Here is a 230,686-nt window from a genome sequence, read left to right as displayed (position 1 = left end):
GCCGCCCGATGGCGAGAAGATCGCGGTGTTAATACCGACAACCTTACCGGTCAGATCAAAAGCAGGGCCGCCGGAGTTACCCTTGTTTACCGCCGCATCAATCTGGATGAAATCATCGTAAGGGCCTGCACCGATATCACGGCCACGGGCAGAAACGATACCGGCAGTCACAGTGCCGCCAAGGCCGAACGGATTACCTACGGCGACAACCCAGTCCCCGACTTTGACAGTGCTGTCATCATCAAAAGCAACATAAGTGAATTTGCGCTTATCATCGACTTTCAGCACGGCAAGGTCTGTACGGGCATCAGTGCCGATCAGCTTGGCATCGAGTTCGGTGCCGTCATCCATCACAACGGAGAATGAATCACCGTCTGTCACAACGTGGTTGTTGGTGACGACATAGCCGTCTTCAGAAATGAAGAAGCCTGAACCCTGAGCAAACGGACGGGCATGGCCACGATCACCGCGCTTCTGGCGCTTATTCGGGCGCGCCTGTTCGCCATCAGGACCATAAGGATTGCCGAATTCTTTGAAGAAGCGCTTCAGAGGATGGCCGTCCGGCAACTGGTCAAGACCATTACCGCCAAAATACTGGGTGCGGTCATTGCGTGTGTTCTGCACATCGCTTTTCACGCGCACACTCACAACGGCAGGGCGAACTTTTTCAACCAGTTCAGAAAAACCAGGCTGAGCCTGAGCAGTCACGCTGACCGGAGCTGCCTGCGCAGACGAGATTGATGCCAGAGGGCCAGTCGCCAGAATTGTACCGGCCAGAGCGGCGGACAAGAAAATGCGGGTCAGCGGACGACGGGAAGATGACTTAATATCAGACATAAAATATCTCCTGAGAGGGCAGATAACCAGCTAAAGATTATCAACTATTCCTCACAAGAGATAGCTTACCGAACATTACCGGATAATTTCTGAAACATGAATTTTTCGTAAGGTTACGAAATTCCGGTTATTTGCCGTCCAGAAGATTTTGAAGACGTTGTTTTTCCTCGTCATTCAGCGGAACGATCTGTGGCTGCGTGCTGCCGGCCTTACGACGTGAAAACCAAATAACGCTGATACCAATAATCAGAATAATGACAGGGAAACTCCACAGGATGATTGTCTGCTTGTCGAGACGCGGCTTGAGAAGCACGAACTCGCCATAACGTGACACCAGAAAATCAATAACCTGTTCGTCGCTGTCACCCTGTACCAGACGCTCACGCACCAGCAAACGCAGGTCACGCGCCAGATCGGCATCGGAATCATCAATCGACTGGTTCTGGCACACCATGCACCGCAAACCGGCAGACAGATCACGCGCACGTTTCTCCAGCACAGGATCAGCCAGAACTTCATCCGGATTAACCGCCCATGCGTTATGAACATTTGCAGTCAGCAAACTACCGGCGGCGATGCTCACAGCAATAAGCAAGATGCAGAAGGAACGGCTGCACAGATTTTTCAACAGGCTCATCATGCCACCCCGCTTACTGCTTTCACCGTCTTTTTAGCTCTGGCCGGAGCACCGACACGCAGACGTCTGTCCATCAGAGACAAGAGCCCGCCAAGAACCATAGCAACCGTACCAAGCCAGATCAGCGTGACCGATGGTTTCCACCAGAGGCGCACGACCATGCCGCCATTTTCAAGAGCATCGCCCAGCGCAACATAATACTGATTAACTCCGCGGGTCAGAATACCGGCTTCAGTTGTCGGCATATTACGCGCCGGATAGAAGCGCTTTGCCGCCATAACATTGCCGATTGTATTGCCGCTGCTGTCGAGCAGAGAGAACAGCCCCTGATCTTCCGTATAATTTGAACCGGCAAAAGGCTGCTGCGCATCATAGCGCAACTGATAACCGGAGAAAGCAACCGTTTCTCCCTGTTTCATAGTGACAACCTGTTCCGTACCGAAACTGGACACAATCACGATACCCAGCAAAGTAATGCCAAGCCCCATATGCGCCAGAGCAGTACCGAATACCGAACGCGGCAGCCCCAGCAAGCGCGGGAATGCCCGCGAAAGCTCAACCTTGCCAAAACCGGCTTTGGTCACGATATCCATCAGGCTGCCGAGAATAACCCACAGACCCAGACCAATACCGAAAGCAGCCCAGACAGCGCGCGGATCAATCAGAATAAGCACCAGTCCCACGCTCAGGAGACACAGGCCGAAAACCCACATCAGACGCTGTGCCACTGCATAGAGATCGCCACGCTTCCATGCCAGCAGCGGGCCGAATGGTACGGCTGCCAGCAGCGGGATCATCAGCGGGCCGAAAGTCATATTGAAAAACGGTGCACCAACAGAAATCTTGGTTCCGGTCATTGCCTCAAGCAAAAGCGGATAAAGCGTACCGATCAGCACAGTTGCCGTCGCCGTGCTCAGGAACAGATTGTTGAGCACCAGCGCGCCTTCACGCGATACGGGCTGGAACATGGTTCCGGTCGTCAATGTCTGTGCGCGCAAGGCAAAAAGCGCCAGTGAACCACCGATGAAGAACACCAGAATAGCGAGAATGAACAAGCCGCGTCCCGGATCGGTGGCAAAGCTGTGTACCGAAGTCAGCACGCCTGAGCGGACAAGGAATGCACCAAGCAATGACAGCGAGAATGTCAGCAGAGCCAGCAAAATCGTCCAGATTTTCAAAGCGCCGCGTTTTTCCATCACAATCGCGGAATGCAGAAGTGCGGTGCCGATCAGCCATGGCATGAAGGATGCGTTTTCAACCGGATCCCAGAACCACCAGCCACCCCAGCCCAGTTCATAATAAGCCCAGTAAGAGCCCATTGAGATACCGCCGGTCAGAAAAATCCACGCGGTCAGCGTCCAAGGTCGTACCCAGCGTGCCCATGCGGCATCAATGCGACCGTCAATCAGCGCAGCAACAGCAAAGGAAAAACAAACTGAAAAGCCGACATAGCCGAGATAAAGCATTGGCGGATGAATGGCGAGGCCGATATCCTGCAGGATAGGATTGAGATCCTGTCCTTCAATCGGTGCCGGAATAATCCGGATAAACGGATTGGATGTGAAAAGAATGAAGCTTAAAAATGCGGTGGCAATCCATCCCTGCACAGCCAGAACATTTGCCCGCAATGTGTTCGGAAGATTACTGCCGAAGACAGCAACCAGCGCACTGAAAAATGTCAGGATCAGCACCCAGAGCATCATCGAGCCTTCGTGATTGCCCCAGACACCGGTAATTTTAAACAGTAAAGGCTTCAGCGAGTGGGAGTTTTCAACCACATTGAGCACTGAAAAATCAGAAGTAACATAGGCATGAACCAGCATTGCTGACGATAACAGAACCAATGCAAACACAGCCGCAGAACAAGGCTCTGCAACGCTCATCAATCGGGAATCATTCCGTTTTGCTCCGATGATCGGCAAAAAGGACTGCACCAAGGCCAAAGCCAGTGCCAGTACCAGTGCGAAATGTCCGATTTCAACGCTCATTCTATTTATCCTGCCTGTTGAATATTGCGCATCCGAAACACGCAATATTCAGCTTTTGGAATGGGAGTTTCAAACACAGCATGCTTAAGAGCAGCTTAGTTCCCTTCCCAGACACCTTTTTCTTTCAGACTGTCTGCAACATCTTTCGGCATGTAATTTTCGTCATGCTTTGCCAGAACATTATCTGCGATAAAAACACCATCGGGCGTGAAACGGCCTTCTGCGACAACGCCCTGCCCCTCACGGAACAGATCAGGTAAAATACCTTCATAGGTGACTGTCACCTGTTTCAGCGTGTCTGTGACGGCAAATTGCACATGCTTATCCGCGCCGCGCACCACAGAACCGGCCTCAACCAGACCACCAAGACGGAAACGCGCACCCGATGCAATATCTTCTGCTGTCACATCATCAGGCGTACGGAAATAGCGAATATCCTGACTGAAGGCGATCAGCACCAGACCAATAGCCAGCGCCAAAACAGCCATGGCGCCGGAGATCAAAATCAGACGCTTGCGTTTGCGGTTGCGCATAACCTGTGAAACCCGCGGCGTGTGGTTTTCTGCAGAGGGTGATGCCGATAACTGACTATGGGTCACTTCTGAACTCCCGTCGTATCCAGTCCTAATCGGGAGGCGACCTGAGTAAGCCGCTTCCGGTCATTTTCCGGCAGAACTCTAACAGCTTTTCGCAAAGCTTCGGCAGCATTATCACGCTCACCAAGCACGACATATGCGCGCAGCAAACGCTCCCAGCCATCAATATCCGTCGGGTTATCTTGTAGTTTTGCAGCCAGACCATCCACCATGGAACGGATCATATCTTTCCGCCCCTGCTCACTCAGGGCGGCAGCGGCTTCAACATCTTCAGCTGTCGGGCCTGGTGCCTGAACTGCCTGTGTCTGCGTAGCCTGCGACGGTGCAGTTGAAGGAGCCGCGCCGCCTGATTTCAGATTGGCAATCGTCTGCTCAATATCAGCGCGCCATTGTGCATCTTCAGGTGATGTATTGAGAATGATCTGCAAGACATTGATTGCATCATCCCGCTTACCGGCCTGCAGCAATGCCCGTGCCTTCATCAAAGGCGGACGCATGTCGGACGGTTCGATTGTTCCGGCTTTCTCGAAGAGAGCAAGAGCCTCTTCAGTGACCTGCCCGTTGGCTTTAATCGTCAGGGCTTCCCCGAGACCGATCAGACGATCAACATCATCACCAAGCAGTTCCAGAGCCTTGCGGTAGGCATTAATGGCATCGTCAACGCGGCCAATGCGCAGATAAATCGGCGCAAGTATCGCCCAGCCACGACCATCATCCGGCGTCTTTGCCAGATGCGCTTCGGCCTGTGCGATCAGTTCGGCTGCGCTTTTATCCTGAATCATTGTGTTTTTGCGTTCAGCCAGTGGCTGCGCAGGCAGATCGGGCGTACCGATTGCTGCATAGACACCCCAGCTGACTGCCGGAATGAACAATAAGACAAGAATAATCGCCCAACGGTCGCTTGCACTGAACAGATACTTCTTTTCAGCAGCGCCCACAGCTTTGCCTTCAGCACCTGCAGCCGCATCCGTCATACGACGGTCATTCTTAAGAATGCGACGGGATATTTCGAGTCGGGCTTGTTCAGCCGACTGCTCATCCAGCAGACCACGCGCCAGATCGGAATCAATCTCTTTCAGCTGCTGAATATAAACCGAGCGGTCTTCCTCGCCCTCAGCCACGGACACGGTGTCTTTTCGTGTCAGAGGCAACATGACGATAAGAATTGCAGCGAAAGTTAAAAGTGCAGAAACAAGCCAGAAATCCATGACCGGAGACTTAATCTACCTGCCCGACAAAACCAACTGCCTGTTGGCAAATTATCAGGGTATAGGTCATTTGGCCGCAAAGCCGTCCAGCAGTTCAGTCCTGTGCAAAACCTGCCTTAATCAAGTTTTGCACAGAGGCTAAATCAGGTCAGCGGTGTCCAGCTACCATCATCATTGCGGCAGGCAGTGCCGCGCACCAACTGCGGCGCTCCGTCAACGGTAAAACTATGGCTATATTGCCTGCAATTCTGGGAACCGACCTGATAAGGCTGCGCAGCAGTTACCTCACCGGAAGCTTTGCCAGAACGCCCCTTCCATGAAACCGCTTCACCTTTCGGCGCATATTCCAGTGCTTTATATTCCGCCTCGATTGCCGACCTGCGATCAGAAGCCGTGAGCTGCGAACCGGCAGAGCCCAGAATACCATTTCCCATCGGCGCCAGAACTGCATTGCTGACCGATCCTCCGGCCAGCGGATTTCGGGATGGCGAACCTGATGTTGAAGCGTTCAATGTGGAGCAGGCTGTCAGAGCAAACAGCGGAAGAATAAAAGTAAGTTTACGCAATGTACCTACGGAAGACGACTTCATGAGCAATTTAACATCCTGTCAGCAACGCTTTGCAGAGCATTATGACTGCTGAAAGCACACTCTGCAATCATTCCCTTGACATCTCAACACAAAACAAAATCAGGAATAACGCGCCTGACTGCGGTCAGTTATACCTGAAACCGGCTAAAAGCAAAGCTCAGCTTAAAACTGCAGGCAAAGTAATCTGCACAGCAAGACCACCCAAAGATGCCTTACTCAGCCCCAAAGTCCCGCAATATTCCCTGACCGTATCCTGAACAATTGCCAGTCCCAAACCTGTACCGGGCTTGCTTTCATCAATGCGCTTCCCACGTTTCAGCGCTTCAGCCATTTTATCCGCAGGTAGACCTTCTCCGTCATCCTCGATCAGGATTTCAAACTGATTGCTTGCCCCTTCACCTGCATCCGGTTTCTGAGCGGCTCGCAGCGACAGATGAATTTTTGAACGCCCCCATTTGGCCGCGTTTTCCATAATATTTCCGACGATTTCTTCGAGATCTTCTTTTTCACCGGCAAAGATTGCAGCGGGAAACTGATTGGAAAATGTAACCTTCAAATGCGGATTAAGCTTAGCCGTCACACGAATCATGCGCTCAAGCACCGGTGTGACCGGAGCCCTGAACACAACACTGTCCCGCTGGGCTGCAACGCGTGCACGCTGCAAATAATGCTGGATCTGCACCTGCATTGCATCACTCTGCTCTATCACCAACTGCCCCTGACGGCCGCCAATATTGCGGCCTTCATTCATCAGCACAGAAAGCGGCGTTTTCAGAGAATGCGCGAGATTGCCCACCTGCGTCCGCGACCGCTCCACAATACGGTGGTTATTTTCTATCAGGGCATTCATTTCCTGCGCGAGCGGTGCGATTTCCAAAGGCAAGTCCGCATCAACGCGATTGCTTCTTCCCTCACGGATATCCGCCAGCGTGCGACGCACATGATCCAGCGGCCGCAAACCAAACAGAATAATTGCCGCATTAATCAGAATACTGCCAAGGCCGAACAGCCCCAGATAGATATAAAGCCGATTGCGGAAATCGCTGATTTCTTCTTTCACCTCATTCAGATTACCCATCACGCGGAAACGGGCAATTTTATCCGTACTGTCGAGAACAACCTCTGTTTCAACGACAGAAAGATCCTCGCCGGTGCTGGTTTGCACGACATAACTGCGCATGAATGACTGGTCGAAAGGTGCTTCAGAAACCGACTTTACAGGAATTATTTTTGAGCCCAATGAAACCGAGCCCAGATGCCCGCGCACACTTGCAGACACAGGATCAACCGACCAATACCAGCCTGAATCAGCGCTGGCATAGCGTATTTCACCAAGCTCTGGTTTACCGTAAAGCTCGCCTTCCGGTGTCAGACTGACCGCACCGACGAGACTATAAAGATGCGCGGATAAAAGGCTTTGAAAACTGCGCTCAGCCGCATCCCGATAGAGCGACTGAATGAGCGTGGCAACGACAACAAGGGCAATAATAACCCATAATGTTGACAGCGTTACCACACGCAACGCCAGAGAGCGCAAACCGAGAGCAAAGACTTTCCCGGAAAACAGCGACATCTTAATCTTTACTGCCATCATTATTGTCAGAGCGGATGCGATATCCCATGCCGCGAACGGTCTCGATCATATCCACGCCCATCTTCTTGCGCAGGCGTCCGACAAAAACCTCAATCGTATTGGAATCACGGTCGAAATCCTGATCGTATAAATGCTCCACCAGTTCTGTGCGGGAAATCACTTCATCCATATGGTGCATGAGATAGGACAAAAGCCGGAATTCATGAGAGGTCAGCTTCAAAGCTGCACCGTCAACCGTTGCTTTTGAAGCCTTTGTATCCAGCACAAGCTTACCGCTGACAATTTCCGATGAAGCATGACCAGCCGCACGGCGGATCAAAGCGCGCAACCGCGCCAGAACTTCTTCAATGTGAAATGGTTTCGCCACATAATCATCAGCACCGGCATCAATACCGGCAACCTTATCACTCCAGCGGTCACGCGCTGTCAGCATCAGCACCGGCATGGAACGGCCTTCACGGCGCCAGCGCTCTACAACACTGATCCCATCCATTTGCGGCAGGCCGATATCCAGTATCACCGCATCATAAGGTTCAGTATCGCCGAGAAAATGGCCTTCTTCGCCGTCAAAAGCACAATCGACCACATAGTCTGCATCACGGAGAGCTTCAGCCAGCTGACGGTTAAGATCCTTATCATCTTCAACAATCAGAATTCTCATCAGCAAACCTTTTCAGTCTTTCGGAGCGATAATACAGCGTGCCGTCTGCCATGCAGACAGCATCTGTTTTTACAGCACATTACAAGAATGAGCAAACGGGAGAATTACAAGTCAGTGTCCGGTAAGTTACAGGCGAAACTTTAAAGCTTCCGCTTTACTTGGCCGGTACTGCAACTTCCACACGGCGTGGACGTTCACCGTCACGTCCGGGAACCAGCACAACCACAATACAGACCGGCGCGCCGTTCTGAACAGCAGCTGTTGCTTTGGTCAGCGTACCGCCCTGCTGTGCAGCAACCTGCTGCCCGATGGCAGCACAATCACCGGCAACGCGGATGATATGCGGCTGCGCCTGTTGCAAACCGGCAGGTACGTGCCGTTGCAAGCCTGCGGCGCCCGCAGATGGAACAATGCTTGTAAAAACTGCTGCGGTCATACCGGTGAGCAGAGTAAAAGCAGCGAAAAATGTGCGAACTGGTTTCTGTGTCATCATAACGCTCACTTTAACGCCTCTTACCTGAATGTTGAATGAACAATCTTGTGTATCAAACAAACGGTACTCATCCGGAGCGTTTCCATTAACGACAGGTTCACGGGAACCGCTCACATCGTTTCACCCTATTTCCGGACGGTCATTCTGTTGTACTGCCGGAAATGCTTAGATTTTTTCTTTCGTTAACATTAGTTCCCTAAAAACGAAAGTCTTCATAACTGCGGCAAAGCTGCCAAATTCATTAAAAACTGTCAATTACGAAGGATCAGCCCGTTTTCAATTCAACGTGTGTGCTGGAAAATATTTGTCGCAACTGGTTTTAGTAACGAAACGATAGTGAAGCCGCCTCTCCCGCGCCGGAACTCTGACTGATCTGAGCGACCTCCAAACGCAAATGCATACCGTGTTGCACCTGACCGGAATAAACATAATGCGGTCGGGTTACTTCCGCTTTTTCCAACAGCACTCCATCCTGCCACAGTTGCACCTGATATTTTTCCGTAGTCTCTCCGAGGGGAATATCTTCTCCCATCCAGCTATCCGCATCAATGCGTCCGCGACGGATCCACTGAAAATGCATATCTCCGTTTAGCTGTGGTCTGTATTTGACATGAACCGGACTCAGAGGCTTTAAGGCCTTCATGCCACCGGCAGCGGATTGGGTACTGAAATAATCATCCGAGAAATCCCGACCGGATGGCCCTGCACGCCAGTTCAGCATCAAACCGTTTTCAGTCTTCTGCAATCCTGCCGGAACAACCCGATCATCCAGCAAAATAAAAGACGCACCTGCGGGTTTGACAATACCTGCCTCCGGTTCTGTTCCCGATTGTCCGCGCAGCAAAGACTTTACCCGCCAGTGACCGGCAGCAATTTCTTCTGCCTCCTGATACTGCAGAATCTCCCATCCGCCCGCGCTATTTTGTACCAGAGCGGTATTAGCCGCATTCAGCACTTGCAACACAGACTGAGAATGTAATTCCCCGTGATATAGACGAATATCGAAACTCTGCTGATGCATGAAACGACCGCTGGCGGCACCTGCAAGTTCTGTAGTCAGCTCCCCCATGATTGCGGCATAGGGGATCACTGTGCGCAATTGATAGCCACCCGCTTCCGGCGAGGCAAAAAGCGCCACATCCCGCCACGGCTTGGCATAACAAGCGATGCGAAACTGACTGCTCTCATTTTCAATTCCGGGCCACATCGGCAAATCCAGCATATGAAACAGCGGCGGGCCAGCAGTCACACTACCGGAATCAGGTACCGCTGGCATACGGGTGCGGTCAGGGCGACGTAAAGCCGGTGCAAGAGCCACGGCTTTAGCCCGCCTTGCCGTCCCGTCCTCAAAGCTCACAATGACATAATCACGACTTCCGGCCAGTTCAGGCACACGCACCCTGTCACCAACCGTCAAACCTCCTTGCGACCACGGCACAGAAAAAGCAACGGTACGGCGTTCAGCCCGTTTTCTTTCAAGCCAGCTTTCGGCCAGCGCCTGTGCCTGCCCACTTTCCATCGCAGCAGATAGAGACAGACTTTCGTGACCGGCACGCTGCCAGCCGGATTTTTGCGCCAATGCACTGCCGGACTGATAATCCCGCAAAGCATCGCTGAAATAAATCTCTGCGCTTGCAGGCAATTCTTCCACATCATCCAGAGTACGCACCGGCAATGACTGATCGCCTTCCAGTGCATAATCCTGAATGGCAACGGGATTCTGGCGCTGTGTGAGACTGCGGAATACCAGTTTCTGATTTCCTTTCACCTGCTCAAAAGCCACCACACCGAATATTTCCATCAGCGGTTCAAGCAATGCTCTGCCACTTGCCGGATTATCGGCAATATAACCGGACAAATAGCCTTCAGTGCCACGGCAATCAGCCAGCCCTTCGAGCCCAAAATCCTTTAGCAAAGCCAGTAACAATTCATCCAGCGCCACACCACTGAGGCGGCCATTGAGCCAATGCCCCGTTGCCCAATTGGCAGCATCGCCCCAGATATCAGCTTTCAGCGGATATTCCGGAAACGGGCGCGTATCCCAAGCCCAGACATAAATCTGTTCCGGATCAAGCATTGCACCGCCATAGAGCGGCGATACCGGATTATGCTCTCCGGCAGCATTCCAATAGGCAAAATGCGCGCGCAAAAAACGATCCGGTGCAATATCACTGCGCGAACCGTCCGAGAAATATGGCACAGCATTTTCCGAGGATTTCGGATCAGGAAATACATTCGGCTGGTTCGGCCCTTTATCAACCGCCGCACAGCCAAGCTCGGTAAACCAGAATGGCTTAGACATGGGTTGCCATGCGGTAGGTTGTGTCTGCTCCACACCATTGATGCGGTTGAAATGCTGGTTCTGCCACCATGAGCGCAAATCCTTATAGCGAAACACCCAAGGCTTATCCGCCAGACCATCCGTTATCGTCGTGCGCTTGCGGGCACGCCTGTTTGCATCCGAGGCATAATACCAGTCATAGCCCTCACCTCCGGCAATGGCGTTTTGCAAAGCACTTTCATCATAGGCAGAAGCGGGAAAATCCGGATCAATGCTGCGCTCATCCCCGTCACGCCAATCACTCAGCGGCATATAATTATCAATACCGATGGCATTAATTGCCGGATGCGCCCATAGTGGATCAAGGTGAAAGAACACATCGCCGCTGCCATCCTGCGGGTGATAGCCGAAATATTCCGACCAATCCGCACCATAGGTGATTTTACAATCGGCACCTAAAGATGTGCGTGCATTATCAGCCAGTTCGCACAAAGTGCTGACAAACGGAAAATCATTCTGCTCATTGCGGATTTGCGTCAGGCCACGTAGTTCCGAGCCGATCAAAAAGGCATCAACACCACCGGCAGCATGCGCCAGTTCCAGATAATGGCCGATGAAATTCTTATAGCCGTTCATGCCATTGGAAAAACGATTTAGTTGAAGCCCTGCTTCAACTGTTTTATCCACTCCCGCCGCTACGCCAATTCTGCCGCGCCACGGATAGGCTGGCTGAAAGCCCTCACCATCCAGTGCAGGCAACTGATTATCGGCAGGAATATCCATCATAATAAACGGATAAAGCGTGACCTTCAGTCCACGCTGTCGGGCATCTTTGATTGCAGCGATGACCGAGAAATCACTCGGTGTCCCGCCATAGGCTTTCTCAGTGCCATTATCGGAAATCAGATGGGCAGATGCACGGTCAACAGTACCGACACGCCAGTAATGGCTCGGTTTTCTCGCTTCCCGCGCTGTCACACCGGGCAGGATCTGACATTCTCCCGCACGCAGATCGGTGCCAAACCACGGCACAATCAGAGCAACTGTTTTCAGGTTGGGACACAGCGCCTGCAACTCATCCAGTGATGCTGACCAGTCACTTTGCGCACGCAGATTATTACGGTTCAGCGCGCGTGTTTCACCGGGGCGCGGTTCATCGCGCACCATCTGCGGTGACAAACCAAATTCCGTTGCACCGGGGATCAGCGCAACGGCCTGAATATCACGGGTAAGCCTGCCGACACTGCGCATGACCTCGAATTGCAAAAGCGGAAGCCGGTTTCCATAGGCATCAATCGGCAGGCGTTCAAACACCACATAGGCCGTCCCGCGATAGGCAGGTGCTTTCCCCGCCCCCTGCCGCGCTTCAATCAGCGGATCGGGCTGCTGCGTTTCAGTCCCCTTATAGACACGAATTGTCACTTGCGTCTGATCCAGTTCTTTGCCGTCTGCCCAGATGCGCCGGATGCCGGAAATCTCGCCCTGTGCCACCGCAAAAGCGGCATTGACATAATAGCTGTAAGTGGTGGTTTTCGGGCCACCTTTCGCCCATTGACGGGTGGTGGTTTTCTCTTCCTCGAAACGGGTCGCCCAGATCAGCGTACTGCCGACACGCATCGTGCCATAAACGGCAGGCAAAACAGCCCCTTCTTCCGCCTGCATCGGACGTGTACCGGAGAGACGCGGCCCTTCGATACGCCGCGTTGAATTAATCAGCGCATTGTCGATCATATAGCCGCCCATAGCGCCAATAGCACTACCGATTGCCGCGCCAACGGGGCCGAACAGCCCGCCGATCATACTACCTGCCGCCTGAAGAACCACTGTACTCATGCGAGAAATGACCTGTCTTCAAACCGAAGGATTTGGAAAGGAGAAAACAGCTGCAATACGCTGCCGCCATTGCGGAACCAGCGCAGAAAGCGTCACACTATGCCCCTCATAGGCATGGATGAAGCGGTTATTCTCCGCCATGATGCCTAAATGCTTGGCCGCCACACCATCCCGCCAGCGAAAGATCAAGAGATCACCGGCCTGTATCTCTGATTGCGGCTTTAAATGCATATGCCGCCGCGCCGCATCAATCAGCGGCTCATCTTGGGCAAGCTCTGCCCAGTCGCGGGAATAGGTGCCGGCATCCTCCGGCTCTGTACCATAAAGCTCGCGCCAGATACCGCGTATCAGCCCCAAACAGTCACACCCCACCTGCAAACGGCTGGCACCGTGACGATAAGGTGTGCCAAGCCATTTTTCAGCAATCACCAGCACTTTGTCATTCAACGGGGCAGCGGTCATGGTACCAGTACCCCGCCGTCAAAATTTCCCTCACCACCGGCAAAACCATAGGCAGCATCATTGCCGGGAATATGCGGAAAGCCGCGAAAATTCTCATGATTGGCAAAGCGGTCACGGCATTGCTGAAAGCTCTTGTCGCAACCCGCCAGCACACGAAAACGATCACCGATCTGAACGTCATAGACCGGCAGTTCCTGAAGGATCAGACTTGCCGCATCACCCTGTTTAAGGTGCGAGACAATATTATTCACGCTGCCCTGATTTTGCCCACTCAGCCAGTGCAGGCTCCCGCGCTCAAACCAGTGCGAGGTAAAACCACTCAGATTTACGACCACCAAATTCTGTCCGTTGACAAGCTCCACCACACCCTCACCCGCATAGCGCGGATCGGCCGGATTGATGCCGCAACGCTTATCTGCAAATTCCGCATCGCAACCCCGCTTGGCACGCCGTCCGAAAACACGATCCAGCAGAGCCGCACTGCTTTTCAACTCAGCGGTAAAATTCATGCCGCTGCGTGTAATTTTGCCGATTACGCTGCTGCGCAATAATACCGCTTGCTCCGGCTGCGCCCAGTTGACCAGATAAGTCTCAACAGTCGCACCGTCATAAAGCCCGCGCTCAATATCCGCATCAGTCAAAGCGTCACTGGTCAGCGCCCCTTCGATCTCGGAACTGTCTATCGCGAGGCCAAGCTGGCTTCCTGCCTCAGAACCATTCATCCCGCTTTGCGGAAAGCAATTAATCCCATACACTGATAATGTTCTGTCATGGTCACAAAAGCCAAAAACCTCACCGTCCTTACGTCGCAAAACCCATGCAAAACAATGTGTTGTCACATCACCCTGCAAATGTGATTCAAGTGCCGGATCGAGTGTCAGCATTACTTCACCTCAACAATCGGAATGGATGGAATTTCACCGGCTTTGAAACTGGCAATACTGGCGCTCAGCCTGTCCGTATCAAAGCGCACCGGCACATCAAACAGGAAACCCGCAGTCACTTTCGCCTGCGGCGGCGGCACATGGTCCTCGTGAATTTCCACTATGCCTGTCAGCCAATTCACGCTGAATGCATCCGCCGCAAGCACCTCCCCCTCCACTGCCAACTGCACGGTGCTCAACACAGGCTTGGTAATGATGCGCTGATAATCACCATAATGTTTCGCCAGCTGAAATTGCCGTGTCGTGCCGTCTCCCCGCCCCAGAAACTGATCTGTTGGTTGCGGCGGTGCATCCTGTTCCGATGAGAGATGATCAAACGGATCACGAAACCGGAACGCATAAAGTGAACCACGCCGCGCCTCGAAAAAACGTAACACATCGCGCAGATCGTTGAGCGAACGCAACCCTGTTCCGGCATCATAAAACCGCCGCGACATTGACCAGCGCGCATTACGCTTTTCGTGTCCCGAGGTCAGGCTGACAATCTCATTCCGCCATTCCGGCCCGCCGGTTGCCCCGAAGGAAACACCGAGCGGAAAAGGCACATCATGAAATGAAGATAAATCCTGCATAATGCGCCCTTTCACATACGTCTGGTGCCATGGCGCACGGCACGCGCCAGCATGGCACTGACCTGCGCTTCCGAACGGCTGAAGGAAGCAGCATCGGGCGATGACATATTGAAATTAATCTGCATAGATCGCCCTCCGCCGCCACTACCCATAGCCACGCCAAGACTGCCGTCACTGCCACGTGCCAATGGTAAGATCGCCTCGGCACCCGCCTCACCGGCCACGCCAAATCCACTGCCCAGTCCGAAATATGTCGGGCTGGAAACCACACCGCCTTTGGCAAAAGGCTTAACCCCACCCAAGCCGCCAAGCCCGCCCATCAGGCCGGAGAACATCGAGGAGAATAATCCCTGCAATGGCTTCATCCCCGCATCCAGCGCCATGGAAGCCATATTGGAAGCCAGCCCGCGCAGCACATCATCCAGCCCTTTGCCGGATGTGACCGCGCTTTTGAAAGCCGAAGTCAGGCTCTGCCCGAATGAGCCGGAACGCTTCTGCAAATTATCCAGCGCACGGTCAAAGCCGCTGGTATCCGCCTCAACCGAAACCGTGACTGATTGTTGTGTGCCTGTATCATTCATGATCCACCATCCGGAAAAGCCCGCATCAGCGTGTTTAAAACATCACGCGGCGGCGCTTTCCTGCCACCGCGCATGGACTGGCTCAGCGCCCTGATCTCGGGCAGGCTGAGCTGCCAGAAATCCCGTGACGACAACCGCAATTGTCCCATCCCGAAATGCATCAGCGCATCCCAGGGGAAAGACATTGATTCAATTACGGCTTCTAATTTTTTGATTGCGCTGCGTTTTCCGGATTTTCAGCAGTCATGCCAAAAGTCACTTCCAGCAATTGCGTCACCAGTCGCGCAAAGCCGGTAGCACCGCCGTCAATGCGCATATCGGCCACATCATCCTCGGCCACATCATGACCGCCACCACGCAAACCTGCTGTGACAATGCGGATCATATCTTCCGACTTTAACCGCCCTGTTGAGAAACGGGCAATCAGAGCAGAAAGGTCTTCTGTCTCATAAGCTGCCTCAAGACCAGCCAAGGCACCAAGTGTCAGGCACAAAACCCAATCCCTGTCATTTAAAACGGCTGCAATTTCACCGCGTCTGGCATTGACCATCATGGCTGCACTCCGAAACTGATAAGACCGGCAGATTCCAGCGCGATTTCAAACGTCACTTCGCCATCATGCGCGCCGCCATATTCCAGCGCGGTGATCTGAAACAAACCGCTGACAGTGCCAAAATCTGGCACAATAATCTGCCAGTCCAGAATATCACCATTGAAGAACGCCGCGCGGATCAACGCATCGGACGCCGCATCTTTGAAAATACCCGCACCGCTGACCGATGCACGCTGCACACCGCTGCCAGCCAGCAATTGCCGCCAACGCCCTGTAGCATCAGCATCCGTCACATCAACCGTCTCTGCATTGAACGCAATGCGCTTGCTGCGCAAACCCGCACAGGTTTGAAATGTGTCACCTGCCGCAGCAATTTTCAGCAACAGGTCTTTGCCTCTCTGAGCTGCCATAAATTACGCCCCTTCAATTTTTTCAGTCACCGCACGGTAGCGCAACTGGCCATTGTAACCGTCACGCAAGTCGTCATTACGGGTCTGTGAGGATTGCAAAGTCAGATTGACCAGATGATAGCCGCCGATATCCGGCTTCTGCTGGCTGCTTGCCAAAGCCTCCATCAGCCCTTCCACCAGCATCATCAGTTCCAGCACCTGCCTGCGACCATTGGAACGCGCCCAGATATGCAGTACCAGATTGTGCTCTTCGCCGGTGCCGCTATCGGTATCCCAGGCATAGACCTGACTTTGGCCAAAGCTGATATAAGGAAACGCCGCATGGGGCGGCACATGATCGTAAATGCCCTGCCCTTGCAGTTTCTCCATCAGCAAAGGCGCGGCTTGCAACCACGCCAATATTGCCTTTTGCAAAACAAGCGCCGCGCCGTTCATCCCTTATTGTCCTGTTCGGTTTGAGCAGGCGGTGCTTTAGGCTCAGAGCTTTTCAAAAACAGCCCATCGCGTTTATTGGAGAGTGCCTGTTCACAGGCCTGCAAGCCGACAAGACGCAAAGTGCGCAACAACGCTTCAAAAATAAAACGCATAGAAAAATTCATCGGATTTCCTCTCTATAGCGTATCCCGAAAAGTGTGAAACGATTTTCGGATAAAAATACGTGTAAAAACAAACAGTTAGATCATTTCCTATGTTTCAAGATAATCTGGAAATGCTCTAACTGAACAAATGAGATAGCGCTGACTTTCATCGGGATCGTGCAGTCCCAAAACCGTAAAATGCCGCCCCGCACGCGTGAGACGCATGGAGATTGCAATATCTTTGCGGTAACGGGTTGTGATGAGATGGGTGACATGGGGAATGGCCTGTCCGGCAAAGTTCTGACTGCCGGTTTTCTTCGGCTCAATCCTGCCCCAGAGCGTGGCAATTTCCGTCCATTGCTCCTGATAGCCGCCGGTCTCATCAAAGAGCGGACGGTTTTCTTCCAAAGTCAGCAGGGTTTTAAACTGTCCCGCATCAATGAATTGCAGGTTCATAGCCGCCCCCGCCGCAGCCACGGTGACACGAGCTGTGCAACCATATCCGGCAGGCTGTGCATCACCGCCTCATAAGAATTGCGGTTGTCATAGAGATGTCCCGCCAGCACCAGACAGGCATGACGCAATGTTTCGGGCAGGTCTTCAGGCTCATTCGCCAGACCGGCAGCCAGCTCAATTTCCAACCCGCGGGCAATGGTAATATGTTGTGGTCGCCGCAGATAAAGTCGCTGCGGACGACTTTCCGTATCCAACCGCCAGTCATCGGCACTGAACAGTACCGCAGTACCATCAGCATCAAAACCCTGTACCTTATCAATGGAAATGACCGGCGCTTTATAGAGGGCAATTCTGCCCGATTGCGGCCAGTTGGCGAGCTGCAACAGCCAGCGCTGCGGCAGCATCACCAGATTGCAATGCTGCTCGATTACTTCCCGCGCAGTGCGGATCAGGCGCTCCAGCAAGTCCTCTTCCTGATCCGGTGATAAACGTAAAAAATCGCGCAGCATTGCTGTCGTCACCGGCTCTTTTACCGGCGGCGTTATAAGTTGGAGAACCATGCTATCTCCTGTAATTTATAATAGATTCAGTAAGATAAAATCACTCTCTGACAGAATGATTCATGCCGCTTTACAAAGGCCAAGCAAAACCGCCCCGCCAGCAAGCTCAGGCTGCAAATTTCAGCAGTTTGATCGCGTCAAAATCCTGCACACCACCGCCGACACGCTTGGTGGTATAGAACAACACGTACGGCTTGGCAGAATACGGATCACGCAGCACGCGGATACCTATGCGATCGACAATCAGATAACCACGGGCAAAATCACCAAAGGCAATCGGTGTGCTGTCCGTGGCAATATCCGGCATATCTTCCGCTTCCACCAGACCAAACCCCATGAAGGAAGCCTTCTGCCCAAGAGACGCCGGCGGCTGCCAGAGATAATTGCCGTTGCTGTCTTTGAGCTTGCGCAGCGCCGACTGGGTTTTCCGGTTCATCATCCAATGGGCATTCTGGCGGTAGCCGGATTTCAGCGCATAGACGAGATCAATCAGCAAATCGGACGGGCTGGAAGCAGGCAAGGCACCGGCAACGCCCGTCTTCAGGCAACCAAGTTTACCCCATGCCCATGACGCTTCATCAACCGTATCATAGGCCAGAAAACCATGTGGCTTGTTCACACCATCACCATTGATGAAGGCAGCGCTTTCCTGCTCGGCAAAAGCTGTTTCAACCTCTGCGGCAATCCATTGCTCCACATCCACCGCAGCATCATCCAGCAGGCTGGCTGTTGCCGCAGGCATGGCGTAAATTTCCATGGTCGGGAATTGCAGCTCGGCAAGTTTGGCATTGGTGGTCTGCGGGCGTGCGCCCTCTTCACCAACCCAGCCGGTACCAGGACCACTGATGGAAAACGGCTTTTTGAGTACAGCGCCGGAAACCTGTCGCACAGTTGCAAGACCACGCACCGGCGAAAGCGCGGCCAGACGTGTGCCGATAGCAGTTTCCAGCTCAGACGGCACAAGATAACCGCCATCAGGCCCCGAACCATAGGAATGCGCTTTCTGCTCAAGCCCGCGCAATGCCTGCTCATCACCACGGCGGGCATAATTGTCAAAAGCCTGTTTATGCTCCTGCGCAACACCACCGAGTGGTGAACGTGCCTCACCACCAAGGGCAGGGCGCGCCTGTTTCAGCACATATTGATCCAGCGCCGCTTTCTGCTCATCCATTGCACGGTTGAGACGTTCTACCTTTTCAACAGTGAGAACATCCGCACCGACATGTTTTTCAATCTGGGTCAGGCGCTCATCATTGGCCTGTTTAAATCCTTCAAAGGCCTGCATGAACTCACCAAAAGCCTGCCCGACTTCCTGCTGGCTGTTCAGCGCCTTAATCTCCAGTACCTGTGTTTGAGCGGCTGTTGCTTTATGTTTGATCGTCATTTCCTGTCCCTTCGGGCTTGGTGTAAAAAGACGGTACAAACCGACCGGACGGAGGTTTCAAAAAGAAATTTGCGCTTTCAGACTGGCCGCCGCATGGCGGATAATCTGCGCGGAACTCATGTCATCATGATTTTTGCTCTGCACCGGATGAACACGCGCCTGCGGCAGCATCGGAAAAGTCACCAGCGAGATTTCCCAAAGCTCGGCTTCCAGAATATGCCGCTTTCCGGTTGAGGCTGACTTCTTACTGCGAATAGCGCGAAAGCCGATCGACAAACCGTCCAGCGCCCCTTCGGATATCAACCGCCAAGCTTCATCGGCACGCGTCACGCCTTGCGTTAACTGCCCCTCAACATAAAGACCGCGCTGGTTCTCGGTGATTTTTGTCCAGATGCCGATGGGATTGTCGGCCTGATGCTGCCAGAGCATTGGCACACTAGCGCCACGCTGCAGCGACTTGGCAAAAGCGCCGCGTTCAATAATATCGCCGCTCAGATCAGCGAGCGAGAACAGGCTGGCATAACCGCTGAAACATAGAGGCTGATTTGCCTTAACCTTCATCGCGCTCCCCCTCTTGCCGGACTGAACCACCAACCTGATTTTTCAGCCGGTCGGTAAAGCGTTTGAAAAAACCGAGCGCTGTCCATGCAGCAAAGCTTGCAGCGGCAGAGCCCATCAACATCAGCTCCGCCTGCCCGAGGCTGTTGCTCAATGTCAGGTGTTCTGCGATTTTAACACCGGCTGCCCCGCCAAAAATCATGCCGCAAATCAAACCAACTGCGAAACGCACTGCCGCCTCGCGTTTTCCTTTGGGCAACATATAGGCCAGTGAAACGGCCGAACCGCTTACCGCACCGGTGATTTTGGCGAGCCATATCCATTGTTCCTGCGTGAGTGCATCCGGCTGGTTGAACAGGTTCATAGCGCCCCTCCTTCCGGCTCAGGAGAGTAGCCAACGGCCTGACGCTTTTCGGCTGGACTTAAAAACTCCGCCGCACCAATGCGCCGCCACAAGGCTTCCCGCTCCTCGGCAAGCCCATCAATGCGGTCATGGTCATGCTCCAACCGCAGATCCGCACCAAAATAAGGACAGAGCCAGTTGCTCAGCGCCTGCGCTGTTCGCGTCAGTAACGGCAGAATAGTCAACCGATAGAAAGCACGATTGGCCTCGGCATAATTGGCATAGGTGTTATCACCGGGAATACCGAGCAGCATCGACGGTACACCGAAAGCCAGCGCAATTTCACGGCTGGCCACATGTTTGGCTTCTATAAAATCCATATCTTTGGGCGACAGTCCCATGGCTTTCCAGTCCAGCCCGCCTTCCAGAAGCAGCGGTTTACCTGCACCACCAGCACCGGTATAGCCTTCCTCCAGCTCAGTCTTCAGCCGGTCGAACTGCTCTTCGCTTAAATTCCCGCCATCTTTCGGCGCATAGACCAGAGCACCGGAAGGCCGTGCAGAATTATCAAGCAAAGCCTTGTTCCACGCTGCTGTCGCATTGTGAATATCCAGTGCCATCGAAGCGGCTTCCAAAGGCGGAAAACCGTAATGATCGTCCAGCGGATGAAACAGCCGCAAATGCAACGCCCGTGCAGACAATCCGGACTCGAAACCTGAATTCAGGCTGATACGGCGGCTGGTGGTATTGTTACGATAGAGCAAAGCCTGCGGCCAGCCATTGCTGTCGCTTTCAATTGTCACTCGCTCGGGGCGCAGCAAATGCAGTTCCTTCGGCTGTCCGTCATAATCCAGCCGCTCGATATAGGCATTGCCGGATAACAACAAATGCCCGTAAAGCTGTTCAAAAAAGCCGGAACCGCTCGCCCCTTCATGAGGCGCACGCAGCAATTTCAGCAGCGGATGATCTTCAAGTTCCGTCTCTCCCTGATAGAGCAACAGCGGCACATTGGCTGCGGCATCGCTGATCATTTTCACGCAACGATGCACAATCGGATTACGCATAAATCCCTGCTGCGACAGCGCCATATAATTGCGGCTTGTCCAGCGTGCCTGCGCATCCATATGCAGCGCGACAAAACCCTGCTGCATTTTTACAGAAATCACCTGTGCGCTTTTCTGCTCCTGCGTTTGGGCAGCACTATGCCGCCACGGCCATTTCCAAGCCATGTTCACCTCACTCGACCTTAATTATGAAATTTATCGAAGCTGCCGGATTCTCGGCTTATGTGTGTCCTGAAGCAAAAGCGTATGCAGCGCCCAGACCAGCGCATCCATCCTGTCCGGTGAGCGGCCGGCGGACAGCCCATTCACGGCAAAGTCACACATCTCATCTTCCAGTTCCGGAAATCGGCGTGCATGACGAATACGCCCTTGCTCATAAAGTGCTGCCACCGGCTCGGCGCGCAGATATTTTCCCCGCTGTGCCCGTACTGCTTTTACCGCGACTGATGCATCCTGCGCATGGATAACCGCCATCACCATGTCACCACCCTGATTGACCTCCGCCACCACCAGATCGGCCTGATAGCGGTGGTAGAACTGCACAATCTGCGCAGCCCACTGATGCGGCTTCACGCCTTGCAACGTGGCATCATCCAGCACCCAAGCCAAACCATCCGCATCCAGTCCGGCGACAATAATCCCGCAGGCATCGGAATTTTTGGTTGAAGTCGCAGGCGGGTCAACCGCAATAACAATGCGTTGCAATTCCGGAACGACCGACTCATATAGCGCCTCCAATTGCTCCCGCGACCACAGCGCATCCTCACGATCAGCAATCAGAACACCATCCAGCTCCTGCCGCCCCAAAGCCGTGCCCGCATAGCGCTGCTGCATGGCTAACAAAAAGGCCGGTGCCAGATGCGCAGCATTTTCATCCGTGCGCATGTGGGTCATGATCGTCGCCGGATCACTCAAAAGATCGCGCAGCAGAGCCTGCATTTTCGGTGTAGTTGTCACCACCTGACGCGGCTTGTCTCCCAATCGCAGACCAAATTGCAGCATATCCCATGTCTGTTGCGGGTTTTTCCATTTCGCCAGCTCATCACACCATGCCGCGGAAAATTGCGGTCCGCGCAAACTGTCAGGGTCCTCCGACGAATAGAACGAAGCCACCGCCCCGCTTTCCCAGACCAGCCTGCGGCGGGTACTTTCCAGACGCGGGCGCTGCAAACGAGAAACCGAGAGAATACCGGAAGGCCCTTCAACCATCACCTCGCGCACATCGGCCAGTGTTTCCCCCACCAAAGCAATATTGCCGCAAGCTTTGTCACAGAAAGGCGCCAGCCCTTGCGCCATGCCGCTGACCCACTCTGCACCGGCACGGGTTTTGCCCGAACCGCGCCCACCCATTATCACCCAACTGCGCCAATCCTGCTTCTGAAACAAAGGCAATTGCGCCAGCCGTCCCTGAATCAGCCATTCTTTGCTCACCGCAACAATGGCCTGTTCATCGACGCCCGCGTCAGACAGAAATTTAAACAGCTCTGAGTTCGGTAATTCTGGCGCTGATGATGCTGAGAGCTTCACGCACATCCTCCGGCGTCACACCGCGATCATCATTTCCGTTGTCATGCTTATCACTCAGCGGTTCAACACGCGTTTCCTTGGAAAGCTCGCTGATGCTTTTCACCGCTTTTGCCAATGCTGCCAGCGCCTCTACAGTACTCTTTTCCGGCAACCCCTCCGCTTTGGAGAAATTCTGCAATTCCGCATTAATTTTAATCAGCAGATCTTCAATATCCAGCACCGGCAAACTGACAGAAGAGTAATCCAACCCTGCCCGTTTCAAACGCCTGCTATAAATCTCCGGCTTCACCCCCAAGAGAAAAGCCATGTCCGGCACAGCTATCTGATAACGCCGCTGCAAACGATACACCGCCTGCAAACGCTCCAGCGAAGCCTTTGGCAGCGCTTGTATTTCTTCCGAGTTTTCCGGCATGGTTTGACCGGCTCCGTTCTCTGTGAAACGCATAACCGGTTACAAATGGCACAAATAAAAAAAGCGCAGCACCACATGCCACGCTCTATCAAACTCTATTGAATTGTCTCAGCCACACTTCTCTGACTGTATATAAAACCTACTTCAATACCGTCACGCCGTCAAGGATAAAATTCCTATTTTTCTGCTTTCAATGCTGATTTCTTCACATTCAATTTTACCGAAATATTTATCGCATTGAGATAATAGGTTTATTCGTTAAGCATAATTTTAAACCCTTCATTGGCACTTCTGCTTTATTGGCCATTCATAAGGATGTGCTAGAATGGGACATTATCGCCCCTCTTTAAGCGAGCAAAACGGGTTATTTTTCGGTTATGAGCAAACAGGCTGACAAAAATGACCAGACCAGAAAAACGCGCCGCCTGACCCGCAGCCCGTTTCTGATGGCTATTGATGCCTGGCTGGACAGCAGCCTGTATAAATTACGCTCACATTTTTCCGCTTTCTGGGAAAGCGCCACTATATTTTCCCGCAAATTCCGCGTGCGCGGCTGGAAACGTCTGTTTGTAGAAATCGCCGATGAGGGTTTTACGCTTGGCGTTCTCGGCAGTGTTGTTCTTCTTGCTCTGGCTATGCCTGCATTCGAGGAAACCAAGAAAGACTGGCGTGCGCAGGATGATTATGCGGTTACTTTCCTTGACCGCTACGGCAATGAAATCGGCCAGCGCGGCATCATGCATCGCGATGCAGTGCCGATTGCTGAATTGCCGGATCATGTGATTAAAGCTGTTTTGGCAACCGAAGACCGCCGTTTTTATGAACATATCGGCATTGATTTCTGGGGCTTAAGCCGCGCGCTTACTCAGAATATGCGTGCCAATGGCGTGGTTCAGGGCGGCTCCACCCTGTCTCAGCAGCTGGCGAAAAACCTGTTTCTCTCTAATGAAAGAACGCTGAAACGCAAAATCAATGAGGCATTTCTCGCGCTCTGGCTGGAAGCCAATTTAAGCAAAACGGAAATTCTGCAGCTCTATCTCGACCGCGCTTATATGGGCGGCGGAACCTTTGGTATCGCTGCGGCTTCCGAATTTTACTTTGGCAAAAATGTCAAAGATATTTCTCTGGCGGAAGCGGCAATGCTGGCCGGCCTTTTCAAAGCACCGGCGAAATATGCGCCGCATGTCAATCTGCCGGCTGCCCGTGCGCGCGCGAATGTCGTGCTGTCCAATCTCGCCGATGCGGGCTTTATGAGCGAAGGCCAACTGGCTTATGCGCGGCGTAATCCTGCGAGTGTTGTTGACCGCGCGAAGGGTGAAAATCCCGACTATTTTCTGGACTGGGCTTTTGACGAGGTGAAAAAAATCACCCGCACCATTCCCCAGCATAATCTGGTGGTGCGTACCACGCTTGACCGGAATATCCAGAAAGCTGCGGAAGATGCGATTGAATTTCACCTGCGCCAATATGGTGCCGAATATAAAGTGACAGAAGCAGCCACCGTGGTGATTGCCGATGACGGCTCGGTGCGGGCAATTGTCGGCGGGCGCGATTATGGTGAAAGCCAGTTCAACCGCGCAACCAAAGCGCTTCGTCAGGCCGGTTCATCCTTCAAACCCTATGTCTATGCCGTTGCTATGGAAAAGGGCCTGACACCGAATACCATTGTCTCCGATGCGCCGATTGCATGGGGTAACTGGATGCCGCGCAATTACGGCCGCTCTTTTGCAGGTCGTGTCGATCTCGCAACCGCTCTGGTCAAGTCTTACAACACGGTGCCGGTGCGCCTTGCCAAAGACTATCTGACAACAAAGCCGATTGTAGCCCTCACCAAAGCCATGGGCATTGAATCGGAAATCTCCGACCATAAAACCATGGTGCTCGGCACCTCCGGCATGACAGTGATGGATCAGGCCACCGGCTTCAGTGTTTTTGCCAATGGCGGTTTTGCAGGCATGCGTCACGGTATTGTGCAGATTTCCGATCCGGCTGGTAAAATTCTCTGGGACTTTAAACGCGATACACCGGAACCAAAGCGCGTATTGTCTGAAAAGGCCGCCTCAGAAATGAACTCCATGCTGGTGCAGGTGCCTGAACGCGGCACGGCGCGGCGTGCAGCTTTGCCTATGACCCGTGTCGCGGGAAAAACCGGCACCACCCAGAGCTATCGTGATGCATGGTTTGTCGGCTATACCGGCAATTATACGGCGGCGGTCTGGTTCGGTAATGACAGTTATGCACCGATGAATAATCTGACCGGCGGTATCATCCCTGCTATGACATGGCAGATGATGATGATGCAGGCGCATCAGAATATTGACCTGAAACCAATTCCGGGCATCAGCAATCCGTTCCCGAAACCTGCTCAGCCAGCTGATCCGAAACTGGTAGCACAGAGCAGCAGCACCGGTGAAAAACTGCCAAATACAGTTCCGGATTATCCGCGTGTTCTGTCCTCAGAAACAACGCGCTTTATGCGCAGTCTGAATGAGAAATTCCGCACCTATGAAACACCGCAGCGGATTCGCACGACTTTATCGTCACTCTGATCTTATTGAAATGCACCGGCCATTTGATCCGGTCACCCGATAATGACAGGCAATTTTAACCGGACGTGTTTTATAGATTCTCCATGAGCAATTTAAGAACCATATTGCTGACAGTATTAACCTGCCTGATTGCTCTGGCGGGCGGCGCAGCCAGTGCGCTTTATGCTCTCAATAATTTTGAAGGTTTCAATCAGCTCACTATCGGACAATGGCATGCCTCGCCGCTCTATGGCAGTGCGGATGCTGATCCCTATGCCCGTGCGCAACGCAGCCGCGCCGCATTGCTGCCGCTGGGTGCTGCCGAAGGCCAACGCTTTGTTCTGAGGCATGATGTGAACGGCGCAAAGCTTGATCCGCGTTGCACCTATCATTTACAGGGCAAAGCCCCCGCCTCCCGTTTCTGGACGCTTTATGCCAGCGATTTGCACGATCTGCCGCTCGCGCAAAAGCAAGGGCTTCCGCAGGAACTGCATAGCCAGATGATCTGGTATCAGCATGATTCAAGTTTTCTCATCGCCGTTTCTCCCTCGGCACAATCGGGAAACTGGTTAGCGATCAATGCATCGCGCCCCTATCAGCTGGTGATGACCCTGTATGATACCGATCTGGGCACATCTATCGGCTTTGAAAATCCGCAAATGCCGGCACTCACTTTGGCAGAAGGCAGCTGCAAAGGAACCGGACGATGAGACATTCGCTGTTGCAGTTTCTCTATGCCATTACCCTCGGCCTTATCGGCGCAGCCATCGTTCATATTGCGATTATACTGCTCGTGCCTGACGATGCTTCGGAAACCCTGTGGAAACGCGTGGAAGCACTCGGCCCCGCAGAAAGCTTTCACAGGCTGGAAGGTGCTAACTGGGCAAAGCGCCGCGATCCGCTGATGCGCAGTGCCGCATGCCGTTTTGACCTGACCAACGGACCGGTTCATATCAGCGCTGTCGGCAAAGTGCCGTTCTGGTCGCTGGCGATTTACAATCATACAGGCGATATAACTTTCAGCCTCAATGATCAGGTGTCACCAACCACCGATCTGCTGCTTGTCTCGCCTTTGCAGAAAATCCTGCTCGAACAAAGCATTCCGCAGCAACTGGAACAATCAGTGCTTATCACCCAGTCCGTTAATGAAGCGATTGCGGTTTTGCGGGTCTTCGAGCCCGATGCAACATGGCGGGATGAGGTTGGTGAATTTCTTAAATCTGCAGAATGTATGAGCGTTTCGATCGAGAATTAAATTCTCCTGCGATGCACCATCTTCCGAAAAATATTTGATTTACAGTCAGTAAATTACCAGCAACGCACCGATGGTTAATTCATTGCTAAGTGTTCTCCCTTAAAGTGCAGAAAGCTCTCCTTATGTTTTCAGCGAGGAGAGGTGTATTTTTGTCTGTGTTGTGTAGGCGTAAGGGGTAAATACGCGTGACCACCGATCAATTCCGCGCTTTGGAAATATTATCCGGAAGTGGTCATTCCGCACACCACAAGACCGATGATCTGCTGGCTGCTGCCGTCGCAGGTTTTACGTCCCTCACCCGTCCCGGACGCTATGAAAGCCAGCAATTTGAAGATCTGGCTTTGCCGTTGCTGGAAACAGCCACGCCGCGTGCCCGCCGTCAGGTCTCAGCTATTCTTGCCCAGCATGATGTTGCCCCGCGCAAGCTGGTTTTGGCTCTTGCCAATGACAGTATTGAAGTCGCAGCACCGCTATTGCTGCGCTCCCCTGTCCTGACAACTGCCGATCTCATTGACATTACCGGCCAGCACGGCCTGTCCCATGCCCGTATCATTGCGCGCCGTCAGCCGGTTGATCCGCTGCTATTGCCAATCCTTGAGGGCTTTGATGATCCGCTCATCAGCCAGACACTGACTGCTGAACCGGTTATCAGCACTGCACCTGCCGCTGCAGAGACCAGCATAGCGGAGGTGCAGGAAGCGCATTATGTTTCAGCAGCCCCTGTAAACAAACGCGTTGAGAGCAAACCGGCTGCACCAATCCGCACAACCCCTCCTGCCTCAGCACAATCATTGCCTGCGCATAATCTCAGTGCACTGTCACTGTCCTCCTGTTTGCAACCGGCACGTGCCGAATATCTCATTGATATGGCACTGTTGATTGACGGCAATATGTTCCGCACCGCACTGGCCGATGCGCTGGATGTCAGCTATGCGCGTGCTGAAACAATTATCGGCTCATGGCCGAATTCCCAGCTGCCGCTGGCGTTGAAAGCCATAGGGCTTACCGCACAGGATACCTATCTGATCCTGACTGCTGTTCTCGGTACAATTCATGGCGAACGTGAACAATTACGGGAATTTGTCCATATTTACCGCTCTATCAGCCCTGAACAGGCCGCAGCAGCTGTCAGACGCTGGAAAGCGGATGATATGAATGAGCGTCTGCGCAATCAATTGCGCGATCTGGCGGACAACGCATCGGAAAACTTTACCAGTGCCGCGAATAATGACGGCACGATCCCGCATAGAAAAGCACAATAATCCGGATAAATTACATGCCTGTGGTCAGCAGTTCCGCAGCCTGAGCACAATCTTCAACCTCGACAAGCCAGAGATCAGGATCAAAGCGCAACTCTTTTTCAAGTTGCGTATTAATCAACAGCTCGTCTTCACTCTGCTGATATAAAACAAAACGACGTTCATCCGCCCGCTGCGGATCATATTCGCTTTGCGGCGCAGGCATATATAAATCAAAATTGCCGTCACGATTACGGATCTTGATAAAGATTGCACCGGCCTCGGCCGCACCGCGCCTGACCAGATAAGCGAAACCGTCAGCCATGCGCACGCGGCGCATGAATGCGGAAACCCAAAATTCACTTGTCAGACGCATAGGCTGAAATACCTGCTCATTGCATATCAAATCAGCTGATCAGGCCGATTTCACGCATTTTCCCGATCAGCTCAGAATCAGGCTTGCCGCTGACATTGAGACGGAACAGTTTCTGAAACTCGCGGATGGCATCTTCTGTGGTTTTGCCCGGAACACCGTCCACGACAACCATATCATTGCCGAATGCTTTAAGCCCCGCCTGAATACGCACCAGTTCCTCGGCGCTGACCGCCTGACCGGATGGTGTTCGTGCGGATACCGGTTGAACAGAAGCCGTTGTTTCCGTTGCATTCTGCGATGCAGAGTTGCTCCGCACAGCCTGTACCGGTGTTTTTTCTTCTGCCCTGACAGCAATCGGCGCAGGCCGTCTTTCCGCAACCGGCACAGCACGCGCACTGTTTTCAGGCTGAGTGTCAGACCGGGTCTCTGGCCGAGCCTCAGGTCTGGCAGCTGGCACAGCCACAGCAATGGCTTCCTCAATGCTCAGCTGTTTCTCTGCGGGTTTAGCCGCATTATTCTGATCCGGTGCCAGCTTGGCCTGCACATTCTGCCATTGCTCAAGCGCTGCACGGGTTTGCGGTCCTGTCAGACCATCCACATTGCCACTATAGAAGCCAAGCTGCTTCAGATTATATTGCATGATCGCCACCTGCTTGTCGCCATTCGGCGCCAGAGCCGGCAGATCACCGCCATCAACAGTTGTTTCGGGCAAAGTCGCAACGGCTTGCGGTTTATCAGTTACCGGCACAATCTCATTACCGGTAATCTGGCGTACGGGTTCCTGCGCAGTCACATTGCCTGTCAGCTTGCGGGCTGCTTCGCTATTGTCTTTTGCTACAGCACGGAAAACCTGCTCCGGCCGTGTTTTAAAGAAAACACCGTCATGCGCCTGCGGTTGATACCAGATCGCATTGCTGGCGACAAAACCAAGCGTCACAAGAAATGCGGTTGCACCACCGGCTACCACAGGATTACGCGCGACTATATCACCGGCAGCCAATGCCATGCGTGACACGCCGGTCAGGCATGCATCAAAAAAACGTCTGCCAAAACTACGCCGTTTTGCGTTTTTGCGCATGGAAGTCCCCTTGCGTTTCGTACCGCTGCGGCTCTGTCTTTCCGTCATAACTACTTTCTGCCTGACTATATTCAGTCTGTTCGGCCTGAAGATTAATAATTGCTGTTTTCACCTGCTCAAGAGCGCTGCGAATATCGGTTGAAACTGTATTTGTCTGCATCCGGTCAGCCTGCTGCATAGGCTGCGATAATGCCTGATTTGCGGCCGCACCTGCAACCAATCCGGTCTTATCCACAACCTGCTGTGCTGTTTGCGGCAGCCTGATTGAAACAGTCGTGCCATGGCCCTTGCGGCTGTGAATATTCATCTCACCCTGATGAAGACTGACTAGACCTTTAACCAGATAAAGCCCGAGACCTGAACCTTCCTGCATACGGGTCTGTGCATTATTGATCTGGGTAAATGGCTGGCACAGACGTTCAATCTCATGTGCTTCCAGTCCAACACCCGTATCAGACACGGAGATGACCAGACTGCGCTCTGCACCTGCATAGCCGCGCTTTGTTTCGTCAGGCATCACATCAATGGTTACGCAACCGCCGCGATCCGTGAATTTAATAGCGTTGGACACCAGATTAATCAGAATCTGACGGATTGCACGGCGATCAGCAATCATATCCGTCACATCCGGATGAATGCGGTCACAGAGAATAACGCCCTTTTTCTCGGCCATCGGCATAAGCATGGAACTGCACATTGTAACGCTGTCCTGCACGGAAAAGCGTTCATGCTGAACCGGATACTGACCGGCCTCAAGGCGTGAGGTTTCCAGAATACCGTTTACAACTTCCAGCAGATGATTGCCGGATTTGCGGATCAGATCAATATATTCGCGCTGCTTGTCGCTCTGCAAAGGCCCTGCCACATCATGCAACAGCAGATCAGAGAAACCGATGATTGAATTCAGCGGCGTGCGCAACTCATGGCTGACGGCACCGAGCAAACGTCCGCGAGAGGTTTCCAGATTCTCAATGGTCGTATTCTGCTGAACAATATGCTGCTGCGTATCCTGCGCCTGTGCAAGATTGCGCGCAACGATCAGGAAACCGGCTTCCTGCTCATTCTGAGCCGTGCCCTTTGCCTGCCCTTCCATTTCAAATATATTGAAATAGATTTTCGGCTGTTCATTTTTATTGCCCTGAGCAGCTTCCACGCAACGCAGACGAATCTCTGTCTTGCCACCGAGTTTCATCGGTGAATTACCGTGCTTCAGGCCATTCAGAAATGCGAGATATTGAACGCGGTCAGCCACATGCACGCGGTCAAGAAGCAATGTGCCGGTCAGGACTGCACGATCAACACCAAATTGTTCAATACAACGATCAGACAAAGTACGGATATGACCATCCTGATCGAGACGGATAACCAGAGCATCCAATGCTGTTTCCAGATCGCTGTCGGCAGTATGAGCAGATGTTGTATTCTGCAGGACTGTTGCAACTGGCAGTGCCAAACGCATTACCCGCAGCAAAATGGCGCCGACATAGATAAACAGGAAAGTTGTTGAGACACCGGCCGGAAGCATCAGCTGTGTGTTGATACCTTTGGTCAGCGATGTTGCCATCAGGGCAACAGTGATCAGACCACCGGCAACAGCCGCCGCACGATGGCGGGTTACAAGCCAGATCTCAAGCGGCAATGCCAGAACCATCGCCCAGACCAGACCATTTTCCGCACCTGCAAACAGGGCTGTAAAAGCCAGTACCGCGCTATAGAATGACAATGCGACAAGACCTGTCAGGCTGTTGCGGATACCAAATGCCTGCGCTGCCAGCAAAAGAACGGATATGCCGGTAAAGGACAGGCCGGTAAACAGCAATGCATTGACCGAAGCGGTCGGGAAAATACTGTAAAAAGCCATTGCCAGAAACAGCGGAAACAACAGCAATGCGCAGCGCAAATCAAACGCTGAAAAATGGTCGGACTTACGGGATTGAGCAGCGGTAACAGAAGCATGGAATTCTGCATTTTCCTGCGCCAACAGGTGATGATCCGCAACGGCATTATGCATACCGCCTTTAATCATTTTCATTGTTTTCGCATAAATGCCGTACACGCAGCATACTCACTCTGACACAATCTCACTTCAACTGTCTTATTTCACCGGAGTGAAAAGACAGTCACCGAACAATGACAGAATGGACGCCCAGACTTTAAGGAATAGATAAAACCGCGATCTATGATGCCCGTGAAAGTCTTTTTTCCGCGAAAAAGGGGCAGCTTTTGGCTCTATGGTAAACGGAATATTTCCGGCTCCGCCCCATGGCAAGACAATCTTAAAAACATTTTATCAGAATCTTCAGAAATATGTCTCATGCTTTAACCATTGTGTCTCAACAACCGGAAAGCCTTGAGAAGAAACCGGTGAAACAACTGATAACTATATGAATAATTTAAACTTATATATTTATCACGCTCAGCAACCCGACAGGACCGTGCAAACAGGCAGGAATAAAGATCATGAGATTTCTGCTTAAATGCATTTTCTGGCTGGGAGGGGTTTTTCTGCTGATGCCCGGACTGACCGGCAAGTCTACAGACACACAGCCACCACGAGCGCCACAGGCACAAACACAGCAAAATCATCTGTCTTCAGAAAAACAGCAACAGGCTCCATCCACGGCCAGCCCCGATCTGGTTGAGCAATGGTTGCAGGCCGGTAAAACCCTGCAGGAAATCAGCACATTTTGTGAGCGCAATCCCGTTCTCTGTATTGCCGGAAAGGCAGCGATTCAGCAAAGCGGTGAACAGGCTTTGATCCGTGCGAAAGAGGTTCTATCCGGTAGCGCTTCGCAAAACAAAGAGCCATCCGCCCCACCTGCAACAGAGCAGGCACCTGCGTTCAAAATTCCTGTTCCTGCGCAGCGTCCCGGATAGTTCTTGCGATCGTCAGAACCGGAACTTTCCAATTGCTATAAAAATGGTCTATAAGCCGCGCCATATGTATATTTATCAGCATGCCTTAAGCGGAGCGAATTTTCGTTCTTGCGCGGCATGCTTCAGTTAATGCGGAGAGACCTATGACAAATTCAAAGATCAGCACAATTGCGTCGGACTTTGAGTTTCTTGACGACTGGGAAGACCGCTATCGCTATGTGATCGAACTGGCACGTGACTTGCAGCCTTATCCGGAAGAAGCCCGCGATGCGGATCATAAGGTTCCGGGCTGTGTCAGTCAGGTTTGGCTGCTGACCAAAAAAGGTCAGGGTGCCGATCCGGTTATGGAATTCCTGGGCGATTCCGATGCGCATATTGTCCGCGGTCTGGTTGCCATCCTGCTTGCCCTTTATTCCGGCGAAACCGCATCTTCCATTCTGAAAATTGATGCAGAAGGCGTTCTGAAAAGCCTTGGCCTCGATGAGCATCTGACACCACAGCGTTCCAACGGCTTGCGCTCCATGGTGCAGCGTGTGCGCAATGACGCACAAAGCGCCCTGCAAAACGCTGCCTGATATTTCTCATCTATAATATACCAAAACACGCGCACTGATCTCATCACTGCGCATGTTTTGTTTTCAGCTTGTGACGAGGCATCACAGTGAAGGCCGGTAATCCGGTGCTCCCCAGTGATAGGCAGCCGGTGACGTGATCCCTTCCGGCATCCGCCCTGCATTATAATGGCGGTGCAAAATACTGAGTGCTGTTTTCAGCATCATCTTTGCCGAGCGTGCAGGCCATGAACGCTCACGCTCCACCAATTCCAAACCTTTGAGAAAACAGCATATATCCAGCAATATACCGGATAATTCCGGCCCCACAGCGATGAGTGCCTTATTCACCCGATCCCGGCAATCCAATGCATAATCACTCAATTCGGCCGCACCGCCCCGCTCCCCTCTGACACGTCCGGCAACACTGGCATCCCAATTGGCCGAAATCCGTGGCATCATATTCCCGCGTGTGAAATCAGCCCTCAACCGCTCTCCGGCATGAAACTCGTCATCACTCAGAAAACGCCGCCCTGTCTGCTTGTTTTTCCGGTAGAGCAAAGCCAGCGGGGATTCAGCATTATTAACGGTACAGTTCCGGGTGCTTTCGCCGGTTATCCGGATAACAGGTTCCTGTGGCTGTTCCGTCTCAGCAGGCTTCTTTAACGTCTTCAGCAGATCGCGTCCTGCAAGTTCCAAGGTGATTTTGTCCTGCTCAGCTTTCACCAATCCGGCCTCCAGCAAATGCTGCAATACCGGCTCGTCACAGGTAATCGTACCGCCCTCATCACTGGTCAAGAACCAACGCCCTTCTTCACCTTCGAACCTTGCCGGTGACCGCAGCAGAAATCTGAGCACCCGCAAAGCTGGTTGCTGATCTTTCGGGGAAAATGCAGTGACGGTTTTGCTCATTCCCCTGCACTCCCGCACGGATAAAGCGCCCGAATGAGATATTCAAACGAGCTGACACTGCGGTCAAATTTTTCATTCTCCCGCATGTCCTCAATCAAATGACAGGCATGTTTAACCGTGGTTCTTTCACGGCAAAATGCATAGGCCACTTCAGACATCGACAGGCCGAACATGGTATGAGCGATATACATGCCGAATTGCCGGATTCTGGCGATATGGCAATTGCCACGTTGGGGACTGCGCAAATCATGTAACGATACCTGAAAGAAAACAGACAACAGCGCCATTAAAGCCCCGCACAGTTTCCAGGCACGCAATTGCCGCTCCCTGCTTGTCAGCTGGCTCTTTACACTGCTGTTTCTTTGCATCAGATCAGCCAGATACAGCGCATTCTCTGTCATGCGTTTGTTGCCGACATCATTCTGCATGGAATGCATATCCTGCCCGCCGGATAAACAATGCAGGCGCGATGACTCCGGCAAATTATGCAAGACAACAAGTGAATCCGTGCGACCGGATAAAAAATCTGGAAAATTGTTCAACATATGCCCTCCGCAGACGACATATCCTTAATATAAAAATCTTATACGGGGATAAACTTGAGTTTATAGATGTAAATATACAATTAAATTCAAATAACAAATATTAAAAAAGAATCTATACATAAAAATAAGCCATTCAATAAAAACATTTTATCAAACAATCAAATTTAATCATAATAAAAATACTCAAACAACCAATACTACATTTAAAAATTAAGAATGTCTGCTTATCCCCCGCCAGCAGCAAAACATCATAATCCCCTGCATGATGAAGGGGATTAACAATGTCAGCCACTCTGCAACAGGAAAAACAGTTATTTCTGGAAAACCGTAAAGAAGATGCACTTCAGGCAGCGCAATCCGTCGCCTTACAGCTGAGCTGCGGCATCGACTTGCAACAGGCCTTAAATGCACCGGCCGAAAAGAGAGCAAGTATTGCAGCGAAACTAACGCGGCTTATCAAAAGAGAACGTCTGAAAGGTCTGAATAAACACTGGAGTTACGATATCAACCGGCACATTGCGCTGAAACAAGCGCAGACTCGCCTGCTGCAACTGCTTTGATAATACATAAAAAAACAACGGCACTTTCGCGCCGTTGTTTATCTCTTGATATCTCGTTGAAGAGATACAGGCCGGATCAGGCAGCTTTACGCTTACGACCAAGACCCATTTTCTTAGCAAGCTGCGAGCGGGCTGCAGCATAGTTCGGAGCAACCATCGGATAGTTAGGATCCAGATCCCACTTCTCACGATATTGTTCCGGCGTCAGATTATAATGGGTCATCAGGTGGCGCTTCAGCGATTTAAATTTCTTACCGTCTTCCAGGCAGATAATATAATCGTCGTGAACTGATTTTTTCGGGCTGATTGCCGGTTTAGGCTTTTCAACCACAGCAACCACTTCTTCACGAACACCTGAACGGGCAAATGCTGCATGAACATCAGCGATCAATGCAGGCACTTCACCGGCACGTATTGAGTTATTGCTGACATAAGCGGCAACAACATCAGCTGTAAGACTGAGCAGCAGTTCGTCAGCAGAAACCACAGTCTCTGGATGTTCCATTATACTTCCTTTACCTATAAATATTGCTGACTGGAAACCCTCTGAAAATACATGAGAAGTCTATCCATTCACCAATCAACCAGTTTAATCTTAGCTTGCCACCCGCAATCATCTTCTCATATCTGTAAAATTTGTAAAATGTCAATTTATTTCACGATTTTGTTAAGTGATGCTGTAATTTTTGACTAAACAATTAAATTTCAACACTCAAGATCACGAGAATTAATATCTGCGAACCTGCCGAAAACAGAAAACTATTTCTCTTCTCATCTGAAGATTATCAATCGGAGCCTGTTATACACATAGTACAATGTAAAAACATGCTTCTGAAACTATCTTCAGCAAACAAATTCACCAAAAACGTGAAATTTCGCCTCTTGAAACAAACTACAGTAAAACTCAGCAAACACTGCGATATGAAGCAATTTTGCGGATATTTGCTATTCTATCAAAAAATCCTGTATTTCTATATTAAGTCATTTTTCTGGCAATTCATGGCCCCGGATATTTTATACAAGGATTTTTGCAAAAAAACCTGCTTTCATAAGATTATCCGCCGCACGGGCAGATCAAACGCCTGCGTATGTTCATATTATGCCTTTGAAAATACACGGTTGTATATTCACCTTTTAAAAAGCGGTTAATATCCCCATATATTGGAAAAATGACTATTCTGAACACAGGCAGGCCTGACTAAACCAGATCAGTCCTGCTCTTTTTGACCTGCCTTTATGAATAACGCACATTCGGCTTGAAAACGCCTTATACTTTCCGAATGTATGCTGAACCGCCGGAGAACCATCATGTCCGAGAAAAACATGCCCCAACGCCCGCTAAAAATTCAGAAAACCGATGCCGAATGGCGCGAGCAGCTCACACCGGAGCAATATAAGATCACGCGCCAGCATGGCACAGAGCGCGCATTTTCCAGCCCAGATTTTGATCTCAAACTCCACGGCACATATCACTGTATCTGCTGTGACCGTCTGCTCTACAATTCCGAAGATAAATTCAATTCCGGAACAGGCTGGCCGAGCTTTACACGTCCGGCTGAACCGGAAGCTGTCAGCGCTTTTGAAGATCATTCCTATGGTATGAACCGTACAGAAATACGCTGCGCCGATTGTGATGCGCATCTCGGCCATGTATTTCCAGACGGCCCAGCACCAACCGGACTGCGTTTCTGCATGAACGGCACAGCATTATATTTTACTGAAGCCTGACAGCCTCAAATTTTACACCTCATCTTGGCAACAATACCGGAAACAGTATGAACCAGCATTCATTCCCTAAGCACAACGCCCCAGCAACTGAGAAGAAGGCGTTCAGCGACACGCGCCACGGTATTGTCCGCCATGATGAATATCACTGGTTGCGTGCTGCCAACTGGCAGGATGTTCTGCGTGATCCCTCCCTGCTGGATGCACAAATCCGTTCGCATCTTGAAGCTGAAAACGCCTATCAGTCAGCCTTGATGGCAGATACGCAGGAGCTGCAAAAACAACTGTTTTCGGAAATGAAAGGCCGCATCAAGGAAGATGACTCCAGTGTGCCGGTCAAAGACGGAGCCTATGCCTATGGTATTTCCTATGTCACCGGCGGGCAGCATCCGCAATATTTCAGAACACCGCGGGATGGCGGCGATAAAACCATTCTGATCGACGGCGACAAGGAAGCAGCATCCCTTGCCTATTTCAGCCTTGGAGGACTGGACTATTCGCCCGACCATAAAGCACTGGCATGGTCGGCCGATACTAAAGGCTCCGAATTTTACGACATTAAAATCCGCGATCTCTCCACACTGGAAGACAGTACGGATCTGCTGACATCCACCGCAGGCGGAACTGTATGGGATGCAGCAAGTCAGGGTGTTTTCTATGTGCAGATGGATGATAATCATCGCCCTGCCAAATTATTCTATCACCCTACCGGCACGCAACAGGGTCAGGATACGCTGATCTATGAAGAAAAAGACGCCGGTTTCTTCATGAATGTTTCCGGCAGTTCACTGAATGACTTTGTTTTCATCAATATTCAGGATCATGAAACTTCTGAAGTCTGGCTGATACCGGCCAATAATCCGCAGGCAAAGCCACAGCTCGTGGCAGCGCGCGAAACCGGCATTGAATACAGCCTCACAGAAGGCGGAGACGTTTTCTATATTCTCACCAATATTGACGGTGCGAAGGACTTCAAGATTATGTCCGCACCGGTCAGTGCCCCGCAAAAACAAAACTGGACGGAAGTCGTTGCCGAAAAGTCCGGCACGATTATTCTGGATGTTGGAGCGTATAAAAATCATCTGGTCTGGCTGGAGCGTAATAATGGCCTGCCGCGCATTGTTATCCGTGAGCGCAGCAGCGGGACAGAACATGCCATTGCTTTTGACGAGGAAGCCTATTCGCTTGGCCTGCATGGCAGCGCTGAATATGACACGGATGTGATCCGTTTTTCCTATTCATCCATGACCACGCCGAGCCAACTCTTTGATTATAATATGGTCACACGCGAACGCGTGCTGCTGAAAACGCAGGAAGTGCCAAGCGGCCATGTGATTGAAAATTATGTCACCCGCAGGCTCCTTGCACCGGCGGCAGATGGTGAGCTGGTACCGGTTTCCATTCTCGCCCATAAAGACACACCGCTGGACAGCTCGGCTCCATGTCTTCTCTATGGTTATGGCGCTTATGGCAGCTCCATTCCGGCAAGTTTCTCGACCACACGCCTCTCTCTGGTTGACCGTGGTTTTATCTATGCCATTGCCCATATTCGCGGCGGCAAAGACAAAGGCTTCGCCTGGTATGAAAACGGCAAACGGGAACATAAGGTCAATACATTCACTGACTTCATTGCTGCAGCAAAACATCTTGTGGCAGAGAATTTCACCCGTCATGACCGGATTATCGCCCATGGCGGTTCGGCAGGCGGCATGCTGATGGGCGCTATCACCAATATGGCTCCGGAAGCCTTTGGCGGAATAATTGCCGATGTGCCATTTGTGGATGTGCTGAATACTATGCTGGATGACAGTCTGCCGCTAACCCCGCCGGAATGGCCGGAATGGGGCAATCCGATTGCATCGGAAACGGACTACCGCACTATTGCGTCCTACTCCCCTTATGACAATGTGTCAGCGCAAAATTATCCACCGATACTGGCAACAGCAGGCCTGACCGACCCGCGTGTTACCTATTGGGAAGCAGCAAAATGGGTTGCTAAACTGCGCGATCAGTCCACCAGCGGCAATCCTGTGCTTTTCAAAATCAATATGGAAGCAGGCCATGGCGGTGTTTCAGGGCGTTTCTCGCAGCTGGAAGAAGTCGCCTATAATTATGCTTTCGCGCTTAAGGTTGCAGACAGACTGTAACAGGCGCATAAAGATATGAAGCCGCAGAGCAGAAAATTCTGCTCTGCCGTGCCTTCCGAAAACAGGAAAGGATTAAGCCATGCCATTCATGTCTCTGAATTTCCTCAGCAAAAGCGGGCTACGGCTTTGCGTGTCCGCTTTTAGCATTCTGGCGCTGACCACCATCTCAACACCGCAGGCGGAAGCCGCGGTTCGTAAAAATGTCAGCGAATATGCAGGGCAGCGCTGCAATCCGCCTCCGCGTGGCAGCGGTGTTATTGTCGGCATTTTTCAGGGACTTGGCGAAAGCGCCTTTGTCAGCAGTGACTATCCGGAAGTGATCAGCCGCTATCGCTGCTTCCCCTCGCTGGAAGAATGCAAAGGCTGGCTTTACACTATGCAAAGCCTCTATAGCGCAGGCCTGCCCCGCGCAGCCAAATGCCTGAAACGCTGAAAACCGCGCTATATACACTGTGTTTACTGTGATGAAACAAAGCGGAATCTGCTAAAAACCCTTTAAATCCCGCTTTTTAGCCGCGACCGGTTACTTTGCCGTAACCTGCGGATTTTTACATGCCTTCTTGTCAGCGGCGCTTAGCTCCTTAATTTCCGTAACACCGATATCATCCCTCCGGTGAAGGAAAGACCATGACATTCTTAAAAACAGCAACACAATTTCGGACCTCAGCGGCTGTTGCCGCGACACTTGCAACCTCCGCCCTCTCCGTATCCTCTGCCCATGCGCAGGAAAATAAAGCACTGAACTGGCAATTCTTTCAGGCAGATGAAAACGGTTTTCTCCGCACCCCCGTTCTGCTGACCGGCGAAAAAGAAGCGATTCTGCTGGATGGCGGTTTCACGCTTTCAGACGGCAAAGCCCTCGCAGAAAAAATCAAGGAAAGCGGCAAAACACTGACAACAATCTATGTCAGCCAGAGCGACCCTGATTATTATTTCAACCTCGGCCCAGTCAAAGCCGCGTTTCCTGATGCGAAAGTGATTGCCGCACCGGCGACGGTTGAAGCCATTAAAGGCAATGTAGAAGGCAAGCTGAAAGTCTGGGGTCCGCAGCTGAAAGAAAACGGCCCGCAGACGCTGGCTGATGTGGTGATGCCTGAGGCTTCAGACGTCAAAGAGCTGGATCTGGAAGGCAAGAAAATCGAGATCATTGATGCAGAGAATATGCCAAACCGCCGTTACCTCTGGGTACCGTCTCTGAAGGCTGTTTTCGGCGGTGTTCTGGTCACTGCCGGTGAACATGTATGGCTTGCCGACACACCAAAAGCAGAGCAGCGTCAGGCATGGATCAAAACTCTTGATGCCATTGCGGCACGCAATCCTGAAATTGTTGTACCTGCCCATATGAGCGCTGGCTCAAAAACTGATATTTCTGCGGTTACTTTCACCAAAGACTATCTTGTGGCCTTTGAAGAAGAGCAGGCCAAAGCCAAAAACAGTGAAGAACTGATTGCCGCTATGAAAAAGCGCTATCCTGATCTGGGCGGTGTATCCAGCCTTGAGCTTGGCGCCAAGGTCATTAAAGGCGAAATGGAGTGGGAATAACCGTCTCCCACCTCTGAAATAAAAAAGCACCGGAAACTCCGGTGCTTTTCTTTTTTACCCATTCTGCAAAAGCAGATCAGTCAAGATCATAGAGTGAGCGGGCAAAACCGGCCAGCCCCTTCTCTTCCAGCTTTTTCAGCGGCATACGGAAGGTGACGCGCACAATCCCCGGATGACGGCCGATTTCAATCGCACCAAGCATTGTTGCACGGTTCATGATCTCGGGAACCGTAACATCAAAAAGATCCGCCGCACGTTTCAGACCGTTCTCTGTCGCTTCATTCAGCGTAGCCCCGCTGCCGATTACTGTAACCGGTGCATCGCGCTCAATTGCTGTCACACCATTGGCCTTGCCAAGTGCCTCAGCACGCTGGCGCTCAATGGCATTTAAAGGACGCGCCAGATAAGGCACATCCTCAGCCACAGGAAACAGCAGCGGCCCGTCAATCGCCAATCCCTTGATAACATGCACTTCGAGCGTAACCACGCCTGCAACGTCGCAGGTATGACCGGCAATCTCACCATCACCCTGCAATGCGTGCATATCGCCCAGATAGACACCGCCGCCCGGCACTTTCACCGGACAAATCAGTATCGCGCCCTGCCGAACAGAATTTACATCAAGATGGCCGTCGGTTTTGTTGCGCGCCAATTCATCCGGTGTCAGTGCGTATTTATGCGGCGCATTGAGCAAAAATGAGCCGAAATCACCGGCATTATGAGAATCCGGCATCGCTTTTGAAGGTGTTGTACCCAATTGCCCGAGGAAAGGCCGCAGACGTGTGGCCACACCGACCAGATCAGCGGGAGCAAAAGTCATAACCGGATTTTGAATGGAGGTATCCGGCAGTGCCATAATCTTTGCAGCATCCGGCGCCATGGCTTCGGCTCTGGCTTTTCCGACAGTTACACCAATGCTGCGCTCGTCATCAAAGACAATTGTATAGCCGTTTTCAATCTTAAACGGCGTGGCATCGGCTCCGCATTTATCACAACGGATAGCGCTCTGGCCGATACCTTCAATATGGGTGGCAGGCCATTCCGTACCGCATTCCGCACAGACAGCAGCGCAGAACGGATCACCATTATTACGACCTGTCACCACACTGTCCGAACCGGAAGCCGTAGCAGCAGATGTTACAACAATGGAGCGGATGCGAATGGCAATCGCATCACCGATTTCAGCACCTTCAACAGCGACCGGCCGCGTGACCTCATGACCGCCGCGAATGGCGGGCGTAATCATAGGCCCCCAGCAACCGGGCGCAGTATTGGCGATAATCGTACCACCGTCAGCCACAGGCCCGAGCATGGCACGCTCAGGGTCAAGAATACCATCGGTGAGTTCGGTCACATAGACTGTGCGACAGGCAGTGCTTTTCTGCCGGCTTTTATCATTTTGCATTCCTGCATCCTCCAGAAACGATGCGCTGTTCAGGCGAACAGACAGGCTTCACACTCTTCCGGATGCGGCAATTCCATTCTGTCCGACAGAAATATGCCGACCGGCACGATCATGCTAATGGACAATAACCAGTTTAAATAATGACAAAGCCGTGAGGCAGAAACACGGTTAACCTATTGAGAAACATAACCATCTTTATGGGCAGGAATGGCTTTGAGATAAGCGGCAATTGCCTCGCGGTCAGAAGCCTGAAGCTTTGAAGTATTGGCAATAACATCGGTCATTGACCCGCCCATCGAGTCAAAATCCGGTGTAAATCCGCTTTCCAGACCATAGGCAATGTCACCAGCACTCCAGCCGGAAATACCGCCCTCACCGCCTGTGATATTCGGCACGATGCCGCGCTTTCCCTGACTGTCCGTTTCTGCCGAAACCGCACCTGCCAGCCATTGTGCTGTATCAGAACCGCCAAATGCATTACGCGGCGTATGGCATTCGCCGCAATGCCCCATGGCTTCTACAAGATATTGTCCGCGCTGCAGCTGCGCATCAGGATTATTCAGCTGAACGGCAGGCGCATCATTCAGATAAAGCATTTTCCAGAGGCCAAGCCCGCGGCGCACATTGAACGGAAAGCCAAGCTCATGCGGTTTTGATGCTTCATCAGAAGCCGGCAGGATTTTCATGAAGGCATAAAGATCCGCCACATCCTGCAATTTCATGCGGGTATAGGATGTATAAGGAAAAGACGGATAAAGGTGTTCTCCGTTGCGCCCAGTACCTTCCAGCATGGCATCGGCAAATTCGGCCAATGTCCAGTCTTTGATACCGGCAGCAGACGGTGAAATATTCGGTGCAATGAAAGTCCCGAAATCGGTTTTCAGCTCATGCCCGCCGGATAAAACCAGCTTGGCATCGCCTGTTGCTCCCGGAGCCGCATGGCATGAGGCACAGCCGCCTGCATAGAAAACCTGTTCGCCGTTTTTGACATCCCCTGCCGCCAGCTTGTCCAGCGCGGCGCGGTCAACATGCACAGGCTGCGTCAGAAACCAGAAAACACCGGCACCTGTTACAGCACAAAGCAAAGCTGCGGATATCAATTTACGTTTCATATCAAATTCTTACCCTGTTAAAGCGCAAGGAATAATCTGCGCAGCGCCTGTAATATTTCCAATATGATTTCAGACTGAAAATATTGATCGCTTTAAATGAACGCACATCCCGAAACAATTTTCGGGATGTGCTTCAGGCTAAGCCTGTTATTTCTTGATGCGGTAAGCCTGATGGCATGTGCCGCAGCTTGCGCCAACATCTTTCATGCTCACACGCAGTGCATCAACATCCTGCGGCTTGGCATCCGCTGCGGCTGCAGTCGCTGTACGGAATTTTTCAATTTCAACTTTAAAACCAGCTTCATCTTCCCAGATTTTAGGTGCAGCAGCAGTATCGCCGCTTTCCGAGCCCTTAGGGAACAGCTTTTCTGCATCCATCTTGATGGCATCTGCTTTCAGCTGCTCAAGCGCGGCCTGAACGGCTTCTGCTTCAAACGGCTTTTCGCCTTTCATAATTGGTCCCAGCACGCCCATTGAGCGGCCGACATCTTTCATCAGCGCCTGACGGTCAGTCACCGGTGACGCTGAAGCCGCACTTGTCAGCATGAATAAAGCAGAGAAGATTGCCAAAGATTTTTGCATGAACAGCGTCCTTTAATCGCGAATATGAGTTTCTTTGAATATTGCAAGCACAATACTCAATTTAGAATGATTATAGTAATGCGATTTAGAATATCTATAAAAACGTCAGTTCATCAGATTAATTTTTTGTAACAATAAAAAAGCCTCCCGAAGGAGGCTTTTCATCAGGCCGAATTATTAAGCTTTTTCGTAAAGCTCAAGCACATAATCCCAGTTGATCATGCTGTCGACGAAAGCTTCCAGATATTTCGGACGCGCATTGCGGTAGTCGATGTAGTAGGAATGTTCCCATACGTCGACGCCGAGAATTGGTGTCGCGCCGTGTACCAGCGGGTTTTCGCCGTTTGGTGTTTTGGAAATTTCCAGCTTGCCGTCTTTAACCGACAGCCATGCCCAGCCCGAACCGAACTGACCGGCGCCAGCCGCGATGAAATCTTCACGGAACTTGTCGTAGCCGCCGAGATCGGATTTGATTGCAGCTTCCAGCTTAGCAGGCAGTTTGTTGCCGCCGCCGTTTTTCTTCATCCATTTCCAGAAGTGGATATGGTTGTAATGCTGGCCGGCATTGTTGAAGAGTGCCTGATTTTTGCCGTAGCTTTCTTTAACTACGTCTTCAAGGCTCTTGCCTTCCAGACCCGAACCTTCAAGCAGCTTGTTGCCGTTGGTTACATAGGCCTGATGATGCTTGTCATGGTGAAACTCAAGGGTTTCACGGGACATATAAGGGGTAAGCGCATCATAGTCGTAAGGCAGAGCAGGCAATTCAAAAGCCATGGTGTTTCTCCTCTTGGTGTGGGCGGCTTCAAGTTTCCGCCACCCAAATTCTTCATGCCTGTATTACATAGGCCGACACAGGCACGCGGGCAATGCAGAGAACGACAGTTCTGCGAAAAATCACGGAAATTTTAAATTATTATCACATCAGACTGTGGGTAAGCGCCCTGTCAAAGCTGCAATAAAACCAAACAATTACATCACAACCGGTTTTCATAAGAGCGACAATGGCTTAAGCGACCATCAGTGAATGTCAGCGCATTGTATAAACCCTAAACTGTGCAGTAATAACATAACACTTCCTGTTGCAAGACAGCAACAGATATATAAGCATCCGTGTAATCTTAAAAATTCATAAGTTCTTAGCCATATTGTGGCAATTTTTGACCAGCTTTATGCAGGGATGTTCTGCCGGAATCCTAATCATATTTTCATCAGCGTAATTCTCGGCAGATCCATCTTTCCGGCCGTCAGGCCATTATACCGTTCCGTCCCTCGCCCTTACGGCGCTGATTGAACGGCTCTGTCGGGTCGTGTCTGAATATGTTGTTTACGCAGTCTTATGCGCTGCATGTATCAGACACACACTCATAATTTAAAAACGTTCTGAAAAGACTGGTTTAAATATGGAAAATTCTTTCTCCCGCCGCTCTTTCATGTCGGCGCTGTCGGTCACAGCCGCTGCCGGACTGGCAGGCTGTACGCAGATCAGCCGTAATATTCCGGTGATCGACATGACCGGCGGTCCGGCTCCGATCGCCCCACCGATCAATAATGGCGGCGCAACCGGCCCTTATGCCAGCATGTATGCGGCGGTTGAAGATGAAGGCTATTCAATTCCTGCTGTACCATTTCAGAAAATTGATCCGAAATATTACCGCCAGCTCGTTCAGGACCCGACCGGTGAAATGCCGGGTACCGTGGTTGTCGATACCGCGAACCGCTTTCTCTATCTGGTGATGCAGGATGGTCAGGCACTGCGCTACGGCGTGGGTATCGGCCGTGCAGGCTTTTCATGGTCAGGCCGCGCTCTTATTCAGTGGAAGCGCAAATGGCCGCGCTGGACACCGCCGGATGATATGATCGGCCGTCAGCCGGAACTGGAAAAATACAGCGCCCGCAATGGCGGTATGGCACCGGGACTGACCAATCCGCTTGGCGCACGCGCTCTGTATATCTTTAAGGACGGTGTTGATACGCTTTATCGTATCCACGGCAATCCGGAATGGTGGTCGATCGGTAAAGCCGTTTCGTCCGGCTGTGTCCGCATGGTCAATCAGGACGTGATCGACCTCTATGACCGCGTACCGAATAAAACACCAATTCTGGTTATGTAATTGATATCAATTAAAAAGGCGGGTTGCACAGCAGCCCGCCTTTTTCTTATAGTTCAATCAGCGTTTGAAACCGCCCAGAATGCCACGCACAATGGCTCGGCCGAGCGAATTACTCACAGTCCGCACCACGCTTTTCACTGCGGTTTCCGCAACAGTCTGACGGCTGCCGCGTTTGCCGCCGCCAAGGGTGGATGACAGATAATCTGTCCAGCTACCGCTATCCTGCTCCGCCTGTTGCTGCTCGACTGTAGCGACTTTTTCCTGCGCGCGTTTCTGCAGAATTTCAAAGGCAGATTCACGGTCAATTGCGCGGTCATACTGACCGGATACCGGACTGGTTGCGATCAGCTTCGCCCGCTCATCCGCTGTCAAAGGCCCGATCCGCGATGCAGGCGGGCGCATCAAAGTGCGCTGCACCATCGAAGGAATGCCTTTTGCCTGCAAGGTTGAGACCAGCGTCTCACCGGTTGACAATAACGTAATCGCTTTGAATGTATCGAAATCCGGATTAGGACGGAATGTATCCGCAGCCGTTTTAACCGCCGCTGTCTCGCGCGGCGTATAGGCACGCAGCGCGTGTTGCACACGATTACCGAGCTGTGCCAGCACAACTTCCGGCACGTCCAGCGGATTCTGCGTCACAAAATAAACACCCACGCCTTTGGAACGGATCAGGCGCACAACCTGCTGAATACGATCCAGCAGAGCCTTTGGCGCCTCATCAAACAGCAAATGCGCTTCATCAAAGAAGAACACCAGACGCGGCTTTTCCGGATCACCAACCTCCGGCAATTGTTCAAACAGCTCCGACATCAGCCAGAGCAGAAATGTGGAGTACAGCCGCGGGTTCATCATCAGCTTGTCAGCGGCCAACACACTGACAAGACCGCGCCCGTCGGTGGTTGTGCGCATCAGATCAGAAATACTCAGCGCAGGTTCACCGAAAAAGAACGTGCCGCCCTGTTGCTCCAGCACCAGCAGCGAGCGCTGAATTGCACCGACAGATGCCTTGTTGATATTGCCATATTGGATGGAAAGTTCAGGCGCGCGCTCAGCCACATGGGTCAGCAGCGACTGTAAATCCTTCATATCAAGGAGCAGAAGCCCCTCTTCATCCGCCACACGGAAAGCAATATTCAGCACACCTTCCTGCGCGTCCGTCAAATTCATCAGGCGTGCCAGCAGCAATGGCCCCATTTCGGAAATGGTAGCGCGGATCGGATGCCCCTGCTCGCCGAAAATATCCCAGAAGATTACCGGTGTCGCATGCATGTCATAAGGATCAAGGTGAATCTCCTCGGCACGTTTTACCGAGAAATCATTCTTCTCGCCGATAGCAGCAATACCGGACAAATCACCTTTAATATCCGCGCAGAAAACCGGCACACCGGCTGCGGAGAAAGCCTCAGCCATAACCTGAAGACTCACAGTTTTACCCGTACCGGTAGCGCCGGTCACAAGCCCGTGCCGGTTGGCATATTTCAGCGCCAGTTCTTCCGGTTGCTGGTAACTATTATCCGGTTTACGGCTGGCACCCAGAAAAATGCTTCCTTCAGCAGGCATAGACATACTCCTCATCCGTTCATTCTCACGCCGAATAATCTGAGCCACGGCACAAATCATTATAATCTATAATCGTCCTGTAACATCAGAACAATATTCTACGACCTGTTCACCGGTTATTTCCCGCCTGTTCATTGCATTTTATGATACACCGACATCAGAGCAGGCTTGATTTCATCACGGCAGAGTGCTTATTACGTAAACGTCAATTTTTGGGAGACTATCATGGAAGAGCTGATTTCACGTATTACCAATAATGTTGGTGTTGATAGCGCCACAGCAGAAAAAGCTGTCGGCCTGATCCTTGCCTTTCTCGAAAAAGAAGGCCCGCAGGATAAAGTCGGCGCGCTGATCGCCGGAATTCCGGGCGCACAGGAACTGATTGCCTCGGCAGATAAAGGCGGCTTCCTCTCCAATATGATGGGCGGCGTTATGGGTCTTGGTTCCAAGCTGATGGGCGCAGGCCTCGGCATGGGTGAAATCACCGGCGTGGCGAAAGAAACCATTGCTTTCGCAAAAGAAAAAGCCGGTGCGCAGACCGTTGATGATGTTGTGAATTCTATTCCGGGTCTCGGCCAGTTTATCTGAGGTCACCACCTCAGCAAAAAGCCCCTCTTTCGAGGGGCTTTTTTTTATTTACTCACTGTCGGCCTGCACATGCAGTGCCCGCCCTGCTCCCCAGCCATTCCATGCCGCCACAAGACCGATAGCCACAAACAGCATGGCACTGGCCGTGTAAGTTCCGGTCAGATCATGGATAATGCCGATCAGCAGCGGCACAACCGATGCAATCATATAACCGACAAATTGCACCATGCCGGACAGATGCGATGCCACGCGCGGATTTGGCGAGCGCAGCACGATTTCGGTCATAGCCGCAGCAATCAGCCCGCCAAGACCGATGCCTTGCAGAACCGCCCAATACCAGACCGACCAGAGCGGCATAAACAGCATCGCCAGCATGGCGATGGTCGCAAAAGCGATCAGTATCACATTCAAAAGGCTCTGATTGCGTGAACGCACGGCAATTGTCGGCACAACCAGACAGGCAATCAGCTGCATGCCAATGGAGACGGAAACCACAGCACCAGCCGTAATACCGTCCAGTCCGCGCTCACGCAGGATCGGCGACAGCCAGCCAAACACGGTGAAAGCCAGCGATGACTGCAAGCCCATGAAGAAGGTCAACTGCCATGCGATTTTATCACGCCACAATCCGGTGACTTTGCTTTTATTGGCCGCCCGCTGATGTTTCACACGCCATGTCAGCACACCCCAGAGTATACCGACGATCAGTGCCGGAACCGCCCACAGGCTCAGCGCCTGCTGCCATGAATTATCAAGCGCCCTGTAAACCGGCAAAGTCACAGCAGCGGCAATTGCCGCGCCGCCGCTCAGTGCCATAGTATAAAAACCGGTCAGCAAAGCTGCTTTGTCCGGAAAGTCACGTTTCACAATGCCGGGAAGCAACACATTGCAGGTTGCAATACAGGCTCCTGCCAGCACAGTACCGGCAAACATCAGCGTAACCGGTCCGGTGCCGCGCAGGAATGTACCAAAGGCCAGCAGCAATACCGCCAGCAACAATGTACGCTCCATGCCGATACGCTCACCAAATTTAGGAGCCAGAGGCGCGAAAAAGCCCAGACAAAAAACCGGTAAAGTCGTCAGCAGCCCTGCAGTCAAAGAGCTGATACCAGTAGAGGCAATAATTTCAGGCAGAAGCGCTGAAAAACTGGAAAATAACGGACGCAGGTTCAGGGCAATCAATACCAGACACAGGCCTGCAAGCAGACGATAGACCGGTGTCATGCCGTGATGCGCAGATGATGCCGGTTTAGACTGAACGGGCTGTGAAATTGCTGTTTCAGTTATCGTGTGCAGATTACCTTCAGCCAGCAGCGGCTCGCCCGTAACAGACATGAAATTACTATTCCTGTTTTTCTTCAGAGCATCATGCACCCGTTCGGACACAGAAAGGACACTCTGAATTATTGAAACTATGCACCGCGCCTTGCGAAAACCGGTTCCGGTTTATGCGCCGGTGCTATAGTCCGTTATTTGAACTCTGATTGATATATCTTTAACCGTGGGATGTGTCCACAGCAGGCGGAGATATGTCACCGGCATCGACATGCCTTATTTACATATATACGGCTATAGTGCTGTTTCATTTTATTGACAGGGATTTTTGAGCAAAGATGCTGACTGTATATTATCGCAACGGCGACCTTCTCATTCCGGTTGAACCTGCAACGCAGATTACAGACGATCTTTTGCAAAAATCACTCTGGATCGATCTGGTCAATCCGACTGCCGAAGAGGAAAGTCAGGTTGAAAAATGGGCGAATATCCCCATCCCGACACGGGAAGATATGGGAGAGATTGAAGAATCCAGCCGGTTTTACAGTGAAAACGGCGCGCAATATCTGACAGCGCCATTCCTGCATCTTGCAGAAGATGACCACCGGATTGTCAGCCCTGTCACTTTCATTCTGACGGATAAACTGCTCATCAGCGTGCGCTATGCGCAGCCAAAATCCTTTGTGCTCTATGTCGCACGCACAGCTAAAAGCGGCAACGGCCTGATTAACAGCCGCACCAACAGCCTTTGCGTTTTGCTTGGTATTATCGAGACCAATACCAACCGGCTGGCGGATTTCATTGAAGGGGTGAGCGAAAAAATCGACAATGCGTCACACCGCATTTACCGCCGCCCTGATAACAAACGCCCGATGTCGACCCAGAATTTCCGCGAAATCCTCAATGAAATCGGTGCCCATGGTACGTTTCTCTCAAGGATGCGTGAAAGCCTGTCAGGCATTCGCCGGTTGCTGGTCTATATTACTGCTAACAGTTCCCCCAAGACGCAGGCCAAAGATACCCGTGCATGGCTGAAAACACTGGAACGCGATACGCAGTCGCTTGAGAATTACGTTGATTTTCTCAACAACAAAATCAACTTCCTGCTCGATACGATTGTCGGGCTGATCTCGGTTGAACAAAACGCGATTATCAAAATCTTCTCAGTGGCAGCCGTCGGCTTCATGCCGCCGACACTGATCGCTTCGATCTATGGCATGAATTTTAGCTTCATGCCGGAGCTCTCAGAAAAATGGGGCTATCCCGCAGCACTGGGGCTGATGGTTATCTCTGCGCTGATCCCGCTTTACTTCTTCCGCAGAAAAGGCTGGCTCTGAACAGAGCCGGCAACTTATCTATTTGATGGCTTTAAAGCTGATAATCTCCAGCTCGCGGCCATTCACAGTCACCAGATCACCCTTACCCTTGCCAAATAGTGCAACAGCAAGCGGTGAGATGTGAGAAATCGTACCCTTAGACGGGTCAGCCTCATCCTCGCCGACAATCATCCAGCTCTGTTGACGGCCGTCTTCATTCTCAACAGTGACCTGCATACCAAAGCGGATCACTTCACCGTCTTTATCGGCCAGTGTCAGTTCTGCATTCTCCCGCCGCGCTGTCCAATAGCGCAAATCGCGGGAGACATGAGCAATTGCGGCCTTGTCCCCGCTGGCTGTTGCCTGCCCCAGTTCGGTTTGCAGGCGTGACAATTCAGCCTCAATCAGCTTGAGGCCGTTTTGAGTAACCAGATTGCGGTGGTGACTGACCGGACGTTCCACCAAACCGGAAGGAACATCGTCCTGTTCTTTTGTAAAAGCTCTGCTCATAATTTAAAGGTAGGAAGTAACCACAACAAAAGCAAGCTGTACGAAAAAACAATTAAGCCACACATCTTTATGATGCGCGGCTTAATTATTAAATACTTATAGTATTTTTCAGCATCAGAAAGAAACAGCTTTCAGTCCATCAACCAGAGCGGACGATGGTGCAATATAACCGAAATCAATACCGTTCCAGTTACTCATACGGCGCGTTGCACGAGCTTCCAGTTTACCGGACAATTCTGCATCTTTGGCAAAAAGCTGTGCCAGCAAACGTGTCACCATCACTTCTGCCGCACGGGTGGCACCATCATCGCATTTCATGGCAAAGCCTACACCCAGTTCAGGCACGGCACCGCAGAACACACCTTCCGCACCGGTTTTTACGAAAATACGACCAGGTGCCAGTTCCATCAGCTCAGTACAGGCACGACGACTACCGGCCACATAAAACGGTGCTGCCATGCAGGCGTCTAACAAGCGCTTGGCGGCTTGTGCACGCACAGGTGCCAGACCTGTACCGGTTGCCATACGGGCAAAACCACGTGCCATAGCATCAAGACCAATGGCATAGGTCGGGATGGAACAACCATCGGTGCCATATTCATCAGCATTATGCACCGCGCCGGTCACTTCCTGCATGGTTTCACGCACAATGGTCTGAATTTGTGAACTAGCCTGCACATAGCCTTTGACCTTCAAACCCATATGGGCGCAGGTGCAGAGAAAACCGGCATGTTTACCGGAGCAGTTATTATTGAGTGCTGTCGGCTCCTTGCCACTGCGGGCAACTTCGATCAGTACTTTCTGGTCAGACGGCCAATGGGCACCGCATTCCAGATCTTCACAGGACAAACCGGCTTTCGCCAGCATCGAAGCGGCACGCGCCACATGTTCCGGCTCACCGGAATGGGAAGCGCAGGCCATGGCCAGTTCTTCATTGCCAAAACCATAGGCATCAGCGGCACCGCTCTCTACAAATGGCAGCGCCTGAATCGCCTTGATCGCCGAACGCGGATAGGTCGGGCGTGTTACATCACCGATGTTCAGAACGGTCTTACCGTCACCATCGAACAGCGCCAATGCACCGCTGTGGCGGCTTTCCACCACCTGACCGCGCACAACTTCAACCAAAACCGGATTTGCCATTTTAAAACTCCGCATCATTCACTGCCGATGCTCTAGCAAAATAGTCTTATGCCGTCAAAACGCATCCACCTCGTCAGTCAACGGATTTTCTCATTTTATAATCACGTCATAGTATTGAAATAAAACAATAATAAACTCTTGATTGACTGATCAATCAATAAAAACGATAATCAACCCAATCCAAACAATTTTGTGAGACAGACATGCCTAAGATAGGAATGGAAGAGCTGCGCCGGAAAGACCTGATCTCGGCTGCCATTCAGACAATCGGTGAGCGCGGTTCACTGGATGTAACGGTTGCGCAGATCGCTCGCAAAGCCGGTGTGTCAGCAGCGCTCGCGCATCACTATTTCGGCGGTAAAGATCAGTTGCTTTTAGCCACGATGCGTCATTTGCTGAGCGAACTCGGCTCTGATTTGCGCCTCGCCTTACAGGCAGCAGACAGCCCGCGTGCAAGGCTTTCCGCAATTATCAGCGTCAACTTCTCCGCCTCACAGTTTGCCCATGAAACGATTGCTGCATGGCTCACCTTCTATGCCCATGCCCAGCAATCTCTGGAAATGCGCCGTCTGTTGCGGATTTATGCCCGCCGCCTGCATTCCAATCTGTGCTTTGCACTGGAGCAACTCACAGACAAACAGACCGCGCAGCATATTGCTGAAGGTACCGGTGCCCTGATCGACGGCCTTTATATCCGCCACGCGCTGGGTGCCGATGCACCGGAAGCGCCAAAAGCCATTGCACTGGTCGAGGATTACATCACCGTGCAACTGGCGCGCGCGCCATCCAACCCATCCCGCAACCGGCATTAAGGAACCCACTATGGAAGCAGATTTCGTTATCATCGGCTCCGGTTCTGCCGGTTCTGCTATGGCCTACCGCCTGTCGGAAGACGGCAAGCATTCTGTTATCGTTATCGAATATGGCGGCACCGATATAGGGCCGCTAATCCAGATGCCTGCCGCTCTGTCTTTCCCTATGAATATGTCTACCTATGACTGGGGGTTTAACACCGAGCCGGAGCCGCATCTGAACGGCCGCCGTCTGGTTACCCCGCGCGGCAAAGTTATCGGCGGTTCATCTTCCGTCAATGGCATGGTCTATGTGCGCGGGCACGCCAAAGATTTCGACCATTGGGCTGAGAGCGGCGCCAGCGGCTGGTCTTATGCGGATGTGCTGCCTTACTTCAAGCGCATGGAACATTCTCATGGCGGTGAAGAAGGCTGGCGCGGTACCAATGGCCCGATGCATGTGCAGCGCGGCAAGCGCAGTAACCCGCTGTTCAAAGCTTTCAACGACGCTGGCAAACAAGCTGGTTTTGAAACAACAGATGACTATAACGGCTCGAAACAGGAAGGTTTCGGCCCGATGGAACAGACCATCCATCATGGTCGTCGCTGGTCAACGGCCAATGCCTATCTGCGCCCTGCCCTTAAGCGCCGCAATGTGACACTGGTCAATGCTTTCGCCCGCAAAGTGGTGATCGAAAATGGCCGCGCGACCGGCGTTGAGATCGAAAAATCCGGCACAGTTAGTGTTATCAAAGCCAAGCGTGAAGTGATTATCGCCGCTTCCAGCATCAATTCGCCAAAACTGCTGATGCTTTCCGGTATTGGTCCTGCGGAGCATCTGCGCGAACACGGCATTGAGGTCGTGGCAGACCGTGCCGGTGTCGGCGCGAATTTGCAGGATCACATGGAAGTCTATGTGCAGCAGGAATGCCTGCAGCCAATTACGCTTTATTCCAGCCTCAACCTGTTTTCCAAAGCGCGTATCGGTGCGGAATGGCTGTTCTTCAAATCCGGTCTCGGCGCGACCAACCATTTTGAAGGCGCGGCTTTTGTGCGCTCAAGCGCCGGTGTGGAATATCCGGATATCCAGTTCCACTTCCTGCCGGTTGCCATCCGTTATGACGGTAAAGCAGCAGCAGGCGGCCACGGTTTTCAGGCGCATGTGGGGCCGATGCGCTCCAAGTCGCGCGGCTCGGTCACGCTGCGCTCCAGTGATCCGAAAGAGAAGCCGAAAATCCTGTTCAATTATATGTCGCATCCGGATGACTGGCGCGACTTCCGTCATTGCATCCGCCTGACCCGCGAGATTTTTGGCCAGCAGGCTTTTGACCCATATCGTGGCCGCGAAATTCAGCCGGGTGACGATCAGGTCACAGACGAGCAGCTGGATAATTTCATTCGCGACCATGCGGAAAGTGCGTTCCATCCATGTGGCACCTGTAAAATGGGTTCAGTCAACGACCCGATGGCTGTGGTTGATCCGGAATGCCGTGTGATTGGTGTTGAAGGTCTGCGCGTGGCTGACAGTTCAATTTTCCCGCGCGTGCCTTACGGTAATCTCAACGGCCCGTCGATCATGACCGGTGAGAAAGCTTCAGATCATATTCTTGGCAAAACACCGCTGCCGCGCTCAAACCAAGAACCGTGGATTAGTCCGCGCTGGCAAGTCTCCGATCGCTAAGAGCATGCTAAAAACCGCCATGCCGGTCTGCAAATGGCATTTTCTGCGCTTCCGGTACTCATGTACACGACAGGTACATTGCGTTCCGGTTCTCGAAAACACCCTTTTCGCCACGGCCTGACAATTTTTGAGCTATGCTCTAATTCATAAAGTTCTAAGAATTTAAAGGAATTTCCCATGCGTGCACAGCCGCAAGCCTCACATTTTATCAATGGTCAGTTTGTTGAAGACACGACAGGACGTGCTTTTGATGTGATCTATCCTGCCACCGGCGAAGTCATTGCCCGCCTGCACGGCGCGACACAAGCCATTGTCGATCAGGCTGTTGAAGCCGCTGCCAAAGCGCAGGTTGAATGGGCGAAACTCAAGCCTGTTGAACGTGGCCGCATCCTGCGCCGTGCCGCAGACCTGATGCGCGAGCGCAATCAGGAATTGTCGGAACTGGAAACACTGGACACCGGTAAGGCCATTCAGGAAACTCTGGTAGCCGATGCGGCTTCCGGTGCCGATGCGATGGAATATTTCGGCAGTGTGATCTCCGGCTTCAATGGCGAGTTTGTCGAACTTGGTGGGCCTTTTGCCTATACCCGCCGCGAAGCACTGGGCGTTTGCGTTGGTATCGGCGCATGGAATTACCCGATCCAGATCGCCTCGTGGAAATCAGCCCCTGCTCTGGCCATGGGCAATGCGGTGGTGTTCAAGCCATCGGAAAATACACCACTATCAGCTCTGGCACTCGCACAGCTCTACAAGGATGCCGGTCTGCCGGATGGGCTTTTCAACGTGGTTCAGGGCTTTGGTGATGCAGGCGCGGCACTCATCAGCCACCCTAAGGTTGCCAAGGTTTCGCTCACCGGCTCCGTGCCGACAGGCAAGAAGATCATGGCGCAGGCCGGTAGCGAGATGAAACAGGTCACCATGGAACTCGGCGGCAAATCTCCGCTGATCGTGTTTGACGATGCAGATCTGGAAAATGCTATTGGCGGCGCGATGCTCGGCAATTTTTACTCCACCGGTCAGGTTTGCTCTAACGGCACCCGCGTTTTCGTGCATGAGGCTGTTGCCGAGCACTTTGTGAGCCGTCTGGTTGAGCGCACCCGCGCTATTCAGATCGGCGATCCGCTTGATCCGAGCACGCAGATGGGGCCAATGGTGAGCCTTGCCCAGCGCGACAAGGTTTTGTCCTATATTGAAAAGGGCAAGGCTGAAGGTGCTAATCTGGTTTGCGGCGGTGGCGTGCCTGCCTTGCAGGGACTGGAAAACGGTTATTATATCGAGCCGACGATTTTCACCAATGTCAGCGATGATATGAGTATTGCACGAGAAGAAATCTTCGGCCCTGTAATGAGCATTCTGACCTTTAAAGACGAAGATGAAGTCATCGCCCGCGCCAATGATACGGAATTCGGCCTTGCTGCCGGTGTATTCACCGCAGACAGCGCCCGCGGTCATCGTGTGATTGCAGCACTCAAAGCCGGTACATGCTGGATCAATGCCTATAATCTGACACCGGTAGAAGTGCCGTTCGGCGGCTATAAAAACTCCGGTATCGGCCGTGAGAACGGCCTCGCCGCCCTCTCCCATTACAGCCAGATCAAAACGGTCTATGTGGAAACCGGCAAGGTCGATAGTCCTTACTGAGATTGTTTCAAGCGAAATAAAAAGCGGGCAAATGCCCGCTTTTTTGTTTAAAGTTTTAGAGCCCTCAACCGCAATGAATTGGCAATCACTGAGACCGAGGACAAGCTCATCGCCGCTGCTGCAATCATCGGCGACAATAAAGTACCGGTAAACGGATAGAGCAACCCTGCGGCCACCGGAATACCCAGTGCATTATAAACAAAAGCAAAGAACAGGTTTTCCTTGATATTGCGGATTGTCGCCTCTGCCAGATGATGCGCACGGGCTATGCCTGTGAGATCGCCTTTGAGCAGCGTAATCCCTGCACTTTCCACAGCCACATCAGCGCCCGTGCCCATAGCAATACCCACATCAGCGGCGGCCAGTGCCGGTGCATCATTCACACCATCCCCCGCCATTGCAACTTTCTTGCCCTGTTTGTGCAACTCATCAACCAGTGCTTTTTTATCTTCCGGCAGCACATCAGCACGCACATCATCAAGACCGAGTTTTGCCGCCACAGCTCGCGCCGTGCGTTCATTATCACCGGTTGCCATAATGATTTTCAAGCCGCGCGCATGGAGTGTGCGGATGGCTTCTGCCGCTGTTTCCTTAATCGGATCAGCCACAGCAACCAGACCTGCCAGCTTGTTATCAACGGCAACAAACATCGCGGTCTTACCTTCTGCCCGCAATGTATCGGCCTGCGCCTGAATGGCGGCAATATCCAGCCCCATATCCTGCATCATCGCAGGATTGCCAAGCGCAACTGCCCGCCCTTTTACCGTACCGGCAACACCTTTACCGGTAATCGCCTCAAATTCATCCACATTATCGGTCTTCAACCCTTTTGCTTCGGCACCGGCAACAATGGCTTCCGCCAGCGGATGTTCCGAGCCTTTCTCAAGGCTCGCGGCCAGTTGCAACAGGGTGTTGTCGTCGATACCGGAAACTGCCACCACATCCGTCAGCTTCGGACGACCTTCTGTGAGTGTGCCTGTTTTATCAACGATCAGCGTATCAACCTTCGCCATACGCTCTAGCGCCTCGGCATCCTTGATAAGCACACCAGCCTGTGCGCCGCGTCCTGTTGCCGTCATAATAGACATTGGCGTTGCCAATCCCAGCGCACAGGGACAAGCGATAATCAGCACCGAGACCGCCGCAACAATGGCATAGATCATGCTCGGCTCCGGCCCCCACAGCGCCCAGCCGATAAAGGACAGGAGTGCAACGACAATAACCATCGGTACAAAATAGAACGAAATCCGGTCAGCCAGTCCCTGAATAGGCGCACGGGAACGCTGGGCTTTGGCCACCATGTCCACAATCTGCGACAGCATGGTTTCTGCGCCGATTTTCTCCGCCTGCATGACCAGCGAACCGTTTTTATTCACGGTGCCACCGATCACTTTATCGCCTTCGGTCTTTTCAACCGGCACCGGTTCACCGGTAATCATCGCCTCATCAACGGAGGAGCGGCCTTCCACCACGACACCATCTACTGGCACACTGTCACCGGGGCGGATACGTAACTTGTCACCGGTCTGTACTTCATCCAGTGGCACATCGGCTTCACTGCCATCAGCCGCAATACGGCGTGCAGTTTTCGGTGCCAGATCAAGCAAAGCGCGGATCGCCGAACCGGTACGCTCGCGAGCGCGCAGTTCCAGCACCTGACCGAGAAAGACCAGCGTAACAATAACCGCTGCGGCCTCGAAATAAACCGGAACCGAACCGCCATGACCACGGAAGGAATGCGGGAACATATCCGGAAACAGGATTGCAACCACGCTGTAAAGATAGGCGGCTCCGACACCGATCATAATCAGCGTCCACATATTCGGGCTGCGGTTTTTAAACGAGTCGATCCCGCGCTTGAAAAACGGCAGCGCCGCCCAGAGCACTACCGGTGTCGCCAGTATAAACTCCAGCCAGACCGTTCTTTGCTCCCCGATCCACTCACGGATCGGCAGACCAAGCATCGGCCCCATAGTGACAATCAGCAAAGGGATAGAACAGATCGCACTCACCCAAAAGCGGCGTGTGAAATCCACTAATTCAGGGTTAGGCCCGTCATCAAGCGACGGCATAACCGGCTCCAGCGCCATGCCGCAAATCGGGCATGAGCCCGGTTCATCGCGGATAACTTCCGGATGCATCGGACAAGTATATTGCGCCCCTTTAATTGCAGGTGCGGCAGCAGATTGCGCGGTAAGATATTTCTCGGGATCAGCTTTGAATTTGCCGTGGCAACTATCTGAGCAGAAATGATATTCATGCCCCTTATAGGTCATGTGCGGTTTTCCGGCGGCAGGATCGACCATCATCCCGCAGACGGGATCTTTCACTTTATTACCATGATCATGGTCGCCGTGATGATGCCCGTGATGCGCATCACCGGCATGGGTCGTATGCGATGCAGTATGCTTCATAAGAATCTCTCCTGCCTGTCAATTAACAGGCAGGATAAAGGTTCCCACTATAGCAAGGTCAAGCTATAGATTCAGCTTCTTCCTCATCGTCAGCAACCGGATTTTCATCCATCAGTTCTGCGTAATCGGCATAATCCATCTGCATACGGCGATAAACCAGATATTTCGCATCATGATAGCCAGCGATTGCACCGGTGCGTGGCTCCAGCACTTCACCCTTGCCGCTCATTGCCGCCATTGCCTGCGGTAGGTCCGCAAAGTCACTGCTGGCAACAGCACCAAGCATGGCAGAACCCAGCAGCACCGGTTCGGCCTGTTCCGGCACCAGCACGCGGCAACCGGTGGCATCCGCATGTTCGCGCAAATAAAGCTGATTACTCGCCAGACCGCCGGAGACCACCAGCGTATCAATCTCCATGCCCTCATGGCGCATTTCTTCAAGAATATGCCTTGTGCCATAGGCCAAAGCCTGAATGGTGGCGAGATAATCCAGTGCCAGATCATCCAGTTCGTGATCCAGTGTCAGGCCGACAATCGCGCCTTTGCGCCAGCTTTCCGCCAGCGGTGAGCGGTTGCCGTGGAAATCCGGCTGCACATGACGATGACGGGTCAGAGTAGCCGTTTCTTCAGCCATTTTGGCCAGATGCACATCCAGCAGATTAGCAATGCGCTTGCCCGGATTTTCTGCTGCCAGTTTAACCGACACCGCATGACGTGCAATCACCGCGTCAATCAAAGCACCTGCTGCTGACTGGCCACCTTCATTTGCCCAGAGATCAGGTAGCAGAGCCGAATAATATGGCCCCCAAATACCGGAGACGAAAACCGGCTCCTTGCTCAGAGCAATATGGCAGGTTGAGGTACCGGCGATCAATGCCAGACGTTGCTCCGTTGCACTCACACCGGCACTGTCCTCAACGGCCAGCGTGCCGAGCGCACCGGAATAGGCATCGATCAGACCGGTGGAAACCGCGATACCGGCTTTAAGACCAAGCTCCGTTGCGGCCTGTTCAGACAATTGTCCGGCCAGTTCACCGGCAGCACCAAAACGATTGCCGATGGCTGCAAAATTGTCGTCACCCAGTTCTTCAAGGCCGATATTCTCAAGGAACGCACTGTCCCAGCCCTCTCCGGCTTTGCCCCGATCGCCGAGATAAGTCCATTTGCAAACCGGTGAGCAAAGCGAGCGCATATCGGTGCCGGTCGCGCGATGCACCAGCCAGTCCGGCAAATCCCAGAAAGCCGCGGTCTGTGTCCAGCTCTGCGGCAGTTCACGCTTGAACCAGCGGATTTTCGGCAGTTCCATTTCCGGCGACATACGACCACCGACATGGTTCAGCACCTTGCCACCAATTTCGGTAATCTCTTCGGCATCATTGATCGCGCGGTGATCCATCCACAGGATCACATCCTGATCCGGCTCGCCTTTCGGGCTGACAGTGACCGGCTTGCCTTCCGCATCCGCAACAACCAGCGAACAGGTGGCATCAAAGCCGATACCGGCAACACTGTCAGCAGCGATCGCGGCTTCGGCCATTGCATTTTTCACAGCCTTGCAGATTGACGCCCAGATATGCGCCGAGCTTTGCTGCGCAAAATCCGCCTGCGGGCGAAAGGTTTCAATGGCGCAGGCTGCAGTGCCCAGTAACCGGCCTTTGCTGTCAAAAATCCCTGCTCTGGCGCTGCCGGTTCCGACATCAATTCCAATATAGTGGCGCATCATCAATCCTCATGCACAGAAGAAAACTTTGATTCCGTGCTTACAACAATTTCATGACGTATCAATAGCACTGAAAAGAGTGCTATAAACAGATCAATGGCTCTCTCTTCCAAGCCCGTTTTGCGGCAGACCCAATCACTGACCATGACACCGCAAATGCAGCAATCGCTCAAAGTGCTGCAAATGAGCCGTGCTGAGCTGGAAGACTTTGTACAAAATGAAATAGAAGCCAATCCGCTTTTGCAAAGAGCGCCAAGCGGTGCGCTGCCCTCTTCCAGCACTTCGGATTATTCTGTTGAAGATTTCGGCAGTGTGCAACATTCCCTGCAAGATCATGTGGCCGAGCAGATCAATCTCAGCATCAGGGATAAAACCGAACGGCATATTGCCGAGCTGCTTGCCGAGACTTTGGATGAATCCGGGTATCTTCATGCAGACTTGGCGCAGATCGCCAAGCGCCTGAATGTGACACCGGAACAGGTTATGCGCGTCCTGCACCAATGTCAGACTTTTGAACCGGCTGGGCTTTTTGCCCGTAATCTGGCGGAATGTCTGCGTCTGCAGCTCATTGCCGATGATCGCCTGACTGCGGAAATGGCCATTCTGCTTAAGCATCTTGATCTGGTAGCGAAACGTGATTTCACGACACTTAAAAAGCTCTGCGACGCCGATGATGAAGAACTGGCAGAACTACTGGGCGAACTCCGTGGCTTAAACCCCAAACCCGGCCTGATTTTTGACAGCACTCCTGCCCTGACCATCATTCCCGATTTGCTGGTTTCCAAAACACCAAGCGGCGAATGGAACATCACGCTCAATCCGCAGGCTCTGCCCCGTGTGTTGATGAATGAGGACTATAGCCGAAGGCTTAGTGACAACAGCCTTTCCAAGGAAGAGAAACAATTTCTGCGCACATGCAAACAAAAAGCCAGCTGGCTCACACGCATTCTCGATCAGCGTGCGCAGACCGTGCTCAATGTCGGTGAGCAGATCATCACTCATCAGCAAGGTTTTCTGGAAAGCGGTGCGGTTGCGCTCAAACCGCTGACAATGCAAATGGTGGCCGATGCGATTGAGATGCATGAGAGCACCATTAGCCGCGTTGCCAATCAGAAATATATGCTGACCCCGCAAGGGCTGTTTGAATATCGCTATTTTTTCAATGCGGCGATCAGGGGAAAAACCGGCGATGATATTGCCTCTGAAGCTGTGCGCAGCAAAATCCGCACGCTGATTGCACAGGAAACCATCGACAGCATTCTGTCTGATGAAGCCATTGTGCAAAAGCTTGATGCAGATGGCATTGTTATCGCCCGCCGGACAGTTGCCAAATATCGAGAGGAACTCGGCATTCTTTCCTCCGCAAAACGACGGCGGGAAATGAAACTGCATGCCCAAAAAAGATAAGGCCGCGCAATCAAACACACGGCCTTATCCTTAAGCTATAGGTTTAGAAGATTATTTTGATGCTTTAACAGTGTTGTAGCTGTTAATCAGGTTGCGGTAATCCGGAATGTGGTTTGCGAACAGAGTGCCCAGACCTTCAATATCATTACGCCAGTCGCGGTGCAGCTCACAGGCAAGACCGAACCATGTCATCAGCTGTGCACCGTTAGCACTCATACGATCCCATGCGGAATGACGAGTGATCTCGTTGAATGTACCGGACGCATCGGTCACCACGAACACTTCGAAATCTTCAGCCAGAGCCGACAGCGCAGGGAAAGCCACACAAACTTCGGTCACAACACCAGCAATAATCAGCTGTTTCTTGCCGGTTGCTTTAACTGCTTTCACGAAATCTTCGTTATCCCACGCATTGATCTGACCAGGACGGGCAATATAAGGCGCATTCGGGAAAAGCTCTTTCAGCTCAGGTACGAGCGGACCGTTCGGGCCATCTTCGAAAGATGTGGTGAGAATGGTTGGCAGGTTGAAATATTTTGCCAGATCAGCAAGTGCCAGCACATTGTTTTTGAATTTATCTGGATCAATATCACGAACCAGCGACAGCAGACCTGTCTGATGGTCTACGAGAAGAACGGCTGCATTGTCTTTATCGAGGCGGTTATAAGGCTTGGACATTTTCAAAACTCCATGGTTTCAAGTTGATGAAAATGAACCTACTCGTAAGACGAAAACTCCAAAAGATAGTTATTTGGAACCACAACGTCCCATAAAAGAGACAATCAGGCTCTTTACAAAACCGGAAGGAAGACAGGCTTCCCTCCGGCATATCGACACGATTTATGCAGCGCTGAAACCATCAACACGGCAAACAATCAGATCATGATCGGAAAGCGGACGCTGATTATCATCCAGTGATGAGATGATGCGGCTGTCAGTAATATTCAGACCCCGGCTCAGGAACCAGTCCAGTTTCATAGCCCGGTCAGGCCAGCGGGTAATCAGGCTCGGGCGTGTGGTCATCTGATCCAGCGCACCGCTGTGACGGATGAAACCGCGCTCGGCGGCGACGCGGAACAGACCTTCCGCCTCGAAGTCACCTTCCGCATGATTGCCGGTATTAAGATCGCCGCCAATCAGCATTGGCATGCCGCCAAACTCTTCTTCCAGCGCATTAATCAGCTGCGCCACCTGCTTTTCGCGATAGGCGGCCGGAGATGCACTTTCCAGATGCACGGACACCGCGAGAAACGGCCCGTCAACGGTTTCAATCACCGCACCGATCGCATTGCGCTCCCCCAAACGTGGCTGATCGCCGCCATTGAAAAACCACAGGCGCTCACCGGCCAGACGCTGCACAAAAATCCGCTGCATCGGCACGGAAGACATCAGCGCATTGCCGTGGAAACCTTTTTCGTTGAAATCATCCTGACAGAAGGAATGCTCGATTTCCGAACCAAGTCCAAGCTCGATAAACTCCACGCCATAGGCATATTCCATATCCATATGGCGGGCGACTTCCGCTGTCATATTCTTCTGCGCGGTGCGCGCCATGCCATTGTCCATCTCGGTCAGCAGAGCCACAGCCGGTTTTTCTGCCAGCATTTTCGCAGCGCTTTCCTCAGGGAACAGACAACGCTCCAGATTCCATGCAGTCACGTTGAACGGAAACGCCAGCGGTGCGGTTGAAGCAGCCTGACCACCGGTTTCCACATGTGTCATACACTCCATGGAAACCAGCTTGGCATCATGGGCAGCCATGGTTTTATCCAGCTGTGTGATGCTCTGACGCTCCTTATGGGATGGCACGTCCAGAACTGCAACTTGTGCGCGGATCATGGTTTCAACAGTCATTACTTCAGTCATGTCATTTCTCAGTCTTGTGCAATATTTCAGGCAGAAACAGCTTGGGTTGCTTTTACAGCAGTTGCGGCTGCTTGCGATAATTCAATGCGTTTGCCGCTCTGTTTATCAAAAAAGTGTAGTTTTTCAGGCGTCACAGCCAGACGCATCTGATCGCGGATTTCAGCTTTTGGGGGCAGTGCGGCGACCAGTTTCTGATTGCCCGCATAACCATGCACGATGCGTTGTGCGCCCAGCTCTTCCACATAATCAGTGCGGAACTGCAAGCCCTGCTCATGCGCTTCAGCGATATGCAGATCTTCCGCACGAATACCGATTGTCAGCTCGCCCTGCACGGATAGCAGAGTGTCCAATTTCAGAATATCCTCACCCAGCATCAGCTGCTCCTGATGCACAGTGCCGTCAGCAAGGTTCATCGCAGGAGAACCGATAAAGCTGGCGACAAAGGTCGATGCAGGCTTGTGATAAATCTCCAGCGGCGCGCCGATCTGCTCAATCTCGCCACCATTCAGCACCACCAGACGATCCGCCAGTGTCATCGCTTCGAGCTGATCATGGGTCACATAGATTGAAGTGGTGCCAAGACGACGCTGTAATTGGCGGATTTCTCCGCGCATGGAAACACGCAATTTGGCATCGAGATTGGACAGCGGTTCGTCAAACAGAAACACCGCAGGCTTACGCACAATCGCACGCCCCATCGCCACACGCTGACGTTGACCACCGGAAAGCGCACGCGGCTTGCGTTGCAAATAAGGTTCCAGCTCCAGCATCCGCGCAGCCTCTGCCACACGCGCTTCAATCTCAGCCTTTGGCGTTTTGCGGTTCCGCAGACCATAAGCCATATTATCATAGACCGTCATATGCGGATAAAGCGCATAATTCTGGAACACCATGGCAATGTCACGATCTGCCGGTTCCACCTCATTCACGGTACGGTTGCCGATTGCCACCTCACCTTCCGAGATGGTCTCCAGCCCCGCCACCATACGCAGCAGCGTGGACTTTCCGCAGCCGGAAGGCCCAACCAGAACAATAAATTCACCGTCTTTAATATCGATATTCACCGCGCTGACGGCTTTGGTACCACCCGCATAGATTTTCGATACATTTTCAATTTTAACCTGTGCCATTGAAGGCTCCTAAAATCTCTTACTTGTCGCTCTCGGTCAGGCCTTTGATGAACCAGCGCTGGAACACCACAACCACCAGCACCGGCGGCACCATGGCCAGCACGGCAAGTGCAAAAGCCTCGTTATAATCCGGAATTTGCGCCCCGACCCACACCTGCAAAATCTGCTTGATACCGCGCATCAGCGTGAAGAAACTCTCATCGGTCGTCACCAGCATCGGCCAGAGATATTGGTTCCAGCCATAGACAAACATGATGATGAACATCGCGGCGATCATGGTGCGCGACAGCGGCAGCAGAATATCGATGAAGAATTTCACCGGCCCTGCACCGTCAATGCGGGAGGCTTCCAGCAATTCATCCGGCACCGATTTGAAGAACTGCCGGAAATAGAATGTCCCCGTGGCCGAAGCCAGCAGCGGCACAATCAGCCCTGAATAGCTGTTGAGCATCCCGAAGGACGACACCACCTGATAGGAAGGCACGATACGTACTTCCAACGGCAGCAACAGCGTGGTGAAAATCAGCCAGAATGCCAGCGTGGCAAAGCGGAAGCGGAAATAGACAATCGCATAGGCCGCCAGCATCGACAGCACAATCTTGCCGATTGCAAAACCGAGGCCGAGGATCAGCGAATTCAGCAGCATCCGCGATCCGGTGATCTGGCCGGTGAAACCGCCTTCACGGGTCAGCACATTGCTATAGGTTTCCGTGAAGTTGCCGCCCCAGCTCAGTGACAGACCATTGGAGTGAATATCCGCTGCCGTATGGCTGGAGGTGGTGAAAGCCACCACCACCGGCAAGATCAGAAACAGCGCTCCGGCAAGCAGGATCAGATGATCGGTAATTTTAACTTTATGCATCTCGTCCCCTGCTTAATTGTAATGAATGCGCCGCTCGACGAAGCGGAACTGCACGATGGTCAGCGTGAATACCACCACCATCAGAATGACGGATTGTGCGGAAGAACTGCCGATGTCATTGCCGCGGAAGCCATCCATGAACACTTTATAGACCAGCGTAATCGGGTTATTGGCGGCCTTATCCTTCACCATCACGTCGATCACACCGAAAGTGTCGAACAGCGCATAGGTGATATTGATAATCAGCAGAAAGAACACGGTCGGTGCCAGCAAAGGCAGAATAACCGTGCGGAAACGACGGGCACCGGAACGGCAATCCATCACCGCAGCCTCACGTACCGAGGCCGGAACCGCCTGCAAACCGGACAGAATGAAAATGAAATTATATGGGATCTGTTTCCAGACGGAGACGACGATCATCGCAAAAGCGGTATCGAAATAGTTCAGCCCGACTTTCATATCCCAGCCGAACCATGCAGCCATTTTCACAAACGGGCCGATATGCTGGTCGAAGATCATCATCCCGATGAGACCGGCAACCGGCGGCGCAATGGCATAGACCGAGATCAGCACTGTTTTATAGGCAGCATTGCCACGGATAACCGCATCAGCTTTTACCGCCAGCAACATACCAATGCCCAGCGACAGGGCTGTCACAATAATCGTAAAGATCGCCGTAAAACCAGCAATGCCACGATATTCAGGGCTGACCAGCACATCCGTATAGTTTTCTAATCCGACAAAGGTCGCACCGAAGCCGAACGGGTCTTCAATATAGAAGGATGACTGAATGGCCTGAACAGACGGCCAGTAGAAGAAAATCAAAACAACAGCCAGCTGCGGTGCCAGCAGAAGATAGGGCAGCAGGCGTGAATTAAACTGCACGCGCTTGGCTGCTTCTGTCTGTTTTGCATTGCCGAACAGTGGGGCAATCAGCGGCAAACGCGAGAAAAACGCAGCGAGTTTTGATGGTTGAGAAGTCTGGATATATGCCACGCGGCAAATCCCCGTCTTTTTGAGAAGCATCTATTAAAAACGGGGTCAGGCATGATTTGCTCCGACCCCGCTCATCACATTGAGAAAATCTCAGTTGTTAGTTCGCGGTCTTTGCGAAACGGGTCAGCAAGTCATTGCCTTCTTTTTCAACTGTCTCGAAAGCCTGTTTAACAGTGGTTTCACCAGCGAAAATACGGTTATATTCGCGTTCCATGATGGTACGGATCTGCGGATAGAAACCGAGGCGGTAGCCTTTCGACCAGTCACCGGACTGCAGCATCAGCTGCTTGATACCGACTTCAGCAACCGGTGTCTTTTCGTAATAGCCTTCAGATTTTGCCAGTTCATATGCAGCTTTGGTGATCGCCACATAGCCGGTTGCCTGATGGTAATATTTCTGCACTTCCGGCGAAGTCAGGAACTGGAAGAAGTCAGCCACGCATTTGTTTTCTGCATCCGGCTTGCCGGCCATTGCGAACAGAGCTGCACCACCGATAAATGTGTTGGTGCCTGCACCGTCAACGGCTTTCCAATAAGGCAGGAAGTCAGCGGAGAATTCCATTTTTGCAGTTTTCTGCAGGCCACCGAAAGAACCGGAAGAACCGATCCAGAAGGCAACTTTACCTTCATCAAACGGCTTCTGATTATCTGCCCAGCCCGCGCCGTAGAAGCCGAAATAGCCTTTATCAGCCCAGTCTTTCAGCTTTTCAAACATCATGATGAGGTTCGGATCAGTCACATTCAGCTTGGTGTCCTGAACGCTGTCATAACCGTTATTATTGGTGGCGAACTGAATGTTCTGACGGGAGAAGAAGTTCTCGGTGAACTGCCATGTCAGCTGAGAAGCAGTGAGCGGAATATAACCGGCTTCTTTGAGCTTTGGTGCAACGGTTTCAAATTCTTCCCAGGTCTTCGGGGCTTCAACACCAGCCTTTTTCAGCGCTTCGGTATTGATATACATGATCGGTGCGGAAGAGTTGAAAGGCATGCCAACAAATTTGCCATCCGGCGCCGCATAGAAATAACGCACGCCTTCGATAAAGGCTTCACGGTCGAATTTGTAACCGGCATTGTTGATCAGGTCTTCAGCAGGAACAGTTGCACCTTTTGCGTTGATGATGGTGGCTGCACCGGCATCAAAAACCTGAAGAATATTCGGCTGTTCGCCGGAGCGGAATGCAGCAATACCGGAGGCCAGCGCTTCTTCATAAGAGCCTTTGGAAACCGGTGTCAGCGCGCAGGACTGCTGGGATTCATTGAAGCGCTTGGAGATCTCATTGATCACGTCAGCATTCGCGCCACCCATGCCGTGCCACCAGCTGATATTGGTTGCAGCCATTGACGATGTTGCAGAGACGGTGAGTGTCAAAGCGGCGATAGAAAGTTTTCTGAACATTGCAGGTCCCGTTTGTTGAAAAACTGGTTCCGCAATAGAGGGTGGATATGACACCGAATTAACAGGAATGAATCAGATTTATGAAACACACCAAAACCGGCAAGTTGCATAAATCTGCCACTGCCTGCCCTGTATCAAAGCATTTCCAGTTTAGGCTGAATCATTGGAAATGCTCTATCTTTTTGTTTTTACGCGTATCTTATCCGAAAACCGTTCCACACTTTTCGGGATACGCTCTAACCTAAACAGGCCGACCTCACGACAGGAAAATGAAATCCAGAATGATCGTGGAAAATAACAGGCCAATCATCACATATTGAAATCGCCTGCGCTTAATATTCATCGCAATCAGAATAACGATGGTTTCCAGCACCATGACAACCGGCAGAACGACCATATTATCGGTGTCGTTTTTAATGAAGGATGTTCTGATCTGTTCAAAAGACTGCATGCTGTTGATGAAAATAAAGAGGGCAAAAAGCCATTTCTTTCTCGAAAAGAAATAGGTCTCGTAATCCCCGTATTCTTTAATGTCATCCGGCGTCAGGGTAACGCAGATGAAAAACAGACCAAAGACATAAAACAGCTCTAAGATATAAGTAACAATATCATAGGTTTTGCTGTTGCTCTCGATGAGATAATCCCACCAGAACTGAATAATCCATAAAAATACAACCAGTATCCAGCCGATATGGATATAGGATATTTTGTTCTTCGAAGGGTGCTGAATAAATTTGGACGCGAAGACCAGCAAGCGCGACAGGCACAGGCTTATGCCCATGCCATTGATAATGCGCATATGCGAAAAAACATCAGCCTGACTGACAAGAATATCCGCTGCCATTGGCAAGCTCCCCTCCGGATAAGCGCATTATAAACTGCCGGATCACATCCCCTCCGGCCGTCATTTTATTTATTAGTAAATTATCAGCTCAAATGATGCCGACATAGTCAGAAGCAGAGCACCCAGAATTGCCAGAATCAAGCCGGTTCTGAAATGTTTGGATGCTTTAACAACCAAGCCTTTGTCATCGCTTTGTCCCGCATCACCATGCAGGGATGTGGAGAACAATACGATCAGCAAACCGATCAGCAGTGTGAATGAACCCGCAGCACTCAGCAGATCACAGATAAAAAGCGTTAAATTGGTATTGGTCATAGAAGCTTCACCGGACAGATTACAAAATTACCCGTGATGGTTATAAACTCTGCCTGCTCATGACAAGCCTGAAGATTTCAATAGATCATAATGTTGAGCAATAATTCCCACCATAATTTATGCGCTTTTCTGATGTCATGCAGAAACAACACTGGTCTTAACTTCGGTTCATGCGATACAACGCATGAATTATTAAAAGATGCAGCAAGCATGAATAAAAATACGGAGGAGCGCTCAAGATGCATTATGCGCGTATTACCGAGCGTTTGAGCAGCAAAGGCTCACACAAATGGGCTGTCCATATGCGCGCCCGCGAGATGAAAGCCGCAGGCGAAGATATTATCGAGCTGACCATCGGCGAACCGGATATTCCAACACCTGCCGATATGATTGATGAGGCTGCCCGCTCCATGCGCGCAGGCCGCACCCGCTATACCAGCGGCCGCGGCGAGCCGTCGATTCTTGCAGCTCTGTCTGACAAATATTCGAAGCGCACCGGCCGCAAGATCAGCCAGCAGCAGATTCTCTGCTTTCCGGGCACACAAAGCGCACTGGCAATTGCCATGCTTGGTCTGGCCGAAGAAGGTGACGAAGTCATCACCACCAATCCGTGCTATGCGACTTATGAAGGCGTGATTAAAGCAACCGGTGCCACACCGGTCTATGTGCCGGTCAGTGAAACCAACGGTTTCCGCCTGCAGGCTGCCGATCTGGAAAAAGCAATCACACCACGCTCACGCGTGCTGCTGCTCAACTCACCGCATAACCCTACCGGCGCCATGCTGAGCCGTGAGGAAATCGCAGCCATCGGCGAAGTCTGCCGCAAGCACAATCTCTGGATCATCTCCGATGAGGTTTATGAATTGCTGGTCTTTGAGGGTGAGTTTGCTTCTCCGCTTGATCTGCCAGAACTGGCCGAGCGTACCGTTGTGGTTGCCTCGATTTCCAAATCCCATTCTGCTCCGGGTTTCCGCAGCGGCTGGTGCATCGGACCGGAAGAATTTACGGATCGCCTGCTGCCTTTGTCTGAGTATCTGCTGTTCGGCGTGCAGCCTTTCATCGCGGATATGACTGCCTATGCGCTGAACCGTCCGGCAACTGCAGCGCAGCAAATGCTTGAAAACTTCTACCGTCGTGCGCAAATGATTTCCGAGCGCCTTGATGGTCAGGCCGGAATTTCCTGCAAGATCCCGCAGGCAGGCATGTTCATTCTGGCAGATATCCGCGCCACCGGCATGACCGGTGCGGAATTTGCGATGCGCCTGCTGGAAGAAGAAAAGATTGCGACTATGCCCGGCGATTCCTTCGGCAGCAATCTGGTCGGCTTTTTGCGTCTGAGCCTCAGTGTGGCGGATGATCAGATTGATGCAGCCTGTGCCGGTATGGTGCGGCTTGCACAACGTATCACACTGGAACAAGCAGCCTGATTTCACTTCTTTCCAATACAAAGCCCGCCTCAGTGATGAGGCGGGCTTTTTGTTTTACATATCAGTTTTAGCGGATCAGTGTCACATGCTTGGCACCGAATGCCCAGAGGATACCGCGCACAATCAGCAAAGCTGCAATCACAATCAGCATAATACAGACCGAGAAAGCCGCCGCCTGATTGACCGCCCCGCGATCAGACAATTGCAGCACAGAGATCGAGGCGACCTGCGTTGCCGGTGTGGTGAGAAAGATCACCGCAGACAGCGATACCATAGTGCGCATGAAGAACAGAACACCCACGCCCAGCAATGTCGGCCACAACAGCGGCAATGTCACTTTACGCAAAGTTGTCAGCACGCTGCCGCCGAGCATGGTTGACGCTTCATCAAACGAACCGCTGATCTGTTTCAGACTAGTTGAGGAGATCAGGAATGCGTGGGCATGGTTATAATAGACGCTAAGAATGATAATCAGCGCAAAACTACCATAGAGGAAGTGCAGCGGGTTGGACGGATTGTTAAAGGCCAATACATAACCAAGCCCCAACACCATACCCGGCACGGCTGATGGCAAGATGGCCAGGAATGCCAGCGGGCCGGTGAGTGGATTCTTGAACTTCTGCACCGCAATTGCTGTCATACCGGCAATAGCCACACCCAGCACAGCCGTCGCCAGACTGATCTTCACACTGTTCCACAAAGGCGCTGTGCCGTTCTGCACATCAAACTGATAATGCTGAAGCGTAAAGCTCATATTATATGGCCAGAGCTTGACGAAGCTTGCCAGCACCACAATCAGAATGACACTCAGGATCAGCGCCATTGTGAAATAGGCATAAAGCCCGAGCAGCAGATCGCGTTTGCCTGACGGGCGCACAACCATTGGCCGCGCCTGTGAGGTGAGCAGCGCCTGTTGCTGTTTAGTCAGGCGTTTTTCAACAATCTTGGCGGCAATGGCAGGCATCAGCAGCACAATACCGATCACCGCGCCAAGACCAAACTGCGCCTGCCCGATCACCTGATTATAGACTTCTGTGGCCAGCACGTTGAAATCGCCGCCGATCACCATCGGATTACCAAAGTCAGTCATCACCAGATTGAACACAACGAAACAGGCGGCCGCCAGACCATAGCGGGTGGCAGGCAAAGTCTGGGTGCGGAAGATACGCCATGGCCCTGCCCCCAGCACTTCCGCACTTTCATGCAGCCGTGCATCACTGACAGCCAGCGCTGCCGAGAGGATCAGGAAAGCATAGGGAAAAGCATAAAGCGCATTAGCAATCACCACACCCCAGAAACCATAGATATCAATATCCATACCCATCCAGCGATTGAGAATACCGTTACGACCGAGCAGCAGCACCAGCCCCTGCGCCTGCACCAGTGACGGAGCAAAGAGCGGAATAAGCGCCGCCATCCGCAACAGGGATTTAAACGGCACATGGGCACGTTGCAGCGTATAGGCATAGGCATAGGCCATGCCGGTCACAATAATGGTACAGGTCAGCGCCATACCAAGACTGTTCAGCACCAGCGTCCAGAAACGCGCAGTGGTAAAAGTGCGGGTAAAATTGCCGAGGCCAAAACCTTCAGGCGTGCTGAAACCCAGCACCAGAATGGCCCAAAGCGGCATGACAAGGAAAATCAGGATCAGGGCTGTAATCCCGATCGTCATCGCCCAGGAAATGAAATTGTCGCTAAACAGACCGCGCTTTAAACCGGCACCGGTCGTCGTGGTTACAGAAGCCTCCGCGCTGCTCATGACAGCACCCGTAAAGCGTCTGCCGGCAGATGCAGCGTTACTGCATCACCTGTTTGCGGCAAGTACCCTGTTCTGTTGGCGGTGCCGTGCATTTCCACACTGATTTTAACGTCCGGCCGTTTATCCGGCACCACTTCCAACCGCGATATATGCCCCAGATAGATCTGGCTGCGGATGGTTGCCGGAAAGTGATTATCATCCGGCATGGTTTGCGTTGCGGGCAGCAGGCTGACAGCCTCAGGCCGGATACCGACTTTACTGACCGGTGCGGAACCGGAAACCTCTGCGGCATCCAGTTTCAGTACTTTATCGGCAAAATGCAGACTATTTCCGGGAGTCTTATCCAGCGGCAGAATATTCATACGACCGATAAAATCCGCAACAAAACTGGTTAAAGGCTGCTGATAAAGCGTCTGCGGCGTGCCGGTTTGTTCAATATGTCCATCTTTCATCACCACAATCACATCGGCCATCGCCAAAGCTTCTTCCTGATCATGTGTGACCATAATGGTGGTAATGCCAACCCGCTTTTGCAGTGCGCGGATTTCATTGCGCAATTCCTCGCGCACCTTTGCATCCAGCGCGGAAAGCGGCTCATCAAGCAGCAAGAGTGACGGATTAGGCGCCAGTGCACGGGCAATCGCAATACGCTGCTGCTGACCGCCGGACATTTGCGCCGGTAGTTTTTCGGCCTGATTAGCCAGATGCACCAGATCCAGCATTTCACGTACCCGCGCTGCAATCTGTGCCTTTGTCCAGCTCCGGCATTCCAGCCCGTAGGCAATATTGCGCGCCGCCGTCATATGCGGAAACAGTGAATAGGACTGAAACACAACGCCGAAATTACGCGACCGCGCAGGTGTGTGCGACAGGTCATTATCGCCCAGCATAATCCTGCCGGAATCAATATCTTCCAGCCCCGCAACGGCACGCAGCAAGGTTGTCTTGCCGCAACCGGAAGGCCCGAGAAAACATACCAGAGAACCATGCGGAATATTCAGAGAAACATTATCAAGGGCTTTCACTGCGCCATAGCTTTTAATGACATTCTGAATGTTCAAATCCATTGGTATATTTCCTTTGGTATTTTGTTTTTATGGACGCAGATGAAAATCCCTGCGTATTCCCCGTTGCATGAAATTTCATGCAAATGCTTATCAGACTGATTCAAGCCGCAGCTTTAAATCTCTGTTTTTTATATATTTTTCATAGCGCAGAAAACAGCTTGCTCAACGCTTTGAAAGCCGAAAGAGCAAGACCGGACAACTGCAAGGCTGTCCGGTCTGTTTAACAATTAGCGCTCGTATTTCTTCTGCCATGTTTCAATGATCTTTGTGCGATCATCGGCTGCGGCTTTGAAATCAACCGCATACATAACCTTGGACACATCTTCAGGAAGACCGGCTTCTTTGAACTTGTCCGGCATTGCGCCGCCCGGAATCGTTACAATGGCTTTCCACTTATAATATTCGTCGGCAGCCTGCTTGCTCACAGTCCAATCGAGAAAACGCTTGGCTGCGTCTTTGTTCTTGGATGTTGAAACCAGCGCATTGGCTTCCAGTTCATTACCCGCGCCTTCTGACGGGATCACCATGGTGATCGGATAACCTTCGGCAATATTCTTGATGGCGCGCAGTTCAAAAGAGGCACCAACAGTATATTCGCCCATTGAGGCGACGTTACACGGCTTGGAACCGGATTTGATATATTGCGCTACGTTCTTGTCGAGACTGTCGAGGAAAGCCCAGCCCTTTTCTTCGCCCATCTGCTGGATCAGCGAGTCAATCTGGATATAGCCGGTGCCGGATGATGCAGGGTTCGGCATCACCACTTCACCTTTAAAGGCAGGGTCGGTCAGATCGGCCCATGACTTCGGCATTGTCAGGCCTTTGGATTTCAGGCGCTCATTGTTTACGCAAAAAGCGGCCATATAACCGGTAACCGCAAACCAGCGGTCTTCCTTGTCACGGAACTGCGCAGGCACAGTGTCGATATTCGCAGGCTTATAAGGCTCCAGCGTTTTAATAATTTCAGGATTGAACAGCGAGGTAACTGCAACGCCCCACAGCACGTCATGTTGCGGATTTGCCTGTTCGGCAATGATACGGGCAACAAGATCGCCATTGGACAGGCGCAGCATATTAATATCCAGATCAGGTAAAGCTTTTTTCGCCTCGGCGAGGAAAGCTGCGGCCTCATCTTCTTCATAAACAGTATAAACCGTCAGCGTCTCTGCCAATGCAGAACCGGCCATCAGAGTCGCAGCCAGCGCACCCAGAGTTTTCAGGTAAGTCTTGCGCATATCAAAGCCCCCATCCCATGGATTTTGTTTGAGTTTTTATAAAAAGTTCCAGCACATAATGATGAAATAGCCACAGATATCAATGCGAAACTTTGAAAACACACCGGAACACGCTGCGCTTGCCCCCTCCCGCGGCAGTCATTCCCGTGGCCTCATTGGTCGCATAAACATGATCTCAGAATGAGACCATTCTTCAGGCAATGCTCCGCACAACCTCACAGAAAGGCACATCTGTCAGGTCAGCTTCCGAATTCTCGATTGGTCATATTATCGCGGTCGTTGAATGAGACCATTTAACGACGGGTACTCTGAAGTCTGTGACTGCAGGTGTGTTTTCCACACCCGCATTGCATTCACGATCTTGTATAAAAATCAGGGTTGAGTGACGGATCAAAAGCCGCCCCCATCAGGATAACCTCAAAACTGTGCCTGTGCTTTGGCTCATGCGCATGTCCGTAAGCGGCAAAAAACAGCGCATTTTGTCATAATAAACATTTCCGCAGACAGGCAATAAAACTGCAATATTTGCTGTCGTTTTCACGGTAACAAATATCGCATTCGGTCAGTTACGCCATGCGATCAGATCACTCTGTGCTGTGTAAAACTTCTATCCCTGTTTCCGGCCGCTCGCGACGGCTCCCCAGATTGACCAGCATATCATTACCGTCCTGCAAGAAGGCAGGTCCGACAATCCGTACAGCACGGTCAGACATATCTTTTTCAACGACCGGAACAGAAACCGGCGCCATCACCGGCTTAACAGGCGCAATGGTTTTTTTCTTCGGTTTTGCGGAACCTGCCCGCACCTGCTCAATATAGGAAAAATACTTTGCCCAGTTACATTTCTGAAAATTCTCTGATGCCTGATAGGCATAGGCAGAACCCAGATTGACGTAAGATTCGCGTTTATCAACGGATACCATATCCGCAGTCTCGGCAGCAGGATCACTCAAAATATACAGATTGACGTCGGGGGTCTCGCAGATGAAACGACACTGCGCCAAGGTCTCTTTTATCTTGTCGCTTCGGGCATATTGCGAATGCGGTGCCGGAAAATAATATCCGTCAGACAGGCGCACACAAAACAGTAGAGGTGTTCCCGAATACTGTCCGCCAAACAAATTGGTATTTTTGGCAAGCTGGTTTTTGTTGCTCAGCCCGCTTGGTTTTGATGATGTGGCAGTGAGAGATGTTCCGCTGCATTTTGCCAAAGCTGCGGCACTTTTCTGCAACTGTTTTTGTATGTCACCACGTCGCTGAGCCAAATCACGGCAGGCGTTAAAAAAGCCGCCCTGAGCATTTTCTGCCGTACATTTCCGGCCGCGCTCCATATTTTTCAAGGCAGTCAGCTGACGCTTTAAAATAATATCGGCAGCGATCAGGGAATTATCAGAACATGTCGCAGCAAGAGCAGGAGAGATTGTGCCCGTTACAAGCAGGACAACCAAGAGGAGCAATGTCTGGCGAAGCATAATACAACGCGTCATAAGCGCAGGCATCACCGGAAAACCCAACCTCTTTGACACCCTCCACTTAACCACAGTCCCCTCCGCGTGTTTATGTAACGGCCGAATTGAGCAAAGAATTACAAAGCTTTACCGATGAATCATGTAGCAAATATTTCAACCCGGTTACGACCATTATTTTTAGCTATATACAGGCTGATATCTGCTTTTTGGGTCATATCGGAAAAAGAGGCTACGTCTGTTGCTGCCTGACAGACCCCCGCGCTGATTGTCAGGCGCACAATACCGTCACTATGCTCAAATGCATCATTTTCAGCAGTCTTGCGAACACGCTCGGCAAACTCATAGGCTTCATTCATCGTCGTATCTGGGAGAAGAACTGCAAATTCCTCCCCGCCTATACGGGCAATAAAATCCTTCTTCCGGAAAATCGTCATCAGGATATTGGCAAAACGCTGCAAGGCAATATCACCGGCGGCATGACCGAACTGATCGTTAATGCGCTTGAAATGATCAATATCCAGCAAAATCAAAGCGAGAGAACCATCCGCAGGATCACGCTCTGCTAAAGTCAGCTCAAAGGCTCTGCGATTATACAGGCCCGTCAGCGGATCAAGCAGAGCCATTTGTTTTAACTCGGAAATCCCCCGTTCATAGGCCATTGATATAGCGAAAGCACCGCTTGCAACGATATGGATGGACATGACGAGCAAAATGACTGCCAGAAGCCCGTCATTCGGCAGTAATTTCATATTGGCGGGACTTGTCACCCACCCCTGTATCACGCGGGCAACAAATGCTGCAGCAACAAGACTATAGGCAATAGCCAGCCCCCAACGGGACGGCAGAGTCTCACCATTTGGGCGCACCAGTTCGCGGAGAACCAAGATAATTTCAACCAAAAATATGAGATTAACAAAGCCAAAAATAAACCCGTTCGTCAGATAGGAAGAGAACAGATACGGGAGCAACACAATCAGTATGATTAAGAAATTAATCTCAATATAGTTTTTGCGATAGAAAAAGCTGCGTATAGCCTGCCAGCGCAGCGCTATCCCCGTCGCTAATACCACGTTGACGAGAATCAACTGCAGCATCTGCGAGCGATCAATCACAACAAAGATAATGAAGCCGACGGATAAAACCGCATTTGCAGCAACCCAATAGAGCCAATAGGTTCTGTCGCGCTGCTTCAGCCAAATACAAAAAAATGCAATCGCAAACGCCGCCAGAGAAATAGCGTTTACTGTAAATAGTGAATTTGGCTCAATATCTGCCATGTATTGAATGAGCATCGACAATCAAATCCCTCACGTCGATAAACAAAACACTCCCGGAATGCACTGTATCTCTGACTTCTGCCCGTTAAGGAGACAAAGTCAGTATGCGGTTCGGCAAGCCGAACATATTTATAAAGTGTGCAGCCGTTTTAGCAGGCATCACATATTCCATAGCATTATGTAAAAAGATCCCGCTATCACTTTTTTATGCAAAAAGCGACATTTTCAATGAAAGACAAAAGAATAAGATTGTTTCAGTGCTGCTTAATATTCTTAAATTCAAACAAAACAAGCAAGCTAAGTTAAATATAATGTGAGAACAATTTAAATTTACTCCGCCTGTTTACTACACATAGCGAGATCAAAAATCATCGGCAAAACAAATTAAACAGGCAGAATATAATGCGAGGAATTGGCTGGGGCGCCTGGATTCGAACCAGGGGATGGCGGTACCAAAAACCGCTGCCTTACCGCTTGGCTACGCCCCAATACAAATCACGGAGAGATTCCGTGGCGGTTGATCCGGCTTATAGCCGCAAGAAATCCATTGTGCAATGCATTGAAATCAGATTTTTACATTTTAAAACAAAGCAAACCCGTCCAACTTCAAAAAAGCGTTTTACGTTTTCAGCTTCGCAAGTTCTCCACTCTCCAACATGCTGGAAAAGCAGCTCATAAACGCGTAAAGACAACAGTAATTGAGTAAGTTTGACTGCGCTCCGATACAGTTTAAAGAGTTCAGACAATCTGTTTCAGATTAAATTATATCATATTCAACCGCTTGCCGGATTACCTTACACTTCAGGAGACAGCAGCTTGTCAGTTTATTGGTGGATTTTTCCTCTCTGCTTTATTTTCTCCACGCTCCTGCTCCTGATTTTAAAAGACAAACTTCCTGCGAATTTTCTTGCTGCCGGCTTTAATCCGCGCTCCAACCATTCTGTCCCTGCCAGACAAATCGGCGGACTGGCCTGCATTCCGGTTTTCATATGTGCACTAATTATTTTTGGCCTATGGGAAATGATACCGGCACGGATGAGTATCAGCCTTGTCATTGCTGCTTCGTTAGTCTGGGTTACCGGCTATCTGGATGACCGAAAAGAACTGTCTGTACGCGCAAGACTTCCTTTGCAACTTCTGGCCGCAATTCTCGCGGTTTATAGTTTAGGCGCTGATTTCCGGCTTTTGCCCGATCTCCTGCCCTATTGGCTTGAGATGCTGCTTTTAAGTATCGCCATCCTTGGAAGTATTAATGTCGCCAATTTTATGGACGGTCTGGATTGGCTGACTGTCACCGGAATTGGAATTCCACTATTACTGCTTGGAATTCTCTCAGCTATATTTCTTCAGGAGCCGGCAATTCCGGCGATTAGTCTGGCGATAAGTGGCGCTCTCGCAGGATTTGCAGTTTTTAACCGCCCGCCTGCCTCAATTTTTCTCGGTGATTCCGGTAGTCTGCCGCTTGGCCTGATTACCGGTGCAGTATTTCTGCTCTTTGCCGGACAAGCAGGTATTATTCCCGCTCTCATCCTGCCGCTTTATTATATTCTCGACGCTGGCAGCACGATTATCCTGCGTCTTAGCAAAGGTGAGAATATATTACAGGCGCACTCTTCCCATGCCTATCAGATTGCAAAGCGCTCGGGAAAATCCGTTTATTTTGTTACCGGCAGCCTTGCACTGCTCAATCTTATATTGGGCGCTATTACTGCAGCCGCGCTGTGGTCAGGTACTCTTATCGGGCAATTATCCGGCCTGATAATCGCCTTGGCGCTGACAGCGCTGCTGATCCTTTATTTCCGCAAAAGAGTTTAATTACTGGCGGATATAGTCGAACAACAGCGCTTTAGCGCCTTCCGCATCGTTATCATCAAGGAATTTCTGCATTTGCGGCAGGCGCTGCGGTATTTCGTCGGCTTTTGTGCCACGTTTTTCCGCGCATAGAATTTTAGGGTGACGGGTACGCAATGCCTTATCCGGATCATAAAACAGTTCCTCGTAAAGCTTCTCGCCCTCGCGAATACCGGTTACCCGAATTGTAATATCCCCGTCAGGATTTTTCATGTCACGCACAGACAGTCCGGCCATCAGGATCATATTTTCAGCCAGATCTCTGATTTTCACCGGACTTCCCATTTCCAGCAAAGCCGTCTCACCACTTTTAATAACCGCACCGGACTGGATAATCAGTTCTGCAGCCTCGCGGATCGACATGAAATAACGGGTCATATTTTCATCAGTCAGCGTTACAGGGCCTCCTGCAGCAATCTGCTCACGAAACAACGGTACAACCGACCCGTTAGACCCCAGAACATTACCGAACCGAACGCTCGAAAATGACTGTGCCGAGCCTTTCTGCTGCGCAAGGTCTCCATAATGACGGATAACAAATTCTGCCCATCTTTTGGTTGCGCCCATCACATTTGTCGGACGCACGGCTTTATCGGATGAAATCAAAATAAAACGCTCTACGCCAGTCTTCAGCGCAGCATCGGCAACTGCCTTTGTGCCCATAACATTATTACGGATGCCTTCAAGCGGGTTCACCTCAACCAAAGGCACATGCTTATAGGCAGCACAATGATAAATCGTATCAACGCCGTGAGAGTGAATAACATTCTCCAACAGTTCCTGCTGGGTTACTGAACCCAAGACCGGAACGATTTCACAATTCGTGACAGATTTCAGCTTGCGCTCCAGCTGATAGAGCGCAAATTCCCCGACCTCGAACAAAATCAGTTTGCGCGGTTTCCAGTTGACGATCGTACGGCACAATTCGCTGCCGATAGAACCACCGGCACCTGTTACCATGATTGAGTGTCCCTCAATCATCGACTGCAGCATCGCCTCATCCGGCGGCACCGGCGAACGCCCCAGCAGGTCATCAATTTCAATATTACGCAGCGCACCAACCAGATATTTTCCCCGCGACAGATCTGCAATCGGCGGCAGAATACTGGTACGGATTTTCAGGCGCCCTAAAATACTGGCATAGGCTTTCCGCTCTGTCTCCCCCATCGACGGATCAGAGATTACGACCTGACAAACACCGTAATTCTTAACCAGATCATCGATAGATGCCGGTGCATAAACACGGGTTCCGGCAATATCCATACCAAGCAATGACGGATCACGATCAATAAAACCGGCCACATAAGTATCACGATGTACACGCAATGCCGCTGCCAGTTGCTGTGCAGCCTCACCGGTACCGATAATCAATGCCACTTCCCGTGATACAGGGCCGGTACTATCCCGCAAAATCCATTTAGCGCCGAAACGGGAAATGGAAACCAGAATAGTAATCACCAGCCAGTAGATCAGCGGAACAGAACGCGGAACGCCGGTTCCGCCGGTCATTTCAGTCAAAAATGCGATGGCAACCCATAGCAAAGCCGCAACGGCGGTTGCCTGAAAGATAGACCAGATTGCCTTTTCCGGCAGATAGCGAATAACAGAACGATAAAGACCATAGCGGATAAAAACCGGCACAGCGACCAGCGGCGCCGCCAGCATAAGCAATATTTGCTTGGTATTTGGCACGAACAGGAAGCCATAACGCAGAACATAGGCAACATAGACGCCAAGCAACAGCAAGGTAATATCCACGCCAAGCGTGATAAGTTGCTTTATAGACCGCGGGAGTCCCGCAATCCGCCTTGAAACATCTGCCGTTTTCATGCGGTTAATCTCTCACCTTATTCTTCAGCAAAATTTGCATCCTACTTCCACAATCATAATCAGGCAAAAGAATAACTTGACAAATTTGTTCAAGTATTAAACTTAAATAAAATATCGCACTCATACTGACTAACAAAATACTTATATCAAAACCAGCAAATCTATCTCTATTCACAGGAATTGCGAACAAAAGTGCCTATGCGATGGATGCATTAAAAAATTACTGCTTCTCATAGTTTTTCAACGTGAACCATAGACCACTGCCTTACCAATCAAGCTTTCTCAGGTTCCGTAAAAGAAATTTATCCGGCATTTATAATTCATCAGATTCGCTGCTGTTGCACGACATATCAATCTAAATCCCCCGATTGTTTTGAAAGCCGTGCAACAAATTATCGCAATCTTAACAAGGTCATGGAGTGACGGGCTGATTACCGTCTACCCAAAGCCACTGCTGACCATCACTGAAAGCAAGCTTCCCGCTCTGACCGGTACTGATAAAGATAACAGCACCTGCACCGCTCTGCGCAGCATTCGGCAAAGCACCACTCTCATAATTTCCGGTGCGAATTGGCCCCTCAACATGCAACGGTGCTGTTGGCCAGACCGAGCCGATAGCTATATTACCGCTAGCACGATCAATCCGCAGTGCCTGTCGCCACTGCCCGCTATCATCTGCAACTTTAATGCTGAAGTTATTTTCACCGGCGATTCCCATTTCAGCATAGCCGGTCCAACTACTCTGAAATAACAGGGATGCAGTATTCTCACTCAGGTTTTTATTGATTTTTAACTGATGCCCTGCCCCGCTATGGGTCAGCAGAACGGCGTCAGAGGCTACAGCCAAGCGGTTATAACTATCAGCCTCCGTATTTACTCCAACCATCGACTGCGGGTTCAGCAGTGCCTGCCATTGACTGCCGTTAAATATGAATAGCGCATTTTCATCAGCAATATGCATGATCCAGCCGCGCAAAGGCACGAAGAAGAACCATTCACCATCCATAAAGGCTGCAAGATTGCCATCCTGCCCGCTCCATAAATCCGCGGCTCCCGCAGGTATCAGATAACGATCACCTTCCTGCGCAGTGGCTGGCGGCGAAGAATATTGCCGGCTTAGAACGGACAGATGCAAAAGCGCATCGAGATAACGCAGTGCTTCATTATGTGTGACATGTTTCTGCGCCTGACTGGGCAGAATATAAGGCATTTTCAGATTAGGGGTCGTTTCCATATCTTGCTTTTCCCGTTGCTCATGAACGGGAAAAGTCTACGGAGAGAATAAAGAGCGGGGATAGATTTGCCCGTCGTGCCTTTAGCTGCCGCGATAAGTGGAATAAGCCCAAGGGCTGACCAGCAGCGGCACATGATAATTGGCGCTCTCATCGGCAATAGAAAACCGGATCGGAATCAGATCGAGAAATGGCGGCTTCGCCTGATCCGCGCCTTGCGATTCAAAATACTCGGCGACATGAAACTGTAGTTCATAAGTGCCGATACGTATTTCCGCTTCATTGAGCAGAAGCTCATCAGTGCGGCCATCAAGATTGGTTGCAGTCCGCTTAACCAGTTCCAGCTCACCACTACCCTTCACCCGATAAAGCTCAAGTCGCATTGCGGCAGCCGGTTTGCCATGAGCAGTATCGAGAACATGGGTTGAGAGTTTTGCCATAACCATACCTTTTCTGCTGCATATATTTTATTGGCCAAGCATATCCCCCAGCCGCAGTTCTGCGATACGCGCAATCTGCCGCAGTGCCTCAGAAATTTCCTGTTCTGGCGTATTTTTCAGACGCATTTCAAAACTGGCGAGGATGGAATGTTTGTCATGTCCTTTACCGTCAAAACCGCGTACGGCGAGAATGAAGGGAAAGTCAAAACGCTGCTTATAGGCATCATTTAAGCTATGAAAGCGCTCATACTCCGCATCATCAAGCCGGTCGAGTCCCGCCCCCTTCTGCTCACTTGTAGAAGCATCGGTGAGATTACCGGCACGCGCAGCTTTGCCTGCCAGATCAGGATGCGCACGGATCAGCGCCAGTTGTTTGGTCACACCGGCTTTTTCAACTGCCTGCACCATCGCCTGATGCAGAGCAAAAATTGAAGCGAACGGCCTGTCCCCCGCCACAGCTTCTGCCACCCAAGGAGAATGCTCGAAAATACCGCCCAGAACAGAGACAAACTCCGTTTCTGACAGCGAATTTAAGGTCTGCAAATTCATCTCAATCCCGCTTGTTATTTCCACTCTGGCGCTGACGCAATTTGATGATCGATTTCAGCACAGTTTCCGGCGTAGCCGGTGCATCCAGTTCCGGCGAGAACTGGTGATCTGCAATCGAAGCAATAGCATCGCGGATTGCCAGCCAGACGGAGATCCCCAGCATTAGCGGCGGCTCGCCAATAGCTTTGGAACGAAATACCGTTTCCTCACGGTTCGGTGCGTTTTCCAAAATCCGTACATTGAAGATTTCCGGTACATCGCGCGAGCCCGGAATTTTATAGGTTGAAGGGCCAGCGGTGCGTAACCGTCCAGCCTTGTCCCACCATAATTCCTCGCAAGTGACCCAGCCCATCCCTTGCACAAAAGCGCCTTCAATCTGGCCGAGATCAATCGCCGGATTAAGCGGAAAGCCGACATCCTGCAAAATATCTGCCCGCAAGCAGCGCATTTCACCGGTCAGCGTATCCACTGCCACTTCGGCAACAGCCGCACCATAGGTGAAATAGAAGAACGGGCGGCCGCGCATTGTCTTACCGTCCCAATGGATTTTCGGTGTCGCATAATGGGCAGCTTCCGAAAGCTGCACGCGTTTTGACCATGTCAGCTTGGCAAGTTCGCCAAAAGACATCGATTCATTGCCCGCATAGACACGATTGCCACGGAAAATGATCTCACTCTCTTCTGTGTTGTAGTGCTCTGCAGCAACCTTGGTCATGCGGCTTTTGATTGCCGTTGCTGCTTTAAAGGCTGCCATACCGTTGAGATCAGAACCCGTTGAAGCAGCCGTTGCAGATGTATTCGGCACTTTGCCGGTCGCTGTCGCCGAGATACGCACCATGTCCAGATCAATCTGGAACACTTCAGCTACAACCTGCGCAACTTTGACAAACAGTCCCTGCCCCATTTCCGTGCCACCATGGTTCAGAAACACCGAACCATCCTGATAGACATGCACCAGAGCACCAGCCTGATTGAGCGCTGTGAGATTGAACGAGATACCAAACTTCACCGGCATCATCGCCAATCCGCGACGGATCAGCGGATTACCCGCATTATAGGCATCAATTTCCGCACGCCGTTTTTGCCATTCACTGCTGCTGAGCAGCGCTTCTGTGACCTGCACCAGCCGGTTATCTTCAACCTTCTGGCCATAGGGCGTTTCATCCCCCGTCTCGTCACCGTAATAGTTGATGGCACGCAGCTGATTGGGATCAAGTTTCAGCTCACGGGCAATCGTATCGACAATCGTTTCAATTGCGATAATGCCCTGCGGCCCGCCAAAACCGCGGAATGCTGTGTTGGACACAGTATTGGTTTTGCAGGCATGACCAATGAAATGAGCATTTTCGATGAAATAGGAATTATCGGCATGGGTCAGCGCACGGGCAATTACCGGCCCTGTGAGATCGGGCAGGTTTCCGGCACGGGCAAGGAATTCAATATCCAGCCCTTTAATACGCCCACGGCTGTCTGTACCCGCCTGCCAATGCACTACAAAATCATGGCGCTTGCCGGTCGCAATCATATCATCGCGGCGCTTGAGGCGCATTTTGCACGGGCGTCCGGTTTTAGCTGCAACCAGCGCGGCCGCACAGGCAATAATTGTCGCCTGACTTTCCTTACCACCGAAGCCGCCGCCCATACGCCGCACCTGACATTCCACCGCATGGGCATGAAGACCCAGCACATGAGCCACATGGTGCTGCACTTCGCTCGGATGCTGCGTTGATGAATGCACCAGCATATCGCCGTTCTCATGCGGCCAGTTTTCACCGGGAATAGCATAGGCAATATGCGTTTCGAGGTAGAAATGATCCTGTCCGCCCATCGAAAGACGGCCGGAAAACTGATGTTCCGCATTGGCAATGGCGGTTTTGACATCACCCTGTTGCACCACCTGTTGCGGGATCACATAACTCTTTTGCCGGTGTGCTTCTTCCACATCCAGCACCGGTGGCAGTTCTTCAATATCCAGCTTTACCAGTTTGGCGGCCTTATAGGCAGCCTCAAAACTGGTCGCAGCAATCACCGCAATTGCCCGCCCCTGATGATCAAGCAGCCCCTCAGCAAAGAGCGGTTCACCGGGGAGACCCGGCGAAACATCATTGATGCCCGGAATATCATGCACATCCCAGATACCGATAACACCCGCCTGCGCCAGAGCTTCACTGGCATCCATACTTTTCAACCGGCCATGGGCAACCGGCGACAATATAAAAGCCGCATGGAGTGTATCCGGCAGTTCCGGCATATCATCAATATAAGTCGCGACACCCGCCACATGACGGCTGGCGGAATCATGCACAACACCATGTCCGACAATACTGCGCTCGACTTTGTTAGCACCTTCCGGCGTTGGAAAAGGCTGATTAAGTGCGATCATAGTGCCATTACCTCCACCACTTCACCGGCCAGATCATGGCGCAGACGCTCCACCAGATTTTGCGCCACCATCAGACGATATTCGGCACTGCCGCGCCAATCACTTAAAGGCGCAAGCTCTGTGGCAATAGCCTGCATACAGGCTGCGACTGCGGCCTCATCTAACGTCTTACCGATCAGCGCCTGTTCCGCACTTTTCACCCGTTTCGGGATCGCTGCCATACCGCCAAAGGCGATACGGGCATCTGTTATAATGCCGTTCTTCTGCGTTACGCGGAATGCACCGCAAACGGTGGAAATATCCTGATCGTAACGTTTGGAGATTTTATAAACGCGATAATCCTGCCCCGCAGTCAGTTTAGGGATTGTCACCGAGGCAATCACCTCGCCCTCACGCAATTCCGTCTTGCGGTAATCGATAAAGAAATCTTCCAGCGGCAGTGTACGACTGCCATTTGAGCCAGCCAGTTCAATCAGCGCACCAAGACCGATCAGCGCTGGCGGCCCATCCCCGATCGGGCTGGCAGTACCAATATTGCCGCCAATCGTGCCCTGATTACGGATTTGTACAGAACCGAAACGGCGCAGCAAAATAGTGAGTGACGGATAATGATTGCCGATAGTCTTCAGCACCTCTGCCCATGTCACCGCAGCGCCAAACCGGAAAGATACTTCATCCTCACGGATATCGCGCAATTCACGCACATGCGCCGTTGAAATAACCTCATTCCAGTCACTGTGATAATCGGCCAGCGCCACGCCGAGATCAGTACCGCCAGCCAGCAGCAGGCTCTGCGGATATTGCGCCCGCAACTCCAGTAATTCTTTGAGGGTCTGCGGCTGATGATAGGTTGAACCGCCATGGCTGAAACCTGATTGCGGACGGATATCCTGCAAGGAACCGAAAAGCGGCTGTGCTACCGGTGCACCGCCTTCTGCAATTACCTTGCGTGCGGCTTCAACAATCGGGCGATAGCCGGTGCAGCGGCAGAGATTGCCTGCCAGCGTGTCATGGATCAGCTGATCGTCAGCTTTGGCACCGTGACTTGCACAATCCGCAGCCAGTCCGCTGAGCGACATCACAATACCGGGTGTACAAAAACCGCATTGCGATGAACCGTTTTCGGCCATCGCCGCCTGCACAGGATGGAGTTGTGTGGTTTTCAGCCCCTCAACCGTGACCAATGCCTGACCGTCCAGCTGTCCCATTGTCAGGATACAGCTGTTAACAGCGCGGTAGCGAAATGCTCCGTCGGCATTGTTCGATTGTGGTTCACCCGCCGCAGTGTCAGCCTGCGCAATTGCGTCTTTATCTGTGCCGATTAAAACGGAGCACGCCCCGCAATCCCCCTCAGCACAGCCCTCCTTCGTTCCCTTGAGCCGCGCCTCCCCGCGCAGCCATTCCAGAACCGTTGTATCTGGCCGGATCTGAACATCCTGCCGGTGACCATTCAGAAAGAAACGGATCATCTGTGTCATAAGACCAGATTGTTACGCCTCTGAATACTCGTCAAGATGTGGCGTGACAAATGCGGCAAATTAGCTTTGAGTTGCGTTTTAAAGCGACATTTCTGATCTGTATCATGCCGCTTTTAAACTATGTGAATTCGGAGCATCTGACCGGATGGTCAAATCTCCCTGTCAGAAATCGTGAAATTTTGCTGCGGGAAGTAATATTCTTCCAGATTATTGCCTGCACCGCCACGATCAACCACCAAAAAATCTGAAGTCTCATCCAGCGCCAGCAGCGGATGATGCCAGACATTGCGGTGATAATTCACGCCCTGATTGCCCCGCGCCAGAAAAGCCACAGGCTGATGCGGGACACCATTCTTATCTTCTGCAACCACCACAAGATAGTCGCGTCCGTTCAGCGGCATAAAGGCTTGCGAACCCAGCGGATGGCGTTCAACCATCTTAATCGTCAGCGGCAGCTGCCAAGGCTTGCTGCGGAAGATGTTCATCAAAACATGAGCATCCTCACCGATAACATCGGCTTTCGCCAGCGCATGGTGGCGTTCGGTAATGTCCCAGTTGATGAGCTTAACTTCACCCAAACCGGTTTCGATAATATCCCCGAAAGGTGCGAAATTCTCCGACGTCAAAGCTCGTACCGGTAAATTAATCAGCTCCATTTTATTGCCCTGCCGGTTTGTGGTTTTCATGCCAATGACGGGCAATATCAATACGCTTGGCGACCCAGACTTTGTCATGCGACTGCACATAATCCAGAAAACGTTCCAGCGCCGCCGCACGACCCGGACGGCCGACAAGGCGGCAATGCAGACCGACAGACATCATCTTCGGCGCGCCTTCCCCGCCTTCGCGGTAAAGCACATCAAAAGTGTCTTTCAGATAATTGAAAAACTGATCACCGGCATTAAAGCCTTGCGGCGTGGCAAAGCGCATATCATTTGTATCGAGCGTATAAGGCACGATCAGATGCGGCCCTTTTGGCCCTTCAATCCAGTAAGGCAGTTCATCGGCATAGGAATCGGCGGAATAGACAAAACCGCCTTCTTCCATCACCAGCTGCAGTGTATTGTCGGAAGGCTTACCCTGATAAATCCCGTAAGGGCGTTCGCCGGTCAGTTCTGTGTGCAGACGCACGGCTTCCTGAATATGACGGCGTTCTTCTTCTTCTGTGAAGTCTTTATATTCCAGCCAGCGCAAGCCATGACTGGCGATTTCCCATCCTGCTTCTTTCATCGCCGCAACGGCTTCCGGATTACGTTCCATGGCTTTGGTCACACCATAGACAGTCACATCCATATTGCGCTTGGTGAACATGCGCCACAACCGCCAGAAACCGGCGCGTGCACCATATTCGTAGATCGATTCCATATTCTGGTTACGCTGTTTCGGCCAGCTTTGCGCGCCGACAATCTCGGACAGCAGGCATTCAGAACCGGCATCACCATCGAGAACACAGCTTTCACCGCCCTCTTCATAATTGACCACGAATTGCACGGCGATCTGCGCGCCGTTCGGCCAGCGCGGATCCGGCGTATGACGGCCATATCCGATAAATTCACGTTCACCACATTTTTGCATGTTCTGTTCCCCAATTCTGTCCGCTCAAAATGATAAAACATCGGGCACTTTGTCAATGTTAAATTGTCGACAATTTTAACAATAATTGTCGATTATAATATATAGAGTGGATAAACGGGACAAGTCACTGAAAAGCCTTTATAGACACCCTGTTATTATTGTGATGCCTGCCGGAAAGTCTCTTTGATGTCTCTGAAATTCGATACGCAATTTGATCCGGCCTATGGTGAAGCGGTACAGGTTGCACCGGATATTCTGCGCGTAACCGTCAATAATGCCAGCGCTTTTACCGGTTACGGCACCAACAGCTATATTATCGGTAAAAACCAACTCGGTATTATCGATCCGGGGCCGGAAGATGAGGCGCATTTTGCAACGCTGATGCGCATTATTGCAGACAGGCCGGTCAGTCATATTTTCGTCAGCCACACCCATCGCGATCATTCACCGCTGACCGCAAGACTGAAAAGTGAAACAGGTGCAATCGTTATTGCACAAGGCCCGCACCAGTCAGCCCGTCCGTTATTTGACGGTGAGAGTAATGCACTGGATGCCAGTGTAGACATAGATTTTGCGCCGGATATTTGCGCCAAAGACGGAGAGATTTTCACCAATCATGACTGGGCATTAGAGGTGATCTATACTCCCGGCCATATGGCCAACCATGCCTGTTTCGCACTCAATGATCGCGGCATCTTATTTTCCGCCGATCATGTCATGGCATGGGCGACCACCATTGTCGCGCCGCCGGACGGCTCGATGCGCGCCTATATGCAGTCTCTTGAAAAACTGCTCAAACGCAAAGACAGCCTCTATCTGCCGGGGCATGGCGCACCGATTGCCAAACCCCATCGTTTTTTACGCGGACTTCGTGCTCACCGAAAAATGCGTGAACGGGCCGTGTTTGAGCGGGTAATGCAGGGCGATGAAACAATCGCGCAGATGGTCGCCGCGATTTATCGTGATACTGATCCGCGTCTGCATGGCGCTGCAGGGCTTTCGGTTTTCGCCCATCTGGAAGATCTGGTCTCACGCGGATTAGTCAAAACGGACGGCGACCCGATGCCCGACAGTCTCTACCGGCCTGCCTGAGTTTACTCTTCCGGCGCATCCGGCACGGCATTGCGCATTTCCAGATCAAGCGCATTAAAAAATGTGCCGATCAGACCGGCATTGAACCCCATATCATAGCGCCCGTAACGTGAGACAGAACGCATATCGACCGTGGTTTGCTCGGCCTCGTCCCTGAGCCGCACGACCACATCGCTGTGCAAACCCAGAATGAAGGTTTTGGCAGTTGCCTCGACACTCACATCCATGTCTTCACCGGCAGTACCGGACGTAGCAGTTACAGCAAAGCCCTGCTCTTTCAGCACTTTAAGCACAGCTTTTAAGACGTGATCCTGCGCACTGTCATATTGCCTGCCGCTCACTTCCGGATAGGCAGAGATTTGCTGCAACATATCCGGCACCGCATCGGTGCCCAGACTATTTTGCACAGTCAGATCACCCAGCCCCAGTTTTTGAAGCAGTTGCACGCGGAAATCGGGCTTATAATCCTGCAATAAATCCTGCTCATTGCTCATCACAGTATTGAACTGCACGGAGTTTTCGAGATCGGTGGAAACATCATGAATACGTGGTGTGCCGCTGATCTGCCCCAGTACAAGTGCGGGCGGGATCAATGTGACCAGAGCGATAAAGCAGGCACGCATGGCACGCCGCCCTCCCGCATCGCCGCTACGCCATAAATTATAAAAAGATTTAGCAGAAAGCAGCAAAGCCAGCAGAGCGAAAAACACGGCAAGTGCCACAATAAACACCAGATCCGGCTGCTGTATCAAACTGAAACGATGTGCTGTAACCGCAGCGATGAGCAACCCCAGACCGGCAAAAGCGCAAGCCGGTGCATATTTCGCCGATCGCGAGGAACGACGTCTCACTTTGCGCCGGATGTAATAATTTTCAAGCATCACTTGCCGCACTGCCGGTTAGAGAGCGGTTCCGGTAAACACGGAATTGTAAAACCGCTCTGTCTCTTTGTTTTACGCATCGAGGCGGGTAAAGAAATCAGTCCCGCGAAGGCGCTTCGCACAATATTCAGGGTCTGCCGAGCATAAACAATACGCGATCCGCATCGCTGCCTGCAAGAACTGTTCATTTCGTCAGGTGGCTAAAGAGGTAAAGATCTGTGATTAACGATAGATAAAAGAGAAATATTTTTATTTATCATGATATTATAACAAATCACTAAAATGAGATTGCATCAAATTCACAAACTGCCACAATCAGTTTGCGGATAAGAAGAATTATACAGCCGGAGACGCTCCCCCTATGAGGCAAACGCCCTCCTCCACCAACGAAAACCTGATAGCCGCGTCTGAGGAGAACGCGTCTTTAGAAGCAGTTGAAGTTGAATTTGCCCTCGGTGCTCAGGATGTTCTGACCGACGGCTTTGATCTGTCCTTGGCCAAAGCCGCTGAAATTGTCGGCGGTGAAGTCCTGTTTAATATGCCTGCGCTGGACACTACCAATGCGCAGCGTATCGGTGCCATTCTTGTGCCGTCTGCCGTGCAGGATCAGGTGGTATTCGTCACTTTGCTGAATGACGGGATTACTCTGTCCCATGCGCCGCTCTCGGGCAATAATGTTCTGTTTGAAAGCCTCGGCCGCAATTATGCTGCCGTTATGGGCAAGTTAAAGAACGGCCTCTGAAATCATTCAAATACTTGATATGTCATTGCGCGGAGACCGGAACAGGCTCTGCCGATGCCGGTTTTGTCTTTATTTTAGAATGGCTTTTATTCTCTTTCTGCGAAACAGATTCATTCGGCGGCGCAGTTTCACTCACCACATTCGGTGCCGCGTGCGTGGGCATATCCCGCAGCAGTCTGAACTGCACGCCTTTCTTCTTCAGCGCCAGAATACCCTCGGCCACACCGGCACCGGAAACACGCTTCGGCTGATTGATATGTGAGATAATCACATCACCGTCTTTGGCATAGGATATACGTTTGGCAACCGTTGTCGCAGGCAGAGATGCACCGCGATCACCATTGAGCGAATAACCGGCAACCTTATAGCCCATGCCCTCGATCTGGCGCACAGCATCCGTTGAATAACGCGCTGTCGCATCACGGTACCATTGCGGCTGTTTGCCGAAGATTTCCGTAATCTTATCCGCACCGCCTTTGACCTCTGCTTCGATAGCAGCAGGTGTACCGGCTGTCGGAATACCATACATGGTTTTCAGCACGGTGATTGCAGGCACATGCTCTGCCCCGTGATTTTCAATCGCGAACAAATCCGGATGCGCTTTCAGAACCTCAATTGCCGCCTGATTACGGCGCAGCCAGCGCGCAGTCACAAACAAGGTCGCCGGAATTTTCTCCCGCACCAGAACATCGAGAATACGATGGTCGATGTCGCCTGAGCAGGCATCCAGCGTGAGTGCGACCTGTATCGGATTTGATTTACCGGCAAGATTTAGCTGCGGCTCGACAATCAGATGACGCTGCGAAATTTTGGTCGAGAGCAAGGCTTCATCTGCAGCAAACGCAGCAGTTGCACCAATGCTCAGGCTCAAGCTCAGCAATAAGGACTTAATGACAGACATCTCGCACCGGCTCATGTTTCAATAATGAACTTATAGCACCATAAACTACAAATGCGCCGGATGAAGCATCCGGCGCATCGTCTTGATTATTTACAACGTTACTTCGCTGCCGCAATTGCCGCTTGTGCTGCTGCCAGACGGGCAATCGGCACACGGAACGGCGAACAGGAGACATAATCCAAACCGGTCTTTTCATAAAAACCGATTGAGGCCGGATCACCGCCATGTTCACCGCAAACGCCGAGTTTGATATTGCTGCGCTGTTTACGGCCACGTTCCGATGCAATCTGCACCAGTTCGCCGACACCATCGAAATCCACCGTTACAAACGGATCCTGTTCGATAATGCCCAGCACCTGATATTGCGTGAGGAAGGATGAAGCATCATCACGCGATACGCCAAAAGTCGTCTGTGTCAGGTCATTGGTACCGAAGGAGAAGAACTCAGCCGTCTCAGCCAGTTCCCCTGCCCGCAAGGCAGCACGCGGCAATTCGATCATGGTGCCAACCATATAATCAACCTGCACGCCGCTCTCGGCAATGATCTGCGCGGCGACTTTATCAATGCGCGCTTTCACAAAATCCAGCTCAGCTTTGATACCAACCAGCGGCACCATAATCTCCGGTATAACCGCTTCACCGGTATCTTTGGCAGCGGCAATCGCCGCTTCGATAATCGCACGGGTCTGCATTTCCGCAATCTCTGGATAGGAGATCGCAAGGCGGCAACCACGATGGCCAAGCATCGGGTTAAACTCGTGCAGGCTTTCCGCACGCTCGGTCAGCTTGTCGACATCTACGCCCATGACATTGGCGACTTCGGCGATTTCTTCCGCAGTCTTTGGCAGGAATTCATGCAATGGCGGATCGAGCAGACGGATGGTGACCGGCAGCCCCTGCATGATTTCAAACAGCTCGGTGAAATCATCACGCTGCATCGGCAGGAGTTTATCCAGCGCAACACGGCGGCCTTTTTCGTCCGATGCCAAAATCATCTCACGCATAGCGAGAATACGCGGACCTTCGAAGAACATATGCTCGGTACGGCACAAGCCAATCCCTTCCGCACCGAAGGATCGCGCTGCATGGGCATCCGCCGGTGTTTCCGCATTGGTGCGCACTTTCATGCGGCGCGCTTCATCTGCCCATTGCATCAACCGGCCAAAATCACCGGAGAGTTCCGGCTGTTGCATGGCTACAGTACCTTTCAGCACCTGTCCGCTGCCGCCGTCAATGGTGATGATGTCACCCTTTTTGAAGGTGCCGCCAGCGGTCAGCATCGTACCATTACGATAGTCAATACGCAGCGTACCGGCACCGGAAACACAAGGCTTGCCCATACCACGGGCAACCACAGCCGCATGGCTGGTCATGCCGCCGCGCGATGTCAGAATACCTTCCGCTGCATGCATGCCGTGAATATCTTCAGGGCTGGTTTCAATACGCACGAGAATGGCTTTACGGCCTTCTGCTTTCAGCTGTTCCGCATCTTCCGAAGAGAACACTATCTCACCGGTTGCTGCGCCCGGAGAGGCAGGCAGGCCGATACCGATCACATGACGTTCGGCTCTCGGATCAATGGTCGGATGCAGCAGCTGATCCAGCGATGCCGGATCAATACGGTTGACGGCTTCTTCTTTACCGATCAGCCCTTCTTCAACCATTTCCACGGCCATTTTCAGCGCGGCTTTAGCCGTGCGCTTGCCGGAACGGGTCTGCAGCATCCAGAGTTTGCCACGCTCAATAGTGAATTCCAGATCCTGCATATCGCGGTAATGCTGCTCCAGACGATCAGCAATTTTCAGGAATTCAGCAAAAGCATCCGGCATGATTTTCTCAAGCGACGGGCGCTCGGAACCAGCCTCAATACGGGCTTCCTCGGTAATATTCTGCGGGGTGCGGATACCGGCCACCACATCTTCACCCTGCGCATTGACGAGGAACTCGCCATAGAGCTTGCGCTCACCGGTGGAAGGGTTACGGGTAAAGGCCACGCCTGTTGCCGATGTATCGCCCATATTGCCGAACACCATGGCCTGCACATTAACGGCAGTACCCCAGTTTTCCGGAATATTATGCAGGCGGCGATAGGTGATCGCGCGGGCATTCATCCATGAGGAGAACACTGCGGAAATCGCGCCCCAAAGCTGCGCTTCCGGATCCTGCGGGAACGGCTCGCCCAGCTCTTCTTCAACCTTGGCTTTGTACTGGTCAATCACACCGCGCCAGTCATCGGCAGTCAGATCGGTATCAACATCCAGATCGAGATTAGCCTTGGCATCGTCGAGAATTTCTTCGAAGAAAGAATGGTCAACGCCCAGCACCACATCCGAATACATCTGGATGAAGCGGCGGTAGCTGTCATAGGCGAAGCGCTCATCATTGGCCTCAGCCGCGATTGCCGCAACCGTATCATCATTGAGGCCGAGATTAAGCACCGTATCCATCATGCCCGGCATGGATGCACGGGAACCGGAACGCACCGAAACCAGCAGCGGGCGGGTCGCATCACCCAAACGGCGACCGGTCAGCGCAGTGATATGCTCCAGCGCAGCTTTGACCTGATCTTTCAGGATTTCAGGATAAGTCCGGTCATGGTCGTAATAATAGGTGCAGACATCGGTGGTAATGGTAAAGCCCGGAGGCACCGGCAGTCCGAGGCTGCTCATTTCAGCAAGGTTCGCACCTTTACCGCCCAGAAGATTACGATCACTTGCAGCACCATCGGCCTTGCCGTCACCGAAGTGATATACCCACTTAACCATTCCCGTCCTCCTGTTATGTCCGGCTCAGGCTGAATGTAAGTCATGATAACCGATACCGGATACACGCTTCCTGCTTAAGCGATAGCACTGCTGTGGGCTACTGAAAAATACAGAAAAACGGTAACAAAGCGCAACGCAGCGCCTGTATATTTGTTTAAATCGATTTTGCGGAATTCGTTTCCGGTTTATTGTCTGAACAGATGAATAATTTGCGGCAGCACGAAAAGTGTTTTCATCTGCATTTCCGCAACTTAACGGAATCAGCTGAGAGTTTGATTCCGGAACATCAAAACAACGCGGAATCTGCTATTAACAAACGTCATTCTCAACCTTGTTTCGGGGATCATCATGCGTAAAACCGGAAAACTCGACTATATAGAAATGCCTGCCGGCCAAAGCGGTCTGAAGGATGTCAAAGCCTTTTACGCCGATGCCTTCGGCTGGAGCTTCACCGATTACGGCCCCGATTATGCCGCCCATTCTGAAGGGCTGGATGGCGGCTTTTATCAAGGCGATGAAGCGAAAAATGCCAAGCCGCTACCGGTGCTCTATTCTGAGGATCTGGAACAGACACTGATTGATGTTGAAAAAGCAGGCGGCAAAATCGTCAAACCGGTTTTCAGTTTCCCCGGTGGCCGCCGCTTCCATTTCACCGATCCGTCCGGCAATGAACTGGCCGTGTGGAGCGAGAATTAAACCGGCACTCACAGATATAATAACAGCTGCGGCGCTTAAATGAGCGCTGTAGCTGATTAGTGAATATCTTCCTCACGGGCGCAATTTTCCGCCTCCATCTGCAATGTCGTATGATGCAGATCATATTGCTGCTGCAATACCTGTTCGATTGCACGGCGCACGGTTTCACCATTTGCCTCAGGTTTCAGCACAATATGCGCAGTCAGGGAATGCTGGCTTTTGGTCAACGACCAGACATGAAGATCATGGATTTCATCAACACCGGAGACTGCCAGAACAGACTGTTCGAGCTTGCGCAAATCCAGCCCGACCGGCACACCTTCCAGCAGAATATTGATACATTCCTTGAGCAGCACCCATGTGCGCGGAAAAACCATAAAGCCGATACCCACGGCAATAACCGAGTCCACCCACTGCCAGCCTGTCAGATAGATAATCACCGCGCCGACAATGACGCCGACAGAGCCAAGCATATCCGCCCAGACTTCAAGATAAGCGCCTTTAACATTCAGGCTTTCATCTTTTTTGCCGCTTAAAAGCTGCATGGAAATGAAGTTCACGATCAGACCGAGAACGGCGACAATCATCATGCCAACAGACTGCACTTCTGCAGGCTGGAACAGGCGTTCATAGGCTTCATAGAGAATATAGAATGCGACGAGCAGCAACAGAACGGCATTGATTGCTGCCGCCAGAATTTCAAAGCGGGAATAGCCATAGGTGCGGAAAATATCCGCTGCACGGCGCCCCAGATAAATGGCAATCAGAGCAAGTGCCAGCGCAAAAGTATCCGTCGCCATATGCATGGCATCAGACAGCAGCGCCAGACTGCCGGTAACATAACTGCCGATGGTTTCGGCAATCATGAAACTTCCGGTCAGGCCTAAAGCCAGCCAAAGTCGCGAAACCGGTGTTGTGCTTACATCCGCATGATTGTGATCGCCGCTCATCATCTGCCTTTCAGCTTTGCATGTCAGTCTGCAACTCAGATAAAACACGCCTGAAAATCATTCTTAATTTTGCATCGGACAAAAGAAAACGGAATGATTTAACAGGCTCAGCAAGACTATAATTTTATACTGCTTCACGCATGGCAGCAGCGGTTTGCAGATCAACGGAAACCAGCTGGCTCACACCCTGCTCGGCCATGGTCACACCGAACAGACGATCCATGCGTGCCATGGTAATCGGATTATGGGTAATGATGACAAAGCGCGTCTTTGTAGAAGCAGCCATCTCATCCATCAGATTGCAATAGCGTTCCACATTGTGGTCGTCGAGCGGTGCATCCACCTCGTCCAGCACGCAGATCGGTGCCGGATTGGTGAGAAACACTGCAAAGATCAGCGCCATTGCCGTCAATGCCTGCTCACCACCGGATAGCAATGTCATGGTCTGCGGCTTCTTACCCGGAGGACGGGCGAGAATTTCCAGACCGGCATCCAGCGGATCTTCCGATTCAATCAGTTGCAGCTCTGCCGTACCGCCGCCAAACAGGTGCGTGAACAGGCGCTGGAACTGCTCATTGACCACATCAAACGCTGCCAGAAGGCGCTCACGGCCTTCTTTATTCAGGCTCTGAATGGCCTGACGCAGTTTCTTGATCGCCTCAATAACGTCTTCGCGCTCATTGATGATCGCGTCCTGCCGTTCGGACAATTCGCGCTGCTCTTCTTCAGCGCGCAAATTCACTGCACCGAGACGTTCGCGCTCAATCTTCAACCGGTCCAGCTGACGGTCTGTGTGATCCATATCCGGCAGCGGATCACCGGCGTTCAGTCCCGTATGGCGGAATGCTTCATGCGGCGCACAATTCAACACCTCAGCGATACGCGCTTCTGTATCTTTACGGCGATCTTCCGCTGCTGCCAAACGCTCTTCGGCACGGGCACGCACTTCCCGCGAGGAAGCCAGTTCCTGAATAGCCAGCGTTGCCCGCTTATCCAGTTTGGCCTGCTCGGTTTCGGCAATGCTCAGGCGGTCAGAGGTTTCTTTGCGCTGCGCATCAGCATCCGTCACAGCGCTTTGCAGCTCGCGGCGGCGCTCTTCAATATCCGCCGGTGCTTCCGCCAGATATTCCGCTTCATCACTGGTTTCAGCTCTGCGTTCTGTCAGCGCAGTAATTTGCCGGCGGGCATTTTCTGCCCGCGATTGCCAGCTTTTGCGCTCATGCCCGATCATCTCCAGACGGCGCAGACGGTTTTCCGCATCACGGCGCAAATTATCATGTGCGGCGCGGGCTTCTGTCATAGCGGCACGGTCAGCCATGACCTGTGTTGTCAGAGTTGTAAGCTGTAAATTCAATGCAGCCAGATCCGGCAGATCATCAAGCCTGATCTGCGCCTCTTCCAGCTGAATAGTGTTTTCTTCCAGACTATCGCTGAGGCGGGTTTTCGCCTCATCCAGTGCTGCACGTTTGCTGGATAATAGTCCGGCTGCACGCTCAGCCTCAGCCAAGGCATCACGCGCCTGCGCCAGTTCACGCTGCGCAGAGCGCCAATGATCGCGCAGACTGCGCTCACGCTCCACCGCCTCACGTAAAGCCGTTTCGGCCTGACGCAAAACCGTTTCTGCCTGTGTTACACGGTTGCGCGCAGCAACAGCAGAAGCTTCAAGCTCCGCCAAACGGTTTTTCTGTGCCAGCCGTTGTGCGGCGGCAGTCGGTGCATCAGAACGCGCCGTAAAACCATCCCACCGCCAGAGGCTGCCTTCACGGCTCACCAGCCGCTGACCGCTCTGCAGCTGTGCTTGCAGGCTTGCGCCCTCACTGTCATCCACCAGACCAATCTGAGACAAACGGGCTTGCAATGCCGCAGGTGCATCAACGACCGTGCTCAGCGGCACTGCACCATGCGGCAGGGAGCCAAAATCACGTGCCTTCTGGCTATCAATATCAGTCCAGAAAACCGGCGCCTGTGGATTAACCGGCGCTTCGAGATCGTCGCCCAAAGCTGCACCAAGTGCGGTTTCATAGCCCTTTTTCACCTGCATCTGCTCAACAACAGCGATATAGGTGGAGGACTGGCCGCTATTGAGAATACTGGCTAAGGTGCGGGCTTCGGTTTCAATCCGGTTCAGCTCTTCGCGTGCATGCGCCAATGGCTGGCGGCGACCGGTTTCGGCTTCCCGCGCCTGCTCTACCATTTCTTCGCAAGCCAGAGCCTGCTCTTCCGCAGCCTGAACCGCCTCTTCGGCCAGCGCTACTCTGGCGGCTTTTTCTTCTGTACCGGCCAGTAATTTCAGCTGGTTTTCCAGCGCGGCAATATCCTGCTCCACTGTGCGCAACTGCGCGGAGAGTTTCTCACTGCGCTCGGCAATATCACGCACCAAACGTTCGCTTTGCGTGCGCTCTGCTGCAGCCTCTGCTCTTGCAGAAGTGATCTGCGCCAGTTCAGACTCATGAGCCTGCAATTGTTCCTGTGCAGTGGCCAGCAGTTCTTCTGCTTCAATCGCACGATCGCCGGACGCCTCATTCTGCTCACGCAAATCCTGCTCTTCATCGTCCAGACGCTCAAGCACAGCCGCATGTTCCTGCAACATCTGCTCTTCGCGGGCGATGTCAGAGCTTAGCTGCTCAAGCCGTTTTAACAGCTCAGACCGGCGCTGTGTCAGGCGCGTCGCTTCTTCATCCAACTGCGAAACCGCAATCGTCAGACGCTGTAAGGCTGCAGATGCGGATGCCTGCTGATTACGCAGTTCCGGCAAATGCTGAGCGGCAATGGCCTGTTCTTTGGCGGCAATCATCTGCGCCTGCGCCATGGCACCAACTTGCGATGTAGCGGTTGCCAAAGCACTCTGCGCCTCGCCTTCCTGTTGCTTTGCCTGCGACCAGCGCAAATGCAACAGGATCGCTTCCGCCGCACGGATATCTGCGGACAATGCGCGGAAACGATTAGCCTGACGGGATTGACGCTTAAGACTTTCAATCTGGGTGCCAAGCTCTCCGACCACATCTTCAAGACGTTCAAGATTGGTTTCAGCCGCACGTAAACGCAATTCAGCTTCATGGCGGCGGGAATGCAGACCGGAAATACCGGCAGCTTCTTCCAGCAATGCACGGCGTGCCTGCGGTTTGGCCTGAATAAGCTCACCGATACGTCCCTGCCCGACCATAGACGGTGAGCGCGCGCCGGTAGACTGATCGGCAAACAATAGCTGCACATCTTTGGCGCGGACTTCCTTGCCATTGATGCGATAGACAGAACCGGATTCACGCTCGATACGACGCGAGACCTGCAGCTCATCCACGTCATTATAGGAAGGCGGTGCAGAGCGGTCGCTATTGTCGAGAAACAGGGTTACTTCCGCACTGTTGCGTGCAGGACGTGTGCCTGAGCCGGAGAAAATAACATCATCCATGCCGGAGGCGCGCATATTCTTATAGGAGTTTTCCCCCATAACCCAGCGCAGCGCTTCAACGAGATTGGACTTACCACAGCCATTCGGCCCGACGACACCGGTCAATCCGCCTTCAATGACGAATTCCATCGGCTCGACAAAAGATTTAAATCCGAGAAGGCGCAGTTTGGTAAAACGCATCAGCCAGTGCTCCGTGCAACCGGGCGCGGCAAAAACAAATCAATAAAGAGCGGAATAAAATCAGACACTATTTTTTTTAAATATGAAAATGCAGCGGGCGCAAAAAAGCCCCCGCTGCATGAATATGCATCAGGCTCAGAGCATAGAGTCGATAACTGCCGACATCTGTTCAACCGAAAGAGCTCCGGAATATTTCTGACCATTGATAAAGAATGTAGGCGTTGCATTCACACCGAACTCAGCGCCACGTTCACGAACAGCATTCACATCATCGAGAAGCTGCTGGTTCGTCAAGCAGGCATTGAATGTCTCCTGTGTAAAACCGGCCAGTTTGGAGATTTGCAGCAATGCAGCCTGTGCATCATCGGCCGCAGCCCACTGCATCTGCTGCTTGAACAGCACATCCACCATCGGGAAATAACGATCATCCGGTGCACAGCGTGCCAGCATGAAGGCAGCCGTTGCGCGCGGATCAAACGGGAATTCACGGAAGATCAGACGGGCTTTGCCGGTCTTGATGTATTTTTCTTCAATTACCGGAAGTGTATTCACAGCAAAAGTCGCACAATGCGAGCAGGTCATCGAAGCATATTCAACGATTGTTACCGGTGCATCAGCCTGCCCCAGCACTTTATCTTCAAGTGCGCCTTTTTCGAGCAGTTTTTTCATATCGACAGAGCCGTCAGACTTCGGAACATCTGTCTGTGCCAGAGCACTGCCGGCGGCAGATACGGACAATGCCGCAGTTGCAAGAGCTGCAGTTCCAAGAAGCTGTCTGCGGTTCAGTTGAGACATCATACGAATCACCCGTTCATTCACGTTGCTATAGTTTCCGGATATTAGAGCAAATTGCCGGAATTTTGTCAGGCAGCTTAAGAGTTTTTAATAAACAGTGTGTCTCCAGAGACTTAACGGGCAATTTTCAGCCGTTTTCGCATTGTTTATTCTCTGTAATCTGCCCTTTGAAATTAAGATCAGCGTGGCTTTTTATTGGCTTTTTCCGCCAGAATATTACGGCCAAGTTGCATCAGTGAGGCACGTAATGCCTCATCCTCAATACCGACTGTTGCCTGCGCCAGTTTTTTCTCGGCAGGTGCACCAACCGGCATCAGCGGTTTGATTTTACGTTGCGCAACAGGGGCAACAGATTTTTGTTCAATGCGAATACGGGCAATAGCAGCGAAACCTAAAAAGGAATTCACGCGATTAATGATCTCGCCGGTGGAATGCTGGATGCGCATGGCCGCCATACCTTCGCAGCCGATGATCAGTGTTGCCGGCTGAAACGGATCATCCTCATGGGCGCGTCGCGGCCAGACAATCCGCAACGGACGCGACTGCGCACCAATCTGCGGTCCGACCACATCTTCCCATGCCTGTATCAGCGACAAATTAATACCGGCGCGTTTGCGTAAGACAGGATCGAGCACACTACCGGCCGTATCTGCCAGCGGTTTAAAACCCGATTTTTCCTCTCTGCTCATCTCTGTCCTTTATGCCGGTTTTATTGCCGCGACGGGCGATGGTTTTTCTCTGTTATAAAATGCCAGAGCATTGCGGGCATCACTGTTACGCCGCAATATATTGCGGCTTGTTCCTGCATAAACCACACTGAAAAAGAACATTGTCACAGCAATACTGGTCTCATGCAGCAGCGGATTATGCAGCATAGCATAGCTGCCCCAGCTGATCGTAAAATAGATCAGCACCCGCCGAACCGTACAGTCTGAATTATTGCGCCAGAAGAAAATGAAGCCGGATACAGCCGCTGCCAGCAGCAACAGGAAACCGATTGCACCATTGACCAGCAGTTCATCAAACACTGAATTATGAACATGGATATAACCGTCAAGCAAAGTTGCCTGATCGCCCAGAACCTCCCGCACTGCAGTCATTTTTTGTTCCGAGCCGACACCAATTAAAGGATGTTCCGCAACCACTTTCACCGCACCGCGCCACATCTGCTCACGTGTATCTGCGGAGGATTTATCCGCCCACTGGCTGCTGTCGCCGGTTTCATAATAATGCACCATACCGGCGAAGCGCTGCGACAGAACTCCGGCGACAGGGCCAACAGTAAAGACAGCAGTCAGACAGGCAGCAAGAATGAGTGAACTGCCGATTTTCACCTTATGGCTGGCAATACGGCCGATCAGCACAATGATTTCAAATATTGCCAGCAGAGCCAGCGTGATCATAACCGCACGGGTTTCGGAGGCAAATACGATCCCCGTACCAATGACCAGATACCACGGTCCGTTCGGTAAAACACGCGGAGCGTTTTTAATCGGCAATGTTGCTGCAACTGCTGCAATTGCTGCCGCATAGGCAAATACTGCAGGATTACCGCCGATACCGATACGGCCGCCCCAAAACAGCGCCTCTCCTGCAACCATTATTGCACACAGAATGATGCCGGTACGGGAGCCGAATGCGAGGATTCTCAGCGGGTCACGGATGAGAACCATCCCCAATCCGGCAAAAGAATAGAGCCATAACAGCAGCACATACCCCACTTGCCGGTTAGCAAAGCTGAGCTCACCGCGCCATGCCATCAGGCTGAGGCTCCAGATCATATAGGCAGATATCAGGACATAAAAATGCGCACCATACATCCGGTGCCAGCGATGTTTGTACAGCGCCAGATAGAAACCGATACAACTATACACGAACAGGATAATCGGGCCGAGCGCATAACGGACCGGCATTGCGATTGCCGCCAGACATAAAAGCCAGAGATCAATACGACGACGTATCAGAAAGTTTTTTTGCAGAATTCGCATATCACCGTTGCCGGATATTTGTTTTTTGGAAACTGTAAAACAGTCTTTGCAAATAGTCTTTCATACGAAAGAATAATGTACCGATCCGTTTATGGGCAGGTAATTTTGCCCGCGAATAGGTTTTGATATCCTCGGATATTGTTGAAGCGCTTTCATTGGCATTGCTCACCACAGCCCTGCTGGCGGTGAAGAAATTATATGAACCCGCCCAGCCGCGCTCCAGTGCCACATCATAAGGAAGATGCATCACTTGCAGTGCTTTGAGCACTTTCGCCGCCCCCTCTTTTGAAACAATATAGGCTCCGGCATTACCAAGCGGCCCGTGGGTAACACGCCCGATCGCCACATCATTTGTGAGATTTTCAACCGGACGAAACCCTACAAGACGGTTATGGATCAGCTTGATGACATCCCAGCCCTGCAAATCTGCTGCAGCTTCAACAACCGGAACAAATTCTTCAGAAAACCGGATATCATCTTCAATAATCACACCGGCTGGCGCATCGCCTGACGCAATCATTTCCAGAGCCTTCATGTGGCTGAAATAGCAGCCGATTTCCGCAGAGGAGGCAATCTTCCCGTGATCGCGTCGGAAAGCCGCATCATCAAAATGGCGTTTATCCGCTTCTGCGAGCAATTTACCGTCAATTGCCGGCACGCGCTGAAGCGCAATGCCGCTTTCCTGCGCATGTGCAAGCAGCGAATCCCAGCGGTCTTTTGAGCGGTCAAGATTGAGAACATAGACCGGAAAGCTTTGTTTGTTCTGCAATATCAAGCCTTTCGGATATTATTCCATCAACAAAATAAGGTTTATAAAATTGTGGTACTCAGCAATATGACGACAGTCAAACTATCCGCTGCATAATGAAAACGATTTCACATTGTAAGCACAAGCTAAAAATAATTTCCGGTGCATTCCGAAAGCAGATCATTTATTGACAAAATATGACGAAAAAGCGCCTCCAAGCCTCCCCCAACAACTGTCCGACGATGTTTCCTGCCGTGTCGGGAGATGATGCTCCTGCGCAAAAGCTGCTGGCATGGTATGATCGTCATCACCGTATTTTGCCATGGCGCGTAACGCCCGTTGAGCACGAACAAGGTGTGCGTCCTGATCCTTACCGCATCTGGTTGTCGGAAGTCATGCTGCAACAAACGACGGTTGAAGCGGTTAAAGCTTATTTCCTCAAATTTACCGGTCTGTGGCCGGATGTGCAGGCACTTGCCGATGCCACCGAAGATGATGTGCTGCGTGGCTGGGCGGGGCTTGGTTATTATTCCCGAGCCCGCAACCTGAAGAAATGCGCGGATATGGTAGCCTCTCAGCATAAAGGGCAGTTTCCGGCGAGTGTGGAGGGTCTCAAACAATTGCCGGGTATCGGCGATTATACTTCAGCGGCCATTGCGGCCATTGCCTTCGATATTCCGGCTGCGGTTGTCGATGGTAATGTCGAGCGCGTAGTGAGCCGCCTGTTTGCGATCAAAACCATGATGCCTCAGGCCAAGACTGAAATTCGCAAATTTACAGAGCAACTCACTCCGCAAACCCGCCCCGGTGATTTTGCGCAGGCGATGATGGATCTCGGCGCTACAATCTGCACACCTAAGAATCCGGCCTGCATTCTCTGCCCGCTCAATGATAATTGTGCAGCCTTATTGGAAGGCGAACCGGAGCTTTATCCTGTCAAAGCACCGAAAAAGGCACGCCCTGTCCGCTATGGTGCGGCTTTTATCATTCTCTCACCGCAAGGCGATGTTTACTTGCGAAAACGCCCTGACAAAGGCCTGCTTGCCGGCATGAGTGAAGTACCGAACAGCGAATGGATCGCGGCAGATGAAGCGACCTCTCCTGAGCATATTGCACAATTGACCAGTACTGATCCGGCACCAATTGCTGCAAACTGGCAGCCAAGCGGCACCATCACTCATATTTTCACTCATTTTGAATTACGCCTCAGCGTTTATAAAACGGATGTTTCAACCATGCCGCCAAGCAATAATGGCTGGTGGGTTGCCCAGAACAATCTCGAAAAAGAAGCGCTGCCGACAGTGATGAAGAAAGCCATCAGCGCCGCCCTGCCTGACACTTTCAAATGAACAACCGGAAAAATGCTATGTCCAAAGACGCAGATAATATTATTCCGCTATATGAAACGCATGCGCAGAAATGGGATGATATCCGGCGTGGCAATGCTGCAAAAGGCCTGATGGAAGCGGAATGGCTGGCACGTTTTACCGGTCTGTTACCTCATCAAGGCTCTGTTATGGATATCGGTTGCGGTGCGGGCGAGCCTATAGCCGGTCATCTGATCCGCTCAGGCTTTCAGCTGACCGGCATCGACAGTTCTGCCAGCCTGATAGACTTCTGCCGCACCCGTTTCCCTCAGCAGCAATGGCTGGTCGCAGATATGCGTGAGCTATCTCTCCCGCAGAAATTTGACGGCATACTCGCATGGAACAGTTTCTTTCACCTGCAGCGTGATGATCAGCGCCGGATGTTTCCCCGCTTTGCAACACTCGCTGCAGAGAATGCAGTTCTGATGTTTACCAGCGGCACTGCAAATGGCGAAGCAATCGGCACTTTTGAAGGGCAACCGCTTTATCACTCCAGCCTCGCACCGGAGGAATACCGCAGTCTTTTATCCGAGAACGGTTTTGACATTGTGCAATATGTGGAAAATGACCCGCATTGCGGTCATCTCACTGTCTGGCTCTGCCGTAAAACTTCCTGAAGCAGTCCACAAAAAAAGCGCCGGCTCAACACCGGCGCTTTAAGGCTCAGACATCTCTGGAGGTCAGTCCGATAATTATGCGTGGCCTGTGCTTAACACATCAAACCAGCGCAAAATGCTGTAGAAAATACCAGTATCAAGTGCCGGTATTCTGCCGTTCGTTTTATGAACCGGCTTGAGCCATATTCACACGAATTTCAGCGCGCAGCGCATCAATCGGCTTCAACACGCCATTCTCTTCATAATGCCAGAATGTCCAGCCATTGCAGGCATCAAAGCCCTGTACCTTGGCACCCATACGGTGAATGGAACCGGCATCGCCATTGGCAGACAGAGTACCGTCTGCACGAACAATTGCTGCATGACGACGTTTGGCATCACACAGAACTGTACCCGGACGCAGCAGACCGGCTTCAATCACGCTAACGAAGGCTACACGTGGTTCAGCACGCTTGCCGGTCATGACTTTCAGTTCGGTTTTTCCCAAAGGCTCAACAGCTTCGATACGCTTGGTTGCCGCATCAATGTAAGACTGTTCACGCTCAATACCGACAAAATGACGGCCGAGACGCTTGGCAACCGCACCGGTAGTGCCGGAACCAAAGAACGGATCGAGGATCACATCACCAGGCTTCGATGAAGACATCAGAATACGGGCAAGCAATGCTTCCGGTTTCTGGGTCGGATGAACCTTATCGCCATTATCGTCTTTCAGACGCTCACCGCCGGTGCAAATCGGAAACAGCCAGTCAGAGCGCATCTGCACATCATCATTGGCGGCTTTCATGGCTTCGTAGTTAAACGTATAGCCTTTGCTCTTCTGATCGCGGGATGCCCAGATCAGCGTTTCATGTGCATTCTGGAAACGACGGCCGCGGAAATTCGGCATCGGATTGGTTTTGCGCCAGATAATATCGTTGAGCATCCAGAAGCCCAGATCCTGCAGCGATGCGCCGACGCGGAAAATATTATGATACGAGCCGATAACCCAGATGGTGCCGTTTGGCTTCAGCACGCGGCGGCAGGCCAGCAGCCATGCACGGGTAAAAGCATCATAAGCCTGAAAGCTGTCGAACTGATCCCAATGGTCATCAACTGCATTGACCTTGGTCTGATCCGGACGGTGCAGAGCACCTTCAAGCTGAAGATTGTAAGGGGGATCAGCAAAGATCACATCCACCGAATGATCCGGCAAACGATCGAGCGCAGCTACGCAGTCACCCTTAAGAATTGTATCGAGCCAGACCGAGCGCGGTGCAGCTTCTGGCAGATCTTTCACAAGACGAACAACGGACATGTGATACTCGCTAAACATAGGAACGCTTTACTGTCCTTATGGTTACCGAACAGGGTAAACATGGGGTTAATCGAATTGTTAAAAAGCGTTATCAGGCGCGAAAATCGTCAAATTTCTTTAAAATTAACGCAAAACAGCACTCACAAACCACTGTAAATACTTAATAATTTTTAACACTTGGCGAAATTGCGGTTCCAAAGCTTAAAATCAGACGCCGCAAATCACCCGATTTTGCCTGCTGATTTGCCTTGCCGATAAAACACAGAAGAGCCGGCAATTTCTTTTATCATTTTGACCCTCAATCGTTTTAAGTGTAAACAGTGCCCGTCCTCCCTCTCCTTTTGTTGCGAGCCCTGTTGCGGCTTTTGCAGCTTCTGAACATTTACGGATTTTTCATGTCAAAACCCCAGCTGATCCTCTTCGACTGTGACGGTGTTCTGGTCGATTCCGAGTATATTGCCGCACAGGTCGAATCCGAGCTTCTCACCGATGCCGGATATCCGATTTCACCGGAAGAAATTGCCGAGCGTTTTGCCGGTCTGACATGGCCAAGCATTCTGATGGAAATTGAACGGGAATCTTCCATTCCGATCTCCGCCTCGCTGATTGAAAAATCACGCAAAATCATGAAAGAGCGGATTACCAAGGAACTGCTCACTGTAGACGGTATTGAGGATGTGGTCAGCCAGCTTCAATATCCGAAAGCTATCTGCTCCAACTCCAATTCGGACTCTCTGGAACTGATGCTCAAGCGTTCAACGCTGTATGATGCATTTGCCCCGCATATTTATGCGTCGCGTGAGGTTGGCAATAAAGAGCCGAAGCCTGCGCCGAATGTTTATACCTACGCGGCTCAGCAATTTAATGCTGATCCGAAACAGTGTTTTGTGATTGAAGATTCAAGCCATGGCATCCATGCGGCACGCGCTGCAGGCATGCGGGTCATCGGCTTTACCGGCGGTGCTCACACCTATCCGGGTCATGCAGACAAGCTGACTGAAGCCGGTGCGGAAACAGTTATCAACCGTCACCGCGATCTGCCTGCCGTGATTGAAGCCATGGCAGAATGGGATGAAGGCTTCTGATAGCCTACCTGAGAAATGTAATAAAAAGGGCGTGCCACAAGCACGCCCTTTTTTATATCGTGATGATCAGGCCGCTGATTTCTTCGCGTCTTTCACGGGAGCAGTCAGTGCAGCATAAATCTGCTGTGCTTCTGTCTCGCTGAGACCAATCATCGGACGGCCTTCAATCATAACCGGTTCACCGGAATCCATTTCAAAAATGGCCCAGGTATCGGTTGGTTCCTGAATGAGTTCATATACTGTCATCATGCCAGCAGTCTAAACGTTAGAGATTACAAATAGTTTCATTCTTTCATCGCTTTAACGATGAACAGGCGGTATTTTCCCGTAAGCACATCCGAAAACCGGACAAATCACTGACAAAAAATTCGCAAATAATTGATATTAAATAATATTTTTCAGATAAAAGTTTTATTTACCGTAAGAAGCTTTCAGATTTTCCAACCTGCAAAACCCACGGCAATATGAACCTATAGTAAATAATTTATGCACTAATTTTAGACACTTGGCAAATACCAGACAGAATACAGCATCTGCCAGAGCGTATCCCGAAAAGTGCGAAGCGCCTTCGCGGGGGAAAACAGTCCACCGGACTGTTTTCTTATCCCGCTTCGATCGGATAAGATACGCGTTAACACAAAGAGTTAGAGCATATCCCGCCAAGTGTATTCATGGCACTCGCTCTAGATTTTTTTCTGGCCGCATGTTCGCGAACGCTCAATGTGTCCATTTCGCTGCGACATGCTCTAGCTGCTTTTAACAGTATCACCGTACTGCATTGTGCTTCGGTGCATAAAAAAATGCCGCATTCCTTATCGGGAATACGGCATTTTTAACTGTCGTGACTTCAGATTAACCCTTGTTCGGGCCTTCATCAAAACCAATAAAGATCTGCACCTGACGTGACGATGCTTCAGGCACGCTCACCGGAGTTCCCGCAAACAGGAACTGTGTTGCCGACTGCGAATTATTCATCGCAACGGCCTGTTTATGCAGTTTTGTGGAGATCACTTTATCGCCTTCCATCACCACAACGCGGATCGGCATATTGATTGTGCCGTTGCGGAATTTCGGCCCAGGTACAACGCGGCCTGCGGCTGCAACTGTAATTGTCAGCGTACCATTATCCCGACGGCAATCGCGGGTCACATCGCTGATCGAAGCCTGATAAACTACACGGCTGCTGTCACCGTTTCCGCCCTTTTCATAAGTGCTGAAGAATGACGTTCCCTCACGCAGGCTGATGCGCGGGCAATAGGCCTGCAAATCTGCCTGTGTCACACGCTGCTCACCGGTTGTGGAAACAGCGCCCTGCTGACTGCCGCTGGTTGAGCAACCGGCAACCAACAAACCAAGCAATGCAGCTCCACCCAAACGGGTAAACCGCAATGAAAGAGGATTTAAACGTCCGAAGGTAGATTTCTGCATAAACCGGTCTTCCTGAATATTGAACCTGTTTGCGAACCGCTCCGGCAACGCGCCGTAACTGTTCTGTTGTCTTGTTTCCCGCATCTCACGAAAAGTTCCACTCTTTGTCTGATGCGTAAATTCTTCACCATCGCGCATTTTATCCAAAAACCGTTTCACACTTTTTGGAATGCGCCATCTTTGTCTATCGCGCATTTTATCCAAAAACCGTTTCACACTTTTTGGAATGCGCCATCTTTGTCTATCGCGCATTTTATCCAAAAACCGTTTCACACTTTTTGGAATGCGCTTTATACCCAAATCCTGCTGCGTCTTTGACATATCCATATGGACGCAAGGCGCTTAACATGCATTATGAGATAATATTTTCACGTTTTTTGTGAACAGGGCAAGCTCTATCCACCGATGCTTGCGTCAGCCACAAGAGATATGACAGGAAAACACCGCAAACTTGACCGAAACCGGCTCAAAACCGGCACAGAATTGCATTGACTGAATGAGGCCTGAAATCTTATGAAATATATCAGCACCCGTGGCGAAGCGCCGGTTTTGGGCTTTTCTGATGCACTTTTGGCGGGTTTGGCGCGGGACGGCGGTCTCTATCTGCCGGAAACCTATCCGCAATTTTCCTCAGATGACATCCGCAAGCTGCGCGGCAAATCCTATGTGGAAATCGCCCTCGCAGTCCTCACTCCTTTTGTGAATGGTGAGATTCCGGACACCGAATTTGAAAAAATGGTGCGCGAATCTTATGGCTCATTCCGCCATGATGCCGTCTGCCCGCTGGTGCAAACCGGTGCGAATGAATTTGTTCTGGAGCTTTTCCACGGCCCGACTCTCGCCTTTAAAGATGTGGCAATGCAGCTGCTGTCACGCATGATGGATTATACGCTGGCACAGCGCGGACAGCGCGCAACCATTGTCGGCGCAACTTCCGGTGATACCGGCGGCGCGGCGATTGAAGCTTTTGCCGGTCGCGACAATACCGATATTTTCATCCTGTTCCCGCATGGCCGTGTGTCACCTGTGCAGCAGCGCCAGATGACCTCATCTGCAGCCAGCAATGTTCACGCTCTGTCGATCGACGGTAATTTTGACGATTGTCAGAACCTCGTCAAAGGCATGTTCAATGATCTGAACTTCCGTGACACGCTTTCTCTCTCCGGTGTGAATTCGATCAACTGGGCACGTATCATGCCGCAGATCGTTTATTATTTCACATCAGCAATCAGCCTCGGCGCACCGGATCGCAAAGTGTCCTTCACTGTGCCGACCGGTAATTTCGGCGATATTTTTGCGGGCTTTGTCGCCAAAAAAATGGGACTGCCGATTGACCGTCTGATCATTGCCACCAATGACAATGATATCCTGTCACGCACTGTTGCCACCGGCTCCTATGCAATGCGCGGTGTGGAGCAGACCTCTTCTCCGTCCATGGATATCCAGATTTCCTCGAATTTCGAGCGTCTGCTGTTTGAATCCTATGATCGTGATGCAGCAGCTATTCGCGGGTTGATGCGCAGCCTTGGCCAGTCCGGTGAATTCACCATTGCCGATGCACCGCTCAAAACCATCCGCAATCAGTTTGCTGCCGGTCGTTCAACCGTTGCGGAAACCGCTGCAACCATTGACTCTGTGCTGAAACAGGACGGCTATCTGCTTGATCCGCATTCGGCTATCGGCGTTAAAGTTGCGCGCGAACACGCAGATACAGCCTCACCGATGGTGGTGCTGGCAACCGCCCATCCAGCCAAATTCCCGGATGCTGTGAAAGATGCCTGCGGTGTTTCTCCGGCTCTGCCTGCATGGCTCAGCGATCTGATGGAGCGTAAAGAACATTTTACGCGTCTTCAAAATGACCTGAAAGTGGTGGAAGATCATATCCGCAGCCACTCGCGAGCAGCAAAATAATCAAGGTTCTGCTGCAGCCATATGTTGTATTATGGCAGCAAATTTGCATAGATTTCGCTCTGCCCCTATATGTCACCTGATAAAACAACAGGGGCAGACGAGCTCTTCCGGAACGGTCACGTTCTTTCTTTGTCGCATTGCCATGCCCGTCAGACTCAAAGAAGCTGACGGTTAAAATACTCAGGGGAGTATGCCTAGAATGGGTGTAGAAGTTAGCGTTCTGTCCAACGGACTGACAATTGCCACCGAAACCATGCCGCTGATTGAAAGCGTGGCATTGGGTATCTGGGTCAAGGCAGGCTCCCGCAATGAAGCGCATAACCGCCACGGCATTGCGCATTTTCTCGAGCATATGGCCTTCAAAGGCACAGAAAACCGCAGTGCATGGCAGATTGCAGCCGATATTGAAAATGTCGGCGGTGAGATCAATGCCGCAACCAGCGTTGAGACCACCTCTTATTATGCCCGCGTTCTGCGCAACGATTTGCCGCTGGCGATTGATATTCTGGCCGACATTCTCACCAGCTCAAAATTCGATGAAGATGAGCTGGAACGCGAGAAAAACGTCATCATGCAGGAAATCGGCGCGGCCTATGATACGCCCGATGACATTGTTTTCGATCGATTTTCTGAAACATCCTATATGAACCAGCAGATCGGACGCTCCATTCTCGGCACACCGGAAACGGTGCAGTCCTTCACACCGGGTGATCTGCGTAATTATATCAATGAACAATATAGCGCCGACCGTATGGTTGTTGTCGCTGCCGGTGCCGTTGACCACGCCTCGTTTGTGCGCGAAGTGGAAAGCCGTCTCGGCGGTTTCCGCGCAACGACACAGGCTGCAGCGCCGGTGAAAGCGTCCTATGTCGGCGGTGACTACCGCGAAGAACGTGACCTGATGGATGCGCAGGTGCTGATCGGCTTTGAAGGCCGCGCTTACCATGTGCGCGATTTCTATGCCTCACAGCTTCTGGCAACGGTTCTTGGCGGCGGCATGTCTTCCCGCCTATTCCAGCAGGTGCGTGAAAAGCGTGGTCTGTGCTATTCTGTCTATGCCTTCCATTGGGGCTTTTCCGATACCGGCCTGTTCGGCATTCATGCGGCAACAGGACGTGAAAACCTTGAGGAACTGGTGCCGGTTGTTCTCAACGAGCTTTATGAAGCATCGAGTAATATCAATATTCAGGAAGTTGACCGCGCCCGTGCACAATATCGCGCCGGCCTCTTGATGTCGCAGGAAAGTGCGGCAAGCCGTGCCGGCCAGATTGCCCGCCAGATGCTGCTTTATGGTCGTCCGGTACCGAATGAAGAACTGCTGGAGCGCCTGAGCCTGATTACACCGGAACGTCTGACAGATCTTTCCGGTCGCATGTTCCTCGACAGCAAACCGACCATTGCCGCTGTCGGCCCTGTCAGCCAGATGATGGGCTATGACGATATTCACGGCACGTTGCGCGGCTTCGCCGCGAATAAGCGTCCGGCACTGGCAGTTTAACTTAACAGGCTGGGTATCATGATCAGCTTTCCCTTCAGCAAAACACCGTCTGTGTATCTGAAGGGGGAGCGTCTGTTTTTGCGTGAGCCGCAATGGTCTGATTACCGCCAATGGGCAAATCTGCGCGAAAAAAGCCGTGCTTTTCTAACCCCGTGGGAGCCGGTATGGCGGGATGATGAGCTGGAAAAATCGAGTTTCCGGCTGCGGCTGCGCCATTACTCTGAAGAAGCACGCAGCGGAAATGCATGGTCGCTGTTTTTATTCCGCAGGTCTGACAATGTTTTGCTGGGGGGAATCACCCTCGGTAATATCCGGCGCGGTGTCGCCCAATCCGGACAGATCGGCTACTGGTGCGGCGCACCTCATGCAGGCCAAGGCTATATGTTCGACGCTTTGAAACTGGTTATCCCCTTCGCATTCAGTGAACTGCGGTTGCACAGACTTGAAGCTGCCTGTATTCCGTCTAATCTGCGTTCGGTCAGGCTTCTTGAAAAAGCCGGATTTTTACTGGAAGGCACATTGCGCTCCTATCTCAAGATTAACGGCCTGTGGCAGGATCATCTGCTCTACAGCCTGATTGAGGGAGAAGAGCAGCGCAGAGGTCTTTCTGTTAAAACAACAGCCGTCTGACCGTTAAGCGCAAAGCACCTGATACCAAGACAAAAAGGTAAAGATAGTGACAGAAAACTTTCAGAACCGATTGAAAACGTTTTTCTGTGTGTTTGCCTTTATCGCAGCATTATTGCAGATCACGGTTCCTGCATCCGCAGTTGAGCCGATCAAAATTTCCAAAGAAGACACGGCTCTCGACCTCACCCGCGCTGTGCAGATCATGCATAATCAGGGCGATACTGTGCAGGTTTCCACTGCTCCCGGTGCAGACGGCATTGTGCGCCGCATTGAAGTGCAGGCCGACAAGGACAAACGCTCCAGCGGTAACTGGGCAGCTTTTGCTATTGCCAATCCGACCGATGAGCAGATTGACCGTCTGATTGTTGCCCCGCATTACCGCCTTGTGAAATCGGGCTTTGTCTGGCCGGATCTGGGTTCGCAGCGCATCTCCTCCATCACGCCGAGTGAGGGCTTTGCGCTTGACCGTCAGGTCAGCCCTGATGCGGATGTGTTTCTGATTACCATCAATCCGGGCTCGGTAATTACACTGGTTGCGGAAATGGCCTCTCCTAACCTGCCGCAGCTTTATCTGTGGGAGCCGGATGCCTATAAAGACACAATCAACTCCTATACGCTCTATCGCGGTATTCTGCTCGGTATTTCCGGCCTGCTGGCGCTGTTTCTGACCATTCTTTTTGTCGTGCGCGGAACATCACTGTTTCCTGCTGCTGCGGCACTGGCATGGGCGGTTCTGGCCTATATCTGCGTGGATTTCGGCTTCTGGAACAAGCTGATCGCCATCACCCCCGGCAATGAGCAAATGTGGCGGGCGGGCACGGAAGTGGCACTGGCTGCCAGTTTCCTGATTTTCCTGTTCACCTATCTCAATCTCAACCGCTGGCACGACCATTTTTCCTATGGCGCTGTGGCATGGGTTCTCGGCCTGATGATGCTGAGCGGTGTGGCGATTTTTGATCCGCCGATTGCTGCCGGTATTGCCCGCATCTCTTTTGCTCTGACTGTTATCTGCGGCATCGTCATTATCGGCATTCTGGCTTTGCGCAGCTATGACCGCGCGATTATGCTGATCCCCACATGGCTGCTGATTGCCATATGGATGACCGGTGCATGGCTGGCCGTTTCCGGCCGTCTGGACAATGATATCGTGCAGCCTGCGCTTGGCGGTGGTCTTGTGCTGATCGTTCTGCTGATCGGTTTCACCGTGATGCAACATGCTTTTGCAGGCGGTGTACTGCGTGTCGGCCTGTTCTCCGATATGGAACGGCAGGCGCTGGCGGTTATCGGTTCCGGCGATATTGTCTGGGACTGGGATGTGCCGCGCGACCGTGTGGTCACCACACCGGATATTGCCACCTATCTCGGCACCGCCGCTTCAAGCCTGCTCGGCCCTGTGCGTAACTGGCTACCGGTGATGCATGGCGATGACCGTGACCGTTTCCGCACCACGCTGGATGCTATTCTTGAAAACCGTCGCGGCCGTATTCATCAGACTTTCCGCCTGCGTGCCAATGACGGTCACTATCACTGGTATCATCTGCGCGCGCGTCCGGTTATCGGTTCGGATGGTGAAATTGTGCGCTGCGTCGGAACGCTGCATAATGTGACCGAGCAGAAAAAGGCCGAAGAACGCCTGCTGCATGATGCCGTGCATGACAATCTTACCGGTCTGCCGAACCGCGAGCTGTTCCTTGACCGCCTCGCCAATGTCATGAGCATGTCCTATAATGAGAGCAGGCTCAAACCGACCGTTTTTGTTATTGATATTGACCGGTTCAAACAGGTCAATGACAGCCTCGGCATGTCAGCCGGTGACACAATCCTGCTGACGATCTCGCGCCGCCTGTTCCGGCTGATGAAGCCGCAGGATACGCTTTCAAGACTGTCTTCCGACCAGTTCGGCCTGATCCTCGCGTCTGAATCTGATCCGGCAAAGGTTGCAGCCTTTGCCGAAGCGCTGCGTCAGGCCATCCGCGCGCCGATCTCTTATGCCAAGCGCGAGATCGTACTGACCGCTTCCGTTGGTCTTCTTACATGGACAGCCAATGCTGCCAATGCGGAAGATATGATAAAAGATGCGGAACTGGCCATGTATCAGGCCAAGCGTTTTGGCGGTGACCGTATTGAGCCGTTCCGCCCATCCTTCCGCGCTATCGGCAGTGACAAGCTGCAGCTGGAATCCGATCTGCGCCGCGCCATTGAGCGCAAGGAAATCACAATTGCCTATCAGCCGATTGTGAATTTGCAGGACGGCACTATTGCCGGTTTTGAAGCGCTGATGCGCTGGGAACATCCGCGCCGCGGACCGATTTCACCATCTGAATTTATTCCGATTGCCGAAAATTCAGGCCTTATCGTGCCGCTCGGTCTGTTTGCCATGCAGCAATCAGCCAATGACCTGTTCAACTGGCAGGAAAACCTGTCGCGTCCGAACCTGTTTGTCTCCGTCAATCTGTCCAGCACCCAGCTGATCCGTCAGGATTTGCTCAGCGATGTCCGTGCGATCCTGTCCCGTACGCATGTGACCAAAGGCACGCTCAAACTGGAACTGACAGAATCCGTGCTGATGGAAAATCCGGAACAGTCAGCGCATATGCTGAACGAGCTGAAATCCATGGGTGTCGGCCTGTCACTGGATGATTTCGGCACCGGTTATTCATCGCTGGCTTATCTGACACGCTTCCCGATTGATATGATCAAGATCGATCGCTCCTTCGTCAAAGGTGATAAGCCGCAGAAAGCGACGCTGCTGCGCTCCATCATTCGCATGGCGCAGGATCTGGAACTCAAGGTTGTCGCTGAAGGTGTTGAAAGCGAACAGGACGCCATGCAATTGCGTGAAATGGGCTGTGAATATGTCCAGAGCTTCCTGTTCGGCCAACCGATGACTGCTGAAAATGCAGCCCGCCTGCTCAATGGTCAGACAGTAGAATAAGCATAATTCGTCAAAAATAAAAAACACCGCCTCTCCTGCCGAGGCGGTGTTTTTTTATGTATCAGACTTTGCTTCAAGCATGTCCGGCCTGCACAACGAGGCGTGCAGGATCGACGCCCATCTGCGCCATGACGCGATCATATTTGCCGAGAATATCCGTATCAAACAGCAAATCTGTGGTCGGCGGGCAGATCAGCCAGTCATTACTCGCAATTTCACGTTCAATCTGCCCTGCATCCCAGCCGGCATAGCCAAGCGCCATCAGTGTTTTATCCGGCCCGATACCATCCGATATGGCATGGAGAATATCCATCGTCGCGGTCATACAGATATCATCGGTGACAGGAATGCTGGTACCGACCATAAAATCATCACTGTGCAGCACAAAACCCCGTCCTGTTTCAACAGGGCCGCCACGGCGCACCATCAGCGAGCGGGCTTTTTCGGGCAGCAAAATGCTCTGCGCCTGCGTAATAATACCAAGGCGGATCAAGAGGTCGGGAAACTCAAGCGGCTGCAGCTGGTTAATGATGAAACCCATCGTCCCCTGCTCTGAATGCGCACAAATATAAATGACCGAACGGGCAAAACGCTCATCCGTCATACCGGGCATTGCAAGCAGAAATTGTCCGTTGAGAAAACCGTTGTTCACCACACGCCTCTTTCAATTTCAATGCAACAGGATTGATAAAGATAAATGTGTAATTTTTGCCGTTCGCTGGGGATGATTATGCGTCTGTTTTATTCATTCACGGCATAGTGAATAATCAGCATAACACAACGCTTACATGAGCCAAGTCACATTTATCGAAGTTTTTTGAAGTGCAAAAATCCGTCTTGTATTTTTTCAGCCATTTCAGCGCATTACTTAAAATCAGTATTTTAGAAAATTCATATTAAAAGCGAAATATTCTGCCTGAATGAGAAAAATTACATGCCTGCCTGTCAGAATTTTCAAGAAATAGCGCTTCCGTAAAATCCGGCCAGAGGCTATGTATAATGCCAATATCCGTTACTCATAATCTGTATGAAGGAGAACAGACAATGGCCATTCAGATCGGCGATAAACTGCCAGCAGCAAGCTTCAAAACCAAAACTGCTGACGGCGTTAAAGACGTCACCACAGATGACGTTTTTCAGGGTAAGAAAGTCGTTCTCTTTGCAGTACCGGGCGCTTTCACCCCGACCTGCACACTGAACCATCTGCCGGGCTATCTGGCGAATTACGACGCGCTGATCGCTAAAGGCGTGGACACTGTTGCCGTTGTTTCCGTCAATGACGTGCATGTCATGGGCGCATGGGCAAAGGCCACTGAAGGCGAAGGCAAGATCGTCTATCTTTCCGACGGTATCGGCGCATTCACCAAAGCTGCCGGTCTTGATATCGACCTGTCCGGCGGCGGTCTTGGCGTGCGCTCCAAGCGCTATTCAGCGCTGATCGAAGATGGCGTTGTAAAGAGCCTCGACATTGAAGAAAATCCGGGCGTTGCCACAGTTTCTTCCGCAGAAGCGATGCTCGAAAAGCTCTGATTTCTTTAGACTGAACAAGAAAAAGCCCGCTTTGAAGCGGGCTTTTTTTATGGTTGCGCTACAGATCAGCACCTCTGCACACAAATTATAAAGCATAAAAATATCAGCGCTTTTTATATGGTGCCATACCTTCACGGGCGAGTTCATCGGCACGCTCATTCTCAGGATGCCCCGCATGGCCCTTAACCCAGTGCCATGTCACCTTGTGATTTTTGCGCGCAGCATCCAGCTCCTGCCAAAGCTCGGCATTTTTAACCGGAGCCTTGGCCGCTGTTTTCCAGCCATTGCGTTTCCAGCCTTCGATCCATTTGGAAATGCCGTCGCGCACATAAACTGAGTCCGTATAGAGATCGACCTGACACGGTTCTTTCAGCGCCTGCAATGCGGAAATTGCAGCCATCAGCTCCATCCGGTTATTGGTCGTATCCGGCTCACCACCATTCAGCTCTCTGCGGTGTCCGTTATATTCCAGTATAGCCCCCCATCCCCCGGGACCCGGATTTCCTGAACAGGCACCATCCGTATAGGCTGTAATCGTCTTCAAGCGGTTTTCTCACATTTATTTATAAGGCAGTTCACGACTATTCAGCACAGTAACCTGTTATTGCTTACTGGCCATATTCGCTGGCTGAGCGCACTTCGCGATGAAAACGCATGCGCCGCAAATATTCCATCGGGTCTTTTTTGGTCACAAAACTGTCCGCAGGCACATTGATCCAGTCATAAAGCCGCGTCAGCATAAAGCGCAAGGCAGCGCCGCGGCACAGCGCAGGTAAGGCCTCACGCTCTGCGGAGTTCAGCGGGCGCACAGAATTATAACCGCGCAGCAAAGCTGTGCCTTTAGTCAGATTATAGGAAAAATCACGCTCGAAGCACCATGCATTGAGGCAGATTGCCAGATCATAGGCCAGCATATCCGTGCAGGCGAAATAAAAGTCGATAATGCCTGACAGGTTCGGACCGATGAAAAACACATTATCCGGAAACAGATCGGCATGGATCACACCGCGCGGCAGATCAGACGGCCAGTTCTGCTCCAGATAAGCCAGATCCGCTTCTGTCTGTACACGCAAGCCGGCCTCAACGGCATCAGCATCTGCCATGCATTTTTCCCAAAGCGGGCGCCAGTCCTTAAGTGTCAGACTGTTTTCGCGTTCCATCGCAAAACTCTGACCGGCGAGATGCATCTGCGCCATGGCTACACCCAGAGCATAGCAATGTTCCGCGGCAGGTTTGCGCAACCACATGCCTTCAAGGAAGGTGACAATTGCCGACGGACGGCCAGCCAATTCACCAATCGCCTCACCGTTTTTTTGCACCACCGGCTGCGGGCACTCAATACCGTTGACCGCCAGATGCTGCATCAGCTTTATGAAGAACGGCAGATCATCACGATCCACGCGTTTTTCATAAAGGGTCAGAATGAATGTGCCTTCAGTCGTGCGCAGCAGGAAATTGGAGTTCTCAACACCTTCAGCAATGCCTTTGAAAGACAGCAAAGTACCTATGTTGTAATTTTCCAGATAGGCTGCCAGTTCAATTTCATTAATATCCGTATAGACAGCCATGCTGGTCTCCCCCTGCCGTCACCTGCGAAAATCGCGGCAGATTATTCTTTATTTCAGTGATTGCCGTTCACAAACGCCATGTCCTGAGCCGTCAGTTCCACATCGCGGATCTGACGATTTACGAGGAAATTCTCGGTTTCAACGGTGGTGATCGCCAGATCAATTGTGACATCAAAACGCTGCGAAAACGCATCGATGATCTCATCAACGATAATTTCCGGTGCGGATGCTCCTGCCGAAATCCCCAGCACAGACAGCTCGCCCAGATTATCCCAGTCGATCTCTTCCGCACGCTGCACAAGCAGAGAATGGCGGGCACCGGAGCGCTCGGCCACTTCCACCAGACGTTTGGAGTTTGAAGAATTCGGCGCACCTACAATCAGAAACAGATCACAGCCGGGAGCCGCTTCTTTCACCGCTTCCTGACGATTGGTTGTAGCATAGCAGATGGATTCAGCGGCAGGCGCTGTCAGCTGCGGAAACCGTTCCTGAAGCTTGGCAATAATACCCGCAGTATCGTCTACCGACAGCGTTGTTTGCGTTACAAAGCCGAGGTTTTCAGGATCTTCCGGCTGGTAAGCCTCGGCATCTGCTACAGTCTCGATCAAAGAAACCGTACCTTCCGGCAGTTGCCCCATTGTGCCGATCACTTCCGGATGACCGGAATGGCCGATCAGAATAACATGCCGGCCAAGACGCTGATGGCGCATCGCCTGTTTATGAACTTTGGAAACCAGCGGACAGGTTGCATCCAGATAGAACAGGTTTTTCGCATCCGCATCTTCCGGCACTGATTTTGGCACACCATGAGCGGAAAATACCACCGGCTGATCGCGGTGTTCCATCGGAATTTCGTCCAGCTCTTCCACGAAGATCGCACCGCGCGCCTGCAGGCCTTCAACCACATAACGGTTGTGAACAATCTCATGACGCACATAGACCGGAGCGCCGTATTTCTTCAGCGCCAGCACAACGATCTGAATAGCGCGATCAACACCGGCGCAAAATCCACGTGGACCGCACAGGCGGATGGTCAGCTTAGGCTTATCGGTCATTGAACTCTGATTATCCTGTCTTCAAAGCAACATTGCGACCATAGATCATCAATGCGCTGTAAAACATATCCAGCTTTAGCAATTGGGCTTCGCATCGCGCAATGTCAACAGCTATTGCGCATCCGGACTACGGCGCTGACGGAAAATATAGATAAAGGTCACAACCAGCAAAACGGCAGCCAGCCCGAACCATGTGCCCGCATATTGCAGATGATTATTCGGTTGCTCGAGAATGGTTATCCCGCCCTGCGGCAAGCCACCGGCATTGGCTGTGGCATCCGCATCCACAAAGAACCCGACAAAATCATGATCCTGAGCAAGGCCGCTATTTTCCATCATCGCGCCCCAGTCTTTCCAGTAATAAAGTTTTTTGGCCGGTTCATTGTCCGGCAGATAGGAAGACGGCTTGGCAATCAGCGGATCACGGGCAAGCCCCGTAACAGTCACTTCACCCGCGATCTGTCCTTGCGGACGTGTCGCCGGATTTTGCTTTTCATAAGGCACAAAACCACGATTAACCAGAACAGCCCGCCCGTCATTCAGGATCAGCGGCGTATAAACCGCATAGCCGGATGCGCCTTTAAACGTGGTGAAAAAATACTGTTCGCGCTCATGCTGAAATGTGCCGCGCAAAGTCACCGGCATGTAATCAACAACACCGGTTTTGGCAAATTCAGCCTCAATGTCACTCAGCGGCTTAGGTGCGGAATGCACCCTTTCTTCAATCTGCGCAATCAGCTGTTCTTTCCAGAACAAACGCTGTGTCTGCCAGATACCAAGCCCCAGCAGAACGGCAAAAGCAATGCTGCTGCAGAGCAGTAAAATCCATGGAAAGGACTTCTGTGTCTTACCGGTGGCAGTCATTCGCGTCCCCGCCTGTCGAGCTGCCCCGATGCCGCTTTATGCTTATATTGCAGTGTAATGAGAATACCTTTCATCCAGCGCGTCAGCACCAGCCCGATGAGAATTGCCAGCGGTATCCAGATGATAAAATGCAGCCAGAGCGGCAGCTGATAAGACACCTCAGCCCAGAGCGCCAATGCCGTAACAAGAAAACCGTCAAGCAGAAGCACAAAAACAACAGGCCCGTCACCGGAATCTGCAAAACCATAATCCAGTTCGCAGACCTCGCAGCGCTTTGCCAGTTTCAGATAACCATTAAACAAAGCGCCCTGTCCGCAGCGCGGGCAACATCCTTTGATACCGGCTTTGATTGGCTCTACCGGCGGATAAAGACTATCTTCATTATGCATTATTCCACCTCCGCTGCGGTCTAGAGCAGTTTACGTCCAGATTGGATCATAGCGCTCGCTCTAGATTCTTTATTTTGTCGCATTATCACTGCCGTCAAGTTGATCCAACTTGACTGTGAAATGCTCTAGTTGCGCCGCATAAAACCAGAGCAAAATTTTAAAATGTTGGAGCCATCTTTATGTGCCAGGTCCGGCACAGGCCGCTCTAAGAAACAAAAAGCGCCGCAGCCCTCAAAAACCGCGACGCTTTCCTTATCCCATCAGGCTCAGAACTCCGGCAAAATACCGTTATTCCTGATGCCGGTTAATGCACGGCAATCGGTGCGCCCCATGAACCCCAGACATAAATGCTGAAGAACAGGAACAGCCAGACCACGTCCACGAAATGCCAATACCATGCAGCGGCTTCCAGACCAAAATGGTTCTTCGGCGTGAAATCACCGCGAATAGAGCGGATCAGACAAACGGCCAGAAAGATCGTACCAACAATAACGTGGAAACCATGGAAACCGGTCGCCATGAAGAATGTTGCACCATAAACGGAATCTTTGAAGGCAAATGGCGCATGAATATATTCATAAGCCTGCACGAAAGAGAACAGCACACCGAGAACAACAGTCAGCGCCAGCCCCCAGACAAGGCCTTTGCGGTCATTATGCAGCAGCGCATGATGCGCCCATGTCAGCGTGGTGCCGGAGAGCAGCAGAATAACGGTATTATAAAGCGGCAGGTGCAGAGGATCGAGAACTTCCATGCCTTTCGGAGGCCACTGACCGCCGGTGAATTCTGCACGCATCACCTGATGCACTTCATTCGGGAACAGGCTGGCATCAAAGAACGCCCAGAACCATGCCACGAAGAACATGACTTCGGAGGCAATGAACATAATCATGCCATAGCGCAGATGGATGGAAACCACGCGGGTATGGTGGCCTTCCTTGCCCTCACGGATCGTATCCGACCACCAGCCATACATGCAATACAGGATGATGGCGATGCCGATAAAGAACAGCCATGGCGTTACAAAATTGATACCAAACAGATGCAGCTCGCCTGCATTGAGGTAGCGCATATAAGCGATACCGCCAATGGCCAGAACAAATGCACCAACCGAGCTCAGAAACGGCCACGGACTAGGATCTATAATATGATAGTCGTGGTTCTTCTGATGAGTGTCTGCCATGTCATTCCCCCTTAAGGTTTATGCCCCAAGGCTCCTCTGTTTATCTTTCCGGTGCTGCATCCGGATATCCCCCGATAAGCACCCTGTTCTTTATTTTATGCCGCAGACGCAGTCTGTTTTTGCGCCCCGAACATAGCCCCTCTTGACCATATTCTTGATGCAGTTCGCTTTTTTGCGCACCGCAACATGATGTCGCGGCATCTCTATCCTTGCGGCTTCACCACCGGCTTAATTTCAGCATTTTTCTGCAAAACAGCAGGCGCTGCGGCTGAGTTCACCGGCTCCTTGTCCAGCGGGAAAAATGTATAAGACAAGGTGATCGTCTTCAGCCCTTTAAGGTCTTTTTCTTTCACAATATCCGGATCGACAAAGAACATGACCGGCATTTCCATTGTCTCGCCAGCGGCAAGGGTCGTGTCTGTAAAGCAGAAACACTGAACCTTGTTGAAATAAGAACCTGTGAGATCCGGCGACACATTGAATGTCGCACGTCCGGAAGCCGGACGGTCGGAGATATTCTTCGCTTCGTAATTAACGATAGTCGTTTCACCGATACGCACAGTCACTTCGCGCTGAACCGGCTTGAAGTCCCATGGCAGCCCGCCGGACACATTGGCATCAAAGCGTACATTGACCGTCTGATCGAGGATTGTATCGGACATCTGCTCAACGCGCTGCGTTGTGCCGCCATAGCCGGTAACCTGACAAAACATCTGATAAAGCGGGACAGCCGCATAGGCCATGCCGATCATGGCAACGAAGAAACTGGCACAGGACAGAGCAACAATACGATTGGAACGCTGATGACGTACAGCCTGTGCAGCAGTGTCTTCTGCTGCAGGCGCCTGCATTGTTTCTGTATTTTCCGGTTTCTGTATCATTGCCTATGCCGCCTCCCTGCGACTTAAAACGCTGACAGTTCCGATTACATCGGGCGAACCAGCACACCTGGTCCGAGTTTAACCCATGTGCCGATATAAACGATCAGAACAAAAGCCGTTAAGGCCAGTGCCAGAGCCACAGAGCGGCTGCGCTGGGCTTTCTTCTGTTTCTCTGTCTGCGTTATCAGTTCGAGTTCAGTTTTTGCTTCTTTATCCGCCATCATTATCCCCCTATTACCGGCAGTATTTTCGCCACCAGCGCCTCAACAAGCAAGATGCTGAACAAAGCGGACAGATAAACCAGCGAAAATTTAAACAGCGCACGGGCAGCGCGCATTTGTGTTTCATGTTCCGGCGCCATCCAGAGCTGCACTGCGCGCCATACGAAGATTGCGCCAAGCAAAGCAGAAAGCACACCATAGACATGGCCGCCGAAGCCGAGGAACCATGGCAGAACACCAACCGGCGCCACGATCAGCGAATAGACTACGATCTGCAAACGTGTGGATTTTTCACCCCGCACATTCGGCATCATCGGAATTTTTGCCGCTTCATAATCACCGGATGTGAACAGGGACAGTGCCCAGAAATGCGGCGGCGTCCACAAAAAGATAATCAGAAACAGAACAACACTTTCAACCGAAACTGTGCCCGTTACCGAAGCCCAGCCGATCATCGGAGGAAATGCACCGGCGGCACCGCCAATCACAATATTCTGCGGTGTCGAGCGTTTCAGCCACATTGTATAAACGACGCTGTAGAAGAAAATTGTAAAGGCCAGCAAAGCTGCAGCAAGCCAGTTGACGAGCAGGCCAAGCGTCATCACGGAAAAGACAGACAGTGTAATACCATAGGCAAGCACTGTTTCTTCACGGATCAGGCCGGCAGGGATCGGCCGGTTTTTGGTACGCTTCATAATGCGGTCAATATCCGCATCATACCACATATTCAGCGCGCCTGAGGCACCGCCGCCGATCGCAATACAAAGAATAGCAATCGCAGCCATAACCGGATTCATATGACCGGGAGCCACGATCAGACCAACAAAACCGGTAAATACAACCAGCGACATGACACGCGGTTTCAGCAGCGCGATATAATCAGCCGCGCTCGCTTCAGACAGCTGCATCGGCTGTCCGGCTTCACCTGTCATATTATTTTTCTCAACCAGAGACATTATCTGTATCTGTCCTTATTCAAAAATTCCGGCAAAACCGGATACCGGATCTCAAATCCGGCAATTCCTTAAAACGAATGTCGCACTCTGAGCAGCTATTTGCGGGGAGACTGCTGCTCCCGCAACGCCGCATTTTCTTGCGCGACTGTTGCAGCACCTGCGGTGCATAAAGCGCTAATAGCGCCTCTATACACCCAAACACCGCACGGTACACCCGTCATAATTTAGGAAATTCATAAATAGCCTAAAAGTGAACGGCTCTATGAATTGCATAAATCATGCTATCCGGCATTTTCGTTTGTATCGGGCGGCGGCATCACTGACGCCGCCCGAACAATATTACTTCACATGCGGGAGCTGTTCCCACTGGTGGTAAGGCGGCGGCGAAGACAGCTGCCATTCCAGTGTTGTTGCACCCTCACCCCATGGATTTGCACTTGTGGCACGCTTTTTCGCAAAAGCCTCAAATACACCATAGAGGAAAACCAGCACCGCAAAGCCGGAAATATACGAGCCGTAGGACGACACCATGTTCCAGCCTGTATAGGCATCAGGATAGTCGATATAGCGGCGTGGCATGCCGGCAAGACCGAGGAAATGCTGCGGGAAGAACACCAGATTCACACCGATAAATGTGAGCCAGAAGTGAATTTTGCCGATGGTTTCATTGTACATGTAGCCGAACATTTTCGGGAACCAGTAATACCAGCCCGCAAAAATCGCGAATACGGCACCCAGCGACAATACGTAATGGAAATGCGCGACAACATAATATGTGTCATGCAGCGCACGGTCGAGACCGGCATTGGCCAGCTGTACACCGGTCATACCACCAACGGTGAACATGAAGATGAAGCCGATTGACCAGATCATCGGTGTGCGGAAGTCAATCGAACCGCCCCACATTGTGGCAATCCACGAGAAGATCTTGATACCGGTCGGCACCGCAATCACCATGGTCGCGAACACAAAATAACGCTGCGTATCGAGTGACAGACCCACCGTATACATATGGTGCGCCCAGACCACAAAGCCGACAACACCGATTGCAACCATCGCATAGGCCATGCCGAGATAACCGAAAATCGGCTTCTTCGAGAAGGTCGAAATCACGTGACTGACAATACCGAAGCCCGGCAGGATCAGAATATACACTTCAGGATGACCGAAGAACCAGAACAGATGCTGATACAGGATCGGGTCACCGCCACCTTCAGGCGCGAAGAATGCTGTCGCAAAGTTACGGTCTGTCAGCAGCATTGTGATCGCACCGGCCAGAACCGGCAGCGACAACAGAAGCAGGAAGGCTGTAACCAGAACAGACCATGCGAAAAGCGGCATTTTATGCAGGGTCATGCCCGGCGCACGCATATTCAGAATGGTTGTGATGAAGTTGATCGCACCGAGAATGGACGACGCACCGGAAATGTGGATCGACAGAATTGCGAAATCCACCGCAGGTCCAGGCTGCCCCGAAGTCGACAGCGGCGGATACAGCGTCCAGCCGCCACCTGCGCCCCAACCACCGGCAGGCCCCGGCACGAAGAAGGAAATCAGCAGCAGCAGCAATGCCGGAGGCAGCAGCCAGAATGAAATATTGTTCATGCGCGGGAACGCCATATCAGGCGCACCGATCATCAACGGAACCATCCAGTTGGCGAAACCACCGATCAGCGCAGGCATGACCATGAAGAAGATCATAATCAGCGCATGCATGGAGGTAAACACGTTGAACATATGCTTACCGGCATCCAGTGCCGCATCGCCTTCAACGCCATAGACCATAGAAGCCAGACCATGGAAAATCTGGATACCAGGCTCCTGCAATTCCGCACGCATAGCGATGGACAATGCCCCGCCGATGATACCGGAAATAATCGCAAAGATCAGATAGAGTGTACCGATATCTTTGTGATTGGTCGAATACACCCAGCGTACCCAGCCGCGCGGCTTGTGGTCGTCATGGTGTGCATCCGCCCCTGCGTGAGGGGCTCCCTTTCGGGTATCGTGAGCTGTTGTACCAGCCATAAGATTGCTCCCGTTCTGAACGAATACCAAATGCCCTTTAGGGAACCAAAACAGGTATTCTAAAATATTGAACTACCACATGAATTCCGTCTTAAATCATATTTGATTTTTAAGCAGCCATGCGGTTCGTGACCTGTAAAAACCCAAGAGCCTGACGAAAACTCCGTTCACGTCAGGCTTATAATCAGTTTCCGGCAACAGTCACGGTCTTGTTGTCATTTTCAATTTCGGCCATCAGCGTTTTATTCGCACCGGAAATATCCGTACGGGCAGCAGCAAGCCATGCATCATAACGCTCCTGTGAGACAACGCGCACAGCAATCGGCATATAAGCATGATCTTTACCGCATAGTTCAGAACACTGGCCGTAATAGAGCCCTTCACGGGCGGCCTTGAACCATGTTTCGTTATTACGTCCCGGAACACCATCCATCTTGACGCCGAAAGCAGGCATTGCCCATGAGTGGATCACATCGGCAGCTGTCACCAGCAAGCGAACAGTCGTATCCACAGGAACCACAACTTCATTATCAACGGCCAGAAGACGCGGATAAGCGGCCAGATCCTGTTTACCGGCGCTCGCACGGTCTTCGTCTTTCAGCAGAAGCGCATCAAAAGAAAGCGGCTCTTCTGTCTGATATTCATAGCCCCAGTACCACTGATAACCTGTTGCTTTAACAGTCAGTTTTGGCTCATCCGGAGAATATTGCGCAGTCAGAAGCTGGAAGGATGGAATGGCCAGAAACAGCAGAATAATGACCGGACCCAGTGTCCAGATCACTTCAATCGTTGTGTTATGGCTGGTTTTGGAAGCAACCGGATTTGCGCCTTTACGGAAGCGCAGGATGCACCACAAGAGCAGCAGCATCACCAGACCGGTTACCGGAATAATGAACATCAGCGAATAACGCTCGAACCAATGTATCTGATCCGCAATTTTTGTTGCGGAATCCTGCCAGCTCAGCTGCCAGTCAACCGGCTTGTCAGCCAGTGCGCCCGCTGCAGACGCCAAAAGACCCGACACTGCGCCGAATGCAACCGCGCTGCCGGTCAAAATATGTTTTTTCATCGCAGAATCCTTACCTGCAACGACTTTATTTGTGGCAATAACCCTATCCACCAGCATCTTCTCCCGATTATAGCCTTGCCGGTTAATCGCGGACATAGCTCTTCCCCAGCCAATGTCCCGTTCCCCCACCGTACTGACAACACATTATAGCACCAAGCAAGGAAGGCGAAGATTTTCCCGTGCGGCATTTTTGCGCGTAATACAACTCAAAAACACGGGCCTTTTCCGGTTCATCCCGCAGGTAACCGGATATAAAAATATTCAAATCAATCTATAAAAACACATAAAATCAAAGAGTTAAAAATAGAGAGCGGTATAACGCGACCTTTTACAGATTTTGTCTGTCCGGAAAAATCTCAAGGTTTTCCTGATTATCTCAACCGCGCCAAAACAGCCCAAATCCACAGATCATGCCTTATTCCGGCCTCAGAACGGAGAATCAATTCACAGCCCGGACTTATTTGCATTGATCTGGATCAAGTAAAATACAGTTAAAACAATGCACCGCGCATCCTGCACAAAGCTGCTGCAATATTCTGAAAAGCACAGCAGATTTCAAACGCTGCACACTCTTTCAGATCAGCCTGCAATTCACGGTGCTAAAACGGAGGGAAGATGCTGAAAACTGTGCATGGCATAGCGATAATTTCGGCAATGCGGATTTAGAATGGTGTTCACAATCTGATTTATACTAAAACTTTACCTTATCCGGTTCAAATTCCGCCATTATCCATGTACACAGAATGAAAAGCATGGCTTTCTGATTTGCCGGTTTCCGGAAATGACGCAAAGCCCTCTCTTAAATACGCTTTCAAAGGGTAGTTACGGCTCACGCCGCATTTACCGATGTAATGTTTACCGAGCCGCCAAAGGTATCATAAATATGCACCATTTCTCTTCTGTCAGCCGTAAAGTTGCCGCTGCTCTGCTCGGTGCAGGCCTTATGGCTGTATCCGCCTCTGCTGCTTTTGCTCAGACTGCACCGCAGCCAACCGCTTCCGGTGCATCGCAGAAAAACGGCACTTTGCGCTCTCAGCATGGCGCATGGTCCATTCTTTGCGACAAGCCTGCCGGTGCCAAGACCGAACAATGTGCGCTGATCCAGAATGTGATCGCTGCTGACCGTCCTGAACTCGGCCTCTCGGTCGTTGTTCTGAAAACTGCCGACAATAAAGCGCGTATCCTGCGTGTGCTTGCACCACTCGGCGTTTTGCTGCCAAACGGCCTCGGCCTCAATGTGGACGGCAAAGATATCGGCCGCGCTTATTTCGTGCGCTGTTTTGAAGACGGCTGCTATGCGGAGGTTATCCTTGACGACGCGCTGATCGACACGCTGCGCAAGGGTAAGGCCGCAACCTTCATCGTGTTCCAGACACCGGAAGAAGGCGTGGGTATTCCCGTTGAACTGCAGGGCTTCAGCGACGGCTTCAACAAGCTGCCATAAGCTCTTCAACCTGATTAAAACGCCGCCGCTCATATTTTGACGGCGGCGTTTTTATTTTATCCCGCTGTCCGGCTTGTCCCACGGCAGCAAACTCGCCATATACAAAGAACAATCACCCGTCTGATACAGGCCACAGCCGCTGTTCCGGAGTAAATCTATGAGTTCCACCACGTCCCGAAGCCTGATTGATGAATTCGATGTCAGCCGTGACAAGGTTGAAAAACTGGTTGCGCAATCGCTCCACGGCAGTGAAGACGGTGAACTTTATCTGGAATATGCGGAATCTGAATCTCTGGTCTTTGATGATGGCCGTCTGAAAAACGGCTCTTTCAATCAGGGACAGGGTTTTGGTCTGCGTTGTGTCTCCGGTGAGACGGTCGGCTATGCCCATTCCGGCGAACTGACCCATAGCGCCCTGCTTCGTGCATCCGATGCAGCATCAGCGATTTCCCGCGGATCGTCAGGCACTTACAGTGCAGCTCCGGCTGGTACAAACCGCCATCTCTATACGGATGTGAACCCGCTAGGCTCTCCGACTTTCAATGAAAAAGTCGTTCTGCTTCAGCAGATTGACGGCTATTTGCGCGCCAAAGACAGTAAAGTGCGTCAGGTCAGTGTCAGCATCGGCGGTTCATGGCAGCAGGTAGAAATCTTGCGTGCGGACGGAAATTTCGTCCGTGACATCCGTCCGATGGTACGCCTGTCGATTTCCGTTATGGCCGGTCAGGGCGACCGTCAGGAATCCGGCTCCTATTCCATGGGTGGCCGTCGCCTGTTTGAAGATTTTATCGCTACAGGCTCATGGCAGCACGCAGCGGATGAAGCCCTGCGTCAGGCTCTGGTTAATCTCGAAGCGATCCCCGCCCCTGCCGGTACTTTCGACATCGTCTTGTCCAATGGTTGGCCGGGTGTAATGCTGCATGAGGCGGTAGGCCATGGTCTTGAAGGCGACTTCAACCGCAAACAACTCTCAGCCTTCGCAGGCCTCATGGGACAACAGGTTGCCGCCAAAGGCGTGACCGTGGTTGATGATGGCACCATCGCTGACCGTCGCGGCTCGCTGACCATTGATGACGAAGGCACGCCGACCAACAGCACTGTGCTGATTGATGACGGCAAGCTCGTCAATTACATGCAGGATCGCCAGAATGCCCGTCTGATGGGGATGAAACCAACCGGCAATGGCCGTCGTGAATCCTATGCCCATGCACCAATGCCACGCATGACCAATACGATGATGCTCTCCGGTGATAAAACACCGGAAGAAATTATCGCTTCTGTTAAGAAAGGCATCTATGCGGTGTCTTTCGGCGGTGGTCAGGTAGACATTACCTCCGGTAAATTCGTATTTGGTTGCACCGAAGCCTATATGATTGAAGACGGCAAAGTGGGCGCGCCGGTCAAAGGTGCCATGCTGATCGGCAATGGTCCTGATGCCATGCATCGCGTATCGATGATCGGCAATGACAGCAAGCTCGATAACGGCTCCGGCAATTGCGGTAAAGGCGGCCAATGGGTGCCTGTTGGTGTTGGTCAGCCGCATCTGCGTATGGATCAAATGACAGTCGGCGGAACCGCGGTATAAACATGAAAAATCTGAATGGTTTAACGACTGTTATCACCGGCTCCGGCCGTGGTCTTGGTGCTGCAATGGCGATGATGCTGGCCGATGCCGGTTGCAAAATTGTGCTCTGCGCCCGCAATCAATCTGCACTCTCGACGATTGCTGACCAGATTGAACAGCGCACAGGTCTGCGCCCTGATCAGGTTGTGGTTGATCTGGCAGATAATGCCAGTATCGGCCGTGCCATCGCGCAGATCACAGAAAAATATAACACGATTGATCTGCTGATTAATAATGGTGCAATGTGGCTGGAAGCCAGTGATGAACCGCATAGCGAACAAGAAGTGTTCGGCACCATTAATGCTGCGGTGACCGGCAGTTTTCTGTTCACGCAAGGCCTGTTGCCGCTGCTGAAACGCTCATCCAGACCGGATATTGTGACCATCGGCTCGATCAGCGCATTGCCAAATGCACCGCTGCATAGTGTGGCTGTACCGTTTTATGCTGCGAAACATGCACAGGCAGCGATAGCAACAGGTTTGCAGCAAATGCTGCGCGGCACGCCGGTGCGTTCACTCTGTGTGCACCCGCCCTATCTGGATGATATCTCACCGGCGGATACGGAATGGGATGCCATTCCGGAGCGCGTCAAAGGTGAGCGCGCAACCAATCGCGATGTTTGTGAGGCTGTGATGTTTGCGATCACCCGACCACGCCATATCACTCTGTCTTCGATCACAATTGATACGGATGAAGGCGGGTTGTTCGGCTGAACACCCGCCCTCTCCTGATTATTTTTTCGACAGCAATGCTACGGTTTCCACATGGGATGACCACAAGAACTGATCGACAGGGATAATCTTGTCGATCTTGTAACCGCCCTTCACCAGAATGGCGAGGTCGCGTGCCAGTGTCACCGGATTACAGGAAACAGCAGCGACTTTTGGCACGGATGATTTGGCAATCTGCACCGCCTGCTCTTCAGCACCGGCACGCGGCGGATCGAAAACAATACCCTGATAGGCATTGAGATCCTTATACAGGATCGGGCGGCGGAACAGATCACGCCGCTCATGGGTAACCGGTTTCAGCCCCTGCACATGACGGATACCACGATCCAGTGCTGCCAGTGCCGGCGCATCATTTTCCACCGCATGAACCGCCATGGTTTCAGCCATACGCAGAGCAAAAGTACCGACACCACAGAACAGGTCAGCCGCTTTTTTGACCTTTTTGAAATGGCCGATCACCAGCGCAACCATGGCTTCTTCAGCTTCGATTGTTGCCTGAAGGAAACTGCCGGACGGAATATTCACCGGTACTTTGCCAAAGGTAATCAGCGGCTTCTTTGGCTCCAGAATGATCTCACCGTCAACACTGAGACGGGCAAAACCCAGTTCCATCATCAAAGGCGTGAGAATACGGCGTGCTGCATCATCCGGTGTCGGGCAGCCGCTTGCAGCCAGATCAAGGCCGGATTCCGTATCAGTAACCGTCAGCTTGAACGGCTTGGCACCATCGGCCAGATGAATAGCGACTTTGCGCAGATCATCCAGACGGGAAATAATCGCCGGAACTGTCACCGCACATTCAGAAATATTGATCAGCTCATGGCTCTGGTGACGGTTAAAACCAAGCAGCAAACCGGCTTCGGTTTTGCGGATAGCGAATGTCGCACGGCGGCGGCTCTGCTGCGAACATGGCACCAATGGTGCCAGCTCATATTTCAAACCACGGCCATCAAGGCTCGCTGCAACCAATGAGCGCTTCCATGCCTGATAGGCAGACATTTCCCAATGCTGCAAGGCGCAACCGCCGCAATCTTCGAAATGACGGCAAGATGGTTCCACACGCTGTTCAGATGTTTCCAGCAGGGCCATCAGGCTGGCGCGGTTCTTATCCCGCGCAACATTGGCAACCTCACCCGGCAAGGTAAAAGGCACAAAAACCTGACCATCCGGCAGCTGGGCAACACCATCACCACCGGCACCCATCGCATTGATTGTAACACGCAAACTCATCAAACATCGTCCTTCGCGGCGGCAGCTTTGTTCTTCCTGCCTGCCAAAATATATTCCTGATTGCCGTCACCACCGGTAATCGGTGAGGCACAAAATCCTAAAGCCTGCCAGCCGGATTGCGTATTGAGCCAATCCTGCAAATCCAGCGCAATTTTCTCACCCTGCGACGGGTCTTTGAGAATACCGCCTTTGCCGATAGCCTCGCGTCCTGCCTCGAATTGCGGCTTCACCAGCAACAGACACCAGCCGTCATCCGCGCAAAGATCAAGCGCATTAGGCAGTGCCAGTTTCAACGAAATGAAGCTGACATCCGAGACAACAATCTCAACCTTGCATCCCCGTAAATGACTTGCATCAAGAACACGGGCATTCAGCCCTTCGAGATTGGTAACGCGTTTATCGCCGCGCAAAGTCTCATGTAACTGGTCATGGCCGACATCGACGCAGATCACATGCTCTGCACCGCGCTCGAGCAGCACTTGCGTGAAACCGCCGGTAGAAGCACCGATATCCAGTGCTGTCTTGCCCTCAACCTCAAATCCGAAATGATCGAGCGCGGCAGTCAGTTTCAGCGCCGCACGGGAGACAAAACGGCTGGCCGGATCATCCACTGCCAGCTCAGCTTGTGCCGTCACGTTCTGACCGGCTTTAGTGACCACCTGACCATTCACGCGCACGGTACCACGTGCCACCGCATCGCGGGCACGCGAGCGCGAAGCAAACAGCCCGCGCTCTACCAGCGCCTGATCAAGGCGTATCTTATCTGTATTTTCACTCATGCTGCCTCAATGAAGGAGACAACGCCTGAACACAAGATGTTTTATCCGCGCATGTCTATCAACATAGCAAAGTCTGCAAGCAGATTACGCCCGCAGTCCGCCGCCTGCCTCACCGGTCAGCACATCACGACCGAGCGCTGCAAAGGCCGCTCGCACGATGCCTGCACTATCCAAACCAGCGCGGGCATACATAGCTTCAGGCTTGGCATGATCCATAAATGCGTCCGGCAAAATCAATGTGCGAACCCGCAAACCATGATCCAGCGCACCTTCATTGCTGAGATAATGCAACACATGCGCGCCAAAGCCGCCTGCCGCACCTTCTTCAATCGTGAGCAATACCTGATGCTCTTTAGCAAGACGGCGGATCAGATCATGATCCAGCGGCTTGGCAAAACGCGCATCAGCAACAGTGGTCGAAAGCCCCGCTGCATCCAGTTCATCAGCAGCCGCCAGACATTCCTGCAAGCGCGCGCCGAAACTTAAGATCGCAATTTTGCTGCCTTCGCGGACAATACGGCCTTTACCGATTTCCAGAACAGTACCACGCTCCGGCAGATCAACGCCCACACCATCCCCGCGCGGATAGCGGAAGGAGATCGGCCCGTCTTCATATTCCGCAGCAGTGCGCACCATATGCACCAGTTCCGCTTCATCCGAAGCGGCCATCACCACAAAGCCCGGCAGATTACTCAGGAAAGCAGTGTCGAAACTCCCCGCATGGGTGGCACCATCCGCGCCAACCACACCGGCACGATCAATCGCAAACCGCACCGGCAAATGCTGGATCGCCACATCATGCACCACCTGATCATAAGCGCGTTGCAGGAAGGTGGAGTAAATCGCTGCAAAAGGCTTCAGCCCTTCAGCAGCCAAACCGGCTGCGAAAGTCACTGCATGTTGCTCAGCCATGCCGACATCGAAAGTACGCTTCGGAAAAGCCTGTCCGAAAAGATTAAGCCCCGTGCCGTCCGGCATTGCTGCCGTCACTGCCACAACCTTTTCGTCGTGGCGCGCTTCCTCAATCAGCGCATTGGCGAAAACTTTTGTATAGCTTGGTGCATTTGCAGGCGGTTTTGACTGCTTGCCGGTAATGACATCGAATTTATTAACGCCGTGATATTTGTCGGCAGCGGCTTCCGCAGGGGCATAACCTTTGCCCTTCTGAGTCACCACATGCACCAGCACAGGCCCCTCAACATTATCGCGGATATTTGTCAGAACCGGCAGAAGATGATCGAGATTATGACCATCCACAGGGCCGACATAATACATGCCCAGCTCTTCAAACATTGTGCCGCCAGCCCAGAAACCACGGGCAAATTCTTCTGTCTTACGGGCTTTATCCTGAAAGAATTTTGGCAGCTTCGTGCTGATCTGCTTCGCCATCTCGCGCAGGTTGCGATAAGTCGGCCCCGAGACCAGACGTGCGAGATAGGCGCTCATCGCACCGGTCGGCGGCGCAATCGACATATCATTATCATTGAGAATAACGATCAGACGGGCATCCAGCGCACCGGCATTATTCATCGCCTCATAGGCCATACCGGCAGACATGGAACCGTCACCGATAACCGCAATCACATTGCGCTTCTCACCCTTGAGCTCACTTGCAACCGACATGCCGAGACCTGCGGAAATCGAGGTCGATGCATGGCCGGTGCCGAAATCGTCATATTCGCTTTCAGCACGTTTGGTGAAACCGGACAGGCCGCCCTCCTGACGAATGGTCGGCATACGCTCGCGTCGTCCGGTCAGAATTTTATGCGGATAGGTCTGGTGCCCCACATCCCAGATCAGACGGTCATTCGGCGTATCAAACAGGTAATGCAGCGCCACAGTAAGCTCGACCACACCAAGGCTTGAGCCGAGATGACCACCGGTGCGCGACACTACATCAATCAGATCTGCGCGCAATTCATCCGCCAGTTGCGGCAATTGTGCTGGATCCAGTTTTCGCAAATCTTCCGGCAAATGCACCTGATCCAGCAATGGCGTGTGCAGTTTGTTATCAAAACCGGTCATTGGGAAAACCTTATTATTCTATGGACAGTCAGAACAGGCGGAGATTAACGGCTTTGTTTCCCATCCGCCTGTATTTTGCAATCAGCTATATCAAATATTTATTCAGGCAGCGGGATAAATTCTTCCGCATCGCCCGGTACAATATCAAAGCGGCGGCTGCGCCACTCTTCTTTTGCCTGTTCAATACGTTCTTTTGATGATGAAACGAAATTCCACCAGATATAACGGCGGCTGTCCATCGCCTCGCCACCGAAGACCATGATCTGTGCGCCCTCACCGGCGAAATTTTGCGGCACGGCTTCAATCACAATATCATCACCCTGCCGGAAGGCCAGCAATTGATTATCCGTAAATACTTCTCCGGCAATGCGCACTGCACCGCTCAGGATATAAATCGCCCGCTCTTCCTGAACCGCAGGCAAATGGAATTTGCCACCCGCCTCAATAAACACATCGGCATAGAGTGTCTCGCTATAGGTCGGCACATCGGATTTCAGCCCGTGCATATCGCCGATCATCAGGCGCATGCGGAATTCTTTTTCCGCCAACCACGGCAATTGCTGCACCGTATGATTGCTGAATTCCGGCGCCATATTTTCAGAGCGTTCAGGCAAAGCAACCCATGTCTGCACACCGGAGATAGCCAGCGGCGACCCGCGCATTTCTTCCGGCGTGCGCTCAGAATGCACAATGCCGCGTCCCGCAGTCATCAGATTGACTTCACCGGGATTAATTACCTGCTCGGTACCGAGACTGTCACGATGCCGGATATTACCATCCAGAAGATAAGTAACCGTTGAAAGCCCGATATGCGGATGCGGCGCTACATCCAGCGCCTGCCCGGCCCGTAATAAGGCCGGCCCCATCCGGTCAAAGAAAATGAAAGGCCCCACGAGCCTGCGCTTTGCAGTAGGTAATGCACGGCGCACCTGCAAACCGCCGACTTCACTGGTACGCGGAATAATCAGCGTTTCAATTGCATCAATCGACTGATGATCACCGGGAACCGGATCCTGACCGGGAAAGAAGCTCACAAATCTGTCCTTTCAGAAACAATGAAACGCGTAGTCGAAGCACTGCCAGCTCAAACTGAGCCATTGAAATGCCTGATCTATTGGCTTTCAAACGCATCCGCACCAAAATCTGCAACAGATTTTCGGGATGCACTTTAAACAGCATATCATAAAATAAGAAATGTCCGGAGTTTTACATCCGGACATTCCATCACAAATCAGTCAGACAGGATCGGACACTAATGCCTGTTATTTCTGACCAAGCATTTTCAGCAATTGCTGCATATCCGGCACCTGACCATTCGCTGTCAGCTTGTCGACAATGCCCGGCAATGCTGCGGAAAGCTCTGCCAGCAAATCCTGTTCATTGACACCCGTCTGACGGGCAATATCCGAAATTGTGTTTTTGCCAATGGCATTGCCAAGCTGATCCGGTTCAATCGGCGCATTGCTGCCGGAACCAACCCAGCTATCAACTTTATCTGCATGGCCGGCCTGTGTAAGCTGCTCAAGCAAGCCGCCTAAACCGCCGCCAAGTCCACCGCCGCTGCCGGTCTGTCCGGCTTGTCCTGCGGCTGTGCCACCCAGAACACCGCCAAGCAAGCCGCCAAGAACACTGCCGAGACCACCAAGGCCACCAGCCTGTGAATCTGCCTGCGTGCCTGCCGGAGCATTCGCCTGCTGTCCGCCGCCGAACACGCTGCCCAGAAGATCGCCGAGACCGCCGCCGGATGCGGCCTGATCCGGCGCATTCACCTGAGGCTGTTCATTATCATCGGATTTACCGCTGAACATACGACCAACGAGCAATGCACCAAGTGCAATCAGAACCGGTTTGGTCAGACTGCCGCCCGGTACCGGTTCATTATTTGAAGAGACACCACCAAAAAGGCCCATTCTATACTTCCTCCAAACCTGCTGAAATGCCGGATACTTAGCAGCATCGCGCAAAAATATTTACTTGGCAAGATTGTCACTTGCCAAGCATGTAATGATATGGGAGCGTTTTACCGAGTTTCCAGAGCCAGCCTCATGAATTTGCCAGCACGTGAATTTAATTGATGGTCTGCGTTCCGGTTTCTTTGATTTTCGCATTCTTGCAGCGCCGGATGTGATCTGTCTCTGTAAAATGCTTTTTGCGAAACGGAGAACATACAATGTCAGTTATCAGCTGGATTATTCTCGGTCTCATTGCCGGTTTTATCGGCAGCAAAATCGTCAACAAAAGCGGTCAGGGCATGCTGATGGATATTGTCCTCGGCATTGTCGGCGCGGTTATCGGCGGTGTTATTTTCAATTTCTTCGGTGCGGCGGGTGTTACCGGCCTGAATATTTACAGCCTGATTGTTTCGGTAATCGGTGCAGTGGTCGTGCTGTTCCTTTATCACGCAATCAGCGGCCAGAGGCAGCTAAGATAAACATAAACAGGTACGAACATGCATTGGGTTGAGCCATATATTGCCGCTTATGGCTCAATCGCTCTGTTTATCATCATTTATTTTGAAAGTTTCGGTGCGCCGGTACCGGGAGAGACATTGCTTATTGCTGCATCCCTGCTGGCTCAGCAAGGCGAACTGTCTTTACCGGTTATGTTACTCGCGGTGTTTCTCGGCGCGATACTGGGCGACAGCACAGGTTATCTGATCGGCCATTTTGGCGGGCGGAAAATTCTGATCCGCTTCGGTCCCTATATCAAATTAACACCGGAGCGGCTGGAGCAATTCGAAAAACTGTTTGAAAAATACGGCAGCGGCATTGTCATCACTGCACGCTTCTTTGCTATTTTACGCCAGTTAAACGGTATCATGGCTGGTGCCTTAAAAATGCACTGGCTGAAATTTGTCTCCGCCAATATTATCGGCGCGGCACTCTGGACTTTAGTCTGGGGCGCAGGCCCCTATTATTTCAGCGCCTTGTTTAAAAGAGTACTTTAGAGGCTGATTTATAACCGGCTGTATCATCGGCGTACAAAAAAGCCCCGACATTGCGGGGCTACGGTTTAAATCACTGCCGGATACTCACTCAGGATCAAGCGGCTCGGTGCCGGTTGGCTGACCGTCGCGGCTGAGTTTGATTTTCTCGACTTTATCTTCTGCTGACTGCAGCAGTTTCTCGCAATGATTTTTCAGCGCTTCACCGCGTTCATAAATCAGGATCGATTTTTCCAAAGGCACATCACCGCGTTCCAGATCATCGACAATTGTTTCCAGCTGCTTGAGCGCCTGTTCGAAGCTCATCACTGCAATATCATCATTGGAAGCTTGTCCGGTGGTGTTCGGCTCGGTCATAATTTATCCTTTCATTAAACGCGTAATATGCGCTGCGGCGGAAAAGGACAAGCCCTGTAAATCATATCCGCCTTCAAGAAAACTGATCAGCCGGTTATTACAAAACCGGTCGGCGCGCTCCATCACCTGCCCTGTCACCCAATCATAATCTGTTTCGGTCAAATTAAGTTGAGCCAATGGGTCAAGATAATGACCATCAAAGCCCGCTGAAATCAAGATCAGGTCAGGGCGAAAATTGTCCAATGCCGGTAAAATACGGGAAGTAAAAGCTTCACGAAACTCCCGACTGCCACTGTCAGCAAGCAAAGGCGCATTCACGATATTACCGACACCGGTCTCCTTGACCAAACCAGTACCCGGATAAATCTGCGCCTGATGTGTTGAACAGAACAGCACATTCTTATCCGCCGCGAAAATGTCCTGCGTGCCGTTACCGTGATGCACATCCCAATCGATGATCGCTACGCGCTCAGCTCCAAAATGGCTCTGCGCATAACGGGCAGCTATCGCGGCCGTATTGGTGACGCAGAAACCCATCGCCGTATCGGCCGTAGCATGATGACCTGGCGGACGGGCAGCAATAAAGATATTATCCGCTTGCCCGTTAAATACATCTTCGACCGCAGCAAGGGCAGAGCCGGTTGCCGCCAGCACGGCATGCCAGCTTTGCGGACTGACATAGGTGTCCTGTCCGACATTCACAATCGGTTGTGCCATGCCGGAAGCCAGTTGTTCTTCATCAAGCGGATCGGGAATCTGTGCTTTGATTTGCTTCAGGTAAGAGGCCGGATGCACAAGCTCCAACGCCTGCTCATCGGCAACAGGTGCCTCCACCTGATCGAGCGCATAATAATCATAGCCTTCCAGAACGCTGAATAAAGCCCGCAACCGATCCGGACGCTCAGGATGCCCCGCCGGCGTCAGATGCTCAAGAAAGACCGGATGCGAGTAAAGTCTGGTTGCCATAATATCCTGTATCTGCCTGCTCAGAGCATAATTTCTTAAATTTGAATCAGTTTAAGGTAGAATTATGCTCGCATTTTAAAGCGTTAGGGCGAGTTTTGTGCGCCCAATGGGGCGCACGGCGCTCTAATCAGGCAGAATAAAGTTACAAGATTTCAGTTTTAAGAATAGTAATACCGAAACCTTCCAATCCGACATAATGGCGCTCTTTGGAAGCCAGCAGGCGGATGGAACTGATGCCGAGATCTTTCAGAATCTGCGCACCAAGACCGATCTGGCGCCATTCTTCTTCACGCGCCTGTGCTTCTTTGTGCTCTTCCCTGTCATGATTTTCCGCACGGCGGCGCGACTTGTCATTTTTACCGACGCCGACAGACCCTTCACGCAAGTACACCAGCACCCCGCGCTTCTCGGCAGCCATTCGCTTCAGCACCGCATCAAGGCCGGAACCGGCACCGAATGTATCTGCCAGCACATCTTCCCGATGCAGACGCACCGGCACATCTTCACCGTCACGGATATCGCCGAAAACCAGAGCCACATGCTGCATCGGCTCCCATGGCAACTGATAGGTAAATGCACAGGCGTGACCCGCCGATGTGTCCACCTCAGTCTCGCCCATGCGCACAATCAGCGTTTCCTTGCGCTGGCGATAGGCGATCAGATCGGCAACGGTAATGCGGTGCAATCCGTGTGTTTCCGCGAATTCCGTAACCTGAGGCCCGCGCATGACAGAACCATCATCATTGACCAGTTCGCAGATCACACCAACAGGCGGCAGATTGGCCAGCTTGCACAGATCAACAGCCGCTTCCGTATGACCGGAACGCATCAGCACACCGCCTTCACGCGCTACAAGCGGGAAAATATGCCCCGGACGCACGAAGTCCGCAGGCCCTGCATTCGGGTTCGCCAGATTGCGTACAGTCAGCGTGCGGTCATCGGCAGAAATACCGGTTGTCGTGCCGTGTTTGTAATCAACAGTAATGGTGAAGGCAGTGGAATGCGGTGCATCATTTTCCGCCACCATTGCCGTCAGATTGAGGCGTTTGGCCTCTTCCTTCGGCATTGGTGTGCAGACGATGCCGGATGTATGACGCACGATGAATGCCATTTTCTCTGCCGTACAATGGACAGCAGCGACAATCAGATCGCCTTCATTTTCACGCCCGTCATCGTCCATAACAACAACGATTTCACCGCGTTCAAAAGCACGGAGTGCATCAACAACCTGTTTTTGATTATAGCTCATGCTTCACTCCGTAATCTTTCAAAGAACATCACATATAACTGCTCTGGCCGCACCGAATTGAGACGCGACCAGTCCCATGGTTATCAGACGCGGCCAGTCTGGCCGCGGTGACGCAAATAATGATCCGCAATCGCGCAAGCGAGCATTGCTTCACCAATCGGCACAGCACGGATGCCAACGCACGGGTCATGACGGCCTTTGGTCATGACATCCACTTCCTTCTTATCCACATCAATAGAACGACGTGTCGTGAGAATGGATGAGGTCGGTTTCACGGCAAAACGTGCAATAATCGGCGCACCGGTTGCGATACCACCAAGAATACCACCGGCATTATTCGACAGGAAGACCGGATTGCCATCGGCATCAATGCGCATTTCATCGGCATTTTCTTCACCGGTCAGCGTCGCGGCCTCAAAGCCATTACCGATTTCAACGCCTTTTACTGCAGGGATCGACATCAGATTGGACGCAATATCCTGATCCAGTTTGGCATAAAGCGGCGCGCCGATACCGGCAGGCACACCTTCAGCCACAACTTCAATCACTGCACCAATGGAAGAACCGTTTTTGCGGATACCATCGAGATAGCTGGCAAACAGCTCTACTGAGCCTGCATCCGGTGTGAAAAACGGGTTATTGTCGACCTCGGACCAATCCCAGCGGGAGCGGTCGATCTTGTGAATACCCATGCCGACCAATGCTGCACGGATTTTCAAACCCGGAACAACTTTACGGGCAATCGCACCGGCAGCAACACGCGCTGCGGTTTCACGCGCAGAAGAACGTCCGCCACCGCGATAATCGCGCAGGCCGTATTTCACATCATAGGCATAATCCGCATGTCCCGGACGATACTGGCGGGCAATCTCACCATAATCTTTTGAACGCTGATCCACATTCTCAATCATCATGGAAATCGGCGTGCCGGTGGTGGTCATCACCCCGTCTTCACTGGTGAGAACACCGGACAAGACCCGCACCTGATCCGGCTCGCGGCGCTGCGTGGTATATTTTGACTGGCCCGGCTTGCGCTTATCAAGATAGGCCTGAATTTCAGCTTCGGTAAATTGAATACCCGGAGGGCAGCCATCAATGATACAGCCCAGCGCCGGACCGTGGCTTTCGCCCCAGGTCGTCACGCGGAAAAGATGGCCAAAGCTGTTATGCGACATAGAAAACCCCAAGATTGAACCGGTTCTTTGCGGCTCATTTTAATTTCAGTTTGGTAATCTGTTTCTATTCGCCTTTTAAGCAGTGGTCAAACGAGAGAAAGACCGGCGCACAAAAAAGCGGCGCTAATCGATACTGTTTGCGGTATCGGCACCAAACAACCGGAAAATGTTGCGAAAATCTGCGGATATGATCTAGTCTCTCCAGCAGAGCGTTTCAGAGAAGCAGGTCGTGCTAATGCCATAATTGACCTGCAGCTTCAGAACCGGATTTTATAACGCACAAGGATTTCTCATGCGTATTTTGGCCATTCTCACGGTGTTACTCGCCCCGCTCTTTGCAGGCACTGCGCTTGCAGACGATGCTGAGGGTAAGATCACCAAGATCAATGAAGATACGGAAACCATTACGCTGGACAATGGCAAAGATTACCGCCTGCCCGGAGAATTCGATTATAGTGCGATTGAAAAGGGCATGAAGGTTATTGTGACCTATGATCTCGTCGATAATGTTCGCTATATCAGCAATATTGACGAAGCCGACGGCGGTTAAACCCGTAATTACCGGCCACCATGAAATGACAAAAGCGCCGTTTCCGGCGCTTTTTTATTATACAGAAGCTGCTTTATTCAAACCCATTCAAGACGGTTGTTTTCAAGCTTCAGAAGCTTGTCCTGCGGCACGGAAAGATGCGCTGCATCCTGCCCGCTCATGCCTTCGACCAGATAAAACAAAGTGCGAATGCAACCGCCATGGGTCACACACACTGTTTTGCCCTTCACGCTTTCAAGCCATTTGGCAACGCGCCCTGAAAGAATCATATAGCTTTCGGCTTGTTCGCCCGGCGGAACAAAGTTCCATTTATCACGCTCACGCTGCTGCAAGAGACTTGCACTACCGACACCGGCAGCCTCGAACTCTTCCATCATATGCCCCTGCCAGTCACCGAAATGCACCTCCATCAGCAAAGGATCAGTGCGGTAAGCCAGCGGATCGAGCCCCATACGGGTGCGGATACGCTCCATCGTCTCACGGGTACGGCGCAGAGGACTTGCAACAAAGTCAAATCCTTCTGCAGCACCAATCAGCGACTTCAGCATATCGCCGTTGCGGTCAGCCTGTGTGCGGCCATGGGCATTGATATCAATGTCCATCTGCCCCTGCACACGCTGGGAGACATTCCAGTCCGTCTCGCCATGACGCGAGAAGTAAATGATTTCCCGTGCCATTCCTGCTGTCCTCAGTCTTTTACAACCGAAATATCCGGTGCATCCACGGCTTTCATACCGATTGTATGATAACCGCTGTCCACGTGGTGAACTTCACCGGTCACGGAACGGGAAAGATCGGAGAGGAAATACAGGCCTGAATCGCCGACTTCTTCAATGCTGACGGTACGACGCAGCGGTGCGTTATACTCGTTCCATTTCAGAATATAGCGGAAATCGCCGATACCCGAAGCCGCAAGCGTCTTGATCGGGCCGGCAGAGATCGCATTAACGCGTATATTCTGCGGACCGAGATCAACAGCGAGATATTTCACGCTGGCTTCCAAAGCGGCCTTGGCAACACCCATCACATTGTAGTTCGGCATAACTTTTTCTGCACCGTAATAGGTGAGTGTCAGCATAGAACCGCCGTCTGTCATCAGTTTTTCCGCGCGCTTGGCCAGCGCAGTGAAGGAATAAACCGAGATCAGCATCGTGTTGGAGAAGTTTTCTGCCGAAGTATCGAGATAACGGCCGGTCAGCTCATCCTTATCAGAGAAGCCGATAGCATGAACGAGGAAGTCGAGCTTGCCCCATTTCTCTTCGATCAGAGCGAAAACCGCATCCATGGATGCGTCGTCAGTCACGTCGCAATGGCCGCTGACCAGCGCGTCCAGTTCAGCCGCAAGCGGCTCGACGCGCTTCTTCATCGCATCGCCCTGATAAGTTAAAGCGATCTCCGCACCGGCATCCCGTGCAGCCTTGGCAATACCCCAGGCGATTGAGCGATTATTGGCCAGACCCAAGATCAGCCCGCGTTTTCCTTGCAACAAACCGGATTTGGTGGTCATTCACCATACCTCATAAAAAAATATAATCTGAATAGCTGCCTATCGCACAGCACAGCATTGGCTTCAAGCAAGGACAGTAAATTTTGTCCCCCTTCCCCTTGAAAGCAGGTATTTAAGTGCAAATATCAGCTTGTTGTTTCTAATATGTAACGGTTCCCGTCAGCAATATAAAGCAGTATTCACGGGCGCGAATCCACCCGTGAATCACTTTATCCTGCCCGTGAACGCAATAGCGATTCGAGCTCTTCATCACCATTTTCAGGCAACATAATCCGGATATGCACGAATAAATCCGCAGCATCTCCCGTTTTATTAGGCAATCCTTTGCCCTTCAGACGCAAAATCTTATCCGAGCTTGACCAGGCAGGAATACGCACAGCCACACGTCCGCTCAAAGTTTCCACTTCAGCACGGGCACCAAGCACCGCATCACTGAGCTGCACCGGCAAATCAAGATGCAAATCACGCCCGTCCTGACGGAAACGCGGGTGTTTTTTGAAATTGATTGTTACCAATGCATCGCCGTCAACAGCACCGGGAATGGTTTCTCCCTGACCTTTCAGGCGGATCGTCTGGCCGTCCTCAACATATTTCGGCAGTTTGATCGACAGTTTCTTGCCGTTCGGGAAAACCGCCTCAACCTTCTCGGCTCCTGCCGCCTGCTCCAGAGAAACAGAGATCGAGGCTTTCAGATCCGGCGCTTTTGACGGTGCGCGACTGCGTGTCCGGCTTCCGCCGCCGCCAAAACCACCACCGAAAATGCTGCTCAGAATGTCCTCTGCGCCGTCAAAACCACCCTGCTGGAAGCCACCTTGCCCGCCAGCACCACCACGACGGAAACCGGCAAACGGATCGCCCTGAAAACCGCCACTTTGGCCACCAAAACCATGACCGGCAAAACCTGCCGGTTTTCCTTCGGCGTCAATCTCGCCACGGTCAAACTGACCGCGCTTGTCTTTGTCGCCAATAATTTCATAGGCCTGATTAATTTCGGCAAATTTCTCCTGCGCCTTCGGATCATCCTGATTCTGGTCCGGATGATATTTCTTGGCCAGTTTACGAAAAGCAGATTTTACTTCTTCAGGCTTCGCCGTTTTAGCGACGCCCAATACGCTATAGGGATCGCGCATAATATTCCTTCATGGCTGCGGTGATTACCAAACAGAATCACCTGTCATCTGATAAGAGCTTAGCGCATGTCTCCCCAAAGCGGGTACCGGTTTTGGGACAAAGACATGCGTCAAATCAAAAAGATAAAGCGAGCGCAGTAGATCAAATTTCACACAACACGCTTTATCTATACGGCACCATTTTACCCGCGGATTAAACACCCGATCAGCTTGTAAAGACAGCGACAGTGTTTCGCGGCATGGTTCCGGCATGCTTTTATACAGCAATATGCGTATCAATACGGCTGTTTTCCAGATGTTAAACGGCAAATATAGCCGTTCATCTGCAAATCCTGCGTTTCAATTTCCGTATAATTATTAAATCGGGGCAAAAGAGGTTAAAGCCCAGGCACCACCTTGCGCCATACAGGCCTGTCCGCGATAAAGTGCAGCACCGTCAAAGGCTTCCCGCGAGGTTTCAAATTCGCGGCACAGTCCGGCATCCGTCTTTTTCTCGGCGACAGTCGTGATTGTTCCCTGACTGCCGGTATCCGGATTAGCCCACGGGATCGGTGTCTTGCCCCATTGCGTGAAGTTCAGAGCGGAGACCACATTCCGGATGGTATTCTGATCCGATACTTTACTGCTGTCATTGACTTCTGCTGTCACAGCAGGCTGTTTTGCGACAGAACCGGTAATACTGTTTTTATCCGGCATCGCTTTTTCAAGATCAAAACCGGACATTGCGCAGCCGGACAGGACAGAAACAGTACAGGCGACCATAAGAAAACGGCAGGATGCCCCCCGCATCAACTGCAAAAAACCGCTTTTCCGTAATTCTGAAGTCATTGTAGTGACTGGCAAATGATCGTCCTGACAGGCTGAAGAACAGAATATCCGTAAAGACATTCCGGTGTTAATTGAAAACAGGCGTTTATTATGTGCCGGTCTGCGTTAACAAGCGGTTTGTGCAGAAGGTAAACAAATCGATAGCAGCCGTCAAAGGCTTCTGAAACATGTTTTCACAGCATTCCGCATATGCGCCCGTTTATTCGCGTTTTGTGATTATTTCTTGTTGTTTTCGCGGCTATTTCCGATCCGCAGACTAAAGACGCAACACGGCCTTCATCCGATATCTCAGCCGGTTTTTGTACAATAATAAACTTGCGGGTCTTCACAAGCACAGCCGGTCATGCAACTTATGCTGGTCATGATGATGGAGGCGCGGGTTAAGCACCGCTGAAGCCTTCCAATTACCAAGCAAGTGAACATACCGATATGACGACATCAGCGAATGATTTTACAACTGCGACCGAGCCTTTTCGTCTGTTTGCAGAATGGTTAGAGGATGCAACAAAATCCGAGCCGAATGATCCGAATGCTGTTGCAGTGGCAACCGTAGACGAAAGCGGCATGCCGAATGTGCGCATGGTGCTGCTGAAAGATTTCGATGAGCATGGCTTTGTATTTTATACAAATTACGAGAGCCAGAAGGGTTGCGAAATCCTGTCAGCCGGTAAAGCAGCCATGTGCTTCCACTGGAAATCCCTGCGCCGTCAGATCCGTGTGCGCGGCCCTGTCGAACAGGTAACGGCAGAGGAAGCTGATGCTTATTACAAGTCGCGCCCGCGCGGCAGCCGCATCGGCGCATGGGCTTCCAAACAATCCCGCCCGCTGGAAAGCCGTTTTGCACTGGAAAAAGCGGTTGCCGAATATACTGCGCGCTATGCCATTGGTGAAATTCCGCGCCCTGAATACTGGTCGGGCTTCCGCATCAAACCAACCTATATTGAATTCTGGCATGACCGCCCATTCCGCCTGCACGATCGTTTGATCTTCAAACGCGATGCACCGGAAGGCGATTGGACAACCCAGAAATTCTATCCGTAAACAAAAAAGCCGCTCTTTTTCAGAGCGGCTTTTTTTATTATCTGATCCGGATCAGATCACCGGCTTAACCACAACCCACAAAGAGCCGAGCACCAGACCGGCAAAGATCAGCCAGCCGACAATATTATTGGAACGGAACAGGCGCAGGCATTGTTCAGGATTATCAATATCCAGCACAACGATCTGGCGGTAGAGATGCACACCGGCTGCAAGCAGACCGGCCAGTGCAGGCATCGGCACTTCTGCCACAGCAAACGCACCGGCAAAGCACATCAGCGCACCACCATAAAGCAGCATCAGCGCCAGCTTGGTTTTCTCGCCGAACAAACGGGCAGTCGAGCGCACGCCCACCAGTGCATCATCTTCCTTATCCTGATGGGCATAAATCGTGTCATAGCCGATCGTCCACAGGATCGCGCCGATATAAAGCAGCACAGGCGAAAGAGACAGAGAACCGGTTTGCGCCGACCACGCCACCAATGCACCCCATGAAAAAGCCATACCCAGCACCAGCTGCGGCCAGTCAGTAATACGTTTCATAAACGGATAGGCTGCAACAATCACCAGCGATGCAAAACTCAAAGCAACGGTGAACCAGTTAAATTGCAGCACCACAGCAAGACCGGCCAGACATTGCAACCCTAAGAAAACCCAAGCCTGTTTGCGGCTGACCTGACCGGATGGCAGCGGGCGAGAACGGGTACGTGCTACCTTATCGTCGATATCCTGATCCGCCAGATCATTGAGTGTGCAACCGGCTCCGCGCATGGCAATAGCGCCGATCAGGAACAGCACCATATGCCAAAGCGAAGGCAGCACAGTCCAGATATCGTCTCCGGGTTTGGCACCGGCACTCGCTACCAAAGCTGCAGACCACAGGCATGGCCAGAGCAGGAGCTGCCAACCAATCGGGCGATCCCAGCGGGCAAGCTGCGCATAAGGCCACAGGCTTGGCGGCAATAACCGGTAGACCCAATGGCCGGACGGCGCGTCCATAACCTTGCCCGTTTGCCCGCGTGCCTGAATCTGAACCATGTTATGCAAACCTTTCGCAGTTGCATTCTCATAAATGCTTTTAAATTCTCTACCGATTTCGTAAAGGAGGAGCAAGCCTCAAGCACATATGGAGAAATGCCTGTGACCACCTCCCCCTCAGACGCTCTTAAAGTTCTGCTGATCGGCTCCGGTGGCCGTGAACACGCGCTCAGCTGGAAACTGGCAGCATCTCCGCTGCTCGGCACCCTCTATTGCACACCGGGCAATCCAGGCATTGCCGAATGTGCCACACTGATTGATCTGGATATTGACGATCATGACGCTGTGATTGCCTTCTGCCACAGCTTTGAGATTGATCTGGTCGTAGTTGGGCCTGAAGCACCACTGGTTGCCGGTATTACCGATCAGCTGATCGCTGCAGGCATTAAAGTATTCGGCCCTTCGCAGGCCGCAGCTCAGCTGGAAGGCTCAAAAGGTTTCACCAAAGATCTCTGCGCCCGTTTTGATATTCCGACCGGCAGCTATGGCCGCTTCAACAATGCGCCAAAAGCCAAAGCCTATATCCGTGAGCAAGGTGCGCCGATCGTTGTAAAGGCCGATGGCCTTGCCGCCGGTAAGGGCGTGGTCGTTGCCATGACTTTGGAAGAAGCGCTGGATGCCGTGGATGCCTGTTTTGAAGGCCATTTCGGCGATGCCGGTGCTGAAGTTGTGGTTGAAGAGTTTCTTGACGGTGAAGAAGCCAGCTTCTTCTGCATTTGCGATGGTACCACAGCCTTGCCTTTCGGCAGCGCGCAGGATCACAAGCGCGTCGGTGACGGTGATACCGGTGCCAATACCGGCGGCATGGGCGCTTATTCCCCTGCGCCAATCATGGATGAAGCCATGACGGAACGGGTGATGAAGGAGCTGATCGAACCGACAATGCGTGGCATGGCCGAGATCGGCGCACCTTTCAGTGGCGTGCTGTTTGCCGGTCTGATGATCGGTAAAGACGGCCCTAAGCTGATTGAATATAATACCCGCTTCGGCGACCCTGAATGTCAAGTACTGATGACCCGCCTTAAAGACGACCTGCTGGTGATAATGCTGGCAGCGGTCAATAAAATGCTGGATCAGGTTTCAATCCGCTGGAGCGATGATGCCGCCCTCACTGTGGTGATGGCTGCGGAAGGCTATCCGGCCTCCCCGCGTAAAGGCACAGTCATCAAAGGCGTTGAAGAGGCTGATGCTCTGCCGGATGTGAAAGTGTTCCATGCAGGCACTGTGCATAAAGATGGCGAGCTGCTGGCTAATGGCGGTCGCGTTCTCAATGTAACGGCCACCGGAAAGACAGTCTCCGAGGCTCAGGCGAAAGCCTATCAGGCTGTGTCTAAAATCGACTGGCCAGAAGGTTTCTGCCGTTCGGATATTGGTTGGCGCGCCGTTGAACGGGAAAAATCAGCCCGATAAAGCCTTTTCAAACGGAATGATGTTAAATTAAATTATCATCCCGTTTGAACTCTTTATTTGAGCATAATCTTATCCAAAAACCGGTTCCCACTTTTTGGGATCATGCTTTTAAAACCCGCCTCTCCGGCGGGTTTTTTCTTGTTTTGCTCTTCTGAGAATTTATTGACGTTTACGTAATAAGCCGATACCAATATTTGCAAGGAGAATTACGGCTGCATTCTTTCAACGGAATGCGCCAAACGGAGGAAGCAGATGTATCGCGCGCCACTTGCTGAAATCAGCCAGACACTCAATCAGGTTGCAGACCTGCCGGAGCTTTTGAAAACCGAACTGTTTTCAGAATTATCACCGGATATTGTTGAAGCCATTTTGCAGGAAGCAGCAAAGTTCAGCGAGACGCGCATCACTCCGCTACGCACCAAAGGCGATCATCAGGGCGCAACGCTTAAAGATGCTAAGGTCACCACGGCAGAAGGCTGGAAAGAACTTTACCAAGACTGGACGGATGGCGGCTGGAACGCCCTGACCGGCGATCCTGCCTATGGCGGCCAAGGCCTGCCGACTTTGCTCTCGGTTGCCGTTGCGGAAATGTGGAACTCCGGCTCCCTTGGTTTTGCTATTGCCTCAACCCTGACGATGGGTGCAGTTGAAGCACTGGAACATCATGCCAGTGATGAACTGAAAAACACCTATCTGGAAAAACTGATTTCCGGTGAATGGTCAGGCACCATGAACCTCACCGAACCGCAGGCTGGTTCCGATCTCGGCGCTTTGCGTTGCCGTGCTGAACGGGCGGATGACGGGACATACCGGATTTTCGGGCAAAAAATCTTCATCACCTATGGTGAGCATGATCTGACCGATAATATTGTGCATCTGGTGCTGGCACGCCTGCCCGATGCACCGGCAGGCACTAAGGGAATTTCGCTGTTTCTGGTACCGAAATATCTGGTCAATGAAGACGGCTCGCTTGGCGCACGCAATGATGTGTTCTGCGCCGGACTGGAAGAAAAACTCGGCCTTCACGCCTCACCGACCTGCACCATGATTTATGGCGACGGTTTTGGTGATACGGGTGACAAAGGCGCTGTCGGCTATCTGATCGGCGAGGAGCATAAAGGCCTCGTCTATATGTTCACCATGATGAACAATGCCCGTTTACTGGTCGGCATTCAGGGTGTTGCGATTGCCGAAGCTGCCTATCAGAAAGCCCGTGCCTATGCGGCGGAGCGCCGTCAGGGACGTTCCCTGAATGCACCGAAGGGCGCAGAAATGAGCCCGATCATCGAGCATCCGGATGTCCAACGTATGTTGCTGACCATGAAGGGGCTGACACAGGCTTCCCGTGCGATTTGCTACTCCTGTGCGCAGGCGCTGGACATGGCCAAAGCCGACAGTGCCAAAGCGGATTTTTGGGCAAACCGCGCCAGCCTGCTGACCCCGCTTGCCAAGGCTTTCTCCACCGATAGCGGCGTGGATGTGGCATCTCTCGGCATTCAGGTGCATGGCGGCATGGGCTATATTGAAGAAACCGGCGCCGCGCAGTTGCTGCGTGATGCACGTATCCTGCCGATTTATGAAGGCACCAATGGTATTCAGGCCATGGATCTGGTGATGCGCAAATTACCACTGGAAAATGGTGGCCATATTCATGGTTTCCTGCAGGAATTACGCGATATTGCCGGACAGGCCAAAACCTCCGGCAAGCTCTCCGCAGTCGCTCCGCAGCTTGAAACTGCGCTGGATGCTACAGAAGAAGCCACCCGCTTCCTGCAGGATTGCATAGTTAAAGGCGATAGTCAGACAGCGCTTTGCGGTGCCACACCCTATCAGCGTCTGCTCTCGCTGACTGTAGGCGCGCTTTATCTCACCAAAGCGGGGTTGCATGACGACCGGACTGCTGCCCTTGCCGCATTCTTTGCCGAAAACACGCTTCAGGAAACTGCCGCACTTAAACAGGTCGTACTTAATGGCGCAGCCAGCCTGACCAATGCCGCAACAATTTTGCAGGATATTTGATGATGAGCGAATTTCTTCAGATTGAACGTCAGGATGCTGTACAAATTATCCGCCTCAACAGGCCGGAAAAGAAAAATGCCATCACCCGTGATATGTATCACGGTATTGCCGAGGCACTGAAACAGGCTGACAGCGACGACGCTATCCGTGTCAGCGTTATTCTAGGTCAGCCCGGTGCATTCTCCGCCGGTAATGACATGCAGGACTTTATGCATGCAGCCCTGTCACAAGGCAGTCTCGGTGAGGAAATTATCGACTTTCTGCACAGGCTGGCACTGACACGCAAACCGCTGATCTCCGGCGTTGACGGACTGGCAATCGGTGTCGGCACCACGCTGAACCTGCATTGCGACCTGACCTTTGCGACACCGCGCTCTGTGTTTCACACGCCATTTGTTGATCTCGGGCTGGTGCCGGAAGCCGGTTCAAGCCTGCTTGCCCCTAAAATCATGGGCTATCAGCGTGCCTTTGCCCTGCTGGCCATGGGGGAAGCCATGACCGCACAACAGGCGCTGAAAGCCGGCATTGTCTGGCGCGTTGTGGCGGAAGATGAACTGGAAGCGGAAGTGCTGAAAACCGCTCAGAAACTTGCCGCACGCCCGCCTGCGGCCCTGCAACTGACCCGTGATTTGCTGCGCAGTGCTGCAGAACCGCTCACAGACCGGATCGACCGCGAAGCACAGATTTTTGCTGATCGCCTGAAATCTGCCGAGACTGCACAGGCTGTCGGCGCATTTCTTTCCCGCAAGAAATAACTCCACACAATGCAAAAAACCGTATGCCCCTTCAAGCATACGGTTTTTTGCATGTTCTGTGACTGGAGATCACATATTTAATTCTTTAACGCGCGAGACAGTCTTCGGTTTCTTAAACGCGCGAAATAATTTCCTGTCTTTTAAACTAGCGAGATAATCTCAGCTTTTTTTACACTCGCGAGATGATCTCAACTTTTTACACTCGCGAGATAATCTCGCGGCCAGAAATCTTCAAACTCACGCCCAGCGAACCGGTTTTGCGGCGTGCCAGAAAACGCGGACGGCGACGACGCGGTTCCTGTCCCTGACGACGCTCTGTGCTGGCCGAAGCTGTAACACCGCCAATGCTGTCATAAAGCGGACGGGCAACACCATCGGCCTCAACCAGAAGCATCGGCAGCTTGTAAGCATTCGCCCATGCATGCCAGTCGGCGGCAACATCATCCAGATCATGCGCTACCAGCAGCGGCACAGACATTTGCGGGTCTTCGTGCATCAGTTCCAATGTCACAGTAATCAGACCCTGTTCATCTTCAACTGCACGGGCAGTCACGCCAAGAAACACATGGGCAGGCAATGCCACAGACATTGGCAAACCGCTGGAAGGCAATACGCGTCGCAGCACTGCGCCACGCTCATTGATCGTGAAAGTCACATCTTCCTGCTCGCCCGTTGAAGCGTAAGATACGCTCTGCGGGAACTGGAAAGGATCGAGACGGATCTCCCTGCTCGCCCAAACTGGTTTGTCCTGTTTTTCCAGCATCTGGTTCATTGTTTTCGCGCCCTGTTGCTTCTGAGAACCGCTGTTATTTTTATTTTCGGTCCTGTTATATTTGCGAGCCTTTTTGGCTTCGTTGGACACAAGAATAGCGCGGCAAAGTCACCAATCTGCTTAAATGACACGGTTAATGCTTCTGTCTTTGCGGGAATGGTTTACAGATTCCAACTATCGGCCAAGCAGAAGTAAGACTTCGGAAAGACCGGTAAACAGCATTTAAACCATGAAAATCAGCGAATATTCATGATTTTTAACAAGAGCTAAACAATAAGCGCCCGTTCTGCTTCGCCAACAGCATTTTACCGCTTCCGGAGCTTCCAAATCTGAAGATTGTCTGAAAACCACAATCCGGCAGCAACCAGTTATTAAGGTTGAGGCTGTGGACATTAAATCCGCGTTAAACACGCCGGACAGCACATCAATCTTTTGCTAACCGCGTTTTTGCTGCTCAGAATGTGGATATTTACCGCTCGTTTATGATGAGCGGTGGGCAAAGCGGCCTGTTTTTAACAATTGAGCCGCCGCTTCTTAACGAAACGGCGGCTCAATGTTTAAACTTTAACATGGCTCAGTTCAAAGCAGCTTGTCCGGATTCATAATATTCTTCGGATCAAAAGCCTGTTTGATCCGGTGCATCAATTCCAGCGCCAGCGGCTGTTTAAAGGCCCGCAATTCTTCACGCTTCAGCGCGCCGATACCGTGCTCTGCCGAGATGGAACCATTATAACTCATCACAATCGTATGGATGCGGTGGTTCAGTTCATGCCAGCGTGCCAGAAATGCCTGTTTATCCGCCCCGACCGGTTGCGAAACATTATAATGCAGATTGCCGTCACCAATATGGCCGAAACAAACCACACGCGCGGACGGGATCATTTCCTCAACTGCAATCGCCGCTTCCGTAAGGAATGCAGGGATTGAAGCAACAGGCACAGAAATATCATGTTTGATTGAGCCGCCTTCCGGCTTCTGCGCCGGAGACATTTCCTCACGCATTTTCCAGAATAGGTCAGCCTGCGCACCATTTTGCGCAATGGCTGCATCCTGCACCAGTCCGGCCTCAAAACCTTGCGTCAGAACAGCTTCCATCATTTCCTGCGCATCGGCCTCGGAACGCGCAGAGGAAATCTCGATCAGCACATACCACGGATAGGCGTTTTCCAGCGGATCACGCGCTTCTGCAATATGGCGCAGAATAAATTCCATACCAATGCGCGGCATCAGCTCAAAGCCGGTCAGCGCCTGCCCTGCCTGATCGGTCGCCAAGCGGAACAGCTGCACCACATCTTGCCCCGACTGCAATCCTGCATAGGCCACCGCTTTGCCTTTCGGCTGCGGGTGCATTTTCAGCACAGCCGCGGTGATAACCCCGAGCGTGCCTTCAGCACCGATAAACAAATCACGCAGATCATAGCCGGTATTGTCTTTTTTCACGCGGCGCAGATCATTCAGCACCTGCCCGTCCGGCAAGACGACTTCAAGACCAAGGCATAATTCGCGCATATTGCCATAGGCCAGCACAGCCGTGCCTCCGGCATTGGATGAGAGATTGCCACCGATCTGGCAGGAACCTTCCGCGCCAAGCGACAGAGGGAACAACCGTCCGGCATTCTGTACGGCTTCCTGCAAATTTTGCAAAACCACACCGGCTTCAACCGTGACGAGATTGCCGATCGTGTCAATATTGCGGATTTTATTGAGACGCGACAGCGAGAGAATGATCGCCCGTCCGCTGCTATCCGGCTGCTGCGCACCGACAAGGCCGGTATTACCGCCCTGTGGCACCACAGGTGTTGCCGTCTCAGTGGCCAGTTTCATAATGGCAGAGACTTCATCCACCGATGCAGGGCGCAGCACCAAAGCAGCGCGGCCATGAAACAGATCGCGCGGCTCGCTTAAATAGGAAATCTGATCGGCGGGATCGCGGAGTGCATTTTTCTCACCGACAATTGCAGTGAAGCGTGCGATCAACTCTTCTGAAATCGTCATCATCTGTTTCCGCCCAAATTCAACTAATCGCGCGGCGCAGCCGCGCGCGCTAAGCGATCATTAATTGCTTCGCCCAGACCATGATGCGGCACCGGCTCAACGGCAATCGTCTTCGCCCCTGCTGCATCCAGCTTTTTCATATAATCAAACAAATGCACGGCAGCTTCATGCAAATCACCTGTAGGGCTTAAATTCAGCACCGCAGCCGCTTTATCCGCACCCGTTGCACGCTGCGCTCCAAAAGCCAGCAGCGCCTCGCCTTCCCGAACTTCAGAGATATTCAACCGCATCGCTGCATCCGGCGCATAGTGAGAGGCCATCATGCCCGGCGCCTGAATGGCCGCACGCTGATCCAGACGATGCAAAGGCTGACCGAGAAAGGCTTCGATCTCTTCTGCTGCCAGACCACCCGGACGCAGCAGAAATGCCTGACCATTTTCAATTTTAACAATGGTGGATTCCAGCCCCACCACACAGGCACCGCCATCAACGATCAGATCGAGTTTGGCACCCAGATCATCCTGCACCGCCTGTGCCGAGGTGGCGCTGATGCGACCCGAACTATTGGCACTCGGAGCGGCCAGCGGGCGGTCAAGCATGGCGATGATCTCACGCACCGGCCCGCGCGGCATACGAATGGCCAGTGTTGTGAGACCGGCGGTCACCAGCGGATGAATTTCCGCACCATCACGAACCGGCAGCACCAGTGTCAGCGGCCCCGGCCAGAATTTTTCCGCAAGTTTACGGGACAGATCATCAAACTGAACATAACGTTCAGCCATTGCAAGCGTCGCCATATGCGCAATCAGCGGATTGAAATGCGGGCGGCCTTTGGCTGAGAAAATACCGGCAACCGCATTGCCATTGGTAGCATCAGCGGCCAGTCCGTAGACAGTCTCGGTCGGCAGAGCCACAAGTTTGCCTGTGCCCAGCGCATTTGCAGCCAGTTCAAGAGATGAAATGTCAGTAGAAATAATTTGTGCCATGCCGCGCTCCTGCAATTTTTTGCAAGCTGGCAGCACTGTCAGGACCTGCATGTTCTCTGACTACAGAACCATGAAACGCGATGCAAGACTGTAATCCCTGTCAGCTGCGATCATTGATGTTTCGCCAATGATGCAGCATCTGTTTTGCCCCGTGATCATAGTGCCAATAATGCCCCTGCGAGGACTGATCATAGCGGCGGGAAACCGGCAATCCGGCCAGCGCACAATAAAGCAATGTGCCGGTTGCCCCATGACCGCAGATGATAATGTTCTTATGTTGAGCCTTGGCAGCAGCATCCATAATATCACGAACTGCCGTGCAAATTCTCGCCTGTGCATCCACCGCTCTTTCCCAACCGCGCACGGAATGATGCGGTTGAGCAAAGAACTGGTCAGCAAGTTGTTCAAACTCTGCCGGAGGAAGAAACCCTGTTGCGGAGCGGTCATTTTCTCCCAAAGCACTATGGCTCTGCACAGCCTTGTTAAAATACGCGCCCAATAAAGCAGCACTCTCCTGCGCCTTGGTTTCCGTACTGCTCCAGATCATATCCGGCACCGGCCAGATTTTACGTTCGAGAAACTGTTGTAACGCAGCCCTGCCCGCTTGTGACAAATGCCAGTGCTCAACAGGCACAGCCGGATCAACAACAACCTGCGGATGGCTCAGAAAAATCAGCTGCATTGCATTCCTGCCAATCTTTTACCGGCAATAAAAAATCCTGCCGGAACACTTCCGGCAGGATTTTAAAATACATCACCAAGATGACATCAGCGCTTCTTCTTTGCGCGTCCGGCAAAAGGATTGTCCGATGTACGCAAGGACAAACGAATAGGCACGCCCGGCATCTCGAATGTTTCACGCAGACCATTGATGAGATAACGCACATAGGATTGCGGCATCACATCAGGGCGCGAGCAGGACACCATAAAGCCCGGCGGGCGTGTCTTGACCTGCGTCATATACTTCACTTTAAGGCGACGGCCAGCCACTGCCGGTGGCGGGTGATGGGTAATTACACCTTCGAGCCAGCGGTTCAGACGACCTGTAGAGATGCGCGTATTCCAGATACGGTGCGTCATTTCCACATTTTCCATCAGCTTATCAATGCCATGGCCGGTTTCACCGGAAATCGGCACAGCGCGAATGCCACGTACCTGCGGTAGCAGACGCTCGGTCTTTTCACGCAGATCAGCCAGCAATGCCTGACGGTCTTCGATCAGATCCCATTTATTGAAAGCGATGATCGGCGCACGGCCTTCACGGATAATCAGATCGATGATCTGCAAATCCTGCTTTTCAAAAGGAATGGTCGCATCGAGAACGATAATCACCACTTCCGCAAAACGAATGGCACGCAGACCATCGGCAACGGAGAGCTTTTCCAGCTTTTCCTGCACGCGCGCTTTGCGGCGCAGACCGGCGGTGTCGAACAGCTTAACCTCACGGCCACGCCATTCCCACTCAACGGAAATCGAGTCGCGGGTAATACCGGCTTCAGGGCCCGTCAGCAGGCGATCCTGACCGAGCATCGTATTAATCATTGTGGACTTACCGGCATTCGGACGTCCGACAATGGCAATGCGCAGTGGCTTGGTCGCGTCATATTCAGGGATGATTTCCTCATCCTCATCGCTGACGTCTTCACCAACCAGTGCGCCGATTTTTTCCTGCGTAAATTCTTCTTCGGCTTTTTCTTCCGCGAAGGCTTTTTCTTTGCCGATGGCCTCCACAATCGCATCGCGCAGATCAGGCAAACCCTGACCATGTTCAGCGGAGATCGGGCAAGGCTCGCCCAGACCCAAACGATAGGCATCATAAAGACCGGCATCAGCGCCGCGGGCTTCAGACTTATTGGCAACCAGAATAATCGGCTTGCTGAATTTGCGTACCAGCTGCGCGAATTCAATATCCGTCGGCGTCAGACCGGCTTTGGCATCAATCACGAACAGAACCGCATCAGCCTCGTCAATCGCGGCTTCGGTCTGCGCGCGCATACGGCCTTCCAGCGTACCGGCTTCGGCAATTTCGAGACCGGCAGTGTCTATAACTTTGAAATGCAGATCATAGAGTTTGCCGTCGTGGATACGACGGTCACGGGTAACACCCGGCGTATCATCGACCAGCGCCAGTTTGCGCCCGACAATGCGGTTAAACAGTGTGGACTTGCCGACATTCGGACGTCCGATAATTGCGAGTGTAAAGCTCATTCAGCTTATTTTTCCGTATTATAGAGCGGCACTTGAACCGTACCGCTCTAATGAGTGTTTCAGCCTTTTGCTGCAGTCTCTGAGCTGCGCATCAGGTCAAGCATTGTATTGGCACGCTGACGGAGATTGACAGGGATTGCCGCATCATCCGCATTTTGCTGGAACAGTTTGCGGGCATCGTCTGCACGACCTGCCTTATAAGCCGCCAGACCCAGCACTTCACGGGCAGAGCCGCGCATCGGATTACCATCCGCGCTCAGTGTTTCCGCACGTTGGGCAACATCTTCATAAGAGCCGGTATCGACCAGAATATAGGCCGCCCGCAGCTTGGCAACATCACGCAGGGCAACCGGTGCCTTGCTGTCCGCTGCAACCGCATCAAAAGCAGTGACCGCACCGGCCATGTCTTTTTTCTGCTCAAGCAATGTTGCTGTGCGCAACTGTGCCAGAACCGGATAAGACCCGGCACCCTCGGTTTCCAGCTTCTTCAGAGCGCTCAGGGCTTCATCTGTTTTCTTTTCACCGGCCAGATCAAGCGCTGTCAGGAACTGGTCGCCCGACACTGCCGCTTTGCTCTCGCGCCAATATTCATAACCGACATAACCGGCTGTACCGATAACAACGGCTACCGCGCCACCGATCAAAACCGGACCAAAACGCCGCCATACAGCGCGCACCTGTTCTGAGCGGAGCTCTTCGTTGACTTCGCGGATAAAGCTGTCGTCTGTCATGAATACCCTGTGAAACTTGTCAAGATTATCGAATATGCATCAAGAGCACGGACTATATACACAGCCCGCAACTTAACACACCTATCCGGCTTTTAGTCGGAATCGCCGACAGATGGTAGTCCTGATTGCGAATTCCTGCATAATTCCTTAATTTGCGCTGCTTAGAGCATTTCACAGTCAAGTTGGATCAACTTGACGCCCGTGATAATGCGACCAAATAAAAAATTTAGAGCGAGCGCTATGATCCAATCTGGACGTAAACCGCTCTAGCGCTCAAACCAATGGCACAGTATCAAGAGATCAGAGCATCTTTGTGCATCCATTTGGCCGCAGAGCGCTCTCTGCCTGTGCTTTGCCACATTTCATACCTAATCAATCCGCTTCCGATTTCGCAATGAGCTTTCGTTTTCATGTATCAGTCTCTTCTTTCCGGTTTTGCGGTTTCTCTGTGTCTGGCCACGGCTGCGCAGGCTATGCCCGATATGCCTGCAGCGCCTCAGCAACAGGAAAAACCGGCTGATACCCGCCCGAAACAGGTGGTGATTATTTCCTTTGACGGCGCGCATGATAACAAGCTCTGGCAGCGCAGCCGCGCATTGGGACAGGAAACCGGTGCGCATTTCACCTATTTTCTCTCCTGCGTGTTTTATCTGGAGCGCGCAGACCGCGCGCAATATCAGCCACCGCGTATGAAAGCAGGCCGCTCCAATGTCGGCTTTGCACAGGATAAAGCAGAAATTGCCACCCGTCTCGATCAGGTGTGGAAAGCTAATCTGGAAGGCCATGAAATTGCCAGCCACGGTTGCGGCCATTTTGACGGCAAGAGCTGGACTGCAAAAGAATGGGCGCAGGAAATTCAGGCATTCCGCACTATTGTCGGCAATGCATGGAGCGCCAATAAAATTGACGGCGAACCGGAAGGCTGGAAAGATCTGGTCTATAACAAGATCACCGGCTTTCGTGCGCCCTATCTCTCCGATGACAAGCCGGTGCAGACAGCTTTGCGTGAAAGCGGTTTTGCCTATCAGGCCAGCGGCGTGACCTCAGGGCCCGAATTGCCAAAGAATCTTGCAGGTCTCAAAAGTTTCGGCTTGCCGCTGATACCGGAAGGCCCTGCCCGCAAACCCGTTATTGCCATGGACTATAATCTCTATGTGCGTCATTCGGGCGGCAAAGAAAAACCGGAACAGGCAGCGCAATTTGGGCAGCGCAGCTATGATGCCTTTATGAATGCGTTCAACAAACAATATGACGGCCAGCGTATTCCGCTGCAAATGGGCTTCCACTTTGTGTTGATGAATAACGGCGCTTACTGGAATGCGCTGGAGCGTTTTGCCCGTGATGTGTGCAAGCGTGAGGATGTGCGCTGTGTCAGCTATCAGGATTATCTGGCTGAGCCGGAGCTGCATAAAAGACAAACCGTTCTCTGACAGAACAGAGAACGGCAGTTTGAAGGTTTAAGCAAAAAATTCCGCGTAGATTTCCGGTTTGAAACCGGCCAGCAATTTGCCGTCCTTTTCCAGAACCGGACGTTTAATCATCGACAGATTACCGAGCATCAGCTCAATGGCTTTGGCTTCAGTTAAATCCTGCTTCTGTGCATCATCGAGTTTACGGAATGTCTGACCTGCACGGTTGATTACCACTTCCCAGCCCAGTGTCTGGCACCAGTTTTCCAGCTTGGCACGATCCAGACCAACCTTTTTATAATCATGAAAGTCAAAGGCAATATTCTGTGCGCTCAGCCAGTCCTGTGCCTTGCGCATCGTGTCACAGTTTTTAATTCCGTAAATAGTTACAGTCACGTCCATTCCTCTCTTACAGATAATGCTATTTCAGCGTCTGTGCCGGATGATCGTGATCGTGACCGCACTGGCTGTGATCTTCGAGTATCTGGATCACCCTGCATTCACAAACCCGTCCGTGATCACATTCACTGACCATGCGGCGTAATTCATCGCGCAAGGCTGACAAGCGCTCAATCCGGTCTTCAATCTCATCAAGATGACGTCGCGCAATCGAATCTGCCTCGTGACAGGATGCATTGGGCGTCTCGGTCATTGCCAGCAATTCACGGATATCATTGATTTCAAAGCCGAGATCACGCGCATGGCGGATAAAAGTCAGGCGCTTAATATCCTCCGCGCCATATTCCCGTCGCTGACTCTCAGTGCGTTCAGGCTCGCGGATCAGCCCGATTTGCTCGTAAAAACGGATAGTTGGCACTTTAACACCGCTGCGTGCTGCAACTTTGCCAATCGTATAACCTTTTTTGTCCATTTTTCCGCTTGCTCCTATAGCCACTAGAGCATTTAGGGTCTTTCTCAAAAGATGCAAGAGAAAAGGAAATTGGAGATGTCCGGTCCCGTCCGTCAGGATAAATTCCGCGTCGAAGGCATGGATTGCGCCTCCTGCGCCATGAAAATTGACACCGCTGTGCGCCGCCTTGGCAAACAGATCAGCGATGTCAATGTTTCAGTCACCAAAGGCACCATGACTGTAACTCATAATGGTGTTGAAGCTGATGCCATTACTGGCCAGTTGAAAAAACTCGGCTATAAATCCAGCTATATGGGTGCCAATCAAGGCGCTGCTGTTGCAGAGCCGGAAACCGAAGCACATGCCTGCTGCTCCGGTCATGACCACAAGCATAGCCATGATGATCATGATCACGCAGGTCACGACCACAGCAGCCACGATCATGCCTCGCATGATCATAAAACCCATAATCACAGCCATGCACACGAGCAGAAACAAGTGCAGGCCAAAGAAACCTCACCGCTGCATATGCATGACCATGGCACGGATGAAGACAGCAAGCCGTGGTGGCAGCAGGGCAAAGCCAAACTGACCATTGCTGCGGGTACGGCACTTGTTGCGGCCTATCTTCTCGGCCATTTTGTACCGCAATATGAAATCTATATTTTCTCCGCTGCAATGCTGGTGGGGCTGGTGCCGATTGCCCGCCGCGCTCTGGCCGGTGCCCGTTTCGGCACACCGTTTTCCATTGAAACACTGATGACCGTTGCCGCTGTCGGCGCGCTGTTTATCGGTGCTGTGGAAGAAGCCGCGATGGTTGTCTTCCTGTTCCTGATCGGTGAACTTCTGGAAGGTGTGGCTGCACGGCGTGCCCGCAACTCCATTCGCGGTCTTGCCGATCTGGTGCCAAAAACCGCGCGTGTGGAAAAAGACGGTCAGATCATTGAGCAGGATGCATCCACTCTCGCGCTTGGTGCGGTTATTCTGGTGCGTCCGGGTGACCGTATTGCCGCCGATGGTGAAATTATCAGCGGAAACAGCGCCGTCAATGAAGCCCCTGTGACCGGTGAAAGCACGCCTAAGAATAAAGAAGTCGGCGACAAGGTTTTCGCAGGCACCATCAATTCCGATGCTGTCTTGCGGGTTAAAGTCACTGCCACGGCGCAGAACAACACCATTGCCCGCATCATTGCACAGGTTGAGGAAGCACAGGAATCCAAAGCACCGACCGAGCGTTTTATCGACCGTTTCTCGGTCTGGTACACACCTGCGGTGATGATCCTTGCTGCTCTGGTGGCGATTATACCGCCGCTTGTTGCCGGTGGTGACTGGAATGAATGGATCTATAAAGGTCTGGCCATTCTGCTGATCGGCTGTCCTTGTGCGCTGGTTATTTCCACGCCTGCCGCGATTGCTGCCGGTCTTTCTTCCGGTGCCCGCCGTGGCCTGCTGATGAAGGGTGGTGCAGTTCTGGAAAGCGCCGGTCGTGTAACCGCAGCCGCCTTTGACAAGACCGGCACGCTGACAGAAGGCAAACCGGTTGTCACAGACATCATCGCCTTTGGCAGCTCGGAAGAAGAAGTGCTGCGCTATGCGGCGGCTGTGGAACAGGGCTCAAGCCATCCGCTTGCTGTTGCCATTCTCAAGGCTGCGGAAGATCGCAAACTGACTCTGCCGCAGGTACATGACGGCGCAGCGCTCGGTGGCAAAGGTGTATCCGGTACGGTTGACGGCAAAGCCATTCTACTGGCTTCTCCGAAAGCTATCGCCGCCAAGACCAGCATTTCCGATGCGGATCAGAAGCGCATCGCTGATATGAATGATCAGGGCAAGACCGTCTCGCTGCTAATGATCGGCGACCAGCTTGCCGGTGGTATCGCCATGCGGGATGAGCCGCGTGAAGATGCGCGTCAGGGTATCAAAGCGCTGCAGGCTCAGGGTATCCGCACCATCATGCTGACCGGTGACAACCGCCGTACGGCAGAAGCGATCGGCCGTGATCTCGGCATGGAAGTCCATGCGGAAATGATGCCGGCAGACAAGCGCCGCGTGGTCGGTGAACTGAAAGCCGATAAGCAGGTGGTTGCGAAAATCGGTGACGGTATCAATGATGCTCCGGCACTGGCCGCAGCCGATCTCGGTATTGCTATGGGCGGCGGCACTGATGTTGCACTGGAAACTGCCGATGCCGCGATCATGCATGGCCGCGTGACTGACGTTGCCAATATGATCGACCTGTCAAAAACAACCATGGCGAATATCAAGCAGAATATTACGCTCGCCATTGGATTGAAGGTGGTGTTCCTGATTACCACCATTCTCGGCATTACCGGCCTTTGGCCAGCCATTCTGGCCGATACCGGTGCCACGGTTCTGGTGACAGCCAATGCCATGCGCTTGCTGCGCTGGAAACCATAATCTCCACGATATAAAACAGGGCACCATCCGGTGCCCTTTTTATTTATGTCAGACTGTAATCCGTTTCTTCACGGGCGATTTTTGCATATTCATTGCCGAGGAAATCCAGCAGCGAGCGAACAGAAGGCAGCAAGCCGCGCCGCGACGGAAACGCCGCATGGAGTATGCCGGTACGCGGTGCCCATTCCGGCAGCACATCGACCAGACGCCCCTCACGCAGATCATCGCGGATGACCATTGTCGGCAACTGACAGACCCCGACGCCATGTATTGCGGCCATACGCAGAGCCACCATATCCTCCGTTATCAGACGCGGTTTATGATGCACTCTGGCGGTTGCACCATCCGCTTTTTCCAGACACCATTCATGATCCACCCGCAGCGGGTCCCATGCCATGCTTGGTAAAGAAGCCAGATCAGCCGGCACCAATGGCCGGTTGATTTCAGCAATCACCGACGGGCTGGCGACAAGGCGTTGCGGGCTTTCTGCCAGTTTACGAATAACCAGATCGCTGTCATCAAGCGGCGGAAAACGCACGCGGATTGCCAGATCAAAACCTTCCCGCAGCACATCAACGCGGCGGTTGGTGCTTTCCAGCAGCACATCAACTTTCGGATTTTCCTGCATGAAACGGGCAATCATGTCGCCGATCTGGAAGTAAATCATCGAGGACGGACAGCTGACCCGCACGATACCCTGCGGTTCCGAGCGCATCCGGTCAATCACCTCCTGCGCAGCCTCTGCCTCAACCAGCATTGCCACACAATGGCGGTAATATTCATGCCCGACTTCCGTCACCGCGAAATGACGGGTTGTGCGCTGGATCAACCGCACACCGAGACTATCTTCCAGCAAACCGATGCGGCGGCTCAGACGGGAGCGCGGCATATTCAGCTTTCGCGCCGCAGCAGCAAAACCACCCTGCTCCACCACAACCACGAAAAATCTCAGATCATTCAGATCCTGCATGGAAACTCCCTGTCATGTCGTCTGTTTCCATGAATATAACCGTATTATTTTAAATCGCTACGGTATTGTCTCATATTTCAGACATTGTAGTGCGTTTTTACGGACTACCGCTAGTTTTGTCCTGCTCATATCTTCCTGTCATTCAGCACAATACAGGAGACAGATAATGAGAAAGGTATTAGGTGTTTACAGCAGCCCCCGCCCGCATTGGGTAGGCGATGGCTTTCCGGTCCGCTCAGTCTTCTCCTATGCCAGCCATGGCGATCATGTCAGCCCGTTTCTTCTGCTTGACTATGCAGGTCCGGCAGAATTCAGCCCTGCCGGTCATGCCTCCGGTGACCGGCGGGGCATAGGCATTCATCCGCATCGCGGCTTTGAGACAGTTACCCTTGTCTATCAGGGCGAGCTCGAGCATCGGGACTCAACCGGCAAGGGCGGTACGATCGGTGCCGGTGATGTGCAATGGATGACGGCAGCCAAAGGCATCCTGCATGAAGAACTGCATTCGCGCGCCTTTACTGAACAGGGTGGCACGCTGCAAATGGTTCAGCTCTGGGTCAATCTGCCTGCGAAAGATAAAAATGCAGAACCCGGCTATCAGAACTTACGGAGTGCAGAGATACCAGTTGTTGACCTGCCGGATAAGGCAGGCAGCCTGCGCGTTATTGCCGGTGCTTATAACAAGGTCAAAGGCCCTGCCCGTACCTTCACTCCCGTCAACTTATGGGATGTCAGCCTGCGGCAGAACACGACTGCAACCCTGACTATTCCCGACGGGCATACGGCAATGCTGGTCGTGCTCAGCGGCTCAGTGACAATCAATAATGACAAGCAGGCCGGTGAAGCTCAGCTGGTTTTGCTGGATCGCCACGGCATGGATGTCTGGATAGAAGCGCACAATAATGCCTCTTTTCTGGTTCTCAGCGGGGAACCAATTGACGAGCCTGTCGTTATTCATGGGCCATTTGCAATGAACAGCACGGAAGAAATCAGCTCCGCCCTCCGCGACTTTCAGAATGGCCAATTCGGACACATACCCCTTTCATGACCGGTTTATCCGGCCATGCGCTGCCGGTCTCACCTTGCCCCCCAGTTTCGTGAGACCGGCAGATGATGAAATGATTCAGCCTGACATTTAATCCAAGGGAGACGTCGAAATGAATATTCCATCAACCATTGCCAATTTTAACGGTCAGCGGCCGGTTATCGACCCGGAAGATTCTGTCATGTTGCTGATTGACCACCAGAGCGGGCTTTTTCAGACCGTCGGCGATATGCCCATGACAGAATTGCGCGCCCATGCAACCGCATTGGCCAAGATCGCCACACTGGCTAAAATTCCTGTTATCACCACTGCATCAGTGCCGCAGGGGCCGAACGGCCCGCTGATACCGGAAATTCATGAGAATGCCCCTCACGCCAAATATGTTGCCCGCAAAGGCGAAATTAATGCATGGGATAATCCGGATTTCGTTGCCGCCGTCAAAGCAACCGGCCGCAAGACCCTGATTATTGCCGGTACAATTACCAGTGTCTGCATGGCCTTTCCGTCGATTTCAGCGGTCTATGACGGATATAAGGTTTTTGCCGTTGTTGATGCTTCCGGCACCTATTCCAAAATGGCTCAGGAAATTACGCTGGCGCGGGTGACGCAGGCCGGTGTTATTCCGATGGATACCGCAGCGGTAGCCTCTGAAATTCAGCGCAGCTGGAACCGTGATGATGCGGCGGAATGGGCCAAAGTCTATACCCTTATTTTCCCGCCTTACCAGCTTCTGATTGAAAGCTATATGAAGGCGCAGGAAGTCGAGAAAAATCACGAAACACTGGATTCAATGCGGAAATAATTTCCGGTCACAGAAATGAAAATGGCTGCGGAACTTATCTGTTCCGCAGCCATTTTTTATCAGACATAGACCACATTGCTGAGGCTGTCGCGGCGCATCCAGCGCTGCGTCATCAGCACAGCGACAATTGCAAGTCCCGTTGCCAGACCGATCCACACGCCGATCCCTTCAAAGTTGAAGGTAAAGGCCAGCAGCGCGCCAAGCGGTAAGCCGACACCCCAATAGCCGAGCAGCGCCAGAAACATCGGAATGCGTGTATCCCGCAAGCCGCGCAACATACCCGCTGCCACCGCCTGCGCCCCGTCAACAATCTGGAACAGTGCTGCAAAAGCCAGAAATGATATGCAAAGCCGGATCACTTCCGCATTGGCCGGATCACGAATATCCAGAAATGCACTGATAAAGACCTTCGGCATCAGGATCATCAGCAGACCCATCACGCCCATGAAGCCGACCCCCAAAGCATAGGCACTCCAGCCCGCATAGGCCACGGCCTCACGGTTACCCGCGCCATAGGCACGACCAACACGCACCGTCGCCACCTGCCCGAAGCCGAGCGGCACCATGAAACTCAGGGAAGCAATCTGCATCGCTACCGCATGAGCGGCCAGTGACGTCGGGCTGATTTTACCCATCATCAGCACAGCCGCATAGAAGATCGTGGTTTCAAAGGCAAAGGTCAGCGCCATTGGCAAACCGATGCGCCACAATTCAAGAAAACGCGGCCAGTCAGGGCGCCAGAAGCGGCCGAACAAACGGTAGCGACGGAATTTCTTATGAGTGCAGACAACGACAACCAGACCAAAGAACATCATCCAGCTGGAAGCTGTGGTCGCAATACCGGCACCGCGCAGCCCCATTTCCGGCATACCGAATTTACCGAAAATCAGGCTATAGGCAGCAATCGCATTGAACACGATAGCAAAAGCCGCAATCAGCAATGTCCAGAGCGGACGCTCCATCGCCGCCAGAAATGAACGCAGACCGATATAGCCGAGATATGGCAGCATCGCCCATTGCAGCGTATGCATCATCTGCACGGAATGCGCGGCAATATCCGGCCGTTGCCCCATGAACAGGAATACGGATTCCGCATTCCACAGCAGCACCCAGAACGGAATGCAGATGATAATCGCTGTCCAGAATCCCTGACGCACAGTGCGGCGCACATCGCGCACGGAATGGCGGTTGCGGCCAAGCGCCATCGCCATCATCGGCAGCGTGGCGGAAACCAGCCCCATGCAGAAGATCATCATCGAATGATAAAAGCTGGTGGTCAGCACGGCGGCAGCCAGCGTATCGGCGCCGAGACGCCCGATCAGAATGACATCCGTTGCTGTCAGCGCTGCCTGCGAAAGATTCGTAAAAATCAGCGGCCAGCCAAGTTTAAAGGACGAAATGACCTCCCGCCCCCAGCGATTACCTGTATTTGTCTGCGTAATTGCAGTCATGTTCAGCCGCCTCCCGACAGCTTTTTCCGGCACAGGCCGGGTTTTCAAAGCATTTTCCGGCCTGACTGCCTCAGGAAAATACACTCATTTTGTTATGGTATATTCGCAAGCAATTTCCGGACAAAGAAACCGGCGCTTAACATTGAGAACCATGCTGTATCATGCCGGTTCATGAAGATCGAGAGCGATCTGAAAGAACAATCAAATGTGTTGAGCCGCAGAGCTTTCCAGCGCTGCGGCTCAACATAGTAACAATCAGGATTACTATGCTTTAATGCACATAGGCAAAGCGGATCACAAACAGTGCCGCAACAATCCATGTTGCCGGATGAATAACCCGCCATTTACCCGAACCGGCCTTGAGCACAACATAGCTGATGAAGCCGAAGGCCAGACCATTGGCAATCGAATAGGTGAACGGAATTCCCAGAGCTGTCAGAGCGGCTGGTGCAGCTTCCGTTACATCGTCCCATTCGATTTCAGACATTTCACGCATCATCAGACAGGCGACATAGATCAGCGCCGGCGCTGTTGCATAGGCAGGAACGGATCCGGCCAGAGGTGAAATGAACAAGGCAGCAAGGAACAGAAGAGCGATAACCAGTGCTGTCAGGCCTGTGCGACCACCGGCCTGAACGCCGGAAGCGCTTTCAACATAAGCGGTTGTCGAGCTGGTACCGATCAGTGAGCCGCCGATGATGGCAGTGCTGTCTGCAAACAAAGCGCGGTTCAGGCGGTTCGGCTTGCCTTCAGGAATGAGGCCTGCACGCTTGCTCACGCCGATCAGCGTACCGGTAGCGTCGAAAACTTCAACCAGCACGAAGACAAGAATAACCTGCAGGAAGCCCACATGCAGAGCGCCCATAATATCGAGCTGCATGAATGTCGGCATCAGGCTTGGCGGTGCGGAAAACACACCCTGAAACTGGCTGACGCCGAGCATGATCGACAGAACAGTTACTACAAGAATACCAATCAGAATTGCGCCGCGCACTTTCAGCGCATCCAGAACGGCCATCACGAAGAAGCCGAAGATCGCCAGCAACGGACCGGTTTTGGTCAGGTCGCCAAGGGTGATGAAAGTTGCTTCGCTGCCGACAATAATGCCGGAGCTTTTCATACCGACCAGCGCAAGGAACATGCCGATACCGACAGCAATCGCACTGCGCAGGGATTTCGGAATACCGTCAACCAGCCAGCTACGGATGCCGGAAATGGTGAGGATGAAGAAAATCACACCGGAGATAAAGACAGCGCCCAGAGCCTGCTGCCATGTGAAGCCCATAATACCGACAACGGTGAAAGCGAAAAACGCATTCAGACCCATGCCCGGTGCCATACCGATCGGCCAGTTGGCAACAAATGCCATCACAATAGAGCCAAGCGCTGCGGCAAGACAGGTCGCGACAAAGATCGCATTACGATCCATGCCGGTCGAGGACAGAATGTCCGGATTAACAAAAATGATATAGGACATTGTCAGGAACGTTGTCAGACCGGCGAGCACTTCTGTGCGCACATTGGTCTTATGTTCCTGTAATTTGAAAAGCTTTTCCAGCATGGTAGCTCCCTGTCAGTCTTTGGTAAGAAAGCATTCTGACGTCTTGCAGATGAATGGCCTCCTCGCAAAATCCTGATAGCAAAACCTGCTGCAGTCCACGGGAGACGACCTGTTTTATAGCGCCTGATCCGGCGGGATAAAACAATGCCACATTTTCGCCATTATCATGAATGGCCGGTCGCGTAAATGCACAGCACCCTCCGGCACTCCGCAGTGCAGGCTTTATGCACCGGAATCTCGCAGGTAAAAAAGGCTGACAATCGTGATGACAGGCTGATTCAAAGCCGGAATGTGTCGCGCGTGAACACTGCGACACACTCCGTTTTAATAGGCCGCATCATAGCGGCGATCAGGCAAGATCAATATAGCAGCAGCTTTAGCCGAGCGCTTTTGCAGCCTCATCAATCAGATTTGCAACCTCTGCCGCGCGGGAAGCCAGTGAAGCATGGCTTGCATCCAGCTCAATCAGTTTACGCGGCTTCATCCGTTCAGCCATATGTTTCTGATTGGCCGGATGGATCATGTGATCCTGCGTTGAAAGCTGATACCAGACCGGCTTATGTTTCCATGCAGGGTCGGTCACATTATCACCGAAAGTCGTGGCAATCGGCGCCTTCTGCGCTACAGCCATTACCAGCGCTTCATCTGCGCTCATATCCTGACAGAAGCTTTCATGGTATTTGTCATAATTAATCCAGAGATAGCCGTCACTGTCCGGAGCCAGATTGGCAATGGCTGCAGGCGGATTTGCCTGACTGATACCACCGGGGCTTTCCCCTGCATCCGGTGCGAAGGCCGCAATATAGACCAGTCCGGCAACATTAGGCAGATTGCCCATCTCGGTAATAACCGCTCCGCCATAGGAATGGCCGACCAGCAAAACTTTGCCTTCCTGCTGTTTAACCATTTTGCGGGTGCGTTCCGCATCATCCGCCAGAGATGTCAGCGGCATTTCCACGGCACGGATTTTGCCATATCCTTTACGGGACAATTCGAGAATAACTTTGCTCCAATGGGCGGCACCGCCCCAAAACCCGTGCACCAATACAATTGTCAGCTGACTACCCATAGCTATCTCCTTTTGCAGTGATAATCCTGAAAGATGTGCTGTCTTTTGATGCGTTACAGAATAAGGAATATTATTATTTTAGAATGATACGATATTGCTGTAACGACAGTGCCTCGTAATTAGAGCGCCTGTTTTATCCGGCAACGGGACATTCAATATTTTTCGTAGCAGCACGCCGCATATTGCTACACGGCGTGCTGTCTTTAATAACAATCAGAACAGGTTGTAACGCTGTGCGAGCGGCACGACAGAAACCGGCTCCGCCCCTACCTCTGCGCCGTCAACACTGACTTTATAGGTCTTCGGATCAACGGTGATTTTCGGCAATGCATCATTGAGCTTCATGTCAGCCTTGGTCAGACCACGGCATTTGACAACCGGCTCGATGCGTTTGTTCAGGCCGAGATTCAGCACATTACCATCATTGACCGATGCCTGACTGACGAACAGAATTGATGTTTTGCCGATACCGGAAGACAAAGCACCAAACATCGGACGCATAATCACCGGCTGCGGTGTCGGAATTGATGCATTGGCATCGCCGATCTGCGCATAGGCAATGAAACCGCTTTTCATCACCAGTTCAGGACGCTGGCCGAAGAATGCCGGTTTCCACAATACCAGATCCGCGACTTTGCCTGTCTCAACTGACCCGATGAGATGGCTGATACCATGGGCAATTGCCGGATTGATGGTATATTTGGCGATATAGCGTTTGATACGGAAATTATCATTGCCTGCACCATCCTGCGGCAGGTTTCCACGCTGCGCTTTCATCTGATCGGCAACCTGCCATGTCCGCATGATCACTTCACCGCCACGCCCCATCGCCTGACTGTCAGATGTCATCATGGAAATCGCGCCGATATCATGCAGCACGCCTTCGGCAGCAATCGTATTGGCACGGATACGGCTGGCTGCAAAAGCCACATCTTCCGGAATATTCTTATCCAGATGATGGCAGACCATCAGCATATCGAGATGCTCTTCCACCGTATTGACAGTGTATGGCAGTGTCGGCGTGGTGGAGCTGGTCAGCACATTGGCTTCCGCACAGATGCGCATCAGATCCGGCGCATGACCACCACCTGCACCTTCCGCATGATAGGCATGGATAGAGCGACCACCAAAAGCCTTGATGGAATCTTCCACCGTGCAGCTTTCATTGACGGAATCCATATGAATGGTGACCTGAATGTCATATTCGTCAGCCATATCCATACAGGTTGCGATAGCTGCCGGTGTTGTGCCCCAGTCCTCATGCAGCTTCAGACCAGCAGCACCGGCCAAAACCTGCTCGCGCATACCTTCAGGTCGGGATGAACTGCCGCGACCGGTAAAGATCACATTGAGCGGCAGATCATCGGTCGCCTGCATCATATGATGCAGATAATTCGGGTTCGGTGTGCAGGTGGTCGCCATCGAACCTGTGGCAGGGCCAGTACCGCCGCCGAGTACAGTAGTCAGTCCGCTGGCAATCGAAGTAATTGGCTGTGACGGCGTGATATAATGGAAGTGCGTATCAATACCACCGGCTGTGACGATACAGCCCTCGCCTGAGATCACCTCTGTATTCACCCCGATCACCAGATCCGGATGCACACCGGCCATGATGTCGGGATTACCGGCTTTGCCGATACCGGCAATCTTGCCATTCTTGATGCCGATATCTGCTTTGACGATGCCGGTATAATCAATGATCAGCGCATTGGTGATGATACAATCCAGTGCCTTATCACTGCTGACACCCGTTGCCTGCCCCATACCATCGCGGATGACCTTGCCGGAACCGAAGATGCACTCGTCACCATAGACAGTGTAATCATGCTCGACTTCCGCATAGAGATTAGTATCACCCAAACGAACTTTGTCACCCTTGGTCGGGCCGAAAAACTTGGCGTAATCTGCACGGGTTATTTTATAGACCATGTTTTATCCTTATCGGCAGAGCGCGGCGTGATGCATATATCCGGCACTCTGCAAGCTTAAATTGTTGTGTAAAATCTGTGATAAAAGCGCTCATTCAGCGCTGCGGCTGTCGGCAAAAGCCCGCTCATTCACGCGGGAAAGCGTGCGCACTTTATTGTCCGCATCCACCGCGCCATCGACCAGATTATTGCCGCCGCGGATGATCTGATTGCCGGAGATTGCCACCAGTGTGACCTCTTTGGTTTCACCCGGTTCAAAGCGCACAGCCAGACCCGCCGGAATATCCAGACGCTTGCCATAGGCTGCTTCACGATCGAATTTCAGACGCGGATTGGTTTCAACAAAATTGAAATGGCTGCCGATCTGTACCGGACGACTGTCGGTATTGGTGACGCTGATCGTGACAGTTTCACGCCCTTCATTGAGCGCAATATCGCCCTCTGCACAGATGACCTGACCGGCAATACCGATCTCTTCATCATCCTGCATTTTCTCCGGAACCGGCAGAAAGCTGCCATAGAGCGCCAGTTTCATATCGCCCTTGTCGGCACTGACCGGCGTGCGCACGGCAACCAGTTTGGTGCCGTCTTTAAATGTGCCTTCAATCTGCACATCTTCAATCATCTCGGCCACGCCGGACATGACTTCACGCTTGCCGAGAATGGTGCTGCCGAGGCGCATCAGTTCAGCAACTGAGTGCTGACCGTCGCGGATCAGCTCCAGCATCACCAGCGAGATCAGGGCAATGGCTTCCGGATAATTGAGACGCAGCCCGCGTGCGAGACGACGCTGCGCCAATTGGCCGGTGGTTACAAGCATCAGCTTGTCGGTTTCATGAGGTGTAAGATGCAATGGTGTCTCCTTTATTTTCGGGGAAACACAGGCGCAGCAAATCGCAAGGCGTGCCAAATCCTCGGCAAGCCGCTATGAATTTCAAGGAGCCTGTGTGAAGAATGGATGTGCTGCGAGAAAATACAGCTGATGCGCTTTGCACTGACCAATATCAATGACATCACAACGCGTCCTGCAGAACAGGAAGAGTTGCAGATTACACGGCATCACCACCGCCTATATTCAGACGGTGATTATAATCATAGCGATGATTAATGGGCGCAATACGCCCGTAAGCAGCATCGGCTATGCCGGTAAATTTCGGATGATACGGATTAGTAATACAGAAGGGGCATCAGCACTTCGCAGCGGCTGAAACTAGCCGACATTAAGTCCTGAGAAATGTTCCATCATGTGATTAACGACAAAAAAAGTCAGCAATCTCGGCCCTGTCATTTCAGTTCTGTATGAAGAAAAAACTGCGATGCGGATTGGTCAATCTGAGTCATCGCAAGCCCGATAAAGACAGCAGTATAAACCGAAGTCAAGGGGACATTGCTGCGCTCTGCACGGTTAAAAAACATAGCTGAACACAATGACAAATGTTGTTTTATTAAACCTAAAAATGAAATTTTACACTGAATCCTAAGTCTTTCCCTGTATGGGAGGAAAGGCAGATAAATACGAAAGCCTTTGCAGTGATTTGGCATCGTCAGTTTAAGCTCGGAAAAAGCAATTATACAGCACGGCATATTATTGTCGTTTTGCTGGCTTTTTTCACGCCTATACTTCTGGGACTGCCGATTTTATATTGGCAATCCGGCAATACTTTACAGGAAAGAGCCCAGTCAGCCAGCCGTGCCGTTATTGAACATGTTGATGATATTCTCGACAATGCAAGAAAAGTAACTGAAGACGCTGCCCCTCTGATTGAAAAACCCTGTTCCGAAATTGTCGAAACACTGCGTATCAAAGCCACCACGGCATCTTTTGTCAGATCGCTGGCAGTCATCAAAAATGATACAATAACCTGCAGCACCATTTACGGTGACACGCGTCTGCCCGTCACAAGTGCCCATTTTTATGATGATCGTCTGGCCTTAATCGCCGGAAACAGAGTTTCTCCTGACCGTGCAATTTTGCTCTACCGATGGAAAAACGGCACGTCATCTATTCTGGCCGGTATTGACGGCCTGCATATTATTCAGCTGCTCAACAGCCATGAGATGACACCGGCAACAACGCTGATTATCGGTTCTTACCGGCTTGAGCAGGACGGCAAAGTCCGCAACATATCTGCCGGAACCAGCAACAGCATTCTGATCCGCGACCGCTCCGATAAATATCCGTTTTCGGTTGAGACCGGTTTTCACAGCGGCGCATTACGGGACTATATTTTATCCCGCCATCTGCCGCTCATCATCCTGCTCGTCATTCTTGGCGGGCTGAGTGCATTTGCAACAAACCGGATGACGGTCAATGCCCGCAACATGACTGCTGAGGCCAAGCGCGCCATCCGCAACCATGAATTTATCCCTTATTATCAGGCAATTGTGCGGAGCGACACCCATGAATGGGTTGGTGCGGAAGTGCTGACCCGCTGGGATCATCCGCTTGAAGGCATAATCCTGCCAAACAGTTTTATTCCTTTTATGGAGCGTTCCGGACTGATTATTCCGATGACGGCAGCCCTGATCCGGCGTGTTGCGGAGGAATTTAGACTGCTGGAGAAACAGCTTCCTGACGGTTTCCATATCAGTATCAATGTTTCTGCCGTTTATCTGGCCGATCCTGAATTAATCAAAAGCTGTCACTATTTCCTGAGCCAGTTTTCGCAAAACAAGATACGGCTGATGCTGGAACTGACCGAACGCGAAGCAATAGAGCCAACGCCGGAACTGTTACAGCAAATCCATACACTGCGTCAGGCCGGTATTCTGATCGCACTGGACGATTTTGGTGTCGGCCATTCCAATCTCAATTATCTGAAAGAGTTTCAGGCGGATCTGCTCAAGATTGACCGTAGCTTTATTACCGGCATTGGCAGCAATGACTTCTCCCGCCATGTTTTGCAGAGCATTATTGATCTGTCGCAGCAACTGGGGCTTCGGATCATTGCAGAAGGTATCGAGACACGCCAGCAGGCCGATTATCTTCAAGAGAGAGGCGTCCAGTATCTTCAGGGCTTTTATTTCTCCAAGCCGCAGCCGATCACTGTTTTCCAGTCCCATATGTGCCAGCATTTATCGGGACAGAAACCGAAACGTGGCAAGTAACCGCTCTGCTTTCCCCTGCCCTGCGCAGAATTGAGCGTTGCCAAAAAGATACCATCCCTCTGACATTCGCCCAATCTTTGTAAAAATAATTGATCACTTGGTAAACTCTTTGTAGACGCTTAAGAAAACCTTAAGTATCGCGAGGGAGCAAGCTGTCTTCCTTGCTAAAAACTGGAGCCGGTTTGTCCGTGTCATTATCCCCGCTGAAATTATCCCTGTTATTCGCCTGCGCTGCTGCTCTTTCTGCCTGTACCACTGTCCAGAATCCGCCACCTGTGCTCAATGCCAGCGTAACCCAGCCGCAGCCGGTGAAACCGGAACCGGTATCCGAGACGGAAGCACCGGCAGCGACACCGGAAACTGACAGCGACGCGTATATGTATCGCGCAATGACGGATCAGAATTACCAGATCCCTGCGATTGATCTGGCCAAGCTGAAACCGGAACACCGCCGGACTGTTGTCGATTACAAGACCACAGAAAAACCGGGCACCATTATTGTCGACCAGCCTGCACGCTATCTCTATTTTGTGCTGCCGGAAGGCAAGGCTGTCCGCTATGCCGTGGGTGTCGGCCCCGCAGCACGCGGCTTTAACGGCGGCGATGCAATTATCGCGCATAAGGCCGCATGGCCGCGCTGGACGCCGACCCAGAACATGATCAAGCGCAATCCGAACCAGTATCTGCGCTACAAAGACGGCGTTGACGGCGGCCCGGGAAATCCGATGGGCGCACGCGCACTCTATATGCATAAAGACGGCATCGACACTTATTACCGCGTCCACGGCACGAATAAACCTTCATCGATCGGCAAAGGCGTTTCCGCAGGCTGTATCCGTCTTATCAATCAGGACATTATCGACCTGCATTCCCGCGTAAAGCCTGGTGCACGCATTGTCGTGAAATAAAAAACCAATCTACCCTGCCCCGTGATCTCTGCATTTCGGGGCAGTGTTCAAACCCGAGACATAAAAACACCGCCGCAGTTTTCACAACTGCGGCGGTGTTTTTATTATCCGTTTCACTTATGAAAAGAGGATAGAAATATTTTCTCAATCAGCCGATCAGCTTTTCATAGACTTTGCCATGTTCAAGCACTTTGCCTGTTTCATCCATAACACGCATGGCATCAGCGGAAATCTCATCGATAACCACGACTTCACCGTCGATCAGGCCGATTTCAATCTTCATATCAATCAGCGTCAGACCCAAACCACGCAAGTCAGCTTCTATAATACGGCACACATTACGGGTAATGTCCTTAGCCTTTGCAAGATGTTCAGGGCTTAAAAGGCCGAGCGCAACGATGGTGTCATCATTGATAAGCGGATCGCCGCGTTCATCGTCTTTCACAGTAATTTCAACGAGATAGTCAAATTTCTGTTCGGTGTTACGAATATATTGCTGATAACGGCGAATGAAACTGCCCCAAGGACGGGTGCGGCAAACAAATTCAAAGCCGCCGGTGCCGTTAATATCCTTGCCCAAAGGCTCGGCACGGCGAACTTCCATCGTGCCCTTTTCAAGATCAAGATTGACCAAATGGGTAGGCACGCCAGCAGCATGCAGTCGCTTGAAGAAATAATCCGTCATGCCAAGAGATTTGCGCCCCTTGCCTTCAACCTGACCAATAACGGTATTTGCACCCGGATCAATCACACCATCCGAGCCGGTTACATCATCCTTGAACACCAGAAGAATGTTGCCGTTCTCCAAGGCGTAGAGGTCTTTGGTCTTGCCGGAGTAAATCTTTTCGCTGCTGTTCATTCGTTTGCCCGCTCAGGTTTATGCGCTGATCATACCCAAAGCGGTTTACGTTCATGTTGGATCGCAATGCTCGCTCTGGATTCTTTAGTTTGTCGCATTATCCCTACGTCAAATTGGATCAACTTGACTGTGAAATGCTCCAGAAAAAAACAATGCGCCGATTGGCGCATTGTTCTTCAACTTATTCCCACTCTATTGTAAACAAGACATTTTTATCTTTTATATTCAATGGCTTATTTTCCTGCTAATTGGTAATACCATGAAAAATACCATGCTCAGAAAAGGCTTAACAATATTTTGAAAAATTGCCTACTGAGCGCTGCCGCACAGCTCCATAGGCCGCTTTCCTGGCTTTGCTTCCAGATGTATGCTATTCTGCTCCTGCAGCTAATGGATCACCGCAAACAGGTTACTCGCCTGGGGATTCCCTTTCGACCCGAGCATCCGTATGAGACTCATGCTCGATTATTATTATTATAGAAGCCCCCATGAATAAATCGCTCATCATTTTCGGCATCGTCAACATAACCTCGGACAGTTTCTCCGATGGAGGCCGGTATCTGGCGCCAGACGCAGCCATTGCGCAGGCGCGTAAGCTGATGGCCGAGGGGGCAGATGTGATCGACCTCGGTCCGGCATCCAGCAATCCCGACGCCGCGCCTGTTTCGTCCGACACAGAAATCGCGCGTATCGCGCCGGTGCTGGACGCGCTCAAGGCAGATGGCATTCCCGTCTCGCTCGACAGTTATCAACCCGCGACGCAAGCCTATGCCTTGTCGCGTGGTGTGGCCTATCTCAATGATATTCGCGGTTTTCCAGACGCTGCGTTCTATCCGCAATTGGCGAAATCATCTGCCAAACTCGTCGTTATGCATTCGGTGCAAGACGGGCAGGCAGATCGGCGCGAGGCACCCGCTGGCGACATCATGGATCACATTGCGGCGTTCTTTGACGCGCGCATCGCGGCGCTGACGGGTGCCGGTATCAAACGCAACCGCCTTGTCCTTGATCCCGGCATGGGGTTTTTTCTGGGGGCTGCTCCCGAAACCTCGCTCTCGGTGCTGGCGCGGTTCGATGAATTGCGGCTGCGCTTCGATTTGCCGGTGCTTCTGTCTGTTTCGCGCAAATCCTTTCTGCGCGCGCTCACAGGCCGTGGTCCGGGGGATGTCGGGGCCGCGACACTCGCTGCAGAGCTTGCCGCCGCCGCAGGTGGAGCTGACTTCATCCGCACACACGAGCCGCGCCCCTTGCGCGACGGGCTGGCGGTATTGGCGGCGCTGAAAGAAACCGCAAGAATTCGTTAACTGCACATTCGGGATATTTCTCTATATTCGCGGTTCAGCAGGCATGTCCCCTTTGAGGGCGACCCGACGACAGGATAATCGACCTTATGGTGCGCAAATATTTCGGCACAGACGGTATTCGTGGCAAAGCCAACGAAGGCGCGATGACGGCGGAAACCGCCTTGCGCGTCGGCATGGCGGCTGGCCGTGTCTTTCGTCGCGGTGACCACCGCCATCGTGTCGTGATCGGCAAGGATACGCGCCTGTCGGGCTATATGCTTGAACCCGCGCTCACAGCCGGTTTCACCTCGATGGGCATGGACGTATTCCTTTTTGGCCCGCTGCCGACAACGTATAGGAAGAATAAACGCCCTTTTCACCCAAGTCCAACAGCTTTGGACCGCAGTTGACTCTTTCGACACCCCTGCGATGCAACCCAATCCGGCTGACGGGGAGCCAGCAACGCTGAAAATTTACCCTCCTCTTTCCCACTAGCGGCTCCTTTTCCGACAACCAGCACGGCGGATCCCTGCCGCGGCGCTGTGAACGCAGCATTTTGATTGGTATCGTTGGCCTTCAGGCTCGTCAGTCAAACAGACCCAGGAGCAGCTCAGCCGGTGGCGCCCGGCTTTCGGGTAACGCCCTGGTCCCGCTGGTTTCGGCTTTGTGCTTCAGGTGATCAAGGATCTGCTTGATCACTATAGGGTCTTCAATGCAGGCGATGACTTTCATGGCGCCGCCGCAGCCGCTGCAGGTCTCGATGTCGATATTGAAAACACGCTTGAGCCGTTGCGCCCATGTCATCGACGCTCGCCGTTGTGCTGGTGTTGCCGGTTCATCAGCCACCCTGACCTTGTTGCCCCTGCCCCGTTTTGCCGGCGTGACCAACGCCCGGTGCCGACTGTTGGGTGCGAACACCCCGTGGAAGCGGGTTAGGTTGACTCTGGGCTTCGGTACCAGGGCGGCCAGCCTTGCAATGAAATCCAATGGTTCGAAAATGACGTGCGTGGTGCCGTCCCGGTACGGCGTCTTGAGCTGGTAGCGCACGTTGCCGCCTCGTGTTAACGACAGCCGCTTCTCGGATACCGCCGGGCGGCTGATGTACCGGCACAGCCGTTCGAGCTTCTTGCGTTCATCGGCCCTGGCCGCCACGCCGGCGTGCAGGCTGGACCCGGCTACCTTGCCAATCCCGTCACCGAACGGATCACCACTGGTCGGCAGAGTTTGCAAAGTGAACACCTTTCGCCCCGCCTGTGAACCGACAGCGATACGGTAAGTGATCGAGTGCCCCAGCAGGGGTGTCATCGGGTCGTCATCCACCGCATCCGAGGCCAGATAGCTGTTTTCGACATCCCGTTCCAGCAGGCCTTGCCGTTCCAGATAGCGACCCACCCGGTGGGCGATGGTGTGCGTCAGCTGGGTGAGCTCTGGGCTGGTCGGCGCCTTGACCCAGCGGAAACGCGCTGAGCCGTGGGATTGCTCGACATACACACCGTCGAGAAACAGCATGTGGAAGTGAACATTCAGATTGAGCGCCGATCCAAAACGCTGGATCAGGGTGACCGCGCCCGTCTTGGCCACTTGGTGGGTATGGCCCGCTTTCTTGACCAGGTGCGTGGCAATGACGCGGTAAACGATGCCCAGCACCCACCCCATGATCTCGGGCCGGCTGGCAAACAGGAAACGCAGCTGAAACGGGAAGCTCAACACCCACTGACGCATGGGTTGTTCAGGCAGTACTTCATCAACCAGCAAGGCGGCACTTTCGGCCATCCGCCGCGCCCCACAGCTCGGGCAGAAACCGCGACGCTTACAGCTGAAAGCGACCAGGTGCTCGGCGTGGCAAGACTCGCAGCGAACCCGTAGAAAGCCATGCTCCAGCCGCCCGCATTGGAGAAATTCTTCAAATTCCCGTTGCACATAGCCCGGCAATTCCTTTCCCTGCTCTGCCATAAGCGCAGCGAATGCCGGGTAATACTCGTCAACGATCTGATAGAGAAGGGTTTGCTCGGGTCGGTGGCTCTGGTAACGACCAGTATCCCGATCCCGGCTGGCCGTCCTGGCCGCCACATGAGGCATGTTCCGCGTCCTTGCAATACTGTGTTTACATACAGTCTATCGCTTAGCGGAAAGTTCTTTTACCCTCAGCCGAAATGCCTGCCGTTGCTAGACATTGCCAGCCAGTGCCCGTCACTCCCACTCGATTGTAAACAAGCACACAAAACCCTTTAGTGACAACAATTTGCAAGAACTATCAGGCTCAGTGCCATGAAAAATACCATGACCAGATCATGAGGTTGAACACGGCTTGCGCCGGCAGCGTTCACGCTCCTGGTCGGCGATCTCGCCCGGCTGCAATGCTAGCTCAGCATCGGTCATGCGCTCCAGCACGTCGCGTAGGCGGATGGTGCAAGGAATGGGCGGCAGCTCGAACTCATAGCCGCCGGCGATCATTTCGGCCGCAATCTCCTCGGTGATGAAAAACGGCTCGTCGTCTTGGTTCGGCTTCTTCATGCCCTTTCCTCCTGGCGCTCATCCTGGCCGACAGCGGCCAGGGCATCGGCTTCCGTCAATGCGTCCTCCACGAACGCGCCGTGCTGCTTCGCTTCGGCCTGGCTGACCTCGGCCCATATCCGTTTCACCTGGGCCGCACTGTACCCGGCCAGCTCGGCGGTCTTGTTGATGCTGTAGCCGGACTTGCGCAGCGCGACAACTTGGGCGCGGCGCTTCGGATCAGCACGGCGGCCCTTGTACCGCCCGGCCTGGCGGGCCAACTCAATGCCTTGGCGCTGGCGTTCGCGCCTGTCCTCGTAGTCGTCGCGGGCCATCTGCAAGGCCAGGCGAAAAAGCATGATCTGCACGGCTTCCAGCACGATCTTGGCGACGCCCTGGGCCTCGGCCGCCAGGTCGGATAGATCGACCACGCCAGGGACGGCCAGGCGTGCGCCTTTGGCCTGTATCGAGGCCACCAGGCGCTCGGCCTCGGGCAAAGGTAGGCGGCTGATGCGGTCGATCTTCTCGGCAATGACCACCTCGCCGGGCTGTAGGTCGCCGATCATGCGCAGCAGCTCAGGCCGGTCGGCGCGTGCGCCGGATGCCTTCTCACGGTAGATGCCGGCGACGTAGTAGCCGGCGGCCTTCGCGGCCGTAGTGATCGCCTCTTGGCGTTCCAAGTCCTGCGCGTCGGTGCTGACGCGCAGATAGACCCGCGCCACCATCGGCGCGGCTACTGGCTTCGTCCTGCGCATACTTGCGGGCTCCTTTGGGCATACTCAAATGCACCCATCTTAAACTGGCAGGCCAATTTATCACATAACGATCTAAATGCGCCTAGCTCATTTTTACAGCTTAAATGAGCTATTGAGCACACTCCATATTTCGACTATTATTGAAACATGGAAACGATAAATGCTGTAGCCGCCCTGGCGGCCATCGCTCAAGAATCGCGCCTCGCGGTGTTCCGGCTTCTCGTCCAGGCCGGCCCCGCCGGCATGGCCGCCGGAAAAATCAGCGAAGCGGCCGGCATCCCGCCGTCTTCGCTATCCTTCCACCTGAAAGAGCTGGCACACGCCGGCATGGTCACGTCGCGGCAAGAAGGCCGATTTGTGATCTACGAGGCGAACTTTTCGACGGCCACTAACCTGGTGGCCTTTCTCACGGAAAACTGCTGCGGCGGCCAGGTGTGCAACCTGTCTTGCACCACGGAAGCCGGGAAGGTGTTGGCATGAGACTTCGCCATCTTTCCGACCCCGATTCTTTGCCCGCTTTGGACAAATCCTTTGCCATCGAGCGCCCGGCGCTCGGGCTGGCACCCGACGCCCCGCCGGTGCGTATCCTGCTGCTGTATGGCTCGCTGCGCGCCCGCTCGTTCTCACGGCTGGCCGTCGAGGAAGCGGCCCGGCTGCTGCAATTCTTTGGCGCAGAAACACGCATCTTCGACCCGTCCGATTTGCCGTTGCCCGATCAAGTGCAAAGCGACGATCACCCGGCCGTCAAGGAGCTGCGCGCCCTGTCCGAGTGGTCAGAGGGACAAGTCTGGTGCAGCCCGGAACGCCACGGTCAGATTACCAGTGTCATGAAGGCGCAGATTGACCATCTGCCGCTTGAAATGGCCGGCATCCGGCCGACCCAAGGCCGCACCCTGGCCGTGATGCAGGTATCCGGCGGCTCGCAGAGCTTCAACGCCGTGAACACCTTGCGTCTGCTCGGCCGCTGGATGCGAATGTTCACCATTCCGAACCAGTCGAGTATCGCCAAAGCGTTCCAAGAGTTCGACGCGGCGGGCCGCATGAAGCCCTCGCCGTACTACGACCGAATAGCCGATGTGATGGAAGAACTGGTGCGCTTCACGGCGCTGGTACGGCCGCACCGTGAAGCACTGACAGACCGCTATTCCGAACGGAAAGCGGCCGGCCACGTCATCGACGAGGCCACCGATCTTTCATCCATCGCCATTGCTCCCCAGCCACTACCAGAAAGCGAAACATCATGACCGAAAGAATCTATAACGTCCTCATCCTCTGCACCGGCAATTCGGCGCGCAGCATCATGGCCGAAGCTCTCATCAACACGATGGGGCAAGGGCGCTTCCGCGCCTACAGCGCCGGCAGTCACCCAACCGGCAAGGTCAATCCCTTCGCCGTCGAAAAGGTGGAGTCGGTGAATTACCCGACCGAGAATCTGCGCAGCAAGAGCTGGGACGAGTACGCCACGCCCGACGCACCGAAGATGGACTTCATCATCACCGTCTGCGACAACGCCGCCGGCGAAATGTGTCCGGTGTGGCCTGGTCAGCCGATCTCGGCGCATTGGGGATTTGAAGACCCGGCCGCCGTCGAAGGCACTGACGCCGAGAAGCGCCGGGCCTTCGAACAAACCTTCCGGCACATGATGAACCGCGTCCGCCTGTTCGTGAATCTGCCTCTCAAAATGCTTGACCAGACGGCCATCAAGCGCGAGCTGGCGAACATCGGCAAGACCGAGCAGGAAGCATGAGCGCCGGCGCACAGGCCATCGCCGCGAAGCCGCGCCAGGCCCCGATGAGCGGCTTCGAGCGTTACCTGACGCTGTGGGTGGCCCTGTGCATCGTCGCCGGTGTTGCGCTCGGCCAGGGCCTTCCTGACGTGTTCCAGGCCATAGGCCGCATGGAAGTGGCCCAGGTCAATTTGCCGGTGGGCCTGCTGATTTGGGTAATGATCGTCCCGATGCTGGTCAAGATCGACTTCGGGGCGCTGCACCAGGTCAAAGAGCATTGGCGCGGCATCGGCGTCACGCTGTTCGTGAATTGGGCCGTCAAGCCATTCTCGATGGCCCTGCTGGGGTGGCTGTTCATCCGACAAGTGTTCGCTCCGTTCCTGCCGGCCGATCAACTGGACAGCTACATCGCGGGCTTGATCTTGCTGGCCGCCGCGCCCTGCACGGCAATGGTGTTCGTGTGGAGCCGCCTTACCAACGGCGACCCGCTTTTCACGCTCTCGCAAGTGGCTCTGAACGACGCCATCATGATCGTGGCCTTCGCGCCCATCGTCGGCCTGCTGCTGGGCATGTCCTCGATCTCGGTGCCTTGGGACACGCTGCTGATTTCGGTCGTGCTCTACATCATCGTGCCGGTGATCCTGGCGCAGCTCTTGCGGCGGCATCTGCTCAAGCAAGGACAGGCCGCCTTTGAACGGGCCATGCAGAAGATCGGGCCGTGGTCGATGGCCGCGCTGCTGCTGACGTTGGTTCTACTGTTCGCCTTCCAGGGCGAGGCCATCATCCGGCAGCCGTTAGTGATCGCCATGCTAGCCGTGCCGATCTTGATTCAAGTGTTCTTCAATTCCGGGTTAGCCTACTGGCTGAACAAGCGGGCGGGGGAAAAGCACTCTGTCGCCTGTCCTTCGGCCCTGATCGGTGCCAGCAACTTCTTCGAGCTGGCCGTGGCGGCCGCCATCAGCTTGTTCGGTCTGCACTCCGGCGCTGCATTGGCAACCGTGGTCGGCGTCCTGGTCGAAGTGCCGGTGATGCTGCTGGTCGTGCGCGTGGTGAATCGCTCGAAGAGCTGGTACGAACGAGGTTGAACATGAGTAGGAAAAAACTGAGGAAATGATTGCAGATTGCCGCGCCGGCCGCTTCCTGGCGCATTCGATCACTGACCTGGAACACCTAGTATCCATGCTTGCTGAGGTCGCCCGATGACAGACCCAAAGAACCTAGAGAACAGGCTGCATGAGAAGGCCGACCCGGCCCGCGCCGTTTCCACTGGCCGGGTGCGCTACACACTGGCCGAACTACTGGCCGACGCGGAAGCATCCGGGGCTTACCCGCTGCCGCCGGAGGAACGCGAATGGATGGATGCGCCGTCTGTGGGTCGGGAATGGCCAAACAGTGAAGATTGAAAAAGGCGGCCAGTTCGAGTGGCCGCCCTTTCGTCATTAGCTGCACGCTTGGCGCAAGGCGTTCATTGCTTCTTGAAAATCAGCCTGTGTCGCCCGGCCCGTTTCAGCTTGGTAGTACACCACCATGAAAGCGTTGGCGACGGCTTCGGCCACTGGCCCAAGGCTCCGCGCTTCCGCTTGGTTGATGTACTCCAAGGAGGCGAGAATAGCCGCTGCTTGATGCACTGCTTGCCCTGGTTCGATACTATGTTGTGTTGTCATGATTCACCTCTCCAGTAGGTGTTGATTGAAAGTGCCGGGCTGGTTGTGGCCAGCCCGGTGCGCCTACAGGTACAGCCCAGCCGCCTCCGCGAATGCTGACCACTGATTACCGCCAAACTTGGCCTCGGTACTTACCGGCTTAGTCTCGATCTCTCTCATAGGGTCTGGCCGTGATACAAAAGCGGCTGTTTCTGCCTCTGCATCGACCTCGGTCGATTGATCGCCCAGCGGCGAAACAAATACCTGGCTGACTTCTTCCCTTGGCGTTTCATCCAAGGCCGCCAATGCGGCCATGTATGTTGATGTTGTCATCGTGCTAACTCCTGACTTCGTTACTATCTGGGCCAGAATCGCCACCCAAGCTATTGCCCTCGAACTGGCCAGATTGGCCTGCCTCTTTCGGCTCCATGCTTTCGCGTATCGAGGCAGCCAGTTTTCCGCCTGTGGTTTCGCTCACTCGCTCCTGGAATCCCTGCTTCACTTGAGAGCCGACACCCTTGGCTAACTCGGAGGCCGTGCCTGTGGCCAGCTTCGCGGCCTTGGCAAAGCCGCCACCGCTTGAGCTACTGCCGCTGTCACCAAAGCCAGCCGCTTGGGCGAATGGGCTACTGCCAGCAGTACCCGCTTCACCACCACCGTTTCCGCCACTGCTGACAACTGACCCCATGCTGGACATGTCACCGCCGGTTTCCATACTCGCTGATGCTTTCTGAAAAGCCGCTTGGAGTGCACTTGCACCTCCGGCTGCACCGGCTGCGGCACCCATAACCGCTTTACCTGCCAGGGCAGCGCCGCCAGTTGCCATACTGGCCGCCGTCACCGCCGCCCCAACTGCCGCACCCGCACCGAAGTTTCCAATTCCACCGGCTGCGCCAATACCACCACCAGACACAAGACCAGAAATCATCGGCGGAACTTTGTTGACCAAGAAAAGCAAGATGACCGATATAACCAACATCACGGCCAGTTCCTGGGATGCCATGTTCTCGCTGATTTGCGTGTAGTAGTGATTGATGAACTCTTTGCCAATCGCAACCAGAAGCACCATTGCCATAAGCTGTGCGGCCAGGCCCAGCACGGTCTTGTAGTAATTGATCGCCATGTCGGAAGTCCAACGACTTCCACCAAAGCCAAGGAAGAACACACCGGCATACAACAGAATCCAGGCTGATGCGAGCAACAGCAACAGGTTGACCGCAATCAACGCCAGGACAAACAAAACAGCCAGGGCCATTAGCTCCATGACCAGAGCAGTTGCCATCTGCCGCCATCCCAGCTCCGAGGTGGCCTGTACTGTGCGGTTGTATAACTCGAAACCAAGATCAAGGATGCTGGAGGGCCCAAGATTGCTATTGGAAAGTCCCCCCGCCTGCGCGCCCAGAGTTTGCAATGACTGAACAATCGTACCGGCGATATTCATGCCCTGGTTCGCATTCGTCAGCAACCACCAGAAAAAGCCGGTGAAGATCGTGAAGCGAACGAACTCCGCGAAGAACTCGCCAATGTCGGCCTTGCGCAAAGCCATCATGCCGAATGTCCAGACCATCGAAATCACAACCAGCGTCCAGAACAAACGCGATGCAGCGGACTCAATAGCTGGCCCCCATGTTGCGGCAGCATCATGAAAACGCTTGAGCACATCATTCATAACACCGCTGCTACTTAGCTCCTGCGCCATTGCAGGTTCAGCCAGCACCATTGTGGCGACCATCATCAAGCCACCTAGAGCAATTTTCTTTCTCATGGCGACCACCTCAATAATCATCTTTAGGGCTGGGCTTGAACTCCCACTGACGCATCTGCTTGGCCTTCTGGAATGCTCTGCATTCCTCGGTAAAGGCCTCTCGGTTCGCTTCGCTGCGCATTTCATTCAGTGCTGCCTGGAACGCATCGGGGGCACACGTCGCCGCATTTGGTTCGGGCATCCTTTCCTGTTCACATCCAGCCAACAACAGCAACGTAGCCGCGGTAGTAAAAAAGATTTTTTTCATCTCACCGCCTCCCTAGTAGTTGTCTGCCGGACTCGGGCGAAACGTCCAGGTACGCATTTGCTCGGCCCTGGCATCACCTCGCGCCTCGGCATCGAGTTCTGCTGCAATCCGGGCTGCCTCCGCGTTGTGTTGGGCGGTCAACATGGTGCGAATCTGCAAGAGCTGATTGGCCTGCTGGCTGGCGAGCTGGTTGGCGTAGCCGATGGCCTGTAGCTGGCCAGTTGCACCCTGGGCCGCGCCTTGCAGCCGCTCCAGGGTACGGGCGTCATCCTTCAAAGCCTTTTGCTGGTCGGCAACGGTCTGGAACAGGGCATCGTTGGCCTTCTTTTGCGACTCTGACGCCAGGCGGCGGTTCTCTTCCATCGCTGCCTTTTCGGCCGGCGTGCATCCGCCGCTGCCGTTGAAGCATGGCGAGCTGCGGTAATAGGCCACGTCCTGAAACTTGGCCAGGTAACGATCCAGGCTGCCTAGCTGGTTCTCGTAATAGGCCAGCGTGTTTTGCGCGGCAATCAGCCGGTTGATCGTAGTCTGCGCCTGATCCCAGATATACGCGGCTGGGGCCATCGTGTTCTGGAGCTGATTTTCGTACTGCTGCAACTGGGTCTGGTACTGCTCAATCTGCTTGAGCGTCTGCGCCACCGACTCGATGGCCGTCATGATGTTCTGGGCCAGGTTGCCGCCGTCGATGACGGGGATACCAGCTTGCACAGGGGCGATGGTAGTGGTGATAAAGCCGGTTGCGAGTGCAACGGCTAGAGCGGTTTTTTTAGCCGCTAAAATTTTGGACTTCATGGTCGTACTCCGTCGATGAAAAGAAGGCATTGCCTTGACCAAGCGTTGTGCTTGTTCTCGGCAACGTTTCATCGAAGAGCTACGCCACTAGCTGATCGGTATTGCCCTTGGCGCTGAGGCCCGGACTTACAAACGTAAAACTACTCTGTTTTTTTATCGCTTTCGGACAAGCCAACTTCCCGGCCAATCTCTTCAAGCTCTAGCGGCTGTACTGCCGCCGTCAGTATTTCGCGTATTTCCGCGTCGGTGCTCCTATCGTTGAGCGCTGCTCGAACTTTCAACGCACGGTGCACCTCGGCGGGTAAATTCCTGATAAGCACATTTGCCATATCAATACCCTTTTGGTGTACCCGACAACCATGCTATCAAAGATATTAAAAATAGCAAGACCTATACTCTTGCAACCGGCGGTAGCCGATCAGCCCCGCAGGGCAGGATTCCCGTTGAGTGCCCCCGGCGCGAATAAGGGACAGTGAAGATAGATAACCGGCTTGCCGGTTAGCTAACTTCACCCATCCTGCCCGCATTTCACCCACTATTGAAAATCTAGCGCATATCGAACGTAAAGCGTTTTATCGTCAAACAAACACCGATTCTTGGCAACATAACCGAATCGTCACCAAATCGGCCTGCAATCGACATAGTCGCTTCAAAATCGCTGCTCAATCGGCTTTAAATCGGAACCTAAAATGCCAACAATCGACACAAACCATTCGCCCCGATGGGGCGAGTTGGACGCCAAAAAAGAAGGGCATAACCCGCCCCTCAAGTGTCAATGAACACAAGAAATTTGCCTCCCCTCCCGTCATACCACTAAGGCGACGTATTGATACTTGAGGGGCAACCTTTCCTGATGTTGACACCTTCACGCAGGTTACTGGTTATGGGCGTCCAACACACACGGCTCATTCCTGCTTGGTAATAATAAGAATAATAATCTTCTTATTATTCTTACCGAACGAATGGGCACTGCTTAGCCATTTCACGTTTCGAGCCAAGGTTTCAGTACAGATAACTACAAGTGCACACAGCGGCCCTCCAGCACCGTTAGACGCAGATTCTGCTTCAGCTCATGGAATAAGGGACTCCGGGTTGTTTTCCCCTCTCACAAGGCGTTTCAGCGGCCACTGAAGCCGCCTTCTCTTCTTGGCGTTAAACCATCGGCCTATGGCCGATTGATAAAGCCCGCCAGGGCTTTATTGGCAAGGTCAGAACGCGCCCTCAAGGCGCGAGCTGCACCGCGCATGATGGATTATCTTTAGATAATCTTGGATGGATTTCCCAAACTGCCCGCAAAGCAGCGCACCGTCTGGGTTTTCCAAATTGGGACGGGGAACGTTACGACGGCAGAAGGGGAGCGTTACGACGGTAACAAGGGAACGTTACGACGGTAAACGGGTGCAGTTGCCGTGGGGCCAGGCCTCTTGATCTCCCATTTTCCCTTGGCGTATTCGTTCACTACCCAACCCACGGCGGCAAGTTCGGCCAGTGCCTTCCGGGCAGTCTGACGGCGTTTTTTCATAGCTTCGGCATTGGCTTCATCTGGCCAGACATAGCCGCAAAGCGTGTCCAGTTCCACGCGCCCGGATTTGCCGGGGTCGATCCAGCCGCATAGCCGTTGGTGCATCAGCCGTGCCGGATCAGTCTGTAGCACCCGCACTTCCGCCATGTCGATACGGGCATATGGACGATGCCCCAGGATCGCTTCGGCAATACGCGGATTCAGGGCAACCCATAGCCTGCCGTCCGTCTCGTCAAAAGCATGACTCATCAGGTGGAACGCGGCTTGCCGCCGTCCCTTCGTCACAAGGATGGTGACGTTCGACATGCGCAGCAGGCTGGCTTTGAGCGCCTTGATGTTGTCGCCGCTATCCGTCATGCCCGTTTCTGAGAGCAGTTTGGTCAGGCTCTCACGAACCACCAAGCCGTCTTGCTCAATGGCTTCGAAACGGGGTTCAAGGAATAGCCGTAGCTGTCGCCCCGTCTCACTGGTCGGTTCCGGGGTTAGCAAGATGCCGTTCGGGCCGCCAAGGGCCACGATGCCTTGCAAAAGACGCATATCATCGGCCCCGAGAGGTTCGAATCCGACGAAACGCATGGATTCGTCCTCGCCAAAGGTGTAGGTCACGTCCAGCTTGCAGCGTTTGCGATCGCCACGCTTGAGGCTGCGGAACAGGCCAGGTGCCAAACAGTGCGCGGGATCATGTCGGACGTGGGTCAGGTCATGCTTAGGCTTCTTCACGCTGTCTCCTTTTCACCTTGCACTGCCGCTCCAGTACAGCAGGCTTCAACACGCCGCCGTCGTGCCGTCTAAACCAGAGTTCTTGAAAAGGTGCGCCATAGTTGGCCTTGCTGACGCCAAAGCGGACAAAATACCCACGCTGACAATCATCGACCCCCAGTATCTCGGCCTCGCCTTGCGTCATGCCGGATAGGTACGATTGCCAACGGATGTTATCAACCAGTACGGACGATCCACGACTGGCCTGCTGTTGATCGCCCGACCCCATCATGGCTGCGCTTTTACTCGCGTGGTGCAGAAACACAATGGAGCAGCCTGTATCAGCGGCTATGGCCTCCATGTGCCCAACAACCTGCGCCATCGGCCCGCTAGCGTTCTCCTCCTCAATGTGGAAGCGCCGCAAAGTGTCCAAGATCATCAAGCGACGACCTTCAGCGGCTCGTTTGAGAGCATCGAACCAGCTAGCAGCCATGATGTTTGGGCATTTACCGATCAAGGGTTCAATGAGCAAACCATCAGCCACGGCTTGCCGTTCCGCTGCGCTGAGGTGTGCCCCAAGGGCGTGCAGACGATGGTGAATAGCGGCCGGTGGATCTTCAGCAGGCAGATAGACCACTTGCCCGGTGGGAAACTCGCCTATTTCAAGTAAATCAGGCCCGCCTGCAATCTGTGCAGCCAATTGAAGGGCCAACATGGATTTACCAGCCCCACCAGGCGACACAAGAGCACCAACAGTGCCAGCAACCATATTAGGCAGAACATAATCAATGGGTGGCGGCAATTCCGTGAAAGCCGCCATAAGATCAAGAGCCATATAACTAGCCCTCTATAGGGCCAGGTCGCGCAGCTTGATCACCCGATGATTTACGTGCCTCAATCCACTCTTCGACCTCTGACAAATCCCAGGCGACATTTCTACTGGTTAACGCGATACGGCGTGGAAAATCCCCTCGCTGCTCCAGGTTATAAATTGTTCGTGTCGAAAGCGGGATCATCTCCAGGAGCTTCTTCCTGTTGATGAGGGTCTTTATATTTTGCATGGGTCAATACCTCTCAAATGAATAGTTGCTATTCATCGAGTAGCTGCGCGAAGCAGCTAATCGGTAATTGACCTGCCCGATGCCAATGGCGGCCTTATTTATAAATTCACGGCATCAACTTCAATGCTATCAAAGATAGCAAAAACATCAACCCTTACTGCCTCCCGAAGTCCACTCATCAATCATATCGGCCCAATCCTGCAACATCGCCGCCCGCTGCTCGCGGTACTCAGCCTTGTTGTAGACAGCCCTCACGCCCTTCTGCTCGTGCGCCAGGCACTTCTCGATCCAGTCGGTGTTGTAGCCGGCCTCATGCAACAGCGTGCTGGCTGTGCGCCGCAAATCATGCGGTCCGAACTTGGTAAGTGACTTCCCATCTTTCTGCGCCGCCTTGTAAGTCAGCGTCAGCACCTGGTTAAGTGTGGCAGCGCTCATCGGCGCATCCGAGTCGTACCGTGATGGCAAAACGAAGTCGGAACCACCGGCAAAGGTTTTCATGGCAATGAAAATATCCAGAGCCTGCTGGGACAGAAATACCAGGTGCGGGTTACGGCGTTTCATCCGCTCCTTTGGAATCGTCCACAACGCTTCGCTGAAATTGATCTCGCTCCAGGTCGCATTGGTCAGCTCGCTCTTGCGCACCATCGTCAGCAATAACAGCTTGGCCGCCGCACGGTTTGTTGGGCTTGTGCCCACTCGCTCCATGTACTGGTACATCAGCCCAATTTCTTCTGGCGTCAACGCTCGGTCACGTGGCTCGAATCGAGCGATGCTTGTTGGGCGCACCAGTTCTGCCGGGTTTTCGACCTTCTGCCCACGCTCGATGGCCCAGCGAAATACCTGCAACACGATTTCACGCACATGAACGGCGGTGGCCGGTGCGCCTCGCTCAACAATGGCATCAGCCAGCGCCCGCAAGTCTTCGTGGGTGATCTCCACCAGCTTCTGATTGCTGAATTTCGGCTTCAGCTCACGCTCATAAACCGAGCGGCGCATATCGCGGGTGGAGTCGGCCATCTGGTAGCCACGCAGCCACTTCTCCGCCCAGGCACCGAACGTCTCTGCATCTTTCACCCGCGCCTTGTCTCGGGCTTTCTCCTTGGCCGGCGACTTGCCCGCCGCAACCATCTTCTTGGCGTCACCCAACAGCTCGCGGGCTTCGGCCAGGGTGATGCCACCGACACCATAACGCCCAAAGGTGATGGTCTCCTGCCGACCGTTGATTGAGTAGTTGTAACGGAACGAGATGGAGCCGGCTGGAGTCACTGCCACATAGAGACCTTCCCGGTCATTCACTTTGTAGAGTTTGTCCCTGGGCTTGAGATTGCGCAGCTTGGTATCGGTCAGCATGTACCTTGTCCTTCTTCGTCTCCGATACCATGCTGAAAAAATCTCGAGTTTATCGTATTTTTTCTTACGAAACAGTAACTTATAGAATATTAATACCATGAACACACAAAAGAACGCAGCATGGTATCGGCATCAATCATGGCATCGCCAAACCATAATACCAGCTTTAATGCCATGCTCAAACGGTGCTTGGCGCTTCCTCCCGTTGCCAGATCGTGCCAAACACAAACAAAAAAAAGCCCGCAATTACGCGGGCTTAGCGGCATTTCATGCCATCAGGTGCCTGGCTGTGCCAGACGCGGAATCATTCCCACTCAATGGTGCCCGGAGGCTTCGAGGTAATATCATAGACCACGCGGTTAATACCGCGTACTTCATTGATAATACGGGTCGCTGCCTTGGCAAGGAAGTCCATATCATAGTGGTAGAAATCAGCTGTCATACCGTCAACCGATGTTACCGCACGCAGCGCACAAACGAATTCGTATGTGCGGCCGTCGCCCATAACACCAACGGTCTGCACCGGCAGCAACACTGCAAAAGCCTGCCAGATCTTGTCATAAAGACCGGCTTTGCGGATTTCATCCAGATAAACTGCATCAGCTTCGCGCAGGATTTCCAGTTTCTCACGGGTGATACCACCCGGGCAACGAATTGCCAGACCAGGCCCCGGGAACGGATGGCGGCCGATGAAACTGTCCGGCAAACCGAGTTCCTTACCGAGAACGCGCACTTCATCCTTGAAGAGTTCACGCAGTGGTTCCACGAGCTGCATATTCATGCGCTCAGGCAGACCACCGACATTGTGATGCGACTTGATTGTAACCGAAGGACCGCCGGTGAAAGACACACTTTCGATCACATCAGGATAGAGGGTACCCTGTGCGAGGAAGTCTGCGCCGCCGAGCTTAGCCGCTTCTTCTTCGAACACTTCGATGAACAGACGGCCAATGGTCTTGCGCTTCACTTCCGGATCAGTTTCACCTTCCAGAGCGGAGATGAAACGATCCTGTGCATTCACCAGAACCAGCGGCATGTTGTAATGTTCTTTGAACATTGCAACAACCTGCGCCGCTTCATCCTTACGCATCAGGCCATGATCGACCAGAATACAGGTCAGCTGATCGCCGACCGCTTCATGGATGAGCAGCGCTGCAACGGAAGAGTCCACGCCGCCTGAAAGCGCGCAGATAACCTTGCCTTTGCCAACCTGTTTGCGGATGGCTTCAACAGCCTGTTCGCGATAGGCGGACATTGTCCAGTCCGGCTTGATACCGGCAATATTATGGACGAAATTCTGCAGGAGTTTCGCACCGTCCGGTGTGTGCACCACTTCCGGATGGAACTGCACCGCAAAATATTTGCGTTTTTCATCGGCAATGGCTGCAAATGGTGCATTCGGCGATGTGCCGACAACTTTGAAGCCTTCCGGCAGCGCTGTTACACGATCACCGTGGCTCATCCACACCTGATGGCGGGTGCCTTTGGCCCAGATGCCGGAAAACAGTGCGCTGTCCTCGTTCACTTCGAGGAACGCACGGCCGAATTCACGGTCATGGCCGCTTTCGACCTTGCCACCCAGCTGCTCGCACATGGTCTGCTGACCGTAGCAAATGCCCATAACCGGAATACCGGCTTCAAACACTGCCTGTGGTGCGCGCGGACTACCGATATCGGTGGTCGAATGCGGGCTGCCGGACAAGATCACAGCTTTCGGATTGATGCGCTTGAACGCTTCATCTGCCAGCTGGAACGGCACGATTTCGGAATAGACTCCAGCCTCGCGCACACGCCGCGCTATCAGCTGCGTGACCTGACTGCCAAAGTCAATGATAAGGATAGTATCGGGATGGGTGCTCATGGGCAGCATCTAGAGAATTATGTTGATTGTTGCAAGCCGGAATCGAAACCCGCGACAATATATTAGGGTACAAACAGTGGAGATAAGATCAGTCGCCGGATTTTACCGTCAGCGGCACTGTACGCTCAAGATCAGCCTTGTAAAGACCCGGATCCGGATGGCCGGTTGTTTTGACCAATGTGCTCTGCAACATTGCCGCTTCCAACAAGCGCACAGCCTGCGCCAGTTTCTCATCAATAATATGCAGATAACGTGTCCAGTCAGACACCTGCTTCACCGCCTCATCACCATCGGAAATACCGCGCAGACCAATCAGCGGCACAGCAAAACGCTGGCAGGTGCGCAGGATCGCAAAGCTCTCCATGTCCACCATATCCGCATCAATATCATTATAGGCCGAGCCGGTGACGATATTTGCACCTGTGGACAAGGACGCGCTGGCAATACCCGGAATATGATATGGCAACGGAATAATGATCGGGAAATCAGCCGATGGTGTCTGACCTTTGGCATAGCCGAGAGCCGAGGCATCCATATCGCGGTAGCCGACATTGACCGCCTGATAAATCTCGGTCTGCACCAGCTTTGCCGAACCGGCAGAACCAAGCGACACCACCAGATCAGGCAGAGCACCGCGCATGGAAAGATCGGCCAGAACCGCAGACACCACGACAGCCGCTTCAACAGGGCCGATACCGGTAATCAGCGGCTTGAACATAGCCTGCAAATGCGGGCCGTATTCTGAAGGGGACGCCATAACAAACAGAACTTTTTTGCCGCCGAAATCATGCACATATTGCAGCATCGACATCGCATCTTCTGAAGCACCCTGTACCGGCGCGGACATAATCTTGGTCATTCTAACACCTGAGGCCGTCAATACAGATGATTGCGGCACACCCTTTTATTCGGACTTGCGCGGAGCTTTGGGATAAATCCGCACGAGGTTCAAATCAAAAAGCTGTTTACAGAAGCGCTTCCGTAAACAGCACACTCAGGACAGGTGTTCAGAGGATAACCTAGTCCTGTAAATCTTCACGATCTTTCACCACCATCAGCGTCGCTGTCATCGTGGCTACCAATTTCACTTCAGTCTCACCGACGGCAAATGCCTGACCGTCGCTGACCATAATTGTACGTCCCTGCTTGGTTACATTCCCGCGGAACAGAAAATGGTCGCCTTTACCGGGCGCCAGCAGATTGACCTTGAACTCGATGGTCAGCACTGCGGCATCCGCCGGCATCATTGTCAGCGCCGAATAGGCACAGACCGCATCGAGAGCCGTAGACACAATTCCCGCATGTAAAAAACCATGCTGCTGGGTCAGATCGGCACGAAACGGCAGCTCCACTTCAACCACACCCGGTTCGCAGCGTGTGAGTTGTGCGCCAATCAGCTTCATCGCCGCCTGACGTGCAAAACTTTTCTCAACCCGTTCTTTGAAATCCGGTTCTGCTATTCTCGGCACTGCCATAATATCCCTCAGTCTTATACACTGAATGTCAGTTTTATGGCATCTCCATAACAGTCTTCAGAACCTATTCCAACCACCGGTTCGTACAAAGCATGTCCATATACGACCGAAAACAGGATATATCCTTATAGACATATATTTATATCGGATACTGCTATTCAAACCCAGCTAATAGCGCAAACAGAAAAAAATACCAGCTTTAATGGAGAAAAAGCCCGTATTTTTTCAATATTACGATCCGGATAAGAATAATACCCGATACTCAGGCAGGCTGATTTTGCAAAACAGCAATATAGAAGCCGTCTGTATCCGTGGAAAGCGGCGAGAACACGGCACCGAAATCGGGATAATGTGGCTGCGCCTGATCGGTGATGCCGCTCCACAACTCGGCCATCGGCAGCGCCCTGTAATCAGAGTTTTCCGAGAGAAAACGGGCGATCTGCCGGTTATTCTCTGAAGCAAACAGCGAACAGGTCACATAGACCAGACGACCACCCGGCTTCACATAATGTTTGGCCGCTTCAAGCACTTCATGCTGATCGGCAACGCGGCGCTCAAGCTGCACATCGGTCAGGCGCCATTTTGCATCCGGACGGCGGCGCCATGTGCCGGAACCGGTGCATGGCGCATCGGTCAGCACAATATCCATCTGGCCTTTATGAGGCTCCAGATTTTCCGGCCGGTTATGTACCTGTGTATTACGCACACCGGCGCGGCTCAGGCGATCATGGATCGGATTGAGACGCGAGCGCTCGGCATCATAGGCATGAATCTGCCCTTTATTCTGCATGGCTGCGGCCAGAGCCAGCGTCTTGCCACCGGCACCGGCGCAATAATCCATAACCTGCTGGCCAGGTTGTGCGCCAACCAGTTTCGCGGCAAGCTGCGATCCCAGATCCTGCACCTCATACCAGCCATCGAGAAAAGCCTGCTCGGTCTGTACATTCGGATGACGGCCAAGAGCACGCAAAGGCGGAATACGAACCGCTTCCGGCAGAAAAGGCGCAGCTTCCGCACCGGCATTTTTCAGACCTTCCAGCGCGGCCAGCACCTTGTCGCGATTGGTTTTCAGCGTATTGACCCGCAGATCAACCGGCGGACGTGTAGCAAGCTCAGCAGCCTGTGCAACCCAATTATCGCCAAACAAGGCTGAAAATTCCGGCACCCAGCTCTCGGCAATATCGGCGCGGATATACTCCGGCGCATCACTCAGATCACGACTTTCCCAAGCCTGCAAGCGCTCCGCTTCAAGCGGCTTTGGCGCAAATTTATCACCGGCCAGATTAGCCTCCAGCCATTCGCCGCCCATATCCGGATCGCTCAGGACAGAGGCATAAACCAGTGCACGGGCATCCTGCGCATCCATCCGCCAGCCGAATGACAGCTTACGGCGCAGAACGTCATAGACAATATTGCCGATCACAGCGCGGTCGCCGGCTCCGGCAAAGCGGTGCGCTGCACCCCAATCTTTCAGCGCATCGGAAGCAGCACGGCTCTGGCGTTCAATATCTTCCAGCACTTCTATCGCTGCCTGCAACCGTCCGCCCAAACGCATCTTTACCGCTTTCCTGTCTTTATCTTGTTCATATGTTCTCACCGCATAGCTTAAAATGCGCCAAAGTGAAACGACCTGAGCAAAAGAAAAAGCCGGAGCATCACTGCTCCGGCTTCTTTATATTGCGTTCTTGCCGCTTATTCAGCAGCTGTCTGCTTTTCCTCATTGGAAATCGTATTGGCTTCATAGCCATGCGCTTCCTTGAGGGCTGCACGGACACCGGCTTCATAATCCGGATGGATCAGTTTGAAATGGCCAAGCTGACGCTCAATGATAAAGCCCGGAACACCGCCCATTGCCGCAGCAATATTCGAGAACAGACGGCTCTTCTGACCTGCATCAAACAGGTTGAACAGTGCGCGCGGCTGCGAATAATCATCATTGCCGATACGGTGATTGTAACGATCAACGTCACCGGAGATTTTCAGTGGCGGTTCTTTCGCCGATGGCTGTTCAACCGGACCATTGAAGGAATTTGGCTCGTAATAAGCATCCGGATTACCGGTCGCGATACCGCCATAAGTATTCATCTGACCATCGCGATGGTAGTGATGCACCGGACAGGCAGGTTTATTGACTGGAATTTGCTCATAATGGGTGCCGAGACGATGGCGATGCGCATCCGCATAAGAGAACACGCGTGCCTGCAACATCTTGTCCGGCGAATAGCCGATACCCGGTACGATATTCGATGGCGAGAAGGCAGCCTGCTCGATTTCCGCAAAGTAATTGTCGGCGTTACGGTTCAGCTCCATAATACCGATATCCATCACCGGATAATCCGCATGCGGCCAGACCTTGGTCAGATCAAACGGGTTATAAGGTGTTTTATCGGCATCGAGTTCAGGCATGATCTGAACCTGCACTTTCCAGCGCGGGAATTCACCCTTTTCAATCGCACCAAACAGGTCGGCCTGTGTGGATTCACGGGTCTGGCCGACAACTTTTTCAGCCTCCGCATTCGTCCAGTGCTGGTGCCCTTGCATGGTCTTGAAGTGGAATTTCACCCAATAGCGCTCGCCGGCATCATTCCAGAACGAATAAGTATGCGAGCCGTAACCATTGATGTGACGCACATCTGTCGGCAGACCACGGTCAGACATCAGGATTGTTACCTGATGCAGGCTTTCCGGTGACAGCGACCAGAAATCCCACATCGCTGTGGCGGAGCGCATATTGGTCTTTGGATGACGCTTCTGGGTGTGAATGAAGTCCGGGAATTTCACCGGATCACGTACGAAGAAGACCGGCGTATTATTGCCAACCAGATCCCAGTTGCCTTCTTCGGTGTAGAACTTCAATGCAAAACCGCGCACGTCGCGCTCGGCATCTGCCGCACCGGCTTCACCGGCAACTGTGGAGAAGCGCGCAATCATCGGGGTCTTCGCACCCGGCTGCAAGGCTTTGGCTTTGGTATATTTGGAAATATCACCGGTAATGGTCAGTGTACCATGGGCACCCCAGCCCTTGGCATGAACCGCACGCTCAGGAATACGCTCACGGTTCTGGTGTGCCAGCTTTTCAATGAGCTGGTAGTCAGTCATCAGGACAGGACCGCGCTCGCCTGCTGTCAGGGAATTCTGGTTATCCGGAATCGGTGAACCGGCACTTGTGGTCATAATCGGACGATCGGCCATTTTTAGCTCTCCCTTGTATGATTGGCTCTGTTTTGAGCCATTATAAAAAAATCTGCATGACAAGATTATGACGGGCGCAGAACCACCTTCAGGTATTCCGCACCAGCCAAAACATGTATTAAATACTCAATTTCAATAACTTAACGATATACACCGATCAGGATTGAAATTGCATTCTCATGCTCTTTCTACAGAATAGAACTATTCTAACCATAATTTCCAATTGAATTTACTGTGATTATTGATAGGATTTTCTTATCATGTTTACAGTCAAGCAAATGCGCTATTTCGATGCGCTCGCCACCCATCTGCATTTCCGCAAAGCCGCCGAAACAGTCTTTGTTTCGCAACCCGCTTTATCCGCACAAATTGCAGAAATGGAAAATCTCGCCGGCAGCCCGCTCTTTGAGCGCGCCAATAAATCAGTTCTGCTCACAGAACTCGGTCACACACTCTGGCCGCGCATTAAAGTGATTTTACAGGAAATCCGTGCGCTGGAAGAACTGACCGAGCAGAAAAGTGGCATTCTACAATCACGCCTGCGGCTTGGCATCATCCCAACCATTGCCCCCTATTTGCTGCCGGATCTTATTCAGGCGCTGAAACAGCAATATCCGGCTCTGACGCTGGAACTGCGCGAGGCACTGACCGACAAGCTGCTGGAAGAATTGCGCAATGGTGAACTGGATGCGGTAATTGCCGCTATGCCGGTTCATGATCCCTACTTGACGGGCAAACACCTGTTTGATGACCGGTTTCTGATTGCCACTTCCAGCAATAATAATGATGTCCTGCCCTCGCCGCTCACACAGGGCAATGCGGCACTGGAAAAGCTGCTGCTATTGGAAGAAGGGCATTGTTTGCGCGATCAGGCGCTTGAGGTCTGCGCTCTGCCGCGTGAGCGCACACTGGTGAATTTCGGTGCGACCAGCATGGCCACGCTGCTGCAAATGGTCAGCAATGATATGGGGCTGACGCTGATACCGGAAATCGCTATTCGTTCAGAGGTGCCGCATAAGCGCATCCGCATCGTACCGTTTTCGGATAATTGCCCAAGACGCCAAGTCGGTCTGTTCTGGCGCAAACAGAGTCAGCGTCTTGAGGATTTCACGGCTTTGGCAAAATGCATCCAAAACAGCGCGGAAAAAGTGATGCTGGCACCTGATGAACTTAGCAGCCTGATCCGCCACAGTGCCGAATCTGAAGAGACTGCATCTAGAGCATAATTTCTTAGACTTGGATCAGTTTAAGGAATTATGCTCTAATTTTAAAGTGTTAGAGCGACCTTTGTGTGCCAAGTCTGGCACACGGCGCTCTATCCAGCGCGTTCCTGCTGGTATTTAAGCATCATAAGTGCAGCAGCTTTGCTCATCCATAGATCACGCTCATCCGCGAGATCAGCTTCAAAGCGCTTGGCAAGCTGTGTATAAGCCTGCCACATGCTCTGCGCTCCTTCCCCTTCCTGCACAGAGAAGTGGCTTTCCATACGCTCCACTGTCGCCTTGATCTGGTCGGTTTCAGGAATGGTTTTCATCAGCACCTCCCGTTTGCGGGCAATAAAAAAGGCCGGTTAAACCGGCCTTTTCGTATTCGTCTTATACGCTACCCGGATAATTCGGGCTTTCACGGGTGATGGTCACGCCGTGCGAATGGCTTTCACGCAAGCCCGCATTGGTGATACGGACAAATGTTGCCTTCTCGCGGAATTCCGGCAGTGTTTTAGCACCGACATACCCCATAGAAGCACGCAGACCACCGGCCAGCTGATGCAGGATATTGGCAACAGGGCCTTTATAGGCAACCTGACCTTCAATACCTTCCGGCACCAGTTTCAGCTCATCACGCACTTCCGCCTGGAAGTAGCGGTCAGCGGAACCGCGTGCCATCGCACCAACGGAACCCATACCGCGATAGGACTTATAAGAACGTCCCTGATGCAGATAAACTTCACCCGGGCTTTCTTCTGTACCGGCCAGCAGCGAACCGGCCATAGCAGCCGATGCACCGGCAGCCAGTGCCTTGGCGAAGTCACCGGAGAATTTGATACCGCCGTCAGCGATAACCGGAATACCGGCTTTCTGGGCGACTTCAACCGCACCCATAATCGCGGAAAGCTGCGGTACGCCAACACCGGCTACAATGCGTGTGGTGCAGATCGAGCCTGGTCCGATACCGACTTTAACCGCATCGGCACCGGCATCAATCAGAGCCTGTGTTGCCGCACCGGTTGCCACGTTACCGGCAAGAATACGTACATCGGAAGACAGTTTCTTCATGCGGGTGACCGCATCGAGAACACGCTGTGAATGACCATGGGCAGTATCAACCACCAGCAGATCAACACCGGCTTCGATCAGGCGTTCCGCGCGTTCAAAACCATCATCGCCAACGGAAGTTGCAGCAGCGGCACGCAGGCGACCCTGCGCATCTTTAGCGGCATTCGGGTTGAGCTGCGACTTTTCCATATCCTTAACGGTGATCAGACCGGTGCAACGACCCTGCGCATCAACAACCAGCAGTTTTTCAATGCGATGTTGGTGCAGAAGGCGCTTGGCTTCTTCCTGATTAACGTTTTCACGCACGGTGACCAGATTTTCACGGGTCATCAATTCGTAAATTTTCTGTGCCGGATCAGAGGCAAAACGCACATCGCGGTTGGTCAGAATACCGACCAGACGACCCGGGCCTTTGCCCGCATTTTCGACAACCGGAATACCGGAAATACCGTGCATACGCATCAGTGCCTGTGCATCAGCCAATGTTGCGTCAGGGCCGATAGTGACAGGGTTTACAACCATGCCGGATTCGAATTTCTTAACGCGCAGAACAGCTTCTGCCTGCAATTCCGGTGTCAGGTTGCGGTGAATAACGCCGATACCACCAGCCTGCGCCATAGCAATTGCAAGACGGGATTCGGTTACTGTATCCATCGCTGCGGAGAGCAGCGGCAGGTTCAGTTCAATGCCTTCAGCAATGGTGGTGCGCAGATCGACCTGACCAGGCATAACCTCGGAATGACCGGGTTGCAGCAGGACATCATCAAAAGTCAGCGCGTATGCGCCGGTGGATGATTCAACAATTTTCGCCATGGCCAATTCCTTTAAACAGGTAAAACACCCTGTGGGAGCAGAGGGTGCAACGACTCTTATCGTTTCAATTGAATTGGCAGCGGCTGGTAACACGGATATGACTTTTTGAAAAGACTATTCGTGAAAATCGCGTAAATTTTACCAGATCTTGTATCAGGCAGCTTCATTACAGCAAAACCGGCGATCAAATTCCTGCCGCCCCTGCGCCGTAAAATAAAGTGCACGACCCTGCTCGCGGCGCAGCCAGTTGCGCTCCAACATCATATCCAGCACTGCCGCACCCAGCGCACCGCCGAGGTGATGACGGCGCTCACTCCAGTCCAGACAATGCAGGCAAAGCGGACGGCGTTTGCCTTCCAACGGCTTCAACTCAAGACCAAGCGTGTGGAAAAATTCACGCCCCTCCGAAGTCAGCTGAAGTGCATCCTGCTCTGAGTGTTCGAGATAATTACGCGCCGTCAGACCATTGAACAGCGTGACACCCGCCTCACCCGCCAGATGATCGTAGCAAATCCGCGCTTCCCGCAAAGCTGCATCTTTCGGCCCTGTACGTACCCGCACAGCACCCGTGCGTTGCGCCAGCCCCATAAGGGCTTCAAGCACTTGCGCCACATCTGCTCCCGACAGGCGGAAATAGCGATGCCGCCCTTGTTTTTCTGCCGTGAGCAAACCGGCTTCGCTTAATTTGGTGAGATGTCCGCTGGCCGTCTGCACGGTGACACCGGCCACACCTGCCAATTCACTGACCGTCAAAGCACGGCCATCCATCAGCGCCGTGAGGATATTTGCGCGGGCGGGGTCGCCGATCAATGCGGCAACAGAAGCTATGACAGGACCATCTTTCATAGTTCGATGATAGCCGAAGCATTGATGCAACTCAATGGGGTATTTGCCTGCTCAGAAACGAACTAGGAGTCTCCCCATGATCGCTGTTATTTTTGAAGTCCACCCAACTAAAGGACAGAAAAACACCTATCTGGATATTGCCGCAGACCTGAAAGCGGAATTGCATAAGATTGACGGTTTTATCTCCGTCGAGCGCTTTCACAGCCTGACTGATCCGGACAAAATTCTCTCCCTCTCCTTCTTCCGCGATGAAGAAGCCGTGAAAAACTGGCGCTCAAGCTTTATGCATCGCTCGGCGCAAGCTGCAGGGCGCAGCGGTGTTTTTGCCGATTACCGGCTGCGGGTGGCAGATGTCACCCGCGATTACGGATTGAACAGCCGCGAACAGGCACCGCAGGACAGCCGCAACTTCCATCATGAGCGGGAGCTGGCCTGACCCAAAATATCAGCCTGCCCATTCACTACACCAGATGTCGCGTCCAGAACGATATCTCACCAAACTTGGAATATGCTCTGGTCAGCATTGCAGTGATCTTCAATCCAACATTTACGCATCTCATTCATCTGGTGATTTATCTGGGAGGAAAATCCATGAGCAGCAACCGTGGTGTCGTCTATACGGGTCCGGGGCAGGTTGAAGTACAGAATATTGCAGATCCGGTTTTTGCCGATCCGACGGGGCGCAAAATCGAACATGCCGTTATCCTGAAAGTTATTACCACCAATATTTGCGGCTCTGATCAGCATATGGTGCGCGGCCGCACTACGGCGGAAGCAGGTCTTGTGCTTGGCCATGAAATCACCGGTGAAGTGATTGAAAAAGGCGCGGATGTTGAAATGCTGGAGATCGGCGATATCGTCTCTGTGCCGTTCAATGTCGCCTGCGGCCGCTGCCGCACCTGCCGTGCGCAGGATACCGGCGTGTGCCTCACCGTTAATCCGTCCCGTGCCGGCGGTGCCTATGGTTATGTGGATATGGGCGGCTGGATCGGCGGTCAGGCCAAATATGTCACCATTCCTTATGCAGATTTTAACCTGCTGAAAATTCCGGATCGTGACCGTGCGCTGGCCAAAATTCGTGATCTGACCATGCTTTCCGATATTCTGCCAACCGGCTTCCACGGCGCGGTTAAAGCCGGTGTCGGCGTTGGCTCGATTGTTTATGTGGCCGGTGCAGGCCCTGTCGGTCTGGCAGCTGCCGCCTCTGCCCGTATACTCGGTGCGGCTGTAGTGATGATCGGCGACTTCAACAAAGAACGCCTTGCCCATGCCAAAAAAGTCGGTTTTGAGCCGGTTGATCTTTCGGCTTCCGATCGTCTTGGCGATCTGATTGCCGATATTACCGGCAGCAATGAAGTGGACAGCGCCATTGATGCTGTGGGCTTTGAAGCACGCGGCCATGCAGGCGGCGAGCAACCGGCAATTGTTCTCAATCAGATGATGGAAATCACCCGTGCGGCAGGCAATATCGGTATTCCGGGGCTTTATGTGACCGAAGATCCGGGCGCTGTGGACAAAGCCGCCAAAGTCGGCAGCCTGTCTCTGCGCTTTGGCCTTGGCTGGGCGAAAGCACAGAGCTTCCATACCGGCCAGACACCAGTGCTGAAATATAACCGCCAGCTGATGCAGGCCATTCTCTACGACCGTCTGAATATTGCGGAAATCGTTAATGCCCAGCTGATCTCGCTGGATGACGCACCGAAAGGTTATGAAAGCTTTGATCAGGGCGCTGCGAAGAAATTCGTCATCGACCCGCATGGCGATCTGCTGAAATCAGCCTGAGAATAATCAGAAACAGAGCAACCCCGCATGAGATATCACGCGGGGCTGTTTTATATTTACGCCTCTGCAAGGCTCTTTCTCCCTACGTCTCTGCAAGGCTGGTACCAAGAAATAACTGCCCGACACGCGGATCAGCCAGCAGCGCATCTGCCTTGTCATGCATTCGCGTCTGCCCCTGTTCCAGCACCAGACCATAGTCAGACATCGCCAGTGCCGCCTTGGCATTCTGCTCAACCATCAGCACCGTCACACCCTCATCGCGCAGGCGGATCAGCGTGCGGAATGTCTCGCTCACCATTTGCGGCGACAGGCCGATGGATGGTTCATCAATCAGGATCAGTTTCGGATCAAGCAGCAATGCGCGGGCAATTTCCAGCTGTTTCTGCTGACCGCCGGAGAGTGTAATCGCCTGCTGGTTGGCTTTCTCTTTGAGGATCGGAAATTGCTCCATCACCTCATCAATGCGGCGTGCAACCCTGCTCTGATCCGGTGCGGAAATACCGCCGATCTCCAGATTATGCTTCACCGACAGCATAGGAAACAAGTTGCGCCCCTGCGGCACATAGCTCACGCCATGTGCCAGCATTTTAGCAGGCGCCTGCCCTGTCACATCCTTGCCATTGAGCAGAACCTGTCCTGAGCGGATATTCAAAAGGCCGAAAATCGCTTTAAAAACCGTAGACTTACCCGCCCCGTTAGGGCCGATCACAGTGGTGATCGTGCCTTTTTCAATGCGAAAAGACGTACCGTTGAGAATGGTCATTTTGCCGTAGCCGCCAAAGACCTGTTTCAGTTCCAGCATGGCTCAGCCTCCCAGATAGGCTTCAATGACGTCCGGATTGTTACGCACGGTTTCCGGATCGCCTTCGGCAATGATACGCCCGTTTGCCAGCACAATAATGCGCGTGCAGAGCGACATGACAAATTCCATATTATGCTCGATCACCACAAAGGTCGCGCCGCGCTCACGGTTGAACGCCTTGAGGCGCTCTTTGAGGTCGGCCAGCATGGTGAGATTAACCCCGCCTGCGGGTTCATCCAGCATCACCAGCTTCGGTCCCGCCATAAAGGCCATAGCCGCATCGAGCAATTTCTGCTGCCCGTAAGACAGTGAACCTGCTTTTTCATAGGTCTGATGTGAAAGGCGGAAGAACTCGATCATCGTCTTCGCTTCTTCAGTCAAACCGGCATCCGGACGACCGAACAAACGCGACAGCATCGAGCCTTTATGCTCCTGACCGGCCAGAATAATATTATCCAGCACGCTCATATCCGGAAACACCTGCAACATCTGAAAGGTGCGGCCGACGCCGAGCTTATTGAGGTCGCTTGGGCGTTTGCCCGCAACATTCTGCCCGTCTACCAGCACCGTGCCGTTTGTGGCAGGCAATTGCCCGAGAATGCAGTTGAACAAAGTGGATTTGCCGCTGCCATTCGGCCCGATCAGGCCGAGGATTTCCCCTTCATGCACCTCAAAGGACACATCATCCACAGCGGTTACACCGCCGAAATTCTTGCTCAGATTACGCACAGAAAGAACGGGGTTCATTGGTTTTTCTCCCCGTTGCTGTCGAGCGCAGCTTTTGTCGTCCATGCGGTTGCCTGCGGATTACGGCGCTGCTTGAGTGCATTTTTAGCGCGCTCTGCCAGTCCCAAAAGTCCTGTCGGGCAGAACACCATCAGCACAATCACCAGCACCGCATAGAGCATCAGATAATAGCCCTCGGTAAAGCGCAGGAATTCCGGCGCCAGTACGATGAGGAAAGCCCCCAGCACCGGCCCGAAGAAGAAGCCAGCACCGCCGACAATTACCATCAGCAGGATTTTGAGCGAGATCGGCAGACCGAAGGAATGCGGCTCGATATATTGGGTGAGCTGCGCAATCAGACCGCCCGCAAGACCGCCATAGGCAGCACCGATAGCAAAGGCCAGCAAAGTCATTTTACGAACATCAACGCCCAGACTATTGGCGCGGATCGGGTTCTCACGCAGGCCTTTAAATGCCCGCCCCCAAGGAGAGCGGATAATGCCGTAAAGCGCCAGCACCATCACCACAAACAGGCCAAGCACGAAATAATAAAACGGCGTGGCCATCATGGTTTTCATACCAAAAATTTCCGGACGCGGAATGCCAGTCAGGCCGTATGTCCCGCCTGTCAGCCATTCTTCATTGCGCAGCACGAGAATAACCAGCGCATTGAAAGCCAGCGTGACAAAAGCCAGAAAATGATGCTGCACCCGCAAGGCCGGATAACCGAGCAGCAGCCCAAGCACAAAGCACAGCAGCATTGCCGCAATCAGCGCGAATGGCCATGCTATACCCGCCATCGTCATCAGCGCCACAGTATAGGCACCCAGCGCCATAAAACCGGCCTGCGCCAGCGAAATCTGCCCTGCATAGCCAAGCGTCAGGTTAAGCCCCATGGCAGCAATGGAATAGATCAACCATGAAGACAGCACCAGCAGACCATAATTGCTCTGCGAGAATGGCAAAGCAATCAAAACGGCCAGACCGGCGAGCAGAAGGAGTATTTTGCGAAGGCTCATATTGTCCGTCCTTCCGCCTTGCCGAGCAGCCCCTGCGGGCGCACGAGAATAATCACAATCAGCAGGATCAGCGGCACGGCCGAGCGATAGGATGCGGAAATATAAGCAGCCGAGAGATTATCAATCACGCCGATCAGCAAGCCACCGGCAAGCGCTCCGCGGATTTGGTTAAAGCCACCGACAATCGCCGCGATAAAGGCGATCAGCCCCAGAGTCTCACCATTGGAGAATTTCGCCAAATAGATCGGTGAAATCAGAATGGAGGCCAGCAAAGCCAGCGCGCCATTGATTAAAAATGTATAAAGAATCATGCGCTTAACCGGCACGCCGAGAATTTCCGCTACCTGCGGGTTTTGTGCCGTTGCCTGCATACAGCGCCCTGTCTTGGTGCCGTTGAGGAAAAACTGCAGCAGTGCCACAGTGCCAAGCGAGATCGCCAGAACCGCAATATCCTGTACCGAGATCGCCGCGCCGAAAATATTCAATGTGCGGTCGGTAAACAGCGCCGGAAACGGCATGGCTTCCGCCGTATAGAATTGTTTGACGCCTTCTTTCAACAGAATGCCCAGCGCAATTGTCGCAATAACAATCGGCAACACGCCATGCGGCAGCAACGGATCAATGATGATACGTTTGAAGCCATAGCCCAGAAACAGCAGTGTAAGCACCAGTGCCAGCAAAATGGCGACCGGAAAACTGAGACCTAAAATCTGCGTGCCTGCCAGCACAAAAAATGCGGGCAGCATGACAAATTCGCCCTGCGCGAAATTGATCGTCTGTGAAGCCTGCCAGAGCAACGTAAAGCCGATTGCCACAAGGGCATAGATCGAGCCTGTTGCCAGACCCGATACCAGCAACTGAAAGAAAGTAGCCATCAGGAAAAGTCCGTTTTGCGGGCATAATCCGGCGGGACATACCCGCCGAATTATACGATCAGCTTAAAGCTTAGGCAGCGTGGAAACGACAGACTGCTTGCCGTCTTTGACTTCCACAAGGAAACTCTCACGGTTCACTTCGCCTTTGTCGTCCCATGTGGTTTCCATCAGAATGCCCGGCTCATCAGCAGGGGTGATGGTCAGCCCGTGAAGCGCATCAGCAAAGGCCTGACGGTCAACTTTGCCGTTCTTCACAGTCACATATTTCACGATATAAGCGCCCATATAGGCTTTGATAGCATTGTGATCCGGCTTGTAACCATATTTGCCTTCGAATTTCTTGGCAAAATCCTGCACAGCCTGCACCGGTGCATCGGCTGTCAGCCCGACATGGCCGCGCACACCGTTCACTGCATCACCGGCCAGATCAATCACCTTCTGGTTCATCAGCGTGGTTTCACCAAAGATCGGCTGCTTCACGCCCTGCTTCTGCATTTCTTTCAGCAAACGTGCGCTTTCTTCTTCATGCAGATAGGCAAAGATCACATCGGCATTGCTGTCTTTAAGCTTCACCACGTCAGCAGCGAAATCCGCCTGACCGACTTCACTGGACACATCACCGACAAGTTTGATGCCGCGTTTGTCGAGTTCTGCAACAAACGCATCGCGTCCGCCTTTGCCGAAATCATTATTGACCCATGCAACGGCTACGGTTTTAGCGCTCAGCTCATCGGTAAGATATTTCACCAGTTTCGGCATCGACTGCTGCGCGCCGAAGGATGTGCGGAAAATATAAGGATTGCCGAGATCGGTGATGAATGGTGCTTCCGCACCAGTCAGCTGCGGCACGCCATTCTGCATGGCAACCATCATATTGACTTTGACCGAACCGGAATAAATCGGCCCCATAATCACATAAGCGCCGTCGTCAATCGCCTTCTGCACCATAGCGCGCGAAGTCGTTGCATCGGTCTGCGTGTCATAGTCTGTGACTTCGAGCTGCTGTCCGAGTACGCCGCCTGCGGCATTGATCTCTTCAACAGCCAGCTTCAGACCGTCGCGCCAATTCGTGCCAACGGTCGCGCCTGCGCCGGACAGTTCAATCACGTCTGCGATTTTGATGGTTTCCGCCGCAAAACTCATTTGCGGTAATGCTGCTGATAATGCAGCTGCTGCAGTTAAAGCCAGTAAATGTCTTCTGTTCATAAACCCCTCCCAAGGCTCCCCGACCGGATGGGATTTCATTCTGTCTGCACAATCATTCACATCATTATTGTCAGCACAAAAACAACATATGTTTTCAGCCTTACAGAAATGTATATTCAATGACCGGAGTTTCAGCCCATCATAATCTGATTTAACGGCTTGTTTGCACAGTTGCAAGCACAGGCTTAACCAATAAAGCCCGATATTGCCGCATTGCCGGAATGCTCCGATTTTATCCCCGTAAAACATATATAATTGTCAGTATTTCATCGGCCAAAACTGTCTATGGTGCGGATTGTTTTCAATTCTGCAGAACCGGCGAAAATCATCTCTGCCGGTTTCTGAAATATCCGTCAGTCATTCAATAAAACAGGGGAGCGCAAGTGATGAGTAACAAAAACATCCTCAGAATAATATCCGGAACCACACTCTGTCTGGCACTGCATATTGCATCAGTATCCGCTGCCACCGGATTACCCGGCGGGGCATCATCGCTCTCTGAAACTTACGGCAACTGGACAGTCTCCTGCCTTGTTCAAAAACAGGATGAAGCGCAAAAAGTCCTCTGTTCCATGTCACAGCAGCAGGTTGATGATAAAAGGCAGCGGGCACTTGCCGTTGAACTCAGCCCCGATAAAAGCGGTGCATCCGGCGCATTTATTCTGCCATTTGGCCTCAATCTCAGCGCCGGAGCGGTTTTGCAGATTGATGAAACGACTGCCGACAAAGCTGTTGCATTCTCAACCTGCCTGCCAGCCGGCTGTATTGTACCCGCCAGTTTTGATACAGCGAAGACAGATGCTTTAAGTAAGGGGCAGAACCTGTCTGTCCTCATACAATCTGCGGACGGGAAAGACCTTAAACTCGCAGTCCCGCTGGATGGCTTTGCTTCCGCTATAAAACGCACCAGAGAATTGCTGAAATAAGTGTCCGCTCATAGTACAAAACAAAAAAGCTCCGGCGAACCGGAGCTTTTCTTTTAGGTACAGACCCGATCAGTAGGGTGAATCAGGGAAGTAGAATTCCTGCGCATTGTCCTTGGTGACAAGGGTTGCATCCAGAATATAACGTCCGCGCACCGGCACCTGATCGTAGAAATTGGCAACGGTCAGTTCCATTGCAGTTGCAATCATTGCTGGCGGATAGAGTACATCTACCGGCACCATTGCATCGCCGTCGGCAACCTTTTTAATCATTTCTTTCATGCCGGCACCGCCGACAACCATTTTAATATCTGTGCGTTTGGCCTGCTGAATGGCTTCAAGAGCACCAACGCTCATATCGTCATCCTGCGTCCAGACCGCATCGATCTTCGGATATTTAACCAGATAATCCTGCATCACTTTAAAGGCATCATCGCGCGACCAGTTGCCGAACTGCTTATCCAGCACTTTGATGTCGCTGCCGGCCACTGCGCCGTCAAAACCCTTTTGGCGTTCTTCATCAATCACAATCGGCAGACCGCGGATAACCACGACATCGCCTTTGCCAAGCGTATCTTTCAGATACTGACCGGCAACGCGGCCGAGTTCTTCATTATTACCGGCAACATAAAGATCCTGAATGGACTGATCGGACAATGCGCGGTCAACAACGGTAACGAAAATGCCCTTATCCTTCACCTGACGGATCGGATCGGTCAGCTCATCAGAATTGTGCGGCAGTGTTACCAGCGCATCCATGCCCTGCGTGGTCAGATCTTCCAGAGCATTGGCCTGCGAAGCGCCGTCCGGTGAGGTTTTGATGACAATTTTCAGACCCGGATGGCTCTTTTCCAGAACCGCTTTAGCCCGTTCTGCGTGATAGACAACGCCGCCTGTCCAGCCGTGGTCAGCCGCCGGTATCGACACGGCAATCGTGACTTTCTTTTCTTCCTGTGCCTGAGCCGCTGTCCCGAACAGGGCAGCAGCACAAACAGCACCTAACAGAATATTTTTCATGGTCTCACTCCCTGATATTTGGCCTGACGACACGGCGGTCCGGCCTCCCCTCCGCCGCTTTGCGACAGCGGAGCCACAGCCCCGCCGCCAAGTACATCTGCAATTACTGACGCCGCGACAATGACCGCTGCACCAGCATTGCAATAATGATAATCGCGCCCTGCACTGCGCCGATCAGATATTCACTGACCAGATCAGACAGAACCATAATATTACCGACAACCTCCAGAATGAGTGCACCGCAAACAGTGCCCCAGATGCGGCCAACACCGCCGCGCAAGGCTGTGCCGCCAATCACCACTGCGGTAATTGCCTGCAATTCCCACATCAGACCTGTGGTCGGCGTGGCTGCGCCCAGACGCGGAATGTAAATCAGAATAGCGATGGCAACGCAGATACCCTGAATGACAAAAGCCATTGTGCGCACGCGGTTGACCGGAATGCCGGAATAACGCGCCACATCCTGATTGGAACCAACCGCGATAATATGGCGGCCAAAAGCTGTGCGGTAGAGAATGAAAGATGCAATCAGTGCCACGACAATGATCGCAACAATCGGCACCGGAACGCCCAGAATATTGCCGAAATAAACCGGACGATAGGCTGCCCGCAGCTCCTGCGATTTCATGGCAATGGAACCGCCCTCAGCCAGATAGATGGTGAGTGCGCGGAATATCCCCATTGTGCCGAGTGTAACGATAAATGGTTCGATACGTCCGAGTGTGGTGGTGACGCCGTTGGCCAGTCCGCAAAGCGCGCCGACAACAATGGCAATACAGGCAGCCACCAGCAACATCGGCAAAATGCCGGTGATGATGCCGGAATTCATGAACATGATCGTGACAGCAGCGACAAAGGCAGACATCGAGCCGACAGACAGATCAAGACCGCCGGACGAGATCACAAAGGTCGCGCCGATAGCGATAATCGCGATGAATGCGCTGCGGGTTGCAATATTCAGCAGATTGTCCACACCGATGAAATTGGAGTTCACCAGCGTTCCGAAAACCAGCAGAGCCGCCAGCGCCACGAAAGGGGCAACAGCACGCAAATCCATATCCTGCCAGAAACGGCGTTCTGTTGTATTTTGCGGAGTGGTTTTAGCCTGTTCTGTCATAGCGCCTCTGCAAAAATTGCAGCCTCTGAAGATGTGACACCGGTAGCGTGCACAACAATTTCATTCTCGGTCATTTTGTCTCCGCTGATTTCCGCAACGATACGGCCATTGCGCATCACCAGTGCGCGGTGACACAGGCCGATCAGTTCCGGCATTTCCGAAGAAATCACGATAACGGCTTTGCCCTGCGCGGCCAGCTCAGCAATAAAGCGGTAAATCTGCTCTTTGGTGCCAATGTCGATACCGCGTGTCGGTTCATCAATGATCACAATATCCGGCTCTAGCAGCATCATTTTTGCCAACAGCAATTTCTGCTGATTACCGCCTGAAAGCTGTCCGGCGAGAAGGTCAGGATTACGGGTACGGATATCAAAATCCCCGATTGCCTTTTCCAATGCTGCAGCCTCGGCAGTGCGGTCAATCTGCAAGCCTGAAAACTGACTTAAAGCGGCCAATGTCAGATTGGTGCGCAGGTTTTGTGCCAGCAACAGTCCTTTGCCTTTGCGGTCTTCACTCAGGTAAACAAGTCCGGCATCCATGCTCTCACGGGCATTATGAAAGCGCCGTGCGGTTCCGTTGACACGCACAGTACCATGCGCATGACGCAAGCCCACCACGCCCTCGCAAAGCTCGGTGCGACCCGCGCCGATCAGCCCTGCAAAGCCAAGTATCTCTCCTTTATGCAATGTGAAGCCGCAATTACTCGCATAACCCGGAACGGTAAAATCCGAGACTTCAAGCACAGGCGTTTTGACCTGCGGGATAACGCGTTCAGGATAAAGCTGGGACATATCCCGCCCGACCATCAGCTGCGCCATATCCAGCGGTTCCAGCCCTTCCGCCTCGCGCGTTGTAATCATCTGCCCGTCGCGCAGCACTGTCACACGATCGGCAATGGCTTTCACCTCCGGCAGGCGGTGTGAAATATACAAAATCGCTGCACCGCGATTACGGATAGCCATGATGACTTTGAGCAAAGCTTCAGTTTCAACCGGCGTCAGCGAAGCGGTCGGTTCATCAAAAATCACCAGTCGGTGCGGCACCAGCAATGCTCGGGCAATCTGCACCAGCTGACGTTGCGCAATCGACAATTGTTCAACACGGGTCGTCGGGTCGATATCAGCACCGAGATCTGCAACTGCCGCTCTGGCCTGCGCATTCATGGCACGGTCATTCAGCATCAGGCCTTTGCGCTGCTCGCGGCCGAGGAAAATATTCTGCGCAACCGTCATATCCGGTGCCAGCAAAATCTCCTGATGCACCAGCACAATACCGCGATGTTCCGCATCTACCGGCCCTGACAGCACAACCGGCTGCCCATCAATAAAGATTGTGCCTTTGCTCGGACTTAAATGTCCGGCCAGCAGTTTCATCAGTGTTGACTTACCGGCACCGTTCTCGCCGATCACCGTGTGAATTTCACCCTCACGGATATCCAGCGTAATATCGCGCAGCACTTCCACCGGTCCAAAACTTTTGGCCAGTCCCTCAACACGCATAAAAGGTGGTTTGCTGCTCGTGTCTCGTTCTGTCATCGCAAATTTGTCCAGACATTGCCTGCTTTGGATGAAGCCACAGAAGCTTCAATAAAGCGCATTCCTTCAAGCCCGTCCTCAACAGTCGGATATAGTACCGCCGCATCCGGTTTTTCACCGTTACGCGCTGCGTGGATAGCGCGTGCTGCTTCCGTGTAAATCGTGGCAAAACCTTCGAGATAACCTTCCGGATGCCCGCCCGGAATACGGGTAACACGGTTTGCAGATGCACCGGCTCCGGCACCGCCACGGGTGATGAGTTGCTTCGGCTCGCCGAAACGCGTGAACCACAGATAGTTCGGATCAGACTGCGACCATTCCAGCCCGCCTTTGCTGCCATAGACCCGCAGTTTCAGCCCGTTTTCATTGCCAACGGCAACCTGACTTGCCCATAACATGCCGCGTGCGCCGCCTTTGTAGCGCAGCATAATCTGCACATCATCGTCCAGCGCCCGCCCCTCAACAAAACTGGTCAGCTGCGCCAGCACAGCCTCGGCTTCAAGACCGCTGACAAATCCGGCCAGATGATAGGCATGGGTGCCGATATCACCGATTGCGCCACCGGCGCCGGAGCGTTTCGGATCAGTGCGCCATTCAGCCTGTTTATTACCGCTCAGCTCACTGCGCTCGGTCAGCCAATCCTGTGCATATTCGGCCTGCACAACACGGATATCGCCCAGATCACCATTGGCCACCATTTCCCGCGCCTGCCGGATCATCGGATAGCCACTGTAATTATGGGTCAGCACAAAGATTTTGCCGGACTGCTGAACGGTTTCAACCAGTTGCTCGGCTTCAGAAACTGTTGTTGTCAGCGGCTTGTCGCAAATTACGTGAATGCCTGCGGCCAGAAAAGCACGGGCAGCTGTGCCATGCAGATGGTTCGGCGTGACTATAGCCACAGCCTCAATCCCATCCGGCCTTTTGCTTTCAGCCAGTGCCATTTCTTCAAAAGACGCATAAGAGCGCTCAGACGAAATACCCAGCTCTTGCGCAGAAGCACCTGCGCGTGCCGGATCGGATGAAAGCGCACCGGCGACCAGTTCATACTGATCGTCAATCCGCGCTGCAATGCGATGCACGGCGCCGATAAAAGCGCCCTGCCCGCCGCCGACCATGCCAAGTCTGATACGATGTGCTGCGTTTCCCATAGCCACCTCCTCTTAACCCAGACCGAGCATTTTACGGTTTGCCGCATCATCAGTGCCCGCATCGGCAAAATCATCAAAAGCACGCTCTGTAACGCGAATGATGTGATGGCGGATAAATTCCGCACCTTCGCGTGCACCGTCTTCAGGATGCTTCAATGCGCATTCCCATTCAAGCACAGCCCAGCTATCGAAGTCATGCGTTGTCAGTTTCGAGAAAATACCGCCGAAATCGACCTGCCCGTCACCCAATGAGCGGAAACGGCCTGCGCGGTTCACCCAGCTCTGGAAACCGCCATAAACACCCTGTCGTCCGGTCGGATTAAACTCCGCATCCTTGACGTGAAACGCTTTGATGCGTTCATGATAAATATCAATGAAATCAAGGTAATCGAGCTGCTGCAGCACGAAATGCGACGGATCATACAGGATATTGGCGCGGGCATGATTTTTCACCCGATCCAGAAACATCTCATAGGAAATACCGTCATGCAGATCTTCCCCCGGATGTAATTCGTAGCAAACATCCACACCGTTTTCGTCGGCATAATTGAGCAGCGGTGTCCAGCGTTGCGCCAGTTCATCAAAAGCTGTCTCTACGAGACCGGCAGGCCGCTGCGGCCACGGATAGACATAGGGCCATGCCAGCGCACCGGAGAAGGATGCCATCGCAGTCAGACCAAGATGTTTGGAAGCCCGCAGCGCGCGGCGCACCTGATCTTCCGCCCATTTCTGCCGCGCCTGCGGATTGCCACGCACTTCCTCATCGGCAAAGCCGTCAAAGGCTGCATCATAGGCCGGATGCACCGCAACAAGCTGTCCCTGCAAATGCGTTGAAAGCTCGGTGATCTCCAGGCCATTATCAGCGGCGATGCCTTTGATTTCATCGCAATAGGTTTGCGAATCTGATGCTTTTTTAAGATCGAACAGGCGCTTATCCCATGTCGGAATCTGCACGCCCTTATAGCCCAGCGAGGCTGCCCATTTGCAGATATTCTCAAAGGAGTTAAACGGTGCCGCATCTCCCGCAAACTGCGCCAGAAATATCGCCGGCCCTTTAATCGTTTTCATCATCCCACTCCCGAATTTTCTGTATCGTTTCTGATGTTCACCGTTGCCAGAAGTGCAACTAAACGTAACAATTCACGATATTTTCCAGATATTCCTGACGACCGGAAACCGGCTGCGGCTCAATCCCGCTGTCACACACATAGGCAGCAATGTCTTCCAGTGATTGTTTGCCATGCAACATGGCCTGCGCCTGCGGCTGCTGCCATCCGGCATAACGTGCATCAAGCGGAGCGGACAAAGCTTTATCCTCAATCATTTTCGCTGCGGCTTTAAGCCCGCGTGCACAGCAATCCATCGCGCCGATATGCGCAATCAGCAGATCCTGCGGGTCGAGCGACTGACGCCGCAATTTGGCATCAAAATTTGTGCCGCCGGTAGTAAAGCCGCCGCCTTGCAGAACCTGATAATAGGCCAGCGCCATTTCCGGCACATTGTTCGGAAACTGGTCTGTATCCCAGCCGGACTGGTAATCATTGCGGTTCATATCGATGGAGCCGAAAATGCCCAGCGCATTGGCCATTGCCAGCTCATGTTCAAATGAATGACCGGCAAGAATGGCATGCCCCTGCTCGATATTGACCTTCACCTCGCCTTCCAGACCATAGCGCTTGAGAAAGCCGTAAACGGTGGCGACATCAAAATCATATTGATGCTTGGTCGGTTCCTGCGGCTTAGGCTCGACAAGGATTGTGCCTTTGAAACCGATTTTATGCTTGTAATCGACCACCAGCGAGAGAAAGCGCCCCATCTGGTCAAGCTCGCGCCCTGCATCGGTATTCAGCAGGGTTTCATAGCCTTCACGCCCGCCCCAGAGCACATAATTCTCACCATTCAGGCGGTGCGTCACATCCATGCAATGCTTAACCGTCGCGGCAGCATAGGCAAAAATTTCAGGATCAGGATTGGTGGCAGCACCGGCCATATAGCGGCGATGCGAGAAAAGATTGGCGGTCCCCCAGAGCAGTTTGACGCCCGTCTGGTTCATCTTCTCCTGAAGATAATCGGCCATGTGGTCGAGATTGGCCGATGTTTCCGCAAAATTTTTGCCCTCGGGGCGGATATCCGCATCGTGGAAACAATAATAAGGTGTACCGAGCAGCGTAAACAATTCAAAGGCCACATCAGCTTTGTGCTTCGCGTGATCCAGCGTGTCGCCGAACCACGGGCGCTCAAAAGTCTGCCCGCCGAACGGATCGCCGCCAACCCATGCAAAACTGTGCCAATAGGCAATGGCAAAGCGCAGGTGATCTTCCAGCCTTTTGCCCAGCACAACCTCGTCCGGATTGTAGAAACGATAGGCAAGCGGATTGGTGCTTTTCTCACCCTCATAGCGGATGGGTTTATCCAATCCGAAGAAACCTGTGCTCATGCCGTTACCCTCTGTGCGTTATTATTATTTGTCACCAGCAATTTTGATTTCTGAACTTCCGTCTCCGCATCAACGCGAAGCAAAGATGTGATTGCACAGCCTTGCAGGATCAGCGGCTGTTCCGACGGATAGCAACGAATGGTCAGATCTTTGGGCGATTGCAGGCCGTTACGCGGCCCGACCTGCCGTCCATCGGCAAGATCGCCGCTGATGGTCTGGCGCAATTCATCCTCAATGAGATCAAAGGCGTGCACACCGGGGCCGACAAAGGCCAGCGGCACCGGATCAATCAACGAGAAAATGCTGCGCAAGGCAAAACCAAGCGCCTTGCCTGCCTGTTGGAAAGCCTGCCGTGCAACGCCGTCTGCCGTTCTGGCCTCATGCGCCAGCGCATAAAAATCGCTTTCGGGAATCATCGCCACGGACGCACTGTTTTCATCAACACCATGCGCCTTGCGCCAGATGCCATAATCACTGGCATAGGCCTCAAGACAACCGTGGCGACCACAGCGGCACAAAGCGCCATCCGGCATATAGACCACATGACCGAATTCCGCAGCAGACGAGCGCGCACCGGAAAACGGTTCGCCTTTCAGATACAGCCCCATGCCGATACCGGACGAAAACAAGATCGCCGCGAAATCACCGTGGAAGATATCCGGCTGCGACCAGCGCAAGGCTTCGGCGATCATCAGACAGTCGTTAAAAACCATCACCGGAACATCAAAAGCCTGTTTCAGGAAATCCGCGATGGTTACATTTTCCGCACCGATTGTCGGTGACCAGACCAGCATCTGATGGGCAGCATCGGTCATGCCCTGCACGCTCACAGAGATATGGCGCAGATTTTTCGCCTGATCAGGATAGCGGCTAAGCAATCCGCTGATCTGCCGCTCCAAGGCTGCAAGAAGTGCATCCGGCGCTATAGTCAGCGTATCAAGCTGCAATTGCTCAAAGGCAATTCTCTGCCCCGCATAATCGAACAGGTCTACGTCAATCACATTCAGCGCGATATTGACCGCAACGACAGATGCGCATTGCGGATTGAGCCCGAGCAAAACCTGCGGACGGCCACGCTTGCCCTCAGCATTATTCGCGGCTTCTGTTTCTGGTACTTCAACGAGCACCTGTTCTGCCAGCAACATGGCACTGATAGCGGAAATTGTGGAGTGGCTCATGCCGGTCATGCCGGCGATATCCGTGCGTGACAGGCTGCCGGACTGCCGCAGCAATCGCAGAATCCGTCGCCGGTTTTGCCAGCGCAACTCTTCAGATCGTGAAACGCCTCCCGTCACACGACACCTCCCTTATAACGGAACGGTTCTTAGCGACCTGTTTCCGTCTGTCTCCTCTGCGGATAAGACTGGCACGGATTTTTCTGCTTGTCATCTATTTTTCGAGTATCGAAAAAAATAAGATTTCTATGTGTCGGCAATAAAATCAGACCGGATAATTAAAAAATGAAGGCTGATGACAGGGAAATAAAAGAATCACATGCCGCATCGGCTGGTGCGATTCGGATAAATTACAATTTTCGGAAAATTCGATTCTTCTTCAGAAAATACCGCTGACACGGAAATATACCGTATCAAAACAATGAATTACCGCTTTAAGCGGATAAATCTCTGTATTTTGTAAAGTGAGAAGAAGATTGGCTGGGGAACCTGGATTCGAACCAAGACTAACGGAGTCAGAGTCCGTCGTTCTACCATTAAACTATTCCCCAGCATCGCTGCTCTGTGAGAGCGAAGCGGTGACGCTCGCGGCGCCGTGGGTGGTCATATAATTGATATTTTCACAAATGCAAACCCTCTTTGCACTGATTTCAATATATTTTTCCACAGATCACAAAATTCTCCTTTCTCTTAGCAATTTGCGCCCCTTGGTAAATCGGCAAAGGACTGTTACATTAAGGGCAACGTGAAATAGTCTGCACCATGCCTGCGTCCCTGAAGGGTTCGCGCGGTGCCAAAAGGACAAAAACTTTGAAGAACCCCGATCTGCACACCCCAAAGGTGTCTATCAACGGGGCGTCTGGCGGCAAAGAAGGAAGAACATCTTCCTCTGAGCCGCCGAATACAGGGCAACGGTCAGGCCGTTCTCCTGTCGGCTCATCGTCACCAAAGTCCGTGGCAGATGAATCGGGGCGCTTCGATAAAAAACAGCGCAAACGCGCGCGCCGGCGAAAAGCCGGTAAGCATAATGGCTCGGAAACGATGTCAGCCGGTGCACAAGGGTCTTCCCTTGCCGCCGAACGGGTTTCTGCAAACAGCGATAAGTCATCCTCAGCTAAATCAGCGCGTGCAGAAAACGCCTCCGGCAATCATGCACCGAAAAGCGAGCAGAAAAACGGCCAAAGAAACGGGAAAAAACTCTCGAACCGCCGCAGACGCTCGCGTCGTAAAAAGCAGGACAATCCGGCCGCAACCGATAATATAGCTGCGGCACCGTCTGCTCAGTCCGCTTCGCAAGCGCAAGCCGCCAAGCACGGCCATGCACCGAACCGCCAAAGCCCGAAACCAATTGCGGCCAGAGCAGAGCATAATTCCGGTCATGCAGGTGAAAACCGCGCGCCACAGGTTGCGCAGCCGCGCGCCTATGAGCCGCCACTTTATGCAGCGCTTGATCTTGGTACCAATAATTGCCGTCTGCTGATTGCAACGCCGAGCAGACCCGGACAATTTCGCGTTGTCGATTCCTTCTCGCGTATTGTGCGTCTTGGTGAAGGCTTCGGCACCAGCGGCCGCCTGAGCGATCAGGCAATGAACCGTGCGATTGAAGCGCTGAAAATCTGCCGTGATAAGCTTGAAAGCAAGAATATCCGCCGCAGACGCCTGATCGCGACGGAAGCCTGCCGCTCGGCCAGCAATGGCGCGGATTTTCTGGAGCGGGTACGCGAGGAAGCCGGTCTTGAGCTGGAAATTGTGGACCGTCAGACTGAAGCAAGCCTTGCGGTTTCCGGTTGCGGCACACTGGTCAATCGCGAGACCGATGCGCTTGTGCTGTTTGATATCGGCGGCGGCTCCTCGGAAATCGCCCTGATTGATGTGACCTGCCGCCGCTCTTCGCGCCTTGCCGAACACATTACCGCATGGACCTCCCTGCCCGTAGGTGTTGTCACTCTGGCGGAGAAATTCGGCGGACGCGATGTTACGCCTGAAAATTATGCGGAAATGGTTGCCTATGTTGCCGGTATGCTGAATGATTTCAGCGAGCGGCACAAGCTTGGCGAGCTTGCCCAAAGTACGCATTTCCATTTGCTTGGCACATCCGGTACGGTAACCACGCTGGCAGGCATTCATCTGGGGCTTGAGCGCTATGACCGTCGCCGCGTGGATGGCATGTGGATGGGCTCGCAGGATGTGACTGACATGACCGCCAAGCTGTTGTCATGGGATTTCAAAACCCGTGTGGCCAATCCGTGCATCGGTGCAGACCGCGCTGATCTGGTGCTGGCCGGTTGTGCTATTCTCGATGCCATCCGTCAGATCTGGCCGAGCGAAAGATTGCTGGTTGCCGATCGCGGCTTGCGTGAAGGTATCCTCACTGAATTGATGTCCCGCGATGGTGCATGGCGCCACCGCCGCCCTCATCAGGCAAAAGAAACTTATATGAAAAACGGTTCCGGCAGGGACACGCAGCTAAAGGGCAGACAGTCGATATGAGCGGTTCTGGAAGCAAGTCCGGCAAATCAAAATTCGGCAACACCACCGGTGGCCGTGGCGGCGCAGGCACGCGCGGCATGCATGTGCGCGTCAAGAAAAAGGCCGGCACGATCAAAGAAACATCGCGTCGCTGGCTGGAACGCCACCTCAACGACCCTTATGTGCAGCAGTCCAAGGCAGACGGCTATCGCTCCCGCGCGGCCTATAAGCTGATCGAGATCAACGAGCGCTATAATATTCTGAAAAAAGGCCAGAAGATTATCGATCTGGGTGCGGCCCCTGGTGGCTGGAGCCAGATTGCTGCGAAGATCGTCGGCTCCAATGATGAGCAGCCGCATGTTGTCGGCATCGATTATCTCGACGTTGATCCGTTGCCGGGTGTAGCACTCCTGAAAATGGACTTTCTGGATGATGAAGCACCGAATGCCATTATGAATGCATTGGGCGACTCACCTGATCTGGTGATTTCTGATATGGCGGCACCAACCACCGGTCATCGCCGCACCGACCATCTGCGCACCGCGCATCTTTGCGAAGTAGCAGCGCATTTTGCTGTTTCGGTGTTGAAACCGGGCGGTCACTTCCTGACCAAAACCTTTCAGGGCGGCACCGAGAACGACCTGCTGACCATGCTGAAACAGAATTTCCGCTCGGTTCATCACGTCAAGCCGCCTGCATCGCGCGCGGAATCCGTTGAGCTTTATCTTCTCGCCCGTGATTTCAAAGGCCGCAAGGAAGATGACAGCGAAGAATAAATTCGCCTCATTCTATTCAACAAAAAAGCGCGGCTGAGCCGCGCTTTTTTTATTTCATCACATACCCGATACTCAATGTATCTTTTTCACCTTCGGCGCGAATTTCTTCTCATAAAGCTCCTGCCCTGCTTCCGGCTTCAGCTTAACAAAAGAGAAGAAAGCCAGCGCGGAAAGAGCGCCGACAATATAAAACGCGATATGGAAATCCTGCAATTGCAGCACAGAACCACGAATGATTGTGCTCAGCTCCAGTATCACACCGGCCAGCGCCACACCCATTGCAATTGAAACCTGCTGGGCAACCGCAGAAATCGGCGTTGCCTGACTGGTTTTGTCGTCGGGAATTTCTGCAAAGCCCAGCGCATTCACTCCGGTGAAGAACATTGAACGCAGGAAACCACCAAACAGCAAGGCAATCAGGATCAGCGTCATTGGTGTTTGCGGCGTGAAAAAACCGTTCAGGATAATGAAACATGCCGATGCGAGGGAGCCGAACATCAGCAACCGGCGGAAGCCAAAACGGGAGAAAACCCGTGTCGCCCCGAATTTCATCAGCAATGCCCCGATTGCCGAAACAAAAGTGATCATACCGGATTGAAACGGATCAAGCCCGAAACCGAGCTGCAACATCAGCGGCAGCAAAAACGGAATAGCACCGATGCCCAAACGGAACAGGCTGCCGCCGACAACGGAAATGCGGAACACATCATTCTGAAACAATGACAAGTCCAGCAGCGGATTTTCCACCCGCTTTGCATGGCGGATATATAGAGCTGTCGACAGCAGACCGACACCAAGCGTGATAATACCCACCGCAGGCGGCAGCGCCGGAAGACTGACCACAGAAAGCCCGAAGACCACACCGGACATTGCCAGCCCCGACAGGATAAAACCGATCACATCCAGCTTGCGCGGCAGCGGCACATCCAGCACCGGCAGATATTTAGTGGCAAACCAGATACCGGCCAAACCAATCGGCACATTAATCAGAAAAATCCAGTGCCAGCTGAAATAGGTTGTGATGAAACCGCCGACCGGCGGCCCAACCAAAGGCCCGACCATGCTCGGGATTGCCAGCCATGCCATCGCATTCACCAGCTGATTACGCGGTGTAGAGCGCAACAAGACCAGACGACCGACCGGCGTCATCATCGCCCCGCCCATGCCCTGCAGAAAACGCGCGGCCACAAAGCTCATCAGAGAATTGGATGCTGCACAGGCCACAGAGCCGATCACAAAAACCGCAATCGCTGCACGAAATACATTGCGGGCGCCATAGCGGTCGGCCATCCAGCCGCTGACCGGAATAAACACCGCCAAAGATACGAGATAGGATGTGAGCGCCAGCTTCAGCGCAATGGGGCTGGTGCCGATATCGGCTGCAATTGCCGCCAGTGAGGTCGAAATCACATTCGAATCCATCTGCTCCATAAAGAGCGCGACGGCCAGAACCAGCGGAATAATGCGATTCACAATACGAATCCTGAATGTCAGATATGTTTCATCATGGTCATTATATAAACCAGCCAGACCGGATTACACGCAGAATTGACCGGACCGGCAAAGTTTTTTGACGGGCAAAAACATAGTGTCACAAAATTTAACGCGGGCAACAAATCGTGTGCGAACGTGATTAATTTCGACTTAAAAAACAATGGATTGTGATGAGCGTGTAACAATTGAAGAACCCGCTCCCTCTTGTCTGCCAAGGCCGGAAAACAAGGCTCAAACCATGACCGGCATCGCCGGAGCGGCAGAAAAAAGCGCTTTCGGGTTGCGTGACCGGTTACACGCTGTTACATTTGGTGAGTAAACAGAAATGAGCAAAGCATCGATAAGGGGCCGATGCGTAGAGGTGTGAGATGACTGAGATCACCAAAAGCGCAATACTTTATACCATGATGATCATCACGCTGAATACGGCCATTGCCATTAGTGTGATCGGGCTGGATTTTCTGCCATAACCATCATGACGGATGAGCATAGCGGCGCTGTATTGATAAGCGAATGAATGCTCTTAACCTGTTTATGCGGGAGAATTCCCGCGCTGCAGATTTCACAAGAGGTCTGCCGGAAGTGTTCCGGCAGACCTTTTTTATTATCTGTAGAGTTACAGATCACGACGCATATGGATGACTTCAAAAGGCAGGCCTTCGCCATCCTGCGGATCACGCGCGGTTTCAGTAAAACTGTTACGCAAATAGAAACTATGTGCCTGCGTGTTCAGTGCGTAAACTTCCAGCGACAGCGTTTTCTTCAATTGCAATGCATGGTCGAGCAATTGACGGCCAAGACCCTTGCCATGAATTTTGGTGTCGATGAAAAGGCCGCCGATAAACTGATCCATCAGACCGATAAATCCGGCCGGTTGTCCGTTTTCGAGGATCACCCAGTTTTCAGCTTGTTTCAGATAAATATCCCGCACCTGTTCAGACTGTAATTGCAGGCGCTCCTGCCCCAGAAAACTATGGGCGAATTGCGAGGCCTCCAGCCAGATAGCGACCAGAGTTTCCGTATCCTCATTGCGGATCGGACGGATTTCATTTCGTATTTGTATCATGATAATTTTAGTCCATTGAAAGATATTATACGCGCCCTGCTATGGGCTGCAAAAGGCGCAACTCAACCCTCAGCCATTTATGAAAAGGCTGTCGGGGAAACACTTGCTATGAGTTGCTGCGCATAAATCTCCTGATTGGACTGCGCCTCCATATCACCGGCACAAAAGCGAAGCAAGATTGTAAAGTAAAACAGTAACACATTGTCCACTCGACTTCCCCGTCAGCTGTCTGTATGAAACATGCGTCGCGTAATAATGCGCGATGTTGTTCTCGGGGCGGGGTGCGATTCCCCACCGGCGGTATGAAGAGGAAACTCTTTGAGCCCGCGAGCGTCTGAATAAAGCGATTTGTTCAGAGTCAGCAGATCCGGTGCGATGCCGGAGCCGACGGTATAGTCCGGATGAAAGAGAGCAAAGACACGGTTAAACAGCACACGCTTTCTGCGTGTGATCTGTCGATTTGTGAATTTGCGCCCTGATTCTAGTATCAAGAGATGAAACTATGAACCAGAGCTTGACCAACCCATCTTCCCTCAAAGTTGCTTTCATTCAGGCGCGCTGGCACGCCGATATCGTGGATGAAGCACGCAAATCCTATATTGAAGAACTGGCTAAACTGACTGACAACGGCATTGAAACTGAAGTCTTTGACGTGCCGGGTGTATTCGAAGCACCGCTTCTTGCCCGCACGCTGGCCGGCACCGGCAAATATGCTGCTGTTGTGGCAGCGGGTTTTGTGGTTGACGGCGGCATTTACCGCCACGATTTTGTGTCCGATGCAGTGATCAAAGGTCTGATGCAGGCACAGATGGACACCGATGTGCCTGTCTTAAGCGTTGTGCTGACACCGCATCATTATCATGACAGCAAAGAGCATCATGATTTCTTCCATGCACATTTCAAAGTCAAAGGCCGTGAAGCCGCCCATGCAACCGTGCAGATTTTGAATACTTACAGCAAAATCGAAGCCTGATGATTATAGAGGCGGCTTGCTTATGCAGGCCGTCTCTCTTGATTATTACGCATTGTCCTTCGTATCGAAGCGGGAAAAGAAATCAGTCCAGTGAACTGGTTTCCCCGCGAAGACGGTTCCCACTTTTGCTGGAAATGCTCTACTCCTTAATACGATGCGGATGCGTATAAACATCAAATTCCGCACCGCGCACCAGTGCCACCAGCGTAATATTCAGCGCCTCTGCGGTACGGATTGCCAAAGCCGTCGGCGCGGAAATCGCCATAATCACCGGTGAGCGGATCGCCGCTGTTTTCTGAACCATTTCCAGCGAAACACGGCTGGTTACAACCACAGCGCCACGCGCCGGATTGGCATTTTCAGCCTTGCCCTCACCACGCAACAAGAAGCCTGCCAGCTTGTCCAGCGCATTATGCCGCCCGACATCCTCGCGCACGGCCAGTATCTCGCCACCACTTTGATGTGTCTGATAGAAACCTGCCGCATGAACGGCTCCGGTCGCCCGATGCAAAATTTGCAAATCCCACATCTGCTCTGCGGCCTGCACAATCTGCTCAGAACGCAGTGTGAAATCACTGTCAGCAACCGGCGGAAATTCCCGCACAGCCTCGGTAATCGATTCAATACCGCATAGACCACAGCCAACCGGCCCCGCCATATGGCGGCGGCGGGCAGTCAGTGCATCACGTTTCAGGTCAGATAATTGCATCTGCACATCAATACCGGCGGGAAAGTTCTGAATATCCATCGCCTCAATTTCAGAAGCCTGTGCAATAATGCCTTCGCAGAGGCTGAAACCAACAGCAAAATCCTCAATATCCTGCGGGCTGGCCATCATCACCGCATGGGTGGTACCGCCATAGGAAAAGGCCACCGGAAGCTCTTCCGCAACCTGCCGCTGCGAAGCTTTCAGCACGCCCTGACGGTGGATAATATTACTGACCCCAGATGTAGCAGGCGGAATATCCGCCCCTTCTCTCTCAAGTCCGCAGGTTTTATCCATAGTTTTCCCTTTCAACCCTCTGACGCCATAACTATATGCTTTTATTGGAAGCATATACCAGCGCTTAAACGGATGATAATTTCAGCCATGACGCGGCAGTTTCAACAGGCAATAAGCGCTTTCGGGGTGGTAAGCACATCACGATGGTATATTCTGAAACAAATCCACCAGAGCGTGTTGTATTTGATCACAGCCACGGCACTCGCTCTGGATTCTTTTAATTGTCGCATGTTCGCGGGAGCTCAAATGAATCCATTTGAGCCGACATGCTTTAATGAGGTTCTGACTTATGGACATTCGTCTGATTGATGAAAATTTTGCTGTCACCGGCCAGCTGGCACCGGAAGATATTGCCGGTGTTGTGGCACAGGGCTTCAAAACCCTGATTTGCAACCGTCCGGATCATGAATCCGACGGCCAGCCGCTCTATGATGCGGTTGCGCAGGCAGCAAAAGCAGCCGGTCTGCAAACCTATTTCATCCCTGTGGCCGGTGGCCAGATCACGCAGGAAAATCTGGACGAGATGACAGCAGCTCTGGAAAATGCACCGCAGCCTGTGCTCGCTTACTGCCGCTCAGGCACCCGCTGCACCAATCTTTACGGTATTGTTCAGCAGCAGAAACAGCGCTGATTAAGCTCAATGATGATGTGCGGATACGTTACGCACATCATCTGAATTCTACAAAACGCAGCGGATCATTTTATGTCTATCAGGCTCCTGAGCGAAACCATTATCAACCAGATTGCTGCCGGTGAGGTGATTGAACGCCCTGCCAGCGTGGTGAAAGAGCTGGTCGAAAATGCGATTGACGCCGGTGCCACACGCATTGAAATTGTCACAGCAGGTGGCGGCAAGAACCTGATCCGCGTAACGGATAATGGCGGCGGCATTCCGGCTGATGAACTGGCTCTGGCGGTTTCCCGCCACTGCACCTCCAAGCTGACCGATGATGTGCATGATATCCGTGCCCTTGGTTTTCGTGGTGAAGCGCTGCCATCCATTGGTTCCGTTGCGCGACTGAGTATCAAATCACGCACGACTGATGCCGATTCCGGCTATGAAGTGGTGGTGCGTGGCGGACATCTGGAAGGCCCGCGCCCGACGGCGATCAATCGCGGGACGATTGTGGAAGTCAGCGATCTGTTTTATGCGACCCCTGCCCGCCTGAAATTCATGAAAACCGACCGCGCCGAATCCACCGCCATTACGGAAGTGGTGAAGCGCATTGCGATTTCCTTCCCGCAAATCCGCTTTTCCATTGCCGGTACAGATCGCAGCCCGCTGGAATTGTCTGCCACATGCAGTGCCGGTGAAACGGTCACTGAAGCCGCCATGCTCGAGCGTATTTCACAAGTGCTTGGCGCTGATTTCTCTGAAAATGCACTGGCACTCGACAGCGAGCGTGAAGGCGTGCGCCTCACCGGCTTTACGGCTATTCCCTCTTTCAACCGCGCCAATTCTTTGCACCAATTTGCCTATATTAACGGCCGTCCGGTGCGTGACAAGCAGGTGTTCGGCGCATTACGCGGCGCTTATTCCGATGTGATTGCCCGTGACCGCCATCCGGTCGGCGTATTGTTTCTCCAGCTTGATCCGTCCCATGTCGATGTGAACGTGCATCCGGCCAAGGCTGATGTGCGTTTCCGCGATCCGGGGCTGGTGCGCGGTCTGATTGTCGGCACCATTCGTCACGCTTTGGCGCAATCGGGCATCCGCCCTGCAACCAGCGGCGCGGAAGCCATGCTGAAAGCCTTTCAAGCGCAGGGATTCGAAACACAGAATTCTGCTGTGCCGGAACGGTCAGCCGGTTCATACACTGCATCCCCTGCCCGTAACTGGCAGTCTGCTTCGAATTACCGGCCAGAGCCGCCGCGACAGGAATGGTCACCGCAGACTGCACATCCGGCACAGCGTCCGTTGCATCTCGATACACAACCGGCACCGCGCTTTGAGCAGGCAGGTTTCAGTGAGGCTTTACAGGCTACGATTTCACAATTCGCGGCGCCCAGTGCTGACAGCCGTGCCGCAGAAATTGAAGCACCGGCAGAGTTATTGCGTGCTCCGCTTGGTGCCGCACGGGCGCAAATCCACGCCAATTATATCGTTGCCCAGACCGAAGACAGTCTGGTGATTGTTGACCAGCATGCCGCCCATGAAAGACTGGTTTATGAAGCGCTGAAAACCGCGTTGGAATCCAAGCCAATGGCCGCGCAGATGCTACTGATCCCTGAGATTGTTGACCTGCCGGAAGAAGATGCGGAACGTGTTGTCGCCCACGCGCCGACGCTTGAGCGCTTTGGCCTGAGTGTGGAACAATTCGGCCCCGGTGCTGTGGCTGTGCGCGAGACACCGGCCATGCTCGGCGAAATGGATGTGCAGCAACTGATCCGCGATCTGGCGGATGAAATTACCGAGCATGACACCGCCAACGGGTTGAAAGATATGCTCAATCATGTAGCGGCGACTATGGCCTGTCATGGCTCTGTGCGCTCCGGCCGCCGCATGAAAGGCGAGGAAATGAACGCGTTGTTGCGCCAGATGGAAGCCACACCGGGCTCAGGCACCTGTAATCACGGGCGGCCGACCTATATAGAATTAAAACTCAGCGATATTGAACGTCTGTTCGGACGCAGGTAAAGATTACCCAAACACACTGAAGACAAGAAAGAATAATGAATATGTTTTCCAGCAATCGCAACGGTGAAGCCAAATTGCGCTACCTCGATGGTGATTATCAGGTTCTCGAACCGGGCTCCTATGTGATCTGTGCGGTTACCGGCGAAAAGATTGAGCTGGATGATCTGCGCTACTGGAGCGTTGCGCGTCAGGAAGCTTATGTGAACGGCCTCGTCTCCTATCAGCGCGAACTGGAAGCTAATCCTGAACTGCGCCAGCGTAGCAAAAGCTAAAATGGCATACGAAATATCAGACCTGAAGACCCATCCGCATTTTCTCGATGATGCAGCCGACCGCGTTTGGAACGCATGGTGGCGGCAGGACGGTCATCAACTGGACTTCATCAAAGGTCTGTTTCAGGAAAATCTGACGGCAGAGACCACACCGGTTGCGCTCATCGCTCATGAAGGCAGTGCGTTTCTCGGCACTGTTTCGCT

Annotated in this window: 215 protein-coding genes, 2 tRNA genes, 3 pseudogenes and 1 riboswitch (2 of these 221 cut by a window edge); of the genes and pseudogenes, 65 read left to right on the top strand and 155 right to left on the bottom strand. The window is 52.6% G+C overall.

The features are described from left to right. The 27 genes and pseudogenes from BKD14_RS05640 to BKD14_RS05515 all read right to left on the bottom strand — a co-directional run. A protein-coding gene (locus BKD14_RS05640) for a Do family serine endopeptidase (protein ID WP_022709998.1) crosses the window boundary here: on the bottom strand, window positions 1-837 show its 5' portion. Its footprint begins 696 nt before the window's first position; the window shows 837 of its 1,533 coding nt (coding positions 1-837); it begins with the start codon at window positions 835-837; its stop codon lies off the left edge, out of view. A gap of 127 nt (window positions 838-964) precedes the next feature. After that, the gene (locus BKD14_RS05635; protein ID WP_075654567.1) at window positions 965-1,474 is read right to left on the bottom strand and encodes a cytochrome c-type biogenesis protein; all 510 of its coding nucleotides are present in this window, start codon (window positions 1,472-1,474) and stop codon (window positions 965-967) included. Continuing rightward, the gene (locus BKD14_RS05630) at window positions 1,474-3,462 is read right to left on the bottom strand and encodes a heme lyase CcmF/NrfE family subunit (RefSeq protein WP_075654566.1); all 1,989 of its coding nucleotides are present in this window, start codon (window positions 3,460-3,462) and stop codon (window positions 1,474-1,476) included. Before BKD14_RS05630 ends, BKD14_RS05635 begins: the two co-directional genes overlap by 1 nt. A 95-nt stretch (window positions 3,463-3,557) precedes the next feature. Then, window positions 3,558-3,995 carry a cytochrome c maturation protein CcmE gene (gene ccmE, locus BKD14_RS05625; RefSeq protein WP_022710001.1) on the bottom strand — a complete coding sequence of 146 codons (438 nt, stop codon included), beginning with the start codon at window positions 3,993-3,995 and terminating at the stop codon, window positions 3,558-3,560. Between the two features lie 62 nt (window positions 3,996-4,057). Continuing rightward, entirely contained in the window at window positions 4,058-5,266 is a 1,209-nt protein-coding gene (ccmI, locus tag BKD14_RS05620) for a c-type cytochrome biogenesis protein CcmI (protein ID WP_075654565.1), read from the bottom strand. Between the two features lie 143 nt (window positions 5,267-5,409). After that, window positions 5,410-5,856, bottom strand: a complete 447-nt coding sequence (locus BKD14_RS05615) for a membrane protein (RefSeq protein WP_022710003.1) — start codon at window positions 5,854-5,856, stop codon at window positions 5,410-5,412. 157 nt (window positions 5,857-6,013) lie between these two features. Further along, on the bottom strand, window positions 6,014-7,342 hold the full coding sequence (locus tag BKD14_RS05610; RefSeq protein WP_075654811.1) for an ATP-binding protein: 1,329 nt from the start codon (window positions 7,340-7,342) through the stop codon (window positions 6,014-6,016). 88 nt (window positions 7,343-7,430) lie between these two features. Continuing rightward, complete coding sequence (locus tag BKD14_RS05605) at window positions 7,431-8,111, bottom strand: response regulator transcription factor (RefSeq protein ID WP_022710005.1); 681 nt, start codon at window positions 8,109-8,111, stop codon at window positions 7,431-7,433. 154 nt (window positions 8,112-8,265) lie between these two features. Then, on the bottom strand, window positions 8,266-8,601 hold the full coding sequence (locus BKD14_RS19675; RefSeq protein WP_306401681.1) for a hypothetical protein: 336 nt from the start codon (window positions 8,599-8,601) through the stop codon (window positions 8,266-8,268). Between the two features lie 322 nt (window positions 8,602-8,923). Continuing rightward, on the bottom strand, window positions 8,924-12,718 hold the full coding sequence (locus tag BKD14_RS05595; protein WP_075654564.1) for a glycoside hydrolase TIM-barrel-like domain-containing protein: 3,795 nt from the start codon (window positions 12,716-12,718) through the stop codon (window positions 8,924-8,926). A gap of 18 nt (window positions 12,719-12,736) precedes the next feature. After that, window positions 12,737-13,180, bottom strand: a complete 444-nt coding sequence (locus BKD14_RS05590; RefSeq protein WP_075654563.1) for an NlpC/P60 family protein — start codon at window positions 13,178-13,180, stop codon at window positions 12,737-12,739. Next, window positions 13,177-14,064 (bottom strand): DUF2163 domain-containing protein, encoded by an 888-nt coding sequence (locus BKD14_RS05585; protein WP_075654562.1) that lies wholly within the window; start codon window positions 14,062-14,064, stop codon window positions 13,177-13,179. Before BKD14_RS05585 ends, BKD14_RS05590 begins: the two co-directional genes overlap by 4 nt. Beyond that, window positions 14,064-14,696, bottom strand: coding sequence for a DUF2460 domain-containing protein (locus BKD14_RS05580; protein WP_075654561.1), 633 nt, complete (start codon window positions 14,694-14,696; stop codon window positions 14,064-14,066). The genes BKD14_RS05585 and BKD14_RS05580 overlap by 1 nt, the downstream gene beginning before the upstream one ends. Window positions 14,697-14,707: 11 nt before the next feature. After that, the gene (locus tag BKD14_RS05575) at window positions 14,708-15,277 is read right to left on the bottom strand and encodes a phage tail tape measure protein (protein WP_075654560.1); all 570 of its coding nucleotides are present in this window, start codon (window positions 15,275-15,277) and stop codon (window positions 14,708-14,710) included. After that, window positions 15,274-15,462 (bottom strand): phage tail assembly chaperone, encoded by a 189-nt coding sequence (locus tag BKD14_RS05570; protein ID WP_075654559.1) that lies wholly within the window; start codon window positions 15,460-15,462, stop codon window positions 15,274-15,276. Before BKD14_RS05570 ends, BKD14_RS05575 begins: the two co-directional genes overlap by 4 nt. Before the next feature lie 17 nt (window positions 15,463-15,479). After that, window positions 15,480-15,830 (bottom strand): gene transfer agent family protein, encoded by a 351-nt coding sequence (locus tag BKD14_RS05565; RefSeq protein WP_075654558.1) that lies wholly within the window; start codon window positions 15,828-15,830, stop codon window positions 15,480-15,482. Then, complete coding sequence (locus BKD14_RS05560) at window positions 15,827-16,240, bottom strand: phage major tail protein, TP901-1 family (protein WP_075654557.1); 414 nt, start codon at window positions 16,238-16,240, stop codon at window positions 15,827-15,829. Before BKD14_RS05560 ends, BKD14_RS05565 begins: the two co-directional genes overlap by 4 nt. A 3-nt stretch (window positions 16,241-16,243) precedes the next feature. Further along, window positions 16,244-16,675: a DUF3168 domain-containing protein gene (locus BKD14_RS05555; RefSeq protein WP_075654556.1), complete on the bottom strand. Its 432-nt coding sequence runs from the start codon at window positions 16,673-16,675 to the stop codon at window positions 16,244-16,246. Beyond that, window positions 16,672-16,839, bottom strand: a complete 168-nt coding sequence (locus tag BKD14_RS19270; protein WP_175576060.1) for a hypothetical protein — start codon at window positions 16,837-16,839, stop codon at window positions 16,672-16,674. The genes BKD14_RS05555 and BKD14_RS19270 overlap by 4 nt, the downstream gene beginning before the upstream one ends. Before the next feature lie 87 nt (window positions 16,840-16,926). Further along, window positions 16,927-17,274, bottom strand: a complete 348-nt coding sequence (locus tag BKD14_RS05550) for a phage head closure protein (RefSeq protein ID WP_075654555.1) — start codon at window positions 17,272-17,274, stop codon at window positions 16,927-16,929. Then, on the bottom strand, window positions 17,271-17,834 hold the full coding sequence (locus BKD14_RS05545) for a hypothetical protein (protein WP_075654554.1): 564 nt from the start codon (window positions 17,832-17,834) through the stop codon (window positions 17,271-17,273). Before BKD14_RS05545 ends, BKD14_RS05550 begins: the two co-directional genes overlap by 4 nt. Window positions 17,835-17,940: 106 nt before the next feature. Then, window positions 17,941-19,212, bottom strand: a complete 1,272-nt coding sequence (locus BKD14_RS05540) for a phage major capsid protein (protein ID WP_075654809.1) — start codon at window positions 19,210-19,212, stop codon at window positions 17,941-17,943. A gap of 141 nt (window positions 19,213-19,353) precedes the next feature. Beyond that, window positions 19,354-19,779 (bottom strand): annotated as a pseudogene (locus BKD14_RS05535) (HK97 family phage prohead protease); the annotation flags it as partial. Continuing rightward, complete coding sequence (locus BKD14_RS05530) at window positions 19,769-20,140, bottom strand: DUF6107 family protein (RefSeq protein ID WP_075654552.1); 372 nt, start codon at window positions 20,138-20,140, stop codon at window positions 19,769-19,771. The pseudogene BKD14_RS05535 and the gene BKD14_RS05530, both read right to left, overlap by 11 nt. Beyond that, window positions 20,137-21,348 carry a phage portal protein gene (locus BKD14_RS05525; protein ID WP_075654551.1) on the bottom strand — a complete coding sequence of 404 codons (1,212 nt, stop codon included), beginning with the start codon at window positions 21,346-21,348 and terminating at the stop codon, window positions 20,137-20,139. Before BKD14_RS05525 ends, BKD14_RS05530 begins: the two co-directional genes overlap by 4 nt. Before the next feature lie 30 nt (window positions 21,349-21,378). Then, entirely contained in the window at window positions 21,379-22,533 is a 1,155-nt protein-coding gene (locus BKD14_RS05520; protein ID WP_245293583.1) for a terminase family protein, read from the bottom strand. Between the two features lie 124 nt (window positions 22,534-22,657). Further along, entirely contained in the window at window positions 22,658-23,122 is a 465-nt protein-coding gene (locus BKD14_RS05515; RefSeq protein WP_139316327.1) for a hypothetical protein, read from the bottom strand. Between the two features lie 377 nt (window positions 23,123-23,499). Between BKD14_RS05515 and BKD14_RS05510 the strand changes: the two genes are divergently transcribed. The 4 genes from BKD14_RS05510 to BKD14_RS05495 all read left to right on the top strand — a co-directional run bounded on the left by BKD14_RS05510 (window position 23,500) and on the right by BKD14_RS05495 (window position 28,167). Then, a complete protein-coding gene (locus tag BKD14_RS05510) occupies window positions 23,500-25,671 on the top strand; it encodes a penicillin-binding protein 1A (RefSeq protein ID WP_075654549.1) in 2,172 nt (723 codons plus the stop codon). A gap of 83 nt (window positions 25,672-25,754) precedes the next feature. Beyond that, window positions 25,755-26,360 (top strand): DUF1214 domain-containing protein, encoded by a 606-nt coding sequence (locus BKD14_RS05505; RefSeq protein WP_075654548.1) that lies wholly within the window; start codon window positions 25,755-25,757, stop codon window positions 26,358-26,360. Then, the gene (locus tag BKD14_RS05500; protein WP_083646817.1) at window positions 26,357-26,905 is read left to right on the top strand and encodes a hypothetical protein; all 549 of its coding nucleotides are present in this window, start codon (window positions 26,357-26,359) and stop codon (window positions 26,903-26,905) included. The genes BKD14_RS05505 and BKD14_RS05500 overlap by 4 nt, the downstream gene beginning before the upstream one ends. A gap of 185 nt (window positions 26,906-27,090) precedes the next feature. Next, window positions 27,091-28,167, top strand: a complete 1,077-nt coding sequence (locus BKD14_RS05495; RefSeq protein ID WP_075654547.1) for a DUF2336 domain-containing protein — start codon at window positions 27,091-27,093, stop codon at window positions 28,165-28,167. 10 nt (window positions 28,168-28,177) lie between these two features. Here the strand turns inward: BKD14_RS05495 and BKD14_RS05490 are convergent, their stop codons facing one another. Genes BKD14_RS05490 through BKD14_RS05480 form a run of 3 tightly spaced genes read right to left on the bottom strand, consistent with a single transcriptional unit; the run spans window position 28,178 to window position 31,629 of the window. Next, on the bottom strand, window positions 28,178-28,519 hold the full coding sequence (locus tag BKD14_RS05490) for a DUF1491 family protein (protein WP_075654546.1): 342 nt from the start codon (window positions 28,517-28,519) through the stop codon (window positions 28,178-28,180). A 31-nt stretch (window positions 28,520-28,550) separates the two neighbouring features. Further along, the gene (locus BKD14_RS05485) at window positions 28,551-29,597 is read right to left on the bottom strand and encodes a peptidoglycan-binding domain-containing protein (protein WP_075654545.1); all 1,047 of its coding nucleotides are present in this window, start codon (window positions 29,595-29,597) and stop codon (window positions 28,551-28,553) included. Continuing rightward, the gene (locus BKD14_RS05480) at window positions 29,572-31,629 is read right to left on the bottom strand and encodes a PAS domain-containing sensor histidine kinase (protein WP_075654544.1); all 2,058 of its coding nucleotides are present in this window, start codon (window positions 31,627-31,629) and stop codon (window positions 29,572-29,574) included. Before BKD14_RS05480 ends, BKD14_RS05485 begins: the two co-directional genes overlap by 26 nt. A gap of 428 nt (window positions 31,630-32,057) precedes the next feature. Here BKD14_RS05480 and BKD14_RS05475 point away from each other — a divergent pair, with 428 nt between their 5' ends. Together BKD14_RS05475 and BKD14_RS05470 are read left to right on the top strand one after the other, a co-directional pair. Continuing rightward, entirely contained in the window at window positions 32,058-32,474 is a 417-nt protein-coding gene (locus BKD14_RS05475; protein WP_075654543.1) for a DUF5330 domain-containing protein, read from the top strand. 143 nt (window positions 32,475-32,617) lie between these two features. Then, window positions 32,618-33,049 carry a SufE family protein gene (locus tag BKD14_RS05470; protein ID WP_022710033.1) on the top strand — a complete coding sequence of 144 codons (432 nt, stop codon included), beginning with the start codon at window positions 32,618-32,620 and terminating at the stop codon, window positions 33,047-33,049. Window positions 33,050-33,130: 81 nt separating this feature from the next. Here BKD14_RS05470 and BKD14_RS05465 read toward each other — a convergent pair whose 3' ends face one another. Together BKD14_RS05465 and BKD14_RS05460 are read right to left on the bottom strand one after the other, a co-directional pair. Beyond that, window positions 33,131-33,937, bottom strand: a complete 807-nt coding sequence (locus BKD14_RS05465; RefSeq protein WP_075654542.1) for a DUF6456 domain-containing protein — start codon at window positions 33,935-33,937, stop codon at window positions 33,131-33,133. Then, window positions 33,934-34,365 carry a helix-turn-helix domain-containing protein gene (locus BKD14_RS05460; RefSeq protein ID WP_028233416.1) on the bottom strand — a complete coding sequence of 144 codons (432 nt, stop codon included), beginning with the start codon at window positions 34,363-34,365 and terminating at the stop codon, window positions 33,934-33,936. The genes BKD14_RS05465 and BKD14_RS05460 overlap by 4 nt, the downstream gene beginning before the upstream one ends. A gap of 398 nt (window positions 34,366-34,763) precedes the next feature. On the opposite strand from BKD14_RS05460, the gene BKD14_RS05455 reads away from it, so the two are divergent. Further along, window positions 34,764-35,042, top strand: coding sequence for a cytoplasmic protein (locus BKD14_RS05455; RefSeq protein WP_075654541.1), 279 nt, complete (start codon window positions 34,764-34,766; stop codon window positions 35,040-35,042). 76 nt (window positions 35,043-35,118) lie between these two features. On the opposite strand, the gene BKD14_RS05450 is transcribed toward BKD14_RS05455, so the two are convergent. After that, window positions 35,119-35,547: a MucR family transcriptional regulator gene (locus BKD14_RS05450; protein WP_022710037.1), complete on the bottom strand. Its 429-nt coding sequence runs from the start codon at window positions 35,545-35,547 to the stop codon at window positions 35,119-35,121. Window positions 35,548-36,350: 803 nt separating this feature from the next. Between BKD14_RS05450 and msrB the strand changes: the two genes are divergently transcribed. The 4 genes from msrB to BKD14_RS05430 all read left to right on the top strand — a co-directional run bounded on the left by msrB (window position 36,351) and on the right by BKD14_RS05430 (window position 40,456). Further along, window positions 36,351-36,770 carry a peptide-methionine (R)-S-oxide reductase MsrB gene (gene msrB, locus BKD14_RS05445; RefSeq protein WP_075654540.1) on the top strand — a complete coding sequence of 140 codons (420 nt, stop codon included), beginning with the start codon at window positions 36,351-36,353 and terminating at the stop codon, window positions 36,768-36,770. A gap of 47 nt (window positions 36,771-36,817) precedes the next feature. After that, window positions 36,818-38,914 (top strand): S9 family peptidase, encoded by a 2,097-nt coding sequence (locus BKD14_RS05440; protein WP_075654539.1) that lies wholly within the window; start codon window positions 36,818-36,820, stop codon window positions 38,912-38,914. 79 nt (window positions 38,915-38,993) lie between these two features. After that, window positions 38,994-39,347: a hypothetical protein gene (locus BKD14_RS05435; protein ID WP_225687327.1), complete on the top strand. Its 354-nt coding sequence runs from the start codon at window positions 38,994-38,996 to the stop codon at window positions 39,345-39,347. Window positions 39,348-39,541: 194 nt separating this feature from the next. Continuing rightward, on the top strand, window positions 39,542-40,456 hold the full coding sequence (locus BKD14_RS05430) for an MBL fold metallo-hydrolase (protein WP_075654538.1): 915 nt from the start codon (window positions 39,542-39,544) through the stop codon (window positions 40,454-40,456). Between the two features lie 76 nt (window positions 40,457-40,532). Here BKD14_RS05430 and BKD14_RS05425 read toward each other — a convergent pair whose 3' ends face one another. The 4 genes from BKD14_RS05425 to BKD14_RS05410 form a co-directional block, all read right to left on the bottom strand. After that, window positions 40,533-41,861 carry an acetamidase/formamidase family protein gene (locus BKD14_RS05425; protein WP_075654537.1) on the bottom strand — a complete coding sequence of 443 codons (1,329 nt, stop codon included), beginning with the start codon at window positions 41,859-41,861 and terminating at the stop codon, window positions 40,533-40,535. A 173-nt stretch (window positions 41,862-42,034) separates the two neighbouring features. Then, window positions 42,035-42,973 carry a cytochrome c gene (locus BKD14_RS05420; protein WP_075654536.1) on the bottom strand — a complete coding sequence of 313 codons (939 nt, stop codon included), beginning with the start codon at window positions 42,971-42,973 and terminating at the stop codon, window positions 42,035-42,037. Between the two features lie 147 nt (window positions 42,974-43,120). Continuing rightward, a complete protein-coding gene (locus BKD14_RS05415; RefSeq protein ID WP_022710045.1) occupies window positions 43,121-43,555 on the bottom strand; it encodes a cytochrome c in 435 nt (144 codons plus the stop codon). 177 nt (window positions 43,556-43,732) lie between these two features. Then, the gene (locus tag BKD14_RS05410; RefSeq protein WP_022710046.1) at window positions 43,733-44,329 is read right to left on the bottom strand and encodes a superoxide dismutase; all 597 of its coding nucleotides are present in this window, start codon (window positions 44,327-44,329) and stop codon (window positions 43,733-43,735) included. A 626-nt stretch (window positions 44,330-44,955) separates the two neighbouring features. On the opposite strand from BKD14_RS05410, the gene BKD14_RS05405 reads away from it, so the two are divergent. Next, window positions 44,956-45,666, top strand: a complete 711-nt coding sequence (locus BKD14_RS05405; RefSeq protein ID WP_075654535.1) for a L,D-transpeptidase — start codon at window positions 44,956-44,958, stop codon at window positions 45,664-45,666. Between the two features lie 57 nt (window positions 45,667-45,723). On the opposite strand, the gene BKD14_RS05400 is transcribed toward BKD14_RS05405, so the two are convergent. Then, complete coding sequence (locus tag BKD14_RS05400; protein ID WP_075654534.1) at window positions 45,724-47,229, bottom strand: helicase HerA-like C-terminal domain-containing protein; 1,506 nt, start codon at window positions 47,227-47,229, stop codon at window positions 45,724-45,726. 225 nt (window positions 47,230-47,454) lie between these two features. On the opposite strand from BKD14_RS05400, the gene BKD14_RS05395 reads away from it, so the two are divergent. Continuing rightward, window positions 47,455-47,817, top strand: a complete 363-nt coding sequence (locus tag BKD14_RS05395; RefSeq protein ID WP_022710049.1) for a hypothetical protein — start codon at window positions 47,455-47,457, stop codon at window positions 47,815-47,817. A gap of 48 nt (window positions 47,818-47,865) precedes the next feature. Here the strand turns inward: BKD14_RS05395 and BKD14_RS05390 are convergent, their stop codons facing one another. Next, window positions 47,866-49,152: an MFS transporter gene (locus BKD14_RS05390; RefSeq protein WP_075654533.1), complete on the bottom strand. Its 1,287-nt coding sequence runs from the start codon at window positions 49,150-49,152 to the stop codon at window positions 47,866-47,868. A 278-nt stretch (window positions 49,153-49,430) separates the two neighbouring features. Between BKD14_RS05390 and corA the strand changes: the two genes are divergently transcribed. Next, complete coding sequence (gene corA, locus BKD14_RS05385; protein ID WP_022710051.1) at window positions 49,431-50,429, top strand: magnesium/cobalt transporter CorA; 999 nt, start codon at window positions 49,431-49,433, stop codon at window positions 50,427-50,429. An 18-nt stretch (window positions 50,430-50,447) separates the two neighbouring features. Here corA and BKD14_RS05380 read toward each other — a convergent pair whose 3' ends face one another. Beyond that, complete coding sequence (locus BKD14_RS05380) at window positions 50,448-50,918, bottom strand: GreA/GreB family elongation factor (RefSeq protein ID WP_075654532.1); 471 nt, start codon at window positions 50,916-50,918, stop codon at window positions 50,448-50,450. Between the two features lie 114 nt (window positions 50,919-51,032). After that, window positions 51,033-52,061 carry an asparaginase gene (locus tag BKD14_RS05375; protein ID WP_075654531.1) on the bottom strand — a complete coding sequence of 343 codons (1,029 nt, stop codon included), beginning with the start codon at window positions 52,059-52,061 and terminating at the stop codon, window positions 51,033-51,035. Window positions 52,062-52,264: 203 nt separating this feature from the next. On the opposite strand from BKD14_RS05375, the gene betI reads away from it, so the two are divergent. The 3 genes from betI (at window position 52,265) to betB (ending at window position 56,174) form a co-directional block, all read left to right on the top strand. Continuing rightward, complete coding sequence (gene betI / locus BKD14_RS05370; RefSeq protein ID WP_075654530.1) at window positions 52,265-52,873, top strand: transcriptional regulator BetI; 609 nt, start codon at window positions 52,265-52,267, stop codon at window positions 52,871-52,873. 10 nt (window positions 52,874-52,883) lie between these two features. Then, complete coding sequence (gene betA, locus BKD14_RS05365) at window positions 52,884-54,533, top strand: choline dehydrogenase (protein WP_075654529.1); 1,650 nt, start codon at window positions 52,884-52,886, stop codon at window positions 54,531-54,533. A 177-nt stretch (window positions 54,534-54,710) separates the two neighbouring features. After that, window positions 54,711-56,174, top strand: a complete 1,464-nt coding sequence (gene betB / locus BKD14_RS05360) for a betaine-aldehyde dehydrogenase (protein ID WP_075654528.1) — start codon at window positions 54,711-54,713, stop codon at window positions 56,172-56,174. 47 nt (window positions 56,175-56,221) lie between these two features. Here the strand turns inward: betB and BKD14_RS05355 are convergent, their stop codons facing one another. Together BKD14_RS05355 and BKD14_RS05350 are read right to left on the bottom strand one after the other, a co-directional pair. Continuing rightward, complete coding sequence (locus BKD14_RS05355; RefSeq protein ID WP_075654527.1) at window positions 56,222-58,588, bottom strand: heavy metal translocating P-type ATPase; 2,367 nt, start codon at window positions 58,586-58,588, stop codon at window positions 56,222-56,224. A 58-nt stretch (window positions 58,589-58,646) separates the two neighbouring features. After that, window positions 58,647-60,308 (bottom strand): FGGY-family carbohydrate kinase, encoded by a 1,662-nt coding sequence (locus BKD14_RS05350; RefSeq protein WP_210215501.1) that lies wholly within the window; start codon window positions 60,306-60,308, stop codon window positions 58,647-58,649. A 96-nt stretch (window positions 60,309-60,404) separates the two neighbouring features. On the opposite strand from BKD14_RS05350, the gene rpoN reads away from it, so the two are divergent. Beyond that, the gene (rpoN, locus tag BKD14_RS05345; RefSeq protein ID WP_075654525.1) at window positions 60,405-61,715 is read left to right on the top strand and encodes an RNA polymerase factor sigma-54; all 1,311 of its coding nucleotides are present in this window, start codon (window positions 60,405-60,407) and stop codon (window positions 61,713-61,715) included. A gap of 51 nt (window positions 61,716-61,766) precedes the next feature. Here rpoN and ycaC read toward each other — a convergent pair whose 3' ends face one another. The 8 genes from ycaC to BKD14_RS05305 form a co-directional block, all read right to left on the bottom strand. Beyond that, window positions 61,767-62,393: an isochorismate family cysteine hydrolase YcaC gene (gene ycaC / locus BKD14_RS05340; protein ID WP_075654524.1), complete on the bottom strand. Its 627-nt coding sequence runs from the start codon at window positions 62,391-62,393 to the stop codon at window positions 61,767-61,769. 162 nt (window positions 62,394-62,555) lie between these two features. Beyond that, on the bottom strand, window positions 62,556-63,581 hold the full coding sequence (locus BKD14_RS05335) for an endonuclease/exonuclease/phosphatase family protein (protein ID WP_348625518.1): 1,026 nt from the start codon (window positions 63,579-63,581) through the stop codon (window positions 62,556-62,558). A gap of 26 nt (window positions 63,582-63,607) precedes the next feature. Continuing rightward, on the bottom strand, window positions 63,608-64,711 hold the full coding sequence (locus BKD14_RS05330) for a sn-glycerol-3-phosphate import ATP-binding protein UgpC (RefSeq protein ID WP_075654523.1): 1,104 nt from the start codon (window positions 64,709-64,711) through the stop codon (window positions 63,608-63,610). A 19-nt stretch (window positions 64,712-64,730) separates the two neighbouring features. Then, window positions 64,731-65,573, bottom strand: a complete 843-nt coding sequence (ugpE, locus tag BKD14_RS05325) for a sn-glycerol-3-phosphate ABC transporter permease UgpE (protein ID WP_075654522.1) — start codon at window positions 65,571-65,573, stop codon at window positions 64,731-64,733. A gap of 12 nt (window positions 65,574-65,585) precedes the next feature. Then, window positions 65,586-66,569 carry an ABC transporter permease subunit gene (locus tag BKD14_RS05320; RefSeq protein WP_075654804.1) on the bottom strand — a complete coding sequence of 328 codons (984 nt, stop codon included), beginning with the start codon at window positions 66,567-66,569 and terminating at the stop codon, window positions 65,586-65,588. 97 nt (window positions 66,570-66,666) lie between these two features. Continuing rightward, window positions 66,667-67,965: an extracellular solute-binding protein gene (locus BKD14_RS05315; RefSeq protein WP_075654521.1), complete on the bottom strand. Its 1,299-nt coding sequence runs from the start codon at window positions 67,963-67,965 to the stop codon at window positions 66,667-66,669. Between the two features lie 256 nt (window positions 67,966-68,221). Next, entirely contained in the window at window positions 68,222-68,809 is a 588-nt protein-coding gene (locus tag BKD14_RS05310) for a hypothetical protein (RefSeq protein ID WP_075654520.1), read from the bottom strand. Window positions 68,810-68,881: 72 nt separating this feature from the next. Then, window positions 68,882-69,124: a hypothetical protein gene (locus BKD14_RS05305; RefSeq protein ID WP_075654519.1), complete on the bottom strand. Its 243-nt coding sequence runs from the start codon at window positions 69,122-69,124 to the stop codon at window positions 68,882-68,884. Window positions 69,125-69,363: 239 nt separating this feature from the next. Here BKD14_RS05305 and BKD14_RS05300 point away from each other — a divergent pair, with 239 nt between their 5' ends. Then, window positions 69,364-70,551: a pyridoxal phosphate-dependent aminotransferase gene (locus tag BKD14_RS05300; protein WP_075654518.1), complete on the top strand. Its 1,188-nt coding sequence runs from the start codon at window positions 69,364-69,366 to the stop codon at window positions 70,549-70,551. Window positions 70,552-70,618: 67 nt separating this feature from the next. Here BKD14_RS05300 and BKD14_RS05295 read toward each other — a convergent pair whose 3' ends face one another. From BKD14_RS05295 to BKD14_RS05265, 6 genes are all read right to left on the bottom strand, one after another. Continuing rightward, the gene (locus BKD14_RS05295) at window positions 70,619-72,313 is read right to left on the bottom strand and encodes an ABC transporter permease subunit (RefSeq protein ID WP_075654517.1); all 1,695 of its coding nucleotides are present in this window, start codon (window positions 72,311-72,313) and stop codon (window positions 70,619-70,621) included. Next, window positions 72,310-73,380 (bottom strand): ATP-binding cassette domain-containing protein, encoded by a 1,071-nt coding sequence (locus BKD14_RS05290; protein WP_022710071.1) that lies wholly within the window; start codon window positions 73,378-73,380, stop codon window positions 72,310-72,312. Before BKD14_RS05290 ends, BKD14_RS05295 begins: the two co-directional genes overlap by 4 nt. Before the next feature lie 227 nt (window positions 73,381-73,607). Beyond that, window positions 73,608-74,615 carry an ABC transporter substrate-binding protein gene (locus BKD14_RS05285; RefSeq protein WP_022710073.1) on the bottom strand — a complete coding sequence of 336 codons (1,008 nt, stop codon included), beginning with the start codon at window positions 74,613-74,615 and terminating at the stop codon, window positions 73,608-73,610. 584 nt (window positions 74,616-75,199) lie between these two features. After that, window positions 75,200-76,102: a DUF2865 domain-containing protein gene (locus tag BKD14_RS05280; protein WP_175576059.1), complete on the bottom strand. Its 903-nt coding sequence runs from the start codon at window positions 76,100-76,102 to the stop codon at window positions 75,200-75,202. A 119-nt stretch (window positions 76,103-76,221) separates the two neighbouring features. Next, window positions 76,222-77,376, bottom strand: a complete 1,155-nt coding sequence (locus BKD14_RS05275; protein ID WP_083646812.1) for a GGDEF domain-containing protein — start codon at window positions 77,374-77,376, stop codon at window positions 76,222-76,224. A gap of 398 nt (window positions 77,377-77,774) precedes the next feature. Further along, window positions 77,775-77,849: transfer RNA gene (locus BKD14_RS05265), tRNA-Gln, on the bottom strand. Between the two features lie 547 nt (window positions 77,850-78,396). Here BKD14_RS05265 and BKD14_RS05260 point away from each other — a divergent pair. Beyond that, window positions 78,397-79,176 (top strand): glycoside hydrolase, encoded by a 780-nt coding sequence (locus BKD14_RS05260; protein ID WP_245293559.1) that lies wholly within the window; start codon window positions 78,397-78,399, stop codon window positions 79,174-79,176. On the opposite strand, the gene BKD14_RS05255 is transcribed toward BKD14_RS05260, so the two are convergent. The 8 genes from BKD14_RS05255 to puuE form a co-directional block, all read right to left on the bottom strand. Then, window positions 79,177-81,042 carry a nucleoside-diphosphate sugar epimerase/dehydratase gene (locus tag BKD14_RS05255; RefSeq protein ID WP_075654512.1) on the bottom strand — a complete coding sequence of 622 codons (1,866 nt, stop codon included), beginning with the start codon at window positions 81,040-81,042 and terminating at the stop codon, window positions 79,177-79,179. A 412-nt stretch (window positions 81,043-81,454) separates the two neighbouring features. Continuing rightward, entirely contained in the window at window positions 81,455-82,276 is an 822-nt protein-coding gene (locus BKD14_RS05250) for a DUF2793 domain-containing protein (RefSeq protein WP_075654511.1), read from the bottom strand. A gap of 81 nt (window positions 82,277-82,357) precedes the next feature. Continuing rightward, the gene (gene uraH / locus BKD14_RS05245) at window positions 82,358-82,714 is read right to left on the bottom strand and encodes a hydroxyisourate hydrolase (RefSeq protein WP_075654803.1); all 357 of its coding nucleotides are present in this window, start codon (window positions 82,712-82,714) and stop codon (window positions 82,358-82,360) included. Between the two features lie 27 nt (window positions 82,715-82,741). Further along, entirely contained in the window at window positions 82,742-83,263 is a 522-nt protein-coding gene (gene uraD, locus BKD14_RS05240) for a 2-oxo-4-hydroxy-4-carboxy-5-ureidoimidazoline decarboxylase (RefSeq protein ID WP_075654510.1), read from the bottom strand. 1 nt (window position 83,264) lies between these two features. Continuing rightward, on the bottom strand, window positions 83,265-85,646 hold the full coding sequence (gene xdhB / locus BKD14_RS05235; protein WP_075654509.1) for a xanthine dehydrogenase molybdopterin binding subunit: 2,382 nt from the start codon (window positions 85,644-85,646) through the stop codon (window positions 83,265-83,267). Further along, entirely contained in the window at window positions 85,643-87,124 is a 1,482-nt protein-coding gene (gene xdhA / locus BKD14_RS05230) for a xanthine dehydrogenase small subunit (protein WP_083646810.1), read from the bottom strand. Before xdhA ends, xdhB begins: the two co-directional genes overlap by 4 nt. Before the next feature lie 149 nt (window positions 87,125-87,273). After that, window positions 87,274-87,780, bottom strand: coding sequence for an ureidoglycolate lyase (locus tag BKD14_RS05225; protein WP_075654508.1), 507 nt, complete (start codon window positions 87,778-87,780; stop codon window positions 87,274-87,276). 1 nt (window position 87,781) lies between these two features. Then, a complete protein-coding gene (puuE, locus tag BKD14_RS05220; protein ID WP_075654507.1) occupies window positions 87,782-88,699 on the bottom strand; it encodes an allantoinase PuuE in 918 nt (305 codons plus the stop codon). 186 nt (window positions 88,700-88,885) lie between these two features. On the opposite strand from puuE, the gene BKD14_RS05215 reads away from it, so the two are divergent. Continuing rightward, window positions 88,886-89,791 carry an MBL fold metallo-hydrolase gene (locus tag BKD14_RS05215; RefSeq protein ID WP_075654506.1) on the top strand — a complete coding sequence of 302 codons (906 nt, stop codon included), beginning with the start codon at window positions 88,886-88,888 and terminating at the stop codon, window positions 89,789-89,791. A gap of 2 nt (window positions 89,792-89,793) precedes the next feature. Here BKD14_RS05215 and BKD14_RS05210 read toward each other — a convergent pair whose 3' ends face one another. Beyond that, window positions 89,794-90,642, bottom strand: coding sequence for a DUF1499 domain-containing protein (locus tag BKD14_RS05210; RefSeq protein ID WP_175576058.1), 849 nt, complete (start codon window positions 90,640-90,642; stop codon window positions 89,794-89,796). A gap of 391 nt (window positions 90,643-91,033) precedes the next feature. Here BKD14_RS05210 and BKD14_RS19265 point away from each other — a divergent pair, with 391 nt between their 5' ends. Further along, complete coding sequence (locus tag BKD14_RS19265; RefSeq protein WP_075654504.1) at window positions 91,034-91,414, top strand: hypothetical protein; 381 nt, start codon at window positions 91,034-91,036, stop codon at window positions 91,412-91,414. 22 nt (window positions 91,415-91,436) lie between these two features. Here BKD14_RS19265 and BKD14_RS05200 read toward each other — a convergent pair whose 3' ends face one another. Both BKD14_RS05200 and ppdK read right to left on the bottom strand, forming a co-directional pair. Further along, window positions 91,437-92,315 carry a polysaccharide deacetylase family protein gene (locus BKD14_RS05200; RefSeq protein WP_075654503.1) on the bottom strand — a complete coding sequence of 293 codons (879 nt, stop codon included), beginning with the start codon at window positions 92,313-92,315 and terminating at the stop codon, window positions 91,437-91,439. A gap of 98 nt (window positions 92,316-92,413) precedes the next feature. Next, window positions 92,414-95,080: a pyruvate, phosphate dikinase gene (gene ppdK, locus BKD14_RS05195; protein ID WP_075654502.1), complete on the bottom strand. Its 2,667-nt coding sequence runs from the start codon at window positions 95,078-95,080 to the stop codon at window positions 92,414-92,416. Window positions 95,081-95,428: 348 nt separating this feature from the next. On the opposite strand from ppdK, the gene BKD14_RS05190 reads away from it, so the two are divergent. Then, window positions 95,429-95,776 (top strand): VOC family protein, encoded by a 348-nt coding sequence (locus tag BKD14_RS05190; protein WP_028233815.1) that lies wholly within the window; start codon window positions 95,429-95,431, stop codon window positions 95,774-95,776. Between the two features lie 56 nt (window positions 95,777-95,832). On the opposite strand, the gene BKD14_RS05185 is transcribed toward BKD14_RS05190, so the two are convergent. From BKD14_RS05185 to BKD14_RS05160, 6 genes are all read right to left on the bottom strand, one after another. Next, window positions 95,833-96,726 (bottom strand): cation diffusion facilitator family transporter, encoded by an 894-nt coding sequence (locus BKD14_RS05185; RefSeq protein ID WP_075654501.1) that lies wholly within the window; start codon window positions 96,724-96,726, stop codon window positions 95,833-95,835. Between the two features lie 124 nt (window positions 96,727-96,850). Next, entirely contained in the window at window positions 96,851-100,315 is a 3,465-nt protein-coding gene (smc, locus tag BKD14_RS05180) for a chromosome segregation protein SMC (protein ID WP_075654500.1), read from the bottom strand. Window positions 100,316-100,450: 135 nt separating this feature from the next. Continuing rightward, window positions 100,451-101,113, bottom strand: coding sequence for a DsbA family protein (locus BKD14_RS05175; protein ID WP_075654499.1), 663 nt, complete (start codon window positions 101,111-101,113; stop codon window positions 100,451-100,453). A 176-nt stretch (window positions 101,114-101,289) separates the two neighbouring features. Then, window positions 101,290-101,799 carry a DciA family protein gene (locus BKD14_RS05170; RefSeq protein WP_075654498.1) on the bottom strand — a complete coding sequence of 170 codons (510 nt, stop codon included), beginning with the start codon at window positions 101,797-101,799 and terminating at the stop codon, window positions 101,290-101,292. 9 nt (window positions 101,800-101,808) lie between these two features. After that, window positions 101,809-103,098, bottom strand: a complete 1,290-nt coding sequence (locus BKD14_RS05165) for an O-antigen ligase family protein (protein ID WP_075654497.1) — start codon at window positions 103,096-103,098, stop codon at window positions 101,809-101,811. A gap of 1 nt (window position 103,099) precedes the next feature. Continuing rightward, window positions 103,100-103,867: a glycosyltransferase family 25 protein gene (locus BKD14_RS05160; RefSeq protein WP_075654496.1), complete on the bottom strand. Its 768-nt coding sequence runs from the start codon at window positions 103,865-103,867 to the stop codon at window positions 103,100-103,102. Window positions 103,868-104,088: 221 nt separating this feature from the next. Between BKD14_RS05160 and mutY the strand changes: the two genes are divergently transcribed. Both mutY and BKD14_RS05150 read left to right on the top strand, forming a co-directional pair. Then, the gene (mutY, locus tag BKD14_RS05155) at window positions 104,089-105,195 is read left to right on the top strand and encodes an A/G-specific adenine glycosylase (RefSeq protein ID WP_075654495.1); all 1,107 of its coding nucleotides are present in this window, start codon (window positions 104,089-104,091) and stop codon (window positions 105,193-105,195) included. 17 nt (window positions 105,196-105,212) lie between these two features. Then, window positions 105,213-105,830, top strand: coding sequence for a class I SAM-dependent methyltransferase (locus BKD14_RS05150; RefSeq protein WP_075654494.1), 618 nt, complete (start codon window positions 105,213-105,215; stop codon window positions 105,828-105,830). Window positions 105,831-105,993: 163 nt separating this feature from the next. On the opposite strand, the gene BKD14_RS05145 is transcribed toward BKD14_RS05150, so the two are convergent. Further along, window positions 105,994-107,127, bottom strand: coding sequence for a site-specific DNA-methyltransferase (locus tag BKD14_RS05145; protein WP_022711662.1), 1,134 nt, complete (start codon window positions 107,125-107,127; stop codon window positions 105,994-105,996). A gap of 395 nt (window positions 107,128-107,522) precedes the next feature. Here BKD14_RS05145 and BKD14_RS05140 point away from each other — a divergent pair, with 395 nt between their 5' ends. After that, entirely contained in the window at window positions 107,523-108,212 is a 690-nt protein-coding gene (locus BKD14_RS05140) for an HAD family phosphatase (protein WP_075654493.1), read from the top strand. Between the two features lie 66 nt (window positions 108,213-108,278). Here BKD14_RS05140 and BKD14_RS05135 read toward each other — a convergent pair whose 3' ends face one another. Then, window positions 108,279-108,458: a hypothetical protein gene (locus tag BKD14_RS05135; protein WP_348625517.1), complete on the bottom strand. Its 180-nt coding sequence runs from the start codon at window positions 108,456-108,458 to the stop codon at window positions 108,279-108,281. Window positions 108,459-109,064: 606 nt separating this feature from the next. Next, entirely contained in the window at window positions 109,065-109,640 is a 576-nt protein-coding gene (locus tag BKD14_RS05130) for a hypothetical protein (protein WP_075654801.1), read from the bottom strand. Between the two features lie 513 nt (window positions 109,641-110,153). Between BKD14_RS05130 and thrC the strand changes: the two genes are divergently transcribed. From thrC to BKD14_RS05110, 4 genes are all read left to right on the top strand, one after another. Then, entirely contained in the window at window positions 110,154-111,551 is a 1,398-nt protein-coding gene (gene thrC, locus BKD14_RS05125; protein WP_075654491.1) for a threonine synthase, read from the top strand. 199 nt (window positions 111,552-111,750) lie between these two features. Further along, entirely contained in the window at window positions 111,751-113,049 is a 1,299-nt protein-coding gene (locus BKD14_RS05120) for a pitrilysin family protein (protein WP_075654490.1), read from the top strand. Window positions 113,050-113,067: 18 nt separating this feature from the next. Next, window positions 113,068-113,679 (top strand): GNAT family protein, encoded by a 612-nt coding sequence (locus BKD14_RS05115; RefSeq protein WP_075654489.1) that lies wholly within the window; start codon window positions 113,068-113,070, stop codon window positions 113,677-113,679. A 70-nt stretch (window positions 113,680-113,749) separates the two neighbouring features. Continuing rightward, entirely contained in the window at window positions 113,750-116,614 is a 2,865-nt protein-coding gene (locus tag BKD14_RS05110) for an EAL domain-containing protein (RefSeq protein ID WP_075654800.1), read from the top strand. 73 nt (window positions 116,615-116,687) lie between these two features. Here the strand turns inward: BKD14_RS05110 and BKD14_RS05105 are convergent, their stop codons facing one another. After that, window positions 116,688-117,266: a YqgE/AlgH family protein gene (locus BKD14_RS05105; RefSeq protein ID WP_225687223.1), complete on the bottom strand. Its 579-nt coding sequence runs from the start codon at window positions 117,264-117,266 to the stop codon at window positions 116,688-116,690. A 392-nt stretch (window positions 117,267-117,658) separates the two neighbouring features. Between BKD14_RS05105 and BKD14_RS05100 the strand changes: the two genes are divergently transcribed. Next, window positions 117,659-118,144, top strand: coding sequence for a peroxiredoxin (locus BKD14_RS05100; protein ID WP_075654487.1), 486 nt, complete (start codon window positions 117,659-117,661; stop codon window positions 118,142-118,144). A gap of 103 nt (window positions 118,145-118,247) precedes the next feature. Here the strand turns inward: BKD14_RS05100 and rnhA are convergent, their stop codons facing one another. From rnhA to coxB, 11 genes are all read right to left on the bottom strand, one after another. Next, window positions 118,248-118,688, bottom strand: coding sequence for a ribonuclease HI (gene rnhA, locus BKD14_RS05095; protein ID WP_075654486.1), 441 nt, complete (start codon window positions 118,686-118,688; stop codon window positions 118,248-118,250). Between the two features lie 64 nt (window positions 118,689-118,752). Beyond that, a complete protein-coding gene (locus BKD14_RS05090; protein ID WP_075654485.1) occupies window positions 118,753-119,712 on the bottom strand; it encodes a homoserine kinase in 960 nt (319 codons plus the stop codon). A 53-nt stretch (window positions 119,713-119,765) separates the two neighbouring features. Further along, on the bottom strand, window positions 119,766-120,767 hold the full coding sequence (ispH, locus tag BKD14_RS05085; RefSeq protein WP_022711674.1) for a 4-hydroxy-3-methylbut-2-enyl diphosphate reductase: 1,002 nt from the start codon (window positions 120,765-120,767) through the stop codon (window positions 119,766-119,768). Window positions 120,768-120,878: 111 nt separating this feature from the next. Next, on the bottom strand, window positions 120,879-121,631 hold the full coding sequence (locus tag BKD14_RS05080) for an SURF1 family protein (RefSeq protein WP_022711675.1): 753 nt from the start codon (window positions 121,629-121,631) through the stop codon (window positions 120,879-120,881). Then, window positions 121,628-122,020 (bottom strand): DUF983 domain-containing protein, encoded by a 393-nt coding sequence (locus BKD14_RS05075; protein ID WP_075654484.1) that lies wholly within the window; start codon window positions 122,018-122,020, stop codon window positions 121,628-121,630. The genes BKD14_RS05080 and BKD14_RS05075 overlap by 4 nt, the downstream gene beginning before the upstream one ends. A 304-nt stretch (window positions 122,021-122,324) precedes the next feature. Beyond that, complete coding sequence (locus BKD14_RS05070; protein WP_022711677.1) at window positions 122,325-123,203, bottom strand: cytochrome c oxidase subunit 3; 879 nt, start codon at window positions 123,201-123,203, stop codon at window positions 122,325-122,327. Window positions 123,204-123,406: 203 nt separating this feature from the next. Beyond that, the gene (locus tag BKD14_RS05065; protein WP_075654799.1) at window positions 123,407-124,054 is read right to left on the bottom strand and encodes a cytochrome c oxidase assembly protein; all 648 of its coding nucleotides are present in this window, start codon (window positions 124,052-124,054) and stop codon (window positions 123,407-123,409) included. A 74-nt stretch (window positions 124,055-124,128) separates the two neighbouring features. Continuing rightward, entirely contained in the window at window positions 124,129-124,305 is a 177-nt protein-coding gene (locus tag BKD14_RS05060; protein ID WP_238481772.1) for a hypothetical protein, read from the bottom strand. A 2-nt stretch (window positions 124,306-124,307) separates the two neighbouring features. After that, complete coding sequence (locus BKD14_RS05055; protein WP_075654483.1) at window positions 124,308-125,261, bottom strand: heme o synthase; 954 nt, start codon at window positions 125,259-125,261, stop codon at window positions 124,308-124,310. A gap of 339 nt (window positions 125,262-125,600) precedes the next feature. Next, window positions 125,601-127,289 (bottom strand): cytochrome c oxidase subunit I, encoded by a 1,689-nt coding sequence (gene ctaD, locus BKD14_RS05050; RefSeq protein ID WP_022711681.1) that lies wholly within the window; start codon window positions 127,287-127,289, stop codon window positions 125,601-125,603. 184 nt (window positions 127,290-127,473) lie between these two features. Further along, a complete protein-coding gene (gene coxB / locus BKD14_RS05045) occupies window positions 127,474-128,358 on the bottom strand; it encodes a cytochrome c oxidase subunit II (protein ID WP_033316145.1) in 885 nt (294 codons plus the stop codon). Window positions 128,359-129,241: 883 nt separating this feature from the next. On the opposite strand from coxB, the gene BKD14_RS05040 reads away from it, so the two are divergent. The 3 genes from BKD14_RS05040 to BKD14_RS05030 all read left to right on the top strand — a co-directional run bounded on the left by BKD14_RS05040 (window position 129,242) and on the right by BKD14_RS05030 (window position 132,139). Continuing rightward, window positions 129,242-129,802, top strand: coding sequence for an invasion associated locus B family protein (locus BKD14_RS05040; protein WP_022711683.1), 561 nt, complete (start codon window positions 129,242-129,244; stop codon window positions 129,800-129,802). A gap of 157 nt (window positions 129,803-129,959) precedes the next feature. Continuing rightward, window positions 129,960-131,387, top strand: a complete 1,428-nt coding sequence (gene tldD / locus BKD14_RS05035) for a metalloprotease TldD (RefSeq protein ID WP_075654482.1) — start codon at window positions 129,960-129,962, stop codon at window positions 131,385-131,387. A gap of 2 nt (window positions 131,388-131,389) precedes the next feature. Next, the gene (locus BKD14_RS05030) at window positions 131,390-132,139 is read left to right on the top strand and encodes an SDR family NAD(P)-dependent oxidoreductase (RefSeq protein ID WP_075654481.1); all 750 of its coding nucleotides are present in this window, start codon (window positions 131,390-131,392) and stop codon (window positions 132,137-132,139) included. Between the two features lie 18 nt (window positions 132,140-132,157). Here the strand turns inward: BKD14_RS05030 and BKD14_RS05025 are convergent, their stop codons facing one another. The 5 genes from BKD14_RS05025 to BKD14_RS05005 form a co-directional block, all read right to left on the bottom strand. Beyond that, entirely contained in the window at window positions 132,158-133,387 is a 1,230-nt protein-coding gene (locus tag BKD14_RS05025) for a class I SAM-dependent RNA methyltransferase (RefSeq protein WP_075654480.1), read from the bottom strand. After that, window positions 133,387-134,166 (bottom strand): TlyA family RNA methyltransferase, encoded by a 780-nt coding sequence (locus BKD14_RS05020; RefSeq protein WP_075654479.1) that lies wholly within the window; start codon window positions 134,164-134,166, stop codon window positions 133,387-133,389. The genes BKD14_RS05025 and BKD14_RS05020 overlap by 1 nt, the downstream gene beginning before the upstream one ends. Window positions 134,167-134,250: 84 nt before the next feature. Then, a complete protein-coding gene (dxs, locus tag BKD14_RS05015) occupies window positions 134,251-136,191 on the bottom strand; it encodes a 1-deoxy-D-xylulose-5-phosphate synthase (protein ID WP_075654478.1) in 1,941 nt (646 codons plus the stop codon). A gap of 98 nt (window positions 136,192-136,289) precedes the next feature. Then, entirely contained in the window at window positions 136,290-137,225 is a 936-nt protein-coding gene (locus BKD14_RS05010; protein ID WP_075654477.1) for a pirin family protein, read from the bottom strand. Window positions 137,226-137,453: 228 nt separating this feature from the next. Beyond that, a complete protein-coding gene (locus tag BKD14_RS05005) occupies window positions 137,454-138,101 on the bottom strand; it encodes a YidB family protein (RefSeq protein WP_075654476.1) in 648 nt (215 codons plus the stop codon). 260 nt (window positions 138,102-138,361) lie between these two features. Here BKD14_RS05005 and BKD14_RS05000 point away from each other — a divergent pair, with 260 nt between their 5' ends. Beyond that, complete coding sequence (locus BKD14_RS05000; RefSeq protein WP_022709973.1) at window positions 138,362-138,622, top strand: GlsB/YeaQ/YmgE family stress response membrane protein; 261 nt, start codon at window positions 138,362-138,364, stop codon at window positions 138,620-138,622. 18 nt (window positions 138,623-138,640) lie between these two features. After that, complete coding sequence (locus BKD14_RS04995) at window positions 138,641-139,138, top strand: DedA family protein (protein WP_075654475.1); 498 nt, start codon at window positions 138,641-138,643, stop codon at window positions 139,136-139,138. Between the two features lie 84 nt (window positions 139,139-139,222). Here BKD14_RS04995 and BKD14_RS04990 read toward each other — a convergent pair whose 3' ends face one another. From BKD14_RS04990 to aroC, 4 genes are all read right to left on the bottom strand, one after another. After that, complete coding sequence (locus BKD14_RS04990; protein ID WP_022709975.1) at window positions 139,223-139,492, bottom strand: exodeoxyribonuclease VII small subunit; 270 nt, start codon at window positions 139,490-139,492, stop codon at window positions 139,223-139,225. A gap of 3 nt (window positions 139,493-139,495) precedes the next feature. Then, complete coding sequence (locus tag BKD14_RS04985; protein WP_075654474.1) at window positions 139,496-140,458, bottom strand: histone deacetylase family protein; 963 nt, start codon at window positions 140,456-140,458, stop codon at window positions 139,496-139,498. A gap of 142 nt (window positions 140,459-140,600) precedes the next feature. Further along, window positions 140,601-141,707, bottom strand: a complete 1,107-nt coding sequence (gene ribB, locus BKD14_RS04980; protein ID WP_075654473.1) for a 3,4-dihydroxy-2-butanone-4-phosphate synthase — start codon at window positions 141,705-141,707, stop codon at window positions 140,601-140,603. 83 nt (window positions 141,708-141,790) lie between these two features. Continuing rightward, window positions 141,791-142,882, bottom strand: coding sequence for a chorismate synthase (gene aroC / locus BKD14_RS04975; RefSeq protein WP_075654472.1), 1,092 nt, complete (start codon window positions 142,880-142,882; stop codon window positions 141,791-141,793). Between the two features lie 292 nt (window positions 142,883-143,174). On the opposite strand from aroC, the gene BKD14_RS04970 reads away from it, so the two are divergent. After that, the gene (locus tag BKD14_RS04970; RefSeq protein WP_022709980.1) at window positions 143,175-143,432 is read left to right on the top strand and encodes a DUF1344 domain-containing protein; all 258 of its coding nucleotides are present in this window, start codon (window positions 143,175-143,177) and stop codon (window positions 143,430-143,432) included. A 77-nt stretch (window positions 143,433-143,509) separates the two neighbouring features. On the opposite strand, the gene BKD14_RS04965 is transcribed toward BKD14_RS04970, so the two are convergent. From BKD14_RS04965 to BKD14_RS04950, 4 genes and pseudogenes are all read right to left on the bottom strand, one after another. Then, a complete protein-coding gene (locus tag BKD14_RS04965; RefSeq protein WP_075654471.1) occupies window positions 143,510-144,109 on the bottom strand; it encodes a histidine phosphatase family protein in 600 nt (199 codons plus the stop codon). 11 nt (window positions 144,110-144,120) lie between these two features. Next, on the bottom strand, window positions 144,121-144,939 hold the full coding sequence (fabI, locus tag BKD14_RS04960; RefSeq protein WP_075654470.1) for an enoyl-ACP reductase FabI: 819 nt from the start codon (window positions 144,937-144,939) through the stop codon (window positions 144,121-144,123). A 209-nt stretch (window positions 144,940-145,148) separates the two neighbouring features. After that, on the bottom strand, window positions 145,149-146,069 hold the full coding sequence (locus BKD14_RS04955; RefSeq protein WP_075654469.1) for a DnaJ C-terminal domain-containing protein: 921 nt from the start codon (window positions 146,067-146,069) through the stop codon (window positions 145,149-145,151). Between the two features lie 357 nt (window positions 146,070-146,426). After that, window positions 146,427-146,807: pseudogene (locus BKD14_RS04950) on the bottom strand (RT0821/Lpp0805 family surface protein); the annotation flags it as partial. Between the two features lie 519 nt (window positions 146,808-147,326). Between BKD14_RS04950 and pdxH the strand changes: the two are divergent. Next, window positions 147,327-147,938 (top strand): pyridoxamine 5'-phosphate oxidase, encoded by a 612-nt coding sequence (pdxH, locus tag BKD14_RS04945; RefSeq protein WP_022711642.1) that lies wholly within the window; start codon window positions 147,327-147,329, stop codon window positions 147,936-147,938. 51 nt (window positions 147,939-147,989) lie between these two features. Here pdxH and ubiA read toward each other — a convergent pair whose 3' ends face one another. After that, window positions 147,990-148,973, bottom strand: a complete 984-nt coding sequence (gene ubiA, locus BKD14_RS04940) for a 4-hydroxybenzoate octaprenyltransferase (protein WP_075654798.1) — start codon at window positions 148,971-148,973, stop codon at window positions 147,990-147,992. Between the two features lie 102 nt (window positions 148,974-149,075). On the opposite strand from ubiA, the gene purD reads away from it, so the two are divergent. The 3 genes from purD to BKD14_RS04925 all read left to right on the top strand — a co-directional run bounded on the left by purD (window position 149,076) and on the right by BKD14_RS04925 (window position 153,157). Continuing rightward, entirely contained in the window at window positions 149,076-150,383 is a 1,308-nt protein-coding gene (gene purD / locus BKD14_RS04935) for a phosphoribosylamine--glycine ligase (protein WP_245293558.1), read from the top strand. 252 nt (window positions 150,384-150,635) lie between these two features. Next, window positions 150,636-152,402, top strand: a complete 1,767-nt coding sequence (locus tag BKD14_RS04930) for an acyl-CoA dehydrogenase (protein ID WP_075654467.1) — start codon at window positions 150,636-150,638, stop codon at window positions 152,400-152,402. 2 nt (window positions 152,403-152,404) lie between these two features. Beyond that, window positions 152,405-153,157 (top strand): crotonase/enoyl-CoA hydratase family protein, encoded by a 753-nt coding sequence (locus tag BKD14_RS04925; protein WP_075654797.1) that lies wholly within the window; start codon window positions 152,405-152,407, stop codon window positions 153,155-153,157. Between the two features lie 196 nt (window positions 153,158-153,353). Here the strand turns inward: BKD14_RS04925 and BKD14_RS04920 are convergent, their stop codons facing one another. The 6 genes from BKD14_RS04920 to BKD14_RS04895 form a co-directional block, all read right to left on the bottom strand. Beyond that, on the bottom strand, window positions 153,354-153,920 hold the full coding sequence (locus BKD14_RS04920) for a DUF6101 family protein (RefSeq protein WP_028233813.1): 567 nt from the start codon (window positions 153,918-153,920) through the stop codon (window positions 153,354-153,356). Window positions 153,921-154,508: 588 nt separating this feature from the next. After that, window positions 154,509-155,924 carry an FAD-binding oxidoreductase gene (locus BKD14_RS04915; RefSeq protein ID WP_245293557.1) on the bottom strand — a complete coding sequence of 472 codons (1,416 nt, stop codon included), beginning with the start codon at window positions 155,922-155,924 and terminating at the stop codon, window positions 154,509-154,511. A gap of 23 nt (window positions 155,925-155,947) precedes the next feature. Next, window positions 155,948-156,910, bottom strand: coding sequence for an L-threonylcarbamoyladenylate synthase (locus tag BKD14_RS04910; protein WP_075654796.1), 963 nt, complete (start codon window positions 156,908-156,910; stop codon window positions 155,948-155,950). Between the two features lie 100 nt (window positions 156,911-157,010). Next, window positions 157,011-157,592, bottom strand: a complete 582-nt coding sequence (locus tag BKD14_RS04905) for a histidine phosphatase family protein (RefSeq protein WP_075654465.1) — start codon at window positions 157,590-157,592, stop codon at window positions 157,011-157,013. An 86-nt stretch (window positions 157,593-157,678) separates the two neighbouring features. Continuing rightward, window positions 157,679-159,118, bottom strand: coding sequence for a ribosome biogenesis GTPase Der (gene der, locus BKD14_RS04900; protein WP_075654464.1), 1,440 nt, complete (start codon window positions 159,116-159,118; stop codon window positions 157,679-157,681). A gap of 59 nt (window positions 159,119-159,177) precedes the next feature. Further along, entirely contained in the window at window positions 159,178-159,849 is a 672-nt protein-coding gene (locus tag BKD14_RS04895; protein ID WP_075654463.1) for a tetratricopeptide repeat protein, read from the bottom strand. Between the two features lie 410 nt (window positions 159,850-160,259). Between BKD14_RS04895 and BKD14_RS04890 the strand changes: the two genes are divergently transcribed. After that, entirely contained in the window at window positions 160,260-161,279 is a 1,020-nt protein-coding gene (locus BKD14_RS04890; RefSeq protein WP_075654462.1) for a polysaccharide deacetylase family protein, read from the top strand. A gap of 27 nt (window positions 161,280-161,306) precedes the next feature. Here the strand turns inward: BKD14_RS04890 and BKD14_RS04885 are convergent, their stop codons facing one another. Together BKD14_RS04885 and BKD14_RS04880 are read right to left on the bottom strand one after the other, a co-directional pair. Beyond that, entirely contained in the window at window positions 161,307-161,654 is a 348-nt protein-coding gene (locus BKD14_RS04885; RefSeq protein WP_075654795.1) for an ArsC family reductase, read from the bottom strand. A gap of 25 nt (window positions 161,655-161,679) precedes the next feature. Next, window positions 161,680-162,129 carry a helix-turn-helix domain-containing protein gene (locus BKD14_RS04880; RefSeq protein ID WP_075654461.1) on the bottom strand — a complete coding sequence of 150 codons (450 nt, stop codon included), beginning with the start codon at window positions 162,127-162,129 and terminating at the stop codon, window positions 161,680-161,682. 75 nt (window positions 162,130-162,204) lie between these two features. Between BKD14_RS04880 and BKD14_RS04875 the strand changes: the two genes are divergently transcribed. After that, on the top strand, window positions 162,205-164,526 hold the full coding sequence (locus BKD14_RS04875; protein WP_075654460.1) for a heavy metal translocating P-type ATPase: 2,322 nt from the start codon (window positions 162,205-162,207) through the stop codon (window positions 164,524-164,526). A 43-nt stretch (window positions 164,527-164,569) separates the two neighbouring features. Here the strand turns inward: BKD14_RS04875 and BKD14_RS04870 are convergent, their stop codons facing one another. Further along, window positions 164,570-165,496: a LysR family transcriptional regulator gene (locus tag BKD14_RS04870; RefSeq protein WP_022711182.1), complete on the bottom strand. Its 927-nt coding sequence runs from the start codon at window positions 165,494-165,496 to the stop codon at window positions 164,570-164,572. 166 nt (window positions 165,497-165,662) lie between these two features. On the opposite strand from BKD14_RS04870, the gene BKD14_RS04865 reads away from it, so the two are divergent. Together BKD14_RS04865 and BKD14_RS04860 are read left to right on the top strand one after the other, a co-directional pair. Further along, a complete protein-coding gene (locus tag BKD14_RS04865) occupies window positions 165,663-166,544 on the top strand; it encodes a pirin family protein (protein ID WP_075654459.1) in 882 nt (293 codons plus the stop codon). A gap of 109 nt (window positions 166,545-166,653) precedes the next feature. Further along, window positions 166,654-167,343, top strand: coding sequence for a hydrolase (locus tag BKD14_RS04860; protein WP_022711184.1), 690 nt, complete (start codon window positions 166,654-166,656; stop codon window positions 167,341-167,343). Between the two features lie 59 nt (window positions 167,344-167,402). On the opposite strand, the gene BKD14_RS04855 is transcribed toward BKD14_RS04860, so the two are convergent. From BKD14_RS04855 to ureB, 5 genes are all read right to left on the bottom strand, one after another. After that, a complete protein-coding gene (locus BKD14_RS04855) occupies window positions 167,403-168,794 on the bottom strand; it encodes an MATE family efflux transporter (RefSeq protein ID WP_075654794.1) in 1,392 nt (463 codons plus the stop codon). 271 nt (window positions 168,795-169,065) lie between these two features. Further along, entirely contained in the window at window positions 169,066-170,355 is a 1,290-nt protein-coding gene (locus tag BKD14_RS04850) for an NCS2 family permease (RefSeq protein WP_075654458.1), read from the bottom strand. A 376-nt stretch (window positions 170,356-170,731) separates the two neighbouring features. Next, window positions 170,732-171,424 carry an alpha/beta hydrolase gene (locus BKD14_RS04845; RefSeq protein WP_075654457.1) on the bottom strand — a complete coding sequence of 231 codons (693 nt, stop codon included), beginning with the start codon at window positions 171,422-171,424 and terminating at the stop codon, window positions 170,732-170,734. 213 nt (window positions 171,425-171,637) lie between these two features. Beyond that, entirely contained in the window at window positions 171,638-173,353 is a 1,716-nt protein-coding gene (ureC, locus tag BKD14_RS04840; RefSeq protein ID WP_075654456.1) for an urease subunit alpha, read from the bottom strand. A gap of 90 nt (window positions 173,354-173,443) precedes the next feature. Beyond that, on the bottom strand, window positions 173,444-174,205 hold the full coding sequence (ureB, locus tag BKD14_RS04835) for an urease subunit beta (protein WP_075654455.1): 762 nt from the start codon (window positions 174,203-174,205) through the stop codon (window positions 173,444-173,446). A 677-nt stretch (window positions 174,206-174,882) separates the two neighbouring features. Here ureB and BKD14_RS04830 point away from each other — a divergent pair. Both BKD14_RS04830 and BKD14_RS04825 read left to right on the top strand, forming a co-directional pair. Continuing rightward, window positions 174,883-176,460 (top strand): EAL domain-containing protein, encoded by a 1,578-nt coding sequence (locus tag BKD14_RS04830; RefSeq protein ID WP_075654454.1) that lies wholly within the window; start codon window positions 174,883-174,885, stop codon window positions 176,458-176,460. 188 nt (window positions 176,461-176,648) lie between these two features. Beyond that, window positions 176,649-177,368, top strand: a complete 720-nt coding sequence (locus BKD14_RS04825) for a L,D-transpeptidase (RefSeq protein ID WP_245293556.1) — start codon at window positions 176,649-176,651, stop codon at window positions 177,366-177,368. Between the two features lie 148 nt (window positions 177,369-177,516). Here BKD14_RS04825 and BKD14_RS04820 read toward each other — a convergent pair whose 3' ends face one another. After that, window positions 177,517-178,227, bottom strand: coding sequence for a phosphoribosylaminoimidazolesuccinocarboxamide synthase (locus BKD14_RS04820; protein ID WP_075654452.1), 711 nt, complete (start codon window positions 178,225-178,227; stop codon window positions 177,517-177,519). Window positions 178,228-178,715: 488 nt separating this feature from the next. Between BKD14_RS04820 and sul2 the strand changes: the two genes are divergently transcribed. Both sul2 and BKD14_RS04805 read left to right on the top strand, forming a co-directional pair. Continuing rightward, a complete protein-coding gene (gene sul2, locus BKD14_RS04810) occupies window positions 178,716-179,531 on the top strand; it encodes a sulfonamide-resistant dihydropteroate synthase Sul2 (protein WP_001043260.1) in 816 nt (271 codons plus the stop codon). Between the two features lie 86 nt (window positions 179,532-179,617). Continuing rightward, window positions 179,618-179,860, top strand: a pseudogene (locus BKD14_RS04805) (phosphoglucosamine mutase); the annotation flags it as partial. 235 nt (window positions 179,861-180,095) lie between these two features. Here the strand turns inward: BKD14_RS04805 and BKD14_RS04795 are convergent. The 3 genes from BKD14_RS04795 to BKD14_RS04785 all read right to left on the bottom strand — a co-directional run bounded on the left by BKD14_RS04795 (window position 180,096) and on the right by BKD14_RS04785 (window position 182,758). Further along, complete coding sequence (locus BKD14_RS04795; RefSeq protein WP_001120888.1) at window positions 180,096-181,589, bottom strand: IS91-like element ISVsa3 family transposase; 1,494 nt, start codon at window positions 181,587-181,589, stop codon at window positions 180,096-180,098. A gap of 210 nt (window positions 181,590-181,799) precedes the next feature. Next, window positions 181,800-182,024, bottom strand: a complete 225-nt coding sequence (locus BKD14_RS04790; protein WP_000743213.1) for a hypothetical protein — start codon at window positions 182,022-182,024, stop codon at window positions 181,800-181,802. Beyond that, window positions 182,021-182,758, bottom strand: a complete 738-nt coding sequence (locus BKD14_RS04785) for a recombinase family protein (RefSeq protein ID WP_001366550.1) — start codon at window positions 182,756-182,758, stop codon at window positions 182,021-182,023. Before BKD14_RS04785 ends, BKD14_RS04790 begins: the two co-directional genes overlap by 4 nt. Window positions 182,759-182,905: 147 nt before the next feature. On the opposite strand from BKD14_RS04785, the gene BKD14_RS04780 reads away from it, so the two are divergent. From BKD14_RS04780 to BKD14_RS04760, 5 genes are all read left to right on the top strand, one after another. Further along, entirely contained in the window at window positions 182,906-183,238 is a 333-nt protein-coding gene (locus BKD14_RS04780; RefSeq protein ID WP_000447876.1) for a metalloregulator ArsR/SmtB family transcription factor, read from the top strand. Beyond that, complete coding sequence (arsH, locus tag BKD14_RS04775; RefSeq protein ID WP_001239389.1) at window positions 183,235-184,002, top strand: arsenical resistance protein ArsH; 768 nt, start codon at window positions 183,235-183,237, stop codon at window positions 184,000-184,002. The genes BKD14_RS04780 and arsH overlap by 4 nt, the downstream gene beginning before the upstream one ends. After that, window positions 183,999-184,505 (top strand): arsenate reductase ArsC, encoded by a 507-nt coding sequence (locus BKD14_RS04770; RefSeq protein WP_000140066.1) that lies wholly within the window; start codon window positions 183,999-184,001, stop codon window positions 184,503-184,505. The genes arsH and BKD14_RS04770 overlap by 4 nt, the downstream gene beginning before the upstream one ends. After that, complete coding sequence (gene arsB / locus BKD14_RS04765; protein ID WP_001272375.1) at window positions 184,502-185,569, top strand: ACR3 family arsenite efflux transporter; 1,068 nt, start codon at window positions 184,502-184,504, stop codon at window positions 185,567-185,569. The genes BKD14_RS04770 and arsB overlap by 4 nt, the downstream gene beginning before the upstream one ends. 114 nt (window positions 185,570-185,683) lie before the next feature. Then, window positions 185,684-185,887 (top strand): hypothetical protein, encoded by a 204-nt coding sequence (locus tag BKD14_RS04760; protein WP_000131871.1) that lies wholly within the window; start codon window positions 185,684-185,686, stop codon window positions 185,885-185,887. 36 nt (window positions 185,888-185,923) lie between these two features. Here the strand turns inward: BKD14_RS04760 and BKD14_RS04755 are convergent, their stop codons facing one another. The 15 genes from BKD14_RS04755 to katA all read right to left on the bottom strand — a co-directional run bounded on the left by BKD14_RS04755 (window position 185,924) and on the right by katA (window position 200,091). After that, window positions 185,924-186,148 carry a type I toxin-antitoxin system ptaRNA1 family toxin gene (locus BKD14_RS04755; protein WP_075654451.1) on the bottom strand — a complete coding sequence of 75 codons (225 nt, stop codon included), beginning with the start codon at window positions 186,146-186,148 and terminating at the stop codon, window positions 185,924-185,926. A gap of 63 nt (window positions 186,149-186,211) precedes the next feature. After that, window positions 186,212-186,460 carry a hypothetical protein gene (locus BKD14_RS04750; RefSeq protein WP_022960384.1) on the bottom strand — a complete coding sequence of 83 codons (249 nt, stop codon included), beginning with the start codon at window positions 186,458-186,460 and terminating at the stop codon, window positions 186,212-186,214. Window positions 186,461-186,464: 4 nt separating this feature from the next. Further along, window positions 186,465-187,892: a P-type conjugative transfer protein TrbL gene (trbL, locus tag BKD14_RS04745; protein ID WP_075654793.1), complete on the bottom strand. Its 1,428-nt coding sequence runs from the start codon at window positions 187,890-187,892 to the stop codon at window positions 186,465-186,467. 10 nt (window positions 187,893-187,902) lie between these two features. Next, on the bottom strand, window positions 187,903-188,139 hold the full coding sequence (trbK, locus tag BKD14_RS04740; RefSeq protein WP_000718002.1) for an entry exclusion lipoprotein TrbK: 237 nt from the start codon (window positions 188,137-188,139) through the stop codon (window positions 187,903-187,905). A gap of 12 nt (window positions 188,140-188,151) precedes the next feature. Then, on the bottom strand, window positions 188,152-188,931 hold the full coding sequence (gene trbJ, locus BKD14_RS04735; RefSeq protein WP_075654450.1) for a P-type conjugative transfer protein TrbJ: 780 nt from the start codon (window positions 188,929-188,931) through the stop codon (window positions 188,152-188,154). A 140-nt stretch (window positions 188,932-189,071) separates the two neighbouring features. Next, entirely contained in the window at window positions 189,072-189,260 is a 189-nt protein-coding gene (locus BKD14_RS04730; RefSeq protein WP_000024442.1) for a stabilization protein, read from the bottom strand. 1,031 nt (window positions 189,261-190,291) lie between these two features. Beyond that, complete coding sequence (gene repC, locus BKD14_RS04725) at window positions 190,292-191,173, bottom strand: replication protein C, IncQ-type (protein ID WP_000743064.1); 882 nt, start codon at window positions 191,171-191,173, stop codon at window positions 190,292-190,294. After that, complete coding sequence (locus BKD14_RS04720; protein WP_001162384.1) at window positions 191,160-191,987, bottom strand: helicase RepA family protein; 828 nt, start codon at window positions 191,985-191,987, stop codon at window positions 191,160-191,162. Before BKD14_RS04720 ends, repC begins: the two co-directional genes overlap by 14 nt. Window positions 191,988-191,991: 4 nt before the next feature. Next, on the bottom strand, window positions 191,992-192,213 hold the full coding sequence (locus tag BKD14_RS04715; RefSeq protein ID WP_001179606.1) for an AlpA family phage regulatory protein: 222 nt from the start codon (window positions 192,211-192,213) through the stop codon (window positions 191,992-191,994). 147 nt (window positions 192,214-192,360) lie between these two features. Further along, entirely contained in the window at window positions 192,361-193,563 is a 1,203-nt protein-coding gene (locus BKD14_RS04710) for a site-specific integrase (RefSeq protein WP_000954590.1), read from the bottom strand. Window positions 193,564-193,867: 304 nt separating this feature from the next. Further along, complete coding sequence (gene guaA, locus BKD14_RS04705) at window positions 193,868-195,424, bottom strand: glutamine-hydrolyzing GMP synthase (RefSeq protein WP_075654792.1); 1,557 nt, start codon at window positions 195,422-195,424, stop codon at window positions 193,868-193,870. 88 nt (window positions 195,425-195,512) lie between these two features. After that, window positions 195,513-196,229, bottom strand: coding sequence for a 5'-methylthioadenosine/S-adenosylhomocysteine nucleosidase (locus tag BKD14_RS04700; RefSeq protein WP_083646896.1), 717 nt, complete (start codon window positions 196,227-196,229; stop codon window positions 195,513-195,515). A 214-nt stretch (window positions 196,230-196,443) separates the two neighbouring features. Further along, window positions 196,444-196,899, bottom strand: a complete 456-nt coding sequence (locus BKD14_RS04695) for a PaaI family thioesterase (RefSeq protein ID WP_022711196.1) — start codon at window positions 196,897-196,899, stop codon at window positions 196,444-196,446. 262 nt (window positions 196,900-197,161) lie between these two features. Then, complete coding sequence (locus BKD14_RS04690) at window positions 197,162-198,454, bottom strand: RsmB/NOP family class I SAM-dependent RNA methyltransferase (RefSeq protein ID WP_075654449.1); 1,293 nt, start codon at window positions 198,452-198,454, stop codon at window positions 197,162-197,164. Window positions 198,455-198,591: 137 nt separating this feature from the next. Next, complete coding sequence (gene katA, locus BKD14_RS04685) at window positions 198,592-200,091, bottom strand: catalase KatA (protein WP_075654448.1); 1,500 nt, start codon at window positions 200,089-200,091, stop codon at window positions 198,592-198,594. Window positions 200,092-200,351: 260 nt separating this feature from the next. On the opposite strand from katA, the gene BKD14_RS04680 reads away from it, so the two are divergent. After that, window positions 200,352-201,317, top strand: coding sequence for a hydrogen peroxide-inducible genes activator (locus BKD14_RS04680; protein WP_022711199.1), 966 nt, complete (start codon window positions 200,352-200,354; stop codon window positions 201,315-201,317). Window positions 201,318-201,406: 89 nt separating this feature from the next. On the opposite strand, the gene BKD14_RS04675 is transcribed toward BKD14_RS04680, so the two are convergent. The 3 genes from BKD14_RS04675 to BKD14_RS04665 all read right to left on the bottom strand — a co-directional run bounded on the left by BKD14_RS04675 (window position 201,407) and on the right by BKD14_RS04665 (window position 204,026). Beyond that, window positions 201,407-201,625 carry a hypothetical protein gene (locus BKD14_RS04675; RefSeq protein ID WP_075654447.1) on the bottom strand — a complete coding sequence of 73 codons (219 nt, stop codon included), beginning with the start codon at window positions 201,623-201,625 and terminating at the stop codon, window positions 201,407-201,409. A gap of 61 nt (window positions 201,626-201,686) precedes the next feature. Further along, window positions 201,687-203,180 (bottom strand): IMP dehydrogenase, encoded by a 1,494-nt coding sequence (gene guaB / locus BKD14_RS04670; RefSeq protein ID WP_075654446.1) that lies wholly within the window; start codon window positions 203,178-203,180, stop codon window positions 201,687-201,689. Window positions 203,181-203,333: 153 nt separating this feature from the next. After that, on the bottom strand, window positions 203,334-204,026 hold the full coding sequence (locus tag BKD14_RS04665; RefSeq protein WP_075654445.1) for a winged helix-turn-helix domain-containing protein: 693 nt from the start codon (window positions 204,024-204,026) through the stop codon (window positions 203,334-203,336). Window positions 204,027-204,102: 76 nt separating this feature from the next. On the opposite strand from BKD14_RS04665, the gene BKD14_RS04660 reads away from it, so the two are divergent. Continuing rightward, window positions 204,103-204,462, top strand: a complete 360-nt coding sequence (locus BKD14_RS04660; protein WP_075654444.1) for an antibiotic biosynthesis monooxygenase — start codon at window positions 204,103-204,105, stop codon at window positions 204,460-204,462. 155 nt (window positions 204,463-204,617) lie between these two features. Then, window positions 204,618-205,808 (top strand): formaldehyde dehydrogenase, glutathione-independent, encoded by a 1,191-nt coding sequence (gene fdhA, locus BKD14_RS04655; protein ID WP_075654791.1) that lies wholly within the window; start codon window positions 204,618-204,620, stop codon window positions 205,806-205,808. Window positions 205,809-205,890: 82 nt separating this feature from the next. On the opposite strand, the gene BKD14_RS04650 is transcribed toward fdhA, so the two are convergent. The 5 genes from BKD14_RS04650 to BKD14_RS04630 all read right to left on the bottom strand — a co-directional run bounded on the left by BKD14_RS04650 (window position 205,891) and on the right by BKD14_RS04630 (window position 210,436). Continuing rightward, window positions 205,891-206,610, bottom strand: coding sequence for an ABC transporter ATP-binding protein (locus tag BKD14_RS04650; RefSeq protein WP_075654443.1), 720 nt, complete (start codon window positions 206,608-206,610; stop codon window positions 205,891-205,893). Window positions 206,611-206,613: 3 nt separating this feature from the next. Next, on the bottom strand, window positions 206,614-207,357 hold the full coding sequence (locus BKD14_RS04645) for an ABC transporter ATP-binding protein (RefSeq protein WP_075654442.1): 744 nt from the start codon (window positions 207,355-207,357) through the stop codon (window positions 206,614-206,616). After that, on the bottom strand, window positions 207,354-208,355 hold the full coding sequence (locus BKD14_RS04640) for a branched-chain amino acid ABC transporter permease (protein WP_075654441.1): 1,002 nt from the start codon (window positions 208,353-208,355) through the stop codon (window positions 207,354-207,356). The genes BKD14_RS04645 and BKD14_RS04640 overlap by 4 nt, the downstream gene beginning before the upstream one ends. Next, window positions 208,352-209,230, bottom strand: coding sequence for a branched-chain amino acid ABC transporter permease (locus BKD14_RS04635; RefSeq protein WP_075654440.1), 879 nt, complete (start codon window positions 209,228-209,230; stop codon window positions 208,352-208,354). Before BKD14_RS04635 ends, BKD14_RS04640 begins: the two co-directional genes overlap by 4 nt. 63 nt (window positions 209,231-209,293) lie before the next feature. After that, window positions 209,294-210,436 (bottom strand): ABC transporter substrate-binding protein, encoded by a 1,143-nt coding sequence (locus BKD14_RS04630; protein ID WP_075654439.1) that lies wholly within the window; start codon window positions 210,434-210,436, stop codon window positions 209,294-209,296. 386 nt (window positions 210,437-210,822) lie between these two features. On the opposite strand from BKD14_RS04630, the gene BKD14_RS04625 reads away from it, so the two are divergent. Continuing rightward, window positions 210,823-211,362, top strand: a complete 540-nt coding sequence (locus tag BKD14_RS04625; protein ID WP_083646806.1) for an invasion associated locus B family protein — start codon at window positions 210,823-210,825, stop codon at window positions 211,360-211,362. A 69-nt stretch (window positions 211,363-211,431) separates the two neighbouring features. On the opposite strand, the gene BKD14_RS04620 is transcribed toward BKD14_RS04625, so the two are convergent. From BKD14_RS04620 to BKD14_RS04585, 8 genes are all read right to left on the bottom strand, one after another. Beyond that, window positions 211,432-212,376: a substrate-binding domain-containing protein gene (locus BKD14_RS04620; protein WP_075654438.1), complete on the bottom strand. Its 945-nt coding sequence runs from the start codon at window positions 212,374-212,376 to the stop codon at window positions 211,432-211,434. 103 nt (window positions 212,377-212,479) lie between these two features. Then, window positions 212,480-213,433, bottom strand: a complete 954-nt coding sequence (locus BKD14_RS04615; protein ID WP_225688359.1) for an ABC transporter permease — start codon at window positions 213,431-213,433, stop codon at window positions 212,480-212,482. Between the two features lie 56 nt (window positions 213,434-213,489). Then, entirely contained in the window at window positions 213,490-215,028 is a 1,539-nt protein-coding gene (locus tag BKD14_RS04610) for a sugar ABC transporter ATP-binding protein (protein ID WP_075654436.1), read from the bottom strand. Then, window positions 215,025-216,179, bottom strand: a complete 1,155-nt coding sequence (locus BKD14_RS04605; protein WP_075654435.1) for a Gfo/Idh/MocA family oxidoreductase — start codon at window positions 216,177-216,179, stop codon at window positions 215,025-215,027. Before BKD14_RS04605 ends, BKD14_RS04610 begins: the two co-directional genes overlap by 4 nt. Window positions 216,180-216,191: 12 nt before the next feature. After that, complete coding sequence (locus BKD14_RS04600) at window positions 216,192-217,247, bottom strand: sugar phosphate isomerase/epimerase (RefSeq protein ID WP_075654434.1); 1,056 nt, start codon at window positions 217,245-217,247, stop codon at window positions 216,192-216,194. Window positions 217,248-217,305: 58 nt separating this feature from the next. After that, the gene (xylA, locus tag BKD14_RS04595) at window positions 217,306-218,616 is read right to left on the bottom strand and encodes a xylose isomerase (RefSeq protein WP_075654433.1); all 1,311 of its coding nucleotides are present in this window, start codon (window positions 218,614-218,616) and stop codon (window positions 217,306-217,308) included. Beyond that, the gene (locus tag BKD14_RS04590; RefSeq protein ID WP_075654432.1) at window positions 218,613-219,911 is read right to left on the bottom strand and encodes an ROK family protein; all 1,299 of its coding nucleotides are present in this window, start codon (window positions 219,909-219,911) and stop codon (window positions 218,613-218,615) included. Before BKD14_RS04590 ends, xylA begins: the two co-directional genes overlap by 4 nt. A gap of 357 nt (window positions 219,912-220,268) precedes the next feature. Further along, window positions 220,269-220,342: transfer RNA gene (locus BKD14_RS04585), tRNA-Gln, on the bottom strand. 211 nt (window positions 220,343-220,553) lie between these two features. On the opposite strand from BKD14_RS04585, the gene BKD14_RS18990 reads away from it, so the two are divergent. After that, window positions 220,554-222,281: a Ppx/GppA phosphatase family protein gene (locus tag BKD14_RS18990; RefSeq protein ID WP_139316324.1), complete on the top strand. Its 1,728-nt coding sequence runs from the start codon at window positions 220,554-220,556 to the stop codon at window positions 222,279-222,281. Continuing rightward, window positions 222,278-223,036 carry an RlmE family RNA methyltransferase gene (locus tag BKD14_RS04575; protein WP_022711220.1) on the top strand — a complete coding sequence of 253 codons (759 nt, stop codon included), beginning with the start codon at window positions 222,278-222,280 and terminating at the stop codon, window positions 223,034-223,036. Before BKD14_RS18990 ends, BKD14_RS04575 begins: the two co-directional genes overlap by 4 nt. A 72-nt stretch (window positions 223,037-223,108) precedes the next feature. Here the strand turns inward: BKD14_RS04575 and BKD14_RS04570 are convergent, their stop codons facing one another. Further along, window positions 223,109-224,509 carry a DHA2 family efflux MFS transporter permease subunit gene (locus BKD14_RS04570; RefSeq protein ID WP_075654431.1) on the bottom strand — a complete coding sequence of 467 codons (1,401 nt, stop codon included), beginning with the start codon at window positions 224,507-224,509 and terminating at the stop codon, window positions 223,109-223,111. A gap of 637 nt (window positions 224,510-225,146) precedes the next feature. After that, window positions 225,147-225,596 (bottom strand): GNAT family N-acetyltransferase, encoded by a 450-nt coding sequence (locus BKD14_RS04565; RefSeq protein ID WP_075654430.1) that lies wholly within the window; start codon window positions 225,594-225,596, stop codon window positions 225,147-225,149. Between the two features lie 263 nt (window positions 225,597-225,859). Beyond that, a riboswitch (FMN riboswitch) is annotated at window positions 225,860-226,013 on the top strand. Window positions 226,014-226,098: 85 nt separating this feature from the next. On the opposite strand from BKD14_RS04565, the gene BKD14_RS04560 reads away from it, so the two are divergent. Next, a complete protein-coding gene (locus BKD14_RS04560; protein WP_022711224.1) occupies window positions 226,099-226,569 on the top strand; it encodes a 6,7-dimethyl-8-ribityllumazine synthase in 471 nt (156 codons plus the stop codon). A gap of 139 nt (window positions 226,570-226,708) precedes the next feature. Here the strand turns inward: BKD14_RS04560 and fdhD are convergent, their stop codons facing one another. Next, on the bottom strand, window positions 226,709-227,572 hold the full coding sequence (fdhD, locus tag BKD14_RS04555) for a formate dehydrogenase accessory sulfurtransferase FdhD (RefSeq protein WP_075654429.1): 864 nt from the start codon (window positions 227,570-227,572) through the stop codon (window positions 226,709-226,711). A 289-nt stretch (window positions 227,573-227,861) separates the two neighbouring features. On the opposite strand from fdhD, the gene BKD14_RS04550 reads away from it, so the two are divergent. The 4 genes from BKD14_RS04550 to BKD14_RS04535 all read left to right on the top strand — a co-directional run. Beyond that, complete coding sequence (locus tag BKD14_RS04550; RefSeq protein WP_075654428.1) at window positions 227,862-228,203, top strand: TIGR01244 family sulfur transferase; 342 nt, start codon at window positions 227,862-227,864, stop codon at window positions 228,201-228,203. Between the two features lie 72 nt (window positions 228,204-228,275). After that, a complete protein-coding gene (gene mutL, locus BKD14_RS04545) occupies window positions 228,276-230,210 on the top strand; it encodes a DNA mismatch repair endonuclease MutL (protein ID WP_075654427.1) in 1,935 nt (644 codons plus the stop codon). 35 nt (window positions 230,211-230,245) lie between these two features. After that, window positions 230,246-230,482, top strand: a complete 237-nt coding sequence (locus BKD14_RS04540; RefSeq protein ID WP_022711228.1) for a DUF2093 domain-containing protein — start codon at window positions 230,246-230,248, stop codon at window positions 230,480-230,482. Window position 230,483: 1 nt separating this feature from the next. Next, window positions 230,484-230,686, top strand: the 5' portion of a protein-coding gene (locus BKD14_RS04535) for a GNAT family N-acetyltransferase (protein WP_075654426.1). Its footprint extends 253 nt past the window's final position; the window shows 203 of its 456 coding nt (coding positions 1-203); its start codon is at window positions 230,484-230,486; its stop codon lies off the right edge, out of view.

Origin of the sequence: Pseudochrobactrum sp. B5 (assembly GCF_001939785.1) — a bacterium.
Taxonomy (GTDB): domain Bacteria; phylum Pseudomonadota; class Alphaproteobacteria; order Rhizobiales; family Rhizobiaceae; genus Pseudochrobactrum; species Pseudochrobactrum saccharolyticum.
The sequence above is the reverse complement of the archived record's forward strand: the minus strand, read 5'-3'. Positions and strand labels throughout refer to the sequence as shown.

Excerpts from the sequence above, each read along its gene's own strand:
- BKD14_RS05635 (WP_075654567.1), bottom strand. The coding sequence starts at position 1,474 with ATGAGCCTGTTGAAAAATCTGTGCAGCCGTTCCTTCTGCATCTTGCTT.
- BKD14_RS05630 (WP_075654566.1), bottom strand. The coding sequence starts at position 3,462 with ATGAGCGTTGAAATCGGACATTTCGCACTGGTACTGGCACTGGCTTTG.
- ccmE (WP_022710001.1), bottom strand. The coding sequence starts at position 3,995 with ATGCGCAACCGCAAACGCAAGCGTCTGATTTTGATCTCCGGCGCCATG.
- ccmI (WP_075654565.1), bottom strand. The coding sequence starts at position 5,266 with ATGGATTTCTGGCTTGTTTCTGCACTTTTAACTTTCGCTGCAATTCTT.
- BKD14_RS05615 (WP_022710003.1), bottom strand. The coding sequence starts at position 5,856 with ATGAAGTCGTCTTCCGTAGGTACATTGCGTAAACTTACTTTTATTCTT.
- BKD14_RS05605 (WP_022710005.1), bottom strand. The coding sequence starts at position 8,111 with ATGAGAATTCTGATTGTTGAAGATGATAAGGATCTTAACCGTCAGCTG.
- BKD14_RS19675 (WP_306401681.1), bottom strand. The coding sequence starts at position 8,601 with ATGACACAGAAACCAGTTCGCACATTTTTCGCTGCTTTTACTCTGCTC.
- BKD14_RS05595 (WP_075654564.1), bottom strand. The coding sequence starts at position 12,718 with ATGAGTACAGTGGTTCTTCAGGCGGCAGGTAGTATGATCGGCGGGCTG.
- BKD14_RS05590 (WP_075654563.1), bottom strand. The coding sequence starts at position 13,180 with ATGACCGCTGCCCCGTTGAATGACAAAGTGCTGGTGATTGCTGAAAAA.
- BKD14_RS05585 (WP_075654562.1), bottom strand. The coding sequence starts at position 14,064 with ATGCTGACACTCGATCCGGCACTTGAATCACATTTGCAGGGTGATGTG.
- BKD14_RS05580 (WP_075654561.1), bottom strand. The coding sequence starts at position 14,696 with ATGCAGGATTTATCTTCATTTCATGATGTGCCTTTTCCGCTCGGTGTT.
- BKD14_RS05575 (WP_075654560.1), bottom strand. The coding sequence starts at position 15,277 with ATGAATGATACAGGCACACAACAATCAGTCACGGTTTCGGTTGAGGCG.
- BKD14_RS05570 (WP_075654559.1), bottom strand. The coding sequence starts at position 15,462 with ATGTCTTTCCCCTGGGATGCGCTGATGCATTTCGGGATGGGACAATTG.
- BKD14_RS05565 (WP_075654558.1), bottom strand. The coding sequence starts at position 15,830 with ATGATGGTCAATGCCAGACGCGGTGAAATTGCAGCCGTTTTAAATGAC.
- BKD14_RS05560 (WP_075654557.1), bottom strand. The coding sequence starts at position 16,240 with ATGGCAGCTCAGAGAGGCAAAGACCTGTTGCTGAAAATTGCTGCGGCA.
- BKD14_RS05555 (WP_075654556.1), bottom strand. The coding sequence starts at position 16,675 with ATGAACGGCGCGGCGCTTGTTTTGCAAAAGGCAATATTGGCGTGGTTG.
- BKD14_RS19270 (WP_175576060.1), bottom strand. The coding sequence starts at position 16,839 with ATGAATTTTTCTATGCGTTTTATTTTTGAAGCGTTGTTGCGCACTTTG.
- BKD14_RS05550 (WP_075654555.1), bottom strand. The coding sequence starts at position 17,274 with ATGAACCTGCAATTCATTGATGCGGGACAGTTTAAAACCCTGCTGACT.
- BKD14_RS05545 (WP_075654554.1), bottom strand. The coding sequence starts at position 17,834 with ATGGTTCTCCAACTTATAACGCCGCCGGTAAAAGAGCCGGTGACGACA.
- BKD14_RS05530 (WP_075654552.1), bottom strand. The coding sequence starts at position 20,140 with ATGAACCTGTTCAACCAGCCGGATGCACTCACGCAGGAACAATGGATA.
- BKD14_RS05525 (WP_075654551.1), bottom strand. The coding sequence starts at position 21,348 with ATGGCTTGGAAATGGCCGTGGCGGCATAGTGCTGCCCAAACGCAGGAG.
- BKD14_RS05520 (WP_245293583.1), bottom strand. The coding sequence starts at position 22,533 with ATGGGTGGGCGCGGTTCGGGCAAAACCCGTGCCGGTGCAGAGTGGGTC.
- BKD14_RS05515 (WP_139316327.1), bottom strand. The coding sequence starts at position 23,122 with ATGCCGGAAAACTCGGAAGAAATACAAGCGCTGCCAAAGGCTTCGCTG.
- BKD14_RS05510 (WP_075654549.1), top strand. The coding sequence starts at position 23,500 with ATGAGCAAACAGGCTGACAAAAATGACCAGACCAGAAAAACGCGCCGC.
- BKD14_RS05505 (WP_075654548.1), top strand. The coding sequence starts at position 25,755 with ATGAGCAATTTAAGAACCATATTGCTGACAGTATTAACCTGCCTGATT.
- BKD14_RS05500 (WP_083646817.1), top strand. The coding sequence starts at position 26,357 with ATGAGACATTCGCTGTTGCAGTTTCTCTATGCCATTACCCTCGGCCTT.
- BKD14_RS05490 (WP_075654546.1), bottom strand. The coding sequence starts at position 28,519 with ATGCGTCTGACAAGTGAATTTTGGGTTTCCGCATTCATGCGCCGCGTG.
- BKD14_RS05485 (WP_075654545.1), bottom strand. The coding sequence starts at position 29,597 with ATGCGCAAAAACGCAAAACGGCGTAGTTTTGGCAGACGTTTTTTTGAT.
- BKD14_RS05480 (WP_075654544.1), bottom strand. The coding sequence starts at position 31,629 with ATGAAAATGATTAAAGGCGGTATGCATAATGCCGTTGCGGATCATCAC.
- BKD14_RS05475 (WP_075654543.1), top strand. The coding sequence starts at position 32,058 with ATGAGATTTCTGCTTAAATGCATTTTCTGGCTGGGAGGGGTTTTTCTG.
- BKD14_RS05470 (WP_022710033.1), top strand. The coding sequence starts at position 32,618 with ATGACAAATTCAAAGATCAGCACAATTGCGTCGGACTTTGAGTTTCTT.
- BKD14_RS05465 (WP_075654542.1), bottom strand. The coding sequence starts at position 33,937 with ATGAGCAAAACCGTCACTGCATTTTCCCCGAAAGATCAGCAACCAGCT.
- BKD14_RS05460 (WP_028233416.1), bottom strand. The coding sequence starts at position 34,365 with ATGCAGAATGATGTCGGCAACAAACGCATGACAGAGAATGCGCTGTAT.
- BKD14_RS05455 (WP_075654541.1), top strand. The coding sequence starts at position 34,764 with ATGTCAGCCACTCTGCAACAGGAAAAACAGTTATTTCTGGAAAACCGT.
- BKD14_RS05450 (WP_022710037.1), bottom strand. The coding sequence starts at position 35,547 with ATGGAACATCCAGAGACTGTGGTTTCTGCTGACGAACTGCTGCTCAGT.
- msrB (WP_075654540.1), top strand. The coding sequence starts at position 36,351 with ATGTCCGAGAAAAACATGCCCCAACGCCCGCTAAAAATTCAGAAAACC.
- BKD14_RS05440 (WP_075654539.1), top strand. The coding sequence starts at position 36,818 with ATGAACCAGCATTCATTCCCTAAGCACAACGCCCCAGCAACTGAGAAG.
- BKD14_RS05435 (WP_225687327.1), top strand. The coding sequence starts at position 38,994 with ATGCCATTCATGTCTCTGAATTTCCTCAGCAAAAGCGGGCTACGGCTT.
- BKD14_RS05430 (WP_075654538.1), top strand. The coding sequence starts at position 39,542 with ATGACATTCTTAAAAACAGCAACACAATTTCGGACCTCAGCGGCTGTT.
- BKD14_RS05425 (WP_075654537.1), bottom strand. The coding sequence starts at position 41,861 with ATGCAAAATGATAAAAGCCGGCAGAAAAGCACTGCCTGTCGCACAGTC.
- BKD14_RS05420 (WP_075654536.1), bottom strand. The coding sequence starts at position 42,973 with ATGAAACGTAAATTGATATCCGCAGCTTTGCTTTGTGCTGTAACAGGT.
- BKD14_RS05415 (WP_022710045.1), bottom strand. The coding sequence starts at position 43,555 with ATGCAAAAATCTTTGGCAATCTTCTCTGCTTTATTCATGCTGACAAGT.
- BKD14_RS05410 (WP_022710046.1), bottom strand. The coding sequence starts at position 44,329 with ATGGCTTTTGAATTGCCTGCTCTGCCTTACGACTATGATGCGCTTACC.
- BKD14_RS05405 (WP_075654535.1), top strand. The coding sequence starts at position 44,956 with ATGGAAAATTCTTTCTCCCGCCGCTCTTTCATGTCGGCGCTGTCGGTC.
- BKD14_RS05400 (WP_075654534.1), bottom strand. The coding sequence starts at position 47,229 with ATGCCTGCTGAAGGAAGCATTTTTCTGGGTGCCAGCCGTAAACCGGAT.
- BKD14_RS05395 (WP_022710049.1), top strand. The coding sequence starts at position 47,455 with ATGGAAGAGCTGATTTCACGTATTACCAATAATGTTGGTGTTGATAGC.
- BKD14_RS05390 (WP_075654533.1), bottom strand. The coding sequence starts at position 49,152 with ATGTCTGTTACGGGCGAGCCGCTGCTGGCTGAAGGTAATCTGCACACG.
- corA (WP_022710051.1), top strand. The coding sequence starts at position 49,431 with ATGCTGACTGTATATTATCGCAACGGCGACCTTCTCATTCCGGTTGAA.
- BKD14_RS05380 (WP_075654532.1), bottom strand. The coding sequence starts at position 50,918 with ATGAGCAGAGCTTTTACAAAAGAACAGGACGATGTTCCTTCCGGTTTG.
- BKD14_RS05375 (WP_075654531.1), bottom strand. The coding sequence starts at position 52,061 with ATGGCAAATCCGGTTTTGGTTGAAGTTGTGCGCGGTCAGGTGGTGGAA.
- betI (WP_075654530.1), top strand. The coding sequence starts at position 52,265 with ATGCCTAAGATAGGAATGGAAGAGCTGCGCCGGAAAGACCTGATCTCG.
- betA (WP_075654529.1), top strand. The coding sequence starts at position 52,884 with ATGGAAGCAGATTTCGTTATCATCGGCTCCGGTTCTGCCGGTTCTGCT.
- betB (WP_075654528.1), top strand. The coding sequence starts at position 54,711 with ATGCGTGCACAGCCGCAAGCCTCACATTTTATCAATGGTCAGTTTGTT.
- BKD14_RS05355 (WP_075654527.1), bottom strand. The coding sequence starts at position 58,588 with ATGAAGCATACTGCATCGCATACGACCCATGCCGGTGATGCGCATCAC.
- BKD14_RS05350 (WP_210215501.1), bottom strand. The coding sequence starts at position 60,308 with ATGCGCCACTATATTGGAATTGATGTCGGAACCGGCAGCGCCAGAGCA.
- rpoN (WP_075654525.1), top strand. The coding sequence starts at position 60,405 with ATGGCTCTCTCTTCCAAGCCCGTTTTGCGGCAGACCCAATCACTGACC.
- ycaC (WP_075654524.1), bottom strand. The coding sequence starts at position 62,393 with ATGTCCAAGCCTTATAACCGCCTCGATAAAGACAATGCAGCCGTTCTT.
- BKD14_RS05335 (WP_348625518.1), bottom strand. The coding sequence starts at position 63,581 with ATGACTGAAGTAATGACTGTTGAAACCATGATCCGCGCACAAGTTGCA.
- BKD14_RS05330 (WP_075654523.1), bottom strand. The coding sequence starts at position 64,711 with ATGGCACAGGTTAAAATTGAAAATGTATCGAAAATCTATGCGGGTGGT.
- ugpE (WP_075654522.1), bottom strand. The coding sequence starts at position 65,573 with ATGCATAAAGTTAAAATTACCGATCATCTGATCCTGCTTGCCGGAGCG.
- BKD14_RS05315 (WP_075654521.1), bottom strand. The coding sequence starts at position 67,965 with ATGTTCAGAAAACTTTCTATCGCCGCTTTGACACTCACCGTCTCTGCA.
- BKD14_RS05310 (WP_075654520.1), bottom strand. The coding sequence starts at position 68,809 with ATGGCAGCGGATATTCTTGTCAGTCAGGCTGATGTTTTTTCGCATATG.
- BKD14_RS05305 (WP_075654519.1), bottom strand. The coding sequence starts at position 69,124 with ATGACCAATACCAATTTAACGCTTTTTATCTGTGATCTGCTGAGTGCT.
- BKD14_RS05300 (WP_075654518.1), top strand. The coding sequence starts at position 69,364 with ATGCATTATGCGCGTATTACCGAGCGTTTGAGCAGCAAAGGCTCACAC.
- BKD14_RS05295 (WP_075654517.1), bottom strand. The coding sequence starts at position 72,313 with ATGAGCAGCGCGGAGGCTTCTGTAACCACGACGACCGGTGCCGGTTTA.
- BKD14_RS05290 (WP_022710071.1), bottom strand. The coding sequence starts at position 73,380 with ATGGATTTGAACATTCAGAATGTCATTAAAAGCTATGGCGCAGTGAAA.
- BKD14_RS05285 (WP_022710073.1), bottom strand. The coding sequence starts at position 74,615 with ATGCGCAAGACTTACCTGAAAACTCTGGGTGCGCTGGCTGCGACTCTG.
- BKD14_RS05280 (WP_175576059.1), bottom strand. The coding sequence starts at position 76,102 with ATGACGCGTTGTATTATGCTTCGCCAGACATTGCTCCTCTTGGTTGTC.
- BKD14_RS05275 (WP_083646812.1), bottom strand. The coding sequence starts at position 77,376 with ATGCTCATTCAATACATGGCAGATATTGAGCCAAATTCACTATTTACA.
- BKD14_RS05260 (WP_245293559.1), top strand. The coding sequence starts at position 78,397 with ATGAGTATCAGCCTTGTCATTGCTGCTTCGTTAGTCTGGGTTACCGGC.
- BKD14_RS05255 (WP_075654512.1), bottom strand. The coding sequence starts at position 81,042 with ATGAAAACGGCAGATGTTTCAAGGCGGATTGCGGGACTCCCGCGGTCT.
- BKD14_RS05250 (WP_075654511.1), bottom strand. The coding sequence starts at position 82,276 with ATGGAAACGACCCCTAATCTGAAAATGCCTTATATTCTGCCCAGTCAG.
- uraH (WP_075654803.1), bottom strand. The coding sequence starts at position 82,714 with ATGGCAAAACTCTCAACCCATGTTCTCGATACTGCTCATGGCAAACCG.
- uraD (WP_075654510.1), bottom strand. The coding sequence starts at position 83,263 with ATGAATTTGCAGACCTTAAATTCGCTGTCAGAAACGGAGTTTGTCTCT.
- xdhB (WP_075654509.1), bottom strand. The coding sequence starts at position 85,646 with ATGATCGCACTTAATCAGCCTTTTCCAACGCCGGAAGGTGCTAACAAA.
- xdhA (WP_083646810.1), bottom strand. The coding sequence starts at position 87,124 with ATGACACAGATGATCCGTTTCTTTCTGAATGGTCACCGGCAGGATGTT.
- BKD14_RS05225 (WP_075654508.1), bottom strand. The coding sequence starts at position 87,780 with ATGGAGCTGATTAATTTACCGGTACGAGCTTTGACGTCGGAGAATTTC.
- puuE (WP_075654507.1), bottom strand. The coding sequence starts at position 88,699 with ATGCAAAAATGTGGTGAACGTGAATTTATCGGATATGGCCGTCATACG.
- BKD14_RS05215 (WP_075654506.1), top strand. The coding sequence starts at position 88,886 with ATGTCTCTGAAATTCGATACGCAATTTGATCCGGCCTATGGTGAAGCG.
- BKD14_RS19265 (WP_075654504.1), top strand. The coding sequence starts at position 91,034 with ATGAGGCAAACGCCCTCCTCCACCAACGAAAACCTGATAGCCGCGTCT.
- BKD14_RS05200 (WP_075654503.1), bottom strand. The coding sequence starts at position 92,315 with ATGTCTGTCATTAAGTCCTTATTGCTGAGCTTGAGCCTGAGCATTGGT.
- ppdK (WP_075654502.1), bottom strand. The coding sequence starts at position 95,080 with ATGGTTAAGTGGGTATATCACTTCGGTGACGGCAAGGCCGATGGTGCT.
- BKD14_RS05190 (WP_028233815.1), top strand. The coding sequence starts at position 95,429 with ATGCGTAAAACCGGAAAACTCGACTATATAGAAATGCCTGCCGGCCAA.
- BKD14_RS05185 (WP_075654501.1), bottom strand. The coding sequence starts at position 96,726 with ATGAGCGGCGATCACAATCATGCGGATGTAAGCACAACACCGGTTTCG.
- smc (WP_075654500.1), bottom strand. The coding sequence starts at position 100,315 with ATGCGTTTTACCAAACTGCGCCTTCTCGGATTTAAATCTTTTGTCGAG.
- BKD14_RS05175 (WP_075654499.1), bottom strand. The coding sequence starts at position 101,113 with ATGATGTCTCAACTGAACCGCAGACAGCTTCTTGGAACTGCAGCTCTT.
- BKD14_RS05170 (WP_075654498.1), bottom strand. The coding sequence starts at position 101,799 with ATGAGCAGAGAGGAAAAATCGGGTTTTAAACCGCTGGCAGATACGGCC.
- BKD14_RS05165 (WP_075654497.1), bottom strand. The coding sequence starts at position 103,098 with ATGCGAATTCTGCAAAAAAACTTTCTGATACGTCGTCGTATTGATCTC.
- mutY (WP_075654495.1), top strand. The coding sequence starts at position 104,089 with ATGTTTCCTGCCGTGTCGGGAGATGATGCTCCTGCGCAAAAGCTGCTG.
- BKD14_RS05150 (WP_075654494.1), top strand. The coding sequence starts at position 105,213 with ATGTCCAAAGACGCAGATAATATTATTCCGCTATATGAAACGCATGCG.
- BKD14_RS05145 (WP_022711662.1), bottom strand. The coding sequence starts at position 107,127 with ATGTCCGTTGTTCGTCTTGTGAAAGATCTGCCAGAAGCTGCACCGCGC.
- BKD14_RS05140 (WP_075654493.1), top strand. The coding sequence starts at position 107,523 with ATGTCAAAACCCCAGCTGATCCTCTTCGACTGTGACGGTGTTCTGGTC.
- BKD14_RS05135 (WP_348625517.1), bottom strand. The coding sequence starts at position 108,458 with ATGACAGTATATGAACTCATTCAGGAACCAACCGATACCTGGGCCATT.
- BKD14_RS05130 (WP_075654801.1), bottom strand. The coding sequence starts at position 109,640 with ATGCAGAAATCTACCTTCGGACGTTTAAATCCTCTTTCATTGCGGTTT.
- thrC (WP_075654491.1), top strand. The coding sequence starts at position 110,154 with ATGAAATATATCAGCACCCGTGGCGAAGCGCCGGTTTTGGGCTTTTCT.
- BKD14_RS05120 (WP_075654490.1), top strand. The coding sequence starts at position 111,751 with ATGGGTGTAGAAGTTAGCGTTCTGTCCAACGGACTGACAATTGCCACC.
- BKD14_RS05115 (WP_075654489.1), top strand. The coding sequence starts at position 113,068 with ATGATCAGCTTTCCCTTCAGCAAAACACCGTCTGTGTATCTGAAGGGG.
- BKD14_RS05100 (WP_075654487.1), top strand. The coding sequence starts at position 117,659 with ATGGCCATTCAGATCGGCGATAAACTGCCAGCAGCAAGCTTCAAAACC.
- BKD14_RS05090 (WP_075654485.1), bottom strand. The coding sequence starts at position 119,712 with ATGGCTGTCTATACGGATATTAATGAAATTGAACTGGCAGCCTATCTG.
- ispH (WP_022711674.1), bottom strand. The coding sequence starts at position 120,767 with ATGACCGATAAGCCTAAGCTGACCATCCGCCTGTGCGGTCCACGTGGA.
- BKD14_RS05080 (WP_022711675.1), bottom strand. The coding sequence starts at position 121,631 with ATGACTGCCACCGGTAAGACACAGAAGTCCTTTCCATGGATTTTACTG.
- BKD14_RS05075 (WP_075654484.1), bottom strand. The coding sequence starts at position 122,020 with ATGCATAATGAAGATAGTCTTTATCCGCCGGTAGAGCCAATCAAAGCC.
- BKD14_RS05070 (WP_022711677.1), bottom strand. The coding sequence starts at position 123,203 with ATGGCAGACACTCATCAGAAGAACCACGACTATCATATTATAGATCCT.
- BKD14_RS05065 (WP_075654799.1), bottom strand. The coding sequence starts at position 124,054 with ATGCAGGCGCCTGCAGCAGAAGACACTGCTGCACAGGCTGTACGTCAT.
- BKD14_RS05060 (WP_238481772.1), bottom strand. The coding sequence starts at position 124,305 with ATGGCGGATAAAGAAGCAAAAACTGAACTCGAACTGATAACGCAGACA.
- BKD14_RS05055 (WP_075654483.1), bottom strand. The coding sequence starts at position 125,261 with ATGTCTCTGGTTGAGAAAAATAATATGACAGGTGAAGCCGGACAGCCG.
- ctaD (WP_022711681.1), bottom strand. The coding sequence starts at position 127,289 with ATGGCTGGTACAACAGCTCACGATACCCGAAAGGGAGCCCCTCACGCA.
- coxB (WP_033316145.1), bottom strand. The coding sequence starts at position 128,358 with ATGAAAAAACATATTTTGACCGGCAGCGCGGTTGCATTCGGCGCAGTG.
- BKD14_RS05040 (WP_022711683.1), top strand. The coding sequence starts at position 129,242 with ATGCACCATTTCTCTTCTGTCAGCCGTAAAGTTGCCGCTGCTCTGCTC.
- tldD (WP_075654482.1), top strand. The coding sequence starts at position 129,960 with ATGAGTTCCACCACGTCCCGAAGCCTGATTGATGAATTCGATGTCAGC.
- BKD14_RS05030 (WP_075654481.1), top strand. The coding sequence starts at position 131,390 with ATGAAAAATCTGAATGGTTTAACGACTGTTATCACCGGCTCCGGCCGT.
- BKD14_RS05025 (WP_075654480.1), bottom strand. The coding sequence starts at position 133,387 with ATGAGTTTGCGTGTTACAATCAATGCGATGGGTGCCGGTGGTGATGGT.
- BKD14_RS05020 (WP_075654479.1), bottom strand. The coding sequence starts at position 134,166 with ATGAGTGAAAATACAGATAAGATACGCCTTGATCAGGCGCTGGTAGAG.
- dxs (WP_075654478.1), bottom strand. The coding sequence starts at position 136,191 with ATGACCGGTTTTGATAACAAACTGCACACGCCATTGCTGGATCAGGTG.
- BKD14_RS05005 (WP_075654476.1), bottom strand. The coding sequence starts at position 138,101 with ATGGGCCTTTTTGGTGGTGTCTCTTCAAATAATGAACCGGTACCGGGC.
- BKD14_RS05000 (WP_022709973.1), top strand. The coding sequence starts at position 138,362 with ATGTCAGTTATCAGCTGGATTATTCTCGGTCTCATTGCCGGTTTTATC.
- BKD14_RS04995 (WP_075654475.1), top strand. The coding sequence starts at position 138,641 with ATGCATTGGGTTGAGCCATATATTGCCGCTTATGGCTCAATCGCTCTG.
- BKD14_RS04990 (WP_022709975.1), bottom strand. The coding sequence starts at position 139,492 with ATGACCGAGCCGAACACCACCGGACAAGCTTCCAATGATGATATTGCA.
- BKD14_RS04985 (WP_075654474.1), bottom strand. The coding sequence starts at position 140,458 with ATGGCAACCAGACTTTACTCGCATCCGGTCTTTCTTGAGCATCTGACG.
- ribB (WP_075654473.1), bottom strand. The coding sequence starts at position 141,707 with ATGAGCTATAATCAAAAACAGGTTGTTGATGCACTCCGTGCTTTTGAA.
- aroC (WP_075654472.1), bottom strand. The coding sequence starts at position 142,882 with ATGTCGCATAACAGCTTTGGCCATCTTTTCCGCGTGACGACCTGGGGC.
- BKD14_RS04970 (WP_022709980.1), top strand. The coding sequence starts at position 143,175 with ATGCGTATTTTGGCCATTCTCACGGTGTTACTCGCCCCGCTCTTTGCA.
- BKD14_RS04965 (WP_075654471.1), bottom strand. The coding sequence starts at position 144,109 with ATGGCACGGGAAATCATTTACTTCTCGCGTCATGGCGAGACGGACTGG.
- fabI (WP_075654470.1), bottom strand. The coding sequence starts at position 144,939 with ATGACCACCAAATCCGGTTTGTTGCAAGGAAAACGCGGGCTGATCTTG.
- BKD14_RS04955 (WP_075654469.1), bottom strand. The coding sequence starts at position 146,069 with ATGCGCGATCCCTATAGCGTATTGGGCGTCGCTAAAACGGCGAAGCCT.
- pdxH (WP_022711642.1), top strand. The coding sequence starts at position 147,327 with ATGACGACATCAGCGAATGATTTTACAACTGCGACCGAGCCTTTTCGT.
- ubiA (WP_075654798.1), bottom strand. The coding sequence starts at position 148,973 with ATGGTTCAGATTCAGGCACGCGGGCAAACGGGCAAGGTTATGGACGCG.
- BKD14_RS04930 (WP_075654467.1), top strand. The coding sequence starts at position 150,636 with ATGTATCGCGCGCCACTTGCTGAAATCAGCCAGACACTCAATCAGGTT.
- BKD14_RS04925 (WP_075654797.1), top strand. The coding sequence starts at position 152,405 with ATGAGCGAATTTCTTCAGATTGAACGTCAGGATGCTGTACAAATTATC.
- BKD14_RS04920 (WP_028233813.1), bottom strand. The coding sequence starts at position 153,920 with ATGCTGGAAAAACAGGACAAACCAGTTTGGGCGAGCAGGGAGATCCGT.
- BKD14_RS04915 (WP_245293557.1), bottom strand. The coding sequence starts at position 155,924 with ATGACGATTTCAGAAGAGTTGATCGCACGCTTCACTGCAATTGTCGGT.
- BKD14_RS04910 (WP_075654796.1), bottom strand. The coding sequence starts at position 156,910 with ATGGCACAAATTATTTCTACTGACATTTCATCTCTTGAACTGGCTGCA.
- BKD14_RS04905 (WP_075654465.1), bottom strand. The coding sequence starts at position 157,592 with ATGCAGCTGATTTTTCTGAGCCATCCGCAGGTTGTTGTTGATCCGGCT.
- der (WP_075654464.1), bottom strand. The coding sequence starts at position 159,118 with ATGAGCTTTACACTCGCAATTATCGGACGTCCGAATGTCGGCAAGTCC.
- BKD14_RS04895 (WP_075654463.1), bottom strand. The coding sequence starts at position 159,849 with ATGACAGACGACAGCTTTATCCGCGAAGTCAACGAAGAGCTCCGCTCA.
- BKD14_RS04890 (WP_075654462.1), top strand. The coding sequence starts at position 160,260 with ATGTATCAGTCTCTTCTTTCCGGTTTTGCGGTTTCTCTGTGTCTGGCC.
- BKD14_RS04880 (WP_075654461.1), bottom strand. The coding sequence starts at position 162,129 with ATGGACAAAAAAGGTTATACGATTGGCAAAGTTGCAGCACGCAGCGGT.
- BKD14_RS04875 (WP_075654460.1), top strand. The coding sequence starts at position 162,205 with ATGTCCGGTCCCGTCCGTCAGGATAAATTCCGCGTCGAAGGCATGGAT.
- BKD14_RS04870 (WP_022711182.1), bottom strand. The coding sequence starts at position 165,496 with ATGCAGGATCTGAATGATCTGAGATTTTTCGTGGTTGTGGTGGAGCAG.
- BKD14_RS04865 (WP_075654459.1), top strand. The coding sequence starts at position 165,663 with ATGAGAAAGGTATTAGGTGTTTACAGCAGCCCCCGCCCGCATTGGGTA.
- BKD14_RS04860 (WP_022711184.1), top strand. The coding sequence starts at position 166,654 with ATGAATATTCCATCAACCATTGCCAATTTTAACGGTCAGCGGCCGGTT.
- BKD14_RS04855 (WP_075654794.1), bottom strand. The coding sequence starts at position 168,794 with ATGACTGCAATTACGCAGACAAATACAGGTAATCGCTGGGGGCGGGAG.
- BKD14_RS04850 (WP_075654458.1), bottom strand. The coding sequence starts at position 170,355 with ATGCTGGAAAAGCTTTTCAAATTACAGGAACATAAGACCAATGTGCGC.
- BKD14_RS04845 (WP_075654457.1), bottom strand. The coding sequence starts at position 171,424 with ATGGGTAGTCAGCTGACAATTGTATTGGTGCACGGGTTTTGGGGCGGT.
- ureC (WP_075654456.1), bottom strand. The coding sequence starts at position 173,353 with ATGGTCTATAAAATAACCCGTGCAGATTACGCCAAGTTTTTCGGCCCG.
- BKD14_RS04820 (WP_075654452.1), bottom strand. The coding sequence starts at position 178,227 with ATGAACAGCAGCGAAAAGATTTACTCCGGCAAGACCAAAGACCTCTAC.
- sul2 (WP_001043260.1), top strand. The coding sequence starts at position 178,716 with ATGAATAAATCGCTCATCATTTTCGGCATCGTCAACATAACCTCGGAC.
- BKD14_RS04795 (WP_001120888.1), bottom strand. The coding sequence starts at position 181,589 with ATGCCTCATGTGGCGGCCAGGACGGCCAGCCGGGATCGGGATACTGGT.
- BKD14_RS04790 (WP_000743213.1), bottom strand. The coding sequence starts at position 182,024 with ATGAAGAAGCCGAACCAAGACGACGAGCCGTTTTTCATCACCGAGGAG.
- BKD14_RS04785 (WP_001366550.1), bottom strand. The coding sequence starts at position 182,758 with ATGCGCAGGACGAAGCCAGTAGCCGCGCCGATGGTGGCGCGGGTCTAT.
- BKD14_RS04780 (WP_000447876.1), top strand. The coding sequence starts at position 182,906 with ATGGAAACGATAAATGCTGTAGCCGCCCTGGCGGCCATCGCTCAAGAA.
- arsH (WP_001239389.1), top strand. The coding sequence starts at position 183,235 with ATGAGACTTCGCCATCTTTCCGACCCCGATTCTTTGCCCGCTTTGGAC.
- BKD14_RS04770 (WP_000140066.1), top strand. The coding sequence starts at position 183,999 with ATGACCGAAAGAATCTATAACGTCCTCATCCTCTGCACCGGCAATTCG.
- arsB (WP_001272375.1), top strand. The coding sequence starts at position 184,502 with ATGAGCGCCGGCGCACAGGCCATCGCCGCGAAGCCGCGCCAGGCCCCG.
- BKD14_RS04760 (WP_000131871.1), top strand. The coding sequence starts at position 185,684 with ATGACAGACCCAAAGAACCTAGAGAACAGGCTGCATGAGAAGGCCGAC.
- BKD14_RS04755 (WP_075654451.1), bottom strand. The coding sequence starts at position 186,148 with ATGACAACACAACATAGTATCGAACCAGGGCAAGCAGTGCATCAAGCA.
- BKD14_RS04750 (WP_022960384.1), bottom strand. The coding sequence starts at position 186,460 with ATGACAACATCAACATACATGGCCGCATTGGCGGCCTTGGATGAAACG.
- trbL (WP_075654793.1), bottom strand. The coding sequence starts at position 187,892 with ATGAGAAAGAAAATTGCTCTAGGTGGCTTGATGATGGTCGCCACAATG.
- trbK (WP_000718002.1), bottom strand. The coding sequence starts at position 188,139 with ATGAAAAAAATCTTTTTTACTACCGCGGCTACGTTGCTGTTGTTGGCT.
- trbJ (WP_075654450.1), bottom strand. The coding sequence starts at position 188,931 with ATGAAGTCCAAAATTTTAGCGGCTAAAAAAACCGCTCTAGCCGTTGCA.
- BKD14_RS04730 (WP_000024442.1), bottom strand. The coding sequence starts at position 189,260 with ATGGCAAATGTGCTTATCAGGAATTTACCCGCCGAGGTGCACCGTGCG.
- BKD14_RS04720 (WP_001162384.1), bottom strand. The coding sequence starts at position 191,987 with ATGGCTCTTGATCTTATGGCGGCTTTCACGGAATTGCCGCCACCCATT.
- BKD14_RS04715 (WP_001179606.1), bottom strand. The coding sequence starts at position 192,213 with ATGCAAAATATAAAGACCCTCATCAACAGGAAGAAGCTCCTGGAGATG.
- BKD14_RS04710 (WP_000954590.1), bottom strand. The coding sequence starts at position 193,563 with ATGCTGACCGATACCAAGCTGCGCAATCTCAAGCCCAGGGACAAACTC.
- guaA (WP_075654792.1), bottom strand. The coding sequence starts at position 195,424 with ATGAGCACCCATCCCGATACTATCCTTATCATTGACTTTGGCAGTCAG.
- BKD14_RS04700 (WP_083646896.1), bottom strand. The coding sequence starts at position 196,229 with ATGCTGCAATATGTGCATGATTTCGGCGGCAAAAAAGTTCTGTTTGTT.
- BKD14_RS04695 (WP_022711196.1), bottom strand. The coding sequence starts at position 196,899 with ATGGCAGTGCCGAGAATAGCAGAACCGGATTTCAAAGAACGGGTTGAG.
- BKD14_RS04690 (WP_075654449.1), bottom strand. The coding sequence starts at position 198,454 with ATGCGTTTGGGCGGACGGTTGCAGGCAGCGATAGAAGTGCTGGAAGAT.
- katA (WP_075654448.1), bottom strand. The coding sequence starts at position 200,091 with ATGGCCGATCGTCCGATTATGACCACAAGTGCCGGTTCACCGATTCCG.
- BKD14_RS04680 (WP_022711199.1), top strand. The coding sequence starts at position 200,352 with ATGTTTACAGTCAAGCAAATGCGCTATTTCGATGCGCTCGCCACCCAT.
- BKD14_RS04675 (WP_075654447.1), bottom strand. The coding sequence starts at position 201,625 with ATGAAAACCATTCCTGAAACCGACCAGATCAAGGCGACAGTGGAGCGT.
- guaB (WP_075654446.1), bottom strand. The coding sequence starts at position 203,180 with ATGGCGAAAATTGTTGAATCATCCACCGGCGCATACGCGCTGACTTTT.
- BKD14_RS04665 (WP_075654445.1), bottom strand. The coding sequence starts at position 204,026 with ATGAAAGATGGTCCTGTCATAGCTTCTGTTGCCGCATTGATCGGCGAC.
- BKD14_RS04660 (WP_075654444.1), top strand. The coding sequence starts at position 204,103 with ATGATCGCTGTTATTTTTGAAGTCCACCCAACTAAAGGACAGAAAAAC.
- fdhA (WP_075654791.1), top strand. The coding sequence starts at position 204,618 with ATGAGCAGCAACCGTGGTGTCGTCTATACGGGTCCGGGGCAGGTTGAA.
- BKD14_RS04650 (WP_075654443.1), bottom strand. The coding sequence starts at position 206,610 with ATGCTGGAACTGAAACAGGTCTTTGGCGGCTACGGCAAAATGACCATT.
- BKD14_RS04645 (WP_075654442.1), bottom strand. The coding sequence starts at position 207,357 with ATGAACCCCGTTCTTTCTGTGCGTAATCTGAGCAAGAATTTCGGCGGT.
- BKD14_RS04640 (WP_075654441.1), bottom strand. The coding sequence starts at position 208,355 with ATGAGCCTTCGCAAAATACTCCTTCTGCTCGCCGGTCTGGCCGTTTTG.
- BKD14_RS04635 (WP_075654440.1), bottom strand. The coding sequence starts at position 209,230 with ATGGCTACTTTCTTTCAGTTGCTGGTATCGGGTCTGGCAACAGGCTCG.
- BKD14_RS04630 (WP_075654439.1), bottom strand. The coding sequence starts at position 210,436 with ATGAACAGAAGACATTTACTGGCTTTAACTGCAGCAGCTGCATTATCA.
- BKD14_RS04625 (WP_083646806.1), top strand. The coding sequence starts at position 210,823 with ATGAGTAACAAAAACATCCTCAGAATAATATCCGGAACCACACTCTGT.
- BKD14_RS04620 (WP_075654438.1), bottom strand. The coding sequence starts at position 212,376 with ATGAAAAATATTCTGTTAGGTGCTGTTTGTGCTGCTGCCCTGTTCGGG.
- BKD14_RS04615 (WP_225688359.1), bottom strand. The coding sequence starts at position 213,433 with ATGGATTTGCGTGCTGTTGCCCCTTTCGTGGCGCTGGCGGCTCTGCTG.
- BKD14_RS04610 (WP_075654436.1), bottom strand. The coding sequence starts at position 215,028 with ATGACAGAACGAGACACGAGCAGCAAACCACCTTTTATGCGTGTTGAG.
- BKD14_RS04605 (WP_075654435.1), bottom strand. The coding sequence starts at position 216,179 with ATGGGAAACGCAGCACATCGTATCAGACTTGGCATGGTCGGCGGCGGG.
- BKD14_RS04600 (WP_075654434.1), bottom strand. The coding sequence starts at position 217,247 with ATGAAAACGATTAAAGGGCCGGCGATATTTCTGGCGCAGTTTGCGGGA.
- xylA (WP_075654433.1), bottom strand. The coding sequence starts at position 218,616 with ATGAGCACAGGTTTCTTCGGATTGGATAAACCCATCCGCTATGAGGGT.
- BKD14_RS18990 (WP_139316324.1), top strand. The coding sequence starts at position 220,554 with ATGCCTGCGTCCCTGAAGGGTTCGCGCGGTGCCAAAAGGACAAAAACT.
- BKD14_RS04575 (WP_022711220.1), top strand. The coding sequence starts at position 222,278 with ATGAGCGGTTCTGGAAGCAAGTCCGGCAAATCAAAATTCGGCAACACC.
- BKD14_RS04565 (WP_075654430.1), bottom strand. The coding sequence starts at position 225,596 with ATGATACAAATACGAAATGAAATCCGTCCGATCCGCAATGAGGATACG.
- BKD14_RS04560 (WP_022711224.1), top strand. The coding sequence starts at position 226,099 with ATGAACCAGAGCTTGACCAACCCATCTTCCCTCAAAGTTGCTTTCATT.
- fdhD (WP_075654429.1), bottom strand. The coding sequence starts at position 227,572 with ATGGATAAAACCTGCGGACTTGAGAGAGAAGGGGCGGATATTCCGCCT.
- BKD14_RS04550 (WP_075654428.1), top strand. The coding sequence starts at position 227,862 with ATGGACATTCGTCTGATTGATGAAAATTTTGCTGTCACCGGCCAGCTG.
- mutL (WP_075654427.1), top strand. The coding sequence starts at position 228,276 with ATGTCTATCAGGCTCCTGAGCGAAACCATTATCAACCAGATTGCTGCC.
- BKD14_RS04540 (WP_022711228.1), top strand. The coding sequence starts at position 230,246 with ATGAATATGTTTTCCAGCAATCGCAACGGTGAAGCCAAATTGCGCTAC.